Annotated in this window: 221 protein-coding genes, 5 tRNA genes, 4 pseudogenes and 1 riboswitch (2 of these 231 cut by a window edge); of the genes and pseudogenes, 116 read left to right on the top strand and 114 right to left on the bottom strand. The window is 71.9% G+C overall.

Annotation, left to right across the window (positions count from 1 at the left end):
• The 5 genes in view from O7622_RS05830 to O7622_RS05810 are tightly spaced (each overlapping or abutting the next) and all read right to left on the bottom strand, a layout consistent with a single transcriptional unit that may run on beyond the window.
• On the bottom strand, nt 1–1,283 hold the 5' portion of the coding sequence (locus tag O7622_RS05830) for a sensor histidine kinase (RefSeq protein ID WP_282312201.1). The gene continues 64 nt to the left of window position 1, outside the view; 1,283 of the gene's 1,347 nt are visible here — the first part of the coding sequence; it begins with the start codon at nt 1,281–1,283; the stop codon falls past the left edge of the window.
• The gene (locus O7622_RS05825; protein ID WP_282314052.1) at nt 1,280–2,293 is read right to left on the bottom strand and encodes a SpoIIE family protein phosphatase; all 1,014 of its coding nucleotides are present in this window, start codon (nt 2,291–2,293) and stop codon (nt 1,280–1,282) included. The genes O7622_RS05830 and O7622_RS05825 overlap by 4 nt, the downstream gene beginning before the upstream one ends.
• Entirely contained in the window at nt 2,290–2,709 is a 420-nt protein-coding gene (locus O7622_RS05820) for an ATP-binding protein (protein WP_282312200.1), read from the bottom strand. Before O7622_RS05820 ends, O7622_RS05825 begins: the two co-directional genes overlap by 4 nt.
• Nucleotides 2,706–3,116 (bottom strand): STAS domain-containing protein, encoded by a 411-nt coding sequence (locus O7622_RS05815; protein ID WP_135242833.1) that lies wholly within the window; start codon nt 3,114–3,116, stop codon nt 2,706–2,708. The genes O7622_RS05820 and O7622_RS05815 overlap by 4 nt, the downstream gene beginning before the upstream one ends.
• Nucleotides 3,116–3,976 carry an STAS domain-containing protein gene (locus O7622_RS05810; protein WP_282312199.1) on the bottom strand — a complete coding sequence of 287 codons (861 nt, stop codon included), beginning with the start codon at nt 3,974–3,976 and terminating at the stop codon, nt 3,116–3,118. The genes O7622_RS05815 and O7622_RS05810 overlap by 1 nt, the downstream gene beginning before the upstream one ends.
• A gap of 159 nt (nt 3,977–4,135) precedes the next feature.
• Between O7622_RS05810 and O7622_RS05805 the strand changes: the two genes are divergently transcribed.
• Entirely contained in the window at nt 4,136–4,492 is a 357-nt protein-coding gene (locus O7622_RS05805; RefSeq protein ID WP_018789120.1) for an STAS domain-containing protein, read from the top strand.
• Between the two features lie 10 nt (nt 4,493–4,502).
• On the opposite strand, the gene O7622_RS05800 is transcribed toward O7622_RS05805, so the two are convergent.
• Nucleotides 4,503–5,657 carry an MFS transporter gene (locus tag O7622_RS05800; RefSeq protein WP_282314051.1) on the bottom strand — a complete coding sequence of 385 codons (1,155 nt, stop codon included), beginning with the start codon at nt 5,655–5,657 and terminating at the stop codon, nt 4,503–4,505.
• A 163-nt stretch (nt 5,658–5,820) separates the two neighbouring features.
• On the opposite strand from O7622_RS05800, the gene O7622_RS05795 reads away from it, so the two are divergent.
• From O7622_RS05795 to O7622_RS05780, 4 genes are all read left to right on the top strand, one after another.
• The gene (locus O7622_RS05795; protein ID WP_282312198.1) at nt 5,821–6,504 is read left to right on the top strand and encodes a FadR/GntR family transcriptional regulator; all 684 of its coding nucleotides are present in this window, start codon (nt 5,821–5,823) and stop codon (nt 6,502–6,504) included.
• Between the two features lie 40 nt (nt 6,505–6,544).
• Nucleotides 6,545–7,015, top strand: a complete 471-nt coding sequence (gene mscL, locus O7622_RS05790; protein ID WP_282312197.1) for a large conductance mechanosensitive channel protein MscL — start codon at nt 6,545–6,547, stop codon at nt 7,013–7,015.
• A 77-nt stretch (nt 7,016–7,092) separates the two neighbouring features.
• On the top strand, nt 7,093–7,341 hold the full coding sequence (locus O7622_RS05785; protein WP_121684401.1) for a hypothetical protein: 249 nt from the start codon (nt 7,093–7,095) through the stop codon (nt 7,339–7,341).
• A gap of 29 nt (nt 7,342–7,370) precedes the next feature.
• Nucleotides 7,371–7,736 carry a hypothetical protein gene (locus O7622_RS05780; protein WP_282312196.1) on the top strand — a complete coding sequence of 122 codons (366 nt, stop codon included), beginning with the start codon at nt 7,371–7,373 and terminating at the stop codon, nt 7,734–7,736.
• On the opposite strand, the gene O7622_RS05775 is transcribed toward O7622_RS05780, so the two are convergent.
• On the bottom strand, nt 7,699–8,934 hold the full coding sequence (locus O7622_RS05775; RefSeq protein ID WP_282312195.1) for a benzoate/H(+) symporter BenE family transporter: 1,236 nt from the start codon (nt 8,932–8,934) through the stop codon (nt 7,699–7,701). The genes O7622_RS05780 and O7622_RS05775 overlap by 38 nt on opposite strands.
• A gap of 59 nt (nt 8,935–8,993) precedes the next feature.
• On the opposite strand from O7622_RS05775, the gene O7622_RS05770 reads away from it, so the two are divergent.
• From O7622_RS05770 to O7622_RS05750, 5 genes are all read left to right on the top strand, one after another.
• A complete protein-coding gene (locus O7622_RS05770; RefSeq protein WP_282312194.1) occupies nt 8,994–9,557 on the top strand; it encodes an XRE family transcriptional regulator in 564 nt (187 codons plus the stop codon).
• Nucleotides 9,558–9,650: 93 nt separating this feature from the next.
• Nucleotides 9,651–10,370 (top strand): protein phosphatase 2C domain-containing protein, encoded by a 720-nt coding sequence (locus O7622_RS05765; protein ID WP_013283512.1) that lies wholly within the window; start codon nt 9,651–9,653, stop codon nt 10,368–10,370.
• Nucleotides 10,371–10,422: 52 nt separating this feature from the next.
• On the top strand, nt 10,423–11,622 hold the full coding sequence (locus O7622_RS05760) for a GNAT family N-acetyltransferase (protein WP_282312193.1): 1,200 nt from the start codon (nt 10,423–10,425) through the stop codon (nt 11,620–11,622).
• 38 nt (nt 11,623–11,660) lie between these two features.
• The gene (locus O7622_RS05755; RefSeq protein WP_282312192.1) at nt 11,661–12,410 is read left to right on the top strand and encodes a ZIP family zinc transporter; all 750 of its coding nucleotides are present in this window, start codon (nt 11,661–11,663) and stop codon (nt 12,408–12,410) included.
• Nucleotides 12,411–12,572: 162 nt separating this feature from the next.
• Nucleotides 12,573–13,730 carry a hypothetical protein gene (locus O7622_RS05750; RefSeq protein WP_282314050.1) on the top strand — a complete coding sequence of 386 codons (1,158 nt, stop codon included), beginning with the start codon at nt 12,573–12,575 and terminating at the stop codon, nt 13,728–13,730.
• Nucleotides 13,731–13,877: 147 nt separating this feature from the next.
• Here the strand turns inward: O7622_RS05750 and O7622_RS05745 are convergent, their stop codons facing one another.
• Nucleotides 13,878–14,960 (bottom strand): NAD-dependent epimerase/dehydratase family protein, encoded by a 1,083-nt coding sequence (locus O7622_RS05745; protein ID WP_282312191.1) that lies wholly within the window; start codon nt 14,958–14,960, stop codon nt 13,878–13,880.
• Between the two features lie 924 nt (nt 14,961–15,884).
• On the opposite strand from O7622_RS05745, the gene O7622_RS05740 reads away from it, so the two are divergent.
• The 3 genes from O7622_RS05740 (at nt 15,885) to O7622_RS05730 (ending at nt 19,311) form a co-directional block, all read left to right on the top strand.
• Entirely contained in the window at nt 15,885–17,078 is a 1,194-nt protein-coding gene (locus O7622_RS05740) for a site-specific integrase (RefSeq protein ID WP_282312190.1), read from the top strand.
• A gap of 250 nt (nt 17,079–17,328) precedes the next feature.
• Nucleotides 17,329–18,414 carry a helix-turn-helix domain-containing protein gene (locus O7622_RS05735; RefSeq protein WP_282312189.1) on the top strand — a complete coding sequence of 362 codons (1,086 nt, stop codon included), beginning with the start codon at nt 17,329–17,331 and terminating at the stop codon, nt 18,412–18,414.
• A gap of 9 nt (nt 18,415–18,423) precedes the next feature.
• Complete coding sequence (locus O7622_RS05730; RefSeq protein WP_282312187.1) at nt 18,424–19,311, top strand: hypothetical protein; 888 nt, start codon at nt 18,424–18,426, stop codon at nt 19,309–19,311.
• Here the strand turns inward: O7622_RS05730 and O7622_RS05725 are convergent.
• Nucleotides 19,214–20,791, bottom strand: a complete 1,578-nt coding sequence (locus O7622_RS05725; RefSeq protein WP_282312186.1) for a Wadjet anti-phage system protein JetD domain-containing protein — start codon at nt 20,789–20,791, stop codon at nt 19,214–19,216. The genes O7622_RS05730 and O7622_RS05725 overlap by 98 nt on opposite strands.
• A gap of 406 nt (nt 20,792–21,197) precedes the next feature.
• A tRNA-Lys gene (locus O7622_RS05720) sits at nt 21,198–21,273 on the bottom strand.
• Nucleotides 21,274–21,398: 125 nt separating this feature from the next.
• Between O7622_RS05720 and O7622_RS05715 the strand changes: the two genes are divergently transcribed.
• The 5 genes from O7622_RS05715 to O7622_RS05695 all read left to right on the top strand — a co-directional run bounded on the left by O7622_RS05715 (nt 21,399) and on the right by O7622_RS05695 (nt 25,330).
• Nucleotides 21,399–21,935: a ParB/RepB/Spo0J family partition protein gene (locus tag O7622_RS05715; protein ID WP_282312185.1), complete on the top strand. Its 537-nt coding sequence runs from the start codon at nt 21,399–21,401 to the stop codon at nt 21,933–21,935.
• A 289-nt stretch (nt 21,936–22,224) separates the two neighbouring features.
• Complete coding sequence (locus O7622_RS05710) at nt 22,225–23,148, top strand: hypothetical protein (protein ID WP_282312184.1); 924 nt, start codon at nt 22,225–22,227, stop codon at nt 23,146–23,148.
• 43 nt (nt 23,149–23,191) lie between these two features.
• Nucleotides 23,192–23,461 (top strand): hypothetical protein, encoded by a 270-nt coding sequence (locus tag O7622_RS05705; RefSeq protein ID WP_282312183.1) that lies wholly within the window; start codon nt 23,192–23,194, stop codon nt 23,459–23,461.
• Entirely contained in the window at nt 23,458–24,654 is a 1,197-nt protein-coding gene (locus O7622_RS05700) for a hypothetical protein (protein WP_282312182.1), read from the top strand. The genes O7622_RS05705 and O7622_RS05700 overlap by 4 nt, the downstream gene beginning before the upstream one ends.
• The gene (locus O7622_RS05695; protein ID WP_282312181.1) at nt 24,635–25,330 is read left to right on the top strand and encodes a hypothetical protein; all 696 of its coding nucleotides are present in this window, start codon (nt 24,635–24,637) and stop codon (nt 25,328–25,330) included. The genes O7622_RS05700 and O7622_RS05695 overlap by 20 nt, the downstream gene beginning before the upstream one ends.
• 315 nt (nt 25,331–25,645) lie before the next feature.
• Here O7622_RS05695 and O7622_RS05690 read toward each other — a convergent pair whose 3' ends face one another.
• Nucleotides 25,646–25,972, bottom strand: coding sequence for a DUF4158 domain-containing protein (locus O7622_RS05690; protein WP_282312180.1), 327 nt, complete (start codon nt 25,970–25,972; stop codon nt 25,646–25,648).
• A 588-nt stretch (nt 25,973–26,560) separates the two neighbouring features.
• On the opposite strand from O7622_RS05690, the gene O7622_RS05685 reads away from it, so the two are divergent.
• Both O7622_RS05685 and O7622_RS05680 read left to right on the top strand, forming a co-directional pair.
• Nucleotides 26,561–26,752, top strand: a complete 192-nt coding sequence (locus tag O7622_RS05685) for a hypothetical protein (protein WP_282312179.1) — start codon at nt 26,561–26,563, stop codon at nt 26,750–26,752.
• 4 nt (nt 26,753–26,756) lie between these two features.
• Entirely contained in the window at nt 26,757–27,632 is an 876-nt protein-coding gene (locus O7622_RS05680) for a helix-turn-helix transcriptional regulator (protein ID WP_282312178.1), read from the top strand.
• Between the two features lie 327 nt (nt 27,633–27,959).
• Here the strand turns inward: O7622_RS05680 and O7622_RS05675 are convergent.
• Together O7622_RS05675 and O7622_RS05670 are read right to left on the bottom strand one after the other, a co-directional pair.
• A pseudogene (locus O7622_RS05675) lies at nt 27,960–28,157 on the bottom strand (hypothetical protein); the annotation flags it as partial.
• A complete protein-coding gene (locus O7622_RS05670) occupies nt 28,141–28,317 on the bottom strand; it encodes a TraM recognition domain-containing protein (protein ID WP_282314049.1) in 177 nt (58 codons plus the stop codon). The pseudogene O7622_RS05675 and the gene O7622_RS05670, both read right to left, overlap by 17 nt.
• 385 nt (nt 28,318–28,702) lie before the next feature.
• On the opposite strand from O7622_RS05670, the gene O7622_RS05665 reads away from it, so the two are divergent.
• Together O7622_RS05665 and O7622_RS05660 are read left to right on the top strand one after the other, a co-directional pair.
• Nucleotides 28,703–29,317 carry an RNA polymerase sigma factor gene (locus tag O7622_RS05665; RefSeq protein WP_282312176.1) on the top strand — a complete coding sequence of 205 codons (615 nt, stop codon included), beginning with the start codon at nt 28,703–28,705 and terminating at the stop codon, nt 29,315–29,317.
• The gene (locus O7622_RS05660; protein ID WP_282312175.1) at nt 29,314–30,258 is read left to right on the top strand and encodes a CU044_5270 family protein; all 945 of its coding nucleotides are present in this window, start codon (nt 29,314–29,316) and stop codon (nt 30,256–30,258) included. The genes O7622_RS05665 and O7622_RS05660 overlap by 4 nt, the downstream gene beginning before the upstream one ends.
• 73 nt (nt 30,259–30,331) lie before the next feature.
• Here O7622_RS05660 and O7622_RS05655 read toward each other — a convergent pair whose 3' ends face one another.
• On the bottom strand, nt 30,332–30,739 hold the full coding sequence (locus O7622_RS05655) for a hypothetical protein (protein WP_282312174.1): 408 nt from the start codon (nt 30,737–30,739) through the stop codon (nt 30,332–30,334).
• 977 nt (nt 30,740–31,716) lie between these two features.
• Complete coding sequence (locus O7622_RS05650) at nt 31,717–31,899, bottom strand: hypothetical protein (RefSeq protein WP_282312172.1); 183 nt, start codon at nt 31,897–31,899, stop codon at nt 31,717–31,719.
• Nucleotides 31,900–31,942: 43 nt separating this feature from the next.
• On the opposite strand from O7622_RS05650, the gene O7622_RS05645 reads away from it, so the two are divergent.
• Nucleotides 31,943–33,760, top strand: a complete 1,818-nt coding sequence (locus tag O7622_RS05645) for a toll/interleukin-1 receptor domain-containing protein (protein ID WP_282312171.1) — start codon at nt 31,943–31,945, stop codon at nt 33,758–33,760.
• Nucleotides 33,761–33,778: 18 nt separating this feature from the next.
• Here the strand turns inward: O7622_RS05645 and O7622_RS05640 are convergent, their stop codons facing one another.
• From O7622_RS05640 to O7622_RS05630, 3 genes are all read right to left on the bottom strand, one after another.
• Nucleotides 33,779–34,540: a hypothetical protein gene (locus O7622_RS05640; RefSeq protein ID WP_282312170.1), complete on the bottom strand. Its 762-nt coding sequence runs from the start codon at nt 34,538–34,540 to the stop codon at nt 33,779–33,781.
• A gap of 509 nt (nt 34,541–35,049) precedes the next feature.
• Nucleotides 35,050–35,592: a hypothetical protein gene (locus tag O7622_RS05635; protein WP_282312168.1), complete on the bottom strand. Its 543-nt coding sequence runs from the start codon at nt 35,590–35,592 to the stop codon at nt 35,050–35,052.
• Between the two features lie 272 nt (nt 35,593–35,864).
• Nucleotides 35,865–37,790 (bottom strand): hypothetical protein, encoded by a 1,926-nt coding sequence (locus O7622_RS05630; protein WP_282312167.1) that lies wholly within the window; start codon nt 37,788–37,790, stop codon nt 35,865–35,867.
• Between the two features lie 102 nt (nt 37,791–37,892).
• On the opposite strand from O7622_RS05630, the gene O7622_RS05625 reads away from it, so the two are divergent.
• The 4 genes from O7622_RS05625 (at nt 37,893) to O7622_RS05610 (ending at nt 42,394) form a co-directional block, all read left to right on the top strand.
• Nucleotides 37,893–38,699 carry a hypothetical protein gene (locus O7622_RS05625; protein WP_282312166.1) on the top strand — a complete coding sequence of 269 codons (807 nt, stop codon included), beginning with the start codon at nt 37,893–37,895 and terminating at the stop codon, nt 38,697–38,699.
• Between the two features lie 344 nt (nt 38,700–39,043).
• Nucleotides 39,044–39,967: a hypothetical protein gene (locus tag O7622_RS05620; protein WP_282312165.1), complete on the top strand. Its 924-nt coding sequence runs from the start codon at nt 39,044–39,046 to the stop codon at nt 39,965–39,967.
• Between the two features lie 271 nt (nt 39,968–40,238).
• Nucleotides 40,239–41,939, top strand: coding sequence for an IS1634 family transposase (locus tag O7622_RS05615; protein WP_282309385.1), 1,701 nt, complete (start codon nt 40,239–40,241; stop codon nt 41,937–41,939).
• Nucleotides 41,940–42,025: 86 nt separating this feature from the next.
• Complete coding sequence (locus O7622_RS05610) at nt 42,026–42,394, top strand: hypothetical protein (protein WP_282314276.1); 369 nt, start codon at nt 42,026–42,028, stop codon at nt 42,392–42,394.
• A 17-nt stretch (nt 42,395–42,411) separates the two neighbouring features.
• Here the strand turns inward: O7622_RS05610 and O7622_RS05605 are convergent, their stop codons facing one another.
• A complete protein-coding gene (locus O7622_RS05605; protein WP_282312164.1) occupies nt 42,412–43,617 on the bottom strand; it encodes a hypothetical protein in 1,206 nt (401 codons plus the stop codon).
• Between the two features lie 302 nt (nt 43,618–43,919).
• Here O7622_RS05605 and O7622_RS05600 point away from each other — a divergent pair, with 302 nt between their 5' ends.
• Complete coding sequence (locus O7622_RS05600) at nt 43,920–45,263, top strand: hypothetical protein (protein WP_282312163.1); 1,344 nt, start codon at nt 43,920–43,922, stop codon at nt 45,261–45,263.
• Between the two features lie 98 nt (nt 45,264–45,361).
• Here O7622_RS05600 and O7622_RS05595 read toward each other — a convergent pair whose 3' ends face one another.
• Nucleotides 45,362–47,020, bottom strand: coding sequence for a hypothetical protein (locus O7622_RS05595; RefSeq protein ID WP_282314275.1), 1,659 nt, complete (start codon nt 47,018–47,020; stop codon nt 45,362–45,364).
• 62 nt (nt 47,021–47,082) lie between these two features.
• Between O7622_RS05595 and O7622_RS05590 the strand changes: the two genes are divergently transcribed.
• From O7622_RS05590 to O7622_RS05575, 4 genes are all read left to right on the top strand, one after another.
• Entirely contained in the window at nt 47,083–47,760 is a 678-nt protein-coding gene (locus tag O7622_RS05590) for a hypothetical protein (RefSeq protein ID WP_282312162.1), read from the top strand.
• Nucleotides 47,757–49,790, top strand: coding sequence for a hypothetical protein (locus O7622_RS05585; protein WP_282312161.1), 2,034 nt, complete (start codon nt 47,757–47,759; stop codon nt 49,788–49,790). Before O7622_RS05590 ends, O7622_RS05585 begins: the two co-directional genes overlap by 4 nt.
• A 37-nt stretch (nt 49,791–49,827) precedes the next feature.
• Nucleotides 49,828–51,882 (top strand): hypothetical protein, encoded by a 2,055-nt coding sequence (locus tag O7622_RS05580; RefSeq protein WP_282312160.1) that lies wholly within the window; start codon nt 49,828–49,830, stop codon nt 51,880–51,882.
• A gap of 138 nt (nt 51,883–52,020) precedes the next feature.
• Nucleotides 52,021–52,794: an NYN domain-containing protein gene (locus tag O7622_RS05575; protein ID WP_282312159.1), complete on the top strand. Its 774-nt coding sequence runs from the start codon at nt 52,021–52,023 to the stop codon at nt 52,792–52,794.
• A 421-nt stretch (nt 52,795–53,215) separates the two neighbouring features.
• On the opposite strand, the gene O7622_RS05570 is transcribed toward O7622_RS05575, so the two are convergent.
• The 6 genes from O7622_RS05570 to O7622_RS05545 form a co-directional block, all read right to left on the bottom strand.
• Nucleotides 53,216–53,773, bottom strand: coding sequence for a hypothetical protein (locus O7622_RS05570; RefSeq protein WP_282312158.1), 558 nt, complete (start codon nt 53,771–53,773; stop codon nt 53,216–53,218).
• 184 nt (nt 53,774–53,957) lie between these two features.
• A complete protein-coding gene (locus tag O7622_RS05565; RefSeq protein ID WP_282312157.1) occupies nt 53,958–54,764 on the bottom strand; it encodes an ABC transporter ATP-binding protein in 807 nt (268 codons plus the stop codon).
• Nucleotides 54,761–55,768, bottom strand: coding sequence for an iron chelate uptake ABC transporter family permease subunit (locus O7622_RS05560; RefSeq protein ID WP_282312156.1), 1,008 nt, complete (start codon nt 55,766–55,768; stop codon nt 54,761–54,763). The genes O7622_RS05565 and O7622_RS05560 overlap by 4 nt, the downstream gene beginning before the upstream one ends.
• An 80-nt stretch (nt 55,769–55,848) precedes the next feature.
• Complete coding sequence (locus O7622_RS05555) at nt 55,849–56,868, bottom strand: iron chelate uptake ABC transporter family permease subunit (protein ID WP_282312155.1); 1,020 nt, start codon at nt 56,866–56,868, stop codon at nt 55,849–55,851.
• A 5-nt stretch (nt 56,869–56,873) separates the two neighbouring features.
• The gene (locus O7622_RS05550) at nt 56,874–57,878 is read right to left on the bottom strand and encodes an iron-siderophore ABC transporter substrate-binding protein (protein WP_282312154.1); all 1,005 of its coding nucleotides are present in this window, start codon (nt 57,876–57,878) and stop codon (nt 56,874–56,876) included.
• A gap of 237 nt (nt 57,879–58,115) precedes the next feature.
• Nucleotides 58,116–58,307, bottom strand: coding sequence for a hypothetical protein (locus tag O7622_RS05545; RefSeq protein ID WP_282312153.1), 192 nt, complete (start codon nt 58,305–58,307; stop codon nt 58,116–58,118).
• Nucleotides 58,308–59,284: 977 nt separating this feature from the next.
• On the opposite strand from O7622_RS05545, the gene O7622_RS05540 reads away from it, so the two are divergent.
• Nucleotides 59,285–59,461 (top strand): hypothetical protein, encoded by a 177-nt coding sequence (locus tag O7622_RS05540; RefSeq protein ID WP_282312152.1) that lies wholly within the window; start codon nt 59,285–59,287, stop codon nt 59,459–59,461.
• 402 nt (nt 59,462–59,863) lie between these two features.
• On the opposite strand, the gene O7622_RS05535 is transcribed toward O7622_RS05540, so the two are convergent.
• The 8 genes from O7622_RS05535 to O7622_RS05500 all read right to left on the bottom strand — a co-directional run bounded on the left by O7622_RS05535 (nt 59,864) and on the right by O7622_RS05500 (nt 67,964).
• Nucleotides 59,864–63,028 (bottom strand): DUF87 domain-containing protein, encoded by a 3,165-nt coding sequence (locus O7622_RS05535; RefSeq protein WP_282312151.1) that lies wholly within the window; start codon nt 63,026–63,028, stop codon nt 59,864–59,866.
• Nucleotides 63,028–63,669 (bottom strand): hypothetical protein, encoded by a 642-nt coding sequence (locus O7622_RS05530; RefSeq protein WP_282312150.1) that lies wholly within the window; start codon nt 63,667–63,669, stop codon nt 63,028–63,030. Before O7622_RS05530 ends, O7622_RS05535 begins: the two co-directional genes overlap by 1 nt.
• Nucleotides 63,656–64,648 (bottom strand): DUF559 domain-containing protein, encoded by a 993-nt coding sequence (locus O7622_RS05525; RefSeq protein WP_282312149.1) that lies wholly within the window; start codon nt 64,646–64,648, stop codon nt 63,656–63,658. Before O7622_RS05525 ends, O7622_RS05530 begins: the two co-directional genes overlap by 14 nt.
• A 111-nt stretch (nt 64,649–64,759) precedes the next feature.
• Nucleotides 64,760–65,554 (bottom strand): ABC transporter permease, encoded by a 795-nt coding sequence (locus O7622_RS05520; protein ID WP_282312148.1) that lies wholly within the window; start codon nt 65,552–65,554, stop codon nt 64,760–64,762.
• Complete coding sequence (locus O7622_RS05515; RefSeq protein WP_282312147.1) at nt 65,551–66,453, bottom strand: ATP-binding cassette domain-containing protein; 903 nt, start codon at nt 66,451–66,453, stop codon at nt 65,551–65,553. The genes O7622_RS05520 and O7622_RS05515 overlap by 4 nt, the downstream gene beginning before the upstream one ends.
• On the bottom strand, nt 66,450–66,821 hold the full coding sequence (locus O7622_RS05510) for a hypothetical protein (protein WP_282312146.1): 372 nt from the start codon (nt 66,819–66,821) through the stop codon (nt 66,450–66,452). The genes O7622_RS05515 and O7622_RS05510 overlap by 4 nt, the downstream gene beginning before the upstream one ends.
• Entirely contained in the window at nt 66,821–67,432 is a 612-nt protein-coding gene (locus O7622_RS05505) for a helix-turn-helix domain-containing protein (RefSeq protein WP_282312145.1), read from the bottom strand. The genes O7622_RS05510 and O7622_RS05505 overlap by 1 nt, the downstream gene beginning before the upstream one ends.
• Nucleotides 67,433–67,502: 70 nt before the next feature.
• A complete protein-coding gene (locus O7622_RS05500; RefSeq protein WP_282312144.1) occupies nt 67,503–67,964 on the bottom strand; it encodes a MarR family transcriptional regulator in 462 nt (153 codons plus the stop codon).
• 94 nt (nt 67,965–68,058) lie between these two features.
• Here O7622_RS05500 and O7622_RS05495 point away from each other — a divergent pair, with 94 nt between their 5' ends.
• Entirely contained in the window at nt 68,059–69,150 is a 1,092-nt protein-coding gene (locus O7622_RS05495) for an epoxide hydrolase family protein (protein ID WP_282312143.1), read from the top strand.
• Nucleotides 69,151–69,159: 9 nt separating this feature from the next.
• Here O7622_RS05495 and O7622_RS05490 read toward each other — a convergent pair whose 3' ends face one another.
• Entirely contained in the window at nt 69,160–69,645 is a 486-nt protein-coding gene (locus O7622_RS05490) for a carboxymuconolactone decarboxylase family protein (RefSeq protein ID WP_282312142.1), read from the bottom strand.
• 165 nt (nt 69,646–69,810) lie between these two features.
• On the opposite strand from O7622_RS05490, the gene O7622_RS05485 reads away from it, so the two are divergent.
• Nucleotides 69,811–70,692 carry an RNA polymerase sigma-70 factor gene (locus tag O7622_RS05485; protein WP_282312141.1) on the top strand — a complete coding sequence of 294 codons (882 nt, stop codon included), beginning with the start codon at nt 69,811–69,813 and terminating at the stop codon, nt 70,690–70,692.
• A 54-nt stretch (nt 70,693–70,746) separates the two neighbouring features.
• On the top strand, nt 70,747–71,040 hold the full coding sequence (locus O7622_RS05480) for a hypothetical protein (protein WP_043327499.1): 294 nt from the start codon (nt 70,747–70,749) through the stop codon (nt 71,038–71,040).
• Nucleotides 71,041–71,087: 47 nt separating this feature from the next.
• Here O7622_RS05480 and O7622_RS05475 read toward each other — a convergent pair whose 3' ends face one another.
• A complete protein-coding gene (locus O7622_RS05475; protein WP_282312140.1) occupies nt 71,088–71,186 on the bottom strand; it encodes an SAM-dependent methyltransferase in 99 nt (32 codons plus the stop codon).
• Nucleotides 71,187–71,301: 115 nt separating this feature from the next.
• On the opposite strand from O7622_RS05475, the gene O7622_RS05470 reads away from it, so the two are divergent.
• Entirely contained in the window at nt 71,302–71,784 is a 483-nt protein-coding gene (locus O7622_RS05470) for a hypothetical protein (protein WP_282312139.1), read from the top strand.
• Here O7622_RS05470 and O7622_RS05465 read toward each other — a convergent pair.
• Nucleotides 71,757–72,473 carry a glycosyl hydrolase family 65 protein gene (locus O7622_RS05465; protein ID WP_282312138.1) on the bottom strand — a complete coding sequence of 239 codons (717 nt, stop codon included), beginning with the start codon at nt 72,471–72,473 and terminating at the stop codon, nt 71,757–71,759. The two genes, O7622_RS05470 and O7622_RS05465, sit on opposite strands and share 28 nt — an antisense overlap.
• 109 nt (nt 72,474–72,582) lie before the next feature.
• The gene (locus O7622_RS05460) at nt 72,583–73,359 is read right to left on the bottom strand and encodes an A24 family peptidase (protein WP_282312137.1); all 777 of its coding nucleotides are present in this window, start codon (nt 73,357–73,359) and stop codon (nt 72,583–72,585) included.
• A gap of 662 nt (nt 73,360–74,021) precedes the next feature.
• Between O7622_RS05460 and O7622_RS05455 the strand changes: the two genes are divergently transcribed.
• Genes O7622_RS05455 through O7622_RS05400 form a run of 12 tightly spaced genes read left to right on the top strand, consistent with a single transcriptional unit; the run spans nt 74,022 to nt 82,920 of the window.
• Nucleotides 74,022–74,483, top strand: coding sequence for a hypothetical protein (locus tag O7622_RS05455; RefSeq protein ID WP_282314048.1), 462 nt, complete (start codon nt 74,022–74,024; stop codon nt 74,481–74,483).
• The gene (locus tag O7622_RS05450; RefSeq protein ID WP_282312136.1) at nt 74,477–75,421 is read left to right on the top strand and encodes a hypothetical protein; all 945 of its coding nucleotides are present in this window, start codon (nt 74,477–74,479) and stop codon (nt 75,419–75,421) included. The genes O7622_RS05455 and O7622_RS05450 overlap by 7 nt, the downstream gene beginning before the upstream one ends.
• On the top strand, nt 75,418–76,086 hold the full coding sequence (locus O7622_RS05445; RefSeq protein WP_282312135.1) for an SAF domain-containing protein: 669 nt from the start codon (nt 75,418–75,420) through the stop codon (nt 76,084–76,086). Before O7622_RS05450 ends, O7622_RS05445 begins: the two co-directional genes overlap by 4 nt.
• Entirely contained in the window at nt 76,086–76,919 is an 834-nt protein-coding gene (locus tag O7622_RS05440) for a ParA family protein (protein ID WP_282312134.1), read from the top strand. The genes O7622_RS05445 and O7622_RS05440 overlap by 1 nt, the downstream gene beginning before the upstream one ends.
• Nucleotides 76,909–78,450 (top strand): CpaF/VirB11 family protein, encoded by a 1,542-nt coding sequence (locus O7622_RS05435; RefSeq protein ID WP_282312133.1) that lies wholly within the window; start codon nt 76,909–76,911, stop codon nt 78,448–78,450. Before O7622_RS05440 ends, O7622_RS05435 begins: the two co-directional genes overlap by 11 nt.
• Nucleotides 78,447–79,346, top strand: a complete 900-nt coding sequence (locus O7622_RS05430; RefSeq protein WP_116511059.1) for a type II secretion system F family protein — start codon at nt 78,447–78,449, stop codon at nt 79,344–79,346. The genes O7622_RS05435 and O7622_RS05430 overlap by 4 nt, the downstream gene beginning before the upstream one ends.
• A 52-nt stretch (nt 79,347–79,398) precedes the next feature.
• Nucleotides 79,399–80,265, top strand: a complete 867-nt coding sequence (locus O7622_RS05425) for a type II secretion system F family protein (protein ID WP_282312132.1) — start codon at nt 79,399–79,401, stop codon at nt 80,263–80,265.
• Nucleotides 80,266–80,290: 25 nt separating this feature from the next.
• On the top strand, nt 80,291–80,500 hold the full coding sequence (locus tag O7622_RS05420) for a hypothetical protein (RefSeq protein ID WP_013283462.1): 210 nt from the start codon (nt 80,291–80,293) through the stop codon (nt 80,498–80,500).
• Nucleotides 80,500–80,982, top strand: coding sequence for a TadE/TadG family type IV pilus assembly protein (locus O7622_RS05415; RefSeq protein ID WP_282312131.1), 483 nt, complete (start codon nt 80,500–80,502; stop codon nt 80,980–80,982). The genes O7622_RS05420 and O7622_RS05415 overlap by 1 nt, the downstream gene beginning before the upstream one ends.
• Nucleotides 80,979–81,452 (top strand): TadE/TadG family type IV pilus assembly protein, encoded by a 474-nt coding sequence (locus tag O7622_RS05410; protein ID WP_282312130.1) that lies wholly within the window; start codon nt 80,979–80,981, stop codon nt 81,450–81,452. The genes O7622_RS05415 and O7622_RS05410 overlap by 4 nt, the downstream gene beginning before the upstream one ends.
• Nucleotides 81,449–81,880, top strand: coding sequence for a pilus assembly protein TadG-related protein (locus tag O7622_RS05405; RefSeq protein ID WP_282312129.1), 432 nt, complete (start codon nt 81,449–81,451; stop codon nt 81,878–81,880). The genes O7622_RS05410 and O7622_RS05405 overlap by 4 nt, the downstream gene beginning before the upstream one ends.
• Nucleotides 81,881–81,894: 14 nt before the next feature.
• Nucleotides 81,895–82,920: a LysM peptidoglycan-binding domain-containing protein gene (locus O7622_RS05400; RefSeq protein ID WP_282312128.1), complete on the top strand. Its 1,026-nt coding sequence runs from the start codon at nt 81,895–81,897 to the stop codon at nt 82,918–82,920.
• 1 nt (nt 82,921) lies between these two features.
• Here O7622_RS05400 and O7622_RS05395 read toward each other — a convergent pair whose 3' ends face one another.
• Entirely contained in the window at nt 82,922–83,773 is an 852-nt protein-coding gene (locus O7622_RS05395; protein WP_282312127.1) for a Rieske (2Fe-2S) protein, read from the bottom strand.
• Nucleotides 83,774–83,883: 110 nt separating this feature from the next.
• Here O7622_RS05395 and O7622_RS05390 point away from each other — a divergent pair, with 110 nt between their 5' ends.
• From O7622_RS05390 to O7622_RS05380, 3 genes are read left to right on the top strand one after another with little or no spacing between them, the layout of a single operon-like run.
• Nucleotides 83,884–84,093, top strand: a complete 210-nt coding sequence (locus tag O7622_RS05390; RefSeq protein WP_030500628.1) for a type II toxin-antitoxin system VapB family antitoxin — start codon at nt 83,884–83,886, stop codon at nt 84,091–84,093.
• Entirely contained in the window at nt 84,090–84,515 is a 426-nt protein-coding gene (locus O7622_RS05385; protein ID WP_194802172.1) for a PIN domain nuclease, read from the top strand. The genes O7622_RS05390 and O7622_RS05385 overlap by 4 nt, the downstream gene beginning before the upstream one ends.
• 40 nt (nt 84,516–84,555) lie before the next feature.
• The gene (locus tag O7622_RS05380) at nt 84,556–85,326 is read left to right on the top strand and encodes a crotonase/enoyl-CoA hydratase family protein (RefSeq protein ID WP_282312126.1); all 771 of its coding nucleotides are present in this window, start codon (nt 84,556–84,558) and stop codon (nt 85,324–85,326) included.
• Between the two features lie 4 nt (nt 85,327–85,330).
• Here O7622_RS05380 and O7622_RS05375 read toward each other — a convergent pair whose 3' ends face one another.
• Nucleotides 85,331–86,815, bottom strand: coding sequence for an FAD-dependent oxidoreductase (locus O7622_RS05375; protein ID WP_282312125.1), 1,485 nt, complete (start codon nt 86,813–86,815; stop codon nt 85,331–85,333).
• A 92-nt stretch (nt 86,816–86,907) separates the two neighbouring features.
• Between O7622_RS05375 and O7622_RS05370 the strand changes: the two genes are divergently transcribed.
• Complete coding sequence (locus tag O7622_RS05370; protein WP_282312124.1) at nt 86,908–88,008, top strand: serine hydrolase domain-containing protein; 1,101 nt, start codon at nt 86,908–86,910, stop codon at nt 88,006–88,008.
• Nucleotides 88,009–88,262: 254 nt separating this feature from the next.
• On the opposite strand, the gene O7622_RS05365 is transcribed toward O7622_RS05370, so the two are convergent.
• Together O7622_RS05365 and O7622_RS05360 are read right to left on the bottom strand one after the other, a co-directional pair.
• Entirely contained in the window at nt 88,263–89,585 is a 1,323-nt protein-coding gene (locus O7622_RS05365) for a deoxyribodipyrimidine photo-lyase (protein ID WP_282312123.1), read from the bottom strand.
• Entirely contained in the window at nt 89,582–90,508 is a 927-nt protein-coding gene (locus tag O7622_RS05360; RefSeq protein WP_282312122.1) for a phytoene/squalene synthase family protein, read from the bottom strand. Before O7622_RS05360 ends, O7622_RS05365 begins: the two co-directional genes overlap by 4 nt.
• Nucleotides 90,509–90,573: 65 nt before the next feature.
• Between O7622_RS05360 and O7622_RS05355 the strand changes: the two genes are divergently transcribed.
• From O7622_RS05355 to O7622_RS05320, 8 genes are all read left to right on the top strand, one after another.
• Nucleotides 90,574–91,728, top strand: a complete 1,155-nt coding sequence (locus O7622_RS05355; protein ID WP_282312121.1) for a polyprenyl synthetase family protein — start codon at nt 90,574–90,576, stop codon at nt 91,726–91,728.
• 29 nt (nt 91,729–91,757) lie between these two features.
• On the top strand, nt 91,758–93,239 hold the full coding sequence (crtI, locus tag O7622_RS05350) for a phytoene desaturase family protein (RefSeq protein ID WP_282314047.1): 1,482 nt from the start codon (nt 91,758–91,760) through the stop codon (nt 93,237–93,239).
• Nucleotides 93,236–93,829: an isopentenyl-diphosphate Delta-isomerase gene (gene idi, locus O7622_RS05345; protein WP_282312120.1), complete on the top strand. Its 594-nt coding sequence runs from the start codon at nt 93,236–93,238 to the stop codon at nt 93,827–93,829. Before crtI ends, idi begins: the two co-directional genes overlap by 4 nt.
• A complete protein-coding gene (locus tag O7622_RS05340) occupies nt 93,819–94,766 on the top strand; it encodes a MerR family transcriptional regulator (RefSeq protein WP_282312119.1) in 948 nt (315 codons plus the stop codon). The genes idi and O7622_RS05340 overlap by 11 nt, the downstream gene beginning before the upstream one ends.
• Before the next feature lie 76 nt (nt 94,767–94,842).
• The gene (locus O7622_RS05335) at nt 94,843–95,643 is read left to right on the top strand and encodes a polysaccharide deacetylase family protein (protein ID WP_282312118.1); all 801 of its coding nucleotides are present in this window, start codon (nt 94,843–94,845) and stop codon (nt 95,641–95,643) included.
• Nucleotides 95,644–95,786: 143 nt separating this feature from the next.
• Nucleotides 95,787–95,859: transfer RNA gene (locus O7622_RS05330), tRNA-Glu, on the top strand.
• 33 nt (nt 95,860–95,892) lie between these two features.
• Nucleotides 95,893–95,966 (top strand) — tRNA-Asp (locus tag O7622_RS05325).
• Between the two features lie 75 nt (nt 95,967–96,041).
• Nucleotides 96,042–96,115: transfer RNA gene (locus O7622_RS05320), tRNA-Phe, on the top strand.
• Nucleotides 96,116–96,332: 217 nt separating this feature from the next.
• On the opposite strand, the gene O7622_RS05315 is transcribed toward O7622_RS05320, so the two are convergent.
• Nucleotides 96,333–96,770, bottom strand: coding sequence for an ArsI/CadI family heavy metal resistance metalloenzyme (locus O7622_RS05315; protein WP_071097203.1), 438 nt, complete (start codon nt 96,768–96,770; stop codon nt 96,333–96,335).
• Nucleotides 96,771–97,272: 502 nt separating this feature from the next.
• Between O7622_RS05315 and O7622_RS05310 the strand changes: the two genes are divergently transcribed.
• Nucleotides 97,273–97,788, top strand: a complete 516-nt coding sequence (locus tag O7622_RS05310) for an SRPBCC family protein (RefSeq protein WP_282312117.1) — start codon at nt 97,273–97,275, stop codon at nt 97,786–97,788.
• 10 nt (nt 97,789–97,798) lie between these two features.
• On the opposite strand, the gene O7622_RS05305 is transcribed toward O7622_RS05310, so the two are convergent.
• Both O7622_RS05305 and O7622_RS05300 read right to left on the bottom strand, forming a co-directional pair.
• Nucleotides 97,799–98,503 (bottom strand): DUF2786 domain-containing protein, encoded by a 705-nt coding sequence (locus O7622_RS05305; RefSeq protein ID WP_282312116.1) that lies wholly within the window; start codon nt 98,501–98,503, stop codon nt 97,799–97,801.
• 45 nt (nt 98,504–98,548) lie between these two features.
• Nucleotides 98,549–98,938, bottom strand: a complete 390-nt coding sequence (locus O7622_RS05300; protein WP_282312115.1) for a hypothetical protein — start codon at nt 98,936–98,938, stop codon at nt 98,549–98,551.
• A gap of 166 nt (nt 98,939–99,104) precedes the next feature.
• Here O7622_RS05300 and O7622_RS05295 point away from each other — a divergent pair, with 166 nt between their 5' ends.
• Nucleotides 99,105–100,442 carry an ABC transporter substrate-binding protein gene (locus tag O7622_RS05295; RefSeq protein WP_282312114.1) on the top strand — a complete coding sequence of 446 codons (1,338 nt, stop codon included), beginning with the start codon at nt 99,105–99,107 and terminating at the stop codon, nt 100,440–100,442.
• Between the two features lie 62 nt (nt 100,443–100,504).
• Here the strand turns inward: O7622_RS05295 and O7622_RS05290 are convergent, their stop codons facing one another.
• Together O7622_RS05290 and O7622_RS05285 are read right to left on the bottom strand one after the other, a co-directional pair.
• Nucleotides 100,505–101,248: an enoyl-CoA hydratase/isomerase family protein gene (locus tag O7622_RS05290; RefSeq protein ID WP_282312113.1), complete on the bottom strand. Its 744-nt coding sequence runs from the start codon at nt 101,246–101,248 to the stop codon at nt 100,505–100,507.
• On the bottom strand, nt 101,245–102,102 hold the full coding sequence (locus O7622_RS05285; protein ID WP_282312112.1) for a 3-hydroxyacyl-CoA dehydrogenase family protein: 858 nt from the start codon (nt 102,100–102,102) through the stop codon (nt 101,245–101,247). Before O7622_RS05285 ends, O7622_RS05290 begins: the two co-directional genes overlap by 4 nt.
• A gap of 163 nt (nt 102,103–102,265) precedes the next feature.
• Between O7622_RS05285 and O7622_RS05280 the strand changes: the two genes are divergently transcribed.
• Entirely contained in the window at nt 102,266–102,553 is a 288-nt protein-coding gene (locus O7622_RS05280) for a hypothetical protein (protein WP_013283434.1), read from the top strand.
• A gap of 53 nt (nt 102,554–102,606) precedes the next feature.
• Here the strand turns inward: O7622_RS05280 and O7622_RS05275 are convergent, their stop codons facing one another.
• Nucleotides 102,607–103,386, bottom strand: coding sequence for a class I SAM-dependent methyltransferase (locus O7622_RS05275; RefSeq protein ID WP_282312111.1), 780 nt, complete (start codon nt 103,384–103,386; stop codon nt 102,607–102,609).
• Nucleotides 103,387–103,441: 55 nt separating this feature from the next.
• Between O7622_RS05275 and O7622_RS05270 the strand changes: the two genes are divergently transcribed.
• Nucleotides 103,442–103,840, top strand: a complete 399-nt coding sequence (locus O7622_RS05270; RefSeq protein WP_282312110.1) for a PPOX class F420-dependent oxidoreductase — start codon at nt 103,442–103,444, stop codon at nt 103,838–103,840.
• A 98-nt stretch (nt 103,841–103,938) separates the two neighbouring features.
• Here O7622_RS05270 and O7622_RS05265 read toward each other — a convergent pair whose 3' ends face one another.
• Together O7622_RS05265 and O7622_RS05260 are read right to left on the bottom strand one after the other, a co-directional pair.
• A complete protein-coding gene (locus O7622_RS05265) occupies nt 103,939–104,148 on the bottom strand; it encodes a BldC family transcriptional regulator (protein WP_007073996.1) in 210 nt (69 codons plus the stop codon).
• A 256-nt stretch (nt 104,149–104,404) separates the two neighbouring features.
• Nucleotides 104,405–105,244 (bottom strand): hypothetical protein, encoded by an 840-nt coding sequence (locus O7622_RS05260; RefSeq protein WP_282312109.1) that lies wholly within the window; start codon nt 105,242–105,244, stop codon nt 104,405–104,407.
• Between the two features lie 175 nt (nt 105,245–105,419).
• Between O7622_RS05260 and O7622_RS05255 the strand changes: the two genes are divergently transcribed.
• Together O7622_RS05255 and O7622_RS05250 are read left to right on the top strand one after the other, a co-directional pair.
• Nucleotides 105,420–106,502, top strand: coding sequence for a Glu/Leu/Phe/Val dehydrogenase (locus O7622_RS05255; protein WP_282312108.1), 1,083 nt, complete (start codon nt 105,420–105,422; stop codon nt 106,500–106,502).
• A 291-nt stretch (nt 106,503–106,793) separates the two neighbouring features.
• A complete protein-coding gene (locus tag O7622_RS05250) occupies nt 106,794–107,009 on the top strand; it encodes a DUF3073 domain-containing protein (protein ID WP_013283429.1) in 216 nt (71 codons plus the stop codon).
• A gap of 150 nt (nt 107,010–107,159) precedes the next feature.
• Here O7622_RS05250 and amcA read toward each other — a convergent pair whose 3' ends face one another.
• The 5 genes from amcA to O7622_RS05225 all read right to left on the bottom strand — a co-directional run bounded on the left by amcA (nt 107,160) and on the right by O7622_RS05225 (nt 111,823).
• On the bottom strand, nt 107,160–107,372 hold the full coding sequence (amcA, locus tag O7622_RS05245) for a multiple cyclophane-containing RiPP AmcA (protein WP_282312107.1): 213 nt from the start codon (nt 107,370–107,372) through the stop codon (nt 107,160–107,162).
• On the bottom strand, nt 107,353–108,444 hold the full coding sequence (gene amcB, locus O7622_RS05240; RefSeq protein ID WP_282314046.1) for a cyclophane-forming radical SAM peptide maturase AmcB: 1,092 nt from the start codon (nt 108,442–108,444) through the stop codon (nt 107,353–107,355). Before amcB ends, amcA begins: the two co-directional genes overlap by 20 nt.
• A 127-nt stretch (nt 108,445–108,571) precedes the next feature.
• On the bottom strand, nt 108,572–109,726 hold the full coding sequence (gene purM, locus O7622_RS05235; RefSeq protein ID WP_013283426.1) for a phosphoribosylformylglycinamidine cyclo-ligase: 1,155 nt from the start codon (nt 109,724–109,726) through the stop codon (nt 108,572–108,574).
• Nucleotides 109,727–109,783: 57 nt separating this feature from the next.
• On the bottom strand, nt 109,784–111,301 hold the full coding sequence (gene purF / locus O7622_RS05230; RefSeq protein ID WP_216931519.1) for an amidophosphoribosyltransferase: 1,518 nt from the start codon (nt 111,299–111,301) through the stop codon (nt 109,784–109,786).
• Between the two features lie 168 nt (nt 111,302–111,469).
• Nucleotides 111,470–111,823: a sterol carrier family protein gene (locus tag O7622_RS05225; RefSeq protein WP_282312106.1), complete on the bottom strand. Its 354-nt coding sequence runs from the start codon at nt 111,821–111,823 to the stop codon at nt 111,470–111,472.
• 541 nt (nt 111,824–112,364) lie between these two features.
• On the opposite strand from O7622_RS05225, the gene O7622_RS05220 reads away from it, so the two are divergent.
• Complete coding sequence (locus tag O7622_RS05220; RefSeq protein ID WP_282312105.1) at nt 112,365–114,275, top strand: carboxypeptidase-like regulatory domain-containing protein; 1,911 nt, start codon at nt 112,365–112,367, stop codon at nt 114,273–114,275.
• 91 nt (nt 114,276–114,366) lie between these two features.
• On the opposite strand, the gene O7622_RS05215 is transcribed toward O7622_RS05220, so the two are convergent.
• The 4 genes from O7622_RS05215 to purS form a co-directional block, all read right to left on the bottom strand.
• The gene (locus tag O7622_RS05215; protein ID WP_282312104.1) at nt 114,367–115,116 is read right to left on the bottom strand and encodes a 2-phosphosulfolactate phosphatase; all 750 of its coding nucleotides are present in this window, start codon (nt 115,114–115,116) and stop codon (nt 114,367–114,369) included.
• 12 nt (nt 115,117–115,128) lie between these two features.
• Nucleotides 115,129–117,840: a phosphoribosylformylglycinamidine synthase subunit PurL gene (gene purL / locus O7622_RS05210; protein WP_282312103.1), complete on the bottom strand. Its 2,712-nt coding sequence runs from the start codon at nt 117,838–117,840 to the stop codon at nt 115,129–115,131.
• A 64-nt stretch (nt 117,841–117,904) separates the two neighbouring features.
• Complete coding sequence (purQ, locus tag O7622_RS05205; RefSeq protein WP_282312102.1) at nt 117,905–118,588, bottom strand: phosphoribosylformylglycinamidine synthase subunit PurQ; 684 nt, start codon at nt 118,586–118,588, stop codon at nt 117,905–117,907.
• Nucleotides 118,585–118,848: a phosphoribosylformylglycinamidine synthase subunit PurS gene (gene purS / locus O7622_RS05200; protein ID WP_013473439.1), complete on the bottom strand. Its 264-nt coding sequence runs from the start codon at nt 118,846–118,848 to the stop codon at nt 118,585–118,587. The genes purQ and purS overlap by 4 nt, the downstream gene beginning before the upstream one ends.
• Nucleotides 118,849–119,317: 469 nt before the next feature.
• On the opposite strand from purS, the gene O7622_RS05195 reads away from it, so the two are divergent.
• Both O7622_RS05195 and O7622_RS05190 read left to right on the top strand, forming a co-directional pair.
• Nucleotides 119,318–120,001: a trypsin-like serine protease gene (locus tag O7622_RS05195; protein ID WP_013473438.1), complete on the top strand. Its 684-nt coding sequence runs from the start codon at nt 119,318–119,320 to the stop codon at nt 119,999–120,001.
• Nucleotides 120,002–120,013: 12 nt separating this feature from the next.
• A complete protein-coding gene (locus O7622_RS05190; protein ID WP_282312099.1) occupies nt 120,014–120,589 on the top strand; it encodes a YbjQ family protein in 576 nt (191 codons plus the stop codon).
• A 94-nt stretch (nt 120,590–120,683) separates the two neighbouring features.
• On the opposite strand, the gene purB is transcribed toward O7622_RS05190, so the two are convergent.
• Both purB and O7622_RS05180 read right to left on the bottom strand, forming a co-directional pair.
• Nucleotides 120,684–122,108, bottom strand: coding sequence for an adenylosuccinate lyase (gene purB, locus O7622_RS05185; protein ID WP_282312097.1), 1,425 nt, complete (start codon nt 122,106–122,108; stop codon nt 120,684–120,686).
• A 153-nt stretch (nt 122,109–122,261) separates the two neighbouring features.
• Nucleotides 122,262–123,554: an acetyl-CoA C-acetyltransferase gene (locus O7622_RS05180; protein ID WP_282312095.1), complete on the bottom strand. Its 1,293-nt coding sequence runs from the start codon at nt 123,552–123,554 to the stop codon at nt 122,262–122,264.
• Between the two features lie 55 nt (nt 123,555–123,609).
• Here O7622_RS05180 and O7622_RS05175 point away from each other — a divergent pair, with 55 nt between their 5' ends.
• From O7622_RS05175 to O7622_RS05145, 7 genes are all read left to right on the top strand, one after another.
• On the top strand, nt 123,610–124,968 hold the full coding sequence (locus O7622_RS05175) for a 3-oxoacyl-ACP reductase (protein ID WP_282312094.1): 1,359 nt from the start codon (nt 123,610–123,612) through the stop codon (nt 124,966–124,968).
• Nucleotides 124,968–126,035, top strand: a complete 1,068-nt coding sequence (locus O7622_RS05170) for a MaoC/PaaZ C-terminal domain-containing protein (protein ID WP_282312093.1) — start codon at nt 124,968–124,970, stop codon at nt 126,033–126,035. The genes O7622_RS05175 and O7622_RS05170 overlap by 1 nt, the downstream gene beginning before the upstream one ends.
• A gap of 80 nt (nt 126,036–126,115) precedes the next feature.
• Nucleotides 126,116–126,874: an NUDIX domain-containing protein gene (locus O7622_RS05165; RefSeq protein ID WP_282312092.1), complete on the top strand. Its 759-nt coding sequence runs from the start codon at nt 126,116–126,118 to the stop codon at nt 126,872–126,874.
• Nucleotides 126,871–127,854, top strand: coding sequence for a serine/threonine protein kinase (locus O7622_RS05160; protein WP_282312091.1), 984 nt, complete (start codon nt 126,871–126,873; stop codon nt 127,852–127,854). The genes O7622_RS05165 and O7622_RS05160 overlap by 4 nt, the downstream gene beginning before the upstream one ends.
• A 10-nt stretch (nt 127,855–127,864) precedes the next feature.
• Nucleotides 127,865–128,824 carry a hypothetical protein gene (locus O7622_RS05155; protein WP_282312090.1) on the top strand — a complete coding sequence of 320 codons (960 nt, stop codon included), beginning with the start codon at nt 127,865–127,867 and terminating at the stop codon, nt 128,822–128,824.
• Entirely contained in the window at nt 128,821–130,080 is a 1,260-nt protein-coding gene (locus tag O7622_RS05150; RefSeq protein ID WP_282312089.1) for an adenylosuccinate synthetase, read from the top strand. The genes O7622_RS05155 and O7622_RS05150 overlap by 4 nt, the downstream gene beginning before the upstream one ends.
• A 24-nt stretch (nt 130,081–130,104) precedes the next feature.
• Nucleotides 130,105–130,728 carry a DedA family protein gene (locus tag O7622_RS05145; protein WP_282312088.1) on the top strand — a complete coding sequence of 208 codons (624 nt, stop codon included), beginning with the start codon at nt 130,105–130,107 and terminating at the stop codon, nt 130,726–130,728.
• A gap of 45 nt (nt 130,729–130,773) precedes the next feature.
• Here the strand turns inward: O7622_RS05145 and O7622_RS05140 are convergent, their stop codons facing one another.
• Nucleotides 130,774–131,415: a TetR/AcrR family transcriptional regulator gene (locus tag O7622_RS05140; RefSeq protein WP_282312087.1), complete on the bottom strand. Its 642-nt coding sequence runs from the start codon at nt 131,413–131,415 to the stop codon at nt 130,774–130,776.
• 67 nt (nt 131,416–131,482) lie between these two features.
• On the opposite strand from O7622_RS05140, the gene O7622_RS05135 reads away from it, so the two are divergent.
• From O7622_RS05135 to O7622_RS05120, 4 genes are all read left to right on the top strand, one after another.
• Nucleotides 131,483–131,935 (top strand): SCP2 sterol-binding domain-containing protein, encoded by a 453-nt coding sequence (locus O7622_RS05135; protein WP_013283405.1) that lies wholly within the window; start codon nt 131,483–131,485, stop codon nt 131,933–131,935.
• Nucleotide 131,936: 1 nt separating this feature from the next.
• Nucleotides 131,937–133,151: an acyl-CoA dehydrogenase family protein gene (locus O7622_RS05130; RefSeq protein WP_282312086.1), complete on the top strand. Its 1,215-nt coding sequence runs from the start codon at nt 131,937–131,939 to the stop codon at nt 133,149–133,151.
• 163 nt (nt 133,152–133,314) lie between these two features.
• The gene (locus O7622_RS05125) at nt 133,315–134,880 is read left to right on the top strand and encodes an AMP-binding protein (RefSeq protein ID WP_282312085.1); all 1,566 of its coding nucleotides are present in this window, start codon (nt 133,315–133,317) and stop codon (nt 134,878–134,880) included.
• Between the two features lie 77 nt (nt 134,881–134,957).
• Complete coding sequence (locus tag O7622_RS05120; RefSeq protein WP_282312084.1) at nt 134,958–136,460, top strand: N,N-dimethylformamidase beta subunit family domain-containing protein; 1,503 nt, start codon at nt 134,958–134,960, stop codon at nt 136,458–136,460.
• On the opposite strand, the gene purD is transcribed toward O7622_RS05120, so the two are convergent.
• From purD to O7622_RS05105, 3 genes are all read right to left on the bottom strand, one after another.
• Nucleotides 136,444–137,691, bottom strand: a complete 1,248-nt coding sequence (purD, locus tag O7622_RS05115; protein ID WP_282312083.1) for a phosphoribosylamine--glycine ligase — start codon at nt 137,689–137,691, stop codon at nt 136,444–136,446. The genes O7622_RS05120 and purD overlap by 17 nt on opposite strands.
• A 90-nt stretch (nt 137,692–137,781) precedes the next feature.
• A complete protein-coding gene (locus O7622_RS05110; protein ID WP_282312082.1) occupies nt 137,782–138,705 on the bottom strand; it encodes a type IV toxin-antitoxin system AbiEi family antitoxin domain-containing protein in 924 nt (307 codons plus the stop codon).
• Between the two features lie 145 nt (nt 138,706–138,850).
• Nucleotides 138,851–140,140: an adenylosuccinate synthase gene (locus O7622_RS05105; protein WP_282312081.1), complete on the bottom strand. Its 1,290-nt coding sequence runs from the start codon at nt 140,138–140,140 to the stop codon at nt 138,851–138,853.
• Between the two features lie 121 nt (nt 140,141–140,261).
• On the opposite strand from O7622_RS05105, the gene O7622_RS05100 reads away from it, so the two are divergent.
• Both O7622_RS05100 and O7622_RS05095 read left to right on the top strand, forming a co-directional pair.
• Complete coding sequence (locus O7622_RS05100; protein WP_282312080.1) at nt 140,262–141,260, top strand: diacylglycerol kinase family protein; 999 nt, start codon at nt 140,262–140,264, stop codon at nt 141,258–141,260.
• 79 nt (nt 141,261–141,339) lie between these two features.
• Nucleotides 141,340–143,145 carry a chromosome partitioning protein gene (locus O7622_RS05095; RefSeq protein WP_282312079.1) on the top strand — a complete coding sequence of 602 codons (1,806 nt, stop codon included), beginning with the start codon at nt 141,340–141,342 and terminating at the stop codon, nt 143,143–143,145.
• Nucleotides 143,146–143,195: 50 nt separating this feature from the next.
• Here the strand turns inward: O7622_RS05095 and O7622_RS05090 are convergent, their stop codons facing one another.
• The gene (locus O7622_RS05090) at nt 143,196–143,624 is read right to left on the bottom strand and encodes a DUF3151 domain-containing protein (RefSeq protein WP_282312078.1); all 429 of its coding nucleotides are present in this window, start codon (nt 143,622–143,624) and stop codon (nt 143,196–143,198) included.
• Between the two features lie 261 nt (nt 143,625–143,885).
• Here O7622_RS05090 and O7622_RS05085 point away from each other — a divergent pair, with 261 nt between their 5' ends.
• Nucleotides 143,886–145,097 (top strand): hypothetical protein, encoded by a 1,212-nt coding sequence (locus O7622_RS05085; protein ID WP_282312077.1) that lies wholly within the window; start codon nt 143,886–143,888, stop codon nt 145,095–145,097.
• A 92-nt stretch (nt 145,098–145,189) separates the two neighbouring features.
• On the opposite strand, the gene fbaA is transcribed toward O7622_RS05085, so the two are convergent.
• Nucleotides 145,190–146,212: a class II fructose-bisphosphate aldolase gene (fbaA, locus tag O7622_RS05080; RefSeq protein WP_282312076.1), complete on the bottom strand. Its 1,023-nt coding sequence runs from the start codon at nt 146,210–146,212 to the stop codon at nt 145,190–145,192.
• A gap of 195 nt (nt 146,213–146,407) precedes the next feature.
• A complete protein-coding gene (locus O7622_RS05075) occupies nt 146,408–146,791 on the bottom strand; it encodes a phage holin family protein (protein WP_135242722.1) in 384 nt (127 codons plus the stop codon).
• Nucleotides 146,792–146,929: 138 nt separating this feature from the next.
• On the opposite strand from O7622_RS05075, the gene O7622_RS05070 reads away from it, so the two are divergent.
• A complete protein-coding gene (locus tag O7622_RS05070) occupies nt 146,930–147,139 on the top strand; it encodes a hypothetical protein (RefSeq protein WP_282312075.1) in 210 nt (69 codons plus the stop codon).
• Here O7622_RS05070 and O7622_RS05065 read toward each other — a convergent pair.
• On the bottom strand, nt 147,111–147,347 hold the full coding sequence (locus O7622_RS05065; protein WP_282312074.1) for a hypothetical protein: 237 nt from the start codon (nt 147,345–147,347) through the stop codon (nt 147,111–147,113). The genes O7622_RS05070 and O7622_RS05065 overlap by 29 nt on opposite strands.
• Nucleotides 147,348–147,647: 300 nt before the next feature.
• On the opposite strand from O7622_RS05065, the gene O7622_RS05060 reads away from it, so the two are divergent.
• From O7622_RS05060 to O7622_RS05045, 4 genes are all read left to right on the top strand, one after another.
• Nucleotides 147,648–149,222: an LPXTG cell wall anchor domain-containing protein gene (locus O7622_RS05060; RefSeq protein WP_282312073.1), complete on the top strand. Its 1,575-nt coding sequence runs from the start codon at nt 147,648–147,650 to the stop codon at nt 149,220–149,222.
• 160 nt (nt 149,223–149,382) lie between these two features.
• Nucleotides 149,383–150,897 (top strand): 3' terminal RNA ribose 2'-O-methyltransferase Hen1, encoded by a 1,515-nt coding sequence (locus O7622_RS05055; protein WP_282312072.1) that lies wholly within the window; start codon nt 149,383–149,385, stop codon nt 150,895–150,897.
• Entirely contained in the window at nt 150,894–153,410 is a 2,517-nt protein-coding gene (locus tag O7622_RS05050) for a polynucleotide kinase-phosphatase (protein ID WP_282312071.1), read from the top strand. The genes O7622_RS05055 and O7622_RS05050 overlap by 4 nt, the downstream gene beginning before the upstream one ends.
• A 23-nt stretch (nt 153,411–153,433) precedes the next feature.
• Nucleotides 153,434–154,279 carry a VTT domain-containing protein gene (locus O7622_RS05045; protein WP_282312070.1) on the top strand — a complete coding sequence of 282 codons (846 nt, stop codon included), beginning with the start codon at nt 153,434–153,436 and terminating at the stop codon, nt 154,277–154,279.
• 173 nt (nt 154,280–154,452) lie between these two features.
• On the opposite strand, the gene O7622_RS05040 is transcribed toward O7622_RS05045, so the two are convergent.
• The 5 genes from O7622_RS05040 to O7622_RS05020 form a co-directional block, all read right to left on the bottom strand.
• Nucleotides 154,453–154,830: a metalloregulator ArsR/SmtB family transcription factor gene (locus O7622_RS05040; protein WP_007454255.1), complete on the bottom strand. Its 378-nt coding sequence runs from the start codon at nt 154,828–154,830 to the stop codon at nt 154,453–154,455.
• A gap of 57 nt (nt 154,831–154,887) precedes the next feature.
• Nucleotides 154,888–155,427 (bottom strand): orotate phosphoribosyltransferase, encoded by a 540-nt coding sequence (gene pyrE, locus O7622_RS05035; RefSeq protein WP_282312069.1) that lies wholly within the window; start codon nt 155,425–155,427, stop codon nt 154,888–154,890.
• A gap of 153 nt (nt 155,428–155,580) precedes the next feature.
• On the bottom strand, nt 155,581–156,390 hold the full coding sequence (locus tag O7622_RS05030; RefSeq protein WP_282312068.1) for an SDR family NAD(P)-dependent oxidoreductase: 810 nt from the start codon (nt 156,388–156,390) through the stop codon (nt 155,581–155,583).
• A complete protein-coding gene (locus O7622_RS05025) occupies nt 156,387–157,115 on the bottom strand; it encodes a hypothetical protein (protein ID WP_282312067.1) in 729 nt (242 codons plus the stop codon). Before O7622_RS05025 ends, O7622_RS05030 begins: the two co-directional genes overlap by 4 nt.
• Nucleotides 157,116–157,187: 72 nt before the next feature.
• The gene (locus O7622_RS05020; RefSeq protein WP_282312066.1) at nt 157,188–157,943 is read right to left on the bottom strand and encodes a hypothetical protein; all 756 of its coding nucleotides are present in this window, start codon (nt 157,941–157,943) and stop codon (nt 157,188–157,190) included.
• A 313-nt stretch (nt 157,944–158,256) separates the two neighbouring features.
• On the opposite strand from O7622_RS05020, the gene O7622_RS05015 reads away from it, so the two are divergent.
• Nucleotides 158,257–158,559, top strand: coding sequence for a hypothetical protein (locus O7622_RS05015; RefSeq protein ID WP_282312065.1), 303 nt, complete (start codon nt 158,257–158,259; stop codon nt 158,557–158,559).
• A 122-nt stretch (nt 158,560–158,681) separates the two neighbouring features.
• Here the strand turns inward: O7622_RS05015 and O7622_RS05010 are convergent, their stop codons facing one another.
• The 10 genes from O7622_RS05010 to O7622_RS04965 all read right to left on the bottom strand — a co-directional run bounded on the left by O7622_RS05010 (nt 158,682) and on the right by O7622_RS04965 (nt 167,950).
• A complete protein-coding gene (locus O7622_RS05010; RefSeq protein WP_282314045.1) occupies nt 158,682–159,713 on the bottom strand; it encodes a hypothetical protein in 1,032 nt (343 codons plus the stop codon).
• A gap of 64 nt (nt 159,714–159,777) precedes the next feature.
• A complete protein-coding gene (locus tag O7622_RS05005) occupies nt 159,778–161,346 on the bottom strand; it encodes a polyamine aminopropyltransferase (protein WP_282312064.1) in 1,569 nt (522 codons plus the stop codon).
• Complete coding sequence (locus tag O7622_RS05000; RefSeq protein WP_282312063.1) at nt 161,343–162,116, bottom strand: hypothetical protein; 774 nt, start codon at nt 162,114–162,116, stop codon at nt 161,343–161,345. The genes O7622_RS05005 and O7622_RS05000 overlap by 4 nt, the downstream gene beginning before the upstream one ends.
• Nucleotides 162,116–162,538, bottom strand: a complete 423-nt coding sequence (locus O7622_RS04995) for a DUF350 domain-containing protein (protein ID WP_282312062.1) — start codon at nt 162,536–162,538, stop codon at nt 162,116–162,118. The genes O7622_RS05000 and O7622_RS04995 overlap by 1 nt, the downstream gene beginning before the upstream one ends.
• A 31-nt stretch (nt 162,539–162,569) precedes the next feature.
• Entirely contained in the window at nt 162,570–162,995 is a 426-nt protein-coding gene (locus tag O7622_RS04990; protein WP_282312061.1) for a DUF4247 domain-containing protein, read from the bottom strand.
• Complete coding sequence (locus tag O7622_RS04985; RefSeq protein ID WP_282312060.1) at nt 162,992–163,486, bottom strand: DUF2617 family protein; 495 nt, start codon at nt 163,484–163,486, stop codon at nt 162,992–162,994. Before O7622_RS04985 ends, O7622_RS04990 begins: the two co-directional genes overlap by 4 nt.
• Before the next feature lies 1 nt (nt 163,487).
• A complete protein-coding gene (locus tag O7622_RS04980) occupies nt 163,488–164,126 on the bottom strand; it encodes a DUF4178 domain-containing protein (protein WP_282312059.1) in 639 nt (212 codons plus the stop codon).
• An 81-nt stretch (nt 164,127–164,207) separates the two neighbouring features.
• A complete protein-coding gene (locus O7622_RS04975) occupies nt 164,208–164,588 on the bottom strand; it encodes a hypothetical protein (protein ID WP_282312058.1) in 381 nt (126 codons plus the stop codon).
• Nucleotides 164,589–164,799: 211 nt separating this feature from the next.
• Nucleotides 164,800–167,391 (bottom strand): ATP-dependent chaperone ClpB, encoded by a 2,592-nt coding sequence (gene clpB, locus O7622_RS04970; RefSeq protein ID WP_282312057.1) that lies wholly within the window; start codon nt 167,389–167,391, stop codon nt 164,800–164,802.
• Nucleotides 167,392–167,650: 259 nt separating this feature from the next.
• Nucleotides 167,651–167,950 (bottom strand): DivIVA domain-containing protein, encoded by a 300-nt coding sequence (locus O7622_RS04965; RefSeq protein WP_282314044.1) that lies wholly within the window; start codon nt 167,948–167,950, stop codon nt 167,651–167,653.
• Between the two features lie 171 nt (nt 167,951–168,121).
• Here O7622_RS04965 and O7622_RS04960 point away from each other — a divergent pair, with 171 nt between their 5' ends.
• From O7622_RS04960 to O7622_RS04950, 3 genes are all read left to right on the top strand, one after another.
• On the top strand, nt 168,122–168,622 hold the full coding sequence (locus tag O7622_RS04960) for a cation:proton antiporter regulatory subunit (RefSeq protein ID WP_282312056.1): 501 nt from the start codon (nt 168,122–168,124) through the stop codon (nt 168,620–168,622).
• A gap of 5 nt (nt 168,623–168,627) precedes the next feature.
• Nucleotides 168,628–169,845 (top strand): cation:proton antiporter, encoded by a 1,218-nt coding sequence (locus tag O7622_RS04955; RefSeq protein ID WP_282312055.1) that lies wholly within the window; start codon nt 168,628–168,630, stop codon nt 169,843–169,845.
• Nucleotides 169,846–170,011: 166 nt separating this feature from the next.
• Nucleotides 170,012–170,440, top strand: coding sequence for a hypothetical protein (locus O7622_RS04950; protein WP_013473407.1), 429 nt, complete (start codon nt 170,012–170,014; stop codon nt 170,438–170,440).
• Between the two features lie 187 nt (nt 170,441–170,627).
• Here the strand turns inward: O7622_RS04950 and O7622_RS04945 are convergent, their stop codons facing one another.
• From O7622_RS04945 to dnaK, 5 genes are all read right to left on the bottom strand, one after another.
• Entirely contained in the window at nt 170,628–170,834 is a 207-nt protein-coding gene (locus tag O7622_RS04945; protein WP_282312054.1) for a hypothetical protein, read from the bottom strand.
• A gap of 178 nt (nt 170,835–171,012) precedes the next feature.
• Nucleotides 171,013–171,450, bottom strand: a complete 438-nt coding sequence (locus O7622_RS04940) for a MerR family transcriptional regulator (RefSeq protein ID WP_282312053.1) — start codon at nt 171,448–171,450, stop codon at nt 171,013–171,015.
• 24 nt (nt 171,451–171,474) lie between these two features.
• Nucleotides 171,475–172,662: a molecular chaperone DnaJ gene (gene dnaJ, locus O7622_RS04935; RefSeq protein ID WP_282312052.1), complete on the bottom strand. Its 1,188-nt coding sequence runs from the start codon at nt 172,660–172,662 to the stop codon at nt 171,475–171,477.
• 79 nt (nt 172,663–172,741) lie between these two features.
• A complete protein-coding gene (gene grpE / locus O7622_RS04930) occupies nt 172,742–173,479 on the bottom strand; it encodes a nucleotide exchange factor GrpE (protein WP_282312051.1) in 738 nt (245 codons plus the stop codon).
• A gap of 48 nt (nt 173,480–173,527) precedes the next feature.
• On the bottom strand, nt 173,528–175,390 hold the full coding sequence (gene dnaK / locus O7622_RS04925; protein ID WP_013473404.1) for a molecular chaperone DnaK: 1,863 nt from the start codon (nt 175,388–175,390) through the stop codon (nt 173,528–173,530).
• A 210-nt stretch (nt 175,391–175,600) separates the two neighbouring features.
• On the opposite strand from dnaK, the gene O7622_RS04920 reads away from it, so the two are divergent.
• The 10 genes from O7622_RS04920 to O7622_RS04875 all read left to right on the top strand — a co-directional run bounded on the left by O7622_RS04920 (nt 175,601) and on the right by O7622_RS04875 (nt 191,117).
• Nucleotides 175,601–177,421, top strand: a complete 1,821-nt coding sequence (locus tag O7622_RS04920; protein ID WP_282312050.1) for an ABC transporter — start codon at nt 175,601–175,603, stop codon at nt 177,419–177,421.
• A gap of 157 nt (nt 177,422–177,578) precedes the next feature.
• On the top strand, nt 177,579–179,237 hold the full coding sequence (locus O7622_RS04915; protein ID WP_282314043.1) for a GTPase: 1,659 nt from the start codon (nt 177,579–177,581) through the stop codon (nt 179,235–179,237).
• A 52-nt stretch (nt 179,238–179,289) separates the two neighbouring features.
• Complete coding sequence (locus tag O7622_RS04910) at nt 179,290–180,516, top strand: hypothetical protein (protein WP_282312049.1); 1,227 nt, start codon at nt 179,290–179,292, stop codon at nt 180,514–180,516.
• Nucleotides 180,517–180,932: 416 nt separating this feature from the next.
• Entirely contained in the window at nt 180,933–181,388 is a 456-nt protein-coding gene (locus O7622_RS04905; protein WP_282312048.1) for a hypothetical protein, read from the top strand.
• Nucleotides 181,389–181,999: 611 nt separating this feature from the next.
• Nucleotides 182,000–183,178: a pyruvate dehydrogenase (acetyl-transferring) E1 component subunit alpha gene (pdhA, locus tag O7622_RS04900; protein ID WP_013283359.1), complete on the top strand. Its 1,179-nt coding sequence runs from the start codon at nt 182,000–182,002 to the stop codon at nt 183,176–183,178.
• Nucleotides 183,178–184,167 carry an alpha-ketoacid dehydrogenase subunit beta gene (locus tag O7622_RS04895; protein ID WP_260036515.1) on the top strand — a complete coding sequence of 330 codons (990 nt, stop codon included), beginning with the start codon at nt 183,178–183,180 and terminating at the stop codon, nt 184,165–184,167. The genes pdhA and O7622_RS04895 overlap by 1 nt, the downstream gene beginning before the upstream one ends.
• A 5-nt stretch (nt 184,168–184,172) precedes the next feature.
• Nucleotides 184,173–185,690, top strand: a complete 1,518-nt coding sequence (locus O7622_RS04890) for a dihydrolipoamide acetyltransferase family protein (protein WP_282314042.1) — start codon at nt 184,173–184,175, stop codon at nt 185,688–185,690.
• A 224-nt stretch (nt 185,691–185,914) separates the two neighbouring features.
• On the top strand, nt 185,915–186,052 hold the full coding sequence (locus O7622_RS04885) for a hypothetical protein (RefSeq protein WP_282312047.1): 138 nt from the start codon (nt 185,915–185,917) through the stop codon (nt 186,050–186,052).
• A gap of 347 nt (nt 186,053–186,399) precedes the next feature.
• Entirely contained in the window at nt 186,400–189,165 is a 2,766-nt protein-coding gene (locus tag O7622_RS04880) for a hypothetical protein (RefSeq protein ID WP_282312046.1), read from the top strand.
• A gap of 119 nt (nt 189,166–189,284) precedes the next feature.
• On the top strand, nt 189,285–191,117 hold the full coding sequence (locus O7622_RS04875) for an NHL domain-containing thioredoxin family protein (RefSeq protein WP_282312045.1): 1,833 nt from the start codon (nt 189,285–189,287) through the stop codon (nt 191,115–191,117).
• Between the two features lie 60 nt (nt 191,118–191,177).
• Here O7622_RS04875 and O7622_RS04870 read toward each other — a convergent pair whose 3' ends face one another.
• Genes O7622_RS04870 through O7622_RS04860 form a run of 3 tightly spaced genes read right to left on the bottom strand, consistent with a single transcriptional unit; the run spans nt 191,178 to nt 193,391 of the window.
• Nucleotides 191,178–191,927 carry a 5-oxoprolinase subunit PxpA gene (locus O7622_RS04870; RefSeq protein ID WP_282312044.1) on the bottom strand — a complete coding sequence of 250 codons (750 nt, stop codon included), beginning with the start codon at nt 191,925–191,927 and terminating at the stop codon, nt 191,178–191,180.
• Nucleotides 191,911–192,780: a biotin-dependent carboxyltransferase family protein gene (locus O7622_RS04865; RefSeq protein WP_282312043.1), complete on the bottom strand. Its 870-nt coding sequence runs from the start codon at nt 192,778–192,780 to the stop codon at nt 191,911–191,913. The genes O7622_RS04870 and O7622_RS04865 overlap by 17 nt, the downstream gene beginning before the upstream one ends.
• Complete coding sequence (locus O7622_RS04860; RefSeq protein ID WP_282312042.1) at nt 192,777–193,391, bottom strand: allophanate hydrolase subunit 1; 615 nt, start codon at nt 193,389–193,391, stop codon at nt 192,777–192,779. The genes O7622_RS04865 and O7622_RS04860 overlap by 4 nt, the downstream gene beginning before the upstream one ends.
• A 75-nt stretch (nt 193,392–193,466) precedes the next feature.
• Here O7622_RS04860 and O7622_RS04855 point away from each other — a divergent pair, with 75 nt between their 5' ends.
• Nucleotides 193,467–194,144, top strand: a complete 678-nt coding sequence (locus tag O7622_RS04855) for a hemolysin III family protein (RefSeq protein ID WP_121685723.1) — start codon at nt 193,467–193,469, stop codon at nt 194,142–194,144.
• A gap of 62 nt (nt 194,145–194,206) precedes the next feature.
• On the opposite strand, the gene O7622_RS04850 is transcribed toward O7622_RS04855, so the two are convergent.
• Nucleotides 194,207–194,497 carry a DUF6458 family protein gene (locus O7622_RS04850; RefSeq protein ID WP_282312041.1) on the bottom strand — a complete coding sequence of 97 codons (291 nt, stop codon included), beginning with the start codon at nt 194,495–194,497 and terminating at the stop codon, nt 194,207–194,209.
• Nucleotides 194,498–194,614: 117 nt separating this feature from the next.
• Between O7622_RS04850 and O7622_RS04845 the strand changes: the two genes are divergently transcribed.
• Nucleotides 194,615–195,151 carry a histidine phosphatase family protein gene (locus O7622_RS04845; RefSeq protein ID WP_282312040.1) on the top strand — a complete coding sequence of 179 codons (537 nt, stop codon included), beginning with the start codon at nt 194,615–194,617 and terminating at the stop codon, nt 195,149–195,151.
• Between the two features lie 10 nt (nt 195,152–195,161).
• On the opposite strand, the gene O7622_RS04840 is transcribed toward O7622_RS04845, so the two are convergent.
• Complete coding sequence (locus O7622_RS04840; RefSeq protein ID WP_282312039.1) at nt 195,162–195,569, bottom strand: helix-turn-helix domain-containing protein; 408 nt, start codon at nt 195,567–195,569, stop codon at nt 195,162–195,164.
• A gap of 138 nt (nt 195,570–195,707) precedes the next feature.
• Between O7622_RS04840 and O7622_RS04835 the strand changes: the two genes are divergently transcribed.
• Nucleotides 195,708–196,574, top strand: a complete 867-nt coding sequence (locus tag O7622_RS04835; RefSeq protein ID WP_282312038.1) for an aldo/keto reductase family oxidoreductase — start codon at nt 195,708–195,710, stop codon at nt 196,572–196,574.
• A 9-nt stretch (nt 196,575–196,583) separates the two neighbouring features.
• On the opposite strand, the gene O7622_RS04830 is transcribed toward O7622_RS04835, so the two are convergent.
• From O7622_RS04830 to O7622_RS04815, 4 genes are all read right to left on the bottom strand, one after another.
• Nucleotides 196,584–196,853, bottom strand: a complete 270-nt coding sequence (locus O7622_RS04830) for a DUF6458 family protein (RefSeq protein ID WP_013283345.1) — start codon at nt 196,851–196,853, stop codon at nt 196,584–196,586.
• A gap of 185 nt (nt 196,854–197,038) precedes the next feature.
• Complete coding sequence (locus O7622_RS04825; RefSeq protein WP_282312037.1) at nt 197,039–198,895, bottom strand: acyl-CoA dehydrogenase; 1,857 nt, start codon at nt 198,893–198,895, stop codon at nt 197,039–197,041.
• 120 nt (nt 198,896–199,015) lie between these two features.
• Nucleotides 199,016–200,140 (bottom strand): PP2C family protein-serine/threonine phosphatase, encoded by a 1,125-nt coding sequence (locus O7622_RS04820; protein ID WP_091330479.1) that lies wholly within the window; start codon nt 200,138–200,140, stop codon nt 199,016–199,018.
• Between the two features lie 68 nt (nt 200,141–200,208).
• Nucleotides 200,209–200,841: a septal ring lytic transglycosylase RlpA family protein gene (locus O7622_RS04815; protein WP_282312036.1), complete on the bottom strand. Its 633-nt coding sequence runs from the start codon at nt 200,839–200,841 to the stop codon at nt 200,209–200,211.
• Nucleotides 200,842–201,001: 160 nt separating this feature from the next.
• On the opposite strand from O7622_RS04815, the gene O7622_RS04810 reads away from it, so the two are divergent.
• Nucleotides 201,002–201,550, top strand: coding sequence for a phosphoribosyltransferase family protein (locus O7622_RS04810; RefSeq protein ID WP_282312035.1), 549 nt, complete (start codon nt 201,002–201,004; stop codon nt 201,548–201,550).
• Between the two features lie 53 nt (nt 201,551–201,603).
• Nucleotides 201,604–201,837 (top strand): hypothetical protein, encoded by a 234-nt coding sequence (locus tag O7622_RS04805; RefSeq protein WP_282312034.1) that lies wholly within the window; start codon nt 201,604–201,606, stop codon nt 201,835–201,837.
• Here O7622_RS04805 and O7622_RS04800 read toward each other — a convergent pair.
• The 4 genes from O7622_RS04800 to O7622_RS04785 form a co-directional block, all read right to left on the bottom strand.
• Nucleotides 201,834–202,745 carry an LLM class flavin-dependent oxidoreductase gene (locus O7622_RS04800; RefSeq protein ID WP_282314041.1) on the bottom strand — a complete coding sequence of 304 codons (912 nt, stop codon included), beginning with the start codon at nt 202,743–202,745 and terminating at the stop codon, nt 201,834–201,836. The two genes, O7622_RS04805 and O7622_RS04800, sit on opposite strands and share 4 nt — an antisense overlap.
• 20 nt (nt 202,746–202,765) lie before the next feature.
• Nucleotides 202,766–203,818 (bottom strand): MerR family transcriptional regulator, encoded by a 1,053-nt coding sequence (locus tag O7622_RS04795; RefSeq protein ID WP_282312033.1) that lies wholly within the window; start codon nt 203,816–203,818, stop codon nt 202,766–202,768.
• A gap of 77 nt (nt 203,819–203,895) precedes the next feature.
• On the bottom strand, nt 203,896–204,462 hold the full coding sequence (locus O7622_RS04790; RefSeq protein WP_282312032.1) for an NUDIX domain-containing protein: 567 nt from the start codon (nt 204,460–204,462) through the stop codon (nt 203,896–203,898).
• Between the two features lie 32 nt (nt 204,463–204,494).
• Nucleotides 204,495–205,388 (bottom strand): LysR substrate-binding domain-containing protein, encoded by an 894-nt coding sequence (locus O7622_RS04785; RefSeq protein WP_282312031.1) that lies wholly within the window; start codon nt 205,386–205,388, stop codon nt 204,495–204,497.
• A 91-nt stretch (nt 205,389–205,479) separates the two neighbouring features.
• Here O7622_RS04785 and O7622_RS04780 point away from each other — a divergent pair, with 91 nt between their 5' ends.
• Entirely contained in the window at nt 205,480–205,704 is a 225-nt protein-coding gene (locus O7622_RS04780) for a hypothetical protein (protein ID WP_282312030.1), read from the top strand.
• Here the strand turns inward: O7622_RS04780 and O7622_RS04775 are convergent.
• From O7622_RS04775 to O7622_RS04755, 5 genes are all read right to left on the bottom strand, one after another.
• Nucleotides 205,683–206,645, bottom strand: coding sequence for an alpha/beta hydrolase (locus O7622_RS04775; RefSeq protein ID WP_282312029.1), 963 nt, complete (start codon nt 206,643–206,645; stop codon nt 205,683–205,685). The genes O7622_RS04780 and O7622_RS04775 overlap by 22 nt on opposite strands.
• A gap of 97 nt (nt 206,646–206,742) precedes the next feature.
• Nucleotides 206,743–207,588, bottom strand: a complete 846-nt coding sequence (locus tag O7622_RS04770; protein WP_282312028.1) for a helix-turn-helix domain-containing protein — start codon at nt 207,586–207,588, stop codon at nt 206,743–206,745.
• A 49-nt stretch (nt 207,589–207,637) separates the two neighbouring features.
• Entirely contained in the window at nt 207,638–208,105 is a 468-nt protein-coding gene (locus O7622_RS04765) for a hypothetical protein (RefSeq protein ID WP_282312027.1), read from the bottom strand.
• An 88-nt stretch (nt 208,106–208,193) separates the two neighbouring features.
• Nucleotides 208,194–208,613 (bottom strand): hypothetical protein, encoded by a 420-nt coding sequence (locus O7622_RS04760; RefSeq protein WP_282312026.1) that lies wholly within the window; start codon nt 208,611–208,613, stop codon nt 208,194–208,196.
• Between the two features lie 491 nt (nt 208,614–209,104).
• Nucleotides 209,105–209,178: transfer RNA gene (locus O7622_RS04755), tRNA-Gly, on the bottom strand.
• A gap of 245 nt (nt 209,179–209,423) precedes the next feature.
• Here O7622_RS04755 and O7622_RS04750 point away from each other — a divergent pair.
• On the top strand, nt 209,424–210,416 hold the full coding sequence (locus O7622_RS04750; protein WP_282312025.1) for a zinc metalloprotease: 993 nt from the start codon (nt 209,424–209,426) through the stop codon (nt 210,414–210,416).
• Nucleotides 210,417–210,487: 71 nt separating this feature from the next.
• On the opposite strand, the gene O7622_RS04745 is transcribed toward O7622_RS04750, so the two are convergent.
• Nucleotides 210,488–211,033 (bottom strand): pyridoxamine 5'-phosphate oxidase family protein, encoded by a 546-nt coding sequence (locus O7622_RS04745; RefSeq protein ID WP_282312024.1) that lies wholly within the window; start codon nt 211,031–211,033, stop codon nt 210,488–210,490.
• A 78-nt stretch (nt 211,034–211,111) separates the two neighbouring features.
• Here O7622_RS04745 and O7622_RS04740 point away from each other — a divergent pair.
• The 3 pseudogenes from O7622_RS04740 to dcd form a co-directional block, all read left to right on the top strand.
• Nucleotides 211,112–211,417: pseudogene (locus tag O7622_RS04740) on the top strand (dCTP deaminase); the annotation flags it as partial.
• A gap of 45 nt (nt 211,418–211,462) precedes the next feature.
• Nucleotides 211,463–212,257 (top strand): annotated as a pseudogene (locus tag O7622_RS29175) (hypothetical protein); the annotation flags it as partial.
• Nucleotides 212,258–212,452: 195 nt separating this feature from the next.
• A pseudogene (dcd, locus tag O7622_RS04730) lies at nt 212,453–212,728 on the top strand (dCTP deaminase); the annotation flags it as partial.
• Nucleotides 212,729–212,792: 64 nt separating this feature from the next.
• Here the strand turns inward: dcd and O7622_RS04725 are convergent.
• Nucleotides 212,793–213,824 carry a C40 family peptidase gene (locus O7622_RS04725; protein WP_282312023.1) on the bottom strand — a complete coding sequence of 344 codons (1,032 nt, stop codon included), beginning with the start codon at nt 213,822–213,824 and terminating at the stop codon, nt 212,793–212,795.
• Nucleotides 213,825–213,837: 13 nt separating this feature from the next.
• A riboswitch (cyclic di-AMP (ydaO/yuaA leader) is annotated at nt 213,838–213,972 on the bottom strand.
• Nucleotides 213,973–214,210: 238 nt separating this feature from the next.
• On the opposite strand from O7622_RS04725, the gene O7622_RS04720 reads away from it, so the two are divergent.
• Nucleotides 214,211–216,244: a peptidoglycan recognition family protein gene (locus tag O7622_RS04720; protein WP_282312022.1), complete on the top strand. Its 2,034-nt coding sequence runs from the start codon at nt 214,211–214,213 to the stop codon at nt 216,242–216,244.
• A 69-nt stretch (nt 216,245–216,313) separates the two neighbouring features.
• Here the strand turns inward: O7622_RS04720 and O7622_RS04715 are convergent, their stop codons facing one another.
• The 5 genes from O7622_RS04715 to O7622_RS04695 form a co-directional block, all read right to left on the bottom strand.
• Complete coding sequence (locus O7622_RS04715) at nt 216,314–217,324, bottom strand: C40 family peptidase (RefSeq protein ID WP_282312021.1); 1,011 nt, start codon at nt 217,322–217,324, stop codon at nt 216,314–216,316.
• A gap of 170 nt (nt 217,325–217,494) precedes the next feature.
• Nucleotides 217,495–218,499, bottom strand: a complete 1,005-nt coding sequence (locus O7622_RS04710; RefSeq protein ID WP_282312020.1) for a hemolysin family protein — start codon at nt 218,497–218,499, stop codon at nt 217,495–217,497.
• The gene (locus O7622_RS04705; RefSeq protein ID WP_282314039.1) at nt 218,492–219,799 is read right to left on the bottom strand and encodes a hemolysin family protein; all 1,308 of its coding nucleotides are present in this window, start codon (nt 219,797–219,799) and stop codon (nt 218,492–218,494) included. Before O7622_RS04705 ends, O7622_RS04710 begins: the two co-directional genes overlap by 8 nt.
• Nucleotides 219,800–219,937: 138 nt before the next feature.
• Nucleotides 219,938–222,172 carry a (Fe-S)-binding protein gene (locus O7622_RS04700; RefSeq protein ID WP_282312019.1) on the bottom strand — a complete coding sequence of 745 codons (2,235 nt, stop codon included), beginning with the start codon at nt 222,170–222,172 and terminating at the stop codon, nt 219,938–219,940.
• Nucleotides 222,173–222,351: 179 nt separating this feature from the next.
• Nucleotides 222,352–222,615: a cell division protein CrgA gene (locus O7622_RS04695; protein ID WP_282312018.1), complete on the bottom strand. Its 264-nt coding sequence runs from the start codon at nt 222,613–222,615 to the stop codon at nt 222,352–222,354.
• Between the two features lie 230 nt (nt 222,616–222,845).
• On the opposite strand from O7622_RS04695, the gene O7622_RS04690 reads away from it, so the two are divergent.
• The gene (locus O7622_RS04690) at nt 222,846–223,652 is read left to right on the top strand and encodes a DUF881 domain-containing protein (RefSeq protein ID WP_282312017.1); all 807 of its coding nucleotides are present in this window, start codon (nt 222,846–222,848) and stop codon (nt 223,650–223,652) included.
• Nucleotides 223,649–223,907, top strand: partial view of a class E sortase gene (locus O7622_RS04685; RefSeq protein WP_282312016.1) — the 5' end (the start) only. It continues 1,445 nt past the right edge of the window; only the first 259 of its 1,704 coding nucleotides appear in the window; the start codon lies at nt 223,649–223,651; its stop codon lies off the right edge, out of view. The genes O7622_RS04690 and O7622_RS04685 overlap by 4 nt, the downstream gene beginning before the upstream one ends.

Here is a 223,907-nt window from a genome sequence, read left to right as displayed (position 1 = left end):
TCCAGCGTCCCGCCGAGCAGCGTGACCAGCCGTCGCGCGTACGGCAGGCCGAGCCCGGTGCCGCCGACCCGGGTCGTGCCGGGCACCTGGTAGAACTCCTCGAAGACCCGTTCGCGCAGCTCCGGCGGGATGCCCACGCCGGTGTCGGTGACCGACAGCGTCCACTGGTCGCCGCGGCGCTCGGCGCGCAGGCGTACCTCGCCGCGTTCGGTGAACTTCAGCCCGTTGTGCAGCAGGTTGCGCAGCACCTGGGCGAGCAGCACCTCGTCCGAACGCACAGTGGCCGGGGCCGGCGGTTCCTCGACCACCAACTCCACCTCGGGGCGGGAGGCGAGCGCCCGCAGCGTGCCGCGCAACTGCCCGAACACGGCGCGCAGATCGACGTCGGACCAGTCCGGCTCGATCCGGCCCGACTCCGCCTTGGCCAGGTCGAGCAGCTCGTTGACCAGCCCCAGCAGGTCGCCCGCAGAGGAGCGGATCAGCCCCACCTGGCGGGCCTGCTCGCCGGTGAGCGGGTCGGAGGCGGAGTCGGCGAGCAGCCGGGCCAGGCCGATGATCGCGGTGACCGGGGCGCGCAGCTCGTGGCTGACGTTCGCCAGGAACCGGCTCTTCGACTCGCTCGCGGCCCGCAGCTGCGCGGACTTCTCGTCCAGTTCGGCGTAGAGCGCCACCACACCGCGGTTGGTCTCCTCCAGTTCCTCGGTGAGCTGGTTGTAGAGCGCCATCACACCGTGGTTGGTCTCCTGGAGTTCGGAGTTCAGCACCGCCAGCTCGTCGCGCTGGCTGCGTACCTCGTCGAGGGCTGCGATGAGCTGCGCGTTCTGGGCGGCCAACTCGTCCAGCGCGGAACCCGGCGCGCGCTCGGCCAGCTCGGCGCGGAGTTCGGCGGTGCGCTCGGCCGTCAGCTCCTCGGTGTGGTCGGGCACTCGTCGGGACATCCTCACGACCGTATCGCCCTCGACGGCCACCACCCGCAACGTGTCCACCAGACGCGCGACGGCGCCGGACTGCGGCTCGTACCGTCCACCGGGGAGCGGGCGCAGCGGTGACAGGTCCACCTGGAGGACCCGGCGGCCGACGGCGTCCCGGTCGAGGGCGAACGTCACGTCCGCGCCGTCGGCCCCGTGCAGCAGTTCCCGGGCCACCTCGCTGAGCGCGGTGGCGATCCGTACCTGGTCCTGATGTTCCAGCCCGACCGCCGCGGCCACCTCCCGGCCACGCTGCCGGACCAGGAAGATGTCCTGCTCCACCCGGAGCGCGAGGCGCAGGAGGGGCTCGGTCATGCCGCCCCCCGGGCCACCAGGACGCAGGCGTCGTCACGGCGGACACCGGCGTCGCGCAGCAGGGTCGCGGCGCCCAGCAGCGGGTTGCGGCCGGCGAGCCCGGGATAGTCGTCCAGATCCCAGCGATCCACCACTCCGTCACTGTGCATGACCAGGGTGGCATCGCGCGAGAAGGGGTAGTCGTACCCGCGGATCGCCGGACGCTGGTGCCCGGCGATGCCCGGCAGCGAGACCAGCCCGCGCCGCCGCTCGCCCGGCGCGACGATCATCGCGGCGATGTTGCCCAGTCCGGCGTAGCGGAGCACTCCGGCGGCCGGATCCGGTTCGGCCACCGCGAGCGCGGCGCCCCGGGTGTGCGAGATGGCGGCGTGCAGGTGCCGCACCACGACGTCCGGCGGCCCGCCCGGCGCCGAGCGGAACGCGGACACGGCGGCACCTGTGGCGGCGGCGGCGAGCGGCCCGTGGCCCAGCCCGTCGGAGACCAGCACCTGCCGCCGGCCGTCGACCTGGCGGACCGCGTACCCGTCGCCGCTCGTCTGCTCGCCGGTGATCGGCCGGGCCAGCCCGCCCGCCCAGTCCGGCTCCGGCGGTGCGGCGTCCCAGACCTGGACGACCAGGACGGTGCCCCGCCCCGGCGACGAGTAGCCGTCGAACCGGCTCGACTGCCGGGTGATCGAGCCGAGGCCGATGCCGAGCGTGCCGGCGGTGGAGTGGCCGTCGACGGAGGAGAGGGTGAGGTCGGCCATGCCGGGGCCGGAGTCGATCGCGACCAGTTCCACGCCGGCCTGCCCGCCCCGGCGTGCCGGACGCATCAGGAGCGTGCCCTCGCGGGCGTGCTTGACCAGGTTACTGGTGATCTCGGCGGTGACGATGGCCAGGTCCGCGACGCGCGACGCGCTCAGTTCGAGCTGCCGGCCGAGACGCTCGGCCGCCCGGCGTACGCTGCCGGCGGTCGCGCCGGTGTCGACCCGGAACCAGATGCCGTGGTCGGGCACCACGTCGGCGATCATCGCGACCACTTGGTGACGGTGATCCGCGTCCCCTCGCCGACAGCCGTCCGGATGTCGAAGTCGTCGACGAGCCGGCGGGCGCCGCTCAGTCCCAGGCCCAGCCCGCCACCGGTGGTGTAGCCGTCGGTGAGCGCCAGATCGAGGTCGGGGATGCCCGGGCCCTCGTCGGCGAAGACGATCCGCACGCCGCGCCGGCGGCCGTCCTCCACGGTGCTCACCTCGGCACTGCCCCCGCCGCCGTAGATCAGCGTGTTGCGGGCCAGCTCGCTGGCGGCGGTGACGAGCTTCGTCTGGTCGACCAGGGAGAGGCGGACCGCGACGGCTGTGGTACGCACCAACTGCCGGACCCGCACCACGTCCTCGTCGCTGCGGATCGCCTGGGTCGCCGGCACACCCAGGTCGACGCCCGTGGTCATGCCGTCGCCGTCGTCTCGGTGTCCTCGTCGTCGGCCGCCTCGTCCCACTCGTCGGCGCGGCTGGCCGCGATCAGCTCCATGCCGCGCTCGACGTTCAGCGCGGTACGGATGCCGTTGAGCGACAACCCCAGCTCGACCAGGGTGATGGCGACGGCCGGGCGCATGCCGACCACCACCGTCTCGGCGTCCAGCACCTTGGAGATGGACGCGATGGTGGACAGCATCCGGCCGACGAAGGAGTCGACGATGTCCAGCGCCGTGATGTCGATGATCACGCCGTGGCAGCCGGTGGCGACGATCCGCTCGGCCAGGTCCTCCTGCAACTGGATCGCCGTCTGGTCGGACATGTCGACCTGGATGGAGACCAGCAGGATGTCGCCGATCTTGAGGATCGGCACGCGTTCCATCAGGACTCCCGCCGCGGGCGGCGAGCGGTGGCCTCGACCCCGGTCAGGCGCAGCACGTGGCGCAGCGCGTCGGCGAGGCTCGCCTTGGTGGCGATGTCACCGAACTCGATGCCGAGGGCCACGATCGTCTGGGCGATCTGCGGGCGGATGCCGGAGATGATGCAGTCGGCGCCCATCAGCCGGGCGGCCACCACGGTCTTGAGGATGTGCTGGGCGACCTGCGTGTCCACAGCAGGTACGCCGGTGATGTCGATGATCGCGTACGGCGAGCCGGTGTCGACGAGCGTCTGGAGCAGCCGCTCCATCACCACCTGGGCGCGGGCCGAGTCCAGCGTCCCGACCAGCGGGACGGCGACCACACCCTCCCAGAGCTTGACCACCGGGGTGGACAGCTCCAGCAGCTGCTCCGCCTGGTCGGCGATCAGGCTCTCCCGGGCGCGGACGAACGTCTCGAACGTGAACAGGCCCATCTGGTCGACGAGCGCGGAGAAGGAGACGAAGTCGCGCAGGGTCTCGTCGCCCTTCTCCTCCTCCATCAGCTCCAGCAGGGCGTCCTTGAGCGCGAACACGCTGATCGCGGTCTCGGTGGCGGAGAACCCCTGGCGGGCCCGGCTGGTGGACAGCTCGGACAGCACCGCCCGCAGCTCGCCGCCGTGCTCGCCGGCCAGGTCGGAGACGCCCTGGCGGCCGGCGTCGACCAGCGCGCGGTGCAGCTCCTGTACCTGCCGCGCCAGCTCGGCCCGGCTCAGACGACCGCGCAGCGAATTGCCGACGATCTCCGTCCAGCGGTTGGTCAACCGGTCCGCGTGCTGACTGAGCAGGTGGGCGAGCCGACCACCCTGTTCGGCGCTCAACGCCATGGTGACCTCCCTGATTTGGACGGGCGGACTCTATCACCGGAGGCCGACGCGGTACTTGTCACGGAGCAAAGAATGATCGACCGCACCCGTGACCGCTCCCGTTCTGCGCGTCGCGCCCATCGTGGGATACCGTTTCCCCCGAACACAGGAGGTCGACGAATGTCCCTGACGGTGCACACGGAACAGCGCGGCGACGTGGTCGTCGTGTCGGTCGCGGGCGAGCTGGACATGGCCACGGCACCGCAACTCCAGGACCAGATCACGGATCTGCTGGACAAGGGGCGCAGCCGCCTCGTCTTCGACCTGGCCGAGGTGTCGTTCTGCGACTCCACCGGCCTGTCGGTGTTCGTGCGGGCGAAGAACAACTGCGACGAGGCGGGCGGCGTGGTCCGGCTGGCCGCCCCGCAGCGCGGCGTGCTGCGCATCCTCGAGGTCAGCGGCCTGGTCGAGGTGCTGCACACGTACCCGACGGTCGAGCAGGCCGTCGCGGGCGATCCCACCCCGGCCTCCTCCTGACCGATCCCGCTCAGCGCTCGTCCTCGATGTAGCGGGGACGGGCGATCACCATGCCCGCCGCCGTCTGCACGGCCAGCGCCACCAGCAGGAAGCCGATCGGGGCGGTCCAGCCGCCGGTCGCCTCGTAGAGGATGCCCACCAGCAGCGGTCCGAGCGCCGCGATCACGTACCCGGTGCTCTGCGCGAACGCGGACAGCGCCACTGTGCCCTCGGCGGTCCGGGCGCGCAGCCCGATCGTGGTCAGGATGAGCGGGAACGCGCCCTGGCCGAGCGCCAGCAGCAGCACCCACAGCGGCGCCAGGCCGTGCGGGGCGAGCGCCAGACCGGCGTACGCGGCGGCGGAGAACACGGTCAGCGACAGCACCAGCGGGCGGAGCGTGGCCAGCCGTCCGGCGAGCGTCGGCATCATCAGCGCCACCGGCACGCCCAGCGCGGTCACGCCGGCGAGCAGCAGCCCGGCCGTCTCCGGCCGGTATCCGGCGTCCCGGAAGAGCTGGGCCAGCCAGCCCATGATCGCGTACCCGCTGAGCGACTGCGCCCCGAAGTACACCGCCATGGCCCAGCCGAGCCGGGTCCGGGCGGGCTGAACCCGGGCCGGGGCGGCGACCGCCACCGCCGGGGGCGCGTTCCGTCGCGCGGCGCGGGCCCGCAGCGCCAGCGGCACCCACGGGAGTACGGCCAGCGCGGCCAGCCCGGCCCAGATGCCGAGTCCGGCCCGCCAGGACCCGAACGCGTGCGCCACCGGCACGGCTGAGGCGGCGGCCACCGTCGTGCCCACGGTCAGGGCCATCGTGTACGCCCCGGTGACCAGTCCGGTGCGGTGCGGGAAGTGCTGCTTGACGAGCATCGGCAGCAGGATGTTCGCCACCGCGATGCCGGCCAGTGCGAGCGCGCTGGTGAGCACGAAGACGGCCGCCGAGCCGGTGACCGCGCGCAGCACCTGCCCGGCGGTGAGCGCCAGCATGGCCAGCACCAGCACCCGGGGCGCGGCCCAGCGGCGGACCAGCCACGGGGTGAGCGCGCCCAGTCCGGCGAACGCGATGGTGGGCAGCGTGGTGACCAGGCCGGCCATCGCCCCGGAGAGACCGAGACCGATCCGGACCTCGTCGAGCAGCGCGCCCAGGCTGGTCACCGCCGCCCGCAGGTTCAGCGCGACGAGCAGCATTCCGGTCAGCACGAGCAGGCCGCCTCGGACCGCGCGGGGCGCCGGGGTGGGTACGGCCGCGGAGCCGGCGCCGGGGGCGGGCACTGTCGCGGCGGGCGCGGGTGGCGGAGTCATGACCTCGAACCTACAATCATGGGATGAATTTCGGCACGAGGTGTAACCGGTGACACCCGCCCGGGATTCCGTCGCCGTGCCTCCGCGCGGCCACCGGGTCCGGCAGACGATCGAGCAGCTCCGGGAACGGATCCTCGGCGGCGAGTGGCCGGTCGGTGGGCGCATCCCCACCGAGCCGCAACTGGTCGCCGCGCTCGGCGTCGGGCGGAACACTGTCCGCGAAGCGGTCCGCGCGCTCGTGCACGCCGGGGTGCTGGAGTGCCGGCAGGGCTCCGGCACCTACGTGGTGTCGACCGACGAGCTGGCGCCGGTGGTGGCCCGCCGGCTCACCGACGACCGGATGACCGAGGTGATCGAGGTCCGGCGCGCGTTCGAGGTGGAGGCCGCCCGGCTCGCCGCGCTGAGGCGTACCCCCGAGGATCTGGCGGCGCTCGACGGCGCGCTCGCAACCCGTGAGGCCGCGTGGCGCGGCGGCCGGGTGGACGAGTTCGTCGAGGCGGACGCCGCGCTGCACACGGTCGTGGTGGCGGCCGCGCACAACGCCATGCTCGCCGAGCTGTACGCCTCGGTCGGCGCGGCGCTGCGCAGCACCGTGGCCCAGGCGATGGGCGAGGCGCTGACCCCCGAGCGGTACGTGGATCACGGCCGGCTGGTCGAGGCGATCCGGGCCGGCGACCCGCAGCGGGCGGCGATCGAGGCCGGTGCTTTTCTCGAAGGGCCCGCCGGGGCATAGGTTGTCCCCGACGCAGACTCATCAGGGCACGGGAGTACGGATGCTCAAGGGCTTCAAAGACTTCATCATGCGCGGCAACGTCGTCGACCTGGCGGTCGGTGTCGTCATCGGCGCCGCGTTCACCGGTGTGGTGACCCAGCTCACCAAGTCGTTCCTGGAACCGCTGGTACGCGTGGTCATCGTGTTGATCACCGGCAACGACGACGGCCTCAGCGGCTCGACCCCGAAGTTCCGGGGCGTCCCGTTCGACTGGGTGGCCTTCGTCAACGCGGCGATCACGTTCGTGCTCACCGCGGCGGCGCTCTACTTCCTCGTCGTCTACCCGATGAACAAGCTCGCCGAGCGGCGCAAGCGCGGCGAGGAGCCGCCGCCCTCCGCCCCGAGCGAGGAGGTCAAGCTGCTCACCGAGATCCGGGACGCGCTGCTCGCCGGCAACCACGGCACCCCCGGCCAGCGCAGCGCCCTGGACGACGTGCTCGGCCGCCGGCAGGAGCCGCCCGCGCCGCGCTGACGCCGTAGCCGATCGGCCCCCGCGACGATCTCGCGGGGGCCGACGTGCATCGAACACATGTTCGATAGAGTCCGGGCATGGAGCAGCGCAGGCACTGGTGGAACGGGAAATGGGGACGCCTCGCCCGGCGTGACGTCTTCCTCCGGGTGGACGGCGACCGCTGGCACGTGGAGCAGCGGGCCGGCGGCGCCGAGGGGGTCTCCCGGTTCTACGAGCACGCCAGCGTCGAGGAGGCCGAGGAGACGATCCGGGCGCTGCTGGACGGCACCGACACCTGGCGCGAGCTGTCCCCCCGCCCGCCGGGTGGCTGGGCCCCCTCCGTTTAGCGGCCGCGCGACCCGGGAACCGTTTCCGCATGAGCCAGCAGCAGGACACCGTCTCCCGGGTCACCACCGGCATGCGGGTGGTCGACTCCGCAGGCGTCGAGGTGGGCACAGTCGATCTCGTGCAGCGCGGCGACCCGGCCGCGGTGACCGTGCAGGCGCCCACCCCGGTCGACCCGGGCAGCAGCCTGGACGAGCTGATCGAGTCGGCTGCGGTCGAGGAGCCCGACGTACCGGCCGACCTGGCCGCCCGGCTGCTGCGCGACGGCTACCTCAAGGTCTCCACCGAGCTGGTCCGCACCGGCGCGGTCTACGTGCTGGCCGATCGGATCGCCTCGGTGGGCGACGGCGCGGTACGCCTCACCGTCCCGGCCACGGAGCTTCCCGCCGAGGAGTGACGCCGACCGCTTCCGCCTCGGCCGGTGCGGCCTGACCTGGCACGGACGGGGTCGCGCGGCGGCGGAACAGCAGCAGCATCAGCCAGCCCGCGACCAGTCCCCAGAACGCGCCGCCCACCCCGAGCAGGCTCACCCCGGAGGCGGTGACCACGAACGTCACCACCGCTGCCTCCCGTGCGTCCGGCTGGGCGACCGCAGCCGTGACCGCTCCGGCGAGCGCGCCGAGCAGGGCGAGCCCGGCGACGGCCTCGACCAGCACCGGCGGGGAGAGCAGCACCAGGGTGGTGGCCACGCCCGCGCCGAGCCCCAGCAGCGCCAGGCCGATCCCGGCGGTGACCGAGGCGATCCAGCGTCGTTCCGGGTCCGGGTGGGCGTCCGGCCCGGCGGCGAGGGCTGCGGTGATCGCGGCCAGGTTCACCGCGTGCCCGCCCGCCGGGGCGCCGAGGGCGGTGGCGAGCCCGGTCACCCGCAGCGCGGAGCCCAGCGGGGCCCGGTAGCCGTACCCGGCGAGCACCGCGGTGCCGGGCACGTTCTGGGCGGCCATGGTGACCAGGAACAGCGGCAGCGCGAGCCCGACGGCGGCGGGCAGCGTCCAGGCCGGCGCGGTGAACGCGACGACCGGTGCGACGTCCAGCCGGGCCGGCCCGGAGGTGGTGAGCGCGATCGCGACCACTGCCACGGCGAGCGCGCCCGGTACCGCCCAGCGACGGGCGAACCGGTGCAGCAGCAGCCAGACCAGCACCACCGGCCCGGCCAGCCGGGGCACCTCGACCAGGGCGCGTACCGGCGCCGTACACAGCGGCAGCAGCACCCCGGCGAGCATGGCGGAGGCGATCGGGGCGGGGATCGCGGCGACCGCGCGGCCGAGCGCGGGGATCAGCCCGGCCGCGATGATCAGCAGCCCGGCGAGCAGGAAGGCGCCGACCGCTGCCGGCCAGCCGCCGGGGACCGGCCCGGTGGCGACGAGCAGCGCCGCGCCCGGCGTGGACCAGGCGATGGCGAGTGGCAGCCGGTGCCGCAGGCCGAGCCAGACCGCGCAGGCGCCGCTGGCGACGCAGAGCGCGAGCAGGCCGGAGGCCGCCTGGTCCGGGTCGGCGCCGACCGCGCGCAGCCCGGCCAGGACGACTGTGAACGAGCTGGCGAAGCCGACCAGGGCGGTCACCACGCCGGCCAGGACGGGCTGGAGCCGACCCCCCATGCTCTTCCTCCTCCGCCCGTTCCGTTTACGGAACGGCACGGTGTAGCACGATAGCCCCCATGACAGCCGCCGCACCAGCCGACGACCGGAGCGCCCGGGAGGTCGGCCGGCGCATCCGCTCGCTCCGCACCGAGCGGGGCATCTCCCTGTCCGAGCTGGCCCGCCTCGCGGGCGTCGGCAAGGCCACGCTCTCCGGCCTGGAGAACGGCGTGCGCAACCCCCGGCTGGAGACGCTGTACGCGATCACCGCGCAGCTCGGCGTACCGCTCACCGCCGTGCTCGCCGCGCCCGGCCAGGCGCCGACCGTACGCGGGGCCGCGGTCGACGCCACGCTGCTGGAGGTGTTCGGCGACCGGGAGGCGACGTACGAGCTGTACCGGATGCGGGTCGCGCCGGGTCCGGCACAGCTCTCCCCCGCCCACTCCAGCGGCGTGACCGAACACGTGACTGTCTTCTCCGGCGTGCTCCGCGCCGGGCCGGCCGACGCCCCGCTGACCGCCGGCCCCGGGGGGTACCTGCGGTGGACCTCCGACGTGCCGCACACCTATGCCGCGGTGGGCGAGGAGGAGGTCCACGCGAGCCTCCTGCTGCGCTATCCTCGTCCGTCCACACCGGACAGTTGACGCATACCCAGGATGCAAGCTGATGACATTTCTTTCAGCAGACCCGCCAGCGCGTGCAGACGCGGACCCGTTCTTCTTGGCAAGCTTGTCGTCATGACGCTCATCCTCCGCTCGGCCATCCTCAACGACGTCGGCCTCGTCCGGACCAACAACGAGGACTCCGCCCTCGCCGGTGACCGCCTCGTGGCGGTGGCCGACGGCATGGGCGGGCTCCCCGCCGGCGAGGTGGCCAGCGAGATCGTCATCCGGATCCTGGACGAGCTGACGCCGCCCACCGGCGCCGACGAGGCGGCCGACGCGCTGCGCGCCGTCGTGAGCACCGCGAACCAGCGCATCCGCGCGGCCATCACGGTGGACCCGGCCCGCGACGGCATGGGTACGACGCTCACCGCCGCCCTGCTCGCCGGGGACACCCTGGTCCTGGCCCAGGTCGGCGACTCCCGCTGCTACCTGCTGCGCGACCACGAGCTGACCCAGCTCACCCGCGACGACACGTTCGTCCAGGCGCTCGTCGACCAGGGCGCGCTCTCCCGCGACCAGGCCCGGCACCACCCGCAGCGCTCGCTCGTCACCCGCGCGGTGCAGGGCTCCGACGCGCCACCCGCCGTCGGCGCGCTCACCGTCTTCCCCGGCGACCGGCTGCTGCTGTGCAGCGACGGCCTCTCCGACTACGTGGAGGACGCCGCCATCGCGGCGGCGCTCGCCACCTACGGGGACCGCCAGCAGTGCGGCGAGCAACTGGTGAAACTGGCCCACCAGGCCGGCGCGCCGGACAACGTGACGGTGGTCATCTCGGACGTCACCGAGGCGTGAGCGGGCGCCCTTTCCGGTTGCGGACCACGGCGGGTCCGGCTGGGATGAACGGATGCACATTCGCCGGCTGGCCGCCGATGAACGACTGACCACCAGCTTCCCGCTCCAGGCGTACGCGTTCGAGGCGTCGCCGATCGGCGCCTCCCGGACCGACCAGTTCCGCGCGTACCTGACGTACAACGCCGGGAACACGACGCTGGTGGCCGAGGAGGACGGGGTCACCGCGGCGGCCGTGTCGGCGATACCGATGCGGCAGAACCTGCGCGGCGCGGTGCTGCCGATGGCCGGTGTCGCGGGCGTGGCCACCCATCCGCTGGCCCGCCGGCGCGGGCACGTCCGGACGCTGATGCAGCAACTCCTCGACGACGTGCGCGACGAGGGTCACCAGCTCACCGCGCTGCACCCGTTCCGCGCCTCGTTCTACGAGCGCTTCGGCTACATCGGGCTGCCCCGGCGGCGTACCGCGATCTTCGACCCGGCGGACCTGGCGCCGCTGCTGCGCGCCGACCTGCCCGACGAGCTGGTGTGGGAGCGGATCGGCGCGGGGTATGCGCGGTGGCGCGCGTACACCGAGCGGTGCCTGCGCGAACGCCACGGCTTCGCCGTCTTCCCGGACTTCCGGGCGGTCGGGCTGCGCGACCGGGACGACCGCTGGCTGGTCAGCGTGGTACGCGGCGGCGAGACGGTCGGCGCTGTGACCTACCGGATCGACGACCACGCCGGCACGCTGTACGCCGACGACCTGCTGGTCGACGACGCGTACGCCCGCGCGTCGGTGCTCCAGTTCTTCGCCCGGCACGTCGACCAGGTGGCCCGGATCAGCGTCCAGGTGACCCCCGACGAACTGCCCGAGCTGTGGCTCACCGACCTCGACGTGCAGGTCGAGGCGCGGGTGGCCCGGCCCGACCCGACCGCGCCGATGGCCCGCCTGCTCAGCCTGGACGCGCTGGCGGACCAGCCGGTCGGTGTCGGCCGGGTGCTGGTCGAGGTGGTCGGCGACCGCTGGCTCGCCGGCCGCCACCTGCTCGACGGCACCACGGGCAAGCTGGCGGTGCTGCCGGCGCAGACCGCCGCCGAGGGCAGCGTGCCGGCCGCGCGGCTCACCGCCGCCGGGCTGTCCGCCCTGGCGTACGGGGTGCTCGACCCGGCCGAGGTGGTCGTACGCGGGCTGGGTGAGGTGCCGGTGGACGCGGCCGGTGAGCTGCGCCGTCTCTTCCCCCGTGAGCTGCCGCACCTGTTCGCCGACTTCTGACCCGGTTGACGGCGCGCGTCCGGGGTAGGGTCCAGCGCGTGCCGGAGTGGCTGGAAGCGGGATTCTGGGGCCTGCTCGCCGGGTCGGCCCTGCTGATCGGGGCGGCCGTCGGGTTCTTCGCGCGCGTACCGCGCCGGGTGACCGCCTCGGTGATGGCGTTCGGGGCGGGCGTGCTGCTGTCCGCCGTCTCGTTCGAGCTGATCGACGAGGCGCACGAGCAGGGTGGGCTGCTGCCGGTGGCGATCGGCGCGGCGGCCGGTGCGCTGCTGTACACCGCGGCGAACGTGCTGCTGGCCCGGCACGGCGCGCGGCACCGCAAGCGCTCCGGCGACGAGCAGCCCTCCGAGCGGGAACAGCCCGGTTCGGGTAATGCCATCGCGGTCGGCGCGCTGCTCGACGGCGTACCCGAATCGGTGGTGATCGGCGCGAGCCTGCTGGCCGGCGGCCCGGTCAGCCTGGTCACCGTCATCGCGGTGTTCCTCAGCAACGTGCCGGAGGGGCTCTCCAGCGCGGCCGGCATGCGGCAGGCCGGACGCACCCGGCGTTACGTGTTCGGGCTGTGGACGGCCATCGCGTTGATCTCCGGTGCGGCGTCGCTGGCCGGGTACACGCTGCTCGGCGGCGCGCCGCCCGAGGTGCTGGCGACGATCACCGCGCTCGCCGCGGGCGCGATCCTGGCGATGATCACCGACACGATGGTTCCGGAGGCGTTCGCGGACGCGCACCTGCTGGTCGGGCTGATCACCGTGCTCGGTTTCCTGGTCGCGTTCGCGCTCTCGCACGCCTGACCGGCGCGCTCGGTCGCCGGTGCCGCCGCGTTGCCGCCGCCGTGCCGCCGCTTCGCCTCCGCGCGCCTCCGCCCTGTCGGCGGCTCCGGCTTAGCGGTGGGTTAAGGATCGCCTGTGGAGTCGTGCCGGGGTGGCCGGTCCTCCTAGCATCGGGCGGTGCGCGTGAAGTCAGCTGTCACACTGCTCGCCCTCGCTCTGACGACGACGATGCTCCCCGCCTGCGGCGACGATCCGGCCCCCGCGCCCGCCGCCGGCGCCGGCTCGTCGGCCGGTCCGGCGACCGCCCCGGCAACCGCCCCGGCGGCCTCCCCGAGCGGACGGGCCGGTCTCGGCAGCGCCCGGCCGAGCCCCAGCGCGGCCACTGTCGCGTTCCGCGCCGGCAACCCGGACGGCCGGGCCGCCGTACCGGCCGAGGCGCGGCCGGTGGACACCTCGCGCCCGACCCGTACCGTCGGCAGCGGCACCCCGGCGAGCTGCACCTCGGAGGCGGTGGTGAAGGCCGTCGCGGCCGGTGGTCTGATCACGTTCGACTGCGGGCCCGCGCCGGTCACCATCACCATGAAGGCGACCGCCAAGGTGGTGAACTCGCACGGCCCGCGCGTCGTGCTGGACGGCGGCGGCAAGGTCACGCTGAGCGGCGGCGGCAAGCGCCGGATCCTCTACATGAACACGTGCGACGAGGCACAGGGCTGGACCACCTCGCACTGCCAGAACCAGGACCACCCGCGGCTCACCGTGCAGAACCTGACGTTCGCCGACGGGGACGCCACGGGCGAGAAGACCGAGGGTGGCGGAGGCGGCGCGATCTTCGTACGCGGCGGGCGGTTCGCCGTGGTCAACTCACGGTTCGTCGGCAACCGCTGCGACCGTACCGGCCCGGACCTGGGCGGCGCCGCACTGCGCGTGCTGAGCCAGTTCGAGAACAAACCGGTGTACGTGGTGAGCAGCACCTTCACCGGCGGGGTGTGCGCCAACGGCGGGGCGCTGAGCAGCATCGGCGTCTCCTGGACGGTGCTGAACAGCGTCTTCCGGGACAACCGCGCGGTCGGTACTGGCGCGAACCCGGCCCGGGGCGGCACACCGGGTGGGGGTAGTGGCGGAGCGATCTACTGCGACGGCAACGAGTTCGCGGTACGGATCGCCGGCACGGTGATCGAGGACAACAGCGCGAACGAGGGCGGCGGCGCGATCTTCTTCGTCAGCAACAACCGCACCGGCACCCTGAGGATCGACAGCAGCACCCTGCGGAGAAACCCCAGCCGAGGCTTCGAGACAAAGGGCCACCCCGGCATCTTCTTCCTGGGCGCCCAGATCTCCTGACCCTTTTCCCTCCCCTGCGCTGCCCCTCCCCGCGCCGCCCCGGCCTCGCGCCTGCCCTCCGGCTCCGGTGATCAAGGGGTTCGCGTCTTAGTTGATCTCTGGACGGGACACAAACTCCTTGATCACCAGGGCGGGGTAAGGGCGGGGTCAGTACGGGTTGGGGTGGCCGGGGAGGTGGCCTCTGGTCAGGGCTGCGGGCCGCCCTGGGAGCGCCGGGTCCGGAGACAGCGGCGGGGCCCCGGTCCCGGCACGGGTGGCCATGCCGGCGAACAACTCCTTCAGGGCGGTCACCGTGTCGATGCCCGGGCTCCAGCCGAGTTCGGTCTCGGCACGGTGGCTGGACATCAGCGGAACGTTCAGCGCCAGGTCGACCCAGCCGGTGTCGACCGGTTGCAGCCGCGCCCGCCAGGTCACCGCCGCCGCGGCCCGCAGCACCGGCGTCGCGACCGGCAGCGTCCAGCCGTGGAAGTGCCGGGCCACCAGTTCCGGCGTCAGCACCGGGTCGGCCGCCACGTTGAAGGCGCCGCTCGCATCCCCGACAACCGCCCGGGCGTACGCGTCCGCCACGTCGTCGGCGTGCACCGCCTGCATCCGGAGTCGCCGGTTCGACGGCACCAGCGGAATCCGGCCGTACCGCAGCAGGCGCACCGGCACCAGCGGGCCGAGGAAGTAGCGGCTGATCTCCGTACCGGCCTCGCGCTGGAAGATCAGCCCCGGCCGCAGGCGTACCACGCGCAGCTTCGGGTGCTCCCGCTGCACGCCGTCGAGTAGTGCCTCCACCTCCGCCTTGTCCCGGCTGTACGACGACGTCTCCACCCCGGTCGCCGGCCAGTTCTCGCTGACCGGATGGTTCTTCGGGCCGGGCGCGTAGGTGCCGACAGATGAGGCGTACACGAGGGCCGGAACGCCGACCCGGACGGCGGCCTCGATCACCGCACGGCTGCCGCCGACGTTGGTCCGGTAGAGCGTGCGGCGGTCGTGGCTGGGCTGGATCTGCCAGGCCAGATGCACCACCGCCCGCGCCCCGGCGAAGATCCGGACGAGCTGGTCGGCGGCGCCCGGTGCGCCGATGTCGCAGGAGTGCCACTCCACGTCGTCGTACGGCTCACCGGCGCCCGGCCCGGGCAGCCGCCGAGCCACGCCGACCAGCTCGGTGCCCGCCTCCCGCCGCAGCCGGCGCAGCACTGCCGTCCCCACGTTGCCGGTCGCCCCCACGATCACGATGCGCATGACTGGTGCGGTACCCGCTGAACCGGGCAGCAACCGCTCACGGACGGGGGGTTCGTGCGCGCCCAGCCCTTCTCCCGGTCGCGGCGGCCCGCTGCGGCGGACAGGCAGCGCGGGCAGAGCCAGCCCTCCAGGGCTTGCATCTGCGACTTTCTCATCGACGCGCAGCACCATCGCCTTGACTGGCGGATCCAGGCGACACCGGGCCGCACTTCACCAGCGGCGGCGAGCGATGTCGCCTGGCGTCATTCCATCGCTTGGTGCTCGGTGGGTACTCGCGCACCAAGGGGCCAAATCCGGCAAATGCCCGCGCCAAGAGCGACGCGGGACAGTGATGTTGTGCTATTTTCCCAGCTCAAACGTGGGCCGCCAGGGACTCGAACCCTGAACCTAAGGATTAAAAGACCACAGGAAAGGCTACGCCCTCCCAATCGCACTCTCTCCGAATATCACAACGACCTGCGATAACGCAACCGAGGGGCACGACGAGCACCGGCCACTGTGGATCTGGGGTGCTCCCCGGGTGCTCGTCTGTTCGACATAACCCCTGTCCAGCGCATGGTCGAACGTCCGAGACAACCCAGCGAATCCAGCTCGGGCTCGCGTTCGTAGTGCCCGACCCGCTCCGACCGCCGCTTGCTTCGGTTCACTCGTAGGTCGGCCCCTGTTTCTCGGGCCGGCCGCGCGGTGACCGTCGTACCCGTCCGAACTCGGCGTTGTCGTCTGTCCATGTCTGGTGCGTGCTGGGCATTGTCGGACATAACAAACGAATTCCCCTCCGCCAGGGGTCACGCGATCGTGGGGCTCTGACCAGAGGAGCTGGTCGAGGAGGCGATCATGAACGGTGACGGATCTGCAGGCGTATACCGTCGGTGCGGTTGCACGGACCCGGTGGTGGGAGGGCGTCTGGGTCCGCGGTGTCCCCGATTGTCGGATCCAGCACACGGCAGCTGGTACTTCAGCGTCCAGCTTCCCCGCGACACACCGGGCCCGGCCCGGTTCCGCAAGGGCGGATTCCGCACTGCCCGGCAGGCGGCGACGGCCCGCGACCACGCACTGGCGACCGCGGTTGCCGGTACCAACCCACGCCGGATTACCGTCGAGCAGTGGCTACGCCGCTGGCAGCAGAGCTTGCCCGGCCGGGTCCGCCGATCAACCGCCGCCACCTACGGCCACCACGTGGATTACTACCGGATCCCGTACCTCGGCAACCACACCCTGACCGGACTACGACCCGCCCACATCGAAACCATGTTCACGACAATCGGCGCACTACCGACCCGGTCCGGCAGACCCGTCTCCGCCGCGACGGTGCAGCGGATCCGGGCCACCCTACGCCGCGCGCTGAACATGGCGATCCGCGAGCAACTCCTGCTGGTCAACCCCGCCCGGCTGATCCTGCTACCCCGCCCCCACCGACACCGCCCACAACCGTGGTCGGCGGCACGAGTAGCCGCCTGGCGACACGACGGCCAACGCCCCACCGTGTCAGGCTGGACACCAGACCAACTCGCCCGGTTCCTCACCTTCACCGCCGACGACCCGCTGTACCCCTTATGGTGGCTTGCCTCGCTACGCGGCCTACGCCGAGGCGAACTTTGCGCGCTGCGATGGACCGACCTCGACCTGATCGAAGGCACGCTCACGGTCAACCATCACATCGCCCACGTCCACGGCCGGCCCTACCTCGACTCGCCGAAAACCGCCGCCGGACACCGCACCATCGCCCTCGACCGCACTACCGTCACCGTCCTGCGCCAACACCAACAACATCAGCAACAGTTCTTCAGCGACGCCCGCAAACCGTGGCAGCCGGACGGGCCCGTATTCACCCGGCCCATCCGCCCCGACTGGCTCACCCACCACTTCACCGCACGCGTCACCGCATCCGGACTACCACCAGTACGACTCCACGACCTACGCCACGGCGCCGCCACCCTCGCCCTCACCGCACACACCGACCTGAAAACCGTCCAAGACATGCTCGGCCACACTAGCTACGCCTTCACCGCCGACACCTACACCACCGTCCTACCCGAACAAGCCAGACAAGCCGCCGAAACCACCGCCCAAATCATCCTCAACGCCCAACACAAACTCCCCAGAACCAAGCCCGGATAGATGTAGGCACCTCTCCAGCCGACGCCAAGACGACCGCGTGGCCGCCGCCCATAGGCCGTGTACGAGGACGTGCCTACCAACTCGGCCTACGATGCAGCCTCCCGACCACGTCGGCGTGCCTGAACGGCACCCGGTATCGATCTTGCCGCGACTGTTGTCCGGTTCGACCGTTCGCCTTGGCGCAAGATTTAACTGGATCGCGCGTTTGCCCATAGCTGCTAAGTCAGGAATTTGTGGCAAGCTTTGATGCATGGACAGCCCCACTGAGCAGGAGTTGCTGACCGCCACGTTCGACCAGTTCACTGAGCTGATCACGGACGACGACATGAAGGTCAACCGCCGGGCCTTCGAGGACGGCGACGCGGGACACGACGCCATGTGGGACATCCAGGCGGCGAACTACCACTGCACGCTCATCGTGCAGGCGTTCCGGCGCTTCATCCCGCGCGACGTCGACCGTGTGCTAGGCGGAAACCACCGGCTCATGCGCCGGGTCGTCCGAGAACCGATCGTCGTCGTCGCGCCCTGGCTGAGCCCGCGTTCAAGGGAAGTGCTCCGCGAGCGGGACATCAACTACATCGACCTCACCGGCAATGTGCTAGTCCGGATCCCGCGGCCAGCGATTCACATCAGGCTCGACGGCGCCCAGCAGGACCCGAACCCGCCGGCAAAGCCGCCCGTCCGGCTCAAAGGTCCCGGCAGCAACGCTCTGGTGCGCGTGCTCACCGACTTCGCACCGCCGTACCGGCTTGTGGATCTCGCCGCGGCCAGCGGCCTCAGCAACGCGTACGTCTCGCGCACCCTGAACGCACTCGTCGATGACCGCCTGGTCGAACGTGACCCGCGCAGCAAGGCTGTCACCAGCGTCGACTGGCGAGAACTGCTGCGCGCCCGAGCCCAGCACTACAACCTGCTCAAGAGCAACCGCAGCCAGACCTACATCGCACGAACCGGCGTCCCGTCGCTGCTGCGGAGGCTCAGCAACGACGACCAAGCCGTCATCACCGGCAGCTACGCCGCAAACCATTACGTGCAGATTGCCGCCCCGACGCAGCTCGCGCTCTACGTCCCCGACATCGCCGCAGCCGCCTCCCGGCTCGAGCTCATGCCCGCACAGCAGGGCGCCAATGTCATCCTGCTCACCGCCGCCGACGCATCCCAGCTGGCTCGTTCACGCATGGCCGAAGACGGAACGTTCCATGTTGGACTCTCGCAGCTCGTCTTGGATTGCCTGGCGGGCAACGGCCGTCTGCCAGAGGAGGGCGAGGCGCTGCTGGACTGGATGGCGGGCGACCCCGTGGCCTGGCGTCAGGACCATCTTCCCCAGCCGATGTAGCGTCGGTGGGTGACCGAACCCGATCCCCTCGTGTACGTGGCCGCCCGCCGCGTTCTCCTCAACGCCCTGGACGCTCTCGGCGAGCACGGCGCCGCCGTTGTACTGGTCGGCGCCCAGGCGATCTACCTGCAGGCAGGCGAGGCGGACCTGGAGGTCAGCGTCGCCCCGTTCACCGCCGACGCTGACCTGAGCATCGACCCGGCCAGCCTCGGCCCCGACCCGCGCATCGACGAAGCGATGATCGAAGCGGGCTTCACTCTCAAGGTGAAGGCCGGCAACGGCGGCATCGAACCGGGCACGTGGCTGGCACCCGCAAAGATCGACGACAAGACCGTGCTGGTCCCCGTCGACCTCCTCGTTCCCGAAGCGCTCGCACCCGGACGAGGCAGACGCGACGCCCGGCTGCCCGACCACGGAAGCAACGCCACTCGCTGGACGCCAGGACTCGAAGCGACCATCTTCGACAACACCGAGATGACGGTCGGCAGCCTCGAACCAGACCTCGACACCCGAGAAGCCACGATCAGAGTGGCGGGCGCCGCAGCCCTCCTGGTCGCCAAGAGCCACAAGATCGCAGACCGGCTCACCGACAGCGACCGCGGTCGCGGGCATCGCGTCAAGCCCAAGGACTGCGCCGATGTCATCCGGCTCATGCGAGCTCCCACACCGCCAGACGCCGTCGGCACCCGTCTGGCCGAACTCGCCAGGCACCCCGTATGTGGCGCCAGCGTCGCCGCCGGCGTCGACCGCCTGGTCACGCAGTTTGGCCGGCCGAGCAGCCCCGGCGTCGATCTCGCAGTCACGGCGCTGGCCGGCGCGCTCCCCGAGGAACTGCTGCGTGGGCTCGCCCCCACCTACGTCGAGACGATGCTCCGCGCCTATCGGGGGCGCCCATGAGCGGGCCGGGTCGGGCCATGGGCCTGGGCGGCTGGCCGTGGCAGTTCATGGCTGTGCCCAGCAGCCGCGGCGAGCTCGACGGCTGCGACGACGCGCGTCGGACTACGGCGGGCAAATGCTCCGCGGTCCGGCCGGTGATCGGTCCTGGCGGCATACCCATTCGATGGTTACGGCACGGCACGGCAGGGTCGGGTGAGTCGTTCCGGCCGCTGGGGTTGTGCACGTGTGCCGCTATCCGGCCGAGTCCTTCCGCTAGCGGGATCCGCTCTTGTTCTATTCGTCGTACTCGCGTCCAGGTGGGGTCGGTGAGGTTTTCGTAGAGGGCGCGCTCAGCTGGTGTGAGGGCGGGCAGCGGCTTGCGTTGCGAGCAGGGGATGGGTTTGCCTTTTTCGTCGGTCCAGGCGCCGAATCGTTCGTATGCGTCGTAGGTCTCTTGGTCCATGAGGATGGTTTGTGCGTTGATGCCATTCGTGCGGAGGTTGTTGACGATTTCGATCCCTGCCGCGTCGATGTCGCCCCAGTAGATGACGCGGGTGCAGTCGCGGATCCACGGGATACGGGGCAGCGCGCCGGGTGCCTTGCTGCCCTCGCCTTCGACGGCGATCCCGCCGGGAAGGGGTGGGAAATAGACGGCGGTGTCCTTGTTCTCCAGGACCAGGACGGTGTCCGGGATGTACGCGGGTGTGACCGGGTCGCCGATGGTGACGCTCTCGTGTAGGCGGCGACCTGCGGCGCGGTACGTCGGATCGAGGTAGGTGAAGTGCACGCGGGTGGGTCTGGTGGCCAGGCCGAGGTCGTCTTTGCGGGATAGGTGGCGGATCAGCGCGTGGTGTCGGTTGAGCCATTTGCCGTGCAGACCCTCGATAGGGACCTGCCGTGGGGTCAAGCCTCGGGCGTCGTGGTGGCAGAACCAGCGTGCGGCGTCGAGCAGCAGCGCGAAGTCGATGTCGGTGAGGGGATGTACGGCGGGCAGAGTCTTGACCAGGTCGACGTGCGGAAACCTGGCGGTGAGGACCGATGCGCGGTTGCGTGCGGTGCGTAGGCGGTCCGGCCAGCCCTGGCCGACCAGGCGGGCGGCGGTGTCCAGGTCGGGGATCTCCAGGTGGGTGGGCAGGGTTTGGCTGGTGCCGATCACGCGGCGGGTCTGTCGCACCAGCACGAGACCTTGGTGGTCCGCCCATGCGGCCCAGTCCAGCGCCCAGCGGCGGGCGCTGGGAAAGTCCGCCTCCAACACGGTCTTGGAGGGTTGGCCGAGGGATGCGCGGTAGGGCCAGCCGTCGCGGTTGGTGCCGGCGACCTCGAGGTGCCAGCGGTTGCGGAGCCGGGTGCCGATCTCGGCCACTATCTGGTCAGGTGACTTCATGGGTGAACACCTTGCGGGGCGCGTGGTGGTGGGGCGTACGGGCGAGACGTGGGAGTAGTTGCTGTTGTTCTTGGTCACCTGCAGCAGCAGGTCGACATAGGGTTCGATGGCGGTCACCTTGTCGTTGGGTGCTCCGACGATGAGCTGGAAGCCGAGTCCTTTCCATGCCGCTACCGCAGAAAAGCTGGACCATGCCTACAGCCAACTCACGATCACCCGCCTCATCCTGTGCAGCCCACGGGATGTCTCATGGTCGCCGCCCCTGGTCTCGACTGGTGAGAAGACCGACCCTGTCCCCGCCGGCCACACGTCCTGCGCCGGCGCGGCGAGCACCAGCAGGCCGCAGCTGGGTCACCCACACCGTCAGTCTCGGCGATACGCACGGTGGGATCGAAGCTCGCACGGCCAAAAGACGGTGATTTTAGCGCGATCTGACGCGATCCGGCGCGGCGCACAACCAACAACATCATAGGCAAGCATCACTAAGATGTAAGGCTATACGTGCAGGTCAAAGGTGGTTTCTTGGTGGGCCGCCGGGGGCTCGAACCCCGAACCTACTGATTAAAAGTCAGCAGCTCTACCGATTGAGCTAGCGGCCCCGTCGCGCTACAAGGCTACCCGAGGTTCTGCCGCGAAGGCGCCCGGCTTACCCGACATGTGTCTTGAGCTATTCAGCGAGGACGCCACTGATTCCCAGGAATCAAGCCCGGTAGTCGTCGCGCCGATGCGGCCGGAGTCGGCCGAGCTGTCCGACGTCATTACCCATCCGGCGAACCCGCGCAAGGTGTTGGGCGACTTGGGTGAGCTGGAGGCGTCGATTCGGGAGGTCGGTGTCATCCAACCGCCGGTGGTGCTGCCTGCGGACCGAGTCGCCGCGGCGTGGCCGAAGCACGCCAAGAAGATAGCCGGCACCAAGTGGGTGGTGCTGGTCGGCGCCCGTCGACGTACCGCAGCCGGCCGGGTCTACGGGGACGACCCGGAGGCCACGCTGAACGTGCTGGTCCGCGAGGACGCCATCGCCGACGATCCGCTGGCGCAGTTGGACGTGATGACGGCGGAGAACGTGGCCCGGGCACCGCTGAGCCCCGTCGAGGAGGCCCGCGCCTTCGCCGAGCAGGAGGCCGCCGGGCGGAAGCAGCGCGACATCGCGGCCAAGGTCGGCTGCTCGCAGTCGCACGTGTCTAAGCGGTTGAAGCTGCTCAAGCTGCCCGAGGCGATGCTGGCCGCGTTGGAGACCGACCAGAGGCCCGACGACGACTAGGGCGACGCGCAGGAGCCGGCCCTGCAGATCAAGGACGCGCTCGCGTTCGTCGACGCCGCCGGAGGCGACCAGGAGCTGATGCTCGCCGCGTACCAGCTGCGCGACGACCGCCGGGCCCACTGGAGCGCCGCGAACCTGGTCAACGAGGTCCAGCGGATAGCTGGCCGCCGGCATCGACTCCTGGGGAGCGGTCACGTACTACTCGACCGGCCGGAAGCCCAAGGCCGCGGACAACCGCAGCCCCGCCGATCAGCAGCGGATCACCGACGACAGGGAACGCCGCACGTCGATGACAGCCCGAGCCGAGGCCGCCGCGCTGCTGGCCGCCCGCGCGCCGAGGCTGCCGAAGTCGGCGCAGGTCATCATCGACGCCTGGCTGTGGGCACCTGGCAGCGAGTGCGCCCAGCTCGCGCACCGGTGGCTCGTCGCCGCCGGCGTCGGCCCCGACCCGGCCCTGCCCAACTACCGCTGGTGGGAGGACGTCCGCAAGGCGGACTGGACCACTCGGGTGCAGGCCGCGCACGCCCTCGGGATCGCCCGCTGCGAGGTGCAGGCCCGCGCTACCTACCGGTCCTGGACCGAGAGCGACAAGGCGTGGCTGGACCGCCTCGTTCAGGAGGCCGGCTACACCCCGAGCGAGTGGGAGCAGGCACGTCTGGCTGCCATCGCCCCGCCGGACGGCGAGCCCGCGGGCCAGGTCGACGAGGCCACCCCGGAGCGGGTGTCGCTGTCCTTCGACGGCGACGACGCGTGTTGCTGGCTGCTGCACTACGACCTGCGGGTCGACGAGCCGGCCGCGTACGCGGAGCACCTGACCAACCTCGACGACGTCGACGCCGCCCAGGCGTGGGCCACCGAGCTGCTCGCCGAGCGGCACCGCATCAAGGTCACCGGCTGGACCGACGGGCAGTTGCTGCCCGGCCGGGCGGCGTACCTCGCCGCCCACGCCGGCGACCCCACCGCGGCGGCCGGCGGGCCCGGGCCGGTGGGAGAGTGGCGGCTGCTGTTCGACCCGGCCGACGAAGCGTGGCTGCTGCTGGCCGACGAAAAGCCCCACGCCGACCACGACGCGCTGACCGCCGCCGGCGTCGACCAGGCGTGCCGGTGGGCCAGCGCGGTGCTCGCCGACGCCGGCGTGGCCTGTCACGGCTGGACCGCCCGAGCTGACGGCGCGGCGGTCGAGTACGTGGCCGACCTGACCGGGGAGTGCTGACATGGAGCAGGACCACGGCATCGGCTGGGAGTAGTTGCGCGAGATGCCCATGCTCGACCTCGCTCCCGGCGACACGTGGGTTCAGACCGCGATCGGGTCAACGTGGGCGGCCGGCCCGGACGGCCGGGTCCGCGGCTGGGACCACAGCTGGTACACCCGGCCGCCGCGCGGCACCGCGTGGACGGTCCTGAGCCGCGACGGTGACGCCATCACCATCCGTAGTCACCGCGGCGAGCAGAAGATCGTGGTGATCCCACGCGACCGGCCGGCCGACGTGCTGCTCGTCGACCCGCCCCGGCAGAAGCGGCGATGATGCTCGACACGAGCGGCCCGGAGCAGATCCGGGCAGCGTTCACCGCCGCGATCGCCACCGCCGGGGACCGCGTCGACGAGATCGGCGGGATCGCCGGCGTGCTCGACGACGCCGCCGACCGGTACGAGTCGCTGGACATGCAGTCCTCCACGGTGGAGCACCTGCGCGACGCGGGCCGGGCCTGCGGCGTCGCCCAAGCGGCCGTGGCCACCGCCGCGGATCATCTGCGTACCGCTCTGGCCGACTTCGACGCCCGTGACGGCCGGGTGGCTGAGGTCGTCGCCGAGGCCGGCGGGAACCTCGCTGGCCACGAGGTCCTGCTCGATGGCGGCACCGGTGGGGCCGCTTCCGATGACGCGAAGGAGTCGACCGTGACCGTGACACCATCGGCCGGATCCGGCCAGGGCGCGAAGGACAGGCTGCGTGACCGGCTGCGGCTCGGCGGCCGGATGGTGCTGCGTGACGGTGAGCGGTTGGTCGGCAGCGCCTCGGTGGCCGGAGCGGACGGGGAGCTGGCGCTCGTCGCCGCGGTGGACACCCCGGCCGGGCGGCAGGTGCACCTGGGGCTGCCGATCGCTGCAGAGGACAAGGCGGCGTGGCGGGGCGGGCATGCCTCCGCGCAGGAGACCGTCCTCGATGAGGACGGCGAGGAGTGCATGGTCGACACCGGCGCCGACGTCACCGTCGTGCTGGACGCCGTCGACGTGGCCAGGCTGCCTGAGCAGATCGACGCGATGGTCGCCACGGCTGTGGCGGCGGACAAGGAGTACCGGCGGTTGGTCAAGGAGAGCAACCGGCTGTACGACGAGCGGCTCCGGTTGGAGAGCCGACGCTTTCCCGGCCGGGGTGAGGAGAAGATCCGCGCGGACTGGAAGGTGGTGCACGCGCTGAAGTACCAGGGTTTTCGGCGCCGCGACTACGAGCAGGTCGCGGACCGGTTGAGCCCGCAGGACAGGGCTGTCTACGACGAGCGGCAGCGGCGCATCGACGCCGCCGGGCGCGACGGTTGGGAGCCCGGTCGGGAGGCCGAGGCCTCCGAGGTTTGTGCTCGTCGCGCCGGAGTGGCCCCCGGCGCGCAGGAGCTGGTCGACCGGCTACCAGCCGATGCGGCTGGGATCACGATCGGCCATCCCGCACCAGCCGCCCGCCCGGCCGGTTCCGGCACTACCGCCCGTGAAGCCGGTGATCAGTGAGTCGGCACGCCGCGCGGCCGCGAAGGCCCGTCCGGCTCCTCCACCGCAGCGGCCGCTGCTGATGCCGCTGCCGGCCGGCCGGCCGGTCTCGACCCGCGATCGCCGTCGACGTGGCGGCGGGCCTACCTCCATGTCGGTCCGCGAACTGCCGGGGCTGGTGCGGGCGCTCCTGCCCGAGCATCTGCAGGGTCGAGAGCGCATCGCAGTGTCCGAGGTGCAGCAGTGGCGGGAGGAGGCCGGCCGGTGGGCGCGGGAAGGTTTCGACGACCGATCGGTGCGGCGCTGGCTCGGTACGGAACTCGAACCGCGTGACGCGGGCTATCTCGCCTCGCGGCGCGTCAACCCGAACGTGCTTGACAAGCTCATCCCGGTGCCGGTGACCGTGATGGCCTCTGGCTACGCCATGGCCTCCCTCATGCTGGTGAGTCGTCGACTGCCGGTGGAGGCCGTGTACGACCTGTTGGTCCGAGCCGGGCACCACAAGCCGGTGGCTGAACCTGAACTGGTGCTCGCCAGGCCAGTCACAGCACCGGTCACTCGACCGGCGGCACCGCCGGTGGTGTTCTCCAACCCGGGTGACGTCAACGACCCGGTCTTCGCCGTCGTGCCCTCGCAGCGGCGCCGCACCGCAAAGTCCATCCAGGATGGCGATCGGCGTAACCGTAATCGCCGCTGAGCCAGCAAGCTGCGGCCTGTTCGGACGCCATCTTCTTCGACGTCCCCAGGGCCTTGGGGAGCCCGGCGGTTACCCGTGCGGACCAGCCGGTGACCACCGCGATCACCGGCAGGATCAACGGGGGTCAGGGCGGACCTGACCCCCGGTCCGGTTCGTTGAGCAGGCCATGACGGGTGTGCCCCAAGCCGTACACCCTGCCGGCCTACCGCCGCCGCGGCCTGGCCGCCGCAGGCCTCGCGGCGCTGCGTAGGGAAAACCCAGGCCATGCCTGGATGACCACCGTTCACGCTGGTACGGATCTCGGCGGCCAGCTCATCAAGAGTGGGTGTAGCCGGGCAGTTCCAGCCGGGCTCTCACCAGTTCCTCAAGCGCGACGTTGATCAGATCCGCCGGGTTGTCCTTCGACCGCGCTGTCTCCCGGATCACCCGCGCCGCCAGCTCTCGCGCGGCCGGCGGGTCGTAGGTCAACCCCAGCCGCTCCCGCACCCGGTCCCGATGCCGCTCGGCGGTACGCGACGAGTCATTCGCCGGCTCCACGTCCAGCTTGAGATCCAACAACCCCCGGATGTGCTCCACCACCGGCAGCGGCACCTCTACGGCGGGTTTCCGGCGTACTCCGGTCGGACCCCGATGTAGGCCCATCGCCGACGCCCGTACGGAGGCAGGCCGCTCGGCGCACCGAGCCTCGGACCGCTTCCGGTCCGCGTACCGCCATCAACGGGTGGCGGTACGCGTGCGGGGTCCCTGTAGCAGCAGGGACCCCGCGTCCTGTTCAAGGCCGAACCCGTGCGACCAATGGCCAGGACTTCGCCGAACAAACACCACCCTGCTCAGTCGATCTCGTTCACGCAATCCCTGACCTGTTGTTATTTACCCTTGAGTGGATCTTGGTGAACATGACGGAAGTCCGCAGACGCAGGTCTGGGCGGTGTTCACCAAGATCGATCAGCGCGTCGTGAACATCGAGTCGGGCATTCGACATCCCGAATGGTGCGCGGAGCCGCTAGAACGTCTGTAGCGCTAGGTCGGCACTGACGGGTGGCAGCCCGCAGCGCCGTGTTCACCCCTGCGTAGAACCCGGGCCGCGCAACCTAACGGGATGCGGGGTCCCTTTCCCTGTGGAAGGTGCGACCGATGGTAAAAAGTTGCTGTCTCCCCGGTGGCGGGCCTGCTGGGCCGGAGTCCGCATGCGGTCATGCTCCCGGACGTGCCCAGCTGGATCCGCGAACGGTGGTCGTCCTGGTGGTCGTCCTGGTGGCCACGGTGGTGCCGTTGGTCTTGATCGTCGCCGGTATGGCACCGGCGGTTGCTTTGTCCACGGCCGGCGGTGTCACCGCGTTCGCGCTCGGGGTCACGTATCAGGTCCTGCACCTCCTGGCCGGGTCGGGCCGCCCGGGCGCCACTGCGTCGGTGAACGTCTGACGGCATGAACAAGACTTCCCGTCCGGTGCCACGGCCGCGCCGGGTGCCCACCGAGGTGCCGCCCAAGATCGCCCCGAAGCAGTTCAAGCCCATCCCCGACGATGCCCCGGCCAAGGAGCTCGGAGAGTTTCTGAGGGCGATGATCCGTAACACCAACCTCAGCCTCGACCGGATCGCCGCAGCCGGTGGCATGTCCAAGAACACGCTGACCACCACGATGGACGGTCGCTCCAAGGGGCGAGAGTCGATCGACAACTGGATCAACGCGTACAGCAAAGCCGTTGGTGCCCCTCCGTACACCCGGCAGGTCGACGAGATCAACCGCTTGTACGCGCTCGGCCAGCAGAACCATCACGCAGGGCGCCGCAGGACCAGACCGGCGGTCGGTGCAATGCCATCAACGACCACGACACCCGCCGCCACCACCGCGGCGGCGATGGCGGCCGGGGAGGTCTTGCCCTCGCCGGCGTCGCTGCTAGTCGAGATCTGCATCGAGCTGCCCCGGCGCACCCCCGGCGGTGGCATCGACCCTCACGCCGAGCGGTTCCTGGAACAGGACGAGATCGACGAAAAAATCGCGGCGATCAAATGGCAGGCGCTGCAAGGCCCGGTACACCAGATGCCAGTACAGACCAGCACGGTTGCGAACCCGTGGTTCGCTTCGCCGGCCCACGGACCCTGGAACACGGTGCATCTGTCCGCCAACGCAGAGCTGACCCCGACCCCCTTCCGGGCGAACCACGTGCCCTACCCGCCAGTCGACCAGTTCGAACCCACAACCGGAGCACCCACTGGCGGGCCGGTCTTTCCGTACGCGGGCGACACCTGGAACGCGACGCCCAGCGGCAATGACGGGATCGAGCGACCAGAAACCGCCTGAGCTATGACGAAACCCTTCCTCATGATGGGAGTTACTGCCGCGGCTTGCCGAGGTGCGGCCTGGCCGGCTGGGGCCAGCACGTGCCGCTGCGGGGCGCTACTGGTGCTTGCTGATGTAGGCGATGAAAGAACAACATCAGGATCAGCCCCGAACCAGAAGATCCAGACCGAGTTCAGACGGTAGTAGCCGCGCACCGGCCTCCCGCCGTGCTTGTGCGGACTGACGAACGGCGTGACGTTTCTATGATCAACTCATCACCAAAAGGTATGAATGGATATCACGGGGCGCCGACAGTCCACAGACGCGTTCAGCGGCGGGCCGGTGGGGCTACGGCGCGATCAGGGTCCAGGCGCTGACCGCGCCAGCCAGGATCAGGGCGGGCACCAGGAGCAGTTCGGCGGGCGAGCCGGTGCGAAAGCGCAGCGGCGCCCACATGCCCAGCAGCGTCCACCGGCAGCCCCGGATCCGGATTGGCCACAGCAGCGGCACCCGGCTGAACGTCAACGCGTCACCGAGGGAATGCACGGGTGGTGACGTCGTGCTCGCCGATCAGCTTGGACAGTTCTTTCAGCCAGTCGGGGTCGGCGACGCCGCCGCCGTAGGTGCGGACGTTCGCTGCGGACCACAGCTTGCGCATGCCCTCGCGGCCCCACACGTCAACGCCCTGCGGGTAGGACTGGAGGATCGTGATGATCGGCAGGCCGTGCGAGCCGTAGTAGGAGTAGAGGCTGGGGAACTGCCGTAGCTAGCAGATGTTGGCGGCCTCGTCGAGGATGCTCAGCAGCGGCGGGCCCAGACGCCGGCCGGCCGAGGCCCGGGCGCGCAGCTCGCCGACGGCGCCGCCAGCCTCGCCTTCCTCCACCGACGCCATCAAGCGGCCTGAACCCCGATCACACCTAGGTCCCGGTCGACTGCGCATGTGCCCGGGCGGCACTGGGAGAGCAATCCTCCGAGTTGTTCTTGGCCGGGTCGAAACGCGCGTTCGGCAGCGTGAACCCGATCGGACCCTCGTGCAGATACATAGTTGAGGGATCGGCGGTGTCTGAAGGAGGTTAGTGTGAGGCGAGTGGTTGGGCGAGCCGCGCATGCTCGTTGATCATGGGATCGACGTCGGGCAGGAGTCGGACGCATGGTTTGTTAGGCAGTCTCTGACCGACCGGTCCTTCTTTACGAAGCTCTTCGATCGGCATGCGGCAGCCCTTTACCGGTATGCGCGTGGGCGCGTCGGCGCCGACGTCGTCGATGACGTGGTGTCTGAGACCTTCCTGATCGCATTTCGCCACCGCCACCGCTACGACGTGTCTCGGGCCGATGCCCGGCCTTGGCTGTTCGGCATCCTCACTAGGGAGATTTCGCATCACCGGCGGCGAGAACGGGCGCACTACCGGGCGATGTCGCGATACGGGCCGGTCAACGTGGTGCCTGACTCCGCGGAGCGCGCGGTCGAAGGGGCTGCCGCGCACACGCTGCGCGTGCCGTTGGCCCAGGCTCTGTCCGAGCTGGCGGCCAGGGATCGTGATGTCCTGCTGCTCATCGCCTGGGGAGAGCTCACTTATGAGGAGACCGCCACCGCTCTCGGGATCCCTGTCGGGACGGTGCGGTCCCGGCTCAACCGTGCACGACGAAAGATCAGCACTGCGCTCGGGGGCACCGACCCGACACGGGCGGTAGAGGAGGCGATGTGAACGATCAGCAGATGATCGACCGGGTTAGGACGTTGCTCGGCCCGGCGGATCCGCCGCCGCACCTGCGGACGACGGTGCAGCAGTTGATCGCGGAAACGGCCAGGCCGGCCCGAACGTGGTCCTGGAAGATCACCACTGTCGCCGCCGCGGCCGTGGTGGGGGCGCTGGCTCTACTGGGATCCTCGGTGACCAGTATCGGTGGGAGGCCGCCTGCGGCGAGCGCCGAAGCGGCGGAGATTCTCCGCCAGGCCGCCGCTGTGGCCCGGGCCGACGGGACCGCGGCGCCGCGTCCCGACCAGTTCATCCTCACCACGACGAAGGGCTTCGCGCCCGCCGGCAGAGCCGGTGAGCCCCAGACGACCCTCACCCGCTCGTGGGCGTCCGTCGACGGTACTCGCGACGGGCTGTTGTGGGTCAGCCACCCTCGTGCGGGTGGCCGGCAATCCACTGTCATTCCGGGCTGCCGTGACGGTCGGGCGGCCGAGTGGGCCGCCGACGGCAGCCTGAAGACCTCTACCAGGGCGTGCACACCGGATCCGGCTTACCTCAACGGGCTGCCGACCGACGCGGCGAAGATGCTGACTTACCTCAAGGCACTGAGTGTTGGCAACGCGTCGGACAACGAACAGACGTTCGCCAACGTCGGGGTGTTGATCCGGCGGGGATACCTGCCCGCCCGGTCGCGAGCCGCCCTGTACGAGGCAGCGGCGAAGATCCCCGGTGTCATCGCCTCGTCCCCGCTGACCGACGCCGCGGGTCGCTCCGGCGTCGCCGTTTCCCTCATCGGCGCCATCGACCGCTACGACCTCATCTTCGAACCGGGCACCTACCGCTTCCTCGGCTGGCAGGTCATGCCCAAGGCCGGCAACACTACGCCGCAGGGCCGCCGCGAGGTGATCCTGAGCGTAAGCATCGTCGATGCCGCAGGCCAGACGACATAGCGGAACGTGGCGGAAAGCTGAGCGGGGGTGACCCACCCGGGATTGAAGGCCACCCCCGCTCATGCCTTTCGGCTTACGGGAAGTACTGGTACGGGCTGGTGCCCCCACCGATCGAGGATCCGTTCTGGTTGAACGTGTCGACGAGGGTGTAGCCGACCCCGGAGCCGGAGGTGGTGAACTGGGCGGTCGGGTACTTGCCGAAGTGATCCGTCAGCACGGTGTACTGGTAGTAGTTCGTGCCCTTGTAGTTGATGTACAGCCGGGCGGTGCCCGAGGACGAGACGCCGCTGAACGAGTTGACGTAGAAGTCACTGTTCAGTCTGCTGGTGCTCTGGGCCCAGCTGATACACACACCCAGCCCCTGCGTGTTCTTGCAGCCACCTCCGCTGGCGGCCGGTTGCATCGAGTTCTCCAGCTCGTCGGCCAGCTTGAGTGCCCGCGGTGACGGCGGCGGCGGGTTCTTCTCCACCCAGTAGGTCACGCCCGGGCCGGGGACGACCGGCGCGACGCCTTCGGCGGACGTGGAGCGATCTCCAGAGGCCCCCGTCGCTATACCGCCGGCGGATGCGGCACCCGGCACCGCCAGCGCGGTCACCGCAGCGGTCAGGGCTAAGGCAGTTGCCATGCCCAACTTGCGCAGCATAAATCCTCCATCGAAGTCGATCTCTCCCGGAGGGGTGACCATACATCGATGTCATCCTGCGCGCTGACCCGACTACTGACGGCAACCTAGCTGAACTATAAAGGATCATGCAACTTCCATGATCAGGGGTGGTTGATTCTTGTGCCGGTCGGTCAACGACGGTTTAGTTTCCAGCCACGGGGCGTGATCCTGAGACCCGGGGACGTTCTTGAGGATCACCACCGTGGCTTGCTCCCCGCCCTCAGCGTCGCTGGCGGGCTACTCGCCCTCGTCACGCTGGTTCTCAACAGTGAAGGGCCCATAACGCGGCTACCAGCGTCCGACTAACTCACGACCTCACACGGACCAAGGAGCGACGACGTCAGCGAGCGACCGACACGATTTTCAGCCCGGAACGGGCCACCTCCTCGCCAGAGGCGACAAGGACTAACCCCGAAACCAACGGCAGGGCTGGTCAGGTCCGATGCAAGGGGAGACCACCGCTACAGGCCGACGCCGCCCAGCACGGGAGTGGGGCGCTTCCTCGTCTGCGGTTGGCTACACATCGGTGAGAATCGGGCGTGTTCCGCGACACGGGTACGTTCAGACTGTCCCCCGGTCGATCGCAGCGTCACGCCGTCGATGCCGGTGCGTCATGCGACGAGGGGCACGTCGACGGTGGCTATGGGTAGTTCGTGGGTCCGGCTAGTGACCGTATCGCCCTCTCTCACGACGAGGCGCGTGTTGTGTGTTGCCGCGTCAGGTGCGTCCGTCCACACGAGCACGTCTCAGCTCCCGGTGGCCGCCGGCAGAATCGTCACGTCCGGATCCCGGTGCTAAACGAACCCGGCCACGGCGGTCTCACCGAGGGAGTAGCTGACGTCCGGCGTCACCTCGCCGGTCACTCCGGTGGTGCCGCTGATCGACCGCTCGGTGGAGCCTTGCGGGTAGGCGCTCAGGGTCCAGGCCGTCGGTTCCGGCGCCGGTCCGCCGTACGGATTGTCGACATCCTTGACCAACCGCAGCGCGTGGTGCGGCTGACGGTGTCGGTGAGCCGCGTAGGTGTCCGGTCGGGGGCGAGCGTCCGGTCTCCGATGCTCCCGCCGTCCGACGAGGTGCAGCCGGACGGGAGCAGGTCACAAAGCACTTCTAGGGGGTCACTTTCGAACGTCGTTGACATCAGCCCTGGGCCAGTACGGCGGATCGGACCGAGCGACATACACTCGCGGCTCGGGACCGGCCAAGTCCGGTCAGGCTCACCAAGCCTCGGATCGAAAATTAGCAAGGAACGATGTCCGACGTAACCAGTCCAACGGCCAACTCGTTGAGCCGGGAGCCGGGAGCCGGGAGCCGGGAGCCGGGAGCCGGGAGCCGGGAGCCGGGAGCCGGGAGCCGGGAGCCGGGAGCCGGGAGCCGGGAGCCGGGAGCCGGGAGCCGGGAGCCGGGAGCCGGGAGCCCATTTGGGATGTCTTTGTTAGTTATGCCCGGTGTGACCATAGCTTGGCGGCGCCGATCGTAGCGGCATTGTGGCGGCAAGGGCTGCGGGTCTTCGTGGACGAGGCGGTCGTTGATGACTTCGCGAGTATCAGTCGCACGATCAATCGGGAGCTTGCCGCGTCGTTGGTGTTGCTGGCGTTCTACTCGGAGCACTACCCGCGGCGGCGGGCGTGTCAGTGGGAGTTGACGGCGGCGTACCTGGCGGGCCAGCGTGAAGGTGATGTGTACCGGCGTGTGCTGGTGGTAAATCCGGCGGTTGGTGGTGAGCACATCCATCCGGTCGAATTGCGGGATTCCCGGCACGGGCTTGTGGGGTCGGCATCTGACTCGCCGGCTGCTCTCGCGGCGAAGGTCGCAGAGCATGTCCGCAGGCTGGACACGCCGATAGGTCGGGTGGAGATGTTGACGCCGGCGCTGTGGCTGCCGGCTCCTCCGCGTCGGGGGACGCCAGACTTTGTGGGACGGATTCCGCATCTGTGGAGGCTGCATAGCGCGTTGCATCCACATGTGGCACCGCTGCTGACCGGCCGGAGCGTGCCCGCGACGGTCATTCTGCGGGGCGGGCCGGGCACGGGAAAGACAACGCTGATTGAGGAGTACGCCATCCGGTTCGCCGCAGCGTTCCCCGGTGGGGTTTTCTGGATGGATCTTGACGGCTGCGTCAACCCGATCGAGGCCTACACTGCGCAGTTGCGGTCGGTCTGCGCCGCCCTCGGCGTAGCTGACGCGTCGTCGCTGGAGGGCTGTTTGAACGGTTTGGCGATCCTGCTGGGGCGCCGGGGTCTGGCCTGCCTGTGGGTAGTTGACGGCGTTCCGGCAGAGCTTCCCGATCAGGTTATGCGCCGGATGTTCGCTCCAACCGCGTTAGCGGCCACGGTGCTCACCACCCGGGGCTCCTACGACGGCCTAGCCGCCGTGATGGACCTTGATGAACCTCAAGTCCGCAGGCTACCGGCTACCAATGCTGGTTTGACCGCCGAGCGGGCGGCGGCGTTCGATCTGCAGATTGAGCTGACCACCCGGATCGGCGTGCAGTTGCTGGGCGAGCACGAGGGGCTGCTCCGAGAGGCACTGAACTCGCTGCATCAGCTATTCGACACGACCAGAGCCACGCTGCGCAGGCACGGTCCGGATGCCGCAGCCGTGCATACCATCGCGGCAGAATTGCTCAACGACGTACTCCGCCCCTTCCTGGTCCGATGGCACACGGAGTTGTCCGCGTACGAGGAGCAGCGCGCCGCCTCGGTGGGCGTCTGGCAACACGAACGCCAGTGGCCGATGGCGGCACAGCTACGTACCGAATTGTCCGCGCTGCGCGAACCGCTGACCATGGTCGCGCAACGGTTGGCCGGCTTGTCCGGTGTAGCCATCCCCCAGCGATAGCCCTCGAATACGGCAAGCTCATGGCTTGGCATGTGGTTGAGACGGCTGCGTCTCGGTCGTCGCCGGGGCATGGCGCTGCTCGGGAAGCTCGACATCCTGTGGCCACGTGATACGCATCTGATCGTCGGTCAGCTCCGCCAGCCGAGCAAAGGCGTACATGAACTCCCGCATGCGTGGCTGAAGCGCGGCCAGCTCAGCACGAAAAACCTCATTGTCCGGCCACTCATCCTCGACCGGTTTCTCCTTCTCCTGCGTCTTCTCCCACCTGACAAATCTCGGCCGCCAGTAGGACAGGAACGGCCTCAACTCGATGTTGAGCATCCGCAGTCCCAGGTCTAGAACAGTGGGACCGCTATGGCCACGCTTGGGTGGGGGCGCCGTGGCGATCACCTCCCGGGTGATCGTGAACAACGAGTGCAGAGACGCCATCGCCTCGGATACCAGACCGGTCCCCTGTGGCAGAGGTGTGGTCGCTACCCGAGTACTTAACTCGGCGTAAAGCCGATACGCCTGCATACGGCTATCCTGCTGCAGCACGAACGACGCCTCACCGAACTGCGGAACCTTGACCTTGATGTCGCGAATCTCGACTCCCGCGGTCGAGTACACGCGGAAGATCGGCGCGAGCACCAAACCAACGAATCCGCCGACAAGCGCCGCAAGCCGCCACCCGGTCAACTGGCCTGCCGCGAACACGGCCACACCCACCGACACACCGAGCACCACGCCGGCAAGCACCGTGAGCCAAGCGTTGCCACGGAGGAAGAAGACAGCTCGCATCACGCTCCTCTGTAGAGGATCACGAGCTTACTCGCGTCACGGCGTCGCATGTACCTGGAGCCGACCGAGGATCTGTCAGATTAACGCCCCGCCTCGATGCTGGGCCTACGTGAGCGCCGTCAGCCGGACTCTCCAGGGCTGGCGCGGCCACCGTGGCGGGCTCACTTCCATGGCAAGGCTCGCCCGAACCAGGCAGGCTCTTCTCGACCAAGCACCACGCAGCGTGAAGGGAAGCCGGTCGGGGACCTTCCTCGTATCCGTGGTTTAACGGATGTCGGCCTGGAACTCTCCCGGCGTCGCGCACAGCGAGTGCCCCAGTCGACGGTCTCGTCCAGCCGGCGGCAACTTCGCCTGCCGAAGAGGCATCTCGCCCATCACCCCATCGTGATGGTTCAGTAACGTTCAGCCCAGAGGCGGAAGGGGCTCGCTTCACGATCAGGTGGAGAAGTCCGACTGCTCCGATCCGGCGTCATCGACGTCTGCCGCCCAGCCCACCAACCCCGGCCCGGTCAGCCCGCCGGGAGCGGTTCCGCGGGCGACCCCTGCCGCACGCACAGCGACATGGCCTGGTAGTGGCCGATGATCGGCGCGGAGTCCCGGCCCGGGTTGGCCACCTCCACCCGGACGCACTGGCCGATGTCCGTGCCGACGCTGTGCACGACCACGCCGCGGCGCTGCCAGTACCCCACGTCGGCGGTGACCCGTCCGGCCCACCCGTCGAGCGTGCGGGCGGAGTGCCGGGCGTCGACGAACCAGACCCTCACCCCCGCTGCCAGGTCGCGCACCGCAGCGTCCAGCCCGGCCGCCGGGATGCGGTGCACCAGCAGCACACCGCCGGGGACGTCGAGACTGACGCCGGCGTACGCGTCCGGCCAGCGCGCGCCTGCCGCAGAGTCGACGATGACTGCGGCGTCGGTGAGAGCCTGCTGGTGCGGCCAAAGGGATTGCTGCGAGCTCGGTGGTGGGTGCGGCGACGCCGAAGCACCGGGAGCCGCGCACGCGACGAGCATCGGCAGCGCGGTCAGAGCAGACAGAGCGGGAGTACGGAACATGCTCATTCTCCACAGTCGGGATACTCCTGACAAAAGGACCGGTCGGGGATGGGACGTCGCCCGGTCCTAACCGGTTCCACCCGATCAGAGTTACGACGGCTACCACGATGACGATCGTTGATCTCGGCCGTGCCGTCCGGCCGCTTCTGCCCAGAAGGCGGTGCACACCCCGGGCCGCCGCGCCGGCCCGGGGAGGTGGACCTTCCGCCGCCGGAGCAGCCCCGCGTGGGCCGGCCGGCTACGACGCCGCACGTGTCCCGCGGCCCGGTCGGCTACTCGATGCCAGCCGTGCCCGCGGCTGAGTTCCATCGGAGTCGGGTCGGGTGATTCCCCCGATCGTCGTTGACCAGCACCGGCACCTGGCGGAGCTTCGCCACCGGCCGGCGGCTCGGCGCTTGCCGAGTGCACGGTCCCAGTGCGTACGGCTGGTGTCCTGGGCCGCCGCAGGGTTTCCGGGTGAGACCTCTCGCGCAGTGTTGATCGAGGCGGTTGAGGTGACCGGTTGATGGGACTTCGTTCGCCTTGGTTCGTGCTGGTCGGCGGGGGCGGGTCCGTTGGCCGAGGTCGGCCGAGGTGCCCCTGTTCCTGCCGCGCTCAGTCGGTGGTGTGTGCGAGCGGGGTCTGGTGGTCGTCGAGGTGAGCCCATTGCTGGATCTGGGGCCGGGCAGGCGCAGCGGTCCGTGATGGGTGACGAGGTGGTGATAGAGCGGGCTGTCGGCGGGGGTGCTGTTGAGGTGCATCATCCAGTCGGGGTCGTCGGAGGACGGGGTGAGCCAGGTGTCAAGGGCGCAGCGGGTGAGGGCTTGGTAGAGCCGCCACGGGCTGCCGCCGTTGTAGCCCCATCCGTAGCCGGGTTCGTCGCCGGGGTTGGGGAGCAGGTCGGTGCGCAGCTCGCCGTCGGGGGTGGGGGTGAGCGCTACGACGAGGGCGCCGGAGGGGCTGGGGTCGGCGGCGATGACGGTGGCGTCGGTCCATCCGGTCGGCAGGCCGGTGGGCCACTCGATCGCGTACGTCGGGTGGTCGTGGCCGCGGGCCGGGGTGAAGGCGGCGACGAGCCGGCCGTCGCGGTCGCGGTAGAGGCCGGTCAGCCGTTCGGCGGCGCGGTCGAGCAGGTTCCGGTCGCTGGGGTCGAGCACGGCTTCCCGGATCAGCAGTCGGGCCAGGCGGCGGGTCGGGCGGGTGAGCATGTGGCGGGTGGTCGTGTCGTCGAGGCGGGTCAGGCCGGCGATGTACTGGTCGGTGACCGGGCCGGTCGTCTCGACCACGTGGCGGACGGTGTCGTCAAAGACGGTCTCGGGGTGGGTGGTGTGCAGGCGGACAGCGAGGTGGCCGGCGGCCTCGAACATCGCCGGGGCGGCTGGGGCGTCCCACGGCAGGTCGGCTTCCTCGGCGCGCAGCGCGGACAGCTCGGCGGCGGCGTCGTCGGGATCGACATCGTGGGTGGCGGCGGTCGTCGTCAGGTGCTCCAGCGCCACATCCCGCTGAGGACGGGCGGGGCGGGCGGCGAGGTACCAGCCGGGCCCACGTTCGCGGGTCTGCTCGTGCTGACGCTCGATGAACCGCACGTCGCGGATCACGGACCTGGCCAGGGTGATGAACGCCTGCGGGTGGCGGGTGTGCAGGCCGGCAGCGACAGCGGCGGCGAGCCGGTCGCGGGTGGCCGGCCAGTCGGTGGTGGTGTCGGGGACGGTGAGGGTGCCGGTGTCACCGTAGGCGGCGGCGGCCCGGGCGGTGTTCGGGGCGCAGGTGTGGTCGATCCAGAGCGGCAGCGGTCGGCCGAGGACTTCGGCGATGGCGTCGGCGTGGGGAATCCCGATGTGCTTGATCCGTACCCGGGACACGTCGACCGGCTCGTGGTCGTCCTCGGCGACCGTGTCGTCGTCCGACTCGCCGAGGAAGGCGGCGAGGAACCGGGGCAGGCGGCGGGTCTGCGCGGGGATGTCGCGGTGCGGGGTGAGCAGCCGGTAGGCGTCGATGCTGACGTGTTCCTCGGCGCGGCCGAGTAGGTGGTGGTCGGGCACCAGCACGACGGCGGGCCCCCAGTGCGCCGGGTGCAGCACCACCGCGGCGGTCAGGGCGGCGGGCAGCAGCATGGTGTCGGCCCGGTGGCGCATGACGTAGGCGACGTGCCCGTGCCCGGTGTCCCAGACGATCACCGTCGCGGGTGCGGGGTCGCGAGCGATCCTATCGTCCTGCATCGATCGTGGCGTGCGGCGCTCGACCGTGCGCAGGCCCTGGTCGCTGACTACCGCAGCGACCGCTCGGACGATACAGGGCCGGTAGGCCGCAGGGACGCCTCGGTGATCGCGTTGGTGCTCGTGGCGCTGTCTGTGCGCGACGAAGTGGATCCGGCCGCTGTGGACCTGGCGGATGTGGCGTGGGAACTGGCGGCACCGGTGATCGTTCTGGACACCTGGCTTACCAGCGTGCTGGGCAGGACCCGCCTGGCCGGCGAACTGGCCGACGCCCACTTGAGCAGACGCGAGAGCACCACCGGCGACTACACGCAGGGGCCGATCGGTGACTGCACCCAACCGGTCCGCGCTGCGGTGGACCGGCAACGGCTGATCGACGCCGGCGGCCTGCGCCTCGGCGACCGGATCCTGCTGCTGCCCGACCTGAACCGCATCACGGACTCACCACCGTCGGCCGTCATCACCGGACGGATCACCGGCACCCCGGACAGATGGCAGCCAACCACCACCATCGGGTGGCGAGCGCCAGTCGACACACGTCGGATGCCACCGGACTTCCTGGTCACCCCCGACCACGGCCAATACCTGTGCTCGCCGTGCCACCCCAGGGAATCCTCGGTGCTCCTACTCGCCGACGAGCACGATCCACGAGCGCTCGCCCAAGCAGCCCACAGCGCCGCCGCCTACCTGCGTCAGTGCCAGCCGACATCCCTTCTGGAACACGACGGCTACCGCAGGATGCTCACCGCGTTGACGGCCACGCACCGCAGCGCGCGGATCCGCGACATCCTCGCCAGCATCCACGCGTGTCCCGAGCCCGACATACAGACGGCGGCCGTCGCCGCGCATGACCGTCTCCTCACGCTCATTCCCTCGTCCTATCCGGTGCCCCCGGTCGGAGCAATGGTGTAGTTGGTCGCCGCCGATCCTGTTGTCGTCGACCGTCATCGCGCCGCCGTCCGTCATGGCTATCACGAAGTGGCTGCCCACCGACGGGCTGCCACTGCTCGGTTCAGTCCGGGTGGAGTTGTTGGTGTCGGTCGCCGGCGTGGCTCTGCGGCCCCGAATCGGTGCACGAGCCGCGCCAGCAGTTCATCCAGACCCGCCCGCCAGCTCACGATCTGGTCGATCAGCACAAAACGCAGGAGTCTGTCGACGCTACGTTGAACCACAACAGACAGACGGTGCGAATCGCCCGACCTCATCGCACGGATAGCATTGACTCGCGCGGCTACGCGGTACGAAAGGAGCACTCGATGAAAGCACTCATCCTCGGTGCTCGGGGCGCGGTTGGAAGCGTGGTTCAACGCGAACTTGGACGGGACGGTCATATCGTCACCGCCGCCAGCCGTACCGCAGACGGTGATGCGAGCGTCGATCTCCGCGGTGACCTCGCACCGCTCGCCCGCCTTGCCGACCTTCACGATGTGATCGTGAATGCCTCTGGTATCGAACGCTCCGACGTCTGCTCCGTCATCAGGCAGACACCGTTCATTGACATCTCCGCGACCGGGCCCTATCTCGATGCGCTACGGGCGGCCGCGGTCGGCCCGATCGTGCTCGGGGCAGGGCTTGTGCCTGGCCTCAGCACGATCCTTGCTGCCGCGCTCGGCGCCGATCCCGGCAGCGAGATCGACGTTCTCGTCATGCTCGGCGCCGGGGAACAGCATGGCCCGGCAGCTGTTGCTTGGACCGCCGGGCTCATCGGCACCGAAGTTTTCCGCCCACCCGAGGGCGGGACCGTGCTCAACCTCCGTACGAGCGTGCGCGAGGCCGGGCCTGATGGACGCACGCGACGCTACCTTCGCGCGGACTTTCCCGACCATGTCCTCATCGGTGCTGCTGGTGGCCTTGTGATCCGTTCCTACCTCACACTCAGTTCCTCGCCTATGACGATGGCTCTCGGTCTCATCGGTCGCATGCCCGTCCTGCGTGGAGCACTTACCTTGGCTCCGCGTATTGGTACAGATGCCTGGCACATCGTCGCGAGAAACCGCCAGACCGGGGCATGGCAGCAAGCTTCAGGATTCGGGCAGTCGGAAGCAACCGGGAGGCTGGCCGCCCTCGCTGCCACCCGCATCTCAGGCCGTCGACGAGCAGTTGCAGCAGACGTGGTCACAATGGCCGATCTTGTCACTCTCAACGATGCCCTCGAAGCACTGAACCACGCAAAACCGTAATCGAGACAACGCAGTTGGGCAACTGCGAAAGCGCTCGCTGTGATGCATGCCAATGCGGATTTCCCGCTCAATCGCGTTTTGAAAGAAGTGGACGGTCAACCCCGAGTTCCGCAGTTCGTAGGAACACGAGCTTGATCGGTTCTGTCCCTGTGCTGGTCAAGAGCTCGCGGACGGCTGCGGTTGGGCCTGCAGGCTGGAAAGTGTAGTAACACGACCAGAGATTCACATCTTGTGCTGTCAGTGGTGATGTGGTTCCTTCGTGGTCATGTACTTGCGGTTCACGTCGCGGACCAACGCCGATGGCAGCGTCGTGCGCTACGTCGCCTTGGCGCACAACCGTCGCGTGGACGGCAAGGTCAAACCCGATGTGCTGATGAACCTGGGCCGTGTCGACCAGGTCGACATCGACGGGCTGCGCCGGCTCGCCGCGTCGATCAACAAGCACTTCGGCGACGGCGGCGACGGCGCAGGCGTGGAGGCGAGCCTGACCATGGGGACGGCTGCGTTGGAGGTCGTCGACTCCCGCTCGATCGGGTCGACGTGGCTGCTCGATGGGCTGTGGCGGCGGCTGGACGTTGCCGCGGCGGTGCGCGCCGCCGCAGACGCGCGCAGGTTCACGACGAACATGGAACGGGTGTTGTTCGCGCTGGTCGCCAACCGGGCGGTGGCACCGATGAGCAAGCTGTCGGCCGCCGAATGGGTCGGCGAGGACACCGTCATCCCGGGCCTGGCGACCATGGACGACGACCATGCCTACCGGGCGATGGACCTGCTGGTGGATGCCGACACCGCCGGCCGGGTGCAGGAGGCGGTGTTCTTCGCCGTGGCGAACCTGCTCAACCTCGAAGTCGACCTGCTGTTCTTCGACACCACCAGCACCTACTTCGAACGCGACACCGAAGACGACGGCGAGGACGCGTTCCGCCGGTTCGGGCACTCCAAGGACCACCGCGGCGACCTGCCCCAGATCGTCATCGGCCTGGCCGTGACGAAGGAAGGCATCCCCGTGCGCTGCTGGTGCTGGCCCGGAAACAGCAGCGACCAGCAGGTCCTCGCCGAGGTCCGCGACGACATGCGCGACTGGAAGCTCGGCCGGGTCATCACCGTGGTCGACCGCGGCTTCTCCTCCGCCGACAACCTGGCCTACCTGCGCCGCGCCGGCGGGCACTACATCGCCGGGATGCGCATGCGCGACGGCAACCCCCTCGTCGAACAGGTCCTGGCCCGCCAAGGCCGCTACCAGCAGGTCAAGGACAACCTGCGAGTCAAGGAAGTACGCATCGACGGCGCCGACGTGCGGTTCGTCATCTGCCACAACCCCGACCAAGCCGCCCGGGACAAGCAGCAACGCGACGACGCGATCGCCCGCATCGAAGCCGACCTCGCACGCATCCGTGACCAGCGCGAACGCGACGCCAAACGCCCACCCGGCGACAAGACCCGCCGGCGCAACGAAGCCGCACACGTGCGAGCCGAGTGCGCGTTGCGCGACCATCCCACCCTGGGCAGGTGGCTGACCCAGCAGCCCAACGGGCGTCTGAAGGTCAACAAGGCCAAGGTCAAAGCCGAGGAACGGCTCGACGGCAAGTACCTCATCGCCACCTCCGACCCCGCCATCACCGCCGAGGACACCGCCCTGGGCTACAAGAACCTCCTCGAGGCCGAACGAGGGTTCCGGGACCTGAAGTCGCAGCTGCTGCTCCGGCCGGTGTTCCACCGCCTCGAGCACCGCATCCGCGCCCACGTCCTGATCTGCTGGCTGGCCCTACTGCTCATCCGCGTCGCCGAGCGGACCACCGGCCAAACATGGCGAAACACCAACCGGCAACTCGGACGAATCAGCCAGGTCACCCTCGCCGGACCCGCCGGCACCGTCGTGCAGACCACCCCGCTACGACCCGAACACAAGGCCATCTACCAGGCACTTTCCGTCCAGCCACCGGCCCGCGTCACCGCCTTCGACCCCCGCTAGCCAAGATCAGGCACCAGCGCGAGGGCGTAGACACACAACCCTTCCACGACGAACATCAATTTCCGCTGATCCGCACCCAGATTCCGATGATCGTTCAACTACAAGCTGCGGAACCCGGGGCCAAGGGCCAGGTCGGCCTCGACCAGCACCAGGTCCGCCGCTGGGACTCCTGGCACCGCTTCACCACCCTCGCCCTGGCCGCCCTCGCCGTCCTGGCGATCTGCGCCGCCGACGCCGACGACGACTCCACCGACACAGGGCTGATCAAGCTGACCGTCAACGAGACCCGCCGACTGATCAACACCCTCGTACTCCGCCCGATCCGTGACCTCACCCACCGTCTGCGCTGGTCAGACTGGCGCCGCCGCCATCAAGCCGAGCCCGCCAAGCCCACTACACCCGACGCCTCAACCTCGAACACCAGCCATAGTCCCGAACGGCGGCTGCCGTACTAGCTCGATCGCGTGACCTCCTACTGATCGGGGGCGCAGGCGCTGAGCGCCCAGGGCTTCGGCGGACCAGCGCTGCGTGTTGCGTTCGTTTTCAACGGCGTCCATAGAGCGAGATGTTGCACTACGAGGTACTGCGCGGCAGGCAGGCGAATGATGACCAATTCGCGATCGGTCGCGGGAGTGAGGGAACCCGGCGTCAATCGTCGGACTAGGACCAACGCGTCCCCGGGCGTCCGGTTGAGCTGGGTGAGAGCGACGGGATTGGATGTGCTGCAGAGGCCTAGGGGATCCTTATCCGTTAGTAGCCGCACGGTGACGGGACGGACAATCAGATCCAATTCGTCGGGCAGATCAGTGATGTATCCGTAGGTACGGACCTGCTCAGCGGCACGGGTGGCGGCAGCGTCTAGTCGGAGAAGATCCCCAATTCCGACGAGGACCAGAAGCAAGATGGCGGCAGATGTTATCGCCATCTGTTGCGCGAGGCCTCCGGGCCAGCGCAGCGGGCTTGGCCCGCTCAAAGGCCGACTGGTGCGCGTCGTGCGTCGCTGCACGACAATGATGCCGACGCTAAGGATGCTCACAACGACGACGGCGGCAGCTCCGAGAGCCGGGCCTCGGAGCACCGTGTGCAACAGCCTGACTGACAGCAGTGACACCAGCACGGCTAGGCACGGGACCGGCATTAGATAGGGACCAAAAGCATATCCTAGCCTGATCGTTACGCCCGCAGCCGCGCTGAGCGCGGCTAGGGCGATGATCAAAGAGAGGAGGCGTTCATCGAACATGGCGGCCACTGCGGCCAAGAGGGCGGGCGCGACGCAAGCCAACGTGACAGCACGGTCAAAGCGCGCGGTGTGTTGCAGGCCATGTACGGACAGGAAACCGGAGACCGCCGGTAGTAGAAGCGCGATTACCAGGCCGACCGCGAGGCCGTTGAACGCCACCGGGTTGCTCGCGAAGGATGAGGAGTCATGGCCCACCTCGGCGGCGGATACGCCGAGCTGTGCGTAGAACGACCGGTACACGATCGCGAGAAGGGCGTGGAAGATATAGCCGAGCGCGGCAAGCACCGCGGCAGGCCCAAGCTGGGCTAGCCAGTGCCGCATAATGGAGTTCTGCTCGCCCTCATCGGCCTGTTTCCGGCGCCTTCGGGGTGGTCGGGTTCGCTGCTGCTGTGGCACAAGGAACTCCAGCAAGGTCGACAGTTCGACCCAGCGTGACATTGGTCTGCAACCCACCACGGCCGGCCTGCTCGCCCTTGGCGTCCATCCACGGCAACCCGCTTCCGGGACGTTTGACCAGCTCACGTGGCATTCAGACCAGGCAATAAGTGAGTCGGTGCGCGCGGAAAAGCCACCCACGGCAGACGGGGAGGCCGTGATCGATCTCCGCCCGAGTACCTCGCGGCGATGCGCCGCGAGGCACTCGATCGTGGGATGTCGATAGCTACACGGGGTGTCTGACGCGATCTTGACCGAGAGGGGAATAGCCTGAGTCATCGATGTCGCACGGAGGGCCGCTGGCGGTGACAGAGCGGGCGTTGATTACCAAGGCCGCATTGCGCAAGTTGCCGGCCAAGGCAGACGACGGAACTCCGTACTGCATGGATTGCCGCAGGTTCGGTGAGCTCCACCGGATGGTCGCCGGCGGCGTCACGAATTATCTCCAGTGCGAAGCGTGGTCCATGCCGACATACACGGAGTCGGACCGGCTGACTCACGAACAGATGATGGCCGGCGAACCGTGTCCCGGTTGCGGCGAGGAAGTCATCTCGCTCGGTGAGTCGCCCTCGTGGCCCGGCAAGGGCACGAAGTATCTGAGCGTCGAGGAGCAGGCCGCCCGTACGGCTGCGGAGCAAGTCTTCAAGCAGCGGCACCCCTACTGCCACGCCGGGCGATGGAGTATGGCGGGTAGCGCGGTCAGCCATTGCGGACGCTGCTGCCCACCGCCTCCGATGAGCCCCGACCAGATCCGCCGAATCTCGGAGATCCTTCAGGGCAGTGCGGAGGAACGGGTACGAAAGGCGCGGCGCGAAGGCACAACGTACGAGCACCACGAGGCGGAGCGGCGGCTGCCTGGCCGAGCCCGGCCCGTCGCTCTGGTGCTGCGCGAATACAAGGAGCGCCGCGCCGAGGCCCTGGCAGCCGGAAGGAGAGAAGACCAGACGTTGAAACGGTCGTCGTTTCCGGATGCGGAGCTAATGTTCCGGTGGCGGATGCAGCTCGGCTGCGGCGACATCGTCGAGATCCTGACGCTTGGCGACGAGCGGCCACTGACGGACATGACATGGTCATGGGGCGGTAGCCCGCTGCGTAAAGGGGCTTACACCTGCACCGGTCACCGGACCCCCGAGACGCCGTACCAGGCGGTGAGCCGCTATCTGACCCGGTCAACGCTGGATCTCAAAGGCGACAAGGGCCTGCGACGGGAACCTGAGACGGTCGGCTACTGGACCGTGAAGCTGGAATGCGGACACCTCGACCACCAGATCACGCCGCTCAATTGGAAGCCAGCGCACGGCCATCGGCAGACGGAACCGAACGATCCCGTAGCTGTCGCGCAGCGCAAGGCTCGGATGGAGCAGATCAAGGAGCATCTCGGCGTAGCCGAGTACGCGCAGGCCATCCGCCGGGTCGAGCAGGGTCACCTCGAGCCGGACCCGATGACGACATGCTGGACCTGCCAATACGAGCAACCCATCGTCGCCTTCCAGCGAGTGGGTTGGCTGGTACCACCGACTCCCGTCAAGGGCAGATCAGGAGCGGACACAGTGGTCGCTCCGCGGCCGACCCGTGTACAGCTGGAGAAGCGCGTATCCGACCTCGAAGCGGAGATCGCCCGCCTGAAGCCCGGGTTCCGCAGCTTGTAGTTGAACGATCATCGGAATCTGGGTGCGGATCAGCGGAAATTGATGTTCGTCGTGGAAGGGTTGTGTGTCTACGCCCTCGCGCTGGTGCCTGATCTTGGCTAGCGGGGGTCGAAGGCGGTGACGCGGGCCGGTGGCTGGACGGAAAGTGCCTGGTAGATGGCCTTGTGTTCGGGTCGTAGCGGGGTGGTCTGCACGACGGTGCCGGCGGGTCCGGCGAGGGTGACCTGGCTGATTCGTCCGAGTTGCCGGTTGGTGTTTCGCCATGTTTGGCCGGTGGTCCGCTCGGCGACGCGGATGAGCAGTAGGGCCAGCCAGCAGATCAGGACGTGGGCGCGGATGCGGTGCTCGAGGCGGTGGAACACCGGCCGGAGCAGCAGCTGCGACTTCAGGTCCCGGAACCCTCGTCGATCTGGTAGGGCGCATCGGGTGCCCAGGGGTGGGTTGCTACGCGGCGAGCGCGTCGGCGAGGTCTCGTGCGGCCGGTGCGGTGCGCAGGGCCGTGGGGATGGTGCGCAGAGGTCGTTGGCGCGGCTGCGGACCAGGCCGGTGCGGAACGCGGCGGGAATATCGGTGAGCGCTCGGGTGGCGGCTTCGCAGGCTTGCAGGGTGTCGCCGTCGTGGTGCTGGCAGGTGGCCGCGTCCAGTCGTAGCAGAGTGCGGGTCAGGGTGCTGGTGGGGGCGGACAGGGCGAGTGCGCGGGCTTGGCTGTGGCGGGCGCGGGTGGTGTCGCCCAGTGCGGTCAGGGCATGGGAGAGGTGGACGTGATGTTTCTGATCGGGGTGCCCGAACCAGGTGTCGGCGCGTTCGCCGGTGGGGAGAGATTCGGCGAGGCTGTCGGCGACGTGCAGGGCGCCGGTGGCGTCATGGCGTCTGCCGGCGAGCGCGTGGGCGCGAGCGGCGACAGCGGCGACAGCGGCGGCGAGTGTCGCAGCGGCGGTCGGCGCGGTGCCAGCGGTTCGGCGGGCTTGTTCGGCCAGTTGGGCTGCGGCGTTGGGGGCGCCGAAGTTGAGGGGGACCATCGCGTGGCGGGCGAGGATCCAGGCGTGCAGCGCGCGGTCGCCTGACTCGTTCGCGGCTCGGCCCGCAGTGGTGAACCAGGTGACCGCCTCACGGCGGTCGCCCAGGTCGTGCAGAACGATGGCGGTCATGCCGCCGAGCTGAGCCATGATCCGTGACAACTCGACGCGCGTGTTGGTCGGTTGGGGGCGTCGCAGCAGTGGCGTGATGTCGGCGAAATCGGCGATCAGGTCGGCCAGAGCTTCAGCGGGTGCCCGGCCTGCGTAGCCGTAGCTGTGTTGTTCGGCGACGGTCTGGCGATGGACCAGGTCGGCGGCGCCTGCGGTTGACGCGAGGGGGCGGTCGACGTCGTACAGGATGTCCGCGACGGACTTGAAGGCGGTGCCGGTCAGACCGGTGCCGAGTGCGCCGCGAAGGAGCTGACGACGGTGCATGGACTCGTCCTCCCTGGCTGGCTGGGTCCCGGTGGCGGTCGTGTTCTCCCAGCATCGCGCAGCCAAGCCCAGCATTCCACCGGGAATGTGGAGGCCGTCGGCGATGCGTTCGACTGTCTCGACGCCGGTGATGGTGGCATCGCCGCGGGCGATGAGACGAAGCGCTTGCTTCGCGGTCGCCGAACCGGAATGACTGAGCGCGCCGTGCGGGGCATCCGAGTCGGGGTGCGCCAGTTTCCACGCCAACCGCCGGGCCAGCTTCCGCCGACGCTGTTCGGCCGCCCGCCGCCGTTCGTCATCAACCACCTCGCTGGTGTCGGGGCAGCTAGGGCTAGGCAGGAATCGCTCGGTCCTTTACCTTCTGAGTCATGGTGGCTACTCCTGGTGATGGAGATCCGTTCTTCGATGCCGTCCGGCTGTTACTGCTCCTGGAGGTCGCCGCCACGGAGCCGGATATGCGGACACCGGAGGTGGTGCCCGCAGGCGCGGTAGGCGTCGTCCGTGGCCAGACGTTGTTGCAGAAGCTGGACTTCTGGCTGCGTTACCCGGACTACCTCGCTGATGAGCTTCTCACCGAGTACGAGCGTAGCGGCGAGGCGGTCCTGCTGGATATCGCCGCCGAGATTCTGGACTCGGACGAGCCTGAGCTGCGTCAGATTCCGATGCTGCGGTACAAGTTCGGCGCCTATGAGCCGCTGGATATGCCCATGAGTGTGTTGACGGTCGCCGGGCTGGCGGTGGTTCGGTGGTCACGAACCGAGCAGCGGGTCCGGCACTACGACTACTACCTGACAGCGCGGGGTCGCGTCACCGCGCGATCCTGCGTGGCGGACTTCCCGGAGTTGGCGTGGTACGGAGAACGAACTCGTCTGGTGGTGGCGTTGGCGCAGGGCACCGGGATGACCGGCACCGCCCTGCGGAAGCGGCAGTACCTGCAGCGTAATTACGCCGGCACGGGTCTGAACGAAGAGATCGCGTCCATCGCTGAACGGGCTCGTCGACGCTTACACGCGTTGAGGGCTGCGGCGGGAGTGAGCGCGTCATGATTGACAACTTGCCGAACGAGGGCGAACTGCTGGCCCGTATCGCTGCCGAGGCGGGTGTGCCGGACGAGACGGTGAAGGCGGTGCTGGTAGAGGCGGGGATCAGTCTCAGCCGTCCACTGCCGGCGCAGCGCAGCCTGCTTGCCCATCGTCTGTATGTGCGCGGCGTTAAGGCTGGCACGACGGCCGGCAGCGATGGCCCGTTCGAGGTGGACGTGGTGCTCGGGCCGGGAGCTTGGGCGATCGCCAGCAACATCAACTTTGCTGGGAAGTCGACGATGCTGTGGGCCTTGACCTGGCCGCTGCGTGGAGAGCCCGACGACACTTACCAGCGCTCCGACACGCGCCGATGGTTTGAGTACATCCGGGTGGATGCTGAGGTCGCCGGGGTGCCGGTGTCGATGCGGATCCGGTTGGTCGGCGGGGTGGTGCGTCAGGGTGTCCTGTTAACGGCTGATTCGGTCGAACAGCTCACCGCGCTGGTGGGTGATGCCGAGGCCGGTCCTGGAGTTCGCGTGGTAGACACCGCGGACACTCAGGACGCATTCGCTGCCCTGGTCGGCCGGTTCATGCTGCAGCGGCTGGCGCTGCCGCCGCTGCAGGTGTTCACGGCGCACGCCGGTGCGCCGGACGAGGAGGGTGGCGTTCGCGACGGTACCGTCACCACACATGGTTGGCCGGCGTACTTTTCGGTCATCGCAGTGGCCTCGGGCAGCGATTCGGTCCTGTTCGGAGGCACTGCGGTGGGGCAACTGCCGACTCGGTACATGCAGGTGTTCCTCGACGTGCCGTTCGCGGCTGACATCATGGGCGCCGACGCCTCGGCGAAGGACGCCAAGCAGGTCAGCCGGCACTCCGCGCGCCGGGCAAGCGCCGATGCGGCGGCGCGGGCACAACAGTGGCAACCGTTGCACGACGAACTGGCTCGGGCGAAGGACCGGCTGGCGGCAGTACGCGCTGCACGGCCCGATCTGCCCGCGCGGCTGCTTCAGGCGCAGGATGCCACGCGGGCGCTGTTGCCGCTGCAGTCGCAGATGGCCCGGGCGCAGGCCGCGTACGAGCGGGCACGGCAAGCCCGCATTCAGGACGATCGCGCCGTGCGCAGGGCGTCGGAATCCACCGCGGCACGAACTCTGTTCGCCGCGCTGGATCCGCACGCATGTCCCCGCTGTGAAACGGGCATCAACCAGGATCGGCGTGAGCGGGAAGCCCAGCAGCACCAGTGCGCCGTGTGCGCAGCCCCACTGGCCGTCGCCGACGTCGATGACGAAGACCGCGAGGCGCTACTCGACGGACTCAGGCAGCGGCTGGCCGCGTCACGAGCCGCTGAACGCGCTGCCGACGACGCGGTCAAAGCGACCGAACTCAGCCTTACTCAGGCCAAATCGGCTGCTGACCGAGCAGTACAGGCCGCTGAACACGAACAGGGGCACGCTGACTACCTCGGCGACCTTCGAACCGCCGAGACCGAGGTAGCCCGGCTTGAGGGCGCGCTGGACGTCGTTTCCAAGCTGGGCAGCGCCGACCCGGTCGACGACCAGACCGAGCGGATCCTCACCGCCGCCAAGCAGATCCTCGGCACGTTGGCCGCCGATGTCACCCGGGAGCTGTTCGCCGAACTCAACGCCGAGATCGTCACATTGGCTCAGCAGTTGGGCATCACCAACCTGAAATCCGTTTCGCTGGACCTGGCCGGCCGAGTCAACGCGCTCAAGTCTGACAACACCCGACCCACACCATTCAAGAAACTCGGCCCGGGCGAGCGACTGCGGCTGCGTATCGCCGTCGTGGTCAGCCTCATCCGTGTCGGCCGCCGACGAGGAATCCACTCCCACCCGGGGATGGTGGTCATCGACTCACCGGCCGATGTCGAGATCGTCCCCGGCGATGTAAAGATCCTCATGGACCACCTTCGCCGACTCGGTGACGACGAGGGGCTCCAAGTCGTTATCGCCACGGCACATCCGGCGGTCTGGGCAGCGTTCCCCGAGGAGCGAATACTGGCAGGACCCGACGGGCAACACCTGTTCTGAGGTAAACCGGGCAAGCGGGCACTGAGGGGGATGCGGCATGAAGGAACTTCTCGCCGCAACGCTTCAGACTTGGGCCCAACAGGCAAGCCCCGAGCAGCTACGCGCGGGGCCTGGCGCAGCAGACTTGGGCGGCAGATCCGTCGTGGCAGCCGCCGCTGATGACCTCGCGTCAAGCCCGCTCTTCGCCTATCTCATCGACCTCGCCGGCACCGATGAGGCCGGCCCCAGCGACCCGCAACGCGCCCAGCTCGACCAAGCGGTTCTGCGCGGCATTGCCGAGCACGACAGATATACCTCCTACACCAGCGCCGTCTCCCGCCTGTTGACCTATCCGACGCTCACCAAACGCCTCGGCCGGGCTCTCGAGAGCGCTTTGCAGAAGCGCGCCGAAGCCGGCATCGATGCCCACGCCACACCCGCGGTCGCCGCGATTGGTGCCACGGCCACCGAAGCGTGGCTGCACCTCTGCACCACTGGCGTCCTGCGGGAACATCGTCTCCTTGGTTTCCTCACCGACCTCCCCGACAGCATCGCGGACGTGGCGCTGGAGATGGCTACACGGCTGCCCCGCATCGTCGGGCTGGTACACGAACACTTCCACGACGATGACCTCCTCATGCTGCTGCAACGCCTCGCCGACATCCCCGAAGCCGAAGCCGACGCCGGCTTCGAACTCGCGTTGGCTGATCTCCGTCGAGCACTCGACGCCGACAACCAAGACGAGCTGATACCCGCGCTCGCCCGAGCCCGCAGCGGCTTCGCCGCCGTCGAGGCGTGTGACGAAGCCCGCCACGATGCCCAGGCGTACGCCGCCGCCATCGACGCCATCATGGCATTCGGATGGTCCGACCCGACTCCGCTGCACGACGCGGTCACCCGCCTTGAGGCTGCCGTCCATCAGCACCGGGCGTGGCTTTCCGGTGGCTATCAGCCACCATGGAACTGGGCACGCGTCCACGCTGAGACCGCCTGGCTGCAGCTGTCGATGACCTTGACCGCTGCTGCCGAACCGTTACACGACGCCTGCTGGTACCACCCCAGCCAGGCCCTCGCCGCACTCCTCGACGCCTACCAGGCTGGCCGCTCCTTCGCCGCTCACACAAACGGCGGAGGTCCGGGCGTCGAGGTGCTGATCCAGCCAGCGATCGAAGGGACCTTCCTGCGCGACGCCAACCGACTCGCCCTGCTCGACCGCGCCCTCGCCCACGATCCTTCCCTCGCCGACGACGACGCCGCGCAGCAGCTCCACACCGCCATCCACGCTGCAATCACCACCCGCAACACAGCCAGCCGCGCCACCACCCCGCCTAGCACCGGCGGTGACCGCCTGGGAAAAGACCTCAGCCGCCTCACGGCGGTGCTGCACCACTTCGGCATTGAGGACGCAGCGAGCCTCGTCAAGCGCGCACCACCTCATCTGCAAGAGGTTATGGAGTCGCTGCTGTGGAACGACGAAATCGCACAAGCCGAGACCGGCAACGTCAAGGTCGAACGCAAGCTTCAGGAACTACAACGCGAACTGGCCGGATCCCCCGACTGGTCCGGGCCAATGGGCGGACCATTCACGATCCTGCTGCGCCAGACCATGCTCTTCCTGTCCAGCCGCTACAACATTGGCGCGACCATGGGCGGCCAACGCACCGCTTATCTACGCAGCAGTGGTGGCACCGCGCCCTTGGAGAAGCCCCTCCACCAAGACTATTTCGAGTGGCTCAGTCAGGGTCCGCTCTACAACACCCTGCAGGCCGAGCCGATCAACCGCGGTCGTGGACGGGCCGACGTCCTCGTCCGCTTCCGTAACGCCAGCTTTTGTGTCGAGTGCAAACGAGAACAGGACGACGCGACCCGCGACGGACTGCGGACCTACGCCGGGCAGGCGGCTGTCTACACAGACACCGACGCCGCCTTCGGAATCCTTCTCGCACTGGACCTGACTACCCCCACATCGGGTAGCCCGGACTTGTTCTCCAGCATCTGGGTTGAGCGCGTACAGCGAGAACGCGAAGACGACCCCCGCTACATCGTGATCGCACGACTACCCGGCAACAAGCCCCACCCATCGGCAACCACAACCCCGCCGAGGCGGCCGTAGCGGTGCCCCACAACAGGTCACGGAGGTCCCCGCCGCCGATTTAAGCCTCCGCCACCTCCGAATCCCGCACTACGGATGCTTCGGCTCGAGCCCCCTACGCGATCCCGGCCATCGACGTAGCTGACAGGAGAAGCTTCAATGACTTTCGACCAGCACAGCGTCCGGCTGGCGGTCCTCATCGACGCCGACAACGCACAGCCGGCGCTTATCGCACCACTGCTGGCCGAGGTCGCTAAGTACGGCACCGCGCACGTCAAACGCGCGTACGGCGACTGGACCGGCACCGGTCTCCGCGGCTGGAAGGAACGCCTGCTGTCCCAATCCATTCAGCCCATACAGCAGTTCGCCTACACCAATGGCAAGAATGCTACCGATGCCGCCCTGATCATCGACGCAATGGACCTGCTTTACACGGACCGGTTCGACGGCTTCTGCATCGTCTCCAGTGACAGCGACTTCACCCGCCTCGCGTCGCGCATCCGCGAATCCGGACTCACCGTCTATGGCTTCGGCGAACGCAAGACGCCCCAACCGTTCGTCCACGCCTGCGACAAGTTCATCCACACCGAAAACCTTGCCCGCGAGCATCCCGTCAAACCGACGCAGGGAGTCGCCAGCACGAAGTCCATGGCGCATGCCCCCCTCACTGAACTCGTCCAGGACACCGCGCTCGTGGACCTGCTACAGCGCACTGTCGATGCGGCCTCCGGTGACGACGGCTGGGCCCACCTCGCCACGGTCGGGCACATTTTGACCAAGCAGCGCCCAGACTTCGACTCCCGTACCTACGGATATGCCAAGCTTACCGATCTCGTCACCGCCACCGATCTGTTCGACGTCGACCGCCGCCTCCCCGGCGGTGGCAGGCCCGCTGTCGTCTACGTCCGCGACCGTCGACACCCATCACTCTGAGCCCTCTACATCAACCGCGTGGGTGTTCCGTGGGTGGTCGGATGCCAACGACCGTGGACGGATTCCACACCTAGAGTCTGGATTTCGGTCACAGAGAATTTGCAGCCGGCCGACCACTGCGCGTAAACGCCGCCCTGACCTGCCGATACTGTGCCGTCTTTATCCGGACCAGTGGGCGCGAAGCTGGACGCGGAGCCTTCAGGTTAACTAGCCCAAGGCATTCGGCATGACTGATGATTAAAGTCCTCAGCTCTGCCAATTGAGCTAGCGGCCCGCCGAGCCATCAGGTTACCCGAGCCCGTGTCCGCTCGGCGCACGGCTTTCCCAGTGCGCTTTCGAACGTCAAGCGGTACGGGTCGGGCCGCGCCCGGCCCCGCTGACCCGACCACCCGGCGGCCGGTCGCCGGTCGCCGGCATACCGTCAGCCGGCGTGATCGCCTGAGGGGTCGCGGGGTGGGACGACCGGAGCGGCCGGTCCAGTCGTGGTGCTGACGTCGGGACGGGGCTCGGCGGTCGCTGCGGGCTGGGCGGCCGGGCAGGTTTCGGCTCGGGCGATGTCTCGGCAGGCGGTGGCGATCAGCAGGCCCAAGCCGACGGCGAGGAAGGGCAGGCCGGCGCCGAACGGCATGTCCGTGACCGCGTTCAGGTTGTCACGTGAACCGGCGCTCCCGAAGCTCGCGGCCACCACGGCCAAGCTCATCACCAGCGTGCCGATCGCGGCCGCCAGGGCGATCATCGCCACCTCGGCGGCGTCCCGTGCCCAGAAGCTGGCCCCCACCGCGACCAGGACGAAGGCGAACGTCCAGAGAGTCCAGCCGCCACCGCCACTCAGGGTGGCGAACTCCCAGCCGGAGTACCACCAGTGGTGACCGGGCGACTGCCGGAACCAGGGCAGCAGGTAGCCGGCCAGCGTCAGCAGCGCCGCGAACAGCATCAGGCCGTCCAGGCCGGCGAGCCGCGAGCGTCGATAGTGATCCACCGGCGAATGGTAGCCGCCGATCGAACCCGGACCGCTCAGATCCAGGGCAGGGCGCTGCGGTGCTGCCAGTACCGGTCGGCCGGCTCGGCCAGCGAGCCCAGCAGAGCAGGGTGCTCGGAGGCCGGGCGTTGGACTGTCCCCGATGGTGCCCCGTTCCGGCCGCTCCCCGCGGACCTGCCGGTCATCAGCCGACCCGGTGCCGCCCGATCGGCACGATCAGCGGGGTGTCCGAGACCGGGTCCGGGATGACCCGGCAGCGCAGGTCGAAGACGTCCTCGACGAGCCGCTCGGTGAGCACCTCCCGCGGCGCTCCCGCGGCCACGATCGCGCCCCGCGACATCACCACCAGGTGGTCGGCGTAGCGGGCGGCGAGGTTGAGCTCGTGCAGCACCATGACCACGGTCGCGCCCTCCGCCTCGTTGAGGTCGGTGAGCAGGTCGAGCACCTCCACCTGATGGCTGACGTCCAGATAGGTGGTGGGCTCGTCGAGCAGCAGGATCCCCGTCCGCTGGGCCAGCGCCATGGCGATCCAGACCCGCTGCCGCTGCCCGCCGGAGAGTTCGTCGACCGCGCGGTCGGCCAGTTCCAGCACCCCGGTGGCGGTCAGTGCCGCCGCGACCGCCTCGTCGTCGGCGTCGGTCCAGCGGCGGAAGTACCCCTGGTGCGGGTGTCGCCCCCGGCCCACCAGGTCGGTGACGGTGATGCCGTCGGGCGCGATCGGACCCTGCGGCAGGATGCCCAGCCGCCGTGCCACCTCGCGGCCCGGCAGGCTGTGGATGGAGCGGCCGTCCAGCAGCACCGACCCGGCCGCGGTCGGCAGCAGCCGGGCCAGTCCGCGCAGCAGGGTGGACTTCCCGCAGGCGTTCGGGCCCACGATGACGGTGACCTCGCCCGTTGGCACGTCGAGGTCGAGCGCGTCCACGACGCGGCGGTCGCCGTAGCCCAGGCTCACGCCCTGGGCACTCAGGTCGGACGGTGCGGGCACGGTCATCCTCCTCGGCCGGTTCGGTTCGCCCGGGTGAGCAGCCAGAGCAGGTACGGCGCGCCGATGATCCCGGTGACCACCCCGACCGGGAACTGGTTCTCCCCGATCAGGTGCGCGCCGATGAAGTCCGCGGCAAGCACCAGCACCGCGCCGACGAGCCCCGCCGGCAGCAGCACCGGACGCCCGCCGCCGACCAGCCGGCCGGCGATCGGCCCGGACATGAAGGCGATGTAGGAGATCGGGCCGGCCGCGGCGGTCGCGACGCCGACCAGGCCGACGCCGAGCAACAGCAGCACGAGCCGGCCGCGCTCCACCGGCAGGCCGAGACCGCGCGCCAGGTCGTCGCCGAGTTGCAGGCCGCTCAGCGTACGGCCGAGCAGCAGCGCCGCCGGCACCAGCAGCAGCACGGCGACCGCCAGCGGCGCGACGTTGCCCCAGGTGCGGCCGTTGAGGCTGCCGGCGAGCCAGATCAGCGCCTCCTGGGCGGTTCGCACGTCGGCGCGGGTCAGCAGGAAGGCGGTGAGGCCGGCCGTCGCGGCGCCGATCCCGATACCGACGAGCACGAAGCGGTAGCCGCTGACCCCGGAACGCCAGGCCAGCAGATAGATGAGCAGCGAGGTGCCCAGCGCGCCGGCCAGCGCGACCGCGGGCACCATGTCGCCGGCCGCCGGAAAGAGCACGATCGACAGCACCGCGGCCGCCGACGCGCCGGAGCTGACCCCGATGACGTCGGGGCTGGCCAACGGGTTGCGGACGAGCTGCTGGAAGATCGCGCCGGCCAGCCCGAAGGCCAGCCCCGCCAGCGCCCCGACGAGCGCACGGGGCAGCCGCAGGGTGTGCACGATGTAGTCGACCTGCGGCGGCGTCGGCCGTCCGAGCAGGGCGCGGACGACGTCGGGCAGCGAGATCTGGAACGACCCGTACGACAAGGTCAGCGCGACCAGCGCGAGCACCGCGGCCGCCAGCACGACGGTGACCCGCCGGGCGCGGGCGTCCGTGCGACGCCGCACCCCCGCGACCACCTGCCCGCTCACAGCTCCGCCGCCCGTTCGCGGCTGCGGGGCTCGCGACCCCGGCTCACTCCTCGCGCTCACAGCTCGGCCAGTCGGCGGCGGCGGGCCAGGGCCACGAAGAACGGCGCACCGACGATCGCGGTCACGACGCCGACCTGCACCTCCCCCGGCCGGGCGACGACCCGGCCGAGCACGTCGGCGACGAGCAGCAGCAGCGGTGCCAGCAGCATCGAGTACGGCAGCAGCCAGCGATGGTCGGGTCCGGTGACGAGCCGCGCGATGTGCGGCACGACGAGCCCGACGAAGACCAGCGGCCCGGCCATCGCGGTGGCGGTGCCGCAGAGCACGACGACCGCCGCCGCGGCGACCAGCCGGGCCCGGCCGACGTGCTGTCCCAGCGAGGTCGCCATTTCGTCGCCGAGGGCGAGCGCGTTGAGCGACCGCGTCGCGGCGAGCGCGACCACCACCCCGACCAGCAGGAACGGCAGCCCCTGCGCCGCCACGTCGAGGCCGCGCCCCGACAACGACCCCACCCGCCAGAACCGGAACTGGTCGTACGTCGCGACGTCGACCACCAGCACCGCGGTGGTGAACGACAGCAGCGTGGCGGTCAGCGCGGTGCCGGCGATCGCCAGCTTCACCGGGGTGGCCCCGCCCCGCCCCATCGAGCCGATCGTGTAGACGATCACTGCCGCCGCGGCGGCCCCGGCGAAGCCGAACCAGACGTACCCGGTGAGGCTGGTGACGCCGAAGAGGCTGATCCCGACGACCACGAAGAGCCCGGCGCCGGCGTTGACGCCGAGGATGCCCGGATCGGCGAGCGGGTTGCGGGTCACCGCCTGCACGATGGCTCCGGCCAGGCCGAGCGCCACCCCGGCCAGCAGGCCGATCAGCGTACGCGGGACGCGCACCTCGGTGACGATGAGGCTGTCGCGGGCGGTGTTGTCCGGGTGCACGAGCGCCCGGAGCACCACGTCGAGGGGCACGTGCTGGGCGCCGACGGCGAGGCTGAGCAACGCCGCACCGGCGAGGGCCGCCGCGAGCACCACGAGTCCCGTGGTGAGCGCGGCGGCCCGGCGGGTGCGGGTGTCCGGCATCGAGGTCAGCGCGACAGCGCGGGAGCGAGCAGCGGCGGGACCTTCTCCAGCGCGTACGCCAGGCCGAGCACCGAGTTGCTCGAGAACGCGTCGGCGATCGCCTTGTCGTCCAGGTAGACCGCGCGGCCGGCCTTGACGGAGGGCACGGCCTGCAGCAGCTTGTCCTTCTTCACCTCGTCGGCGGAGATGCCGATGGTGAAGACCGTGGTGAGGTCGGCGTCGAGCATGCTCACCTGCTCCGACGAGATCGGGATGAAGAAGTTGTCCTTCTTGAGCGCCTCGACAGCCGGCGCGCTGGTGAAGCCGAGCTTCTGGAGGAAGTCGACCCGGCCGTCCCCGCTGACGTACGCGCCCCAGCCCTGGCTGGTCTTCACACCGGCGGTGACGGTCTTGCCCTTGAATTGGGGGTTGGCAGCGGCGACGGCGGCGAACCGGCCCTCCAGGTCGGTCTTGAGCCTGGTGGCCTCGGCGTCCTTGCCGAGCGCCTTGCCGATCAGGTCGAGCTGCTGCGCCCAGGTGGTCCGGTAGGCGGTGGCGCCGGCGGGGATGCCGACCACCGGCACGCCCAGCTTGGCGAGCTGGTCGTAGCGGGCCTTGTCGCCGCTGGAGCGGGTGTCGAGGATGAGGTCCGGCTGGAGCGAGGCGACTTTCTCCATGTCCACCTCGAGCGTGCCGACCTTGGTCGGCGCGGTGGTGTACTTCCCCTGGTTCCAGACGCCCTGGCCGTCGCCGCCGAAGGCCAGCCAGTCGGCGTCGCCCACCGGCTGCACGCCGAGGGCGAGCGCCACCTCCGCGTCGCTCCAGCCCAGCGTCACCACCCGCTGCGGGGCCTTGGGCACGGTGATGTCGCCGAAGGCGGTGGCGATGGTGACCGGGAACTGGCCGCCGGCCGAGGCCGACGCCGTCGGCGCCGCGTCGTCGGCGCCGGAGGTCGAGCAGGCGCTCAGCGCGAAGACGGCCGCGGCGGCGGCCAGCAGCGCCCGGCGGCCGCGGGAGGGAAGGGTACGCATGGCGGAACTCCCAGGATGCGACAAAGGTTTGCCTTACCTAATAGCGCCAGCACACCCCGTCGCAAGCCGCAGCGGGATACCTCACAGGAGAGGTCCGGGTCGATCCGGCCGCGTCGCTCGGCACGGCCGCGGCCTCGCCCGGTCCCGTCGGAGGGCGGACGGTCGGCACCGGCGAGCCCACGGCGGCCCGTCCGCTCGGTGACCGGGCGGGCCGTGCCGCCAAAGTGGGAGCGGTAGTCAGCAACCGGTTGTGTTGTTCCACCGGTCCGGCCAGTAGGCGCACCCGCCGTCGGCGCCGGTGGTGAACGTCCAGGACATCGCCCACGGGTCGACCTGCAGGGTCGCCCCGACCAGCGGCGCCCGGACGCCCTGGCAGTTCGTGCCGGTGACGGTGCCGGTCAGCTCGCCCCAGGTGACAGGAGACTGCATGGTCCTCGTCAAGCACACCAGCGCGACCGCACACGGGCGTCCTCCCTGATCACGACCTCGGCCGAGTAGGTGCCTGGGCTGAGTGACGTCCGCGGTAATCCCGACGGTGACGGCACCCCTCTCACCGGGGTAAGGACGTCTCGTCACTCCGTTATCGGTCCATCGTGGATCATGTTCGGGGTGCAGGTGATCTCGGCAGCCCGCCAGGCGTAAATCTTTCCGTTCACCGGGTTGCAGCCCGCTCAATTCCGAGGACCAACGCGGACAGGGTGGAACAGCACCGCTGATGGTCGGACGGGCAACCTAAGGCTGCGACGGCAGAGCGCTTCGTGGGGTTTTGTTATGCCCGGCCACCTTTGGTCCATCGACTCAGGGTTCGAGTCCCTGTCGGCCCGCGACGCCGTGGGTGAAGTCTGCCCGCGGAGAGCGCGGCCGGTCGGCCACGCCATGTTTGGTGCTGGGGACCAGCCCCGGAAATCCCGCGGTGCGGGTAGTTGCGCTGCCCCGGTGGTGGCCTTTGCTTTGCTCGGCAGGGGCGCCGGAGCCGGATCCGATGTCCGCCTCGTTCCTGGGCCTGTCTTCGATCGCGGCACGATCGCAGGCCGTGGTCCCGCCCGCGATGGCGGGCATCGAGTTCAAGTGGCGCACCTGGTTGTGCCATATCGGCTGTGCCGGGACTTTGCCGGCGAGTGTCGGCGACAATCGCTGACAAAGTTCCGACAACCCTAGGGTTCAGCTCCGGTGGCCGAGAAACCAGCAGTTCAACTCGGGGTCGGACGCTAAGTCGGACGCTAAGTCGGACCGAAGGTCGGTATTCCCTGGGGCACAACCAGCTGGCATCTTGCGAGATGAGTTTGGTGGCATCGGTCGCCTCGCCGGGCCGTCGCGACTCTTGATCGAAAGGACCTGACCTCACTGTGCCCAAGAGCTCCGCGGCGACCAGCTCGCCAGCGAACCCCACGAGAGCACCGCGATGGATGTGGATTCTGGTCATCCTTCTTGCGGCAGCATTGGTGTCCAATGTTGCAGGGCTGCTGGTTCATGCCAGCGGAGCCAACGTGCCGTTCGCTGTCCTGGCGGGTGGCGGTGCGTTCGGCACGACTGTTCTGCTCCTTCTCGCGATAGGGAATTTCCTCGAAAAAGGCAGCAGGTAGCTATCCGACAACACGGAGCCTTTTTCAGGCTGGCTCCCGGTCGGCGTCGAAGGCCCCGATCATCATCCCCGTCCCCGCTCCCCCTCGCGCCAGGCCGTCTCACACAATTCAGTCCAGCAGAGCCCGCATCCTGCGTGGACTCGGATCACGATCGGAGAGACACAGCGCGGTCGGCGACCATGTCCTCGCGCTCGCGGCGGACCGGGGTGGCGACCGGCCTGGCGCGGACCGAGGACGAGGACTTCGTGTGCGGGCTCGGCGCCGGCTCCACCACCGCCGCCGACCCGGCTGGGACGCCGTCGCCGCCGCGTGGCGGGAGCAGGCCCCGTGGTGCACGCGGTCCTGCCGCTGGATCGGCGGGGGACGCCCACCGGGCGATGGCCGAGGGCTGGTACGCGGACGTCACGTGCTGCGCCCCTGACCGTCGCGAGCCCGTTCCAGCACCTGCTCGACGGTGAGCGGGCTGCGCGGGTGGTGGGTCAACGACAGCGGAGTCCGGACCTTGCGGGGCGCCGCGCCCTCGGCGGCGAGGTAGAACTCGCCGACGGTCAGGCGGGAGATGTCCGGCACGTCCCCGCCTTTGGCCCGGGCCATCTCGCGGGCCGCCTCGATCTGGATCGGGCTGTTCATCAGGCCGTACAGCTGGGTCGCCGCGTTGCCCGGGATGCGGTTGTGCAGGCCCTTCGGCGCCTGGGTGGCGAAGATCAGCCCGAGTCCGTACTTGCGGGCCTGTGCGGCGAGCGCCAGCGTGCTCTGGGTGCACGCGGTCATCGCGCCGGACGGGGCGAACGTCTGCGCCTCGTCCATGATGAGCAGCCCGAGCAGTGGGCGGTCCCCGGCCGGGTTCTTCTTGATCCAGGCGAACAGCGCCATCTGGAGCTGGTTGACGAAGCTCTGCCGTACGTCGTCGGATGGCAGGCCCACCAGGCTGACGACCGAGACGCGAGCCCGCTTGCCGGGTGCGGGGGTGAGCAGCACGCCCGGGTCCATCGGCGTGCCCTCGCCCCCGAACAGCGGATCGTTCACCATGGCGGCGGTCAGGGTCTGCGCCAGGCTGAGGCCGATCTTGTCGGCGTCGTCCAGGTCGATGATCCCGTCCGGCAGGTCGGCGAGCGTGTCGACGAGGCCCTGCAGGCGGGAGCCGCCGCGCCGGCCGTAGTGTTCGACGGCCTTGCGCAGCACGGCCAGGCCCAGATGGGCCCGGGTGGCCCGGCCGGTGACCATGGCGCGCGGTGCGAGGGAAGCGACGGCCGCCTCGACGGCCTCGCCGAACTCGTCCGGGTCGTCACGCACGTCGGTGAAGTCGGGCAGCGGCTGGAAGCTCAGCGGCCGGCCCGAGTTGCGGCGCGGCGTCCAGACGACGACGTCGGTGTGCGCCAGGTAGTCACGGGCCCGCTCCGCGTCGCCCGGGCGCCACTGCGCGGGCGGCTCGGGCCATCCCTCGCCGAGCCGGGCAAGGTCGTTGTTCGGATCGAGCACGATGGCGGAGACGCCCGCAAGCGCGCACTCCTCGACGATGCGGCGGATGAGGACGGTCTTGCCGGAGCCGGAACCGGCGAAGATCGTGGTGTGCTTGCGCAGCGCCTCCAGCGCCAGCGGCACGGGCTCGCCGTCGTCGTAACCGTGCCCGATGACGAAGGAAGGATCGGCCGGGCCGGTGGCAGCGACGGCGACCGGCGTCGGCTCGGCGGGTTCCGGCGACGGTTCGCCGCCGGTGGTCCAGCGGTCCACGTCGGCCAGCGCGTGCTGGAGGAACTTCAGCTCCCGCGTCGGCCGGCGCTCGGCCAGCCAGCCCTGCAGGTCCATCGTGGCCTCGGCGAGCATGACCCGCAGTGCGGAGAGGACGCGCACGTCCTCGTCGTCGATGCCGAGCGTCTGACCGCCCGCCTCGGTGAACGCGTCGACTGCCTTGCGGGTGGCACCGCTCGTCGACCAGGCGCGGTTGCGCAGCAGGAACAGCTTTCGCCTGCCCGAGCCGGTGCCGAGGGCGGCGGCCACGGACGCCTTGCGGAGCCGGGCCAGCGCGGCGTTGCCGTGGTGGTCGTCGCCGATCGCCCGGAAACACCAGTGGACCTGGTCCTCGGTGCGCTCGTCGAGCGTGAGCCGCAGCCGGGCGTGCAGCGGCGGGTCGGTGCTCGGGGGCGGGTCGACGCTGAACGCCTCGCCCGCGTCGCCCCGCTCCAGGATCCAGGCGGTGAGCCCGGCAGCGAGCAGCGGCGGCATCGCCCGGTCCTCGGTCGCGCGCCGGAGCGGGTCGGTGACGTCGGCGGCCTCCCTCAGCTCGGCGAACCGGGCGTCGTAGCGGTCCATCTCCTCGCCGGTGGCGGTCACCGCGGCGGGCCGGGGCGCGCGGGGTTCCGCGGTGGGCGGCTCGCCCAGGCTCGCCATCTCCCGGACCTCGTCGTCGGCGAGGCACTCGCGGATGTGCCTGTCGATCTCGATGAGTAGTTGACGCGGGGTGAATGCCCCGGCCTCGGCGAAGGCGCGCGGGGACACCGGCCAAGACGGGTACGGCGGGACGAACCCCGCCTCCTGGTAGCGGAGGGTGAACCGCTTCTCGACGATCGCCCTGGCCAGGTCGGCGTCGTCGATGCGGCGCAGCGGCGGCGTCTCGCGGAACCGGTCGGCCACAGTGTCGGCGGCGGTGGACTTGATGATGGTCCACGAGTTCGGGATGCAGGCGAGGACGGTGAGCGTGCGCCGTGTCGCCTGCCGCAACGCCATCAGGCCGTCCGCCATCCGAGCCAGCATCAACGCCTGCTCGGGATTCATCGCGGCGGCGCCGGCCAGGGTGGGATCGCTCTGGATCGCCAGTTGGGCGATGAGCGTGTCGATCTGGTCGATCGCCACCACCGACGGGCCGGTGAGGGCGAGCAGCCAGGACAGGTCCTGCACGATCTGCTGGGCGGGGCGCGGGACGCGGCGCATCCCCCAGGCCGCGCGCTCCCCGGGGATCACCTCCTCGCCGGAGAGGAAGTAGTTCTCCGCGATGTCGCGGTGGGCGATGTCCTCGGAGGCGCTCAGCGCGAGCGCGCGTGCCGTCTCCTGGCAGGTGCGGGCCGCGTGCCTGTCGAAGTCCCCGAGCCCTTTCAGGAAGGCGTCCAGCGCGGCCCGGGTCAGCTCGGTGTCGCCCATGACGGCCCGGCGCGCCGTCCGGGGCGCCCCCACCAGCGCGGACAGACGCCGCAGTAGCAGTTTGAGTTGCGTCTCGCGGCTGCCGGGCACCGGCCGGGACAGGCCGTCGAGCATCGCGGCGAGCACGCCGTCCCAGAAGCCACCGGCGTCGAGCAGTCCGACCAGGAAGAAGTAGCCGTTCCGTTCCTGCACCTGCTGGCGGATCACGCCCAGCAGGTGGGTCTTGCCGGAGCCGCGCTGGCCCTGGACGACCAGGCCGAGCGGGCTGCCGTGCGGGTTCGACGCGGCCTCGCCCAACCCGGCGAGCACGTCCCGGACGACCGGGACGTGCAGACCCTCGACGTGGAAGGGCAGCGGCCGCCACACGTCGTCGGGCACCGGTGCCCAGTCGAACCGCAGGGTGGCCAGCGCGTTCCGTTCCGCCTCGTTCATCACACGCCGATCGCCAGCAGGTGGTTCTCCTGCCCGCCGAGGCGCAACGCGGCCGCGACGTCCGCCTCGGTGAGCGTCTTCTGGTTCGATTCCGGCGCGATGGTGACCCCCTCGGACCGGCTGAGCCGGCGCAGGGCCTCGTCCAGATCGTCGCGCGGCACGTCGGCGAAGAACGGCCGCAGCCGCCGCAGGCTCACCCAGGCACCGGGTTCGTCGGCGAGTGCCCGGTAAGCGGCGACCACACGCGCCTCCAGCGGCCCGGCCGGCTCAGCGGCCGGAGCGCGCACGTCGGTGAGCGCGAACAGTTCGGCGAGCGTCGCGCAGCCACTGCGCGCCAGGACCCGGTCGCGCAGGTGCGCCTGCAACGCGGTGAGCGCGGCACCCAGCGCGCTCGCTCCCCGCAGTGTGAAGTCGAGGTCGCTCTGCATCCGGACCCAGCCCTTGTCGTCCAGTTGCAGGGCGTACGTCGAACCGCTCTTGCGGCTGGCCACGTAGTGCAGGCGGGTGAGCTTGTCCCGCTGCGGTTTGCGTACGTCAAGGCCGTAACGGTCGCGTAGTTCGGTGTTCAGCACCTCCCGCGCCTCGGCCATGAGCACGACGAGGATCGCGCTCTCGGATGCGGTCAGGTCATCGCCGGCCATGATGCCGTCCTTCCGCCAGGTCTCGGCGACGTGCCCGCAGATAGGTGCCGATCTGCTGGACCACGGTGCCGACGTCGTGGATTACTCGGGCGTTCGTGAAGCGCAGGACGGCATAGCCGTCCAGTTGCAGCTGGACGTCGCGTTGCCGGTCGGCCTCGAAGCGGACCGGGCGGCAGTGCTCCGGGCCGTCGATCTCCACCACGCACCGCTCGTCCGGCCACACTAGATCCAGTCGCACCGGCGCGGACAGGCGGTGCGACTGGTAGTTCTGGTTCCATCTCCGTCCGGCCGCCCAGCTCTGGGCCGCGAGCGCCGTCTCCAGCATCTTCTCCGCGTCGCTGCCCGGATGCGGTCTGCCTGCCACCGGCCCGTTACCGGCGGGCACGGCCGGTGGTGCCACGCGGAAGGACGGCAGCCCCTCCAGCCCGGTCGCGCCCGCTCCGGCCAGCCAGACCGCAGGGCCGCCGGACTGCACGAGCCACGCGGACCCGGCCGCGACCACCCCGGCGTCGCCGGAGGCCGGCTCGACGAGCAGCACCACCTTCCGCCTGCCGAACGCGGCGGCGACGAGACGCGCCAGCGCGGCCGCTGCGGCGCGCAGCGGGAGCGCCCTGGTAGCGGGGCGTCGCCCGGTCACCGCGAAGACGGCCAGATCGGTCAGGAAGAAGCCGGGGTAGCGGTCCCGGCGGGCAACCGCGGTGGCCGCGGCCCGCACGGCCGCAAGGCCGGAGGTATCCGGGCGGACGCCGTGCGCAGTCTCGGGGAGCCAGGCCGGCAGCAGCTCGACGGCTACCTGTTCGAGCCGGTCCAGCGCGGCGCGTGCGAAGTCCGCCGGCATGGCGTACGCCGAGGCCGGGCGATGCACGACGGCGGCCAGCTCCGCGTGGTCGCGGGCGATCGCCATGGCCACCGCGCCGGCGTCCGCGCCGGGCAGGGCGAGGACACGGTCGGTCGGAAGATCGGCGAGGACCGGGTCCATGCAGCGTCGGCCCTCCCTCACCGTCGACCCCGGACGTCGGAGGACCAGAGTACGAATCGTCTTCGGTGGACGCCAGCCCTGATACGCCGGACGGCGACCGCGCGACGACGCTCAGGTGATGTCGTGGCGCATCGGGACGACGACGGCGAGCGCGGCGGCGGCGAGGGCGTACCCGGTCAGCAGCAGCGCACCGGCCGCCGGTGGCAGGAGTGCGACGGCGTCGCTGCCGAGCTGCGCGGACATCGCGTCGGCGACGTACGTGAAGTCGGTGAGTGCGGCGGTGGCACCGCCGGGCAGGAGCGGGTAGAGCGCGTTGACGCCGGGGATCATCATCAGTACGGGCTCGGCCAGGTACAGGTAGCCGACCACGACGCACACGGCCGCGACCTGGTTGCGGAGCAGCGCGCCCACGCCGGTGCCGACGAGCAGGTACACCGCCATCGCGACGCCGATGCGGGCGAGCAGCGCCAGCACTGTGGGAGCGGGCAGGCCCAGCGACACGCCACGGGCGGCGGCGACTGTGAACAGGGCCGCCGCAGCGGAGCCGGCCAGGACGATCCCGTAGCCGAGGCCAACGATCGCGTGGGTGGCGAGTTTGGCGGCGAGCACCCGCCCTCGGCGCGGCGCGAACATGAACGTGACGGCGGCGGTGCCGTGCCGGTGCTCGGACGTGGCCGCGAGGGCCCCGGCGGCGGCCGGCACGAAGGCGGTGAAACCGAGGATGCCGAGGATGGATCGCAGGCCCTCCTCGGTGTGCAGGCCGGGCATCGGCGGGTCGAAGTTCTCCGGTCCGACGAGCGCCATGAGCCCGACCAGACCGCCGCCGAGCGCGACGGCGGCGAGCAGCAGCCCGCCCCACATCCGGGTCGCCAGCACCCGGCGTAGTTCGGCTCTGAGCAGGTTCATCGGGCCTCCGCCGGGTCGGTGGTCAGGTCGAGGAAGAGCTGTTCGAGGCTTGTGGTCTCGGTGACCAGCTCGTGGATCCGCAGACGGTGGTCCGCGGCGAGGTCGGCGACGCGCGGCGCGTCCAGTCCACGTACCCGCAGCCGGCCGGGCCCGGCGGCCTCGACGGACCCGGCGGCGGCCAGTGCGGCGGCCAGCGTTGTCGCGTCCGGCGAGGTGACGAGCACAGTCGGCGGGCCGGTGAGCCGGGACCACGGCCCGGCGGCGACGAGTTCGCCGCGCCGGATCACCACCACGTCGTCCACCACCTGCTGGACCTCGTGCAGGACGTGGCTGGAGACCAGCACGGTGCGGCCCTCGTCGGCGAGCCGGCGCAGCAGTCCGCGGAGCCACGACATGCCTTCCGGGTCCAGGCCGTTCGACGGTTCGTCGAGCAGCAGGACGCGGGGGTCGCCGAGCAGCGCGGTGGCGAGGCTGAGCCGTTGGCGCATGCCGGTGGAGAACCCCCGGATACGACGGTCGGCGGCCTGCGCGAGGCCGAGCAGATCCAGTAGTTCCGCGACGCGACTGTCCGGGCAGCCGGCCATCGCGGCGTAGACGCCCAGGTGGTCACGGGCGGTGTGGCCGGGGTGGAACGCGTTGCCGTCGAACACCGCGCCGACGGTCCGCGACGGCTGGGCCAGCCGGCCGTAGGGCTGCCCGCCGATCGTGGCGGCGCCGCTGGTCGGCGTCACCAGTCCGGTCAGCATGCGCATCGTGGTGGTCTTGCCGGCACCGTTCGGGCCGAGAAAGCCGGTGACCGCGCCGGGCCGTACGGTGAAGGTCAGGTCGCGGACGGCGGTGACGTCGCCGTAGCGCTTGGTCAGGCCCGACGCCTCGATCGCCAGTCGGTCGCCGGTCATGGCCGGCTCCCCGTCGCACGCCCGATCGCGTCGGCCAGGCGCGATGCGGCCGGGTCGGAGACGACGACCTCGTCGAACTCCCCGCCGCCCGCCGCGCGGTCCAGCACCAGGTGCAGACCGGGCTGACCGCGCCGGGCCGCCACGAGCTGCCGGGGACCGCCGAAGATGCCCCAGACGCCGACCTTGGCGAAGCCGGACACCGCATAGCCGCGCCGGGCGCCGCGGGCCAGCCGGATCGGCTCGTCTACCGGGGCGGCGTGCCGCACGGCGGCCAGGCGCAGCGCGAACCGCTCCCGGCCGACCCACATTCGTTCCCATCCGGTGAACCGGATGTCGATCACGTCGCCGTCAAACGTTACCGAGGCCATCAGCCGTCGCCCTTCGTCGAGCCGGAGCCGCGAGCCGGATCCGGCGTGTGCTTGTCGTCGTCGGTGGCCGCCGGCTGCTCGGCGGGCATCAGGATGGTCGCCAGCAGTCGCGGTGTCCGCCCGTTGCCGGGTTCCCGGCCCAGCAACGGGCCGACGAGCGCGTTGAGCCCGGCCGCGAACTCGTGCAGCTCGGCGTCGGTCAGGTGCAGTACGAGCTGCTGGTATCCGACCCCGTCGGCGACGAAGTCGATCCGCTCCCGCGCGAGGTAGCGGGAGAACTCGGACAGCAGGCTCGACACGAACGCGGTGAAGTAGCGCGCGTGGTCCTCCGGCGTGGCCGTGGCCAGGGCCGCCGGGTCCAGCGCCGCGCCGTGCGCGGGCAGCGCGTACACCCGCTCGACGGCGCCGCGCACCTTGCGCTCCTGCACCACGTCGAGCATCCCGGTCTTCACGAGCGTCGCCAGGTGCCGGTAGAGCGTGGCGTGCGGGATGTCGGGCAGCAGCTCGGCCAGGTCGTGCGTGGTCACCCGGGTGCCCGCGGCGGCGCGCAGGATGCGGATCCGCACCGGGTGCAGCGCCACCTCCGCCCATCGCTCCATCGACATCGCCATGCCGGAACGGTATCACTATCGAAAGTGATACCGGTAGCGGATGGAGCGACCGGGCGCGAAGGCGGGGCGATCAGACGGGCGGACGGGTGTGGTGAGCCAGCACCCGCGCCAGGAGCCGGGCCAGCTCCGCCCGCTCCTCGGCGGACAGCGGCGCGAGCAGGTCGTCCTGCACCTCGGCGAGTCGCTTCTCCAGCCGCCGCAACTGCCGCCGCCCGGCCGTGGTGATGGTGACGACGTTGCGCCGCCGGTCGGCCGGGTCCGGGCTACGGGTGACGAAGTCCCGCTCGGCGAGTTCGTTGAGTGCGGCCACCACGTCACTGACGTGGATCCCGCTGCGCCGGCCGAGGGCCGCCTGGCTGGCGGGCCCGAACTCGTCGAGCGTGGCGAGCAGCCGGAAGTGGTAGCCCCGGGCGTCGACCTCGGCGAGCCCGTCGCTCACCAGCCGACCGGCGCGTACGGCGGTCCGGGTGATGAGCCAGCTCGGCAGGCCGGCCAGGCGGGTCGGTACGAGGTCCGGCTCGGGGTCGTCCACGAACCCAGCCTAACCGGAGACGTTGGCGTCCCCAACGATCTGCGATATCGTTGGTCACACCAACGTTAGTGTCACCAACGATCGGAGAACGACAGTGATCGAGCCGTTCCGCGTCCACGTCCCCCAGGCCGACCTCGACGACCTGGCCGACCGCCTCGCACGCACCCGCTGGCCCGACGAACTGCCGGACGCCGGGTGGGACTACGGCATCCCGCTGGCCCGGGTACGCGAGCTGGCCGAGCACTGGCGCACCGCGTACGACTGGCGGGAGGCCGAGGCCGAGCTGAACCGGTATCCGCAGTTCACCACCACCATCGACGGGCAGAACATCCACTTCCTGCACGTACGCTCCGCCGACCCGGACGCGCTGCCGCTGATCCTCACGCACGGCTGGCCCGGCTCGGTCGTGGAGTTCCTCGACGTGATCGGCCCGCTGTCCGAACAGTTCCACCTGGTCGTACCGTCGGTCCCCGGGTTCGGTTTCTCCGGCCCGACCCGGGAACGCGGCTGGGACGTCGACCGCGTCGCCCGTGCCTGGGCCGAGCTGATGCGCCGGCTCGGCTACCGGCGGTACGGCGCACAGGGCGGTGACTGGGGTTCGGTCATCTCCACCCGGCTCGGCGGCATCGACCCGGAGCACGTCGTCGGCGTACACCTCAACTACCTGCCCACGCCCCCGCCGCCCGGCTGGACCGGGGAGGCCGGACTGTCCGGCGAGGACCGGGACCGGCTGGCCCGGATCATGCGGCTCAAGACGCAGCGGCACCCGCACCAGGTGCTCTACGCCAGCCGGCCGCAGACCGTGTCGTACGCGCTCAACGACTCACCCGTCGGGCAGCTCGCATGGATCGCGGAGAAGTTCACCGAGTGGACCGACCCGGGATCGGCCGTCAGCGTGGACCGCGTCCTCACCGACGTCTCGGTCTACTGGTTCACCGGCACTGCCGCCTCGTCCGCGCGGCTGGTGCGGGAGAGCGCGTTCGGTGGCCCGCCCGCGCCCTGCCCGCCCCCGCTCGGGGTCGCCGTGTTCGCGCACGACATCACCCGGGCCGTCCGGCCGATCGCCGAGCTGACGTACACGATCCGGCAGTGGAGCGAATTCGACCGGGGTGGTCACTTCGCCGCGCTGGAGGTGCCGGAACTGTTCGCCGACGACGTCCGGTCCTTCTTCCGGAACCTGCCGTGACCGCGGTGCTCAGCCCATGGCCGCCGCGAACATCCCAGGCTCGTACGAGCCGCCGCGCTGGTGCACGAGCACCGCGAACCGGTTCGCCGCGTTGATCAGCCCGAGCAGGCAGACCAGCGCGGCGATCTGGTCGTCGTCGTAGTGCTTGCGTACCTGCTCCCACGTCTCGTCGGACACGCCCTGATGGGCGTCGGCGAGCCGGGTGCCCTCCTCGGCGAACGCCAGCGCCGCGCACTCGGCCTCGGTGAACACGGTCGACTCGCGCCAGGCGGCGACCAGGTTCAGCCGGACCGCGCTCTCGCCGCCGGCCACCGCCTCCTTGGTGTGCATGTCGATGCACCAGCCGCAGCCGTTGATCTGGCTGGCCCGCAGCGACACCAGCTCCTGGACGGTGCGGGGCAGCGACGACTGGTGGATCACCAGGCCCGCGCCGGCGAAGCGCTTCATGAACGTCGCCGAGACCGGGTTCTCGAACAGGTTGAATCGGGTCTGCATGGTTGCGCCCTCTCTGCTGGGGTGGGCGTCTGACGAACACGAGATGCCGGGGACCGCCCCGGCGTGACGGCGGCGCCGGGTGAGGACCACCACAGCGACCGGCTGTCACACGGCGACGGCGGCCGGCGTCTGGTGGGGAAGCAGCCGAGAGCGAAGGAGCCAGTCATGGCGGACCCGGCCACCGAGGACTTCCTCGCGCACCGGAACCTGCTCTTCACCGTCGCGTACGAGATGCTCGGCTCGGCGGCCGACGCGGAGGACGTGGTGCAGGAGACCTGGCTGCGCTGGGCCGGCGTCGACCTGGAGGCGGTCCGGGACCGGCGTGCCTACCTGGTCCGGATCGCCACCCGGCAGGCGTTGTCCCAGCTGCGCACGCTGGGGCGGCGCAAGGAGTCTTACGTCGGCTCGTGGCTGCCCGAGCCGCTGCTCACCGCGCCCGACGTCGCCGACGACGTGACGCTGGCGGAGAGCGTGTCGATGGCGATGCTGCTGGTGCTGGAGACGCTCACGCCGACCGAGCGGGCCGTGTTCGTGCTGCGGGAGGTGTTCGACGTCGGCTACGACGAGATCGCCGAGACGGTCGAGCGGAGTCCGGTCGCCGTGCGGCAGATCGCGCACCGGGCGCGGGCCCACGTCGCGGCGCGCCGCCCCCGGCGTGCCGTCCCGGCGGCCGAGGCCCGCGACGCGCTCGACGCGTTCCGGCGGGCGGTCGAGACCGGCGACCTGGACGGGCTGCTCCGCGTCCTGGCCGCGGACGCGGTGCTCGTCGGCGACGGTGGCGGGATCAAGCAGGCGATCGCCCGCCCGGTCACCGGTGGCGACAAGGTGGCCCGCCTGCTCGCGGGCGGCTGGCGCCGGATCGCGGCCGTGGCGTCGATGGAACCGGCGCAGGTGAACGGCTACCCGGCGCTGCTGGTACGCCTCGACGGCGAGCTGGACACGGTCGTCGCGGTACGCCTCGACGAGGGCCGGATCAGCGGCCTCTACGCGGTGCGCAACCCGGAGAAGCTGTCCCACATGACCCGCGAGACGACGCTGCGCCGATGACCGGCGGAAAGGCACGGCGGGAGGGCACAGGGGCCGACGTGCGACGATCACCGGATGAGCAGCGCCGCCTCCCCCGACGTCAGCGCCCTCGCCATCAACGTGACGGTGCCGGAGGAGTTGCGCTGGACCGACACCCGGCGCGGCGAGGAGTTCACGCTGACCACGCTCAACGTCCGGCTGCTGCCGGACGGACGGCTCGCCGCGAAGGCGTACGGCCGGCCCACAGCCGGTGGACGCGGCGCGTACGTGTCGTTCCGGGTGCCGGACCGGCCGGAACTGGCCGCGCTCGTGGCGGCGGCGGCCGACCGCGCCGCCGCGCTCTGGGCCGCGCACGGCGGCCTGGACTGACCGCGCGCGGTTGCTCTGCGCGGCGACGCCGGTGTCCGGGAAGATCTTCAGGATCTCCTCGGCGGCCCGGCGGCGAAGTTGTGGCAGCCGCCGAGGTAGTAGTCGTACATCCGGGCGACATCGGGTCGGTTCGCAGCCTCCGTCACGCCTCGATGTCTAGCGCTCTGGGCGACACACCGCTGACCCGCCGTGTCGACGATCCGGCCGATCCCGCCCTCCACCTGGTACGACGGTGGGACACACCGGCGCGAGGAGGAACCGATGACAGGTGGACGGGAGACAGTGGAGGTCGAGCCGGTGGTGTTCCGCGCCGTCTACGACTCGCCCGCGTCGCTGCCCGGGCGGCACCGGTGGACCACACCGGAGGCGGACGTGCGACGGCTGGAGAAGCTGCTGAACATACCGGCGCGCAGCATCGGCGCGCCGCTGTGGGTCAGCGGCGACGAGCCGGACTGCCCGAAGTGCGGGCGGCGGGTCACCTGGTACGACATCGTCGCGTCCGCGCTGCACGGCGTGCACGACCACACGATGATCGCGCGGGTGATCCTCGGCGAGCGCAAGTACGTGAACACCGAGGTGCCGGATGCGATCCCGGGTGTCCACTGTGCCGACTGCCGCACCCCGATCACCGGGCTGCGCAGCTTCAAGTGCCACAACTGGGCGTACGCGTTCGAGGCGCTGGAGGATGTCGTCGCCCGGATGTCCGGCCTGCCGGCTCAGTCGTCGCCGCCCGCCGCCTCCTGAGCGCGCCGTGCCGGGCGGCGGCCGGGCGGGGCCTGCGGCTCGGGACCGGGGTCGGGCACCGGCGGCATCGGCCGGGTGACCGGTCCGTCGCCGGTGACGCGGAGCTGTTCGCCGTGGTGCCACAGCTCCACCGCGTCGCCCGGCCCGGCGTCCGGCAACTCGTAGCGTGCCTGCCGTCCGGTGAGCGTGACCCGCAGCCGGTGCCCGTGCCGGCGCAGGTGGAACGCCAGCCGGGTGATCGGCCGGGGCAGCCGCGGTTCGAACGCGAGCACGCCCCGGTCGTCGCGCAGCCCGCCGAAGCCCTGCGCCACCACCAGCCAGGCGCCGGCCAGGGACGCCACCACCCCGGCGCGCAGGTCCAGCTCCTGGTGGTGCCGCCGGATCGTGCCGGTGCCCAGGTCCAGCGGCTCGTCGTCGACCCAGAGCCGGATCAGGGCGGCGTTCGGCGCGCTGATCACGGTGTCGCTGCGTTCCGGGAATCCGTACCCGCTCTCCGGGTAGGTCAGCTCGTGCTGCTCGTGGAACCCGTTGAGGTAGCTGCCGGGCATACCGCAGGGCTCGCCCTCGTCGAGCGTCCCGCGCCAGCCCAACCAGCCGTTGGCGAGCGCGAAGACGGACTCGGTCTCGCCCAGCCGGTCCAGGTCCGCGCTCGTGCGCCGGATCCGCCAACCGTCGTCGCCGTGCGGCACGCGCCCTCCCGAGTCCCGAAGCCTGGACCGCCACCGAACCAGACCCGGCTGAGAGGTGGCTGGGACTCCGATACCCGTGGCGAACCCGCCCGCACCTGCGGGTGGCCGATCACACGGTGACGAGCACCAGCATGGCGGCGGTGCCCAGCACCAGGAACGGCCCGAACGGCAGGTGCCCGGACCAGCGGACCCGCCGGGCGGCGAGCAGCGCCACCCCGGCCGACCCGGCGAGGAGGAGCGCGAGCACCAGCCCGGCCACCAGCACCGGCCAGCCGTACCAGCCGAGCAGCGCGCCCGCGCCGAGCGCCAGCTTGGCGTCCCCGAGACCGAAACCACGCCGCCCGAACAGCAGCGTGGTCGCGGCGAAGCCGCCGCCGAGCGCCAGGGCGGCCAGGACGGCGCGTACCAGCGGGTCGATTCCCGGACCGGTCAGCGCGGCCACCCCGAGCAGCGCCCACACGCCGGCGGCGGCCGGCCAGGTGAGCCGGTCGGGCAGGCGGTGCGCCATCGCGTCCACGATCGTCATCGGCACCGCCCAGACCAGCCACCAGGCCAGCGCCAGCCGCGCGGCGGGCGCGCCACCGGCGAACACCGGCACGGCCACCGCGAGCAGCAACGCCAACTCCACCACCGCGGGCGCCGCACCGACCCGGGCCCGGCAGGCCGGGCACCGGGCCGCGGGGCCGAGCGCCGGCAGCGGCCGGTCCAGCCCGATCGGGGCGCCGCAGCCGTCGCACGCCGTCCGGTCCGGACAACCCGGCGGTACGGCGTAGCGCGCCACCGCCAGCCGGAGCAGGGGTACGACCGTCAGGACGGCGGCCAGCCGGGCGCTCGGACGGCGGGCATCGGCCACCGGTCCGGTACGCCGCACCCGTTCAGCCGTCATGCCGGATCCCCCGTCCGGTCGCCGTGCGTTCCGCCGTGGAGCACGCAGAGTGATTTCTCCTTCGCCCGGATGTGACGGGGGAAGCTCGCAGCGGCACGCGACGCGACGCGCGATCGGCCGGGGCGAAGCACGGCGTGAGCCCCGCCGGACCGGTGGGACGGATCGGACGAGCGGCATGCTCCCCACCCATACCGGCGGCCCGTCGCCACCACCGCGGCGCGTACGGGTGAGCACACACCAGCCGGCCCGGAGCCCTGCCGAAGCCCGCTCGTCATCGTGGTGACACACACCGGCCACCACCTCCCGTCTTCACTCACCGTGTTCACGTGAATTGCCTCTGTTGCATCGGCGGACGTGAGCCTATGCTCGCCCCTTGGGTACGACGCAACCCCGATCAATTGGCGTCGGAGGCACCAGGACACAGAATCCGCAGCGATCAGTACAGGTCAATACAAGTGGCGGTGACGGGGCCCGGAGTCACAGTTCCGGGCGCGCTTCCGCATGCCCGGAGCGGGTCGGCATGATCGCCCCGGGCCGGCACCGAGGAGGGATCGGCGTTGCGCACACGGCAATCCCGCCGATGGGAAATCTTCCTGCTCAGCGTCGCGCTGGTGGTCGGCTCGACCGGCTGCGGCGCCGAGCCGGAGGCGGCCACCCGTCCGCTGACCGGCCGCGCCGCCGCACCCGCCGCCCATTCCAGCGCCGAGGAGAACGCGGCCGGAAAAGAGGCCCTGGCCGCCTATTCCGGCTATCTCGACGCGTCCCGGGCAGCCAGTGCTCGCAGCGATCCGTCCCATCCCGCTCTGACCCGTTTTCTGGCTGATCCGCTGCTGACTCGGGTGCGAATGGCGATTCTCGACGCGAAGGAGCACGGCGCGATGCGTACCGGGAAACTGCTCTCCGACCCCGAGGTCATGTCGGTCGACCTGACCGCGAGCCCGCCCACAGTCGAGATCCAGGACTGCCTGGACGCGAGCGGCTACCGGCTCGTCTACGCCAAGGACCGGAAGGCCGTGCCCGGCACGCGCGGCGGGCGCTACCTGGCCACCGCCACGGCGGTCCGGTACCCGGACGGCCGGTGGCGCGTCAACGGCGGCGCCGCGCACCAGGACCAGCCGTGCTGACCTGGGAAGGAAGGGGTGCCCCGGCCCGGCCGGCCCGGGCCGGGACGCTCCGCCGGCTGCTGCTCGCCGCCGGCCTGGCCGCGCTGCTGACGCTCACCGGCGCACCCGCCCGCGCCGCCGACCCGGGCGGTTCGTGCCCGCCCGAACAGACCGACTGCGACGTCTGGGACGACGACCCCGGCACCCCCGGCGGACCGGGCGGACCCGGTGGCGGCGGCGACAACGGCGGCGGGGGCGGCAGCACCCCGAAGTGCCAGTGGAACGGCCGGGCCATCCCCTGCTACAACGAGGCCCTCGGCTGGTTCAACAACGCCGACGGCTGCTACTACAAACTCGCCGAGCCGCAGGACGAGGCCCCTCCCGGCAAGCAGTGGTACCAGCTCACCTGCAACGGCGGCGACCTCGGCAGCATGCGACAGGAACTCCTGGACGCCCCGCCGCCCGGTTACGGCGCGCCGCCGGACCCGGAGGAACTGGCCCGCCGCGCGCTGGCCTCGATCTCACTGCTCCCGCCCCGGGCCGCCGTGGCGCCCCGGCGCAGCCAGGGCCCCGGCCTGGTCGGGCTGCCCGTCTGGATGTGGGCCAGCCCGGGCACGGCGTACTTCGGGCCGCTGTCCGCGTCCGCCTCCGACCGGGGACTGACCGTGGAGATCACCGCGAGGGTGGACCGGATCGTCTGGCACATGTCCGACGACATCGACGTCACCTGCGACGGACCGGGCACGCCGTACCGGGCAAACGGGCCGAGGGCCGGCTCCACCTCACCGGACTGCGGCCTCGACCAGGGCTATCCGAAGGCCGGCACCTACCAGGTGAGCGCCACGACGTTCTGGACCGTCGAGTGGTCCGGCGGCGGGGAGAGCGGCGTGATCGCCCAGAGCCGGTCCAGCGGCGTCGTCCCGGTACAGATCAACGAGCTTCAGGTGGTGACCCGATGAGTGTCGTGGCAGCCCGCAACGGAACCCCGGTGGAGGCTCCGGTCGCGCCGCCGAAGGTGGTCCGGCAACGACGCGTCCGACCCGGCCTGCTCGGCCTGGCGGTCCTGCTGATCGCCCTCGGCGGGCTGGGCGCCGCGTTCGCGGTCACCTCGGTCCGCTCCACCGGCACGTACCTGGCCGTGGCACGGCCGGTCGACGTGGGACACCAACTGACCGCCGACGACCTGGTGCCGGTACGCGTCTCCGGCGGGCGGGAACTCCAGCCGGTGTCCGCCGACCGGATGGACGAGGTGCTGGGGTTGCGGGCGGCCGTCCGGCTCACCCCGGGCACGCTGCTCACCCCGGCGCAGCTCACCGAGGCCCCGCTGCTCGGCCCCGGTCAGCAGCAGATCGCGCTGGGGCTGGAACCCGAGCAGGTGCCGGCCCGCAAGCTGCACCCCGGCGACAAGGTGCTGCTGGTCAGCACCCCCTCGAACGCCACCGGCGGCGGCTCCGACGCGTCCCGCGGCGGCGGCACCCGGTTCGAGGGGACCGTGATCGACACCGCCGCGCCGCAGAACGGCGACGTGGTGGTCTACCTGGCGCTCGCCGTACGGGACGTACCGGCGGTCGTGGCGCTCGCCGCCGACGACCGGATCGCGCTCGTGCTCACCGAGGCGGCCTGATGGCGATCATCGCCCTGGTCTCGGCGAAGGGGTCGCCGGGCGTCACCACCGCCGCGCTCGCCGCCGCGCTGAGCTGGCACCGGCGGCTCGTGCTGGCCGAGTGCGACCCGGCGGGCGGCTCGATCCTCGCCGGTTACCTCGGCGGCACGCTGGACGGCCCGCGCGGCATCGGTGAGCTGGCAGTGGGCGAGCTGCGCGACGGCAGCCTGGAGCACGCGTTCTGGTCCCAGCTCGTCGACCTGGACGCGCCCCGCCGCGAGCGGCTGCTGCTGCCCGGGGTGGTGGACCCGGCCCAGGCCGGCAGCGTGATCCCGCTCTGGCAGCGCTTCGCCGACTACTTCACGGCGCTGGAGCGGGGCGAACCGCCCTACGACGTGCTGGTCGACTGCGGCCGGCTGGCAGTCGGCGGTCCACCGTGGCCGCTGCTGCGGGCCGCCGCGGTGGTACTGCTCGTCACCCGCGCGCACCTGCCCGACCTCTCCGCCACCCGGGCCACCGCCCGCGCCGTCGAGCGGGATCTCACCGAGCACCGCGTACCGCCCGGCACGCTGCGACTTCTGGTGGTCGGCGACGGGCACGGGACCAGCGAGATCAGCAAGGCGCTACGGCTGCCGGTGATCGCCCGCCTGCCGCACGACCCGCGTACCGCCGAGGTGCTCGCCCACGGCGGCACCGTACGGGCGAACCGGCCGCTGATGCGCGCGGCCGGCGCCCTGGAGGTGCCGGTCCGGGCGCTGCTGGACCGGCGTCGCGCCCGGCTGGCCTGGCCCGGGACGGCCACACCGCGCGCGGTGACCGCGCCGAGCGTGCCGGGGGTGTCCGGTGCGGTTTGAACCGGTCTCCCACGACCCACGCGCGCAGCAGCCGGGCGTCGTCTCCACGGTCCCGCCGCTCGCCCCGCCGAACGGACGGCACCACGTACCGGGCCCGGCGCCCGCCGCGCCACCGGCGCCACCGCCACGCCCCCGGGTCGACTTCGCTGTGGTCCGCGAGCTGCGCCGGGAGCTGAGCGAACGGCTCACCCACTGGCAGCGCGGACGCGAGTTCGACGCCGACGCCGAGGAGGTCGAGCGTGCCCGGCTGGCGGTAGCCGTGGTGTCCGCGTACGCCGACTCGGTACGCCGGGCCGGCACGCCGATGGCCGCGGACTCGGAACGCCTGCTGCTCGACCAGGTCACGGCCGAACTCGTCGGGCTGGGCCGGCTCCAGACGCTGCTCGTCGACGACAGCATCGAGGAGGTGCACATCCTCGGCTGCGACCAGGTACGCATCACCCGGCACGGTGGCGGCGTCGACTGGGCCGAGCCGATCGCCGAGACCGACGACGAACTGGTCGAGATCCTCCAGGCGGCGGCCCGCCGGGCCGGGGCCACCGAACGCTCACTGTCCACCTCGAAACCCACGCTCGACCTGCAACTACCGGACGGCAGCCGGCTCGCCGCCGTGTTCCTGGTCAGCCACCGCCCGTACGCGGTGATCCGCAAGCACAACACGCTCGCGGTGAGCCTGGAGGACGTGGCGGGCGGCCGGCCCGACCTGGACGAGATGATCGACCCGCTGCTGCGCGACTTCCTCCGCGCGTCCATGCGGGCCGGGCTGAACATCATGGTCGCCGGGCTCGCCGGCGCCGGGAAGACAACTGTCATCCGGGCGCTGATGGACGAGATCCCGGCCGACGAGCCGTACGTGCTGCTGGAGGAGAGCCGGGAACTGCTGCCGGCCCGGCGCGGGCACAAGCACCGGGCGGTGATGAGCTTCGAGTCCCGGGAGGGCCACGGCGAGCGCGGCGCGGACGGGCGGCCGGCGGGTGAGGTCAGCATCGCCGACCTGATCCCGGTGTCGCTGCGCATGGGCGTGCTGCGGATCATCGTCGGTGAGGTGCGGTCCCGGGAGATCGTGCCGATGCTCCAGGCGATGTCGACCAGCCGCGGGTCGATGTGCACCATCCACGCGCGTACCCCCTCGGGGGTGAGCGAACGCATCATCGAGCTGGCGCTGTCGCACGGCCGGGAGATGACAGTCGACCAGGCCCGCCGGATGGCTGGCAACGCGCTCGACCTGATCGTCTACGTGACCGTCGAGGACGAGACAGCGATCGGCGGCCGCAAGCACCGGTTCGTCTCGCACGTCGAGGAGGTCATCGGCGTCGGCGAGGGCAACCGGATCACCACGACCACCGTCTTCGGCCCCGGGCCGGACGGCCGCGCCGTCCCCCGCCACCTGCCCGAGCGCATCCGCGACCAGCTGCTGCGCGTCGGCTACGACGCCCGCCTGCTCACCCGGTTCGTCGAGGCCGGTGTGGGCGCGTGGCGGCGGCCCCGGCACACCCGCCTCGGGGCGCGGCCGAGCGGAGGCGCGGCGTGACGCAGATCGAACTGATCGCCCTGGTCTCCGGCGCGGCGTGCGTGGCCGGGCTGGTGCTGACAGTCGTCGCGCTCGTCGGCACCCGCCGCCCGCCGGGTCCGGCGCCCGGAGCCGGGCCGGGCCTGAGCCGGCTCTGGACCGGTTCCGGCGCGAGCCGCGCCGACCAGCGCCGCTACCAGCTCCTGCTCGGCGCCGCCGTGGTCGCCGGGGCGGCGGCGTTCCTGCTCACCGGGCTGCCGGTGGTCGGCCTGCTGGTGGCGCTCGCGGTACCGGGCGTGCCGTGGCTGTTCGCGGTCGGCCGCGCCGAGCAGCGGGCCATCGCCCGGGTCGAGGCCGTAGGAGAGTGGACCCGCCGGCTCAAGGACATCTCGGCGACCGGCCAGGGGCTCCAGCAGGCGATCATCGGCACCATCGCCACCGCGCCGGAGGAGATCCAGGAGGAGGTACGCACGCTCGCCGCCCGCCTCCAGGCCGGCTGGCTGGCCCGCTCCGCGCTGCTCGCCTTCGCCGACGAGATCGCCGACCCGGTCGCCGACCAGGTGGTGGCCGCGCTGATCCTGCACCTCACCGACCGGGGTGAGCGCCTCGGCGACGTGCTCGGGTCGATCGCCACCGCCGCGTCGGCCGAGGTGGCGACCCGGCGCGAGGTCGAGGCGAAGCGCACCCAGCCCCGGTTCGCGGTCCGCTTCCTCACCGGGATGACGCTGGCGACGCTCGCGTACGGGCTGGTGAACAGCGACTACATCCGTCCCTACGGGACGGTGACCGGTCAGCTCGTGATGGCGGTGCTCGGCGCGGCGTTCGTCGGCCTGCTGGTCTGGGTGCGCTCGATGAGCCAGCCGCCCCGGCCGGCGCGGTTCCTGCCGGCGCCCGACCTGGAGGAGGCGATCGCGTGAGCGCGAGGAGCGAGCTTGCGAGCCCCGCAGTCGCGAACGAAAGGCGGGCACCGTGAGCGCACTCAACTGGCAGACGGCGATCGCGGTGCTCGGCGGGTGCGCGGTCGGGCTCGGGCTGTTCCTGGTCGTCCGCGAGGCGCTGCCGGCCACCCCGGCGCTCGGCCCGGCGCTGCGCCGGCTGCACCAACCGCCGGGTCAGGCCCCGGCCGCCGGTGCCGGGCCGGACTGGCTCGGCGGGTTCGCCCGCTGGCTGCGCCCGCCGCACCGGCAACTCGCCCTGCTCGACCGCACCCCGGAGCAGTACGCGCTGTCGGTGCTGCTCTCCGCGCTCGTCGGGTTCGCCACCCCGGCGGTCGCCTCGGCAGTGCTCTTCGTCGGCGGGGTGGCGCTGCCGGTAGCCGTACCGGTGGTGGCCAGCCTGGGCCTGGCGCTCGGTGCCGGGCTGCTCGCGCACCGCACGGTCCTGGCCAAGGCGGACGCCGCCCGGGACGAGTTCCGGCAGGCGGTCTGCACCTACCTCGACCTGGTGGCGTTGCAGCTGTCCGCCGCGCACGGCCCGGTGCAGTCGCTGGAACGCGCGGCGGCGGTCTGCGACGGCTGGGTCTTCGACCGGATCCGGGAGGCGCTGCGGCTCGCGCAGCTCCAGATGCACTCGCCCTGGGACGAGTTGCAGGAACTGGCCGAGCGCATCGGCATCCCGGAGCTGGGTGATGTGGGCGCCATCATGCGCTCCTCCGGCAGTGAGGGCGCCCAGGTGCACGAGACGTTGCGGTCCCGCGCCGACTCGCTGCGCGACCAGATCCGCACCGACAACCTGGCGCGGGCCGAGGGGGTCACCAGCAAGTTGGACATCCCCGGCTCGCTGCTGGTGTTCGTCCTGCTCGGCTTCGCCGTCTATCCGTTCCTCGCCCGTCTGTGAACCCACCTTCGAGAAGGAGACGACCATGCACCTCTACGCCTACCTGTACGTGGCGGTGAGCACCCGCCTCGCCGAGCTGCGCCGGGACTCCGAGCGCGGCGACAGCCCGGTGCCGACCGCGGTGATCATCTTCGGCCTGGTCGCGGTGGCCATGGCGGTCACCGGGCTCGCCCTGGCCAAGGCGAACAACTGGATGAACGCCATCCCGAACAACACGGCGCCGCAGGCCCCGTGATGCCCCGCCCCGCCCGTACGGTCCGGAGCCGGCCGGCGTCTGCCGGCCGGCCCGCCGGCCCGCCCGGTCCGGGGCGGTTCGCCGCCGCCCTGCGCGCCCGCCTGGCCGAGGGCGAGCGGGGCGCCAACCCGGTCGAGCTGGCCGTGGTGATGCCGGTGATCCTGGTGATGCTGTTCGGCTCGATCCAGGTCGCCGCCTGGTTCGTGGCCCGGTCCACCGCGCTGAACGCCGCGCAGACCGGGGTGAACGCCCAGCGCACGGTCGACGCCGGGCCGGACGCCGGACGGCAGCGGGCGATCAGCTTCCTGCAACAGTCCGGGGACTGGCTGGTCGGCTGGGAACAGACCGGCCCGACCTGCGTCGAGACCGCCACCGGTGTCACCTGCACGGTGCAGGGACGCTCCCTGTCGGTCATCCCGGGCGTCTCGTTCGAGGTCACGCAGACCGCGCACGGCCCGGCCGAACGCTGGACCACCGGATGAGCGCCGGGCCGCGGCGGGACCGGGGTTCCGTCTCGATCGAGGTGGCGGTGCTCGCGCCCGCCTTCATCGGGCTGATGGTGCTGGCCGGGGTGGCCGGGCGGACCGCCGTCGCGGACGAGGCGGTGGAGTCGGCCGCCCACGACGCCGCCCGGGCCGCCTCGCTCGCCCGCACCGCCGACGACGGCGAGGAGGCCGCCGAAACGGCGGCCCAGGACCAGCTCGGCTGGGCGGGGCTGAACTGCACCGGCCCACCCCGGATCGATCTCGCGGGCTCGGTGGCCGGGACGACGACGAGCTTCGCCGCCGCGTACCAGAGCGCCGCAGGCGTGCCGGCGACAGTGACTGTCACTGTGACCTGCACCGTCTCCTTCGACGACCTGAGCGCGCCCGGCCTGCCCGGCGTGCCGGGCGGCAAGACCGTCTCGGCGAGCTTCACCTCGCCGCTGGACACCTACCGGAGTCGCGGATGACCGGGCGGCGCGAGGCGGAGAACGGCCGGGTGAGCCTGTTCCTTGCCGTGGCGATGACGGGCGTACTCGCGATCATCGGACTCGCCTACGACGGCGCCGGGCAACTGCGCACGCTCCAGCGCGCGGACAACCTGGCCGCCGAGGCGGCCCGCGCCGGCGGCCAGATGATCGACCGCGCGCGGGCCATCGAGGGCGGCCCGAAGCGGATCGACCAGGTCGCCGCCCGCGCCGCTGTCGCCGGCTACCTCGACGCCGCGGGCGGCGTCCGCGACCACGAGGTCGACTTCCCCGTGGTCGGCGCCGAGACCCAGATCCGGGTACGCGTGCAGATCACCTACAGCCGGGACCTGCTGGGTCTGTTCGGCATGCAGGACACCGCCATCGTCACCGGTGAGGCCACCGCTCGGGCGCTCACCGGCCCACCGTAGGAAGGAAGGCCGCCATGGGTGCACCCCGACGCTCCCCCGTCCGCCGCGCCGGCCAGGTCCTCACCGGGCTCGGCGCCCTCGTCGTGCTCGTCGGGGTGCTGGCCGGCGGGCCGGTCGCGTTGCTGGCGTTCGCCGGCAACCCGCTGCCGGATCATCTGCCCACGCTGGCCGAGGTCGGTACGGCGTTGACCAGCCGCGACGACGGTCAACTGTTCCTGCGCGCGCTGGCGGTGGTGGGCTGGTTCGGCTGGGCGACGTTCGCGTTCTCCGTCCTGGTGGAACTGTTCGCGGCGGCGGTACGCAGGCCGGCGCCGAAGCTCCCCGGAATGCACCGCCAGCAGAAGGCCGCAGCCGCCCTCGTCGGTTCGGTCGCGCTGATCCTGGTCGCGAGCCCGGCCACGGCGAGCGCCGCCGCGCTGACCGCCCCGCAACCGGCGGTCGCCGCCCCGGCCGTCGTGGCTTCCGCCGTCACCGCCCCGAGTCAGTTCGCGTCCCCGGCGCCGATCGCGTCGAAGGCTGACGACCCGGCCGTGTACCGGGTGGCGAAGGGCGACTACCTGGGCGAGGTGGCGGATCGCTACCTGGACGACTTCGACAGATACAGGGAGCTGGCCCGGCTGAACCGGCTCGCCGACCCGGACCGGATCCGCCCGGGTCAGCTCATCACGCTGCCGGACGGCGCGACGGATTCGGGTGCCCGGCGGCACGCCACCGGACGGATCGTGGTCACCGAGCCGGCCGGGACGGCGCCGGTCAAGCCGGGTGACGGCGGCGCCTCGTCGACCACCCCGAAGGCGAAGCCCAAGCCCACGCCGCGCGACGCGACGCCCACAGTGGAGGCGCCTGTCGGTCAGCCGCCGGCCATGTCGGCGGGCGCGTCCCGCGCCACCGCCGAGGAGGGCATCAACCGTCCGCTCGCCATCTCGGCGGTGCTGGCCGTGGCGAGCATCGTCGGCGCGCAGATCGGCGCGCTGCTCGGGCTGCGCAAGCGGCCGGTGCCGGCCCGGGCGCTCTCCAGCGGGCGGCACCGGCGGGGCTGACTCAGGGCAGCCGGGCCTCGACCCGGCCGGACACCACGCGGGTGGGCAGCACGACCTGGTCGTTGGCGGCCGGGCCGTGCACCACCTCGCCGCCGCCGAGCCGGAACGCGCTGCCGTGCCAGGGGCAGACCACGCAGGCGTGGCCGTCGACCTGCTCGATCGTGCCCTCGCCGAGCGGGCCGCTCTGGTGCGGGCAGCGCTCCAGCATGACGGTGACGTCGTCGCCGTCCCGGTAGAGGATGACCGAGACGTCGTCGATCTCCTTGGTGACCAGCTCGTGCCGGGGCAGGCTGCTCAGGTCACCGACCCGGTGCCAGCCGTCGCTGATCAGGTGCAGCTCGGAGACGCTCTGGCTGGCCTGGGCGCCCTGCTTGTACGCGAGGTGCCCACCCAGGTACGCCCCACCGCCCGCAGCGGACAGCCCCAGGTAGGACAGCGCCCGACCGAGGCCGTGTCGCCCGTTGAGCCGGGCCGCCAGCGAGCCGGCGAACAGCGCCAGGCCGACGGTGTTGGCGGCGGCGTGCACCAGCCCGACGCGGCGCTGGTCGCGGGTGAGCGTGGCCCAGTCGTTGAGCCCGGCGACGGCCGCGGGCAGCGCGCTGACCGTACCGAGACCCACCAGGGCGGTGGCGGCGCGGCGCTGACCGGGCAGCAGGTCCACCACGGCGGCGGAGATCCAGGCGCCGACCGGCACCTGGACCAGAGCCGGGTGCAGGGGATGGCCGAGCCAGACGCCGTGCAGCGCGTCGCGTACCCGCTGGGAACGCAGCGTGCCCTGGACGGCGCGCTGCAGCCGGTCACCCACCCGGTCGAGACCGGTGGCCTGTTCGAGTTTCGTCAGTAGTTCGCGCACCCGTTCCGACTTCCCGGCAGGAGAGCCCCCAAACCGGACGCGCCGGAATTCCCTCGCACGGAAGCCCCGCTGGATATACTCGGGCGGCCGACCGTATATAGGGAGCCGCGATGACCAAGATCCTGGTGGACGTCGACGACGAGGCGCTGGCGGATGCCGCCGAGGCGTTCGGCACGAAGACCAAGAAGGACACGGTGAACGTCGCGCTCCGCGAGGGCGCGGCGAGACTGCGCCGCGCCCGCGCGCTGGCGGAACTGGCCGAGCGCGGGCAGGCCGGCGACTTCGACGAACTGCTCGACAAGGGTGCCTACCGGTCATGAAGCTGGCCGACTACCTGATCGACACCAGTGCCCTGGTCCGGCTCCTGCGTGATCCCGACGTGCTGGCGCGCTGGGACCAGCAGGTGACAGCGGGCCTGCTCGCCGTGTGCCCCCTGGTCGAGCTGGAGTTCCTCTACACCGCCCGGTCCGTCGCCGACCGGACGCGCCTGGCGGAGCAGCTCCGGGCCGCCTTCGGCTGGGTGGTGATGCCGGACCGGATCTACGAGCGCGCCGCCGAGATCCAGGGCGAGCTGACCGCGCGGGGCACGCACCGCTCGGCGGGCGCCGTCGACCTGCTCATCGCCGCCACCGCCGAATACCACGGGCTCTCGTTGCTGCACTACGACCGGGACTTCGACCAGGTCGGCGCCGTCACCGGGCAGCCGATGCGCTGGCTGACCCGGCCCGGCACGATCAAATAGGCCGTAGCCACGACGGCGCCGTCGCGGGCATGCTGAGCCCATGGGGGTACGCGTCGAGCACGCCGGTGCCGTGACCACTGTCATCCTGGACCGGCCCGAGGCCCGTAACGCCGTGGACGGGCCGACCGCACGGGCGCTGGCCGACGCGTTCCGCGCGTTCGACGCCGACCCGGACGCGGCGGTCGCGGTGCTCTGGGGCGCGGGCGGCACGTTCTGCTCCGGCGCCGACCTCAAGGCCGTCGGCACACCGCGCGGCAACTGCGTCGAGCCCGACGGCGACGGGCCGATGGGGCCCACCCGGATGCGACTGTCCAAGCCGGTGATCGCCGCGATCTCCGGGTACGCGGTGGCGGGCGGGCTGGAGCTGGCGCTCTGGTGCGATCTGCGGGTCGCCGAGTCGGACGCGACGCTGGGCGTGTTCTGCCGCCGGTGGGGCGTACCTCTGATCGACGGCGGGACGGTCCGGCTGCCCCGGCTGATCGGCGAGAGCCGGGCGATGGACCTGATCCTCACCGGCCGCCCGGTGCGCGCCGACGAGGCGTACGCGATGGGTCTGGTCAACCGGCTGGTCGCGCCGGGTGAGGCCCGCGCGGCGGCCGAGGAGCTGGCCGCCGGGATCGCCCGGTCCCCGCAGACGTGCCTGCGCAACGACCGGGCGGCGGTGCTGGACGGCGCGGGGCGGCCGGAGCCGGAGGCGATGGCGATGGCGACCGAGCTGGCCTACGGCCTGGAGTCGCTGGCTGTGGACGGGGTACACGGCGCCGGCCGGTTCGCCGACGGGGCCGGCCGGCACGGCGCGCCGGCCGGCTGAGGCGTCACTTCAGCGCGCGCAGCGCGTCCTCGATGGCGCGGTGGAACGTCGGGTACGCGTAGATCATGTGCCGGAGCTGGCTGATCGGCACTGCCGCGTGCACCGCCACGACGAGCGCGGAGAGCACCTCGCCACCGGCCGGTCCGGCCGAGGTGGCGCCCACGAGGACGCCCTGGTCGGCGTCGGCGATCAGCTTGACGAACCCGGCGTTACCGGTCTTGTGGATCCAGCCCCGGGCCGACGAGGTGAGGTCGGCGTACCCGACCTGGACGTTGACGCCACGCTCGCGGGCCTGCTGTTCGGTGAGACCGACGGCGCCGACCTCGGGGTCGGTGAACGTGACCCTGGGCAGCGCCCGGTAGTCGGCCACCGGGACGCTGCCCGGCGCGGCAGTCGAGCCGCCCGCGCTCATCGCGCCGCCGACCGCGCTGACCACCCCGGCCGCGCCGCCGACGACACTCGCGGTGCCGCTGGCGTCCGGGCCTCCCCTGGTACGCCGCATGTGGTCGAGCACGTCCGCCACCACGATGCCGGCCTGGTACATGGCGATGTGGGTGAACGCGCCCTCGCCGGTGAGGTCGCCGACCGCCCAGATCCCGTCGGTGACGTGCATCCGGTCGTTCACCGGCAGGTAGCGCTGCCCGGCGTCCACCCCGACCGTGTCCAGGCCCAGCTCCTCCAGATGCGCCCTGCGGCCGGTCACCACGAGCAGCTTCTCGCCGGTGAACCCGGTGCCGTCGGCGTGCACGGTGAACGTGCCGCCGTCGTGGCTCACCCGGCCGGCCTTGACCCCGGTGTGGATCTCCACCCCGTCGGCGCGCAACGCGTCGGCGGCGAGCGCCGACGCCTCGGGCTCCTCGACCGCGAGCACCCGGTCGGCCGCCTCGATGACAGTCACCCGGACGCCGAACCGGGCGAAGACCTGGGCGAGTTCCAGCCCGATCGCGCCGCCGCCGAGCACCAGCAGCGACGCGGGCAGCTCCTCGACCTCGACGGCCTGGTGATTCGTCCAGTACGGCGTGTCGGCCAGCCCGTCGATCGGCGGGACCGAGGGCCGGGTGCCGGTGCCGAGGACCACGCCGTAGCGAGCCTGGAACACCTGGTCGCCGACGCGTACCCGGTTCGGGCCGTCGAGCCGCCCGCTGCCCCTGACGAACCGACCGCCCTTTCCGGTGAACCGGTCCACCGCCACCTTGTCGTCCCAGGTGTCGGTGGCCTCGGCGCGGATGCGCTTCGCCACCGGCGCCCAGTCGGGCTGCACCCGGGCGGACCCGGCCAGCTCGTTGACCCGGTGCGCCTCGGCCAGCGCGTTCGCCGCCCGGATCATCATCTTGCTCGGCACGCACCCCCAGTAGGGGCACTCGCCACCGACCAGGTCCCGTTCGATGCCGACCACGGTGAGGCCGGCCTCGGCGAGCCGCTCGGCCACCTCCTCGCCGCCGACGCCGAGCCCGACCACGACCACGTCCACCAGTTCCGGCTCCGCCATTCCGCAAGCATTCCGCACCTTCGGGACACCGGCCACCGCACCGGGCCGGAATTCCCGCGCTCGTCACGAACGGGACCGCCTACCGTGGCCGCATGCACGCGCGCTTCGCCCCGGTCCGGGACTGCTTCCACGACCTGTTCACGACCGGCCGGGAGACCGGTGCGTCGCTGTCGGTGTGGCACGACGGCGTACCGGTGGTGGAGCTGGTGGGCGGCACCACCGCGGCGGTCCCGCCCGGCACTGTCGTACCGGCCGCCGGAGCGGACCGGCCGTGGCGACCGGACACGCTCGTCGACGTCTACTCGGTCGGCAAGCCGGTGGTCGCGCTGTGCCTGCTGCTGCTCGTCGACCGGGGCCGGGTCGACCTGGACGCGCCGGTGTCCGCGTACTGGCCGGGTTTTCGCGCCCCGGCCGCCGTGCGGCAGGTGCTCGCCCACACCGCCGGGCTGCCCGCCTTCCCGGTGCCCCGGCCCGCCGCCGCCATCGCCGACTGGGATCTGCTCTGCGCCGACCTGGCGGCGGCCGAGCCCGAGTGGGCGCCGGGCGCCGTCGCGGCGGAGCACGCCTGGACGTACGGCCACCTGGTGGGCGAGTTGGTCCGCCGGGTGGACGGGCGGCCGGTGAGCCGGTTCCTGGCCGAGGAGATCGCCGGTCCGTGGCACCTGGACCTGGCCTTCGGGCTCGGTGAGGCCGACCGGCGGCGGTGCGCCGATCTGTCGTACGCCGATCCGGCCTGGCCGGACGCGATGCGCGGCGAGCCGGGCTCGTTGCGGGCGCGGGCGCTGGACAACCCGCCGGGCGGGCGGGACGTCGCGATGGTGAACAGCGACCTGTGGCGGGCCGCCGAGATCCCGGCGGTGAACCTGCACGCCACCGCCGCCGGGCTCGCCCGGCTGTACGCGGGCCTGCTCGCCGGCGGCACCCTGGACGGGGTACGGCTGTTCAGCCCGGAGCTGGTCGCCGAGGCGACGCGGGTGCAGTATTCCGGCCCGGACCTGCTGCTGGACCGGCCGGTGGACTGGACGCTCGGCATGCAGTGGGAGCCGGACGGCAGTTGGGGCATGGGCGGGATCGGCGGCAGCAGCGCCTGGGCCGACCCGGACCGCGGCTACACCTTCGCGTACGCGACCGCCCGGCTGGCCGGCCACGACCGGGTGGAGGACCTGGTGGAGGCCTTGCACTCCTGCCTCTGATCGTCGGTCACCCTCGGTGATTCCGGGGTTGTCGTCACGCAGCGCATTCGCCCGGCCGGGCGGCCCCATGTTCCCTTTTCCGGCTTTGCTCTGCACCCATCGGCGCAGCACCGTGCTGAGCAGGGATTTCCTCGCAGGTCCGAAACCCGCGCAAGGCCCGTGCGGTGACTTTCCGCAACCGATGCGGATATGGCTGCAGAGCAAAGGGGACCGGAGGTGGAAGGCGCCGGCGGGCGGCGGGCGGGGCGCGGAGGTCAGCGGAGCCAGACCGGGTCGGTGCCGGGCACCTCCAGCGGTGGCGGGTAGTCGAGCGTGCGGCGTACCTCGTCGGGCAGCCGCCACGGCTGGTGCACCGCCTTGCCCGCCACCGACGCCAGCTCCGGCACCCAGCGCCGCACGTACGCGCCGTCGGGGTCGTAGCGCTCGGCCTGCCGTACCGGGTTGAAGCCGCGGTACGGCCGGGTGTCGTTGCCGGTGCCGGCCACCCACTGCCAGTTGCCCGAGTTGTTGACCCGGTCGCCGTCGAGCAGCCAGCGGAAGAAGACGTCCAGGCCGGGCCGCCAGTCCAGCCCGAGGTGCTTGGTCAGGTAACCGGCGGTGATCAGCCGCGCCCGGTTGTGCATCCAGCCCTCGGCGCGCAACTGACGCATGCCGGCGTCCACGATCGGCATGCCGGTCCGTCCCTCGGCCCAGGCGTCGAACGCGTGCGCGTCGTCGCGCCAGTCCTCCCGCGCGCCACGCCGGTAGGCGACCGTGGACAGGTCGGGGAAACCGGCCACCACCTGGTGGTAGAAGTCGCGCCAGCAGAGCTGCCTGACGAACGGCCCGTCCCGGTCGCCGGCCCGGTTCGCCACGGCCAGCGGCGACACGCATCCGAAGCGCAGGTACGGGCTGAGCCGCGAGGTCTCGTCGCCGGCCATGTCGTCGTGGATGTCGTCGTACCGGTCGAGGGTGGGCAGCCAGGCGGCGAGTCGGCGCCTGGCGACGGTCTCGCCGCCGACGGCGGCATCCGGGCTGCCACCCTTCGGCGGGTCCGGCAGCCGGCCGGGGTCGACGCCGCCGGGCAGCCGGACCCGCTTCGGCGCGTCCGGCTCGTCCCGCCACCGCTCGCCCTGCCAGGCCCGGAAGTAAGGGCTGAAGACCCGGTAGTGGTCGCCGCCGCCGGGGCGCAGCGCGCCCGGCTCGACGATCGTCAGGCCGGGGAACAGGCGCAGGAACATCCGGTGCCTGTCGCACTCGGCGCGCAGGCGGCGCTCCCGGCGGTGGGCGTAGCGGCTCACGTCGGCGGAGAGCCCGATGCCCTCGGCGCCCACCTTCCGGGCCAGCTCGACCGTCTCGGCCACCGGGTCGCCACGCCTGATCACCAGGTCGCCACCGCGCGTGCGCAGCGCCTCACGCAGGTCGGCCAGGCTCTGGTGCAGGAACCGGGTGCGGTTCGGCGAGAGCTCCTGCAACGCCGGGTCGAGCACGTAGAGCGGCACCACCCGGTCGAACGCGGAGCAGGCGGCGGCGAGCGCCGGGTGGTCGTGCACCCGCAGGTCACGGGTGAACAGCACGACGGCGGTGCGGCCGGTCATCCGGCCAGGGCCGGTTCCAGTACCGGGCCGGGCACCCGCACCGGCGTGCCGGGCGGGGTGAGCAGCGCCCGCACGGCCACCGCCATCCGGCGCCGCTGCGGCACCAGGGCACGGCGGACGAAGACGTCGTAGTCCTGCGCGGCCACCTCGTCGAGGATTCCGCCGTAGAGCGCGTACGCGGTGCGCATGCACGCCTGCGAGGCCGGCTCCAGCAGCGGGATGCCCGGCGCGGCGGCGACGTAGTGGGCCTGGGCGCGGGTCACCTCGTACTCGATCAGCTCGCGGATGCGCGGCGTGGTGCGGCCCGCGGCCTTCGCCGCGAGCAGGTCGTCGCGGGTCAGGTCGAACTTGGCCATGTCCTCGTCGGGCAGGTAGGTCCGGCCCCGGTCGAGGTCCTCGGCGACGTCCCGGATGAAGTTGGTGAGCTGGAACGCGAAGCCGAGCTGGCGGGCGGGCTCGCGGGCGGCGGCCGGGTCGGAGCTGCCCAGGATCGGCAGCATCATGGTGCCGATGACAGCGGCCGAGCCCTCCATGTAGTCGAGCAGGTCGTCGTAGGTCGGGTACGACATGACGGTCAGGTCCATCGCCATGCTGCGCAGGAACGACGCGAAGTCGTCGCGGTCCAGGTCGAACACGGCGATGGTGTGCAGCACCGCGGGGAGCAGCGGGTCGTCGACCGACGCACCGTGCAGCCCGGCGACGAATCGATCCGACCACTCGCGCAGCCGGGCGGCGCGCTCGGCCGGCGGCAGGTCCTCGGTGCGGTCGACGATCTCGTCCGCGTACCGGGTGAAGCCGTACAAGGCATGCACATGCCGCCGTTTCCAGGCGGGAAGCAGTCGCGTGGCGAGATAGTAGGTACGGCCGTGACGGCGGTGCAGCTCGCGGCAACGGTCATAGGCGGCGGTCAGATCCGTGTCCATCGGCCCTCCTCAGCTTCGACGCAGAAATCGACGCAACTCGTAAACCCTAGGGTACGCTCGCCCACATGGCCAACGACGCAGTTGCGGGTAATGCGCTCCGCGTCGCGCCGGCTCAGCCCGGGGCGACGGACGATCCGGTCCGCGGCGTACTGGCCGCGTTCACGAAGGACCTGATCAAAGGGGTCGATGAGACACTCGCGGCGTTCCTGGCCGCGGAAGTCGAATCGCTCACCGAGATCGACGCAGCGATGGGTGGCTTCGCGGCCACGGCGCGCGACTGCGTACTGGCCGGCGGCAAGCGGGTCCGCCCCACGTTCGCGTACTGGGGATGGCGGGGTGTGGTCGGCGGTGAGGAACCGCTGTGCTCGGTGCTCCCGGCCCTGTCCGCGCTGGAGCTGCTGCACACGTTCGCGCTGGTGCACGACGACGTGATGGACGCGTCCGACACCAGGCGAGGGCTGCCCACCGCGCACCGGGCCGCCGCCGCCCGGCACCGGGCCGCCGGACACACCGGCGACCCCGACCGGTACGGCGAAGCCGTGGCCGTCCTCATCGGTGACCTCTGCATGGTCTGGGCCGACCGGCTGATGGCGCACGCGGCGGTCCCGGCGGAGCGGCTGCTCGACGTGCGGCGTTGCTACGACCAGATGCGGGTGGAGACGGTCGCCGGGCAGTTTCTGGACGTGCTCGGCGAGAACGACTCGGCGAGCTGGACCGTCGACCGGGCGCTGCGGGTGGCCCGGTACAAGACCGCCAGCTACACCGTCCAGCGTCCGCTGCTGTTCGGCGCCTGCCTGGCGGGCGCCGACGCGGACGGCCCGCTCATCGCCGCGTACACCCGGTACGGGCTGGCCGTCGGCGAGGCGTTCCAGCTCCGTGACGACCTGCTGGGCGTCTACGGCGACCCGGACACCACCGGCAAGCCGGCCGGGGACGACCTGCGCACCGGCAAGCCGACCCCGCTGCTGATGCTGGCCCGGCAGCTCGCCGACCCGGCGCAGCGCCGGGTCCTGGAGCGGGCCGGCTCGGTCACCTCGGCAACCGAGGTGGACCGGCTGGCCGACGTGGTCCGGGACACCGGGGCCACGGCCCGGGTGGAGCGGATGATCTCCGACCGGGTGACCGAGGCGCTCGCCGCGCTCGGCACCGCACCGATCGACGAGACCGCGCGCACCGCGCTGACCGGCCTCGCCACCGCCGCCACGGCGCGGCGGGCATGATGAGCAACTTCGTGAGCAAGGGGGCCGGAATGCGTACCGTCAAGGGACGGACCGACCGGGTGGTCGTGGTCGGCGCCGGGCTGGGTGGGCTGGCCTGCGCGCTGCACCTGGCCGCCAGCGGCCGGCAGGTGACAGTGCTGGAACGCGAGCCGGTGCCGGGCGGGCGCGCCGGGCGGCTCAGCGTCGACGGGTACGAGTTCGACACCGGCCCGACCGTCCTCACCATGCCCGACCTGATCGCCGAGGCGCTCGGCGCGGTGGGCGAGGAGCTGACCGACTGGCTCGACCTGACCCCGCTCGACCCGGCGTACCGCGCCTACTACCCGGACGGGTCGACGCTCGACGTCATCACCGACACCACCCGGATGGCCGCCGAGATCGCCCGCGTCTGCGGCCCCCGGGAGGCCGACGGCTACCTGCGTTTCGTCGACTACGCCCGCAACCTCTGGCAGTGGGAACGGGCCGACTTCATCGAGCGCAACCTCGACGCGCCGACCGACCTGCTCACCGGCAACCTGCTGAAGCTGTTCGCAAACGGCGCCTTCGGGCGGCTCCAAACGAAGATCAACCAGTTCTTCCGCGACCCGCGTACCCAGCGGATCTTCTCCTTTCAGGCCATGTACGCGGGCCTGTCGCCGCACGACGCGCTGGCGATCTACGCGGTCATCGCGTATCTCGACTCGGTAGCCGGGGTCTGCTTCCCGCGCGGCGGCATCCACGCGGTCTCGCGTGGGATGGCCGGTGCGGCCGAGAAGCACGGCGTGCAGATCCGCTACGGCACCACCGTGACCCGGGTGGAGACCGCCAACGGCCGCGCCACCGGCGTCGTCACCGCCGACGGCGACGTCGTCCCCGCCGACACGGTCGTGCTCAACCCCGACCTGCCGGTCGCCTACCAGGACCTGCTGCCGCCCAGCCGGCAGCGCAAGCTCACCTACTCGCCGTCCTGCGTGGTGCTGCACATCGGTTCGACGCAGGGCTATGGCAAGATCGCCCACCACAACATCCACTTCGGGCGTTCCTGGAAGGGCACGTTCGACGAGGTGATCCGGCGAGGCGAGCTGATGACCGACCCGTCGCTGCTGGTGACGAACCCGAGCCGCACCGACCCGTCGGTGGCACCGGCCGGCAGGCACACCTACTACGTGCTGGCCCCGGTGCCGAACCTGGAACGGGCGCCGTTCGACTGGGCGGGTGACCTCACGCAGCGGTACACCGACCAGCTCGTGACCACTCTTGAGGAACGCGGCTACGTCGGCTTCGGCGACGGCATCGAGGTGATGCGAGCCGTCACCCCGGCCGACTGGGCGGCGCAGGGCATGGCCGCCGGCACCCCGTTCGCCGCCGCGCACAGCCTCTTCCAGACCGGCCCATTCCGCCCCTCCAACCTGCACCGGACGCTGGAGAACGTGGTCTTCGTCGGCTCCGGCACCCAGCCGGGTGTGGGCGTGCCGATGGTGCTGATCAGCGGCAAGATCGCCGCGGCCCGGATCACCGGGGCGATGTCGTGAGCGAGCGGGAGACGCACCTGGTCGAACTGGTCGACGACGACGGGCTGGTGATCGGCGAGACCACTGTGGCGACCGCCCACGAGCCACCCGGGCGGCTGCACCGCGCCTTCTCGGTGTTCCTCGTCGATCCCGAGGGGCGGGTGCTGTTGCAGCAGCGGGCCGCGGTCAAGACGCGGTTCCCGCTGCGCTGGGCGAACTCCTGCTGCGGGCACCCGCTGCCCGGCCAGTCGCTGGCCGAGGCCGCCAACCGGCGGCTCGCCGAGGAACTCGGCGTCGACCCGGTCGACCTCACCGAGGTGGGCGTCTACCTCTACTACGCCGAGGACCCGGCGACCGGACGGGTCGAGTTCGAGTACGACCACGTGCTGCGCGCCGACGTACCCGCCGGCCTGGTCACGCGGCCCGACCCGGACGAGGTGGCCGACCTGCGCTGGGCCGACCCCGGCGCGGTGGTGGCCGACCTGGACGCCCACCCCCGCGAGTACGCGCCGTGGCTGGGCGGTGTGGTCAACCGGCTGCTGCACCCGACCGACGCGTCCCGGCCGGGCGCACCGGCCACCGAGGCACCGGAGCGGTCGGGTGGCCGATGAGGCGCTGAGCGCGGGGGCCGTCGCGCGCCGACTGGGCGTTGCGGTCACCACGCTGCGTACCTGGCACCAGCGCTACGGTCTCGGCCCCAGCGAGCACGTACCGGGCCACCACCGGCGGTACACGCCGGCCGACCTCGCCCGCCTGGAGATCATGCGCCGGCTGACCACCGAGGGGGTCGCGCCCGCCGAGGCCGCCCGCTGGGCCCGGCAGGCGCCGGCCGTGCTGCCTCCGGAGCGGCTCGGCCTCAAGGCAAGGGCCTCGACGGTACGCGACGGCGGCGGCACCACCATCCCGGTCGGCCGGGCCGGGCCGGCCGCGCGGGGGCTGGCCCGTGCCGCCATGCGACTGGACTCGGTGACCATCGGCCGGACCATCGCCGACGCGCTGGCCGCCGACGGGGTGGTGGCGACCTGGGAGGGGCTGCTGCGGCCGGTGCTCGCCGGCATCGGGGAGCGGCACGCCGCCACCTCCGCGCTGATCGAGGTGGAACATCTCATGTCCCGGTGCGTCTCCGAGGCGTTCGCCACAGTGGCGCGGACGTACCCGACCACCGGTCCGCCCCGGATCCTGCTCTCCTGCGCCGACGAGGAGCAGCACTCGCTGCCGCTGGAGGCACTCGCCGCCGCGCTGGCCGAGGTCGGTGTGAGTTATCGCATGCTCGGTGCCCGCGTACCGGTGCCGGCCCTGGTCGAGGCCGTCAACCGGACCGGTCCGGCGGCCGTGGTGCTCTGGTCGCACATCCGCGCCACAGCCGACCCGTACCAGCTCGCCGCGCTGCTGGCGGTGCCGCGCCGGCCGCTGCTCGTGCTCGCCGCCGGGCCCGGCTGGCGGGCCGACTCGCTGCCGGCCGGGGTGGTCCGGCCGGTGGACCTGGCCGAGGCGTTGTCACTGGCCGTGGCGGTACGGGACTCGCTGGACCAGTCCACGACGAGCTGAGCCCCTCTCCCGTTCCGGGTCGGCGTCCACTACGGTCGGAAAGTCCGTCTGACCCCGACCCCTCCGGGAGCGACGAATGCGTCCACGCGCCCTGTCGGCGCTCGCCCTGGGCCTGGTGCTGCTCGTCACCGGCTGCGGCGAAGCCGGCAAGTCACCCGAAAAGGCCGCCGCACCGCCGTCGGCCTCGGCCTCGGCCTCTGCGTCACCGTCACCGCCGCCGGTGACGAAGCCCTCACCGACCCCCACCACCCCTGCGAAGCCCAAGCTGCGCCCGCTGCCGAAGAAGCTGCCGGCGGGCCTGCACCGGACCAGCGGGAGCAACGGGGTGGCGCTCACCTTCGACGACGGGCCGGATCCCCGCTACACCCCGCAGATCCTGGCCCAGCTCCGGGCGGCCCACGTGAAGGCCACCTTCTGCGTCGTCGGCAAGCAGGCCAAGCGCTACCCGGAGCTGGTGGCCCGGATCGTCCGGGAGGGCCACCAGCTCTGCAATCACAGCTGGCACCACGACATGAACCTGGGCCGGCGCTCCGCCGCCGAGATCCGATCCGACCTGGAACGGACGAACGAGGCCATCCATGCCGCCGCACCCGAGGCGCCGATCACCTGGTTCCGCCAGCCCGGTGGCCGCTGGACGGCCGAGGAGGTCACGATCGCCCAGCAGATGGGCCTGCGCCCGTTGCACTGGAGCGTGGATCCGCAGGACTGGGACCACCCACCGGCGAAGACGATCATCAAGCGGGTGAAGGGCGCCACCCGGCACGGCTCGGTCGTGCTGATGCACGACGCGGGCGGCGACCGGGCCCAGACGATGGCCGCCTGCCGGCACCTGATTCCGGACCTGAAGCGGCGATACGGCATCGCCCTGCCGCGCTGACCTGCGTTTCTGCCCGGCTCTACGGTCACGCCCATACCGGTTTTGTCGTCCGTGCAGGCATGACATATGCTTCTCCTGCCTCCGGCGGGGCCGGATGGGAGCAAGTCCGCTTGAAGTTGCGAGTGTGCAATGATGGCGGGGCCGCCCTCATCGTCTAGCGGCCCAGGACGCCGCCCTTTCAAGGCGGTAGCACGGGTTCGAATCCCGTTGGGGGCACGGTCCGGCTCGCGCCGGATGCAACACCAGCCAGGTCCTGTGGAGCAGTTGGAGTGCTCGCCGCCCTGTCAAGGCGGAGGTCGCGGGTTCAAGTCCCGTCAGGACCGCAAGCGCTGACGCCGCGCAGCTCGATGCGCGGCGTTCTGCGTATCGGCCGTGCGGTAGCATGTGCCGAGCACCACGGCCAGGTAGCTCAGTTGGTACGAGCGTCCGACTGAAAATCGGAAGGTCGGCGGTTCGACCCCGCCCCTGGCCACATAGCCTTTCGCCGGGCTACAGGAACGCCGACCAGCGGGAACGCAGGTCGGCGTTCTGCTTTGTGTCCCAGCAGCCCGCTTGTTCGGCGGGCGGCAGGCGGTTCGTCTACGTCGAGGATCTCGAACGGCTGAGATTCGCCGAGGCACGGTAGTCGTCGGCGCACAACGGAGGTCCCCACCGGTGCGTACGCCGGTGGGGACCTCGCGATGTCCGGCTCAGACCGCGGCGGGCTGCGCCGCCGCGTCCGAGGCGCAACAGGCGCTCTCGGTCGCCTTCGCCAGCTGCGGCGAGTCGGCCTTGACCGTGTAGACCTCCCACGGCTCGTCGCCGGGGCCGCGTACCCAGACCTTGTCCTGGAGCGCGTAGCAGCACTCGGTGTCGTTCTCCTCCAGCGTGATGAGGCCGGACTCGGTGAGGCGGTTGGTCGCGGCGTTGACCTCCTCGGTGGTGGACACCTCGACCCCGAGGTGGTCCATCACCGTCGGCAGGCCGGGCTCACCTTCGAGGAGTACGAGCTTCAGCGGCGGGTTCTCCACCGCGAAGTTGGCGTAGCCGGGGCGGCGCTTGGCCGGCTCGACGCCGAACAGCTTGCTGTAGAAGGCCACGGAGCCTTCGAGGTCGGACACGCGCAGGGCGAGCTGGACGCGGGACATGGGAACCCCCTGTCTAGATGTTCATCTAAGCAAGCTTCACCCTGCCTCCTGATTTGAAGTCTGTCAACCTAGAGGAATGTCGAAACAAACGCTGGATCCGGATCACCAGGGAGGGCCGCCAGGCCCTGCACTCCGAGATCGCCGCCCTCCAGGAACTCCTCCGCCGCCACCAGCAGGCCACACCGCCCTCTCCCGGCCACCCGACCCCGCCTCGGTGATCAAGGAGTTTGTGTCATCCAGGGCCGGTGAACCGGGCACAAACTCCTTGATCAACGGGATGGGGCAGGGCGGCGGGCGGGTCAGGTTCTCCGGGGGGTCTGGGTGGGGCTGCCCTGGAGCGCCTCCCAGACGCTCCGGCCGCGCCGCACGGGAGCGCCACCAGCGCCTCCCGTGGACCGCCGATCCCGCCGCCTGCCGCTGTCGGGAAGCGGAGTTCCCGGTGTCCGGAAGCGGGCGCTACGGAAGCTGCACACCGAGACATGAGCCGGTATGGTCCGGACCTATGGGACAGGAGTTGGCCGATCCGGATGAGGTCCGGCAGGAATCCGACCGCTTCTCCCTCCGCAGCAGCCTGCTCGTCCCGGCGTCCGCCGAGCGGGCGTACGCCGTCTTCACCGGCGCGCTCGCCGACTGGTGGGTGCGTGAATACACCTGGTCCGGCCCGGAGGCGCTCGCCGCGATCGGCATCGAGCCGCGGGCCGGCGGGATGCTCTACGAGATCGGCCCGTACGGCTTCCGCAACGACTGGGGCCGCGTGCTGACCTGGGATCCGCCCCGGCGCCTGGTGTTCACCTGGCAGATCGGCCCGGACCGGGTGCCGGTGCCGGACCCGGCGCGGGCCAGCGAGGTGGAGGTCCTGTTCCACGCCGGCGGTCCGGAACAGACCCGGGTGGATGTCGAGCACCGCTACTTCGACAGGCACGGCACGGCCGCCGAGGGCTACCGCGAGGCCCTCACCGCGGGCTGGCACGAACTGCTCTGCCGCTACCTGGCGACAGTCGCCCGCACCAGCGCCTGACCCGCACCTGTCAGCCGGCGATACCGGGCGCCGCACCCGGGCCGGCCACACCGGTGCCGCCGAGGTCGGCCCGGCGGCCGGCGTCCGCGCCGGAACCGAAGCCACCGCCGGCGAGCCGTCGTCGCGGGGCGGTGCGCAACCGGGGGTACGCCTCGGCGACCCGGCGCTGCACGCGATCGGAGCGGTCGGCGAGCACCAGTGCCGTCGAGGGCCCACCCGACTCCGCCACCGCCTGGCTCTCGGCCGCGCGCAGTCGTTCCGCGACGACGTACGCGAACCCGGCCAGCCAGGTACGCCGGAACGCAGCCGGGTGCTCCCCGGCCGGTACGACAGCACCGGCGAGCCCGTGCGCGGCCTGCACCAGCAGTGAGGTGAACAGCAGCTCGACCCGTTCCAGGTCGCTGGCGAAGCCGAACAGGTGCATGACGAAGCCGTTGCCCTGCCGGCGGCGTACGCATCGGCAGCGCATCGGTTCGGCGACCGCCGCGAGCAGGCCGGCCTTGTCCCGGGCGTACGGTGCGACCACGTCGACGGTCCGGTCACCGACCGGGTCGGCGGCCGGGTCACGGGCGGCGAGCAGCGCCCGGTCGACGCCGTAGCGGGCGATCAGCTCGGTGGCCTTGGCCATGAAGGCGGCCGACTCGGCGGGCGTGCAGGCCGGGTCCTCGGCCTGGGCGAGCAGCTTGCGCACCTTGCTGAGCATCGCCTCGGACATGCACCCAGAGCTACCACAGCCGGGGCGCCGGGCCGCGCGCCGGGCTCAGTCCGACCGGCTGCGCAGCGTGGCGATGGTCGACCCGGCGAGCGTGAGCAGGCAGTCGGGCAGCAGCCCGTCGGCGGCCGCCGCCCCGAACAGCGCCTCGCCGGTGTCCGCGTCGTCGTTGGCGCACGCGCTGACGAAGCGGGCCACCCAGCGGGTGTCGTAGGCGGCCTGGTCGATGCCGGGGAAGTCGAGGGCGGCGCCGCCGCCCGGGGCGTCGTCGCCGAGCATGGTGGCGGCGAGGCACCACGCCACTCCGTACGCCCCGGCGAGGCCGGAGCGGTCCACCACCGCGTCGAACGCGCCCACCACGCCGGCGCCGTCACCGGCAAGGGCGGAACGGAGCACGGCGGTCGCGTCGTCGAGCGTCTGCTGTGCTTCGTCGTTCACCTGCGGAACAGTATCGCCGGGGGTCAAGCCGTGACCCGGAAACGGCCCATCGACCACGCAGAGTGATACCCGCAGTCGGGGTGCCGACGGAGCCGACTCCACAGTCCCGCATGCTGCGCGAGCACGCTAAGGTGCGCAGCGGACCTTCGCCGGAGGAAGGACGACCATGCTGAGAACACGCACGTCGCGCGCGGCCCTGTCCATGGCCTGCGCGGCGCTCCTGCTCGCCACGAGCGCCTGCGGGAGCGACGAGCCGGAGGAAACGCCTGCCACCCAGGTACGCCTCTACGGCACCGACGGCAACATGCTCAACTCGTACGCCACGGAACTCAAGGACCGGGCGGACCTGGTGAACGGGATGAAGGGCACCACGCCCCTCACTCCGCTGGCCGAGAGCTTCAAGGAGCGACTACTCGCCGTAGATCCGAAGCTGGGTGACTTCCTCTACTCCGCCGAGTCGTACGACGCGGTCGTGATCAGCGCGCTGGCCGCCCAGCTCGCCGGCACCACTGCTCCGGCCGAGATCGCCAAGCAGATCGTCGGGGTGACCACGGGCGGTGAACGCTGCGACGACGTGGCGGCCTGCCTGGAACTCGCCCGCGCGGGCCGGGACATCGAGTACCGGGGCGTGTCGCTGACCCGCGCCGGGTTCACCGACACCGGCGAGCCGGCCACCGCCAGCTACGGCACCATGCACTTCGACAACCAGAAGATCGACGACAGCAAGACCGAGTTCGTCGGTGCCGGTGAGGAGTCGGGGGCGAGCACGAAGGCCCCGCCGCGTGGGCGCAAGCTGCGCGACGGGAAGGCGAAGGACGCCCCGCTGGTCCTCGGCGGTCTGCTGCCGAAGACCGGTGACCTGGCGCTGGCGTACCCGCCCATGGCCGCCGGTGCCGCGCTGGCGCTCCGCGAGGTCAACGCCGCCGGTGGGGTGCTCGGTGAGCCGGTAAGGTGGATCGAGGGCGACGACGGCACCAACCCGGAGGTCGCCAAGGCCACAGTCGCCTCGCACGTCACCAAGAGCGTCCAGGTCTTCATCGGCGCGGGCGCCTCCGGCGTCTCGCGGGCCGTGCTGCCGGACGTGGTGGCCGCCGGCCGGATCCTGTTCTCCCCGTCGAACACCGACGCAGGGCTGAGCGCTGTGGACGACAAGGGCCTCTACTTCCGTACCGCCCCGCCGGACAGCCTCCAGGGTCGCGCGCTGGCCGACGTGATGCTCCGGGACGGGCCGCGCAAGATCGCGATCCTGGCCCGTAAGGACTCGTACGGCGAGGGCCTCCAGGAGAACGTCCGCTCGGAGCTGGAGAAGGCCGGGATCGGCGCGGACCGGATCAAGCTGCTGACCTACGAGCCGCCGGCCGACCCGAAGACGCCTGTCGACTTCAGCGGCCCCGCCAAGGAGATCAAGGCGTTCGGCCCGGAGGCGCTGCTGCTCATCGGCTTCGCCGAGTCCGCGCCGGCGATCACCGCGCTGGACGATGCGGGAGTCGACATCAAGCACTGACGCGTACCGACGCGAAGGGCCGCACCGGGACACCGGTGCGGCCCTCGTCGTCTCTCCCGGGCTCAGCGGGCCCGGCGCCGGTCCAGGAACTCGGTCATCCGCCGGTGCTTCTCCTCGTCCTCGAAGAGCACCGCCTGGCTCAGCAGGTCGAGCTGCGGGTGCGCGGCCGCCGGGGCGTCCACCGCCATCTTGGTCAGCCGCAGCGCCAGCGCGGAACCCTTCGCCATCTCGTCGAGCAGGCCGTGCGCGGTGGGCAGCAGCTCCGCCGGGTCGGCCACCACCCGGTTCACCAGCCCGATCCGCAGCGCCTCCCCGGCGTCCACCCGCCGGCCGGTGAACAGCAGCTCCTTGGCCCGGGCCTCGCCGATCAGCGCCGGGAGCCGGTAGGTCGCGCCCGCGCCGGCCAGGATGCCCAGCCGCACCTCGGGCTGGCCGAACACCGCGCGGTCCGTGCACACCCGGAGATCGCAGGCGTACGCCAGCTCGGCGCCGCCGCCCAGCGCCGGCCCGTCGACGGCGGCCACAGTGGGCATCGGCAGCGCCCGGATGCGGGCGAAGACGCCCTGGTTGATGGCGGCCAGCGCGTCCAGCCGGCCACGCTCCCGGAGCTGGGCGATGTCGGCGCCCCCGGCGAAGATGCCCGCCGTCCCGCCGGTGAGCAGCAGCAGCCGGGGACGCGCCTCCAGGTCGGCGCAGACCGCGTGCAGCTCACCCACCAGGTCGGCGTCGATGGCGTTGCGCTTCTCGGGCCGGTCCAGCGTGACCACGAGCCGGTCCGGCAGCTCCTCGATCCGCAGCCCGGTCATTGCTTCACGCCGTCCTTCCAGGTGTAGAAACCCTGCCCCGACTTCTTGCCCAGCCTCCCGGCGGCCACCATCTCCACCAGCAGCGGCGGCGGCGCGAAGCGGTCCCCGTACGCGGCCTGGAGCGTGCGCGCGATGTCGAGCCGCACGTCCAGGCCGACCAGGTCGGTCAGCTCCAGCGGGCCGATCGGGTGCCGGTAGCCGAGCACCATCGCCTTGTCGATGTCGGCCGGGCTCGCCACCTCGTCGGCCACCATCCGGATCGCCTCCAGGCCGAGCGTGACGCCGAGCCGGGACGTGGCGAAGCCGGGCATGTCGCGTACGACGACGGGGTCCTTGCCCAGCCGGGCGGCGAGCGCGACGGCCGCTTCGGTCGTAGGCGGCGCGGTGGCCGGGCCGACCACGACCTCGAGCAGCGCCATCGCCCACACGGGGTTGAAGAAGTGCAACCCGACGAAGCCGGCGGGGCGGTCCAGCCCGGCGGCCAGCTCGGCGATCGGGATGCTGGATGTGTTGCTGCCCAGCAGTACCGGCCGGCGGCTCTCCGCCTCGCGCAGTACGGCGCGCTTGAGGTCGAGCCGCTCGGGCACCGCCTCCACGATCACGTCGGCGCCCTCGGTCACCTCGGCGAGCCCGGCCCGGAGCGTGACGCGCTCACGGTTGGCGGTGGCGGCCTCCTCGGTCAGTTTGCCGCGCTGCACGCCCCGGTCCCACAGTTCGCCGAGCCGGCGCACGGCCTCGGCGCCCCGGGCGGGGTCGACCTCGACCAGTTCGACCGCGTACCCGGCGCTGGCCGCCACGTACGCGATGCCGAGGCCCATGGTGCCGGCCCCGACGACCACAAAACGACCACTCATCGACGTCCCCTCGCCGCGGCGGGCGCGCGCGGGGTCTCCGCCGCCGGGCCCGTCCGCTCGCTCGTTCCCGCATGCGACCCTATGCATGGCCGGGCCGCCGAGGATGCGTGGGGGCGGAGCGGACGGGGTAAGGACGGCCCTCAACGCCGAAGGAAGGAACGAGATGAGCCAGGCACCGGAGAGCGCGGAGAGCACCGAGACGGTCGAGACCCGCGGCGACGAGCGGGTGGACCTGCTCCGTGCGGACACCAACAACGACGGCAAGACCGACGTCTGGGTGGTGGACACCGACGGCGACGGCAAGGCCGACCTGTTCCAGTTCGACACCGACGGTGACGGCAAGGTGGACATCACCATGGTGGACATCGACGAGGACGGCACGCCGGACGAGGTGGTCGACGGCGACGGCGGGCTGCCCCCGGAGCAGACCACCCCCACCGTCCAGGTCTGAGCATGTAAGGAAGGGCCCCTTCTTAACGCCTAGGCGCTTGAAAGGGGCCCTTCCTAACGCCGCAGCTCCAGCGTGGCGAGGTAGTAGGGGTGGTCGGTGTCGTCCACGTCGGCCAGTCGCCACGGTGAACCGTGGGCCAGCTCGGCGAACTCCTCCGGCGAGCAGACCAGGTAGTCGAACCAGTCGGTGCCGAGCAGCCGGTAGCGCAGCCGCAGCCGCAGTTGCCCGCCGATCCGGCCCCGCTGCCGGTTGCGCTCGTGGTAGGCGGTGTGCACCGGGTCGGTGGTGCCGTACGGGTCGGTGCCGTGGGCGATCACCCGGGCACCGGGACAGGCCAGCGCGGCGAGCGCCGCCAGCATCGCCGGGGCACGTTCCCGCCCCTCGAACAGTCCCAGGTTGTTGCCGAGCAGCAGGAACGTGTCGTATCGGCGGCCGTCGGCGGCGTGCTCGTCGACGGTGCCGTGCACCAGGTCGCGTACGCCCCGGTGGCGGCTGACCCGCAGCGCCCCGAGCGAGGTGTCCAGCCCGGTGACCGGTACGCCGCGCTCCTGGAGGTGCAGCGCGATCCGGCCGGCGCCGACGCCGACGTCGAGCACGTCCCCGCGTACCCGGTCCACGGCCCGGTGGTCGTGCGGCTGCCACCGCTGCGGCGGGTCGAGGTAGTGCCCGGCGGGCGCGCCGTTGACCAGCCCGTCGTCGCGCTCGATGATCTCGATGACCGGGCGGGGCAGGCGACCGCCGGCCATCGGGCGCGGTCCGATCCCGGTGGCGACCGCGTACGCGTCGCGGATCATCTCGCCGAACACGTCGCCGATCTCGGGTTCCCCGGTCATGCCCGCAACGCTATCCGGGGGTCGGCGGCTCCGTCGCCGCCGTATCCTTGGCGGCGTGACCGACCTGGACCGCCTGGCGGCGGAGAAGTACGTCCTGCTCACCACGTTCCGCAAGGACGGTCGGGCGGTGCCGACTCCGGTGTGGGCGGTACGCGACGGCGACGGGCTGGCGGTGTGGACGGTGGCCGACTCCGGCAAGGTGAAGCGCATCCGGCGCGACGGCCGGGTGACGGTGGCCCCGTGCGACGTGCGCGGCCGGCCGCACGGCGAGGCGGTGCCGGGTCACGCGACGATCGCCGACCCGGAGAGCACGAACCGGGTCCGGGGGCTGCTCAAGCAGAAGTACCGGCTGATCGGGCGGCTGAGCCTGCTGGGTAGCCGGCTGCGCCGGGGTGAGCGCGGCACCGTGGGGCTGCGGATCGTGCTGGACGGACCGCCCCCTGGACACGACTGAGCCCGGACACGACTGAACCCGGACACGATTAAGGGCGGTGGATCGTCGCTGCCGCGACGGCACCGCCCTTGATCGGAACGCCGGAGAACGCCGGTTCGTCAGTCTCCCTGGCGCTGCTGGGGGATCTGCCCCTGCAGCAGGGCCCGAACCTCCGACTCGCGGTAGCGGCGATGGCCGCCCAGGGTCCGGATGGCACTGAGCTTGCCAGCCTTGGCCCACCGGGTCACCGTCTTCGGGTCGACACGGAACATCGACGCCACCTCGGCCGGTGTGAGTAGCGGCTCAGGTTCGTGCGTTCGCGATGCCATCGGGGTCACTCCTCCACATGTATAGACATCGGCCGGGGTCCCGCCGGCCGACGCGTCTCCCATGGTCCGGCTAGTCCCCGATGTCCGACATGGGCCGAACGGCTGAAGGTCCCTAGACGGACGGATGAACCATGCCCGATTTTTACGACTTTTATGCCACAGAAAGTACCTTATTCGGACTCATGATCACGGTTCGTGATGCATCAGCTACGAGACACTCTCGTGTCCAAGGCCACTTAGCAGGGCAAACCGGGCGTCAGTTGCAGCGCTCCAGCAGCTGCACCGCGCGCCAGCGGGCGACCAGCTTGTCGTACGCGACGGACGCCTCCTCGGCCTCGCCCCGGCCCAGTCCGGACAGTCCGGTGGCCACCAGCTCGGTCGAGTCGTCGGCTTCGAGCGTCTCGTCCGGCAGCAGTTGCACCAGGCCGCCGTAGTCCAGCTCGACCACCGAGCGCGGGTGGAACTCCTCCAGCCACCGGGCCGCCTCCTCGACCGCCTCGGTGATCGGCGCCTCGCCGATCGACTTGCGCAGCACCGACAGCGCCCGGGACGCCCGGCGGCGCGCCTTGGAGATCTCGGTGCGGTAGCGCAGCGCCCGCCGCTCCGGGTCGGTGACCAGGTGCCGCTCACCGGCCTCGAACAGCACGAACCAGCGCAGCGGCACACCCCACGTGGCGATCTGCTCGTGCACCCGGGGCACCCCGTGCTCCAGCACCCGGGCGCCGCTGCGCCAGTCCTCCACCACGGCCTTGGCCTGCCCGGCGAGCACCGGCGGCACGAACGCGTCGGCCAGCACCGAGGGCACGCCGTCGCGGGCGCTCAGCGCCGCCTCGGCGACCCGGATACGCAGGTTCCAGGGGCAGACCAGCAGTGCGTCGTCGGCCTCCAGGACGTACGCCTCGTCGGGCAGGTCGGGCAGCCGGGTCCAGCCGGCGCCGAGCGCCTCGATCACCGCCGTCCGCTGCCGTACCGGCCCCTCCAGCGGGGCGATCGCGCGGCCCTCGCTGACGTACCGGCGCCAGTACGACTGCCGGTCCCGGTCGAAGGCGGTGAGCGGCTCGTACACGCGCAGGTATGAAGCGAAGAGCGACGGCACGGCGCGATCCTCCCACGAGACGGGACCGCCCGTCGCCGCCCTCGGGCCCGTGGCGTGACATGCGCGACAGTACGGTTCGGGCCGATATTAGGCTCTACGACACCGGCAGCATCCCGCCGGCGTGCCACCCGGGTTCCGCGCCCCACAAGGGCGCACACCGACACAGGAGTCAGCCATGGGCGTATTCGCCAGTACCGACGACCCCGTCTCCACGGGGCATGAGCAGGTCGTGTTCTGCCAGGACAAGCAGTCCGGCCTGAAGGCGATCATCGGGATCTACTCGACCGCGCTGGGCCCCGCGCTCGGCGGCACCCGGTTCTACCCGTACGCCAGCGAGGCCGACGCCCTCGCCGACGTGCTCGACCTCTCGCGCGGCATGGCCTACAAGAACGCCCTGGCGAACCTCGACCTCGGTGGCGGCAAGGCGGTCATCTGGGGTGACCCCGAGCAGATCAAGAGCGAGGCGCTGCTGCGCGCGTACGGCCGCTTCGTCGAGTCGCTGAACGGCCGCTACTACACCGCCTGCGACGTGGGCACCTACGTGGCGGACATGGACGTGATCGCCCGGGAGACCCGCTACGTGACCGGCCGCAGCGTGGAGCACGGCGGCGCGGGCGACTCCTCGATCCTCACCGCCTGGGGCGTCTTCCAGGGCATGCGGGCCGCCGCCGAGCACGTCTGGGGCAGCCCGACGCTGGCCGGCCGCCGGGTCGGCGTGGCCGGGCTGGGCAAGGTCGGCAAGTACCTGACCGCCCACCTGCTCGACGACGGCGCCGAGGTCGTGGCGACCGACGTCAACCCGCGCGCCCGGGAGTGGGCGCGCGCCACCCACCCGCAGGTCACCCTGGTCGACGACACCGAGGCGCTGGTCACCTCCGACATCGACGTGTACGCCCCGTGTGCGCTCGGCGGCGCGCTGAACGACGACACCGTGCCGGTGCTGCGGGCGAAGGTGGTCACCGGGGCGGCGAACAACCAGCTCGCCCACCCGGGCATCGAGAAGGTGCTCGCGGACCGGGGCATCCTCTACACGCCGGACTACGTGGTGAACGCCGGTGGCGTGATCCAGGTGGCCGACGAGATCGAGGGCTTCAACTTCAACAGGGCCAAGCTGCGCGCGACCCGGATCTTCGACACCACCAGGCAGATCCTCCAGCTCGCCGACGACGAGGGCGTGCCGCCGGCGGTCGCCGCGGACCGGCTCGCCGAGCGGCGGATGGCCGAGGTCGGCCGGCTGCGCACGATCCATCTGCGGTGAAGCTCACCTCCGGGGGCGGGGCGGCGCTCCACCCCCGGAGGCGGTGCGCGTTAAGCTGATTCTCGGGCTTGTTGGTACCGGTATGTCCGGTGTCACGGCCGGTCCCGGGGCTCACCCCTTACCCGGTACACTTTGTGACGGCTGGACCACTGCGACGCGCAGGTCCGGTCGACGGTGACCCGAGGTGCCGAACGACGGCATCCCCATGTACCGTAAGAGCCACGAGAGATGCCTGACGTCATCGGGGCCCGCCTTCGGGCTGCCCCGCATTCTGTGCGAGGGGGTCGAGCCATGGGGCGCGGCCGTGCTAAGGCCAAGCAGACGAAGGTGGCCCGGGAGTTGAAGTACCACTCCCCGAACACCGACCTAACCGCCTTGCAGCGCGAACTGGCGGGTAGTGGAAAGTCTGAGCACAACTTCGACGACGACTACAAAGAGTATGTCGACGACGATGACGAGGACCACGCGGACGACGACCCGGACACCTGGGCTCGTCCGACCCGCTGACCTCCGGTCACATCTGAGCACGCGGTAACCCCCGCGTGCTCACGCATGTGCTCTGCTGAGCCGGCGTACGACCGACGATCAGGGACCTGCCCGCGCTCCGGGGCGCCCGCTCCGACGCGCCGGCAGGTCCTTGATCGCGGAACCGTTCCCTCAGCGTGGCCGGTTGTTCCAGTTGTAGAACGTCGGGATGTTCTCGAAGTGGTTCCACGCGCACACCGCGTCGGCGCCGTCGCCGCCCGACACCTCCGCCCGCAGCAGCCGCGCCGCCTCCGCCTCCTGAAGCAGAGCGGTAAGCCCCGCGGCGGCGTCCCGCACCCGGTCGGCGACCGCCTCGCGGTCGGTCTCACTGATGGTCTCGGGCATGCTCCAACACTCCCTCCAGTAGGCGGATCTTGCTGTTACGGCAGTGCTCGGTCTCCGTACCGTCGAAACGCCCCAGCTCGAAGTAGCGGTTGGCGGCGTGCCCGCCGCCACAGAACCCGAAGTACGCGCAGGACGCCCGGCACGCCTCCACGCCGGTGAGGAACTCGCCCACCCACGGCGTACCGGCCGCGCCCGCGAGGATGTCGCCCAGCGGCGTGGTCAGCACGTTCCCGCTGGCGAAGTCGCCGTACCGGGGGTCGGTGAAGCCGGCCAGCTCCGGCGAGAGCACCACCACCGAGCCGTCGTGCCCGACCGTCGGGATCGGGTCGAGGCTCCGGGGCAGCAGGTCGTCGGCGGTGCCGGCCAGGACCGCGCCCGCGTACCGCAGCGACCACTCCACCTCACGCAGGTGGATCCGGGGATCCCGGCGCCAGGCCGCCACCAGCTCGGCCCAGAACCCGGTGACCGCGCCCTCGTCGCGCGCGTTCGTCCGGGTGTTGACGCCCTCGGTCTCCTCGATGTTGACGCCGAGCACGTCGCAGCCCAGGTCGAGGAAGTAGTCGTACAGCTCGGTCGCCAGGCCCGGCTCCGGCCGCGACACCACAGCGAGCGCCGAGAACGGCAGGCCGTGGCGGCGCAGCGCCGCCACACCGGCCACGATCCGGTCGTACGCGGGCCGCCCGCCCCGGGTGACGCGCTCACCGTTGCGCGCCCGCGGCCCGTCCACGCTGACGCTGACCCGAACCCGGTGCTCGGCGAAGAACGCGCACCAGGCGTCGTCGATCAGTGTGGCGTTCGTCTGCACGTGGTGCTCGACGTCGGGCCCGAACGGCGCCAGCAGCGCGGCCAGGTGCTCCCGGCCCGCAGCGAGCGGCTCCCCGCCGTGCCAGACCACGGAGAAGCGGCCACCCGCCGCCCACGGGTTCACCGACGCCGCCACCGCCTCGGCGACGGCCACCGGCATCCGCCTGTCGACCGCCCGGAAGGGGAGGTAGCAGTAGGCGCAGTCGAGGTTGCACAGCGTCGTCGGCTGCATCACCACGTACGACGGGACGGCAGAGATGCCCCGCATCCCTCCGGGCGTGCGCGCAGCCATCAGCACCTCCCCCGCCTGCCTGAAAACCGAACCTCCAGGCTAGGCCGCGGCGACCGCTCGGGTGAACCCCCGATCACGTGCCCGGCCGATCGGCGCAGGGTGATCAGCCTCGGGTGTGCTGCCCGACCATCTGCACGTTGCCGGACCCCTCGATGATCTCGCCGGCCTGCCAGGCGTCAACGCCCCGGCCGGTCAGGGTGGCCAGCGCACGGTCGGCGTCCTCGGCGGAGACGATCGCGAACATGCCGACGCCCATGTTGAACGTGGCCTCCATCTCCGGGTCCTCGATCCGGCCCTTGGACTGGATCAGGTCGAAGATCGGCTGCGGCTTCCAGGTGGAGCGGTTCACCACGGCGTCGACGTGCTCGGGCAGCACCCGGACCAGGTTGCCGGGGATGCCGCCGCCGGTGACGTGGGCCAGCGCCCGCACCTCGGCCTCGGCGATCAGTTTGAGGCAGTCCTGTGCGTAGATCTTGGTCGGGGTGAGCAGCTCCTCGCCGAGCGTCCGCTGACGGCCGAAGTCGTCGATCACCACGTCCAGCCGCATCCGGCCGGCGCCGAGCAGCACGTGCCGGACCAGGGAGTAGCCGTTGGAGTGCAGGCCGGACGAGCGCATGGCGATCACCACGTCGCCCACCTCGACCCGCTCCGGGCTGAGGATCTCGCTCTCCTCCACCACGCCGACGCCGGTGGCCGAGATGTCGTACTCGTCCGGGCGCAGCACGCCCGGGTGCTCGGCGGTCTCGCCACCCAGCAGCGCGCAGCCGGCGTACCGGCAGCCGTCCGCGATGCCGGCGCCGATCTCGGCGACCTTGTCCGGCACGACCTCGCCGGTGGCGATGTAGTCGAGCAGGAACAGCGGCTCGGCCCCGCAGGCCACCAGGTCGTCGACGACCATGGCGACCAGGTCGATGCCGACCGTGTCGTGGATGTCGAGCTGCTGGGCGATCACCAGCTTGGTGCCCACACCGTCGGTCGAGGAGGCCAGGATCGGATTCTTGTACTTCTTCGTGTCCAGCCGGAACAGGCCGGCGAAGCCGCCCAGGTCACCCATGACCTCGGGGCGCCGGGTCTCCTTGACCTTCGACTTGAGCAGCTCGACAGCGCGGTCGCCCGCCTCGATCGACACCCCGGCGTCGGCGTACGAGACCGAGCGTTTGCGCTGCGTCCGGCCGGAACCCGCCGACCAGGGCTGGCGGTCGCCGCCGGCGCCCGTCGGGCTGGATCCTGCGCCGCTGCGCTCGGACACGTGCGTCACGGTTCTCCCCTTTGTGGTTCCCGCGAGCCCGGAGCGGCCGGACCCGCGTCGGTGGTGCTACGGGTGATGGGTCGGTGTGGCGACGAGCGGACCGGTCGGCCCGGCCGCCTCGGCGGCGACCCGGCGTCCCACTCCTTCGAGCACGTGCTTGCCGATCAGGTTCCCGGCCGGCAGTTCGATCGGGTACTCCCCATCGAAGCACGCCCGGCAGAGCCGGCTCTTCGGCTGCTCGGTCGCGGCGATGAGACCGGGCAGCGATACGTAACCGAGCGAGTCGGCGCCGATGGACCGCCGGATGCCGTCGTTGTCGAGCCCGTTCGCGAGCAGCTCGGCGCGGGTGGCGAAGTCGATGCCGTAGAAACAGGGCCAGCTCACCGGCGGCGAGGAGATCCGGACGTGGACCTCCAGCGCGCCCGCCTCGCGCAGCAGCCGGACGATCGCCCGCTGGGTGGTGCCACGCACGATCGAGTCGTCCACCACCACCAGGCGCTTGCCGCGCACGTTCTGCCGGAGCGGGTTGAGCTTGAGCCGGACGCCGAGCGCGCGCAGCGTCTGCGAGGGCTGGATGAACGTGCGCCCGACGTACGGGTTCTTCATCAGGCCCTGGCCGTAGGTGATGCCTGATTCCTCGGCGTAGCCGATCGCGGCCGGCGTGCCGGACTCCGGCACCGGGATCACCAGGTCGGCCTCGACCGGGTGCTCCTTGGCGAGCTGGCGGCCGATCTGCACCCGCGCGGCGTGCACGTTGCGGCCGGCGATGGTGGCGTCCGGCCGGGCGATGTACACGTACTCGAAGAGACAGCCCTTGGGCTCGGGCGAGGCGAACCGGCTGGAACGCAGCCCGTTCTCGTCGATGGCGATCAGCTCGCCCGGCTCGACCTCGCGCACCACGCTCGCGCCGACGATGTCCAGCGCGGCGGTCTCGCTCGCCACCACCCAGCCGCGTTCGAGCCGGCCGAGCACCAGCGGCCGTACGCCGTGCGCGTCGCGCGCCGCGTAGAGCGTCGACTCGTCCATGAAGACGAAGCTGAACGCGCCCCGCAGCTGCGGCAGCACCTCCAGCGCGGCCGCCTCGACCGACAGGTCGGGCCGGCTGGCCAGCAGCATGGTGACCAGCGAGGTGTCGTTCGTCGAGCCGTCGGAGTCGAGCCCCCGCACGGCCGCCTCGCGCTGCAACTCGGCGGTGTTGACCAGGTTGCCGTTGTGCGCCAGCGCGATCGTGGTGCCGGCGCTCGTGGCCCGGATGGTCGGCTGGGCGTTCTCCCAGGTCGAGCCACCGGTGGTGGAGTAACGCGCGTGCCCGATCGCGACGTGCCCGCGCAGGCTCGCCAGCGTCGGCTCGTCGAACACCTGGGCGACCAGGCCGAGATCCTTGTAGACCACGACACCGGAGCCGTCGCTCACCGCGATGCCCGCGGCCTCCTGACCGCGGTGCTGGAGGGCGTAGAGCCCGAAGTAGGTGAGGTTGGCGACCTCTTCACCCGGCGCCCAGACGCCGAAGACGCCGCACGCGTCCTGCGGGCCGGGTCGCTGGGGGTCAAGGTCGTGGCTCAGCCGGCCATCGCCTCGGGGCACCTGCCGCTCCCTCGCAGTGGGGTCTGGACTGGCCTGGCGGAGTCAGGGGGGCAGCTCCGCACGAATGGGCCGGGACCGTCGTCGGCTCTCAGTGTACGCGACCAGCAGTCGACACCGAAAGTCACGGAGTGCCTACTCAACGTGAGCAGGCTTTGCGCTGCTCGACATCTAGATCGGGAGGTACGGGGAGAGGTCAGCCCGGTTCCCGGATACGCGGATGCGACCCTCGGTGACCGTCTCCGACCATCCCTGGCGCCCGGTGGCGACCGCCAGCCAGGTCGCCGGGTCCATCTCCACCACGTTCGGCGGCGTACCGCGGGTGTGTCGTGGACCACTCACGCACTGGACCGCACCGTAGGGTGGGACGCGCACCTCCACCGATCGGCCGGGGGCGCGATCCGCGAGGGCAGCCAAGAGCGTCCGGACCGCCTCCCGGAGCACCGGCCGTTCGGGCGTACGCCCCTCGTCCAGCGCCGCCAGTGCGGCGCGTACCGCTTCGGAATAAGCGTGCGGAGAGGACACGACGGGACGATACGACCCTGCAGAAGGCCGCCCGACGGCGGCCCTGGGTAGAGATGATCCGGTCAGACAAGGCATAGTTGCCGACGGCGTTATTCGTACCGTGAGTGATCAACCTCGGCCGAGCGGCCGGCGGGGAGATCAGACCCGGAAGGCGGTGGACGTGTCAACACACCGACGTGCCTGGAAGCAGCGGGCCGGTGTGGTCGTAGCGCTGCTCTTCGGCGCCCTGCTCACCGTCCCCGCAGCTCCCGCCTTCGCAGCACAAATCGTCACCGCCACCAACTCCGTGACGGTCGAGGCAGGCAAGAGCAGCACGGTTACGGTCACGGTCCGCCCGGCCGGTGGCGAGACATCCGCCGATGTCGACGTGCAAGACCTACCCGACGGCGTCAACTGCGGAGGCTGCGGTCGGGTCGATTTCAACGGCGATCAGGATCAGACGGTCACGCTGACTCTGACAGCAGCCGCCAACGCGCCGGCCAATAACCAGTCCTCGAGAATCACGGTGAGCGGCGGACCCCCTCGGCAACTCCGGGTCACCGTGCGCGCTGCTGCCCCGCCCACGCCGCAGCAGCCGCAGACTGTCAAGACGGTGTCCGGCAAGGTGGTGAACGCCGACGGCGATCCGATCGAGGGCGCCCTCGTCATGCTCCGCGACAGCGCGGGCAAGGAACGCCGCACCAACACCAGTGGAAGCGGCAACTTCAGCTTCAGCGGCTCCGAGTCCAGCCCGATCGCGCCCGGCCGGATCGATCTCGGCGCCTCCACCGACGGAGCCTCGCCGGTCGCCCGGTCGATCAACGCGAACGCCGGCCAGTCGGTCACCGGCGTCCGGCTCAGCATCCAGGTGAAGGCGTCGGCGAGTCCGAGCGCCACCCCGTCGGCGAGTGAGTCCGCCCCGCCGTCCGAGGAGCCGCTCGACGAGGAGGCGACCGACACCCCGTCGGCCGAGGCGCCCGCCGCGCAGCAGCCGGCCGCGAACGAGGACTCCGGCGGTTTCGGCTCCTGGCTGCTCATCCTGCTCGGCGGCCTGTTCGTCGCCGTCGGCGTGGGCACCATCGTGCTGCTCTACATGCGCCGCAAGAACGAGGGCGACGACGGCGACGGCGGCGGTCCGGGTGGACCGACCGGTCCGGGAGGCCCCGGCGCGGCCGGTGCGATCCCGGGGGCCCGGGGCGCGTACCACGGCACCGACGACCAGACCCGGGTGGTGAACGGCATGGGCGCCCCGGCCGCGACGGCGGTCGGCGGCCCCTCGATCAGCGACGCCCCCACGATGCTCCAGCGGCCGGTCGTGGACGACGTCCCGCCGGACCCGTACGGCGCGCCGCCCGGCCCGGCGTACGGCGCAGGCGGCGGCCAGGGCGGCTACGGCTACGGCGACGACGCAGCGGGTCAGGGCGGTTACGGCGGCGCGGGCGGGTACGGCAACGCGCCCTCCTCGGGCGGCGGCTACGGCAACGGCCCCTCCTCCGGTGCCGGCTACGGCAACCCGGACTACGCCGCAGGTGCCGCGGCGGGCGCGGCCGGCTACGCCGCCCAGGGCGGTGGTTACGGCAACGAGCGCTTCGACGAGCCCACCGGCCGCTACACCGGTGACAGCACCCAGTACGCGCCGGCGGCCGACCCGTACCCGACCAGCACCTACCAGCCGGAGCAGGACCGCGGCTACGACCAGACCGGCTCGGCCCCGTACGGCCGTGGCCCGGAGCAGGGCGACGGTTACGGCGCGGCCGGTGGCTACGGCGCCGCGTCGGGCGGTTACGACAACGGCGCGACCGGCGGCTACGACAGCGGCCGTCAGCAGGGCGGGTACGGCGAGCCCACCGGTGCCTACGGCAACGCCGCGGGCGGCGGGTACGGCGACAACCCGACCGGCGGGTACGGCGACGCCCCGGCCTACGGCGGCGGTCGCGCGGCCGGCGGCGGCTACGGCGACGCGCCGACCGGCGGGTACGACAACGCCCCCGCCGGTGGCTACGGCGACGCCCCGGCCGGCGGCTACGACAGCACCCGGCAGCAGGGCGGGTACGGTGACGCGCCCGCAGGCGGCTACGACAACCCCGGTGGCTACGACAGCCGGTCCCAGGGCGGCTACGACAAGGGCACCGGTGGCTACGACAGCGGCACGACCGGTGGCTACGACAACGGCCGTCAGCAGGGCGGATACGGCGACGCGCCGGCCGGCGGCTACGGCAACACCGGTGGCGGTTACGACGGCGGTCACCAGTCCGGCGGCTACGGCCAGCAGGGCGGCGGGTACGGCGACGGCTACGGTCAGGCCCCGCAGGGTGGTTACGGCCAGCAGGGCGGCTACGGCCAGGAGCCGCCGCAGCAGCGCGGGGGCGGCTACGAGAACGGCTACCCCAACGACCCGGCGCAGACAGGTCACGCTCGCCCGGACGGGCAGGCGGACCGGAGCGGACGACGCCTCGACTGGCTGGACGACTGACAGGCACCGGACGTGAGAACTGTGGCCGCCCGCGAACAGCGGGCGGCCACAGTCGTCAGCGAACCCCGAAGGACGGCAGCGGAAGCGGTGCTCAGGCGGGGGCGAAACAGCCCTGGCGGAGCACCGGCACCACGTCGGAGACGCCGACCTCGGTCGCGACCGCGACGTCCGCGGCGAAGCCGCCCTCGGCGAGTTCCCGCCCGGAGACGCACCCCCGGACCGCTGCCGGCACGTCCGGCGTGCTCGCCAGCGCGGCGAGCGCCATCGCGGCCTCCACCGAGAGCCCGCCGGGCACATCGGCGAGCGCGTCGAGCACGCAGGCCGCACCGAGCTGGTCCTCCACGCACGGCCGGAGTGACCCGTCGGGCCAGCGCTCCCCTGCAGCCACCACGCCCACCGGGGCGTCCTTCGAGCCGTACCCCTCGGCGCGCAGCCAGCGCCCGACGGCGGGTGCGTTACGCAGGCACGCCGCGACCACCGGCACTCCGGTGGCGCTGGCGGCGGCGCTGATCGCCGAACCGTTGGGTGACGGCAGCACCAGGTCGGCGACGACCGGCGCGGCCCGCAGCGCCGCCGGGGACAGCGACCACTGGTGCTCCGCCGTCGTCTTCCGGCGGCCCACAGCGGCCACGGCACCCACCCGGCGGGCGTAGTCGGCGGCCTGCTCGCCCCACGGGAACGGGTGCACCCGCATGCCACGGCTCACCGCCACCTCCACGGCGGTGGTGAACGACAGCACGTCCACCACCACCAGGGCGGCACAGACCCGGCCGAGTTCCGCCGCGCCGGTCAGTCCCCAGTCGAACCGGGCACCGGAGCCGGGTTGGGCGAAGACGGCCAAGGCGAGCGCCTCTCAGCGCTGACCTGGCGCCGGCTCACCGGGAGCCGGACCGTCGGGCCCGTCGGCGGGCGCCGACTCGTCCCGGGCCGGGGTTCCGTCGACTGCCGGCGTCGCCGTACCGTCGGCCGGAGCTGCCTCGTCGGACGCCGCGGCGGACGCCTCGGGCTCCGCCGCGGCGGCGGGTGCGGACGCCTCGGCGTCGGCCGGCGGGGTGTCCCGGCCGGCCTTGGCGATCGGCTCGGCGTCGACCTCGGCCAGGTCCACGCCGACCGGCTGCTCGGCGGTGGCCGGAAGCACGGTGGTCGTCCCGGTACGGGTCGCCTCCACCTCCACCCGGGCCGCCTCGGCGGCACCGAACAGGCGCGGGAGCGTACCGGTGTGCGCCTCGCGCAGCTCGTCCAGGCCGATCCGGAACTGGCCGTGCACCTCCAGCCCGCCGGAGGCCGGGTCGGTGACGCCGATGAACTCCCACGGCACGCCGCGCTCGGCGCAGAGGGCGGTGAACGCCTTCTCGTGGCCGCGCGGCACCGACACCAGCACGCGGCCGGCGGACTCGCTGAACAGGAACACGAACGGCATCGAGCCACCGGCGAAGTGCTCCGGCACCACCACCCGGGCACCCACGCCATAGCGCAGGGCCGACTCGACGAGGCTCTGCGCCAGACCGCCGTCGGACAGGTCGTGCGCGGAGCTGAGGTGCCCGACCCGGGCCGCCTCGGCCAGCAGCTCGGCGAGCTGCCGCTCGCGGGCCAGGTCGACCTGCGGCGGGATGCCGCCGAGGTGCTCGTGGGTCACCCAGGCCCACTCCGAGCCGGACAGCTCGACGTGCGTCTCGCCCAGCAGGAAGAGCTGGTCGTGGTCGCCGGCCGGGCGCGGCACGAAGCCCATCGGCACCCGGTCGGCGACGTCGTCGAGCACGCCCAGCACGCCGACCACCGGGGTCGGGTGGATGGCGGCGGCGCCGGTCTGGTTGTAGAAGCTGACGTTGCCGCCGGTCACCGGGATGCCCAGCTCCAGGCAGCCGTCCGCCAGGCCGCGCACGGCCTCGGCGAACTGCCACATCACGCCCGGGTCCTCCGGCGAGCCGAAGTTCAGGCAGTTGGTGACCGCGATCGGCTTCGCGCCGGTCACCGCCACGTTCCGGTACGCCTCGGCCAGCGCCAGCTTCGTCCCGTGGTACGGGTCGAGGCGGGCGTACCGGCCGTTGCCGTCGACGGAGAGCGCGACACCCAGCCCGCTGCGCTCGTCGATCCGGATAACGCCGGAGTCCTCCGGCTGGGCGAGCACCGTGTTGCCGAGCACATACCTGTCGTACTGCTCGGTCACCCAGGTCTTGTCGGCCAGGTTCGGCGACGCGATCATGCGCAGCACGGTCTCCCGGAGCGCCTCCGGGGTGCTCGGCCGGGGCAGCGTCTCGGCGCGGTCGGCCTGGAGCAGGATCAGGTCGGCCGGCTCGCGCATCGGCCGGGCGTACACCGGGCCGTCGTCGACGAGCGAGCCCGGCGGCACGTCCACCACGAGCTGGTCGCGCCAGGTGACGACCAGGCGGCCCGGCTGGCCGTCCGCCGACGGGGCGGTGACCTCGCCGATGGCGGTGGCCCAGACGCCCCACTTCTCGGCGGTCTTGAGCACCGAGTCGAGCTTGTCCGGCGAGACGACGAGCAGCATCCGCTCCTGGGACTCGCTGGCCAGGATCTCGTGCGGCTCCATCGACGGCTCGCGCAGCGGCACGCGCTCCAGCCAGACCCGCATGCCGGTGCCGGCGGAGGCGGCGGTCTCGGTGAGGGCGCAGGTCAGGCCGGCGCCGCCGAGGTCCTGGATGCCGACGACCAGTTCGGCGTCGTACAGCTCCAGGCATGCCTCGATGAGCAGCTTCTCCATGAACGGGTCGCCCACCTGCACGGACGGGCGGCGCTGCTCGCCGCCCTCGTCGAAGGTGGCGCTCGCCAGCACGGACACGCCGCCGATGCCGTCGCGGCCGGTCTTGGCGCCCATCAGCACCACGATGTTGCCGGGGCCGGTGGCGTCCTTCTTCTGGAGCCGGTCGACAGGTAGCACGCCCAGGCAGAGCGCGTTGACCAGCGGATTGCCCTGGTAGCAGGGGTCGAAGACGACCTCGCCGCCGATGTTGGGCAGGCCCAGGCAGTTGCCGTAGCCGCCGACGCCGGCGACCACGCCGGGCAGCACCCGGGCGGTGTCCGGGTGGTCGGCCGCGCCGAAGCGCAGCGGGTCCATCACCGCGACCGGGCGGGCGCCCATGGCGAGGATGTCGCGGACGATGCCGCCGACACCGGTCGCCGCGCCCTGGTACGGCTCGACGAAGCTCGGGTGGTTGTGCGACTCGACCTTGAAGGTCACCGCCAGCTCGTCGGAGACCCGGACCACGCCGGCGTTCTCCCCGATGCCGGCGAGCAGCCGGTCACTCGGCGGCGCCTTCTCGCCGAACTGGCGCAGGTGCACCTTGCTCGACTTGTAGGAGCAGTGCTCGCTCCACATGATCGAGTACATGGCCAGCTCGGCCTGGGTGGGCCGGCGGCCGAGGATGTGCCGGATCCGGTCGTACTCGTCGTCGCGGAGGCCCAGCTCGGCGTACGGCTGAAGCTCCTCCGGCGAGTCGGCGGCCCGGGGAACGGTGTCCACGCCCGGCGCCCAGTCGTCGGTCGGGCCGGCCTGCGGCACCACGCCCCGCGGCTCACGCAGGGCCGGGTCCGGATGGGTGGTCATGACGTCTCCTTGCTGCGCTCGCCGCCGGTGCGGCGGGTGGGCCGACCGATGTTCCCGGCCACCATCACGCCGGCGCTCCCACCAGATGCTTGAGCACCGAGGTGAAGAAGCCGAGGCCGTCCAGGGAGGGGCCGGTGAGCGCCTCCACCGCGTGCTCGGGGTGCGGCATGATGCCGACGACGTTGCCGGCCTCGTTGGTGATCGCGGCGATGTCGCGCTGCGATCCGTTGGGGTTGCCGCCGACGTAGCGGGCGACGACGCGGCCCTCGCCCTCCAGCCGATCGAGCGTCGCGGGGTCGGCGACGTAGCAGCCCTCGCCGTTCTTGACCGGGATGAGCACTTCCTGGCCCGGCTGGAACACGTTCGTCCAGGCGGTGCCGGTGCTCTCGATCCGCAGGACCTGGTCCCGGTTGCGGAAGTGCAGGTGCTGGTTGCGGGTGAGCGCCCCGGGCAACAGATGGGCCTCGCAGAGGATCTGGAAGCCGTTGCAGATGCCGAGCACCGGCAGGCCACCGCGCGCGGCCTGGACGATCGTCTCCATCACCGGGGCGAACCGGGCGATGGCGCCGCAGCGCAGGTAGTCGCCGTAGGAGAAGCCACCGGGCAGGACGACAGCGTCCACCCCGTGCAGGTCCGGGTCGCCGTGCCAGAGCCGGACCGCCTCGGCGCCGGCGATCCGTACGGCCCGGGCCGCGTCCCCGTCGTCGAGCGAGCCGGGGAAGGTGACCACACCGACCCGGGCGGTCACGACTGCGCGCCCGCGGTCTCGTCGGCGGTGACCACGCGGACGGTGAAGTCCTCGATGACCGGGTTGGCCAGCAGCTTGTCGGCGATCTCCCGGGCCCGGTCCAGGTCCGGTTCGCCGGTGAACTCGATCTCGATCCGCCTGCCGATCCGAACCGAGGCGACGTCACTGACGCCGAGGCGGGGCAGCGCGTTTGCGACGGCCTGGCCCTGCGGATCGAGGATCTCGGGCTTGAGCATGACGTCGACTACGACGCGAGGCACTGGGCACTCCTGACTGTGTACGCAGTTGGGTGCCGGCCCAACAATCGGGCGAGCGCAGCCAGCCTACCTGGCAGATACCGCCCGGCCCGCACCGGCCGGGGGCAGTTCCGGCACTGATCGGCCCCACCGGCGGCGCCGGACGGGCACCGTTGCCCGTTCGTTGCGGCGTCGATGCGAATTCGTTGCGCTCCGTGCTCGTGGACACCCCTCGGCACCACTCCCCACCAGGCATTCTGCCGCGAAACACCCCACCTTCGACCGGTATCCGACAGCGCGCCCGCGCGGCACGCGGCGCGCGTCACGCCATCGGCGTGGTTCGATCCGCACCTTGTGACAGAGGGTGTCACGGCCGTAGCATGCATCGTCAAATGTCGATGCGTTAGATCGACGTCCCTCGCCGGTCCACCCCATCCGGCGGGTGTCACCCCCGCCCGGCAACTCCGGGCGTCCGCGCAGAAGGAGCCCCGACATGCGCCTCCGTCCCCTGCTCGCCGTGCTGACCACCGCGCTGGCCGGCGTCCTGGCCACCGCCTCCGGCGCCACCGCCGCACCGGCCGGCCCCCAGCCGATCATCGGCGGCGGCACCGTCTCGTCGGCGCCGTGGGCCGCCGCCGTCTTCAGCAACGGCTCGTTCACCTGCTCCGGCAGCGTCATCGCGCCCCAGTGGGTGCTCACCGCCCGGCACTGCGTCAGCGGCACCATGTCCGTCCGGGTCGGCAGCGTCTACTACGCCTCGGGCGGCGTGACCCGCACCGTGAGCGCCTCCTACACCCGCTACGACCTGGCCCTGCTGCGCCTGTCCAGCACGGTCAGCACCTCCGCCGTGTCGCTGGCCAGCAGCAACCCGCCGGTCGGCTCCACCAACACCATCTACGGCTGGGGCATGACCTGCTACAGCGGCTGCGGCGCGTCGCCCCAGCTCAAGACCGCGAGCGTACGGGTGACCAGCACCAGCGTCACCGACGCGTACGGCGGCCAGGCGATCCGGAGCACCCGGGTCAACGGCAACGCGTGGCGGGGCGACTCGGGCGGCCCGCAGTTCTACAACGGCCGGCAGGTCGGCGTCGCCTCCACCGCCGACGGCCAGAGCATCCAGAACTACGGCAGTGTTGCGTACAACCGGGCCTGGATCACCTCGACGGCCGGTGTCTGACGGTTGATGCCGATGCGGCGCGGATCGGTCGGGCGCGGCCCGACCGTCCGCGCCGCGCCGTTTTTCAGCATCCGATCAGCTGAACACGGCTCGCGAACCACCCGGCCGGTGACTGACAGCATCGGAAGCGTGCTGGTCGTGACGACGGATCAACTGCCCGGCTACGAGATCCGCCAGATCCTCGGCGAAGTGGTCTCCTCGATGGCGAGGACCCGCAACCCGTACCGCGAGGGGGTCAAGAACCTGCGCGGTGGCGCCTACGACCCGATGGCGCCGGACAACCTGACCCGGTGGCGTACCGACTCGGTGGCCCGCCTCGGCGAGGAGGCGCGCCGCCTGGGCGCGAACGCGGTGATCGGCATGCGCTTCGACAGCCGCGACTGCGGCGAGATGTGGATGGAGATCTGCGCATACGGCACTGCGGTGATCGTCGCGCCGAAGATGCCGGACGTCATGCCGCCGGACCAGCCGGCGATCGCGGCCGAGACCGCCCACGACCCGGAGATCGCCTCCGCGCCCGGCGGCATCGCCGAACCCGCGAGCGCCCCCAACCTGAGTTCCGCAGCCGAGACCCCCACCGGCCCCTGACCCCCTTGCTCCGCCGCGTCGATCATGAAGTTGACGGCAGGAATGATCTCCTTGAGTGCCGCCAACTTCATGATCGCCCGGAGGAAGGGCGGGGTCAGAGGATGGGGGGCGGGGAGTAGGTGGCGGCCTCGGGGTGGGACTCGACGACCTTGGTGATCCTCGCCGTCACGCGGTTGATCTGGTCGGTGGCGGCGCCCACGAAGGCGTTGCGGTCGGCGACCAGCGTGTCGATCTCGGCCCGCGCCAGGCCCAGCCGGCCGTCGGCGGCCAGGCGGTCGAACAGGTCGTTCTCGGACGCGCCCTTCTCCCGCATGGCCAGCGCCACGGCGACCGCGTGCTCCTTGATCACCTCATGCGCGACCTCACGGCCCACACCCCGGCGTACTGCCGCCACCAGGATCTTCGTGGTGGCGAGGAACGGCAGGAAGCGCTCCAGCTCCCGGTTGATCACCGCCGGGTACGGGCCGAACTCGTCCAGCACGGTGAGGAACGTCTGGAACAGCCCGTCGGCGGCGAAGAAGGCGTCGGGCAGCGCGACCCGGCGCACCACCGAGCAGGAGACGTCGCCCTCGTTCCACTGGTCGCCGGCCAGCTCGCCGACCATCGACAGGTAGCCCCGGATGATCACCGCGAAGCCGTTCACCCGCTCCGACGAGCGCGTGTTCATCTTGTGCGGCATCGCGCTGGAACCGACCTGGCCCGGCTTGAAGCCCTCGGTGACCAGCTCCTGGCCCACCATGAGCCGGATCGTGGTGGCGAGCGACGACGGCGCGGCGGCCACCTGGGCCAGCGCGGAGAGCACGTCGAAGTCCAGCGAGCGCGGGTAGACCTGGCCGACGCTGTCCAGCACCCGGCTGAAGCCCAGGTGCCCGGCCACCCGCTGCTCCAGCTCGGCCACCTTGCCGGCGTCGCCGTCGAACAGGTCGAGCTGGTCGGCGGCGGTGCCCACCGGCCCTTTGATCCCGCGCAGCGGGTAGCGGCCGATCAGGTCCTCCAGCCGCTCGTACGCGATGAGCAGTTCCTCGGCCGCCGACGCGAAGCGCTTGCCGAGCGTGGTGGCCTGCGCCGCGACGTTGTGCGACCGGCCCGTCATCACCAGCGCGGAGTACTCCCCCGCGTGCCAGCCCAGCCGGGCCAGCGTGGCGACCACCCGGTCCCGGATCAGCTCCAGCGAGGCGCGGATCTGGAGCTGCTCGACGTTCTCGGTGAGGTCGCGGGAGGTCATCCCCTTGTGCACGTGCTCGTGCCCGGCGAGCGCGCTGAACTCCTCGATCCGAGCCTTCACGTCGTGCCGGGTGACCCGCTCCCGCGCCGCGATCGAGGCCAGATCGACCTGGTCGACCACCCGCTCGTACGCCTCGACCACCCCGTCCGGCACCGGCACGCCGAGATCACGCTGGGCCTTGAGCACCGCCAGCCAGAGCCGGCGCTCCATCCGGACCTTCTCCTCCGGCGACCAGAGGGCGACCAGTTCGGGCGAGGCGTACCGGTTGGCGAGCACGTTCGGGATCGTCGTCACGTACCTCAGTCTTTCACGGCACCCTGGCCGGCCCCGGCGACGCCGGTGCCCGGTCCGGCCCGTGGGCGGGCCGGACCGTCATCAGGCGCCGGTCGGTGGACGAGTGCGACCGAACGATACGTCAGCACCAGCTCGCCGGGCGGGCGTCGCCCGTCAGCGCTCCAGGATCGCTGTCACGCCCTGCCCGCCGGCTGCGCAGATGGAGATGAGGCCGCGCCCGCTCCCCTTCTGATCCAGCAGCTTGGCGAGCGTGGCGACGATCCGGCCACCGGTGGCGGCGAAGGGGTGTCCGGCCGCCAGCGACGAGCCGTTGACGTTGAGCTTGTCCCGGTCGATCGAGCCGAGCGGCGCGTCGAGACCGAGGCGCTCCTTGCAGAACTCCGGCGACTCCCAGGCGGCGAGGGTGGCCAGCACCTGCGAGGCGAACGCCTCGTGGATCTCGTAGAAGTCGAAGTCCTGGAGGCTCAGCCCGGCCCGGGCCAGCATCCGGGGCACCGCGTAGGCCGGGGCCATCAGCAGGCCCTCGTCACCGTGCACGAAGTCGACGGCGGCGGCCTCCGACCAGGAGAACCAGGCCAGCACCGGCAGGTTGTGCGCCTTGGCCCACTCCTCGGAGGCGAGCAGCACGGTGGACGCGCCGTCGGTGAGCGGCGAGGAGTTGCCGGCGGTCATGGTGGCCCGCTCGGCGTCCGCGCCGGAGGCGCCGAAGACCGGCTTGAGCGAGCCGAGCTTCTCCAGGCTGGTGTCCGGGCGCAGGTTCTGGTCGCGGGTCAGCCCCAGGTAGGGGGTCATCAGGTCGTCGAAGAACCCCTTGTCGTACGCGGCCGCGAGCCGCTGGTGCGAGCGCAGCGCGAGTTCGTCCTGCGCGGTCCGGTCGACGTTCCAGCGCAGCGCGGTCCGGGCCGCGTGCTCACCCATTGACAGCCCGGTGCGGGGCTCGGCGTTGCGCGGGATCTCCGGCTTGAACGGCTGGTGCGGGCGCAGCTTCGCCGCGATCTTGAGCCGTGCACCGAGCGTACGGGCCGAGTTGAGCTGGATCAGCGTGCGCCGCATGTCCTCGTTGACGGCGAGCGGCGCGTCCGAGGTGGTGTCGGCGCCACCGGCGATGCCGGCCTCGATCTGCCCGAGGGCGATCTTGTTGGCGACCAGGATGGCCGCTTCCAGGCCGGTGCCGCAGGCCTGCTGGATGTCGTACGCGGGGGTGTGCGGGTCGAGCCGGGAACCGAGCACCACCTCGCGGGCGAGGTTGAAGTCGCGGGAGTGCTTGAGCACCGCGCCCGCCACAACCTCGCCGACCCGCTCGCCGGCCAGCCCGAACCGGGCGACCAGCCCGTCGAGCGCCGCACCGAGCATGTCCGCGTTCGACGCGTGCGCGTAGCGCGAGTTGGACCGGGCGAAGGGGATGCGGTTGCCCCCGATGACCGCGACCCGCCGGACACTCTGCACGATCGGCCTCCCTCGAAACTGTTGCCCGAACCCTACTCGCCAGTAGGCTACGCCTATGACCGACAGGTACGCGAGCTTCGTCCAGACGGGGGCCGGTCGCGCGCTGGTCAAGCGCCTCGGGCTGCCCGACCCGCCCCGACTGCGCCGGCACACGCCGGGCGACCCGCTCGTTCCCGGGCCGGTCCTGCTCGGCTCCTCGGCCGGTGGCCGGATCGCCGAGCCGGCCGGCAAGATCCTGACCACCGCCGGGGTCGAGCTGGCCGACCCGGTCGCCGCCCACGACGCCGACCGCCGCTTCGCGGCCCTGGTGTACGACGCCAGCGGCATCACCGACTCCGCCGGGCTGCGCCAGCTCTACGACTTCTTCCACCCGCAGGCCCGCTCGCTGCTGCCCAGCGGACGGGTGATCGTGCTGGGCACCCCGCCGGCCGAGTGCGGCTCCCCCCGGGAGGCTACCGCCCAGCGCGCGCTGGAGGGCCTGACCCGCAGCATCGGCAAGGAGTTCGGCCGGGGCGTGACCGCCCAGCTCGTCTACGTGACACGCGAGGGTGACGCCGGCACCCCGGTGAGCCTGGAGTCCACGCTCCGGTTCCTGCTCTCCGGCCGGTCCGCGTACGTCTCGGGCCAGGTCGTGCGCGTCGGCGCCGGCACCGCCGTGGCGCCGGCCGACTGGGACCGGCCGCTGGAGGGGCAGGTGGTGCTGGTGACCGGCGCGGCCCGGGGCATCGGTGCGGCACTGGCGAAGGTGCTGGCCCGTGACGGCGCCCAGGTGGTGGCGCTCGACATCCCGGCGGCCGGGGACGAGCTGGCCGCTGTCGCGAACGACATCGGCGGCAGCGCGGTGCAGCTCGACCTGACCGCGCCTGATGCGCCGACCCGGCTGGCGGAGCATCTGGCGTCCCGGCACGGCCGGGTCGACGTGGTGGTGCACAACGCGGGCATCACCCGGGACAAGACGCTGGGCCGGATGGACGCCGACCGGTGGGACTCGGTGATCGACGTGAACCTGTCCAGCCAGGAGCGGATCAACGACGTGCTGCTGGAACGCGACCTGATCCCGGCCGGCGGCCGGATCGTGTCGGTCTCGTCGATCGCCGGGATCGCCGGTAACCGGGGGCAGACCAACTACGCGACGAGCAAGGCCGGCGTGATCGGCCTGGTCGACTCGCTCTCCCCGGTGCTGCGCGAGCGCGGGATCAGCCTGAACGCCGTGGCGCCGGGCTTCATCGAGACCCGGCTGACCGCGCGTATCCCGCTGACGATCCGCGAGGCGGGACGGCGGATGAACAGCATGGCCCAGGGTGGCCTGCCGGTGGACGTGGCCGAGACGATCGGCTGGCTCTCCTGGCCGGCGACCGGCGCGGTGAGCGGCAACGTGGTCCGCGTCTGCGGCCAGAGCCTGCTGGGGGCGTGATGGCGAACGACCACGAGGACGAGCTGAGCCTGCACGACCTGATCGAGGGCCCCACCCGAGACCTGACCGCAGCCCGAGCCGCCGCCCACTCCCGCCCCACCTCCGTCGATCATGAAGTTGACGGCACTTCGGGAGATCCACAAGGCAGCCAACTTCATGATCGACGGGGTGAAGGGGTGGGGGTGGGGGAAGAGGCAGAGTCCGAGGGGCGGCGGCGAGTCGTGCTGGAGCGGCTGCCTGCCAGTGGGGCGCTCTATCGGCGTGCGCTGCTGGGAGTGGTGCCCGTGATCGGGGGGCGGCGCGGGGCGGACGTGCCGGGGCTCGAACTGGGCGTCTCGGGGGTCGCTGTGGATCAGCGGCACCTGGCGGACTACGACCGGGTGTGCGGGTTCCGGCTGACCGACCGGCTGCCGGCGACGTACCTGCACGTGCTCGGGTTCCCGCTGTCACTGCGGCTGATGACGAGCCCCGGCTTCCCGATCCCGCTCACCGGCGTGGTGCACGTGGCCAACCGGATCACCGTGCACCGCCCGGTCGAGGTCGGCGAGAGCGTCGACTTCCACACGTACGCGGAGAACCTGCGCCCGCACGAGCGGGGCCGCCAGCTCGACGTGGTGCTGGTCGGTTCGATCGGCGGCGAGGAGGTGTGGCGCGGGGTGTCCACGTACCTCGGGAAGGAGCGCACCGCGGGCGGCGGCCCGCGGCGCGACCGGGGTGACCGCCCGGCGCCGCCGGCCGCCTCGGCGCGGTGGCGGGTGACCCCACGGGTGGGTACGGACTACGCGCGCGTCTCCGGCGACCACAACCCGATCCACACCTCGAAGCTGGGCGCGCGGCTGTTCGGCTTCCCGCGCCCGATCGCGCACGGCATGTGGAGCAAGGCCCGCTGCCTGGCCGCGCTGGCGCCCCGGCTGCCCGAGGCGTACACAGTGGACGTGTCGTTCAAGCTGCCGGTGCCGTTGCCGTCCACTGTCGCGTTCAGCGCCTCGCCGACCGGCGAGGGCTGGGACTTCGCGCTGCACAGCGCCCGGGACGGAAGGCCCCATCTGGTCGGTTCGGTGCGCTGAGCGAAAGAGGGGACTTGCCGTCCCCTCTTTTCGGCGCTAAGTTGTTCTCAGATTGAGTTGTTCTCAACCTGAGAGAGTGAGTGGCCGTGAACGAGCAGGAGTTCCTCGCCGGATACGACCCCCGGGACTACCCGGCGGTCGCGGTCACCGTCGACGTGGTCGCCCTGACCATCCGCGAGGGCGCGCTGCACCTGCTGCTGATCCGCCGCGGCGCGCCGCCCTACGAGGGGCACTGGGCGCTGCCCGGCGGCTTCGTCCAGCCGGACGAGGACCTGACCACCGGCGCCCGGCGCGAGCTGGCCGAGGAGACCGGCCTGGGCGGCGAGCGGCTGCGCCGGGTGCACCTGGAACAGCTCGGCAGCTACGGCGCCCCGGACCGCGACCCCCGCATGCGCGTGGTCTCGGTCGCGCACCTGGCGTTCGCCCCCGACCTGCCCGACCCGGTCGCCGACACCGACGCCGACGAGGCGATCTGGCTGCCGGTCACCGCGCTGACCAGCCGGCAGCTCGCCTTCGACCACGGCCGGATCATCGACGACGGTCTGGAGCGCGCCCGCTCCAAGCTGGAGTACACGCCTCTCGCCACCCGGTTCCTCGCCCCCGAGTTCACAGTCACCGAGCTGCGGGAGGTCTACGAGACGGTCTGGGGCCACCCGCTGCACGCCGGCAACTTCCACCGCAAGGTGCTCTCGGTGCCCGGCTTCGTGGAGAGCACCGGCGCCAGCACCGAACGCGGCGGCGCGCGCGGCGGCCCCCGGGCCAAGCTCTACCGCGCCGGAGACGCCCGGCTGCTGCACCCGGCGCTGCTGCGCCCCGCCCGGGAGGAGACGGTTCGGTGAGGACCGAGGAGGCGATCCGGCTGGTCACTGCCGCGCGCACCGACGCCGACCTGTTCGGCACGCAGGAGCCGGCCCGCCGCTACCGCGAGCTGGTCGGCGCGCTGCACCCCGACCGGCTGGGCGCGGCCGACCCGCTGGTACGCGCCGCCGCGGCCGAAGCGCTCGTCACAGTCACCACGCGCTGGCGCACCCCCGCCCCCACGTACACCGGCGACGTCGCCACCCTGCACGAACGGAAGGAAGGGCCCCTTGTTAACGCCTCCGGTAGAGGAGGGGCCCCTTCTTATCACCTGGCCAAGGTGTGCCGGCACCCCGGCGACAACGACCTGATGGCCCGCGAGGCGCGCGCGTTGCGCCGGATCGCCGAGCGCGGCGACGCCAAGCACCTTGCGTACGTGCCCCGGCTCGTCGACTCCTACCCGGCGCGCGACCCGTCGACGGGCGTACAACGGCAGGTCAACGAGCTGGTGACAGTACCCGGGCTGCGAAGCCTGGACGACGTGCGCCGCGCGTACCCGGACGGGCTGGACCCGCGCGACGCGGCCTGGATGTGGCGGCGGCTGCTCGTGGCGCTCGGCCTGGCCCACCGGGCCGGCGTCGTGCACGGCGCGGTGCTGCCCCGGCACGTGCTGATCGAGCCGGACGCGCACGGCCTGGTGCTCGTCGGCTGGTGCTTCTCAGCCGGGCCGGGCGGCCTCGTGCCGGCGCTGGTGCCCGGCCACGAGGACTGGTATCCGCCGGAGGTCGCCGCGAAGCGGCAGTGCGGCCCGGGCACCGACATCGCGCTCGCCGCCCGCTGCATGACCTGGCTGATGGGCGACCGCGCGCCGCGCGAGCTGCGCGCCTTCGCCGACGGCTGCCAGGGCACCGCGCTCGCCACCCGGCCGGACGACGCCTGGCGGCTGCTGCGCGAACTGGACGAGGTGCTGCACCGGCTGTACGGGCCGCGCACCTTCCGACCCTTCACCCTCAACCCGTAGGGAGGCTGCCATGGGCAGTGGAATCTGGTCCACCGACGTGTACGACGCCGCCGACCGTTACCGGCGCCGCACCGGCAAGAGCGCGTTCTCCTACAGCGACAGCGGCGCCCGCAAGGTGCACCCGGCGCTCGACCCGCGTGACGCGCTGCGGGAGAGCCGCGACTCCGCCGAGCACCCGCAGTCGACGCCGATCACCGTGCTGTTCGACGTCACCGGCTCGATGGGGCACGTGCCCCGGGTGCTGCAGAGCAAGCTGCCGCAGCTGCTCGGCCTGCTGCTGCGCCAGGGGTACGCGAAGGACCCGCAGGTCATGTTCGGCGCGATCGGCGACGCCACCTGCGACCGGGTGCCGTTGCAGGTCGGGCAGTTCGAGTCCGACAACCGGATGGACGACGACCTCGGCCGGATCGTGCTGGAGGGCGGCGGTGGCGGCCAGATGACGGAGTCGTACGAGCTGGCGCTCTACTTCATGGCCCGGCACACGGCCACCGACAGCTGGGACAAGCGTGGCCGGCGCGGCTACCTGTTCATCATCGGCGACGAGCTGGCGTACCCGGCGGTGAAGACCGCGGAGGTGAGCCGGCTGATCGGCGACGACCTCCGCGAGGACATGCCGGTCCGGCAGGTGGTGGACGAGGTGACCGCGCGCTGGGACACCTACTACCTGCTGCCCGCCGGCAGCCACTACGCGGGCAACCGCAAGGTGCTGGACTTCTGGCGTGGCCTGCTCGGGCAGAACGCGGTCGAGCTGGACGACCTGGACGCGGTCTGCGAGACGATCGCGCTCACCGTCGGGCTCGGTGAGCAGGCCATCGACCTGGACGCCGGGCTGCGTGACCTGGACCGGGCCGGCTCCACCGCCACCCGCACCGTCTCGAAGGCGCTCGCCCGGCTCGGCTCGGGCCGGCGCACTGTGGCGACGCTGCCGTTCAGCCCGGCCGACGGTGGAAGCGGGGTCACCCGGCTGTGAACCACGTGACGGTGGTCGACCTCGGCTACGGCGACGCCGGCAAGGGCACGGTGGTGGACCTGCTCTGCGCCACCCGGCAGGTCCACACGGTGGTCCGGTTCAACGGGGGCGCGCAGGCGGCGCACAACGTCGTCCTGCGCGACGGGCGGCACCACACGTTCGCGCAGTTCGGCGCCGGGACGTTCCGTCCGGGCGTACGGACGCACCTGGCGCGGCACGTGGTGGTGGACCCGCTGACGCTGGCCGCCGAGGCCGACCACCTCGCGTCGGTCGGCGTGCCCGACGCGCTCGACCGTCTGACAGTGGACGGGGAGGCGCTGCTCGCCACCCCGTACCACCGGGCCGCGAATCGCGCCCGGGAGATCGCCCGGGGAGCCGACCGGCACGGCTCCTGCGGGCTCGGGGTGGGCGAGGCCGTCGCGTACGGCCTCGCCCACCCCGACGAGGCACCCCGGGTGGCGGACTGCCGCCGCCCGGCGGTGCTGCGCCGGCGGCTGACCGCGCTGCGCGACCGGCTGACCGCCGAGCTGGGGCCGCTCGACGCGCCACCGGTGGACGACTGCCTGCCCGCGTACGCGGCCTTCGCGCGGCGGGTGGCGATCGTCGACCGGACCTGGCTGGCAGGCGCGCTGCGCGAGGGCACCTGCGTGTTCGAGGGCGCGCAGGGGGTGCTGCTGGACGAGTGGCACGGCTTCCACCCGTACACGACGTGGAGCACCACGACGTTCGCCAACGCCGAGACGCTGCTCGCCGAGGCGGGCATGGCCGGGACCGCGCAGCGGGTCGGCGTGCTGCGCACGACCACCACCCGGCACGGTCCCGGGCCGCTGGTCACCGAGGACGTGGCGCTGCCGTTCACCGACCGGCACAACGGGACGAACCCCTGGCAGGGGCGGTTCCGGTTCGGGCACTTCGACGCGGTCGCCCACCGGTACGCGCTGGAGGTGGCAGGTGGCGTGGACGGGCTGGCGCTCACCCACCTCGACCTGGCCGGTCCCGCGCTACGGATCTGCCGCCGCTACGAGGGCCTGGACCGGCTCGTCCCCGGCCCGGCCGGTGACCTGGACCGGCAGGCGGCGCTCACGCAGCGGCTACTGCGGGCTCGGCCGGTGCTGGACGAGGTGCCCGCCGACTGGCCGGCGGCCGTATCGGAGGCGCTGGGCGCGCCGGTGGTGCTCACGTCGCGCGGGCCCACGGCCGAGGAGAAGGAAGGGCCCCTTGTTAACGCCTTTTGTATGGGAAGGGCCCCTGCTTAACAGCGCACCACCGAGCATGGGTGCATGGGGGACGTGCTCGACCTGCTGCACCACACGGTGACGTCGCCGTGGGTGTACCTGGTGATCATCGCGGTCACCGCCGTCGACGCGGTCTTCCCGGCGGTACCGGGCGAGACGGTGGTGATCACCGCAGGGGTCTTCGCGGCCGGCGGCGAGCCGAACCTGGTGCTGGTGATCGTGACCGCCGCGTTCGGCGCGCTCGCCGGCGACCACATCTCGTACGCGATCGGGCGCGGCGGCGGCGCGCACCGGCTGGCCCGCTTCCCGGCGGACAGCAGGCGGCGGGCCGGCTCGGAGTGGGCCCGCCGGGCGATCGGCAGGCGCGGCGGGATGATCCTGACCACCGCCCGGTACGTCCCCGGCGGCCGGACCGCCGTCACGCTGACCATGGGTGCGGTCCGCTATCCGGCGCGCACGTTCCTGCTGTACGACGGCCTGGCGTGCACCACCTGGGGGATCTACTGCGGGCTGCTCGGCTATTTCGGCGGCCTGGCGTTCGAGCACAACCCGCTGTCCGGGCTGCTCGCCGGCGTGGCCATCTCGCTGGCCGTCACCGGCCTGTTCGAGGCCGTCCGTTGGGGCCGGCGGCGGGCACACCGGCGGGCCGCCGCCCGGCACGACTGTTAACAAGGGGCCCTTCCTCTACCGGAGGCGTTAAGAGGGGGCCCTTCCTTACCCCGCAGCGGGCGGGTGCCAGGTGACGCCGCGCAGCAGCTGGTCGGCGCCGAGCCAGGCCACGTTCATCATCCGGGTCGCTGTCTTCCCGGCGTCGGCCTCCGGATGGTCGGCCAGCCAGTCGGCGAGCGACTCACTGGCACCCACCAGCCCGTACGCGACCACCTCCAGGTCGGTGGCGCCGACCTCGCGACCGGAGGCGCGCAGCGCGTGGTCGAGCATCCCGGCGACCACCTCGACCAGCCGGCTCCGCATGGCGGCGAGTTCGGCGGCGAACGGCTGGGAGCCGCGGGCCTGCCGGTAGAGCACCGCCCAGCCGTCCCGGTGCGCGCCGACGAAGCCGAAGAACGCGCGCAGCCCGCGCCAGAGCCGCTCGTCGGCGGGCAGGTCGGGGGCGGCGGCGCCGGCGATCGCCTCCATCATCCGGGTGCTCTCCCGGTGCAGGCAGGCGATGAAGAGTTCCTCCTTGGTGCCGAGGTAGGCGTACACCATCGGCTTGGAGATGCCGGCGTCGTCGGCGATCTCGTCCATGCTGGCGGCGTGGAAGCCGCGGCGGGAGAACACCTTCACCGCCGCGTCGAGCATCTGCTGCTCGCGTACGGCCCGGGGGAGGCGCTTGAATGCCGGCGTGCTGGACACCCTTGCGAGCATACCTACTCGTGCGTAGGGTTACGCCGGAGTAACCAAAGTCGAGAGGTGCCTTCCCATGACTGACTTCGACCCGGCCAACTTCGCGAACGTCGGCCCGAAGGAGTTCGCGCAGCTGGTCAAGTCCACCCCGGACGCCAAGATCAACGAGATCATGTCCGGCGAGGCGCGCGGCAAGATCCTCAGCGAGGTCTTCAACCGGATGCCCACGCTGTTCCGCGCGGACCGCGCCGGTGCCACCAACGCGGTCATCCACTGGAACATCACCGGCCGTCCGGACGGTGGCACCGACACTTACGAGATCGTCATCGAGAACGGCACCTGCACCGTCTCGGAGACCGCGACCCGCGACCCGAAGCTGAGCCTCACCATGGGCCCGGTCGAGTTCCTGAAGATCGTCTCCGGTGGCGCCAACCCGGTGATGATGTTCATGACCGGCAAGCTGAAGGCCAAGGGCGACCTGGGCCTGGCCGCCAACATCGCCAACCTGTTCGACATCCCCAAGGCCTGACATGGCCGAGTTCTCGCTCGACCTGAACGAGGAACAGCGGGACCTTCGCGACTGGGTGCACGGCTTCGCCGCCGAGGTCGTGCGCCCGGCCGCGGCCGAGTGGGACGCCCGGGAGGAGACCCCCTGGCCGATCATCCAGGAGGCCGCGAAGGTCGGCCTGTACGGGTTCGAGTTCCTCGCCACCTGCTGGGCCGATCCCACCGGCCTCTCCCTGCCGATCGCCAGCGAGGAACTCTTCTGGGGTGACGCCGGCATCGGCCTGAGCATCTTCGGCACCGCCCTCGCGGTCGCCGGGATCTACGGCGCCGGCACCCCGGACCAGCTCGTCGAATGGGTGCCGCAGTGCTTCGGCGACGTCGACCAACCGGCCGTCGCGGCGTTCTGCACCAGCGAGCCGGAGGCCGGCTCCGACGTCGGCTCGATGCGTACCCGCGCCGTCTACGACGAGGCCACCGACGAGTGGGTGCTCAACGGGCAGAAGGCGTACGCCACGAACGGCGGCATCGCCGGGGTGCACGTGGTCACCGCCTCGATCGAGCCCGAGCTGGGCTCGCGCGGCCAGGCCGCGTTCGTCGTACCCCCCGGCACGCCCGGTCTGACCGCCACCCGCAAGCTGCGCAAGCTCGGGCTGCGCGCCTCGCACACCGCCGACGTCTTCCTCGACGACGTCCGGGTGCCGGGCCGCTGCCTGCTCGGCGGCAAGGACGCGCTCGACGAGCGGCTGGCCCGCGCCCGGTCCGGGCAGCGCGCCTCCGGTCAGGCGGCGATGCGGACGTTCGAGCTGTCCCGCCCGACAGTCGGCGCGCAGGCACTCGGCGTGGCCCGCGCCGCCTACGAGTACGCCCTGGACTACGCCAAGGAGCGGGTCCAGTTCGGACGGCCGATCATCTCCAACCAGGCGGTCGCGTTCGCGCTCGCCGACATGAGGATGGAGATCGACGCGGCCCGGTTGCTGGTCTGGCGCGCCTCCTGGATGGGCCGCAACAACCGGCCGTTCACCGCGGGCGAGGGCTCGATGTCCAAGCTCAAGGCCGGTGAGGTGGCCGTCTCGGTGACCGACAAGGCGGTCCAGCTCCTCGGCGGCGCCGGCTTCCTGCGCGACCACCCGGTCGAGCGGTGGTACCGCGACGCCAAGATCTACACCATCTTCGAGGGCACCTCCGAGATCCAGCGGCTGGTCATCTCCCGGGCCATCTCCGGGATGCAGATCCGCTGACCGCCGGCGGGCCGCGGCCCGGCCCGTGACGACGTCTCCCGCCGTCGCGGGCCGGGCCGCCGCTCCCGGGCCGTCCCCGGACCGCGATCGGCGCAAGATCATGCCGAACCGGCCGGCCGTCAGGAGCCTGGTCGACGAACCACGAACGCGAAGGAGTTGCGCCGTGGACCTGCCGTTCATCGCCGCCACGCTGACCCGACGTGGACTGCTCGCCCCGGGCCGCCCGATCCGTGTGGTCTCGCAACTGAACGCGCTGCGCCGGTGGGGCTGGAGCCTCGCCGGTGAGCTGCGCCAGGCCGCCGCCCGCGACCCCGGCCGCGTCGCCGTGGTCGACGAGCACGGCGCCACCGTGACGTACCAGGACCTGCTCGACCGCTCCGAACGGCTGGCCCGGTCGCTGCGGTCCCACCTCGGCGTGCAGACCGGTGACCGGGTGGGTGTGCTCTGCCGCAACCACCACGGCCTGATCGAGGCGATAGTCGCAGCGATGCTGCTCGGCGCGGACGCCGTCCTGGTCAACACCGGGCTGTCCGCCGCGCAACTGGTGACTGTGGCCGAGGAACAGGACCTGCGCGTCCTGGTGCACGACGGCGAGTTCACCGAGCGCGTCCTCGGCCTCCCGGCCGAACTGCACCGGGTCGACGAGCGGGGGCAGGATGAGCTGATCGCGGCCGCCGTGCCCGGCGAGACGCTCCAGCCGCCGGAGCGGGACGGCCGCACCATCGTGCTGACCTCCGGCACCACCGGCGCGCCCAAGGGTGCCCGCCGGCCCACCCCGCACGGCTTCGGCCCGCTGGTGTCCATCATCGACCGCATCCCGCTGCACGCGCGGGACACCGTGATGATCGCCGCGCCGATCTTCCACACCTGGGGGTACGCCGCGCTCCAGGTGTCGTTCGCGCTGCGCGCCACAGTCGTACTGCACCGCCGCTTCGACCCGGCCGCCACGCTCGCCGCACTCGCCGCTCAACCGTGCGACGCGATGTTCGCCGTACCGGTGATGCTGCAACGGCTGATGGAGGTGGCGCCGCCGCAGCCCCGGCCGCCGCTCAAGGTGGTCGCGGTCAGCGGATCGGCGCTGCCCGGCAACCTGGCCACCGCGTTCATGGACCGGTACGGCGACGTGCTCTACAACCTCTACGGCTCGACCGAGGTCTCCTGGGCCTCCATCGCCGGTCCGGCCGAACTGCGCGCCGCGCCCACCACGGCGGGCCGGCCGCCGCACGGCACCCGGCTGGCCATCCTGGACGCGACCGGCCGTCCGGTCCGCGACGGCGAGGTCGGGCGGATCTTCGTGGGCAACGAGATGCTGTTCGAGGGCTACACCTCGGGCGCCGGGCGGGAGAGCCTCGACGGCCTGCTCGACACCGGCGACCTGGGCCGGCTGAACGCCGACGGCCTGCTCTTCGTCGACGGACGGGCCGACGACATGATCGTCTCGGGTGGCGAGAACGTCTTCCCGTCCGAGGTGGAGGATCTGATCGCCCGGCTGCCGCAGGTCCGCGAGGTCGCCGTGATCGGCGTACCGGATCCCGACTACGGCCAGCGACTGGCCGCGTTCCTGGCGCTGCGAACCGGCGAGACGCTCGACCCGGAGGCGGTCCGCGAGTACGTCCGGCGCTACCTGGCCCGCTTCTCCGTGCCCCGCGACGTGGTGTTCGTCAAGTACCTGCCGCGCAACGCCACCGGCAAGGTGCTCAGCCGGGAGCTTCGCCGCTACTTCGACTGATCCACATCGGTCACCCGGCTGCCGCCTTCCGGTGCTACCGTCACCCCCGATCGAACGGGGAAACGGGGAACACCACAATGGACAGGCTTCGGCGGCGTACCGCACTCGGCCTCCTCGTCGGCGGCGCGTCCGCCGCCGCGCTCGGCCCGTTCGACCCGGTCCTCGGCGGCCGGCCCGACGACTCACCCACCCGGTGGCCGGTCCCGCCCGTCGAGCGGGAGAACCGCGCCGCCGGTGAGCCGTGGTGGCCCGAGCACGGCGGCCGGGCCGCCGACGACCGGCGGCGCCAGATCCAGGGGTACGCCTCGACGGCGAGCGTCGCCCCCGGCGAGGTGATCGACTTCCACGTCGCGGTCAACCCGCGCGCCCGGTTCCGGATCAGCGTGCACCGCCTCGGCTGGTACGACGGCGCGGGCGCCCGCACGATGCTGACCAGCCCCGAACTGCCCGGCGTGCCGCAGCCGGTGCCGGTGGCCGACCCGGACACCGGTGTGCTCGACTGCCGGTGGCCGGTGTCCTGGCGCCTGCCCGTCCCGCACGGCTGGACCTCCGGCCTCTACCAGGCGGTCTTCACCTCGGCCGACGGCTGGCGGGCCTGCACGCCGTTCGTGGTACGCGACGACCGGCGCCCGGCCGCGCTCTGCGTGGTGCTGCCGGTGACCACCTGGCAGGCGTACAACCAGTGGCCGCGCGACCGGCGGACCGGCAAGAGCCTCTACAACGGTTACCGGGCCGACGGGCGGCGCGACCCGGCGCTGCGGGCACGCGCTGTCACGTTCGACCGCCCGTACTCCGGCGCCGGCCTGCCCACCCACTTCGACCGCGACGAGGCCGCGATCCGGTGGCTGGAACGCAACCTCTACGACGTCAGCTACGCCACCAGCTTCGACCTGCACTCCGGGCGACTCGACCCGGCCCGGTACCGGGGTCTGGTGTTCTGCGGGCACGACGAGTACTGGTCGGCCGAGATGCGCCGCGCCACCGAGGTCGGCCTGGCCGGGGGCACCAGCCTCGCGTTCCTCGGCGCGAACAGCGTCTACTGGCACGCCCGCGTACGCGCTGCCGCCGACGGCCGCCCCGAACGGCTCGTCGAGTGCGCCAAGACGCTTCCCGACCCGGGCGCGGGCACCGGCGACCCGACGGTGACCTGGCGCAACCTCGACCGGCCGGAACAGGCGCTGCTCGGCGTGCAGTACAACGGCATCGTGCTGACCCCGCAGCCGCTCGTGGTGCGCGCCGCCGACAACTGGGTGTGGGCCGGCAGCGGCGTGGCCGACGGCGACCGCATCCCGGGCGTGGTCGCGGGCGAGGCGGACGGGCTGCACGCGGCCCTCCCGCGGCCCGCCGGGACCACGCTCAGCTCGTCGCCGTACCCGGCCCAGCAGGGCGGCCGACGGCTCCAGAGCAGCTACGTCCACGAGACGGCACGCGGAGCTGTCGTCTTCGCCAGCGGAACGCTCGGCTGGACCCTGGCACTGGACCGGCAGGGGCACCGCGACCCGCGCATCGAGCGGGCCACGGCGAACGTGCTCAACCGGATGGCCGGCCGGCGCCGCAGCCCGGTCAGCCCGGAATCGTGACCCGGCCGTCCACAGCCGCCGCCGCGATGTCGGTGCGGTGGTGGGAACCGGCCAGCTCGACGTCGCGTACCAGGGCGTAGGCGGCGTCGCGCGCGGCGGCCAGGTCCGGCCCGGTCGCCGTACCGCAGAGGACCCGGCCCCCCGCGGAGCGCAACGTGCCGTCGGCGTCCCGGCGGGTGCCGGCGTGGATGATCCCGGCGCGGTCCGCGCCGGTGATCACATCACCGGTACGCGGACCCGCCGGATAGCCGTCGGCCGCCACCACGACAGTCACCGCCGCGCCGTCGCGCCAGCGCAGCGGCGGGTGCCCGCCGAGCGTGCCGGTGGCGGCGGCGTGCAGCAGCCCGGCCAGCGGCGTCTCCAGCAGGGCGAGCACGACCTGCGTCTCCGGGTCGCCGAAGCGCGCGTTGAACTCGATCACGCGCGGGCCGGACGGGGTGATCGCCAGGCCCACGTAGAGCAGGCCGGCGAACGGCGCGCCCCGGCGGCGCAGCTCCGCCAGCGTCGGGTGCACCACGTCGCGCATCACGTCGTCGACCAGGTTCGGCGGGGCCCACGGCAGCGGCGTGTACGCGCCCATGCCGCCCGTGTTCGGCCCGGTGTCGCCGTCGCCGACCCGCTTGAAGTCCTGCGCTGGCAGCAGCGGCACCGCCGCCTCGCCGTCGGTGACCACGAACAGGGAGACCTCGGGGCCGGACAGGTACTCCTCGATCACCACCCGGCCGCACCCCGCCGCGTGCCGCTCGGCGACCGCCCGGTCGTCGGTGACCACCACGCCCTTGCCGGCGGCGAGTCCGTCGTCCTTCACCACGTACGGCGCGCCGAACTCGTCCAGCGCGCCCCCCACCGCCGCCGCGTCCTCGCAGGTGTACGCGCGAGCGGTCGGCACCGCCGCGGCGGTCATCACGTCCTTCGCGAACGTCTTCGAGCCCTCCAGCCGGGCCGCCTCCCCGCTCGGGCCGAACACCGCGATGCCCTTGGCGCGTACCGCGTCGGCGACGCCCGCCACCAGCGGCGCCTCCGGCCCGATGACCACCAGGTCGGCCGCGACCTCGACGGCGAGGGCCGCCACTGCCGCCGGATCGGTGGGTGTCACCTCCCGCAGCTCGGCCACCGCAGCGATCCCCGGATTCCCCGGAGCCGCGAACAGCGCCTCGACAGCCGGGTCACCGGCGAGTCCGAGCGCGAGAGCGTGCTCCCGCCCACCACCACCCACAAGAAGTACGCGCACGACCGGCATCCTACTGACCACCCCACCCCACCCCGTCGATCAAGGAGTTTGCGTCTCAGATTGAGGGGTGAGGGCCCGCAAACTCCTTGATCACCGGCGCTTCAGGGCGTGTTTGACCGTCTGGGGGATGTAGTCGGGGCGCTGGGTGTCGGACCAGGTGAAGCGGAGGATCCGCCAGCCGGCGTTGACCAGTCGGTTCTGCCGGAAGCGGTCCGCGTAGACAGCCTCGGGCGTCAGGTGCGGGGCCCGGCCGTCCGCCTCCGCGATCAGGCGCGCGCGCCGCCACCCCAGGTCCCCGACGCCGAGCAGGTAACCGTCTTCGTCCCGCACCGGCAGTTGCAGGACGTCCGGCGGCACGCCACCGTCGACGCACCGGAGCCGGGCGCGGGTCTCCAGCGGAGACTGTGCCCGGCCGTCCGCCTCGGCCAGGTATCCCCGAGCGGCGACCGCCCCGCGGCGTCCGGTGAGGTGCGCGAGCACCAGGGGCAGGTCGTTCTCGGCCAGGATCCGCTGGTTGAGCGCGGAATCGAGGACGCACACCGCCGGGAAGCGCCGAGCCCGCAGCAACAAGTCGGCGACGGTGCGCGCCGGGGTGGTGACCGGTACGCCGCCGGCCCGGCACACGTCCGCTTCGGCGAGCGTCAACTGGTGCACCGTCAGGCCCGGCTCCGCCCGGCGCTGCACGTGCGGCCGATCCGACGGCACCGATACGTGGATCACCGGCGTCGGCGGAAGGCCGGCGATGCCGTGCAGCTCGGCGGCGGTCCCCAGCACAGCGACCGCGCCCTGCCCGAGGCTGGCGATCGTGGCGCGGATCGTGGCACGTCGGAGTGCCATCGGCGTCGGCCCGGCGGGAGACGGGAGGTAGCAACCGCGAGAGACGCGCGTCCATCGGCCGGACCGGACGAGGTACCGGATCTGCTCCCGGCCGAGGCCCAGACGCAGCGCCTGCCCCGCCGTCACGAACCCGCCCTGCGTTGTGGCCAGCCGCGTCAGCTCGTCGAATTCACCCACACGCGCAGGCTCCCCCGCACCACTCCACAGCCGAAACCCCTGTGGACAACCCTGTGGAAAACCGCCCTCCCGCAGCCCGCCCCGCCCCGCCCCGGTGATCGGCCCGGAGGGCCGGGGTGGGGGTGGGTGGGAGGGAGGGGGTGGGTTAGGGGAGGAGGGGGTGGCGGAGGACGTTTTCCTCTCGGCCTGGGCCCACGCCCACCACGCTCACCCGGGTGCCGGTCAGCTCCTCGATGCGGGCGACGTAGCGGCGGGCGTTCTCCGGTAGCTCGTCCTCGGTCCGTGCCTTGGTGATGTCCTCCCACCAGCCGTCGAGCTCTTCGTAGATCGGCGTGGCGTGGTGGAAGTCGGTCTGCGTCATCGGCATGTCGTCGAAGCGCTCGCCGTTGATCTCGTACCCGACGCAGATCGGCACCTTGGCCAGGCCGGTCAGCACGTCCAGCTTGGTGACCACCAGGTCGGTGACGCCGTTGAGGCGGCACGCGTACCGGGCCACCACGGCGTCGAACCAGCCGCAGCGGCGCTCCCGGCCGGTGGTGGTGCCGTACTCGTGGCCGACCTTGCGCAGGTGCTGCCCGTTGTCGTCGAACAGCTCGGTCGGGAACGGGCCGGAGCCCACCCGCGTCGTGTACGCCTTGCTCACCGCGATGACCTTGGTGATCGCGGTCGGCGGGATGCCCGCGCCCACGCACGCCCCACCGGCCGTCGGGTTCGACGAGGTGACGAACGGGTAGGTGCCGTGGTCCATGTCGAGCATGGTGGCCTGGGCGCCCTCCAGCAGCACGGTCTCGCCGCGGTCGAGCGCGTCCCAGAGCATGACCCGGGTCTCGGCGATGTACGGGCGCAGCCGCTCGGCGTACCGGAGGTACTCCTCGACGGTCTCCTCGACGTCGATCGCCTTGCGGTTGTAGACCTTGAACAGGAGCTGGTTCTTCTCGCGGAGCGCCAGCTCCAGCTTCTTGCGCAGGATGCCCGGGTCGAGCAGGTCCTGGAGCCGGATGCCCATCCGGGCGACCTTGTCGCCGTACGCGGGACCGATGCCCCGGCCGGTGGTGCCGATGCGGGAGCTGCCCAGGTAGCGCTCGACCACCCGGTCCAGCGCGCGGTGGTGCGGCATGATCAGGTGCGCGTCGCCGGAGATACGCAGGCGGGACACGTCCACGCCGCGCTCGGCGAGCCCGTCGATCTCCTGGAGCAGCACCTTCGGGTCGACCACCACGCCGTTGCCGATCACGATCATCGCGCTCGGTGACAGCGCCCCGGACGGCATGAGGTGCAGCGCGTACTTCTGGCCGTCCGGCGTGATCACCGTGTGGCCTGCGTTGTTGCCGCCGGAGTAGCGCACGACGTAGTCGACCCGCTCACCCAGCAGGTCGGTAACCTTGCCCTTGCCCTCGTCGCCCCACTGGGCGCCGAGCAGCACGATCGCTGGCATCTTCTCGCCTCCAGAAGGCTCGGGTGCCAGGTGGCGACCGGTCAGCGAGCCCGGGGTGTCAGGCTAACAAGTAGTGACGGCGGGACCAGCAGGGGTTGGTCGAGAAGCAGGAGGCTCCTTCGTGTACGACGTGGTGCTGCTCACCCTCGGCTCGGAGCGGGACGCTCCCGGTGGTGGCTGCGGCAGCGGCGGCGCCTGCTGCGGCGGCGCGGACGACACCGCCGCCGAGACCGGCGAGGAGCGCTGCGAGACGCCGCGCGTACCGGTGCTGGCCTGCGCGGACGAGCTGACCGCCCGGGGTGCCCGGGTGACCACCGTGACCGCCCGGTCGGACTCCGAGATCGACGAGGTGCTGGCCCGCCTCGACGGCCCGCCGCGCGCCGACGGCCTCACCTGGCCGGACTCCGACGGCAAGACCCGGCTCATCGTCGCCACGGCGAGTGACGGTCAGTTGCGCGCCGTCCTGCGCCGGCTGGTCCGGCGGTACGCTCCGCCGCCGAGCCGCCGCCCCGCGGACCTCGCAGACGACCGTACGGTGCCCGACCTGCCCCCTGTCGGCGTACTCCCGCTCGATCCGGCCCGGTCCGGGACGGCGCGGGACCTGGCCGCGCAGCTCGGGCTGCCCCGGGATCCGGCGGGTGTGGCCGCCGCGGTGCTGGACGGCACCGCCCGACGGCTGGACCTGCTGCGCAACGACGGCGGCTCGGTGACGCTCGACGGCGCGCTGCTCGGCGCCGCCGACGACGCGGGCCGTCCGTTGCACTGGCGGGCCCGGGTCGAGGTCGACGGCACGGTGCTCAGCGACGGCTCCGAGCCGATCACCGCGTGCGCGATCGGCAACGCGGGCGGGTACGCGCACCTGGGCGAGGTGGACCTGCTGGGCGGCCCGGATCCGGCCGACGGCCGGGTGACGGTGGGCGTCGCCGTACCAGTGGTGACCCGGTCGGCGTTGGGCCGGAAGAAGGTCCGGCTGGAGGTACGCCGGGCACGGGGACGTGCGGTGGCGGTGGTGCCGCGCGACGAGAAGGTGCCCTTCCTCGACGACGGCGTCGAGGGCGAGCTGAACCGCAAGCGCTCCTGGTGGACCGAGCCGGCCGCCTGGGCGGTCTGGACGGGCTGACCTCGGTCGGGTCGATCCCCACCCGGCTCGCGGCGCTGGCCGGACCGCCTATCCTCGGCGGAAGGAATGGGGAGGAACCGTGGTGCACGAGAACGACGACCGGGCCCACGTACCGGGCCGAGCGCAGGTGCCGCAGCGGGACGTCGAGCCGCTGTGGCCGCCGGAGGAGACCGACGCGGCGACGGCCACGATCCCGCCGTGGGCGTCGGTGCCCTGGCCGCTCCCGTCGGCCGACGCTCCCGCACCGGCAGCGGCGGACTCGTCCGCCGCTCAGGCGGCATCCGCCCCGGCGACCACGCCCGCCACCGGCACGACCGGCCCGGGTACCGCCGTCGAGGGTGCCGGGAACGGACGGGCCGCCTCGCCGTGGGCCCAGCCGCCGCAGCGCGCCGGGTCGGACTCCGCCACCACGCCGGACCCGCTTCCCGCCGAAGCAGCGGCTCCGCCGTCCGAGGCGGCGGAGGCCGACGGCACCGCATCCGGCCGCGCCACCGTGGCGCCACCCTCGCCCGACGCACTCTCCACCGACGGCATCGCATCCGGCCGTGCCACCGTCACCGCGGCACCGCCCCCATCATCCGACGCTCTCCCCACTGACGGCACCGCCGCAGGCCGGGCCACTGTCGCCGGGACGCCGCCCCAGCCGTCGCCGGAATCCGGCACGGGACCGACAGGGCCGGGCGCGCCCGAGCACACGCCCCGCCTCGGGCCGTTCCCGCCGTCGCCGGGCGTACCGGCGCAGCCGTCCCCGTACGGCAACGGCTATCCGTCGCCCGGCTACCAGCCACAACCGGGTCAGCCCGGCTGGTACCCGCCGCCCGGCTGGACGCCCCAGACGGGCGTGCCGCAGCCGGGCGGTCCGCTGCCGCCGCAGGCGCCGGTGTCCGGCCCGGTGGTGCCGCCACCACCTCAGCCCGGAGCGCCCCACCCGGAGCAGGGCTGGACGCCGCAGCAGGTGGTACCCCCGACCGCCGAGGACTTCGCCCGCCGCCGCCAGGCCCGGCCGGTCGACCCGGTCGCCACGATGGGCGTACGCGCGGTGGTGAACAAGATCGGGCTGGTCCGGCTCGCGCCCGGGCGGCACGAGCAGGAGATGAAGCGCGACATCGAGATGGTCCGCCGCAACTTCGGCGGGCTGCGCCAGGTGACAGTGGTCAACCCGAAGGGCGGCGCCGGCAAGACGGTGGCGATCCTGCTGCTCGCCATGACGTTCGGCCAGAAGCGCGGCGGATACGTGCTGGCCTGGGACAACAACGAGACCCAGGGCACTCTCGGCATGCGGGCGCAGCAGGACTTCCACGCCCGTACGGTGCGGGACATGCTGCGGGACCTGGCCCAGTTCCAGGGGCCGCACGGCCGGGTGGGCGACCTGTCGCAGTACGTCCGCTCGCAGGGCGAGGGCATGTTCGACGTGCTGGCCTCGGACGAGTCCGCGACCGGCGGCGAGATGCTCACCGCCGCCGCGTTCGCGGAGATCCGTGAGGTGGTCAGCCGGTTCTACAAGCTGATCTTCGTGGACACCGGGAACAACGTCCGGGCGCAGAACTGGCAGGCCGCGATGGACGCCACCGACCAGCTCGTGGTGACCATGTCGGCCCGTAACGACTCGGCCGAAACCGCCGCCCGGATGCTCGACCACCTGGAGCAGAGCGGCCGGCAGCGGCTGGTCCGCCAGGCGGTCACAGTGGTCTCGATGCCGCCGTCCCGCAAGGAGATCGACCTGCCCGCGATCCAGGCCCACTTCGCGGCCCGGACCCGGGCGGTGCTGCTGGCACCGTACGAGCGGCTCATCGACACCGGCGAGCCGCTGCGGTACGGGCAGCTCTCCTCCGCCACCCGGGACGCCTGGCTGAAGATCGCCGCGTCGGTGGCGGAGGGGCTGTAGGACGGGCGCGACGGCCGGGCCCGGGTCGGGCCCGGCCGTCGCGGCGGTGGTCAGTCGCCGGAGAGCGCGTCTCCGGCGGCCGGGTCGCAGTCGCGGAGGAACTGGGCACAGCGAGCCGCCTCGTCCGCCTCGCCGATCTCCCCCGCGGCGCGGGACAGCACGTAGAGGCAGCGGAGGAAGCCCCGGTTGGGCTTGTGCGACCAGGGCACCGGGCCGTGGCCCTTCCAGCCGCTATGGCGCAGCTGGTCCAGGCCCCGGTGGTAGCCGGTGCGGGCGTACGCGTACGCCGTGACGACCTGACCCGCGGCGAGCGCGCGGCCGCCCAGCGCCGCCCAGGCCGCACTGTAGGTCGGGAAGCGGGCCGCGACCTCGGCGTACGCCTCGTCGGTGCCCTGCTCGGCCGCCGCCGCCAGCGCGGCGTCGGCCTCCTCGTGGACCGGGAGCAGGGTGGCCGGTGGCTCAGGCAACAGGTTCTGCATCGCCCCATTCAACCCGCTTCGCCCTCGGGTACGCGAGGGGCCCCGCCCGGACGGTTGGCTGAACGGCTGAGGGTTTCGTCACGCCTGCGGCGGGAGCACACGTACCCGCGGCCCATGCCACTGCCGTGGTTCTTGCACTACAAATACAGATCCGGAGCCTCCCCAGGACCCGGTTACGCAGGAGCCCGGCGGCGTGCCCGCCGGGCTCCTGTCGTTCTCGCCCCGGTTTCGGCACTTGCCGTGCGGGGGCAGGATGGCCTGGTGCCGACCCCACCACCCGCGGACGTCATCGAGCCGCACGCGCCCCACGTCAACGAGATCGAGACCCGCACCGCGTTCGAGCAGCGGCTGGCCGGGGGAACCCTGGCCGGTCTGACCGTGCAGGGCCTGCGCCTCGACCTCGACCCGGTACCCGACCTACGCGCCGTCGACGTCACCGGCACGCTCTTCGTGGGCTGCCGCTTCGCCGGCCGCGAGGTGGGCGCGGACCTGGTCCGCCGGGGCGCCAACGTGGTCCCGCCGTTCTCCGGACTGCCCTACCCGACCCAGCCGTCGCACCTCTACACCGCCGACGAGCTGGCCGCCGGGTTCGCCGAGGGCGGGTTCGCCGGGATGTACGACACCCGGGTGTACGCGCACTTCCGGGCGCACGGCGGCGCGCTGCCGGACGTACGCGAGGCGCTCGGTCAGCGACTGCACGACCACGGCGTGGACAACGCGCTGGCCGACGCCACCCGGTCGTGGCTGGCCGCGCACGGGCCGCAGTCGGTGGTGGGGGTGATGGGCGGGCACGCGGTGCCGCGCGGCAGCGTCGCGTACCGGATGGCCGCCGTGCTTGGCTGGGAGCTGGCGCGGGCCGACCGCCTGGTGGTCACCGGCGGCGGCCCGGGCGTGATGGAGGCGGCGAACCTCGGCGCGTTCCTCGCGGCCCGGCCGGCCGAGGAGTTGTCCGCCGCGATCGACGTGCTCGCCGTCGCGTCGGACTTCACCGACCACGACCGGTACACGGCGGCGGCGCTGGCGGTGCGCAAGCGGTACGCGGACGGCCCGTTACTGCCCTCGCCCCGCCCGTCGGCGCCGGGCACCGAGTGGGCCCGTTCCGGCGGGCTGGCCATCCCCACCTGGCTGTACGGCCACGAGCCGGCGAACCTGTTCGCGGGCCGGATCGCCAAATACTTCTCCAACGCCATCCGGGAGGACACGATCCTGCGGCTGGCCCGGGGCGGGATCGTGTTCGCGCCCGGCAAGGCCGGCACCGTGCAGGAGGTGTTCCAGGCGGCCACCAAGACGTTCTACGGGACCGACGGGGCGAGCGGGGCGTACGTCTTCCTGGACCGCACGTACTGGACCACCGAGCTGCCGGTGGAGTCGCTGCTGCGGCCGCTGTTCGCCGCGTCCCCGTTCGGCGACCTGTCGCACACGATCCACCTGACCGACGACGTGCGCGACGCCGTCCGGGTGCTGGTGCAGTGAAAGGAAGGGCCCCCTCTTAACGCCTCCGGTAGAGGAAGGGCCCCTTGTTAACGCCGAGCGTTAACAAGGGGCCCTTCCTTACACGCGGGGTGTCACTTCATGGTGGTGCCGGTGGAGCGCAGGTGCTCGCAGGCCTCGACCACGCGGGCGGCCATGCCGGCCTCGGCGGCCTTGCCCCAGACGCGCGGGTCGTACATCTTCTTGTTGCCGACCTCGCCGTCGACCTTGAGCACGCCGTCGTAGTTGCGGAACATGTGGTCCGCGACCGGGCGGGTGAAGGTGTACTGGGTGTCGGTGTCGATGTTCATCTTCACCACGCCGTAGTCCAGCGCCTCCCGGATCTCCGACAGCAGCGAGCCGGAGCCGCCGTGGAAGACCAGGCTGAGCGGCTTGTCCTTGCCGTACTTGGCGCCCACCGCCACCTGGATGTCGTGCAGCACCGAGGGGCGGAGCTTGACGTTGCCCGGCTTGTAGACGCCGTGCACGTTGCCGAAGGTCAGCGCCGCCATGTAGCGGCCCTTCTCGCCCAGGCCGAGCGCGTCGACCATGGCCAGGCCGTCGTCGACTGTGGTGTAGAGCTTGTCGTTGATGGCGTTCTCGACGCCGTCCTCCTCGCCGCCGACGACGCCCACCTCGATCTCCAGGACGATCTTGCCCTTGGCGGCCTCGGCGAGGAGCTGCTCGGCGATCTCCAGGTTCTCCGCCACCGGCACGGCCGAGCCGTCCCACATGTGCGACTGGAACAGCGGCTCCTGGCCGGCCTTGACGCGCTCCTGCGAGATGGCCATCAGCGGCCGGACGAACTTGTCCAGCTTGTCCTTCGGGCAGTGGTCGGTGTGCAGCGCGATGTTCACCGGGTACTTCTTGGCGACCTCGTGCGCGTACGCGGCGAACGCCACCGCGCCGGTCACCATGTCCTTCACGGACGGGCCGGACAGGTACTCCGCGCCGCCGGTGGAGACCTGGATGATGCCGTCGCTCTCCGCATCGGCGAAGCCCTTGAGCGCCGCGTTCAGCGTCTGCGAGGAGGTCACGTTGATCGCGGGGTACGCGTACCGGCCGGCCTTGGCCCGGTCCAGCATCTCCGCGTAGGCCTCGGGGGAAGCGATGGGCATGTCGAACGCTCCTTACTTACCGCTCTCGGCCGTGCAGGCCGCTGACTTCCATGGAGGGCGGCCGTTCCGGCCCCGGGTCTTCCCCGGAGCCGACCGTTCCGGTCGCTGGCGTCCACAGGTGCGCCGGACCGCGCTGTCCACCGCGGGCAGTATCCCGCAGGAGCGCGAGCGGGGCACAACCGGCCCGGACGCCGCTCACCGGTTCTCCAGCCGGTCCGGTACGACGACGCTGATCAGCCAGCTCACCACCGCGACCACGATGGCGCCCCAGAAGGCGGCCCAGAAGCCGTCCACGTGGAACGGGAGCTTCAGCACCCCGGCGATCCAGTCGGTGAGCAGGAACAGCAGCGCGTTCACCACGAGCGCGAACAGGCCGAGCGTGAGTAGGTAGAACACGCAGCCGAACACCTTGATGAGCGGCTTGAGCACCGCGTTGACCACACCGAAGACCAGTGCCACCACGATCAGGGTGAGCACGTTGCTGCCGGTGTTACGGCCGCTCACCTCCACTCCGGGCACGATCAGCGTCGCGATCCACAGCGCGACGGCGGTGATCGCCAGTCGGATCAGGAAGCCCATGCCTCCCATCCTGGCACCGGCCGCGCGCCGGGAGCGGGACAATCGCCGACTCCGCCGTTCCGCCCGCCACCAAGCGGCGGCCCGGAGCAGCCCGTACGGTGGTGAGGACGATGCCCGCACGGAGAACAGGGAGGGACGATGGGTCAGCCCGACGAGGACTTCGCCCCCAGTGACCACCTCGCCCCGGAGGAGCGGGATCTGGAGGCCGAGCCGGCCGACGCGGTCGAGCAGGCCACCACTGTGCGCGACGAGACCGACGGCGAGCCGCACCGGGGCATGGAGGTCGACGACTGGGACGCCATGGAGCAGGCCCGCGTCGTCACCGCCGACGAGGACGACTACCGCTGACCCGGTGCCCGGTCACCGCAGGGCGGTGCCAGTCCCGGATCTGGTCCCGGTCCGCCGCGGACTGGGCGTGGTCGGCCGGCGCGGGCACCGATTCGTCCGCCGCGCCGTGCAGCAGCACCCGCCGCGCCCACGATCCGCGCCGCCAGTCGATGAACTGGTTGGCGAGCATCCGGCGCACGTACCGCTCCGGGGCGTCGGTGCGGGCCACCCGCCGCCAGTTGAGCTAGACCCGGACCAGGGTCTCCCGCACCAGATCCTGCGCCTGGTGCGGATCCCCGGTCAGCATGACCGCGTACCGCGGCAGGGCGCCCAACCGCGCGTCGGCGAACTCCTCGTACGTCACTGCACCTCCCGGTGTCCGATTGATGGACGGTCCCGGGCAGGTGGAACATTGCGGTGGCGCCGATCATCCGTTCGGTCGATATTCATGATGCGGGACAACGCGATCCTTAAGGAATCCTTAAGCTCCGTGGGCTCCACCTGATCACCCCACGGGAGGACCCCCCACATGCTCAGCAACTCCACCCGGCGCTGGTTCGCCGGGTTGGGCGTCGCAGGCGCGTTCGTCGCCGCCTCCGCCACTCCCGCCCTCGCGGCGGACCCCAAGGCCGAGCTCGGCGTCTACTTCAGCGACACGACGATCGCCGCCGACTCGGACGGCAAGATCGACTACAGCATCATCCGCAGTTCGGCCTCGGTCGTGCTGCACGACCTCACCGTCCGCTACGACCTCACCGGGCTCGCCGGCAAGGTGACCGTCGGCGAGGAGGAGAACACCGCGACGGACTGCACCTCGCCCTCCGCGAACGTGCTCGTGTGCACGACGCCGTGGGAGGTGGAGATCGACGAGTGGGGCCTGTCCGGCATCTTCCCGGTGCAGATCAAGCCCACCGGCAAGGCCCAGGACGGCGACACCGGCACGCTCAAGGTGACGCTGTCGGCGAACGGCTTCGACAGCGTCTCGCACGAGGCCAAGGTGCGCGTCGGTGAGGGCGTCGACCTGGCCGCCGGCCCGGAGACCACGGTGTCGGCCGCCCCGGGCAAGAGCTTCACCGCGCCGCTGAAGGTGACGAACGTCGGCGAGACCACCGCCAAGGGGGCCGCCGTCATCTTCTACAACGACTACGGCCTGAACTCCACCAAGCACTACAGCAACTGCACGTACGTCGGTGACGAGCTGCGCACCTGCCGGTTCGACGAGGAGCTCGCCGCCGGCAGCACGTTCGGCGCGACGCTGCCGTACGCGCTCGGCGCGGACACCATGGCACCCGGTTCCCGGTACGGCGAGATCATCTGGATGACGCCGGACGAGTTCGAGGACTTCGAGCACTACCTCGGCAACTACGACGTCACCATCGGCAAGCCGGGCACCGACGGCAAGCTGACGCTGGCCGAGGCCGCCGGCCGGGCCGCCGCGCGGGGATTCCAGGCCGACCCGCGGCCGGAGAACAACGCCTCGTACCTGCAGGTGAAGGTCACCGGCAACAACAGCACCGACCTGGAGGCGCTCGGCGCGTCGGTCACCGGGAAGGCGGGCGCGACCGTCAAGGCGACGGTGGGGCTGCGCAACAACGGCCCGGCCACGCTCGACTACAGCCGCTCCGGCAGCTCAGTCACGTACCTGACCTTCGACGTGCCGAAGGGCACCACCACGACCGCCGTGCCGGAGAACTGCTCGCCGTTGAAGGGCGACGAGTGGGGTGAGCCGGGCAAGCCGGGCGCGCGTCACTACCGCTGCTACTTCGACTCGTTCCTGAAGGCCGGGGACACCGTGAAGCTGGACTTCGGCCTGAAGATCGACAAGGTCATCGCCAACGACACCGGCCTCGTGAAGATCAACGTGCCGTGCGAGTGCGACGGTGGCTTCTACCGTGACCTGAAGCCGGCCAACGACACCGCCAAGGTCGTCGTCAACGCGGCGCCGGGTGGCGGCGACGGTGGCCAGGGCGGCGGTGACGGCGGCACCCTGCCGATCACCGGTTCCTCCACCGGCCTGATCGCCGGCATCGGCGCGCTGCTGCTCGCCGCCGGTGCGGTCGGCTACGTGCTGACCCGCCGCCGCAGGACCCGCTTCGTCGCCTGACCCACGCGACACCAGGTGCCCCGCCGACCACCGGTCGGCGGGGCACCTCCGCACAAAGACAAAGACACCAAGCAGTACGGCTCTCGACGAAGCCGGAGCGGGTCGGGCTCCCCCGGAAACCCCCACGACACGAGCCGACAAACCAAGAGATCATCGACAGGTGCTACTGACCCTCACCACGACCCACCGCCCGGCGATCGACCTCGGCCACCTCCTGGTGAAGCATCCGGACCGCGTGCAGACCTTCGATCTGCCCGCCGGTGCCGCGCATGTGTTCTACCCGGAGGCGGACGAGGCGCGCTGCACGGCGGCGTTGCTGGTCGAGGTCGATCCGCTCAAGCTGGGCGGCGGCGGCCGCCGGAACCGGGCGCCGGAGGGCTTCGCGCTCGGGCAGTACGTCAACGACCGCCCGTACGCCGCCTCCAGCCTGCTCTCGTCGGCGCTGTCGAAGGTGTTCCGCTCCGCCCTGCGGGGCGAGTCGCGGGACCGTCCCGAGCTGGCGGCGAGCGCGATCCCGCTGACCGTACGGGTGCCGGTGCTGCGCTGCCGCGGCGGCGCCGAGCTGGCGGTACGGATCTTCGCCCCGCTGGGCTGGACCGTGACCGCCACCCCGATCCCGCTCGACGAGACGTACCCGGAGTGGGGTGACAGCCGCTACGTCGACCTGACGCTGACCGGCACGCTGCGGCTCGCGGACGCCCTCAACCACCTGTACGTGCTGCTGCCGGTGCTGGACGACGCCAAGCACTACTGGGTGGCGCCGGACGAGGTGGACAAGCTGCTGCGCGCGGGTGCCGGCTGGCTGGCCGGTCATCCGGAGCGGGGCCTGATCACGCGCCGCTACCTGGCGCACCGCCGGGCGCTCGCGGGCGAGGCGATGGCCCGCCTGACCGAGCTGCGGCTGGCCGACGAGCCGCCCGCCGACGACAGCATCGAGCCGTCGACCGGAGAGCCGGCCGAGTCGTCGGGCGGCGGGGCCGGGACGGCGGAGGACGTCCGCCGGGCCTCACTGGCGGTACGGCGGCGGGAGGCGGTGCTCGCCGCGCTGCGGGACAGCGGCGCGAGCCGGGTGCTGGACCTGGGCTGCGGTGGCGGCGCGCTGCTCACCGCGCTCGTCGCCGACCGGCGGTTCACCGAGGTGGTGGGCGTTGACGTGTCCGACCGGTCGCTCGGCCTGGCGGCCCGGCGGCTGCGCCTGGACCGGCTTCCGGAGCGGCAGCGGGACCGGATCCGGCTGTGGCAGTCCGCGCTCACCTACCGGGACGACCGGCTCCGGGGGTACGACGCGGCGGTGCTGATGGAGGTCGTCGAGCACCTCGACCCGCCGCGCCTGCCGGCGCTGGAGGACGCGGTGTTCGGTCACGCCCGGCCCGGCACGGTGGTGGTGACCACCCCGAACGTCGAGTACAACGTGCGCTACGAGGGGCTCGTGCCGGGCCGGTTCCGGCATGCGGACCACCGGTTCGAGTGGACCCGGGCCGAGTTCGCCGCCTGGGTGGACCGGGTGGCGGCGGCGCACGGCTACACGGCGGTGCTCGGCGGCGTCGGCGACGACGACCCGGAGGTGGGCACGCCGACCCAGATGGCGGTGCTCACCCGCGCCGAGAGCACCGGCCGACGCGACCGGGCCGACCGGAGCGACAGCAACGACCGGAAGGAGGCGACGAACCGATGACCGTCCTGGACATCCCCGAGCTGGCACTGGTGGCGCTCGTCGGCGTCTCCGGTTCCGGCAAGTCGACGTTCGCCCGGCGGCACTTCGCGCCCAGCCAGGTGCTCTCCTCGGACACGTTCCGCGGCCTGGTGGCCGACGACGAGAACGACCAGTCCGCGTCCGCCGACGCGTTCGACGCGCTGCACCACGTCGCCGCCATCCGGCTGCGGCGCGGCCTGCTCACTGTGGTCGACGCGACGAACCTCCAGCCGCACGCCCGCGCCGGGCTGATCCGGGTGGCCCGCGAGCACGACGTGCTGCCGGTGGCGATCGTGCTGGACGTGCCGGAGGCGGTGGCCTGGGAGCGTACGGAGGCGCGCGCCGACCGGACGCACGGCCGGCAGGTGCTCAACCGGATGCGCCGCGACCTGCGGCAGTCGTACGGGCGGCTGGCCCGCGAGGGCTTCCGCAAGGTGCACGTGCTGCGCGGGGTGGAGGAGATCGACGCCGCGGAGATCCGCTACGAGAAGCTGTTCAACGACCGGCGGGAGCTGACCGGCCCGTTCGACGTGGTCGGGGACGTGCACGGTTGCCGTACCGAGCTGGAGGCGCTGCTGTCCCGGCTCGGCTACGTGCTGCGGCACGACGGCGCGGGCCGCCCGGTGGACGCGGCGCACCCGTCGGGGCGTACCGCTGTGTTCGTGGGTGATCTGGTGGACCGCGGCCCGGACTCGCCCGGCGTGCTCCGCCTGGTGATGGGCATGGTGGCGGCCGGGCACGCGATCTGCGTGCCGGGCAACCACGAGCAGAAGCTGCTGCGCAAGCTGCGCGGCCGGGACGTCCGGCTGACCCACGGCCTGGCCGAGACGATGGAGCAGCTCGCCGCCGAGCCGCCGGAGTTCGTCGCCGGGGTGGAGACGTTCATCGACGGCCTGGTCAGCCACTATGTGCTCGACGGCGGCCGGCTCGTGGTGGCACACGCCGGGCTGAAGGAGGCGTACCACGGTCGGGCGTCCGGCCGGGTGCGGTCGTTCGCGCTCTACGGCGAGACCACAGGCGAGACCGACGAGTACGGCCTGCCGGTGCGCTACCCGTGGGCGCGGGACTACCGGGGTTCGGCGATGGTCGTGTACGGGCACACGCCGACGCCCGAGCCGGAGTGGGTGAACAACACCATCTGCCTGGATACCGGTTGCGTGTTCGGCGGGCACCTCACCGCGCTGCGCTACCCGGAGAAGGAGCTGGTGGCGGTCCCGGCGGTGAAGCAGTGGTACGCCCCGGCTCGCCCGCTGGTCCCGGTCGCCCCGGCGCGGCCGGACACCGTGCTGGACCTGGCCGACGTGACCGGACGGCGGCACCTCACCCACGCGTACGGGTCGCTGACCGTGCCGGCCGAGAACGCCGCCGCCGCGCTGGAGGTGCTGAGCCGGTTCGCGGTCGATCCGGGTCGGCTGGTGTGGCTGCCGCCGACCATGGCGCCCTGCTCCACGTCGACAGTGGACGGGTTCCTGGAGCACCCGGCCGAGGCGTTCGCCGACTACCGCGCGGCGGGCGTCGACCGGGTGGTCTGCGAGGAGAAGCACATGGGCTCGCGAGCGGTGGTGCTCGTGGAGCGGGAGCCGGGCCGCTTCGGCGGTGGGGTGGTGCACACCCGTACCGGTCGGCCGTTCTTCGACCCGCCGCTCGACGGCGAGCTGCTGGCCCGGGTGCGCGCCGCGGTCACCGCCGCCGGTCTCTGGGCCGAGCTGGGCACCGACTGGCTGCTGCTCGACGCCGAGCTGCTGCCCTGGTCGGCGAAGGCGAGCGGGCTGATCCGGGAGCAGTACGCCGGGGTCGGTGCGGCCGGGCGGGCCGCGTTGCCGGGGGTGCTCGCCGCGCTGGACACCGCCGCCGGGCGCGGGCTGGCGGTGGCCGGGCTGCGCGACCGGATGGCCGGGCGGTCGGCCGAGATCACCGCCTACTCGGCGGCCTACCGGGCGTACGTCCGGCCGACCGACGGGCTGCGCGGGGTGACGCTGGCGCCGTTCGCGGTGCTGGCCGGGGCCGGGGTGAGCTACGCCGACCGCGACCACGGCTGGCACCTGGCGCTGGCCGACCGGCTCTGTGCCGCCGACCCGGAGTTCTTCACGCCGACCCGGCGGCGGGTGGTGGAGCTGGCCGACGAGTCGGCGGTGGCCGACGCCACCGAGTGGTGGCTGGCGCTCACCGCGGCCGGTGGCGAGGGCATGGTGGTCAAGCCGTACGCGGGCCTGGCCGCCCGCTCACCGAGGGGCTCGTTGCTCCAGCCGGGGATCAAGTGCCGGGGGCGGGAGTACCTGCGGATCATCTACGGTCCCGGGTACACCGAGGCGGCGCAGCTCGCCGCGTTGCGCCGCCGGTCGCTGGGTCGCAAGCGCGGACTCGCCCTGCGGGAGCACGGACTGGGCCTGGCCGCCCTGGACGCACTGGCCGAGGACGCCCCGCTCTGGCGCCGCCACGAGCTGGTGTTCGCGATCCTCGCCTGCGAGTCCGAGCCGGTCGACCCCCGCCTCTGACGAGGACGCCCGGTCCGGCCGAAATGCCGGACCGGGCCGGGGTACCCTGTGTGGCCGTGGACACAGCAGAGAAGACCCGGATGTTCTCCGAGAGCGTGGCGCTGAACCCGCTCGATCCGAAGGACCTCATCCACACCTTCGGCATGATCGGTGTCTGGGTGATCCTCTTCGCCGAGACCGGGCTGCTCGTCGGCTTCTTCTTCCCGGGCGACTCGCTGCTGTTCCTGGCCGGGGTGGCCGCCTCCCCGGTGGCCGACGCCATCTTCGGCGACGGCACCCGCCTGTCCCTGGCCGGGCTGATGATCGGCGGTCCGCTCTGCGCCATCGTCGGCGCCCAGCTCGGGCACTGGCTCGGTGCCCGGTACGGCCGGCGCATGTTCGAGAAGCCCAACTCCCGTCTGTTCAAGCGGGAGTACGTGGAGAAGGCGGAGTACTACTTCCAGAAGTTCGGCCCGGCGAAGGCCGTGGTGCTGGCCCGGTTCATCCCGATCGTGCGGACGTTCCTCAACCCGGTGGCCGGGGTGCTCGGCATGTCTGCCCGCCAGTTCTTCGTGTGGAACGTGGTGGGCGCGGTCCTCTGGGTGGACGGCATCCTGCTGGTCGGCTACCTGCTGGCCCGGCAGATCTACGACGCCATCGGCGACAAGATCGACAGGTACATCCTGCCGGTGGTCGCGCTGATCATCGTGATCTCGGTACTGCCGATCTTCTTCGAGTTCCTCCGCGACCGGCGGGCACGCAAGCGCGGCGAGGCGGTCGCCGTCATCACCGCGGCGACTGTGGCCGGCACTGTGGAGGCGGCCCGGGAGGGCATCGAGGAGCACCGCCCCGGGCACGGCGACGGGCACGGCGGTCAGCACCGCCGCTGAGCGCGTACGGACGCCGAAGGCCGGCCCTCGGACGAGGACCGGCCTTCGGCAGCACTGCTCCAGCCGGGTTCACACGGACGACGACAGCCGTCACCGTGGGCTGATGGCGCCACCCCTCGCACGCCACCGGTCACCCGGTCGGGACGACCCTCGGTCGGGTCGGCCCGGAGGTTTCAGCGAGCCTTCTTGGTGGCCCGCTTCCGCGGCGGGGTGAGCAGATCCGCGATCGTGGCGATCGCGGACGGCACCAGCCGGTAGTACGCCCAGACCCCGCGCTTCTCCCGCTCCAGCAAGCCGGCCTCGGTGAGGATTCGCAGGTGGTGGCTGACCGTCGGCTGCGAGAGGCCGAGCGGCGCGGTGAGGTCACACACGCACGCCTCCCCCTCGGGAGCCGACTGGATCAGGCTGAGCAGCCGCAGCCGGGCGGGGTCCGCGAGGGCCTTGAGGACCCCCGCAAGCCGCTCGGCGTCGGCGCGTTCGATCGGCTCGCCGGCAAGCGGCGAGATCTGAGGCATGGTCATTTCAGCCAACGCAGTTCCCACGTATTCCATCCTTCCACCAGCAGCATCGATCCGCCTGCATATCAGCAGATCCGAATCGGCAAACTTTTACGCCACAAGGCCGAGGTCAGCCAACGTATAGGCCGCCCGATAGGGCAATCCGGCGGCTCGCACCGTGTCGCCGGCACCTCGATCAACAATAACCGCCACACCCACCACCTCGGCCCCTGCCTCACGCAATGCCTCGACAGCCGTCAACACACTTCCACCGGTGGTGGAGGTGTCCTCGACGGCGAGCACCCGTCGCCCGGAGACGTCCGGCCCCTCGATCCGGCGCTGGAGACCGTGGGCCTTGCCCTCCTTGCGGACCACGAAGGCGTCGACAGCGTGGCCGGTGCCCGCAGAGGCGTGCAGCATGGCGGCGGCCACCGGATCGGCGCCCAGGGTCAGCCCGCCGACCGCGTCGTACGCCCAGTCGGCGGTGAGGTCACGCATGACCCGGCCGATCAACGGAGCCGCCTCGTGATGGAGCGTGACGCGGCGCAGATCCACGTACCAGTCCGCCTCGCGGCCCGACGAGAGCACCACCCGGCCGTGCACCACAGCGAGGTCAGTGATGAATTTGCGCAGGTCGTCGTGGTCGCCCATGGCCCAAGAGCGTACTTCGCAAGTCCGAGCGCCATGTTTCGGGTCTGCCCTGGTCAACCCTGCGGGCGACCGACGGGTGGCGATGAGCGGCTACGCTGTGCGACCGTCCATCCCGGCCGGCAGCCGATCCTGACCCCGTCGGCCGGCCGCCGGTCAGCCGCGTCCCCGGCCGACCGCGCCCCGGGTGTCGCGCCGGAAGCCGCGCAGCAGCCGCTTCGGCGCGTGCCGCAGCCCGGCCACTGCCACCTTGTACTTCCAGTCCGGGACACTCACGAACTTGCCTTTATGCAGGTCACGGAGCCCTTCGGCGACCACATCGTCGGCGCGCAGCCACGCCCAGGCGGGCAGGCGCGACATGTCGATACCGGCCCGCTCGTGGTTGCCGGTGCGCGTGTAGCCGGGGCAGAGCGCCATCACGCGTACGCCGAGCGGCGCGACGGACTGGCCGATCGATTCACTGAAATTCGTCACCCACGCCTTGCTGGCCGAGTACGTGGATCCCGGCATGGGGACACCGAAGCCCGCAACGGAAGAGACATTTATCACTGCCCCGTGGCCTCTCTCGATCATCGGACCGAGGGCGGCGTGGGTCAGGCGCAGCACCGCGAGCACGTTGAGCCGGACCAGCCGCGCCTCCTCGGCCACCGGTGAGCGGACGAACGAGGTGTTCAGACTGATCCCGGCGTTGTTCACCAGCAGCTCCACCGGCGGGCCGTCGGCCAGCCGGTGCTCGACCGCCGCACAGCCGTCCTCGGTGGACAGATCGGCCGCGATCGTCTCCGCGTCGCCGCCGTGCCGGCCGGTCAGCTCGGCCGCCAGCGCGTCGAGCCGGGCGGCGTCCCGAGCCACCAGGACCAGATCCCAGCCGTCGGCGGCGAGCCGGCGGGCGAACGCCTCGCCGATGCCCAGGCTGGCGCCGGTCACCAGGGCGCGGCGCCGGGAGGGGCGGGTGTCACCGGTCATCGGCTGTCCTCGGGAGGCGGCGGGAACCCACCCGGCGGCGTCGCGGGCGGGACGGACGGGTGCGGGTTCAGGCCGGGTGGCGGCCCCCAGGGCGTCGGCCCGGGGGCGGCCGCGCCGGACACTGTCGAGCCGTAGCCGGACAGCCGCAGCGGTGCGGTACGGCGGCGCAGGAACGCGCCGGACGACGGCAGCGTGAGCAGCACGGCGACCACCAGATAGCCGAGGATCTGCGCCACCGACAGCGTCGCGTTCACCGGGATCCACCACGACGGGTACGCGTCGCCGACGAGTCCCAGCAGGTCGGCGGTGATCCGGTCGTCCGCGCCGAACCGCAGCGGGGCGGCGCGCTGGCCGACCAGCACCGCCAGCCCGCAGCAACCGCAGAGCAGGCCCGTGCCGGCGACCACCCAGGTCGCCGTGCGGGCGCCGGACCGGCCGGCGAGCAGACCGAGCGCGAGCCCGACGAGCAGCAGCGCGGCGAGCACGCCGAGCACGGCGGCCAGCACTGTGGAGCCGCGCAGCAGACCGGCCACCTGGTCGATGTCGCCGCCGCCGGCGCCGGTCCGCTCGGCTGCCGCATCCCGGAACCGGTCCACCGTGCCGCCACCGACGGCCAGGTTGACCACCGCGTACGCCACGGCGCCCACCGCCATCACCAGCAGCAGCGCCGCCGCGGCGAGGACCGTGCCCGGCCGGCGCGGTGCGGCCCGATCGGGGTACGACACGACTGATCCCTCCGGTAGGCGTCGGCTTGCAACCTACTCGGAGGGATCGTCGGCGTCGCTGCAATCCGGACGTCAACTTCCGGAGGGCGGCTCCGGATCGCGGCGTTCACCCGGCTGACCACCGGGCGCGGACGGCGGCTGACCGCCGGGCGTCGACGGCGGCGTGCCGGGAGCCGGCGGGTACGACGGGTACGCCGGATCCCCCGGCTGGCCCGGGTGCGACGGGTACGCCGGGTAGGCGCCACCGGGCACCGGCGGCTCCCAGCCGGCCTTGGGCTTGCGGAAGAACTCGTTCGCCTTCGGCAGCGCCAGCAGGATCAGCGCGGCCAGCAGGGCGAGCAGCGCGACCAGGCCCAGCAGCAGGTTGACCGGGGTGTACCAGGACGGCAGGCTCTCCTCAATGCTGCGACGCAGTTCCTCGCTACTCGGGCTGCTCCCACTGGCCCCACCACCAGCAACTCCGGCCGCACCGCTGATCATGCTGCCACCGAGACAGCAGACGAGAATCCCGCCCAGCACCCAGGTGGTGATGCGGGTCCCGTTGTTGCCTCTGTTGTTGAACAGGGACAGAATCACCAGGCCCAGGGCCAGGACGACCAACAGCGCTGCCGATCCGATGGTAAAGGCGACAGCGACGGTCCCGACGTCCTGCGAGTTCGACGCGGTGCCCTCGAAGGCACGCTCGAAGCCCTGCCGCAGCCTGCCACTCACTGTGATCGTCACGATGAGGCTGATCACCTGCGTGATCGCAAAGAGCAGGAGCAGGTAAGAGGACCCCGCCACCACACCCGGGCGGGCTCGTCCCGAGGTCGGGGAGGAATCGGTCATCACTCTCTCCTTCTGTCGGTTAAGCCTCACACAGTAGCGGTGGGACCCTGCTGCCGTTGGCGTCAGCAGCGGTTGATGGTTGTCGCCACCCCTCTCCGTCGTCGCAGGCAACCGTCGACAAGCGAGCATCAGCGACAAGACAAATTTACCGCCATCGACCAGCAAGAACACGTACTTGCGCTTGGCGCGGCCTTGTTCATCCCTCTCAAATATGTTTGCATCGTGGGCAGCTGGCACCGATTCATCAGTGCCGGCCGAAAAATCCGTGGGCCTGCGGAATTACGGGGAACCAAACAGCCCAAAGGAGAATTGAATGCTACCCAAGATCGCACGTACGGCGGCCGTGATCGGTACGCTGACGATCGGTACGCTCGCCGTCGCGATGCCCGCGCAGGCAGCCGACTCGACCTCGGCACCGAGGGCCGAGGTGGCGACGACCACGGCGGCCCAGGCCTACGCCTGGCCGACCTGGGGGATCTACCGCAACCTCGCTTCCTGCGTCTCCGAGGGCATGAGCTTGAAGAGCGCCGGCGTCCTTCGTGACTTCGTGTGCGTGCCTGCAACGCCCATCACCAGCGTCAACTTTCCGCACGCTCTGCTCGGGCTTGTGAACTGAATTAGCTAGTTCCCCGGGGCGGTCAGGATCGCCCCGGGGAACATCACAAATCCCAGTCTGGATCAAGCGTAAAAATTGGCGTGAGCGCATTTCGCTCGCAATTTATCCTGTCTCCGAAAACGTCAAGGGGGAGCTCCACCATTGGCGTAAGAACGTCGGGTGTCGGCGGCGCGCCGCAACCGGCGGTGCTCGGCGGTGACCACGCCGAGCAGCGCGAGGTCGAGCGCGACGGCGAAGACCGCCCCGAACTGGTTCACAGTGAAGTTGAAGACCTGCCCGAACAGCAGGTCGACGAGCAGTGCCAGCTTGAACAGGCGGAACGCCTCGGTCCGGTTGCGGCGCAGCAGCCAGGCGGCCCACAGCCCGAGCACGGCGGTGATCAGCGCGGTCGCGCTGACACCGAGCACCGCGCCCCACTCCCGCTCCTGGTCCAGCTTCCCGGTCACGCCGTCGACGAACACCGCCACCACCGTGAGCACCGGCTCCACCACCAGGTAGACCACCACCGGCCAGACCAGCCAGCGGCGTCCGGCCGCCCAGACGGCGAGGCGCCGGGCCCGATCGGCCGCCCGCTGCCAGAGCGGCACCGGCGGCGGTTCCCGATGGGGTACGGCGTCCAGCAGTTGCGCCATCGCTGTCTCGGTGGCCGGTCCGGTGCCCTGCACGAGCCGCAGCACGGCGATGCGACGGCGATCGGTCAGCCCGCCCGGCAGGCCGCTGAGCACCATGTCCAGCGCGTTCGCGGTGCGCTCGGCCGAGGTCAGCCGGGACCGGCCGGTGCGTCCGCGTACCGCCTGGGTGAGCAGGACCAGCAGCGCGAACGCGACGTAGATGATGGCGGCGGCGGGGGCGTAGAAGTAGTCGGTGCCGGTGGTGACGAACTTGCCCACCTCGTCGATGAACAGCCCGAACCCGATGCCACCGATGATCGCCCCGCCGGTGCGGGCGCCGCCGCCGAGGAAGACGAGCGGGACGCCCAGGCCGACGGCGAGCAGCAGGCCGCCCCAGAGGACGTGTGCGATGTGCAGCCCGCCGCCGCCGAGCTGCGGATAGTCGGTGGCTTTCAGGTACGCCCGCACGGCCAGCACGGTGACCACGCCGGAGAGCACGAACGCCTGGAGGTAGGACGCCGCCTCGACCGCCCGGGTCGGCAGCCGGCGGACCAGCCAGCCGATGCCCGGTCGGTGGCGCGGCGATTCGGGTGGCATGTCCCGAAACCTAGTAGCCCCGCCACTCCTCGCGGGCGTAGTCCAGCACCCTCGGGCGCAACAGCGTGGAGGCCGGTACGTCGATCCGGGCCCGATCGGCGGGGAACGTGCCGGCGGCGGCCAGCACCTCCGGGGTGAGGAAACGCAGCGGCGGCGGATCGTCCGGCAGCGCCAGTTCCGGCGCGACGTCACCCGGCGCGGCGAGCACGAACCCCCAGTCGCCGAAGCTCGGCACGTCGACGTGGTACGGCACCGCGGCGAAGCCCGCCTCGCGCACCGACCGCTCGATCGACCAGTACGACCGGGGCGCGAAGTAGGGCGACCCGGACTGCACGACCAGCCGCCCGCCGGGGGCCAGCACCGGCCGGATCAGCGTGTAGAACTCGATCGTGTAGAGCTTCGCGGTGGCCGTCTCGTCCGGGTCGGGCAGGTCGGCGATCACCACGTCGAAGCGGTCGGTGGCGGTACGCAGCCAGGCGAACGCGTCCAGGTTGAGCACCCGTACCCGGGGGTCGGTGAGCGACTCCCGGTTCAGCTCGCGCAGCTGCGGCTCGCGGCGGGCCAGCTCGACCACCGCCGGGTCGAGGTCGACGAGCGTCACCGAGCGCACGTCCGGGTACTTGAGGATCTCCCGTGCGGCAAGCCCGTCCCCGGCGCCGAGCACCAGTACGTCGCCGTGCGCCCCGCGCATCGCCGGGTGCACGAGCGCCTCGTGGTAGCGATACTCGTCGATCGAGCTGAACTGGAGGTCGCCGTTGAGGAACAGCCGCAGGTCGGTGTCGGAGTGGCCGGGCTCGCGCACCGATCGGGTCAGCACGATCTCCTGGTAGCGGCTGCGCTCGGCGTGCACCACCGGGTCGCGGTAGAGCTGCTGGCGGGTGGTCACCTCGAAGTCGTGGGCGGTCACCCAGGCGTACCCGAGGAGCAGGCCGACAACGACGGTGGCCGCGCCCAGCGCGGCCCGCGCCCGGCGGCCGAGGTCGGCGCGGAACACGGTGAAGACGAGCACCACACCGGCGACCGCGTTCACCGCGCCCACCACGAGCGCGCCCTTGAGCTGGCCGAAGACCGGGATCAGCAGGAACGGGAAGGCCAGCCCGCCGAGCAGCGCCCCCACGTAGTCGGCGGCGAACAGGTCGGCCACCGCGCTGCCCGCCGACTGCTCCCGGATGCGTTGCAGCATCACCATCAGCAGCGGGATCTCCGCGCCGATCAGCAGTCCGAGCACGAACGCGGTGCCGACGAGCGCCGGACCGTACAGGTCGAGCCAGGCGAAGGCGGCGTAGAGGCCGAGCACGGAGAGGCCGCCGAGCAGCGCCAGCGTCAGCTCGATCACCGCGAACGAGACCACCGCCCGGGACTGCAACGGCTTCGCGACCAGCGCGCCGACGCCCATCGCGAAGACCATCACGCCGAGCACGATCGACGCCTGGCCGACCGTGTCGCCGATCAGGTAGCTGCCGAGCGCGACCAGCGCCAGCTCGTACACCAGGCCGCAGGCCGCGCACACGAAGACCGCGAGCAGGACCGCCGCGCGGGCCAGGCGCCACCGCGGCCGTGCGGCCGCGCCGACGGTCACCGTCTGCTCCGGGTACGTCCGGCGGCTCCCGCCCCGGCACGCTGCGCGGGCACCCGTCCCCGGTGGTTGCGGCGCCGGCGGACGCCCACGACGAGGAACAGCGCGGCGAGCAGGAACAGGCCGAGCGAGCTGAGGACGTAGATCCAGCGATCCCGCCAGAAGTCGTTGCCGGCGTCCGGCAGCGGGACGGCCGCGGTCGACGGCCCGGCGGTGGGGGTGGCGGCCGGCTCGGCGAGCCCGCGCTCGGCGGCGAGCAGCGGCAGGATCGTGGCGGCCCGGGTGACCGCCCAGCCCGGGTCGTCGACGAACGCGTCCTCGTCCAGCCCGAAACGGCCCAGCCGGGTCTCGATCGCGGCGAGGTCGGCGAACTCGATGTCGTCCGAGCCCTTGATCCGGATCGTGGCGGAGTCCTCCGACTCACTGCCGGACGAGGTGTACCTGACGTTCGCGGACACCTCGATCCAGCGCGTGCAGCCCGGCGCGTCGGCGACAGGCGTCCCGTCACCGAGGTTGGAACCGACGCTGACCTGGTCGTACACGTCGAGCAGTTCCCAGCCGTAGCAGATGCCCTGGCTGTCGGCGGCGGCCCGGAGGATCGGCACGGTGCCGGACCGCTCGTCGGCCGCCGGCGCGGGGACGGAGGTGTCCGAGTCGCCGCTGAACACACCGATGGCGCAGACGACGACCACGATCCCCACGACCACCGACCAGATCACCGTCTGCGTGCGCTTGTCCTTTCCCGCCGAATGCTGTGCGGGCTTTCCGCTCATCAGATGATCGCGGCCGCGATGATCGCACCGGTGGCGAGGTGCACGGTGGCGGAGACCCACACCGCCGGGTGCGGCTCCGGGTCGACGAGCAGCTCACCGAGCTTGCCCGGGGTGGCCACGTCGAGCAGCACGAACGCCGCCGCCATGATCACCAGACCGAGGATGCCGTACGCGGCGGCGCCGACCAGTCCCAGCGTGAAGTCGTCGTCGCTTGCGACGATCGCCGCGACCACGATCGTGCCGACCCCGAGCAGGTTGGACGAGAGCAGCAGCGCCGCGTTGCGGTTGCGCTCGGTCCAGATCAGCTCGTGGAGCTTGCCGGGGGTGGCCAGGTCGACCAGGACGTAGCCGATCGCCATCAGGACGACGCCGACCGCGCCGTAGGCGAGGGTGATCAGCAGGTCGGTGACGAGATGCTGCACAGGAGACTCCAGGGTGAGGGGGTCGGAGGGGCTACTTGCCGGAACCGGGACCGCCGCCCCGGACCGTGCTGCCTCGGCCCCAGCCCCAGCTGTTGCCGACGACGCTGTGGTACCGGGGGTAGGCGGTGGTCATCTTCTCCAGCAGGATCACCGAGCCGACGGCGAGCGGGAGGATCACCACCGAGTCGTCGTCGTAGCGCAGGTACACACCGCTGCCGTCGACGTACTGGTCGGCCGGCTTCCAGGCGTCGGTGATCTGCTTGGACACCTCGCTCGGCGCCTTGTTCGAGGTGTACGCGATCGCGTTCGAGCCGATGTCCCGCCCGGAGGCGCGGGAGAAGGTGTCCTCCACGTAGCCCCGGGGCGAGAAGTTGCCGTAGAAGATCGTGAAGGCGGCGATGAGCGCGCCGACGACGGCGACCGCCACGCCCACCACGAACCACCGTCGGTACGTCACAGCTCCTCCACCACGGTCTCGGTCAGGACCAGCTCGTTGGTCTGGGGGTAGGCGTGCCAGGTGCGCCAGGCGAGCGCGCCGTCCGGCGGGCCGGGCCGCACCGAGAGCGCGGTGACCGCGTCCTCGTCGCCGGGGAAGACCCCGATCAGCGCGTACGGGTCCTCGGCCAGCTCGGCGCGCAGCGCCGCGACCCGGGTACGCAGGCCGTCGCCCTCCGGCCGGAGCACGGTGGCGAGGAACCGGTAGCCGGCCGTCTCGTCGTGCAGCGCGCCCGGCAGGTGCGGCGGGCGGCCGGGCAGGCAGGCGACCGTCTCGGTGAGCGTGCCGAGCACGACCTGGTGGGAGGCGCCCAGCAGGCGCAGCCGCAGCCGGGGCAGGCCGGGCAGGTCGATGTCGCGTACGGCCAGCGCCGGCAGCTCCAGGCCGCCCAGGGCCAGGCTCAGATCGGCGGCGCTGGTGTCGACGTAGGGCGCGTCCAGGCAGACGAGCACGTCAGCGCACCGTGTCCGGGCCGCCCTGCGGGTAGATCATCACCTCTGCGCGGCGCAGCTCCTCGCCGAGGTTGACCTCCCAGCCGGCCTCCCCGTACGCCTCGAACGACAGCCGTGCGCCGCCGGGCGCCTGGTAGTCGTGATAGCGCATGGTGCCGTTCGGGTCGAGGCCGGTGCCCTCGGTGGCGGTGTACCGGGCCTGGCCCGACTCGTCCCAGTTGTAGCGGCGGCCGGCGATTTCCAGCGTCGGGGCGCCGGGCGTCACGGGGGCCCCCGGCTCGCTGGTCCAGAGCACCATCTCCAGGTCCGGGTCGGTCTCGACGGAGAGCCAGCGCTTCACCCCGCCCGCGTCGTCGAGCAGGTGCTCCGCCCAGCTCCAGCCGCCCTCGACCAGGTGCACCGAGCCGCGCACGGTGTACGGCACCGCGCGGATCTCGACGATGTCGCCGGGCTTGAGGGCGCGCGGGTCACCACGCAGCGCGTCCGCGTCCCGGTCCCGGAACGGGTCAGCCGGCGCCGCCTTCGTCTTCGGGCGGGACGCGGACTGGGACTTCCGCCACGCGATCACCGCGATCACCACGCCGGCCACCCCGACCAGACATCCCAGCGTGGCCAGCACCCACGCCAACGAACCGTTCACGACCGCCTCCCCCAACGTGTTCGGCGGGAACGGTAACAACCGCACGCACGCCTGCTGAAGTCCCGTTCGCTGAGTGTGCGCTCAGCTACCGTCGGCGGCGGCGAGCCGGTCGGCGGCGTAATCGCCCAGCGTGGCGCGGCTCATGAGGCAGCCGGAGAACGTGGTGAACTCGCCGTCGTCGCCGCGCAGCCGGGCCCAGGCGTCCCGCCCGGCGGCCGGGTCGACCGCCTCCAGCAGCGTCGCCGCGTACGCCCGGCCGGCCGGCGAACCCTTGCGGAGCAACCTGTCGATCCGCTTGCGGGCCGCCTCCGGGTGCTCCCGCAGCCCTTGTTCCAAGGTCCGGTACGCCTCGGTCGCGGGCAGGATCTGCCCCGCCAGCCCCACCCCGCCGAAGGCAAGGGTGTCCGCGCCGTCGAGTTCCCGCGCGGCCGCGTCCAGTTCCCGTTCCCAGCTCCCGCCCATGCCCCACTATGTGCCCACCCCACCACCCCCTCACCCCTCCCGGCAGGTAAGGAAGGGCCCCCTCTTAACGCCTCCGGTAGAGGAAGGGCCCCTTGTTAACACCCACGGCGGGCAGCGCCCACGGCACCAGCACCACCGGCACGCGAGTCGGTACGGCCGGGAGCGACGAAGGCCCGGCCGGGAGGGCCGGGCCTTCGCGGGGTGGTGCGGGTCAGGCGGCGGTCACCGCCAGGGACTCCTTGGAGTCGGACAGGTCGACACGGACCGTGTCGCCGTCGCGGATCTCGCCGGCCAGCAGCGCCTTCGCGAGCTGGTCGCCGATCGCCGACTGCACCAGCCGGCGCAGCGGCCGGGCGCCGTAGATCGGGTCGTACCCGTGCTCGGCCAGCCAGGTGCGTGCGGCGTCGCTGATGTCCAGTGCCAACCGGCGGTCCGCAAGACGGGTTCGCATCCGGTCGAGCTGGATGTCCACGATCGACCGCAGGTCCTCGCCCTGGAGCGCGGCGAACACCACGATGTCGTCGAGCCGGTTGAGGAACTCCGGCTTGAAGTGCGACCGGACCACCGCGAGCACACCCTCCCGGCGCTCGTTCTCGGTGAGCGTCAGGTCGCTGATCACCGACGAACCCAGGTTCGAGGTGAGGATCAGGATCGCGTTCCGGAAGTCCACGGTACGACCCTGCCCGTCGGTGAGGCGGCCGTCGTCGAGCACCTGGAGCAGCACGTCGAAGACGTCCGGGTGCGCCTTCTCCACCTCGTCCAGCAGGATCACCGAGTACGGCCGGCGGCGCACCGCCTCGGTGAGCTGGCCGCCCTCCTCGTAGCCGACGTAGCCGGGCGGGGCACCGACCAGGCGGGCCACCGAGTGCTTCTCGCCGTACTCGCTCATGTCGATGCGGACCATCGCCCGCTCGTCGTCGAAGAGGAACTCGGCGAGCGCCTTGGCCAGCTCGGTCTTGCCGACTCCGGTCGGGCCGAGGAACAGGAAGCTGCCGGTCGGGCGGTCCGGGTCGGCGACGCCGGCCCGGGCGCGGCGTACCGCGTCGGAGACCGCGCCCACCGCCTCGGCCTGGCCGACCACGCGGGCGCGCAGCGACTCCTCCATCCGGAGCAGCTTGGCCGTCTCGCCCTCCAGCAGCCGACCGGCGGGGATGCCGGTCCAGGAGGCGACCACTGCGGCGATGTCGTCCGCGCCGACCTCCTCCTTGAGCATCGCGCCGTCGGCCTGGAGCCGGGCCAGCTCCTCCTCGGCCTGCTTCAGCTCGGTCCGCAGCGCGGGGATCCGGCCGTACCGCAGCTCGGCGGCGCGTTCCAGCTCGCCGTCACGCTCGGCCCGCTCGGCCTCGCCACCGAGGCGCTCCAGCTCCTCCTTGGCGGTGGAGAGCTTGGTGATGTGGCTCTTCTCGGTCTGCCAGCGCTCGGAGAGCGCGGTGAGCTGCTCGCGCTTGTCGGCCAGCTCCTTGCGCAGCCGCTCCAGGCGCTCGGCGGAAGCGGCGTCCGGCTCCTTCGCCAGCGCCATCTCCTCGATCTCCAGCCGGCGTACCGCCCGCTCGATCTCGTCCACCTCGACCGGGCGCGAGTCGATCTCCATGCGCAGCCGGGACGCCGACTCGTCCACCAGGTCGATCGCCTTGTCCGGCAGGAACCGGTCGGTGATGTACCGGTCGGAGAGCGAGGCGGCGGCCACGAGTGCGGCGTCGGTGATCCGTACGCCGTGGTGCACCTCGTAGCGCTCCTTGAGCCCGCGCAGGATGCCGATGGTGTCCTCGATGGTCGGCTCGCCGACCAGCACCGGCTGGAAGCGGCGCTCCAGGGCCGGGTCCTTCTCGATGTGCTCGCGGTACTCGTCGAGCGTGGTCGCGCCGACCATCCGCAGCTCGCCGCGCGCCAGCATCGGCTTGAGCATGTTGCCGGCGTCCATCGAGCCCTCGCCCTTGCCGGCGCCGACCACGGTGTGCAGCTCGTCGAGGAACGTGATGACCTGGCCGTCGGAGTTCTTGATCTCCTCCAGCACGGACTTCAGCCGCTCCTCGAACTGACCGCGGTAGGACGCGCCGGCGACCATCGCGCCGAGGTCGAGCGAGACCAGCTTCTTGTCCCGCAGCGACTCCGGCACGTCACCGGCCACGATCCGCTGGGCCAGGCCCTCCACGATCGCGGTCTTGCCGACGCCCGGCTCGCCGATCAGCACCGGGTTGTTCTTCGTACGCCGGGACAGCACCTGGATCACGCGGCGGATCTCCGAGTCCCGGCCGATCACCGGGTCGATCTTGCCGTCGCGGGCGCTGGCGGTGAGGTCGACGCCGTACTTGGCCAGGGCCTGGTAGGTCTGCTCCGGGTCGGCGGTGGTCACCCGGCGGTCGCCGCCCCGGACGGTGGGGAACGCGGCGACCAGGTTCTCCTCGGTGGCGCCGGAGTTCTTCAGCGCGACCGAGACCGCGCCGCCGACCCGGGCCAGCCCGGCCAGCAGGTGCTCGGTGGAGGTGTACTCGTCGCCCAGCGGCCTCGCGATCTGCTCGGCGGCGCCGATGGCGTTGACGAACTCGCGCGCCAGCGTCGGCTCGGCGATGCTCGACCCGCGGGCGGCGGGCAGGGCGTCGACCGAGCGCTGGGCGACGCGGCGCAGCTCGGCGGGGTCGGCCCCGACGGCGCGCAGCAGGCCCGCGGCGGTCGAGCCCTCGGTGTCCAGCAGTGACAGCAGCAGGTGCCAGGGCTCCACGATGGCGTGACCGCGCTGGTTCGCCAGCGCGACGGCACCGGTGATGGCTTCGCGGCTCTTGGTGGTGAGACGTTCCGTGTTCATGGGCTCCCCCGGATCGGCGTGTCCACTGGACATGACACAACCAGAGTTGAGTCTATTCCGCTCAAGTCCACCCTTGTGACCTGAGTCACCCTTCGCCGCCTCCGACCGGAGGGATCTTGGTACGTGACGGCCCCCGGAGGGGCACTTTCGTACCAAGATCGCGGGCGCGATTCAGCGACGCGGCCGGCCGTGCGACTGAGCATCTTCGCCCGGGCCAGGTCCGCCGCGCGCACCGGCAGATGGATCACGTACCGCCCGGTCACGGCCGCCCGGCCAGGTCGCGCACCGAGGGGGCCTGACGGGAGTGCCACTCGCGCAACGCGCCCTTGATCCGCGCCGACTCGTCCCGGCTACGTGCGATTTCGGCGTACGCGGCGGCGAGGTTCCCGGCGGCGCGGTCGAGGAACGCGGCGACCTCGGCAGGGTTCAGCCCTCGCCGGCATGTCGTGAAGCTGTGGCCCCGCACCTGCCCGGGCCGGAGCGGACGGTACGACGCGGAGCGGTAGGGGCCGCCCGGCGCGGAGTCGGGCGGGCGCGCGTTCCGCCGCTTCGGACGTATTCGCAGGAGGTTGCGCACGACACTGTCCCTTCTCGCCGAGGTCTGGTCGAGGGGCACCAGGGCAAGGGCACCTACGTCACCGCTCGTGACGACGCCCCCCTGATCACGCAACACCGGGCGACCTATCCACCCCGGGCGCGGTGCGTGCGTCGCAGCGGTAGCCTCACCCGCGTGCGAGTACGTGTCGAACAGACCGCCCTGCCCGGGATCGGCGTCCGTCATGATCTGATGACGGAGTCCGGCCGCCGGCTCGGTGTGGTCTCCCACCGCAATGGCCGCCGCGACCTGGTCCTATACGACCCGGACGATCCCGACTCCTGCCAACATGACATACCCCTGACCGACGACGAGGCGGAGGCACTCGCCGACATCCTCGGCGCGTCGCTGATGCTGGGTCAGCTCTCCGGGCTGCGCGAGCAGGCCGCCGGGCTGCTGACCGAGCAGATCGCCATGCCGGCGGGGTCGAAGTACGTCGGCAGGCGGCTCGCGGACACCAAGGCGCGCACCCGGACCAGCGCGTCGATCGTGGCCGTGCTGCGTCAGGGCGCCGTGAACGTCTCGCCCGATCCCACCTTCCGGTTCGAAGCCGGCGACGTGATCGTCGTGGTCGGTACCCGTCAGGGGCTCGACGGCGTGACCGCGATCCTCGCCGAGACCGATCCGGACGGCTGACGCGTATGCACGAAACCACAATTCTGCTCATCGAGGTCGGTGCGCTGCTGCTCCTGCTCGGCCTGCTCGGCCGGCTGAGCCGCCGCTTCGGCGTCTCGCCCATTCCCCTGTACCTGCTCGCCGGCCTGGCGTTCGGGCACGGTGGGCTGCTGCCGCTCAACGCCAGCGAGGAGTTCTTCGCGGTCGGCGCCGAGATCGGCGTGATCCTGCTGCTGGTCATGCTCGGCCTGGAGTACAGCGCGAACGAGCTGGTGGGCAACCTCCGGTCCGCCGCGCCGGCCGGCGTGATCGACGCGGTGTTCAACGCGCTGCCCGGCTTCGCCTTCGCGCTCCTGCTCGGCTGGGGCTGGGTGGCGGCGGTGGTGCTCGCGGGCGTCACATGGGTGTCGTCGTCCGGCGTGATCGCCAAGGTACTCGGTGACCTGGGCCGGGTCGGTAACCGGGAGACCCCGGTGATCCTGTCCGTCCTGGTGATCGAGGACCTGGCGATGGCCCTCTATCTGCCGCTGGTCACCGCGCTGCTCGCCGGGGTCGGCCTGATGAAGGGCGGCATCGCGCTCGCCGTCGCGGTGTTCACCGTCGTCGTGGTGCTGGCCGTGGCGATCCGGTACGGCCACCTGATCTCCGCCGCGCTCTCCGCCAAGGATCCGGAGGCGCTCCTACTCGGGGTGCTCGGCCTGACCCTGCTGGTCGCCGGTGTCGCGGCCAAGCTCCAGGTGTCGGCGGCGGTCGGCGCGTTCCTGGTGGGCATCGCGCTGTCCGGGCCGGTGGCGCACCACGCCACCGAACTGCTCTCCCCGCTGCGCGACCTGTTCGCCGCGGTCTTCTTCGTGTTCTTCGGGCTGGTCACCAACCCGCTGGACATGCCGCCGGTGCTGCTGCCCGCGCTGCTGCTCGCAGTGGTGACCATGGCGACGAAGGTGGCCACCGGCTACCTGGCCGCCCGCCGGGTCGGGATCGCCGAGCCCGGACGCTGGCGGGCCGGTCTGGCGCTTACCCCGCGCGGCGAGTTCTCCATCGTCATCGCCGGGCTGGCCGTCGCGGCCGTCTACCCGGTGGAGCCGAAGCTCGCCGCGCTCGCCACCGCGTACGTGTTGATCACGGTGGTGACCGGGCCGCTGCTGGCCCGGCTGCCCGACACCCGGTGGTTCAAGCAGTGGCTGCGCATCCGCGCCGCCGCCGCACGGCCGCCGGCGCCGCTGCCCCTGGGCTCCGGCGACTGACCCGGAGCCGGGCCGGATCAGCCGCAGGGCAGATCCGGCCCGGCGTTGTCAAATTGATCCCGGGAAGGTCTACCACTGCTCCGTCCAACCGCGTTAACGTTTCGCCCCAGCAGCCAGGGTCCGCGGGTGGTCTGCGCCCCCGCCAGCGCAAGCGGAAGGTCGGCCGGTGAGCGTGCAGGAAGAGACGTTCCGCGGCTTCGCCAACCCGGTCGATCCCTCGCCCGCCGAGCTTCGGGCATGGGCTTATCAACCGGATTCGGTGCCGCTGACCTCGATGCCGCCCGACTGGGATCTGCTGGTCGCCGGTGACCATCTGGTGCAGACGCTGTTCGATCTGGCCATGGACCAGGGCTGCCCGGCCCGGCGGTTCACGCTGCACTGCCTCTACATCTACGCCGCCGACGGCATCCGGACGAACTTCCGCGCCCACCCCAAGCGCCGGTTCCGCAAGCTGGTCGAGCAGGCCGAGAAGTCCGGCGACGACCTGATGCGCAACTGGGCACACAACAGCCGGGTGCTGCTCGCCCGGCCGGATCTCTTCGTCTACCGGGACTGGTGCGAGGGCGGCCTGGTCCGGGAGAACCGCCGCCTCTGACGACTCGTCGCCCCGGATCCGAACGGGCCGGGATCCCCGCCCGGAGCAACCCTGCATCCCGGCCCGCCTCCCGAAACACGAACGGGCCAGGATCCCCGCCCGGAACAACCCAGCATCCCGGCCCGCCTCCCCGAACACGAACGGGCCAGGATCCCCCGTGGATCCCGGCCCGCACGTCGGTGGATCGTCAGGTCGATCCGCCCTGCTCGCGGCGCCGCTCGTCGTCCCGCGCCCGGTCCACGCCGTGGTCCGTCTGGTCGGCGAAGCGCCCTTCCTCGACCTTGTCGTTGAAGCGTCCCTCGGTGACCCGGTCGAACCGCTCGCGCACGTTCTCGGCCACCTTCTCCAGCCGTTCCTCCGCGCGCTCGGCCACCGTCTTCGCCGGTTCCGTCATGACTCCCCCCGCCAGCCCGGAATCCGCTTTGGGGCTTTTGCCCCTGCGACAAAGCCTAGTCGACCCCGCCCTGCCGTACCCCGGCTTTCCCCCGACCCGGGCGGCGAACCGCCCCGGGGAACGACGAAGGCCGGCGCGGCCCCGGGGGAGCGGGGCGCGCCGGCCTTCAGGTGCGGAATCAGCGGTCGGGAGCGCGGCGCGGACGCCAGACGACAAGAGCGGTGGACGTGCGGTTGGTGGGCACGAGGTCGCCGCGGGGGAAACCGCCGAGCGACTCCAGCTCGGCGATCCGCCGGTACGCGGCGTCCAGTTCCGCCTCCAGCCGGGCCACCCGCTGCTGCGCCTCTTCGAGCAGCCGCTCCAACCCGATGATCCGCTTGACCCCGGCCAGGTTGATCCCGTCGTCCTGGCTGAGCCGCTGCACCTCGCGGAGCAGCACCACGTCCCGGACGCTGTACCGGCGACCGCCGCCGGACGCCCGGCCGGCCTGCACCAGGCCCAGCCGGTCGTACTGGCGCAGCGTCTGGGGATGCATCCCCGCCATCCGCGCGGCCACCGAGATCATCAAGACCTTGGCCTCGTAGGCCGGGTCACCCGAGCCGACGTACTCCGACATGCCCGCTCACCTCCGCTGCCGCCGTCAACTGAATCGACGTACCCGCGCGTCGAGATGTTCCCGCGCGGCGGGCGGAGTCTGCGCCGCGAAGGTCTCCAGCGCCGCCCGCGCCTCGTCCGAGACCTTCGCCGGAACCACCACGTCGAGCGTGACCAGCAGGTCACCGGCGCGGCCGTCCTTGCGTACGACGCCCTTGCCGCGGGCGCGCAGCACCCGCCCGCTGGGCGTACCCGGTGGCACCCGCAGGGTCACCGTCCCGTCCAGGGTCGGTACGCGCAGGTCCGTGCCGAGAACCGCCTCGGCGTACGTGATCGGGACGTTCAGGGTCAGGTCGTCCCCGGTGCGCCCGAACAGCTCGTCCGGGCGGACCTTCACCTGCACGAACAGGTCGCCCGCCGGACCGCCCCGCTCGCCGGGCTCACCTCGGCCGGCCAGGCGGATCCGCTGCCCGTCGGCCACCCCGGCGGGGAAGCGGACGTGCAGCGTGCGAGTCTTGGTGACCCCGCCGGTGCCGTGGCACTCCGGGCACTTCTCCTCGACGACCGTGCCGACACCCTGGCAGTTGCGGCACGGCTCGGAGAAGCTGAACGAACCCTGGTTGCGGGTGGTCACCCCGGCACCGTGGCAGACCGGGCAGGCCACCGGCTGGGTGCCGGGCTTCGCGCCGTTGCCGTGGCAGGTGTCGCAGACCCCGGGAGCGCGCAGCGTCAGCGGCAGCGTGACGCCACGTACCGCGTCTTCGAAGTCGAGCGCCACCTCGGTCTCGACGTCCCGGCCGCGGGCCGGCCCGCGCGGACGTGCCGCACCGCCGCCGCCCGCACCACCGGAGAAGATCGAGCTGAACAGGTCGGTGAAGCCGCCGCCGCTGACCCGGCTGTCCCCACCGCCGGCACCGCCGCCGAACAGGTCGGAGACGTCGAACGGCATGCCGCCCGGCTGACCCGCGCCGCGGGCGTTGCGCCGGAAGTCGCCGGAGCCGAACAGCGAGCGCATCTCGTCGTACTCGCGGCGCTTCTTCTCGTCACCGAGCACCGCGTACGCCTCGGAGACGGTCTTGAACCGCTCCTCGGCACCGGTGTCGCCGGGGTTGTGGTCCGGGTGCGACTCCCGGGCCAACTTGCGGTACGCCTTCTTGATCTCGTCCGAGGAGGCGGACTTGTCCACGCCCAACGCGGCGTAGTAGTCCTTCTCGATCCAGTCCTTGGAACTCACCGGTCCACCCCCTTCCACGGGTCGGACCCCGGTCGCCCCGCCCGCCCGGTGCGGGCGGGCGGGACGTCACGGGTCGGCACTACTCCGGGTCCGCGACCGCGACCATGGCGGGCCGCAGCAGCCGCTCGCCGAGCTGGTAACCACGGCGCATGACCTGGACGCAGGTCGGCTCCGTCACGTCGGCGGAGGTCTGGTGCGCCACCGCCTCGTGCCGGGTCGGGTCGAACGGGTCACCGGTCTCGCCGAACGCGGTCAGGCCGAACTTCGCGAGCGCACCGGTGAGCTGCTCGGCCACGCTGCCGAAGGGGCCCACCAGGTCGCCGTGCTCACGGGCCCGGTCCAGGTCGTCGAGGATCGGCAGCAGTGCGGTGAGCACCGCCCCGGTGGCCTGCTCCTGCACCAGGTTGCGGTCCCGGTCGACCCGCTTGCGGTAGTTGGCGTACTCCGCTGTCACCCGCTGGAGGTCGCGGGTGCGCTCCTCCAGGTCGGTGCGGAGCGACTCCAGCTCGGCGCCGAGCGGCGCGTCCGTGCCGGTCCCGCCGTTCGGCTCGGCGGGCGAGTCGACCACGGTCGGACCGCTGACCTCGGCCTCGCCGCCGATCTCGTCGACCACGACCTCGGCCTCCTCGACCAGCCCTTCGGCGGGCGCGTCGGCGGCAGCGTCGGCCGCCGAGGCGTCGTTCGCCGGCTGCTCGGTCACCTTGCCGAGCTTGCGCTTGTCGCGGATGACGACCCGGGGTTCGTCGCCGGTGTCCTGGCCGGCGCCCGGCGCCGACCCGGTGGCACCCGGGTCGGCCGCTCGTGGCTTGTCCGTCATGCGGTTACCTCATCCCTCTGCCGTGCGAATCGTGTCCGGGACCGGATGTCACTTCTTGTCCTCGTCCACGATCTCCGCGTCGACCACGTCGTCGTCGCCACCGGCCTTCGGGCCACCGGCCGCGCCCGCGCCGGCACCCGGCCCGGCCGCACCCGGTGCGGTCTGCTCGCCCTCCTGCTGCTGGGCGTAGAGCAGCGAGCCCGCCTGCTGGGAGACCTGCGCCAGCTTCTCGTGCGCAGACTTGATCTTCTCGATGTCCTGCCCGCCGAGGGCACTGCGCAGCTCGCCGAGCGCCTCGTTGAGCTGGTCACGGTTCTCGCCGGGCAGCTTGTCGCCGCTCTCGGCGAGGAACTTCTCGGTCTGCCACTGGAGCGCCTCGGCCACGTTGCGGGTCTCGGCCTCCTCGCGGCGGCGCTTGTCCTCGTCGGCGTGCTCCTCGGCGTCCCGGCGCATCCGCTCGATGTCGTCCTTCGGCAGCGAGGAGCCGCCGGTGATCGTCATCTTCTGCTCCTTGCCGGTGCCCAGGTCCTTCGCGTGCACGTTCACGATGCCGTTGGCGTCGATGTCGAACGTGACCTCGATCTGCGGCACGCCGCGCGGGGCCGGCGGGAGACCGGTCAGCTCGAAGGTGCCGAGCTTCTTGTTGTAGGCGGCGATGTCCCGCTCGCCCTGGAACACCTGGATCAGCACCGACGGCTGGTTGTCGTCGGCGGTGGTGAACACCTCGGAGCGCTTCGTCGGGATGGTGGTGTTGCGCTCGATGAGCTTGGTGAAGATGCCGCCCTTGGTCTCGATGCCCAGGCTCAGCGGGGTCACGTCGAGCAGCAGGACGTCCTTGACCTCGCCCTTGAGCACACCGGCCTGGAGGGCGGCGCCGACGGCGACGACCTCGTCCGGGTTGACGCCCTTGTTCGGGTCACGGCCGGTGAGCTGCTTGACCAGGTCGGTCACGGCCGGCATCCGGGTCGAGCCGCCGACCAGGATGACGTGGTCGACGTCGGAGATCTTGATGCCTGCGTCCTTGACGGCCTGCTCGAACGGGCCCTTGCAGCGGTCCAGCAGGTCCTGCGTCATGCGCTGGAACTCGGCGCGGCTGAGCGTCACGTCCAGGTGCAGCGGGCCGGCCGAACCGGCGGTGATGTACGGCAGGTTGATGTTGCTGGTGGTGGCGGCGGACAGCTCGATCTTGGCCTTCTCGGCGGCCTCCTTGAGCCGCTGCATGGCCATCTTGTCCTGCGAGAGGTCGATGCCGTGCTCGCCGCGGAACGTCTTCACCAGGTGGTCGATGATGCGCTGGTCCCAGTCGTCACCACCGAGCTGGTTGTCACCGCTGGTGGACTTGACCTCCACCACGCCCTCGGCCAGCTCCAGCAGGGACACGTCGAAGGTGCCGCCACCGAGGTCGAAGACCAGGACGGTCTGCTCCTTGGAGCCCTTGTCCAGGCCGTACGCCAGGGCCGCCGCGGTCGGCTCGTTCACGATCCGCAGCACGTTGAAGCCGGCGATCTCACCGGCCTCCTTGGTGGCCTGGCGCTGCCCGTCGTTGAAGTAGGCCGGGACGGTGATCACCGCGTCGGTGATCTGCTCGCCCAGGTACGCCTCGGCGTCCCGCTTGAGCTTCATCAGCGTGCGCGCCGAGATCTCCTGCGGGGTGTACTTCTTGCCGTCGATGTCGACGGTCCAGTTGGTGCCGATCTCACGCTTGACCGACCGGATGGTCCGGTCGGGGTTGGTCACCGCCTGGCGCTTGGCGACCTCACCGACGAGCACCTCGCCGTTGCGGGCGAACGCGACGATCGAGGGAGTCGTACGCGAGCCCTCGGCGTTGGCGATGACGGTGGGCTCACCGCCCTCGAGAACGCTGACGCAGGAGTTCGTCGTGCCGAGGTCGATGCCGACCGCACGTGCCATGTTCGCTTCCTCGCTTCATAACGGGTGAGCAGGTCAGACGGCCTGCCCGGTGGGTCGCCCGGAAGCGGCCGCACCACAAGTTGAGTGAACTTGACTCAATAGTGCCACGCGATCGCCAATCCGCAAGTCGGGGTTGAGCCGACCCGGCGCAACCCGACCGTTACTACTGTCCGGTTGTCTTACCTTGCGTCGGTCGGGCACGCTTTAGCGGTGACGACGCATGGCGATTCCGCCACCAGTGCCGGCGCGCCCGCCGTCGCAGCCCGCACCGGAGCCACCACGGGCGACGACCAGCCTGCTCACGCCGCCGACGGCCTGCCCGCCGCGCTCACCGGCCTGCGCGCGGCGATCGGTGCGGCCCGCTTCCCGCTCGCCCTGCCCTCGGCCGAGCCGGCCCGGCAGGCCGCGACGAGCCTCACCGACCAGCTCGACGACTACCTGCTCCCCCGGCTGGCCCGGCTCGACGCCCCGCTCCTGGTGGTCGTCGGCGGCTCCACCGGCGCCGGCAAGTCGACGCTCGTCAACAGCCTGGTCCAGGCGCGGGTCAGCGCGGCGGGCGTGCTCCGCCCCACCACCCGCTCCCCGGTGCTGGTGTGCAGCCCGACCGACGCGGCCTGGTTCCGGCAGGGTGAGCTGCTGCCCGGTCTGACCCGGACCACCGAGCCCAGCGAGCAGCCGGGCACCCTGCACCTGGTCACCGCGCCGGCGCTGCCGCCCGGCCTGGCCTTCCTCGACGCGCCCGACATCGACTCGGTGGTCGACGCCAACCGGGCGCTCGCCGGTCAACTGCTCGCCGCCGCCGACCTCTGGCTGTTCGTCACCACCGCCGCCCGGTACGCCGACGCCGTCCCCTGGGAACTGCTCCGCAGCGCCCGCGCCCGGGGCACCGCCGTGGCGATGGTGCTCGACCGGGTGCCCCCGGAGGCAGCCGACGAGATCGCCGCCCACCTGTCCGAGATGCTCGCCGAGCAGGAGCTGGGCGCCTCGCCGCTGTTCGTGCTGCCGGAGACCTGGGTAGACGGGCAGGGGCTGCTGCCGGACCGGATCACCGCGCCGCTGAGCGACTGGTTCGCCCGGCTCGCCGCCGACGCCGAGGCCCGCGCCGCGGTGGTCCGGCAGACGCTCGACGGCGCGCTGGCCGCGCTGCACCCGGTCGTCGAAGGGCTGGCCGAGGCCGCCGACGAGCAGGTCACCGCCGCCGACGCGCTGGACGAGCGGGTCCAGGCCGCGTACCGGAGCGCGGAGCGGAGCGTCGACCAGGGGCTCAGGGACGGCCGGCTGCTGCGCGGCGAGGTGCTGGCCCGCTGGCAGGAGTTCATCGGCACCGGCGACTTCTTCCGCGGGCTGGAGGCCCGCATCGGGCGCCTGCGCGACCGGGTGGTCGCGGCGGTCACCGGGCGGCCCGCTCCCGCCGCGGAGCTGCGTACCGCGATCGAGTCCCAGCTCGTCACGCTGCTGCGCGGGGTGGCCGCCGAGGCGGCGGAGAACGCGTACACCGACTGGAAGGCGCACCCGGCGGGCGTGGCGCTGCTGGAGCCGGACCTGGCCCACCCCTCGGCCGACCTGCCGGAGCGGGCCGAGCAGCTGGTCCGCGACTGGCAGCGCGGCGTGCTGGAGCTGGTCCGGGTCGAGGGCGGCGACCGGCGGTTCGTGGCCCGCACGGCGGCGTACGCGGTGAACGCCACCGGCCTCGCCGTCATGATCGGCGTGTTCGCCTCCACCGCGTTCATCCCGACCGGGCTGGAGGTCGCCGCGGGCACCGGCACGGCGGTGGCCGGGCAGACCGTGCTCCAGGCGATCTTCGGTGACCAGGCGGTGCGCAACCTGGCCCGCAAGGCCCGCGTCGACCTGCTCGACCGGGTCGGCAAGCTGCTGGCCGAGGAGGCCGCGCGCTACCTGAGCCGCACCGAGGCCGAGCGTCCGGCCGCCAGCACCGGTGCGGCGCTGCGCTGGGCCGCCGTCGAGGTCGAGCGGGCCCGGCACCGCAGCGGCCTGTTTTCGCCGGCCCCGGAGCAGGACGGTCGCCCGTGAGCGCGAGGAGCGAGCCGGTCCTGCGAGCCCCGCAGTCGCGAGCAGAGAGCAGCCCCGTGAGCGCGAGGAGCGAGCCGGTCCTGCGAGCCCCGCAGTCGCGAGCAGAAAGCGGCCCCGTGAGCGCGAGGAAGGCACCGTGAGCAACATCGTGGGACGGATGCGCGAGGCGATGCGGGGCGAGCAGCGGGTCGACCCGGACACCCTGATCGAACGGCTGACAGCGATCCAGCGGTTCCTCGGCGCGGTGGACGGCCACGTGCCCGACGCCCAGCTCGTCGCCGCGCACACGGTGGTCGAGCGCGCCGGTGACCGGCTGGCGCTCTCCGGCCGCCACACGGTGGTCGCGCTCGCCGGCGCGACGGGCAGCGGCAAGTCGAGCCTGTTCAACTCGCTGGCGCGGCTCGACCTGTCGCCGGTGGGCGTACGCCGGCCCACCACCGGTGTCGCGCACGCCTGCGTGTGGGGACCGCTCGACGGCGCGGTCCGGCTGCTCGACTGGGTCGGGGTGCTGCCCCGGCACCGGTTCGTCCGGGAGAGCCCGCTGGACGCCGACGACGAGTCGAACCTGCACGGCCTCGTCCTGCTCGACCTGCCCGACTTCGACTCGGTGCAGCACGGCCACCGGCTGGAGGTCGACCGCCTGCTCGGCCTCGTCGACCTCGTGGTGTGGGTGGTCGACCCGCAGAAGTACGCCGACCGCGTGATCCACACCAGCTACCTGCGCGAGTTCCACAGGCACAAGGACGTCACCGTCGTGGTGCTCAACCAGGCCGACCGGCTGCACCCGACCGAGCTGCCGAAGGTCCTCGACGACCTGCGCCGGCTGCTCGACGCCGACGGGCTCGGCGGGGTGCCGCTGCTGCCGACCGTCGCGGTGGACCCGAACGGGCTGGACGGGTTGCGGGCCGAGTTGGAGCGTACGGTCGCCGAACGGCAGGCCGCCTTGCGCCGGCTCTCCGGCGACGTGGACGCCGTGGTGGCCGATCTCGAACCGCTCGTGGGGCCGGAGCCGCCGCGTACCCGGCCCGGTGACGCCTCGGCGCAGGAGCTGACCCGGGCACTGGCCGGGGCGGCCGGGGTGCCGACCGTGGCGGCGGCGGTCGAGGGCGCGTACCGGCATCGGGCGGTGAGCAACACCGGCTGGCCGCTGCTGCGGAGCTGGCGCAAGCTGCGGCCGGATCCGCTGCGCCGGCTGCACCTGCCCGGGCGGGATCCGGACGCGCCGGCGGAGAGCCTGGTCGCGGCGACCTCCGTACCCGATCCGACGGCCGCGCAGCGCTCGGCGCTGACGCTGGCGATCCGCGCGGTGGCCGAGCGGTCCGGTAGTGGTCTGCCGGTACCGTGGCCGACCGCGGTGACCGCCGCGGCCCGGGCCCGGCAGGCCGACCTGCCGGGCGCGCTCGACCACGCGGTCGCCGCGACCGACCTGGGCATGGACCGGCGGCCCGGCTGGTGGCGGGTGGTGGGCGTGCTCCAGTGGGTGGTCACCCTCGCCGCGCTGGCCGGCCTGGTCTGGCTGCTCCTCGGGTACGCGGTGCGTCTGCTCGGCCTGCCGCCGCTCGAACACCCGACGCTCGGTGTGGTGCCCTGGCCCACCGTCCTGCTGCTCGGTGGCCTGCTTGCCGGGCTGCTCGTCGCGGCGGTCACCCGGCCGGTGGTGGGGTGGGCCGCCCGGCGGGCCCGGCGGCGGGCGGAGGAGCGCCTGCTCACCTCGGTGGGCAGCGTCGGGGAGAAGTACGTGCTGGACCCGGCCTGGGCGGTGCTGGCGCGCTACGGCACGGCCCGGGACGCGCTGCGCGAGGCGGGACGGCGCTGAACCCGGCGTGCTGACCGGTGTGGGGGCGGCCGGTGCGGCGTAGGGTCGATACATGGCCACGCCACAGACCCCCTACGACGCGGTGCTGCACGCCGCGCGCGACGTGACGAGGCTCGACTCGGCCCTGGACGCGGAGATGCTCGGCGCGGCGTTGCTGGGCAGCGTCTACGCCGTCGCGGAGCACGACCGGGAGCAGGCCGTCCGCGAGTTCGTCAGCGGCTTCCTCGCCGCCACGTCCCGGCGCCGCAGCGCCGCCGCGACCACACTGCGGGCCGTCTTCGCCGCGCTGGTGCCCGACGCCGAGGGCGCCGCCCGGGTCCGGCCCGGCGCGTACGCCCCGTCATGGGCCGGCCAGCTGGGCCGGGTGCGCGTCACCGGCGCCTGGGCCTACGGCGACGTGTACGGCGACCAGACCTCCTACCTCGCCACGTTCGCGTACGACGACGAGGAGGAGGGCGGCCCGGAGCACGCCCTGGTGGCCCTCGTCGACCACAACATCGGCATCACCAAGGACGTCTTCGTCGGCGGCCCGGCCGGACGGATCGTCGAGCAGGCCCGGGAGATCTGCACCGAGGACGAGTTCACCTGGTTCCGCACCGAGGACCCGGCCCGGATGCACGCCGAGGTGAGCCGCCACCTGGCGGTCACCGACGACCTCACCGAGCTGCCCGCGCAGGGCTCGCTCGCCACCGACCGGGCGCTCGTGGGCGCCCGGCTGGCCGTACTCCCGGGGCCGACCCCGCCGGCCGGTCCGGCGGTCGTGCCGCCGCCCACCGACGAGGAGCGCACCCGTCTGGTACGCGCGTTCCTCGACTCGCCCGAGGCGACCCGGTTCGGGCTGCCCGAGGTGGCCGACGGCGAGCTGGCCTCGCTGCACTTCTGCATCGGCCTGCTGCTCGACCACGCGGCCAGCTTCCCTGACGCCGACCCGATGCGATGGAGCCCGATGGTCGCGGAGCTGTTCCTGCTCGACTGGGTGCACCGCCGGGCCGTGCTGGACATGGACGACGCGGCGATGCTGCCCCGGGTGCTGCGCGCCTGGGCGGCGTACGCGGCCCGGCAGCGCGGGCTGTCGCAGTCGGCCGCCGCCCGGACGGACGAGGCGATCACCGAGATGGTCCCGGAGTTCGCGCGGCTCTACAGCACCGGCGAGCGGCGTAGCCCGGCCACCGCGGCGGTGGCCCAGCTCATGGCGGACGGCGTGGACCCGGACGATCCGGAGGCGCTGAACGCCTGGATCGAGGCGAACCGCCACCGCCTCACCGACGACCCGGCCTAGGCACTCGCGCCCCGCATTGATTCGGCACCACCTCGTCGAGGTGGCGGCATCAGACCGGTCGGGACTGCACCACCACGCCGAACTGGTGCCGATCATGCGTCTGCCATGCCCTGACCACCCGACCCGACACGAGTGGAGCACGGCCCAGACCTCCTTGATCCACACCAGCTCGGCGGAGCGGCTGCATCAGACCGGTCGGGACTGCACCACCACGCCGAAGTGGTGTGGATCATGAGGTGTGGGAGACCGACGGGCTCGCCGGGCCGGACGGAACAGACGTGGCGGACGGCCCGGCGGAACCCGACGGGTCCGCGGGACCGGACGGATCGGCGGGACCGGACGGATCGGCGGGACCGGACGGATCCGATGGGCTGGACGGGTCGGACGGACCCTCCGAGGGCGTCGGCTCGGCGGTCGTGACGGACGGCTCAGGGCTCGGGCTCGGGCTCGGATCGGGCGCACCTGGGCCCGGCGGCGAGTGCGACGGTGACGGTGAGGGCACCGGGGACGGGCGCGGCGGGCGGACCGGGGTGGGCCGGACCGGCGCGGACGGCGGCGGGGGCGCGGCGACCGGGCGGGACCGGTGCCGGGAGCCGAGGTCGCTGTCGTCGGGCAGGGCCGGTGCCGCCGGGAGCGCCGGCCGCGCCGGGGGCACCGAGGTCACGTCGACGGCGGGCGTGGGCGTGGACGGCGCCGGGGCCTGCGTGCCCTGGGGCATCGGGATGACCACCGGTCCGATCGAGGGGGTCGGCAGGAACGGGGTGCTGGTGTCGGGGAGCGCACTGTTGCCCACTGTCGCCGACCCGGTGCTGATCGCGGCGAGGATCGGCATCGACGCGGTGCCGGCGAGCAACGCCACGGTGAGCAGGTAGCCGCGGCTGGGGCCGCCCGTTCCGGGGGCGCGGTGCGCGCCCACGACCCGGCGGTACGGGGAGCCGGGCAGCGCCCGATGCCGGCCGAGGAAGGGCGTACCGGGCGGACCCTCTGGTTCGGACACCGGCACACTCCTCACGCACGAAAGGGACGGAGAGCGCACGCGGATATCAGGACAAATGCCGCGTGAAGGCTCATCGCCAGCTTGACCCAGTGACGTTCAGTTCACCAGCCGCAACCGCGTGTCGACACACATTTTGTGCGTCGGCCGTCCCCGTCACTGCGGACAAAAGCGTCTATCCGTCGTGAACCAGATCGAACCTCACCGGCGAGGGAGGCCATACTGTGGGCCCGCTCACCTCCTCTGCAATCATTCAGACACGACGGCAACGTAGCCGCCACCTCCGCGTACCCCGCGGCTGGTGCGGAACGGCGCCGGCGCTCCCGGGCCTGGGTCTGTCCCCGACCGACTCCGGCTCACGCCGCGCGGCAACCCCTACCGGGGTCAGGCGCGGTCGCCAGGGACCGACCCGGCACCAGCCGGGCGGGCGCACGAGGTGCTCGGCTCGGGTAACCCCCGGCGCCGGCGCAGACAGACAGGGAGAGACGGATGGCAAAGGGCGACCCCGGGGCCGCCACCCGCAGTAAGCGGGCCGCACCCCGCACCAGACGCGCCGCCGCGACCGGTGAACCGGAACTCGTACAGCTGCTGACCCCCGAGGGTGAGCGGATCGAGAGCGCGCTCGGCCCGGACGGGACCGAGTACCGCGTCGACTTCACCGACGAGGAGTACCGCGGGCTGTACCGCGACCTCGTGCTGGTCCGCAAGCTGGACGCCGAGGCCACCGCCCTGCAGCGCCAGGGCGAGCTGGGACTGTGGGCCAGTCTGCTGGGCCAGGAGGCCGCGCAGGTCGGCTCCGGCCGGGCACTGCGTACGCAGGACATGGCCTTCCCGACCTACCGCGAGCACGGCGTGCTCTACTGCCGCGGCATCGACCCGATCATGCCGCTGGGCCTGTTCCGCGGCGTCGACCAGGGCGGCTGGGATCCGAACGAGTTCAAGTTCAACATGTACACGATCGTGATCGGGGCGCAGACCCTGCACGCGACCGGGTACGCCATGGGTGTCGCCATGGACGGCAAGACCGGCGGCGAGGACGGCGAGGCGGTCATCGCCTACTTCGGCGACGGCGCCACCAGCCAGGGCGACGTCAACGAGTCGTTCGTCTGGGCCAGCGTCTTCAACGCCCCGCTGGTGTTCTTCTGCCAGAACAACCAGTACGCCATCTCCGAGCCGCTGGAGCGGCAGACCCGCGTACCGCTGTACCGGCGGGCCGGCGGTTTCGGCTTCCCCGGCGTCCGGGTGGACGGCAACGACGTGCTCGCGTCGTACGCGGTGACCCGGCACGCGCTGGACAACGCGCGCAACGGCCAGGGCCCGAGCCTGATCGAGGCGTACACCTACCGGATGGGCGCGCACACCACCTCCGACGACCCGACCCGCTACCGCATCGCCAGCGAGGTCGAGGCGTGGCAGGCGAAGGACCCGATCGCCCGGATGAAGGCGTTCCTGACCAAGCAGAAGATCGCCGACGAGTCGTTCTTCACCGAGGTCGACGAGCAGGCCCGCACCGAGTCGGTGCACCTGCGCGAGCGCGTGCTCGCCATGCCCGACCCGCAGCCGGTGACCATGTTCGACCACGTCTACCCCAACGGCTCTCCCGAACTGGACGAGCAGCGGGCCCGGTTCACGCAGTACATGGAGTCCTTCGAGGGGAGCGCGCACTGATGGCCACGGAGACGCTCACCCTCGGCAAGGCGCTCAACACCGGCCTGCGGCGGGCCCTGGAGAACGACCCCAAGGTCGTCATCATGGGCGAGGACGTCGGCAAGCTCGGCGGCGTGTTCCGGATCACCGACGGCCTCCAGAAGGACTTCGGCGACCAGCGCGTGATCGACACCCCGCTGGCCGAGTCCGGCATCATCGGCACCGCCGTCGGCCTGGCCATCCGCGGCTTCCGGCCGGTCTGCGAGATCCAGTTCGACGGCTTCGTCTACCCCGCGTACGACCAGATCGTGTCGCAGGTGGCGAAGATGCACTACCGCTCGCAGGGCAAGGTGCGGATCCCGATGGTCATCCGCATCCCGTTCGGCGGCGGCATCGGCGCCGTCGAGCACCACTCCGAGTCGCCCGAGGCGTACTTCGCGCACACCGCCGGTCTCAAGGTGGTGAGCTGCGCGAACCCGCAGGACGCGTACGTGATGATCCAGCAGGCGATCGCGTCGGACGACCCGATCGTGTTCCTGGAGCCGAAGCGGCGCTACTGGGAGAAGGGTCCGGTGGACCTGGACGCGCCGATCGCCGACGCGTACCCGCTGCACTCGGCCCGGGTCGCGCGGCCCGGCACCGACGCGACGGTCCTGGCGTACGGCCCGATGGTGCGCACCGCGCTCGACGCGGCCACCGCCGCCGCGGAGGACGGCCGCGAGCTGGAGGTCATCGACCTGCGGACGCTGTCGCCGCTGGACCTGACCGCCGCGTACGAGTCGGTGCGGCGCACCGGGCGCTGCGTGGTCGTGCACGAGGCCCCGGGCAACCTGGGTCTCGGGTCCGAGATCGCGGCCCGGATCACCGAGGAGTGCTTCTACTCCCTGGAGTCCCCGGTGCTGCGGGTGACCGGCTTCGACACCCCCTACCCGGCCGCCCGGGTGGAGGAGGAGTACCTGCCCGACCTGGACCGGGTGCTCGACGCCGTCGACCGCACGTTCGGCTGGTGAGCGGCATGTCCCGGATCAAGGAGTTCAACCTTCCCGACCTGGGTGAGGGCCTGACCGAGGGCGAGATCCTCGCCTGGCTGGTCAAGGTCGGCGACGACATCGAGCTGAACCAGCCGATCGTCGAGGTGGAGACCGCCAAGGCGGCGGTCGAGATCCCGGCGAAGTGGGCCGGCCGGGTGCAGGCGATCTTCCACCCGGAGGGGTCCACTGTCGAGGTCGGCGTGCCGATCATCGCGATCGACACCGACCCGGGCGCCGGGCCGATCGAGGAGTCGACGACCGCGACCCCGGCGTCGGACCTGCCCGCTCCGTCGGCAGCGTCGCTGGCAGCGGTCGAGGTCGCGCCCGCCGAGGGCATGGTCGAGCCGGGCCTGATCGGTGGCGTGGCCCCGGGTGGGCGTACCGCCGTGCTCGTCGGCTACGGCCCGCGCAACGCGCCGGCCAAGCGCCGCCCGCGCAAGGGTGACGTGCCGGCCGCGCCGCCGGCTCAGGCCGCCGCCCCGGTGGCACCCGCGCCGGTGGCGCCCGCGCCGGTGGCGCCCGCGCCGGCGCCGGCACCGGCACCGGCACCGGCACCGGCACCGGCACCGGCACCGGCACCGGCGGTCAACGGCAACGGCCGGGTCTCCGGTCCGGTGCTTGCCAAGCCGCCGGTCCGCAAGCTGGCGAAGGATCTCGGCATCGACCTGGCCACGCTCACCGGCTCGGGTCCGCTCGGCTCGATCACCCGTGAGGACGTACAGCGGGCGGCGAGCGCGACCCCGGCGGCGGCCGGGCCGCTGACTGTCGCGGCACCGGCGGCGTCGGTCGCGAGCTTCGGCGCGGACCGCGAGCAGCGCATCCCGGTCAAGGGGGTACGCAAGCTCACCGCGGAGAACATGGCGCGCTCGGCGTTCACCGCCCCGCACGTGACGGAGTTCCTGACCGTCGACGTGACCCGGGCGATGAAGGCACTGGACCGGCTGCGTGACCGGCGCGAGTGGCGGGACGTACGCGTCTCGCCGCTGCTGCTGGTCGCCAAGGCGGTGCTCCTGGCGGTCGATCGGCACCCGATGGTCAACTCGACCTGGGCCGGTGACGAGATCGTGGTGAAGGAGTACGTCAACCTCGGCATCGCGGCGGCCACCGAGCGCGGCCTGATCGTGCCGAACATCAAGGACGCCGGACGGCTCTCGCTGCGCGAGCTGGCGGACGCGATGACGGAACTGGTGCAGACCGCGAAGTCGGGCAGGACGTCCCCGTCGGACATGTCCGGCGGCACGCTCACCATCACCAACGTCGGCGTCTTCGGCGTCGACACCGGTACGCCGATCCTGCCCCCGGGTGAGTCGGCGATCCTCGCCTTCGGCGCGGTACGGGAGCAGCCGTGGGTGCACAAGGGCAAGGTGAAGCCGCGCCTGGTGACCACGCTGGGCCTGTCCTTCGACCACCGGATCATCGACGGTGAGCTGGGCTCGAAGTTCCTCCGCGACATCGGGGACTTCCTGGCCGACCCGGAGGCGGCGCTGCTCGCCTGGACCTGACGAACCACCGCTCCGGTCACGGCCGGTGTGCCACGGGTGAACGCCCGGCACACCGGCCGTGACCGTCTTGAGAACGGAATCATAGGACTCAGGGGTGGATAGACCTACGATCCGTAGGTACGTGGTTCAGCTCACCTAATAATCGATGGCAATGACGGGCTCGGTGCGCTTAAATAGAGACATCAAGGGGCTGACAACCGAATAGCCAGGAGGAGAGACCCAAGATGAGCATAATCGAGCGAATCCGCACCCGCCGCGACGCCAACCGCCGCGCCCGCGCCATCGAGCACGCGCTGCGTTCCGCCAACTCGCCCGCGGTCCGCGAGGAGCTTCTCGCCATCGCCCAGCGTCACGTGAGCTGACGCCACAGACCTTTCTCACCTCCTCCAGTCCGAAGACCCGCCCGGTGCCGGGCGGGTCTTCGGCGTATCGGTGTCGGTCGGCACCGGGATTCCACCTCGCTCCACCGCCCGGTACGGTTGGCACGGTCGCCAACCGGCTGACTCCGGACGGATGCGGGACAACGAAACCCATCGACGTCGTCCGGTGACTTTCGGTGACCGCTGATGCTCCCCCGGGCGGCCCCGGGCGACCACCGGATACGGTGCGGGGAGCCCGCACGGCCGGTACCCGCCGGCGACGCCGGCAGCCGTGCCGACGGTTCCCCGACCGGCATCGGCGGCCGACCTGTGATGGAGGAGGCGCACCCATGACGTCCGAGGCTCCGCACCGCCCCGGCCAGGAGCCGGGCGAGGTGTCGCCGGGCACCGGCGGACCGGTGCCGTACGGCGATCAGCCGGCGCAGCAGGACAACGGGTACAACGGCGCACCCGACCTCGGCTGGGCACCGCCCCCGCCGGCCGGTCGGCCCGCGCAGCCGGCCCCGGCCTGGGCCGCGAACGACGACCAGCCACCCGCGTGGGCCCCGCCCACCGGGCAGCCGGTGACCGGGCGGGCGACCGCCCAGGTCCCGCAGCAGCCCGCCTGGGGCGGCGACGACCAGGGCAACCCCGCCTGGGCCGGTTCCGCTGGCCCCACCTGGGGCAACCAGGAGCAGTCCGGCCCTGGTCGCGGCGCCGAGCAGGCACCGCCCGCCTGGGCCGCCACACCGCCGGGCAGCCCGGCCGAGCCGTCGCCGGCCCCCTGGGCCGCCGAGCAGAACCGCCCCGGGTGGGGCTCCGGCGAACAGCCGGGCTGGTCGCCGTCCGGTGACCCGGCCGCCCGCGGCACCGGTTACGTGCCCGCCCCGGCCACCGTGCCGAACGAGACCTGGGTCACGTCCGCCTCCGCTGACGACCCGCACCGCTCCGGCGGCTTCGCGCCCACCGGCGGGCAGCACGACGACGCCTCCGGTCGCGCCGGTGGCTGGGCCGCCGCGCAGCAGCAGCAGGACGACCCGAGCCGCTCCGGCGGCTGGGCCCCGCGCGACGAGCAGCCCGCCACGTCCGACGACCCGAACCGCTCGGGCGGCTGGAACCCGCGGGAGAGCCAGCCGGCCTGGGCGCCGGGTCAGCAGACCGGCGCCACCTGGCCGCCGGCCGACCCGCCCGCCCGGGCCGCCGCAGCGGTCTCGGTGCCCGGCTCCGCCCGGCCGGACAACGCCTGGTCCACTCCGGAGCAGTCCGATCAGGACAACCACTCGGCCGAGGACAGCGGCGGCTGGCGGGCGACCGGTGGGCCACAGCACGACGAGGGACAGCGTTCCGGCGGCTGGGCCGCCCCGCAGGCCGAGAACCGGTCCGGCGGCTGGGACGAGCCCGCCCGCACCGAGGACCCGGACCGCTCGGGCGGCTGGGCCGCCGGGCGCGCCGCGAACCCCGCCGAGGCGGCACAGCAGGGCGGCTGGGAGCCGAACCAGGGCCGGCAGTCCGGCGGCTGGGGTGACGGCGCCGCCGTACCGCAGCAGCGTGACCCCGGTGAGCAGGGCGGCGCCTGGAGCGGCGCGGCGTCCGTACCGCAGCAGCACGAGCCCGGGCGGCCGTCGGACGAGCCCGCGCAGCCCGCCTGGGGCGCCGCCGCGCCGGCCGAGGCCCGCGCGAGCGTGTCCGTGCCGTCACCCGACGCGCCCGCCGGCTGGGGCGGCAACCAGGACGAGCGTGCGGCCGCACCGTCGCCCGAGCCGTGGCCGCAGGCCGAGGCGTGGGGCCGGTCCGAAGGCTCCGCCCCGGCCTACCAGCCGGCCCCCGCGCCGGGCATCTCCCCCGGCAACGCCGTGCCGCTGCCCGCGCAGCAGCAGCGGGTGCCGGGTGCCGCGCTCGCCGCGTCGCCGCCCACCGACCAGCCGGGCCCCGAACCCCAGGGGTACGAGCCGGAGCGCGGCGACGGCGGCTGGAACGCGTCCCGCCCCGAAGAGCCGCAGTCGCCCGCCGTTCCCGGACCGCGTACCTCCCCGGAGGGCGGACCGGTCTCGGCGAGCGCGTCGGTGCCGGTGGCCAGCCGGGTCACCCCGCCGTCCGACCAGCCGCTGCCGACCGGCGGCCCCACTCCGCAGCCCCGGGTGTACGGGCGGCCCGCGCGCCCGGAGCCCGAGGACGCCCCCGAGCAGGACGAGCCCGGGTTCCCCGGCCAGGACGGGCCGCACGGCAACGGCTTCCCCGGCCCGCAGTCGCGGTCCGAGGACGCCGACGGCCCGCACGGGTACGCGGGCGCGCCCTCCTCGCCCGCCGCGCCGCCGTCGTTCCCGGTCGGCGTGCCGTCCTTCGTGGACCCGCCCGGCAACACCCGTCCCGCCAACGGCGTGCACCCGGGCGGCGAGCAGCCCGACGCCGCCCGTGACCCGTTCGGCGGCCCGCAGAGCCCGTACGGCGCTCCCGGCGGCCAGGACGCGTTCGGCGGCCCGGGTGGCCGGCCGGACCCGTTCGGCGGTCCGGGCGGGCAGCAGGCGCCGTTCGGCGGCTCCGGCCAGCAGGACCCGTTCGGCAGCCCGGCCGGTCGGCCCGAGCCGTTCGGCGAGCCGGACCGGTTCGGCCCGTCCGCCGGGGGACGCGCCTCGGTCGCGGTGCCCGGCCAGGGCCCGGCGGGTGGCGGCAACGCCTTCCCGCCGGGCCAGCAGGCCCCGCCGGCCTGGTCGCAGAACGGGCCCGGCACCGAGCCGGAGCAGGGCCGCTTCGACGCGTTCAAGCCGGACGCCCCCGAGTCGCAGATCGAGGCGCCCCCGCCGAAGGTGCGCAACGGCCGGGTGCTCGCCGCCGTGCTGATCGCGGCCGTGCTCATCCTCGCCGTACCGCTCGGCCTCCTGGCGCTGCTCGGCAAGGTCGGCGACGACAAGTCGGCCGGCTTCGACCCGGCGGTCGGCTCCTGCGTGAAGCAGTCCGGCACGAGCGCCGTGGCCGCCGACTGCGGTGAGCCGGGAGCGTTCAGCGTGGTGTCGAAGGTGGACAACAAGGACAAGTGCGCGGATCTGTCGCAGCCCTCGATCTCGGTCGAGGGCGGCGGGACCACCCGGGTGCTCTGCCTGAAGCCCGCCGGCCAGTAACCGCACGTACGCGGAGCGTCCACCCCTTGACGGGGTGGGCGCTCCGCGCCGTTCCGGTGTGCGTCTGTTCACCCCGGGATCGCCGGGAGCGCGCCCGGCCGGTGCGGCACGATGGGGGCATGAGCGCACGCGTACGGGCACCGGAACTGCGGGGTCGGGCCTGGCTGAACACCGGCGGCAAGGCCGTCACGCTGGCCGACCTGCGTGGCAAGATCGTCCTGCTCGATTTCTGGACGTTCTGCTGCATCAACTGCCTGCACGTGCTCGACGAGCTGCGTCCACTCGAAGACAAGTACGGCGACGTCCTGGTCGTCATCGGCGTGCACTCGCCGAAGTTCGAACACGAGAAGGACCCGGCGGCGCTGGCCGCGGCCGTCGAACGGTACGGCGTGCACCACCCGGTGCTCGACGACGCCGAGATGGACATGTGGCAGCAGTACGCGGCCAAGGCGTGGCCGACGCTCGCCGTGGTCGACCCCGAGGGGTACGTGGTCGCCACCATGGCCGGCGAGGGGCACGCCGACGGGCTGGCCCGGCTGATCGACGAGCTGGTCGTTACCCACGAGGCGAAGGGCACGCTGCACCGGGGCGAGGGGCCGTACGTGCCGCCGGCCGAGCCGGACACCGTGCTGCGGTTCCCCGGCAAGGCGCTGCCGCTCGACGGCGGGAACCTGCTGGTCAGCGACTCGGCCCGGCACTCACTGGTCGAGCTGGCCGCCGACGGCGAGACGGTGGTCCGCCGTATCGGCGCCGGTTCCCGGGGCCGGACGGACGGCCCGGCCTCCGCCGCCACGTTCGCCGAGCCACAGGGGCTCTGCCTGCTGCCGCCGCACGTGGCCGAGGTGGCCGGCTACGACGTGGTCGTCGCGGACACGGTCAACCACCTGCTGCGCGGCGTACAGCTGTCCTCCGGCGAGGTGGTCACGGTGGCCGGCACCGGACGGCAGTGGCGCTCGACTGTCGACGACCACGCGCACGACGCCCGCGCGGTCGACCTCTCCTCCCCCTGGGACGTGGCCTGGTACGACGACCGGGTGGTCGTGGCGATGGCCGGTATCCACCAGCTCTGGTGGTTCGACCCGATCAAGCGGACCGCCGGCATGTACGCCGGGACCACTGTCGAGGCGCTGCGCGACGGCCCGCTGCCGGACGTGTGGATGGCCCAGCCGTCCGGGCTGTCCGTCTCGGCCGACGGCTCCCGGCTCTGGATCGCCGACAGCGAGACCAGCGCGATCCGCTGGGTCTCCGGCGGCGAGATGCACACCGCCGCCGGTCAGGGCCTGTTCGACTTCGGGCACGTCGACGGCCCGGCCGACCAGGCGTTGCTCCAGCACCCGCTGGGCGTGTGCGCGCTGCCCGACGGCTCGGTGCTGATCGCGGACACGTACAACGGTGCGGTGCGCCGCTTCGACCCGGAGACCGGGCAGGTGGGCACCGTGGCGGACGGGCTGGCCGAGCCGAGCGACCTGGTGCTCACCGGCGAGGGCGACGTGCTGGTGGTCGAGTCGGCCGCGCACCGGCTGACCCGGCTGGCGCCGGGCGCGCTGACCTCGGCCGGGGCGAACACGGTGGACGGCCCCCAGCACCGGCTGGAACGCAAGCCCACGGACGTGGCCGCCGGCGAGCTAACGCTAGACGTGATCTTCACCCCGGCGCCGGGACAGAAGCTCGACGAGACGTACGGGCCGTCGACCCGGCTCGTGGTCTCGGCGTCCCCGCCGGAGCTGCTGGTCGAGGGCGCGGGCACGACCACCGACCTGTCCCGCAAGCTGGTGGTCAGCGGCGACGTGGCGCAGGGGGTGCTCCAGGTGACCGCCCAGGCGGCGACCTGCGACGCCGACGTCGAGCACGCGGCCTGCCACCTGACCCGGCAGGACTGGGGCGTGCCGGTCCGGGTGGTCACCGGCGGCGCGACCCGCGTGCCGTTGGTCCTGCGCGGGATGGACGCCTGACGGTGCGTGTTAAGAAGGGTCCCTTCCTCTACCGGAGGCGTTAAGAGGGGGCCCTTCCTTTCACGCGAACGGAGTGAGCGTGACCCCCGCGTCGATGAGTGCGGCCCTTACCAGCTCCGCGCACCGCACCGCACCCGGTGTGTCCCCGTGCAGGCAGATCGACTCGATCGGGGCCGGGATCACAGTCCCGTCGACGGCGACCAGCGTGCGCTCGACGGCCATCCGTACCGCCCGGACGGCCACCTGCTCCGGGTCGGTCACCAGCGCGTCCGGTGAGCTGCGCGGCACGAGCGTGCCGTTCGGGAGGTAGTTGCGGTCGGCGAAGCCCTCGGCCACCACCCGCAGGCCGGCGCCCGCAGCGAGCTGGGCCAGCACGGTGCCGGGCTGGCAGAGCACCGGCAGCTCGTGGTCGTACCCGCTGATCGCCGCCACCAGCGCGGCGGCCTGGCCCTCGTCGCGGGCCGCCGCGTGGTAGAGCGCGCCGTGCGGTTTGAGGTAGCGGACCCGGGTGCGGTACAGCCGGCAGAAGGCGTCGAGCGCCCCGAGCTGGTAGATCGTCTCGTCGCGCAGCTCGGCGAAGTCGTACGCGATGTGCCGCCGGCCGAAGCCGGCGAGGTCCCGGTAGCCGACCTGCGCGCCCACCGCGACGCCGCGTTCGGCGGCTCCGGCGCAGACCCGGTGCATGGTGGCCGCGTCACCGGCGTGGAAGCCGCAGGCGACGTTCGCGGAGCTGATCAGGTCGAGCAGCGCGTGGTCGTCGCCCAGCCGCCAGCTTCCGAATCCCTCGCCCAGGTCAGCGTTGAGGTCCATGGAACGTCACCGTAGTGCCTGGCCGGGCCTGGGCGAGCGCTGTCACGTCGTCCACCACCCCGATGACCGGGTAACCGCCGGTGGTGGGGTGGTCGGCCAGGAAGACGAGCGGCCGGCCGTCCGGCGGCACCTGCACCGCGCCGAGCACCAGGCCCTCGCTGAGCAGTTCGCCGGCGACCGCGCGGGTCAGCGCCGCGCCGGCCAGCCGCGCGCCGACCCGGTTGCTGTCCGGGCTCACCGTGTACGCGGTGCGGCACAGCACGTCCAGCGCCTCCGGGGTGAACCAGTCCTGCCGGGGGCCGGGGCGCACTGTGAGCCGCAGCTCGTCCGGGACCGGCCGGGTGACGGCGAGGTCGACCGGTGCGGGTGGGCCGGCCGGGGTGCCGAGCGGCAGCCGGTCCCCGTCGCGCAGCGGCGGCGGTCCGAGGCCGGAGAGCGTGTCGGTGGCGCGGCTGCCGAGCACCGGTTCGACAGCGATCCCGCCGCTGACAGCGAGCCAGGTCCGCACCCCGGTTCGGGCCGGTCCGACGCGCAGTACCGCACCGGCGGGCAGCGCGAGCGGCCGTCCCACGTCCCCCGGGCGGCGCTGTGCGGCCCCGGCCCGCCACTCGACCACCACGTCGGCCGGGGCGCCGGTGAGGGCGACCGCCACGGCCCGGGTGACGCGCAGCGTGCAGCCGGTCATGGTGATCTCCAGCCCGGCCGCGTGCTCGTCGTTGCCGACGAGGCGGTTCGCCAGGCGCAGGGCCGCCGGGTCGAGCGCGCCGGAGCGGGGTACGCCGAGGTGCGCCCACCCGGGTCGGCCCTGGTCCTGAACGGTGGTGAGGGCCCCGGCCCGCAGCACCTCGATCACGACGCGTCGACCAGGCGGACGCGGGTGCCGGGGGTGAGCCGGGCCGGTGGGTCGGCGTGCACGTCGAACAGCGGCAGGCCGGTACGGCCGACGAGCAGCCAGCCACCGGGTGACGCGGCCGGGTAGATGCCCGCGTACGGGCCGGCGAGCGCGACCGAGCCGGCCGGTACCCGGGTACGCGGCGTGGCGAGCCGGGGCACCGCCAGCTCGGACGGCAGCCCGGTCAGGTACGCGAACCCGGGCGCGAACCCGCAGAACGCGACCCGGAACTCGGTACGCCGCAGCCGGTCGACGACTGCCGGCACGTCGACGTGCCAGTAGCCGGCGACGAGCGGAAGGTCCTCGCCGTCGTACACGACTGGTACCCGGACCTCGGTGGTGGCCGCGCCGGAGGCGGCGGTCCGGGGCCGCCAGCCGGCGATCCGCGCGGCTGCCGCCTGCGGGTCCGGTACGCCGTCGAGCAGCACGGTGACCGCGCCGGGAACGATCTCGGTGGCGGTCAGCTCGCCCGCCTCGCGCCGGCGCCACAGTTCGGTCCGCCACGCCTGTGCCTGCTCCGCGTCGTCGCAGTCGAGGAGCAGGGCGTACGCCCCGACCGGCCGGATCAGCATCCGGTCATCCTCCCGCCGGGTAAGGTGACGGTCCACACTACTTACAAGTAACCTACGCTGTCGTAACCTATTGAGGTGACGACCTCCGCACCGTTCCGGCTCCGGCCGGCCGACATCGGGAAGCCGCGCATGCGCGGCTGGCTGCACGCGTACGCGTTCTTCGCCGCTCTCGTCTGCGGCATCGTGCTGTGTTCGATCGCCGCCGGTCGTCCCGGCTGGGCGCCGCTGGTGAGCTGCCTGATCTACAGCTTCACCGTGTGCGGGCTGTTCGGCACCAGCGCGCTCTACCACCGGCGGGTCTGGTCCGAACGCGGCTACCAGATCATGCGCCGGATGGACCACTCGATGATCTTCGTGTTCATCGCCGGCACCTACACACCGTTCTGCGCGCTGCTGCTGGACAACCGGCAGGCCACGATCATGCTGAGCCTGGTCTGGGGCGGCGCGATCGCGGGCGTGGCGGTGAAGCTGATCTGGCCGCACGCGCCGCGCTGGGTCTCCGCCCCGCTCTACCTGGCGCTCGGCTGGGTCGCGGTGGCCATGCTGCCGCAGATCCTGCACGCCGGTGGCGTCACCGCGCTGGTGCTGCTGAGCGTGGGTGGCGCGATCTACAGCGTGGGCGCGGTGTTCTACGCGCTGCGCCGGCCGAACCCGTGGCCCACGGTCTTCGGGCACCACGAGTTCTTCCACGCCTGCACGCTCGTCGCGGCGATCTGCCACCACATCGCGATCTACTTCGCACTGTTCGCCTGACCGGGCTCACCCCGGACGTGCGCGAGGGCCCCGCACCGTCGCGGGGCCCTCGGGTTCGGGGGTCAGGCCGGGTAGCCCGAGTCCGGGCGGCGCACCTCGCGGTACTCCTCGCGCACGACGCGGTCGTCGCGCACCGGCACCACCGGCTCGGCGACCACCTGCTCGCGCACCGGTGCGGCCACGACCCGGCGGCGGCTGTTCCAGAAGTAGAGCGTGGTGAGCAGGCCGGCGACGCCGGCGAGCATGAGCACCCAGCCCACCACGTTGAGGTTCAGCCATCCCAGATCGGCGTCGATGGCGAACGCGAAGATCGCGCCGAGCGCGATGAGGAAGATGCTGGCACCGATGCCCATGACGTCGCCTCCTTGGCGTCCTGCTGGCGTTTCCTGCCCGCCGCGGCCATGGATGAGGTAGCGGCACACATCGACATACCCAGGCGCTTCGATCGTCAATCAGGCAAGCTGGGCGGTATGACGGACGGCAGGAACGGGCAGCGGACGCTGGTGCTGCTGCGGCACGCCAAGGCCGAGCAGCCAGCGGACGGCCCGGACGCGGAGCGGTCGCTCACCGCGCGGGGGCACGCCGACGCGGCGGCGGCCGGTGCCTGGCTGGCCCGGCAGGGGTTGCTTCCCGACGTGGTGCTCTGCTCGCCCGCGCGTCGCACCCGGCAGACCTGGCACGACGTGGCGATGGGCATGACCGGCTCGCCGCCGGAGGGCGGCCCGGCGGGGGCGGTCCCGGCGGTGCGGTACGAGGCGGCCGCGTACGACGCGCACCCGGACCAGTTGCTGGAACTGGTGCGGACGGTCGAGCCGACGGCCGGCACGGTGCTGCTCGTGGCGCACAACCCGGGTGTCTCGCTGCTCTCGGCGCTGCTCGACCCGCAGCGGGCCGACCCGGACGGGCTCCGTACCACCGACCTCGTGGTGCACCGGCCGACGGCCCGGTGGGCCGACCTGGCCCCCGGTGGCGCGCCGCTCACCGCCCGCCACACCGCCCGCGCCTGACCGGTACGACTCAGACCCGGCTGTCGTAGGCGGCCCGGTTGGTGAGCACATCGTCCATGTGCGTCTCCGCCCAGACCTTCAGGCCCTGGATCGTCTTGAGCAGCGAGAGCCCGAGCGCTGTCAGCTCGTAGGTGACTGTGACCGGCACTGTGGGCTCCACGGTGCGGGTGACCAGGCCGTCGCGTTCCAGGGCGCGCAGCGTCTGGGTGAGCATCTTCTGGCTGACGCCCGCGAGCGTGCGGGACAGCTCCGAGTAGCGCATCGGGCGCGGGACACCTGCGCAGTCGGCACCGAACCGGTGCGAGCCGTCGCTGCGCAGCGCGGCCAGCACCAGCGTGACCCACTTGTCGGCGATCCGGTCGAGCAGTTGCCGGCTGGGGCACTGGGCCAGGAACGCGTCGTACTCCGCCTTGCTCATCTCTGCTCCTGCCGTCCGGTGAGCTACGCACTTTCAGGTGCCTACTTCCCAGAAGAAAGTTACACCCCGATAGTGGAGGTTGGCGCCGCGACCCGGCGGCGTCGCGTAACGGACGACGAGAGCCAAGGGGTAGTACGCATGGCCCGCACCACCCTTCCCGGCGGCACCTGGACGCTGGGCGACCTGACCGTCACCCGGTTCGGCTACGGCGCGATGCAGCTCGCCGGCCAGTGGGTCATGGGACCGCCCGCCGACCACGACGGCGCCCTGGCGGTGCTGCGCGAGGCGGTCGCACTCGGCATCACCCACATCGACACCAGCGCGGCGTACGGGCCGCACGTCACCAACCGGCTGATCCGGGAGGCGCTGCACCCGTACGCGGATTCGCTGCACGTCGTCACGAAGGTTGGCGCGGACCGGGACGAGCAGGGCCGCTGGCCGACGGCCCGGGATCCGGAGAGCCTGCGGCGCCAGGTGCGGGAGAACCTGGAGACGCTCGGCGTGGACACGCTCGGCGTGGTCAACCTGCGGCTCGGCGACGCCACGGGCCCGCAGCCCGGGTCGCTCGCCGAGGCGCTGGAGACGCTCGCCGCGCTCCGGCAGGAGGGTCTGATCCGCCACCTGGGCCTGAGCAACGTGACGCCCGAGCAGGTGGCCGAGGCGCAGGCGATCGCGCCGATCGTCTGCGTGCAGAACCGGTACAACCTGGCCCACCGGGGCGACGACGACCTGATCGACGAGCTGGCCCGGCAGGGCGTCGCCTACGTGCCGTTCTTCCCGCTCGGCGGGTTCACCCCGTTGCAGTCCTCGGCGTTGTCGGCGGTGGCCGGACGCCTGGGGGCGACGCCGATGGGCGTCGCCCTGGCCTGGCTGCTCCGGCGCTCGCCGAACATCCTGCTGATCCCCGGCACCAAGTCCGTCGCGCACCTGCGCGAGAACGTCGCCGGCGCCGGGCTGACCCTCACCGGCGACGACCTCGCCGAGCTGGACCGGATCGGCCGCTGAGACGCGGCGTCAGGACGGCGGCGCAGTCGGCGGCGGCGGATCGGGCGGCGGCGGCATCATCGCTGTGGGATGCGAGAGCCGGTTCTCCTCCACGATCAGCGTGCGGGCCCGCTTGCGGCGGTCCTGCCAGAACCACAGCGTGGTCAGCAGGACACCCAGCCCGGCCAGGATGAACACCCAGCCGACCGCGCGCAGGTCGATCCACCAGACGTTGGCCCGGATGGCGAAGGTCATGATCGCGCCGAGCGCGATGAGAAAGATGGCGCTACCAATGCCCATGTGCGCTGCACTCCCCCGTGCGATGGCCTTGGGCGTACTCCGGTCGTGGTCCGCGACGGTTACCCGCCACCGGGCCGCCTATCCACCCCGGGCACACGCATGACGACGGCCGGCGGGCACCAGCCCGCCGGCCGTCGTCATGAGGGGGAGAGTGACGCTTCAGGGGTGAAAGCCCCCGGAAGGGCTCAGAAAGCCTCCTCCGGGAGGTCCATGATCTCCAGGTCGGCGCCCTCGATGATCCGCCGGTCGGCGCCGACGCGGGGCAGCACCTCGCGGGCGAAGAACCGGGCCGCGGCGATCTTGCCGGTGTAGAAGGACTTGTCGGCAGCGGAGACCTCGCCGGCCAGCGCCTTCAGCGCCACGTCCGCCTGCTTCTGCAGCAGCCAGCCGACCACCAGGTCGCCGATCGCCAGCAGGAACCGGCGGCTGCCCAGGCCGACCTTGTAGAGCGCGCGGGTGTCGCCGCCCTGGGCCTCGCCCAGCCAGCCGGTCATCACGCCGAGGATGTTCTGGATCTCGGCGAGCGCCTTGCCGAGCGCCTGACGCTCCTCCTTGAGCTGGCCGTTGCCGGCCTCGGAGGCGATGTGCTCCTGGATCTCGGCGGCGACCGCCATCAGGGCCTTGCCGTTGTCCCGGACGATCTTCCGGAAGATCAGGTCGAGGCTCTGGATCGCGGTGGTGCCCTCGTACAGGGTGTCGATCTTGGCGTCCCGGACGTACTGCTCCAGCGGGTAGTCCTGGAGGAAGCCGGAGCCGCCGTACGTCTGCAGCGACTCGTGGCCGAGCAGCTCGTACGCCCGCTCCGAACCGACGCCCTTGACCAGCGGCAGGAGCAGGTCGTTGACGCGCTTCGCCAGCTTGGTGGCCTTCTCGTCACCGGCCGCCTCGGCGATCGCGACCTTGTCCTGCCAGCTCGCGGTGTAGCAGACGAGCGCGCGCAGGCCCTCGGCGTACGACTTCTGCAGCAGCAGCGAGCGGCGCACGTCCGGGTGGTGGGTGATGGTCACCCGCGGGGCGGTCTTGTCGGCCATCTGGGTGAGGTCGGCGCCCTGCACCCGGTTCTTGGCGTACTCCAGGGCGTTCAGGTAGCCGGTGGAGAGCGTGGCGATCGCCTTGGTGCCGACCATCATCCGGGCGTACTCGATGATCATGAACATCTGGCGGATGCCGTCGTGCTTCTCGCCCAGCAGCCAGCCCTTGGCCGGTACGCCGTGCTCGCCGAAGGTCACCTCGCAGGTGTTCGAGACCTTCAGGCCCATTTTGTGCTCGACGTTCGTCGCGTAGACGCCGTTGCGCTCGCCCAGCTCGCCGGTCTCGGCGTCGAAGTGGTACTTCGGCACGACGAACAGCGACAGGCCCTTGGTGCCCGGGCCGCCGACGCCCTCGACGCCGACCGGACGGGCCAGCACGTAGTGGACGATGTTGTCGCTCAGGTCGTGCTCACCGGAGGTGATGAAGCGCTTCACGCCCTCGATGTGCCACGAGCCGTCCGGCTGCTGGATCGCCCGGGTACGGCCGGCGCCCACGTCGGAGCCGGCGTCCGGCTCGGTGAGGACCATGGTCGAGCCCCACTGCTTCTCGATGAACAGCCGGGCCCACTTCTTCTGCTCCTCGGTGCCCTCGACGTGCAGCACGTGCGCGAAGGACGGGCCGGAGGCGTACATCCAGATCGGGGCGTTGGCGCCGAGCACCAGCTCGGCGAGCGACCACCAGAGGGCGCGCGGGGCGTTGGTGCCGCCCAGGGTCTCCGGCAGGTCCAGGCGCCAGAACTCGGAGTCCATGAACGCCTTGTACGACTTCTTGAACGACTCCGGCAGCGGCGCCGTGAACGTCGCCGGGTCGAAGACCGGCGGGTTGCGGTCGCTGTCCGAGTAGCTGGCGGCCAGGTCCTCGCGGGCGAGGCGGTCGACCTCGGAGAGGAAGCTACGGGCGGTGTCGACGTCCAGGTCCGTGTACGGCGCCTGGCCGAACGTCCGGTCCGCCCCGAAGACCTCGAACAGGTTGAACTCGAGGTCCCGCACGTTGCTCTTGTAGTGGGTCATGCTCGCTGGCCCCGCTTCCCGGACAGGTGTTACCGATCAGTAACTCCAGACTGTATTACTCACCGGTAGGCAACGACAAGCCGATCTCGGAAGTGACAGCGATTACACACTTCCCGTTCATCAGTCGGCGGCGCCGACCTCCCAGCTCGGAACCGGGGTGGCGGTGGTGCTGCGCGGCCCGACGTACTCCATCAGGACCAGCGCGATGTCGTCGTCGAGCCGGCCGTGCACCCACTCGACCAGGGCGGTCTCCAGCGAGGCCAGCCCGTCCGCGACGGTGCCGTGGCCGAGCAGCCGCCAGGCCCGGTCGGCGGTGGGGAAGAACTCGCCGTCCCGGCGCGCCTCGCCCAGCCCGTCGGTGAACAGCAGCAGCCGGTCGCCCGGTTCCAGCCGCTCCACCCGGGGCCGGACCACGGGCATGAAGCCGAGCGGGGGCGCGGGCGCGGGCGGCTCCAGCGGGATCACCGCACCCCGGCGCAGCAGCAACGGCGAGGGGTGCCCGCAGTTGACGATGGTGAGCGTGCCGCCGCGCTCCTCGATCAGTGCGGCGGTGACGAAGTCCTCGTCGCCGACGTTGCGGGCCACCGCGCGATCCAGGTCGGTCACCACGGCGCGCAGGTCGGCCCGCTCGTACGCGACGTGCCGGTAGGAGCCGAGCACGATGCTGGCCAGGCGGACCGCGTCCAGTCCCTTGCCCCGTACGTCACCGATGATCATGCGGACGCCGTACGGGGTGTCCATCACCTCGTACAGGTCGCCGCCGATCTCGGCCGTCGCGGTGGAGGAGATGTACCGGGCGGCCACCGCGAGCGTGCCGACCTGCGGGCCGAGCGGTCGCAGCACCGCCTGCTGGGCGACCGAGGCGAGCCGGGACAACTCCGCGATCCGGTCCGCCTGGCGCTGGCGTATCGCCGCCGTGGCAGCAGCGATAGCGGTGGCCACCCCGACGGCTGTCACGTTGACCACTGTCACCAGCGGGCTACCCCGTTCGGCGACCGCGAAGCCGATCCCGATGGCGGTGGCCAGGCCGCCGACCGCGAGCACCACCCGCCAGGACGCCAGTGCCGCCGCGAGGAGCGGCGCGACGACCATCAGCGCGAGGTAGTGCGCCGGGCGGCCGTCGGCCATCTCCACGGCGGCCACGATCGCGAGCAGCGCGAGGGCCGCGCCGAGACCGGCGCGGGATCCGGGACTCAGCGGGCCTCGGCCCGGCTGGAAGGGTTGCGTGCGTACATCGGACAGCATGCCTGATGGACGTGAACGGGAGAATGAACCTGGCCCGTCGGTCATGGAAGTTCTGCCCGAGTGGCCGGTCAGCCGAGCACCTCGTACCGGACGTTGACGTGGCCGAGGCTGGTGGCGGCGATGGTCGCGAACGCGGCGCGGGACAGGTCCAGGCACCGGCCGTCGATGAACGGGCCACGGTCGTTGATCCGCACCACCACCGACTTGCCGTTGGCCGGGTTGGTGACCCGGACCTTGGTATTGAACGGCAGCGTCTTGTGCGCGGCGGTCAGCGCGTCCGGGTTGAACGTCTCGCCGTTCGCCGTCATCTGACCCTCGGCGTAGAAGGAGGCGCCGCAGGAGCCGCTGTCCACGACCTTCGGGCTGCTCGTCTTCTTCGCCGTCGGCGACGGCGCGGCGGTCCGGGCCTTGCTCCGGGAGGCCGCCTGGGTGCGGCTCGCCTTCGGACTCGGGGTGGCCTTCGGCGACGGGCTGAGGCTCGCGCCCGGCGAGGCGGACGCGCTCGGCGAGGGGGCGGCCGACGTGGGGGCGGGCGTGCTGGGCAGCGTCTCGGCCACGGCCGGCTCGGCGGGCGGCTCGGCGGAGGTGAGCCGCACGGCGCCGACGGTACCGCCGACCGCGAGCGCCACGCCGACCGCCGCGGTCGCGGCGATGGCGGCGGGCGAGGAGAACTTGCGGGTACGAAGGTGCCTAGCAGCCACCGGCCCGGTCCTTTCGTCAACTGAACAAACCGGCCCGGACCGTAACGAGAGAAGCACTTCCGAAGTCAACGTGATCATGGTGCTATGCCCGTATTTACCCTGGTACGTGTAGCCGATCACGCCACTGTCGATCGGCCGAACGGCCCACCGATCCGCCAGGATGGAAACCGTGCTGAGTCGTCGCCTGGTCGAGCTGTTCGAGTGGATCGACCCCGGCCCGGGCAGCACCCACCTGGTCAGCGACATCTCCGGCTGGTGGCGTGACCCCGACGTGCTGGCCCAGGTCGGGCCGGCCCTGGCCGGACTGTTCCCCGACGATCACCCGACCGTCGTGATCGCCCCCGAGGTGACCGGGCTACTGCTCGGCCCACTGGTGGCGGTCGCCGCCGGAGCCGGTTTCCTGCCCGCGTACAAGGACGGCGGCGAGCGACGCCGGGCCGGGCCGACGCGCTGGGCGCAGACGCCTCCCGACTACCGGGGACGGCGGCTGCGGGTCGGCGTGGACGGCCGGCGGCTGAACCCCGGCGACCGGGTGCTGCTCGTCGACGACTGGGTCGACACCGGCGCGCAACTGGACGCGCTGTGCCGGGTCGTCCGCGACGCCGGGGCCGCCCTGATCGGGGCCGCCGCACTGGTCGCGACCTGCCCGCCCGCGGTCGCCGAACGGCTGACGTTGCGCGCCCTGGTCACCGGCGACCAGTTGCCGTGAGACGACGGTGAACCGGGTGAGCGACGGCGGTACGGTGCCGTAGCGTCGGCAGCATGTGGCCCCGCATCGGTGGATTGCGCGCACTCGCCCTCGGCACGCCCGGTGAGCTGCGTACCCGGCTCAACACCCTCGTGCTCTCCGGCGTGAAGACCGACCGGTCGATCGAGGAGTGGCGCGAGGGCCACGGCGCCTACTGGGCCCGGCAGGGCACACCGGTCACCGAGGACACAGCCGTCGTCCGCCTCCGGTTCCGGGTGGTCTCCACCGAGGGCAGCGTCGGCACCTAACCGGCCCGGCGCAGCTCCGGCAGCAACGCCGCCGCCTCCACCAGCACGGCCTCGTCGCCCGCGTACCAGCTGCTGGCCCGGGGCCAGTGCGTCACCACGTCGGTGAAACCCAGCCGGGCCGCCCGGGCCACCTGCTCGGCGAGGAAGTCGGCGCTGGTGAGCGAGAACACCGGTGCCGAGTCGAGCGACAGGTAGCGGTCGAGTGTCGCCGGGTCACGGCCGGCCTCCGCCAGCGTCCGCGTCATCCGCTCGGACAACTCCGCCACGGTGCCCCACCACGCCTCGACGTCGTCGCCGCCGAGCCCGGTGGTGACCCAGCCCTGCCCGAACCGGGCGGCCAGCCGCATCGAGCGGGGACCGTTCGCGGCCATCACGAACGGCACCCGGGGCTGCTGGACGCACCCCGGGTTGTTGCGCGCGTCCACGGCGGTGAACCACTCCCCGCGCCAGGTCGTGCCGTCCTCCCGCAGAATCAGGTCGAGCAACTCGGTGAACTCGGCGAACCGGTCGACGCGCTGCCGGGGCGGCAGCGTCTCGCCGCCGAGCACCGCCGAGTCGAAACCGATGCCGCCCGCGCCGAGGCCGAGCAGCACCCGGCCGTCCGACACGTCGTCGAGCGCGGTCACCTGCCGGGCGAACGCCGCCGGGTGCCGGAAGTTCGGCGACGCCACGAGCGTCCCGAGCTTCACCCGGGACGTCACGCCGGCCGCCGCGGTGAGCGTCGTCCACGAGTCGAACCACGGCCCGTCGACCAGGTCACGCCAGCCCAGGTGGTCGTAGGTCCAGGCGTGGTCGAAGCCCCACTCGTCCACCTGGGCCCACCGCCGACGCGCTTCCGACCACCGCTGGTCGGGCAGGATCACGATGCCGATTCGCATGATCGCCAGGGTACGACCCGGGCCGGACATCCCGGCCCGGGTCGCGGGGATCACGTCGCGAGGTCGGCGACCACGCAGGCGATGTTGTCCGGCGCGCCGGCCGCGTACGCCAGCTCGACCAGGCGCTCGACGGCGGCCGCCGGATCGTCCGCCTCCGCCAGCGCGGCGTGCAGCGCGCCCGGGTCCACCACGGCGGAGAGGCCGTCGGAGCAGAGCAGGTAGCGGTCGCCGGGCAGCGCGGTCCGCAGCGCCAGGTCCGCCTCCACCTCGGCGCCCGCGCCGAGCGCCCGGGCCAGCAGCGCCCGCTGCGGATGCGATCCCGCCTCGGCCGGGGTGAGCCGTCCCTGGTCGACGAGCGTCTGCACGTACGTGTGGTCCTGGGTGAGCCGGGACAGCTCGCCGCCGCGCAGCAGGTACGCCCGGCTGTCCCCGACGTGCACCAGCGCGAGCCGGGTGCCACGCCGCACGAGCGCGGTGAGCGTGGTGGCTGGCTGGTCGGTGCCGGTGGCGTGCGCGCGTACCGCCCGATCGGCCCGGGTCACCGCGTCGGCCAGCGCGGCGAGCAGGTCGGCCTGCGAGTCGTCCGCCTGCTCCAGCGGCCGCAGCGCGTCCACCGCCACCGCACTGGCAGCGGACCCGGCCGGACCGCGCACGCCGTCGGCGACCGCGAGCAGCGCCGCGCTCGCGTACGCGGTGTCCTCGTTGGAGTCGCGGACCGTGCCCGTCTCGCAGCGCGTCGCGTACCGGAAGGTGGTCTCGGACATGGTGGTGCCCCTCTCGCTGAGCCTGTCGGCGAGGAGCGCGACGGCCCGGCCGCGCGCCGCGGTGTCCGCGCTGACCCGCCGCCACCAGGCGTCGAGCGCCTCGGCGGCGGCGGCGGGCGGCAGACCGCAGACGGTACGGATCTCGGCCAGCGGCATCCCGGCCCGGCGCAGCCCGGCGATCAGCCGCGCCCGGTCCGCCTGCTCCGGCGCGTAGTAGCGGTAGCCCGAGTGCGGGTCCACAGCGGCCGGGGGCAGCAGCCCGCAGTCGTCGTAGATGCGCAGCGCCTTGGCGCTCAGGCCGGTCGCCCGGGCGAACGCGCCGATGGTCAGCAGTCGCACCGTGTCCTCCCTCGCGCTCCTCGTGCCGGTCACCGCGACCGGCACCGATCACGCTGGGCCTTGCCGCAGGGGACGGGTCAAGGCGTCGCTGCCGCCAGTTTGGTCAGCATCCGGCCCAGATGCGGCTCGACCGTGCCGGTCGGCGCCTCGTCCACCTCGGCCGGCGTCCACCAGCGGATGCCGGCGAACTCCACCTGATCGGGCGTGAACCGCTGGTCACGGTGCGCGTCCAACACGTACCAGAGGCTCACGTCGGTGTGCCGGTGCTCGGGCGGGCCGACCGTCTCGGTGACGGTGAGGAACGCCGGGCGCTCGCCGAACGGCGGCGCGAAGACCGCCGCGACGCCCAGTTCCTCCCGCAGCTCGCGGCGCACCGTGTCGGCCGGGTGCTCGCCGGGCTCGACGTGACCGCCGCTCGGCAGCCACATGCCCGCGAGGCGGTGGTCGACCAGCAGCACCGCGCCGTCGACCGGGTCGCGGAGCAGGAAGTACGCGACCAGGTGCGGCGACGGCGTACGCGGCTTGGCCCGGCGGAAGATGTCATCAGTGCCGGCCAGCCAGGCCAGTGCCGCCTCCCGGTGCCGCGCCTCCAGATCGTCTCCCGGCGGCAGTTCCTCGACCAGTGCTCGGATCTCGTCCCGCATCCCGCCGATGCTGCCAGCCGGGTACGACGAGGTCAGTCCGGCGGCAGCGGGTTGGCGTCGGCAGCCGCGCGGACGAACTCACGTACCCGGGACGTGGTGTTCCCGGCCGGCCACACCGGACCGCGACTGATCGGCGGCGCGTCGTGGATCGGCACGTAGGCCAGGTCGGGACGGGCGTGGAACTGGCGGGCCTGCTCACCCACCGGAAGCACCCCGCGCCCCATCGCGACGAGCGCCAGCATCTCGGAGAAGGTGCCGCCCACCGGGCCCTTCGGCACCGGGCGGCCCGCCGGGGTGCGGTCCGGCGTGCGGTCCTGCTTGAACGCGGTCGAGGTCACCGCCGGGTACTGCACCACCGGATGGTCGCCCAGCACCTCCAGCGACACCGACTCCTCGGCCGCGAGCGGATGATCAGCGGCCACCGCGAGCACCCGGCGCTCGCGCAGCAGCACCGGGCCGTCCGCCATGCCGTCGAAGGGGTACGAGGCGATCAGCACGTCGATGGTGCCGTCCAGCAGGCTCGACCGGGTGCTGGCCAGCGGCGCCTCGTGCACGTGCACCGCGCAGTCCGGGTGGCGCTCGGTGAACAGGGCCACCGCGCGCAGCAGCACCGGAGCTGTCGACTCACCCACGTACGCCACCCGCAGCTCGCCGGTGAGCCCGCGCCCGGCGTCGACGGCCCGTTGCACAGCCGCCTCGATCCCGGCCACCAGCGGGCGCATCTCCTCGGCCAGGCGGACGCCGATCGGGGTGAGCCGGACGACCCGGCTGGTCCGCTCGAACAGCGGTGCGCCGATGCGGCGTTCCAGCTTGCGCACCACGCGGCTGACCCGGCCGGTGCTCACCCGCAGCCGCTCGGCGGTCCGCCCGAAATGCAGTTCCCCGGCCAGGGTCAGGAACGTCTCGACCTCGTACCGCTCCAGCACCGGAGCACCTCCGTCGTTGCCTCCGGGTCAACGATCGTAGTCCGGATCAGACCCGGCCACGACCCCCAACTCATCGCCGACGTGTGACGTGATGGATTTCGCGGAACCGGTTATCGACGGGCGGATCGACATCGATCGCAACGACCTCGAAGACGCCCTCAACGAGGCTCTCGTCGGGCACGGCGAGGTGACCGGCGCCGGAACGGGCGAGCACAGCTCCCACCTCGATGTCGACGTTCGGGTGACAGCGGACAGGCGAGCCGTCCCGGATGCCGTCTTCGGGATGCTCGCCGCTCAGCTTCGCGGCACCGCGTGAAGGCGGCTGCGCAGGAAGGCGACTATCTCGCGACGCGCCGGCCGGGCGGCCGGCACCAGGCCTGGAGTGCTCAGGAAGGTGTGGGTGGCCTTCGGGTAGCAGGTCAGGCGAGCGTCGGTGCCGTCCTCGCGAAGTCGCTCGACGTAGCGGCTTCCCTGGTCGGCCAGCGGGTCCAGTGCGGCGGTGACGACAAGTGTCGGTGGCAGTCCGGCGAGGTCGTCGAACTTGACGGGTGACACGCTGCGCGGGTCGAGGGTGGGTGGCACGCCCACCTTGCGGGCTGCGCGTAGCCGGGACACCGACAGAGCGGGATTGTCGGCGTTCTCCGTGATGGAGGGGTACCCGGTCATGCTCTCCGTCCAGTCCGTGCCCGGGTAGAGCAGCACCTGGGCACGCAGCGGCAGGCCGTCCTTGCGGGCACGCAGGGCGATGAGTCCGGCGATCGTGCCACCGGCGCTCTCGCCCATGACCGCGACGGCTGCGGGATCGACGTCCCACCGGGCGGCATCTTCGACGAGCCGGACAACGGTGTCGTAGCCGTCGTCGATCGGCTGGGGCAGCGGGTGCTCCGGGGCGAGGCGGTACTCCACCGAGACGACCACCGCCGGGCACCGCGCCGCGAGGTGGCTGTTGAGCCAGTCGTTCTGGGCGGCGGTACCCGCGAAGAAACCTCCGCCGTGGAACGAGACGACCAGCGGCAGGCTCCGGCCGATGTCCTTCGGACGGTGCACCCGCAGCGTCAGACGGCGACCGGGAAGATCGATCGAGGTGTCCTCGATGCGTGCGCGGCGGTCCGGGAACCCGGTGATGATCCGTGCGACACGAGACGATGCGGCGCGGTTGGCCTTCTCGCGCGCGGCGATCACCTGATCGTCGGTCAGGGCCTCCCAGTCCAGGGTGTCCTTCAGGATCCGGGTGCCCAGTGGAGCCTTGCCTCTCATGGTGTCCTCCGGGATGCAGACGCTGTGAGCCCACTGTCACAGCCGATGCATGCCGCTGGATTGAACGAATGTCAGGACGGACTCCGACGGCCCGGCGTCAGGGCCGGACGGGCCAGGCGACATCGTCGACGGCGAGGAACGGTGCGCCTGCCACGGTCGCGGGCGTCGCTCCGGTGAAGGTCATGACGTCGCGATGGAGGTGGGACTGGTCGGCGTAACCGCTGTCCGCCGCCGCCGCTGCGGCGCTGTGACCCGCGGCGAGGCGATGGGCCGCATCATCGAACCGGATGAGCTGGGCGGCGCGCTTGGGGGTGAGACCGATCTGGGAGCGGAACCGAGCCCACAGCCGTTTGCGGCTCCACCCGACCTCGGCCGCCAGCCGTTCGACCCGCACCTGCCCCCGGCCGGCCACCATCCGCCTCCAGCAGAAGGCGACCTCAGCATCGACCGCCCGGCCCGCGTCGTGACGTCGGGCCACAGCCGCCTCGGCTATCGCGAACCGGTCGTCCCAGGATCGGGCGGCGCGCAGCCGCTCCTGGATTCGCGCGGCGTCTCGCCCCCAGAGGTCGTCGAGGGCTGTCACGGCCCCGCTCAGCTCCGATGCGGCACCCAGGACCGCGTGCGCGATCACGGGCGACAGCCGCACCTGGAGGCATGCGAAGCTTCCGGCCTGTCCTCGTCCTTGAGCGCCGTGGGGTGGCGCGAGTCCGGCGGTGACGCAGCCTCGCTGTTGCCCTCCGGCACCGTCGTCGACGACGAGCGGCTGGTCGCCGAGGTCGAAGATCATCATGATTGCGGGGTGCGGCACGACTTCAACCTCGACCGGGGCGTCAGCCCGATCGCTGAAACCCGCCATGGCGACTCCCGCCAACCGGCCCGGTCGGGCCGGGACCGCGATATCCCAGGCGGGCGAACCGGAGCGCTCCGGCTCGGTAGGTCGCACGTCACGATGGTACGTGTCGTCTCAGCCGGCTCCGCAGATCCGCCTTGGCCTAGGCGCCCCGGGACGCGTGAGCAGCCCAGGTGGTGAGCCGCCGCGTCAGGTCCGCGAGCCACGTCCGGTACTCGTGGCGCAACTGCGCATCGACGCCCACCGGTACGCCTGCCGGAAGCTCCGCCCAGAACTCCTGGGTGAGACAACACGAGTCGGGCCCCAGCGGCACAACGGTGAGCACGCCGCCGCTGGAATATCCGACAGTCAACGTACGGGTGACGGCACGACGCCCCGGTTCGACCTCAACGACCTCGTGCATGACCCCCAGTCGACCGTCGGGGCTCCGATGCACGAACGCCTGGATCTCGCCGACTCCCTTCGGGCCGGGCAGCGTCACGCCCAGCTCCGTCGAGTCGTCCAGCACCACCGACGAGGACGGATCCTCCATGAAGCCGAAGGCCGCCTCCGCACTCGTCGGCAGGTCGACGGTGGCCGCCTCCCGCACCTGGACCGCAGTCGCCGTCACCCTGATCAACCGTAGACGCGAGCGCACGCCGCATTGTGTCAGTCGATCCGCCGACGGTGGGGGCGAGATCAGCGTTACGGCGCCCTCGCTAGCGGGCTCCGCCCGGTGCGAACACGGCATAGAAGTACCGGAGGTTGTCCTCCGGACCGTTCTCCAGTCGCTTGAAGACCTTCGAGATCGGATTGCACCAGCCCTGCCCGGCGAACTCGACCACCATGGGCCATCCGACGACGGCCAGTTCGTCTGCCGCCGTTGCGCGCCACCGTCCACCCGCATGCCGGGTCAGCACCTCGCCGACATAGCAACCGAAGCCGAAGAGAGTCTCCGCCACCTGCCCAGCGGTGAGGCCCTCGGCCCGAAAGCCGTCGAGGATGGCGTCCACGGACGTCAGGCTGTCCGGCGTGTAGTCCAGGTGCACACCGCTGACCTGGGCCGCTGACACCACGATGTCGCCCGCGAACCGGGCTGCGTTCTCCGGGACGGGCGCGTACTTCAGGCGCAGTTGCACGGTTCTCTCCGTTGATCAACAGATGGGGATCGCGCGATCGTACCGACGACGGCCGACAAGCAGTGGCCTCGCGCCCGGCTCACAGGACATCCACATGGGTCAGAATGTGCCGACGACGATCTCCACCGACGGCACGGTTCGGCTCCGGATCTGACGGCTGTACTCGATATGGGGTTCTCTCGCCACGAGCCAGCCACCGGGCTCCGACGCGAGGGCGCTCGATACCGGCGCCACGTAGCGCTGATGAGAAAAGGATCATCGAGCGCGGCATCCGTGGGGTCACTCTGCTTGTAGCCCGAGACGCCGGCGGCGCAGGCGGCGCCCAGCAGGGCCGGCGGCCGGAGACCACGACCGGCACGGCCAACCAGGGGGATCCGCCGCAGCCACCGGCCGGACCGTGATGGCACGCCAATGACACGGGTCGTGCTGGCCGGCCGCTGAACATCGAAGGCCCCGACTCGGGACTCTTGTCCTGATCAGGGCCTTCGCGGTGGAGCGGGTGACGGGAATCGAACCCGCACTGTCAGCTTGGGAAGCTGATGTTCTGCCATTGAACTACACCCGCAGGCGGCACCAGTCTACCTGAAGGTCACCACCCCCGTGCATCCAGGTGCCCGCGCGCCACTTCGGCGACGTGGCGGCATCGACGAGCGGTTGACCCCGCCACCTCCCCGAGCTGGAGTGGATCAAGCGTCCAACGTCGGCAACGTATGGGCGTTCTCAAATCTTTCGATGGGATGTAACGTCTGCCCCACGTTTCCGAACCGGCGTGACACACCCCCTGCCACGCCGTCAGAAAGAGGTGGGCCCATGGGACTCCGTCCCAACCTGCTGACCCGGCGTACCGCCGGTGTCGCGACGTCGACCCTCGCGCTGCTGCTCAGCACCGCCGCCGTCGGCGTCGTCCCCGCTGCTTCGGCCTTCTCGGCCGCCCCGGCCGACGTCTGCGCCGAGCCGGCCGACGCCCACGCCGACGAGCACGCCAACGCTCGCGTCGCGAAGGGCGGCAACGCCAAGCTCGACCCCAACCACCTGACCGCCAAGCAGGTCCGTGAGCGCGAGGCCGACCTCGCCGCCGCGCAGCGGGAGCGGGCCAACTTCCGGACCGGCGCCGTCGCCCCGCTGGCCACCGTGACGATCCCGGTCGTCGTGCACGTCATCCAGGAGAACAGCACCCGGGCCGGCGGCAACATCACCGACTCGATGATCAACCAGCAGATCACAGTGCTGAACCAGTCGTACGCGGGCTCGACCGGCGGCGCCGCCACCGCGTTCGGGTTCCAGCTCACGAAGATCAACCGGGTGACGAACCCGTCGTGGTACCCGATCGTGCAGGGCTCCTCCGCCGAGCGCTCGATGAAGACCTCGCTACGTGTGGGCGGCAAGAACACGCTGAACATCTACCTGGGCGAGCTGAGCGACAGCCTGCTGGGCTGGGCGACGTTCCCGAAGCGGACGCTGGACAAGATGGACGGCGTGGTCGTGCTGAACGAGTCGCTGCCCGGCGGCACCGCGACCAACTACAACCAGGGTGACACCGGCACCCACGAGGTCGGCCACTGGCTGAACCTCTACCACACCTTCCAGGGCGGCTGCTCCGGCTCGGGCGACAGCGTCTCCGACACCCCGGCCGAGGCGTCCCCGGCGTACCAGTGCCCGACCGGCCGCGACACCTGCTCGACCGCGGGCAAGGACCCGATCACCAACTTCATGGACTACACGTACGACTCCTGCATGTACCAGTTCACCGCCGGCCAGGCGAGCCGCATGCTCAGCGCGTGGAACGCCTACCGCGCAGCCTGACCTCCTCGCTCCGCGTACCGGTGCCGGCCCTGTCCTCGGACGGGGCCGGCACCGCTTTCGTCGTGGTGGGGTCAGGCGGCCGGGCGGCGGGTGTCGAAGCCGTGCCGCCCGCGCCGGCCGTCCGCGGCCACCGGGTCACGCCGGACGGGTTCGGCCCCGCGCGGATCGAGCCAGACCCGCACCTGCGGCGGGGCGGCGCCGGGCTGGGCCACCGGATCACGGCGGGTCAGCATCGCCGCCTCGACGGTGAACTCGAACAGCCGCCAGTCGCCCTGCGGCGACGCCCGGGCGATCCGGGCCAGCCGCGTCACAGTGGCCGGGTCGGTCACCGGCCGGGCGCGGCCCGCGACGTACGCCTCGTCGTCGCTCTCCTCCGGCGGGAACGAGTGCAGCGCGTAGCGGCCGTCGCGTTCGAGGTCACGGCGCTTCGGCGAGTCGACGACGAAGCACCAGAGGCCGTCGGCGGTGAACACCGGGGAGACCGGGTGGACCCGGGGGCCGCCGTCGGCGCGGACCGTGGCGAGGTAGCCGAAGCCCGGCCCGTACTGCTGCATCAGGAGGCGGATCTCGCCGGCGAGGCGGGGCTCGTCGGCGGCGAATTCGGACCAGGAAGCCATGCGGACACCCTATCGAACAAGTGTACGAAGATGTAGTGCGACACGCAGGTCACCGGCACCTGTCGCTATGGTGTTCCGATGCTGCTCTCCGACCGCGACCTGGTCTCCGAGATCAAGGCCGGCACGCTCGCGCTGGAGCCCTTCGAGCCCACGCTGGTGCAGCCGTCGAGCATCGATGTACGCCTGGACCGGCTGTTCCGGGTCTTCAACAACCACCTCTACACGCACATCGATCCGTCGGTCCAGCAGGACGACCTGACGTCGGCGATCGACGTGGCCGACGGGCACCCGTTCGTGCTGCATCCGGGTGAGTTCGTCCTCGCCTCCACACTAGAAGTCATCACGTTGGGCAACCAACTTGCTGGACGCTTGGAGGGAAAGGCGCTCGCACTCGACACGCCGGTGCCGACACCCTCCGGCTGGACCGTCATGGGCGATCTCAAGGTCGGCGACCACGTCTTCGACGATCGCGGCCGCCCGGTACTGGTTCGTTCTGCCACTGAGGTCATGTCCGGTCGCCCATGCTTTCGCGTCGCATTCTCCGACGGAGAGTCGATCGTCGCCGACGCCGATCACCGCTGGATGACGACCACGCGGGTGGAGCGGAAGCGAATCGCCCGCGGAACGATGACCGGCGGGATGATCCGGACGACCGTGGAGATCGCCTCGGACCTTCACTACGGCGACGGCGAGGTCAACCACCAAGTCGCACTCGCCGAGCCGGTTCAATATCCCACCCGCGAGCTGCCCATCGATCCGTACGTGCTGGGCGCATGGCTCGGCGACGGGACATCCGCCAACGCCGAGTTCACCTGCGCCGACGAGCCGATCCTTGAGGAGATCCGACGGGCTGGCTACCTGGTGCGGAAGACCGTCGCCCCATACGGCTACCGGATCGGTGGAACGGGCCATACCCGCGACGACAGCACCGATGGGTTCATGCCTAACGACTCTCTCTCCAGTTGCCTCAGACGTCTCGGAGTGCTGGGAAACAAGCATGTGCCGCAGCTGTACCTGACCGCGGACATAAGTCAGCGCGTGGCCCTGCTACAGGGACTGATGGACATCGATGGTTACGTCGATGACCGGGGTCGGTGTGAGTTCGTCAGCACCAGGGAACATCTGACGGACGCAGTGGTCGAACTGGCCGCCAGCCTCGGCCTTCGACCAGTCAAACGAAAGAAGCGGGCGATGCTCAACGGCGTCGACAAGGGCCCGGCGTACCAGGTGAAGTTCACGCCGCATGTTCCGGTTTTCCGGCTTCCTCGGAAACTGGCCAGGCAGAAGCTCGATCGCTTCCACCGATTTCGATCGATCGTCGCCGTACAGCCGATGGAATCCGTACCTGTTCGCTGCATCGAGGTGAACGATCCACGCGGGATGTTCCTCGCCGGGCGATCGTTCATTCCCACACACAACTCGAGCCTCGGGCGTCTGGGGCTGCTGACCCACTCGACAGCCGGTTTCATCGACCCGGGCTTCTCCGGTCACGTCACGCTGGAGCTGTCGAACGTGGCGAACCTGCCGATCACGCTCTGGCCGGGCATGAAGATCGGGCAGCTCTGCATCTTCCGGCTCTCCTCGCCGGCCGAGCACCCGTACGGCTCGGCCGTCTACGGTTCGCGGTACCAGGGCCAGCGCGGCCCGACGCCGAGCCGGTCCTGGCGGAGCTGGCGCACCTGGCCGACGCGCTGACGGCACCCGCAGTTGTTAACAGGGGCCCCCTCCTCTACCGGAGGCGTTAAGAGGGGGCCCTTCCTTACACCCGGCCGTAGCTGTTGATGTCGCCGTCGTCGACCCGCTTCATGGTGATCGGCTTGCCGGACTGGGAGGCGTGCACCACCCAGCCGTCGCCCACGTACATCGCCACGTGGTGCAGGTCGCCGTAGTAGAAGACGAGGTCACCGGCGCGCAGCTCGGCCCGGCTCACCCGCTTCGTCATGCCGTGCTGCTGGCGCGCGTTGTGCGGCAGCGAGACGCCGCCCTTGGCCCAGGCCGCCATGGTCAGGCCCGAGCAGTCGAAATGGTCCGGGCCGGCGGCGCCCCAGACGTAGATCTTGCCGATCTGGGCGCAGGCGAACTTGACCGCCGCCCCGGCCGGGCCACCGGGGTAGCCGGCCGGGCAGGGGGCCGGGCGCAGCGGGCCGCCGCCACCGTTGCCGTACACCTTGAGCCGCAGCTTCTGCAGCCGGGCGATCTCGGCGTCGATCTGCTTCTTCTTCACCGCGAGCTGGGCCTCGGTACGCGCCAGCCCGGCGATCATCTCGTCCAGCGGCCTCTTCTTGGCCGCCAGTTCGTCGCGCAGCGCCTCGACGGATCGCACCTGCTCGTGCTGGCGGTGCGCGAAGCGGTCGAGCAGCTCCAGGCCGTTGACCAGGTCGCCGGGCGAGCGGCTGCCCAGCAGCGCGTTGACAGTGGAGAGGTTGTCGCCCTTGTAGGCGTCGGCGGCGAGTCCGCCGACCTGGCCGAGCGCGGCGTCCACCCGGGCCTGGAGGGGTGCGATCTGCCGGCCGAGCGCGTCGGCCTGCTTGCGCCGCGCGGCGAGCTGCTCGCGTACGGCGTTCACCTGTTCGATGACCGGTTCGAGTTTGTTCCAGTCGCTGTCGATCTGCGCCTCGATCTCGGCGACCGAGGGTTCGGCGTGTGCCGCGGTGGCGCCGCCGGTCAGGACGACGGCGGTGCCGACGAGGGCGGCGAGGGCGATGGTGAAGCGGGACCAGCGGGTACGCGGCGCGCCGAGGGACCGGTCGACCGACCGGTTCGACGACGGCCGCGGGGCATGGAGTGCCACCGGGCGTCCGTACTCCTTCTTCCGTATCGCCTACCGGGTTAGCTGACGGATTCGGGCGGGAAGGGAGCCGCCCTACCGCATCGCTGCGGATTCACCCCAGGTACCTGGTTCCCCGGCTCGCCCGGAGGCGACTCGGCGGTGTCGGACCGTCACCGACCGGGTTGGACGGTGAGACGTGCGGCCGACGATTCACCAGAGTAGGGACCGCCGTTATCGATCCGCAACTTCCAGCGGCGTGACACTCCGTACGCGATGACAGGTCAGCCCTCGCCCACAGGTGAAGTTTTCTTTCAACACAGAATACCTGCTGGAAAGGTATTGACCCTCGCGGGTGCGCGGAGTGAGGGTGGAAACGCAGTGACCCCCATCCCTGTCCAGGAGGTTCGATGCACCTCTCCGCCCCGCCGTCGGGCAGACGGATACTGCTCGCCGCCGCAGTGGCGACAGCCACCGCGCTGGCGACCACCGGCCCGGTGACAGCCGCGCCGGACACCGCCGCGCCCGCCTCGGAACGGCAACAACAGTACGCCGCCGCAGCGGCCGAGTACGGCGTACCGCAGAACGTGCTGCTCGGTGTCTCCTATCTGGAGTCCCGCTGGGACACCCACACCGGGCAGCCGAGCACCAGCGGCGGCTACGGCCCGATGCACCTGACCGACGCCGCGCACATCCTCGCCACCCCGGGCAGCGCCCACGTCGACGAGGACGAGGACCCGCGCGGCGACGACTCCCGCCCGCTCACGCTCGACCCGGCCACCGCCGCCGCGCCGACCCAGGAGACGCCGCTGCCGCCCGCCTCCCTCCAGACGCTCGACGCCGCCGCCGCGCTCACCGGGTTCGACGCGCGGGCGCTGCGTACCGACCCGGCCGCGAACATCCGCGGCGGCGCCGCGCTGCTGGCGTCGTACCAGAAGGCTCTGGGCGGGCCGGTCGGCGCCGGCAGCGACCCGGCGGCCTGGTACGGCGCGGTGGCCCGCTACTCCGGCGCGGACACGGCCGACGCCGCGGAGGCCTTCGCCGACGAGGTCTACGACCAGCTCGGCCAGGGCGCCACCCGGACCACCGACGACGGGCAGCGGGTCACGCTCGCCGCGACCGCCGCGAAGCCGGACCGCTCCGCGGTGACCCGGCTCGGCCTGCGCCGCGCCGAGCGGCCGGACGGGCTGGAGTGCCCGGTCCGGCTGGCCTGTGAGTGGATCCCCGCGCCCTACGAGCAGCTCAGCGCCGACCCGGGCGACTACGGCAACCACGACCTGGGCAACCGGCCGAAGCAGCAGAAGATCGAGTACATCGTCATCCACGACACCGAGGGCTACTTCGGCCCGAGCGTCGACCTGGTGAAGCGGGCCGACTATCTGGCCTGGCACTACACGCTGCGCTCGGTGGACGGCTACATCGCCCAGCATGTCAAGACCAAGGACGTGGGCTGGCACGCCGGCAACTGGTACGTCAACGCCAAGTCCATCGGCCTGGAGCACGAGGGCTTCGCCGGCCAGGGCACCTGGTACACCGAGGCGATGTACCGGACCTCCGCCAAGCTGGTCCGCCACCTGGCGCTGAAGTTCGGCATCCCGATGGACCGGCAGCACATCATCGGCCACGACAACGTGCCCGGCACCACCGCCGGCACGGTGCGCGGCATGCACTGGGATCCGGGTCCGTACTGGGACTGGTCGCACTACTTCGACCTGATGAAGGCGCCGTTCCGGACCACCGGCACGGCCCGGACCGGCCTGGTCACCATCGACCCGGACTTCGCCACCAACCGGCCCGCGTTCCTCGGCTGCAACCAGCAGCCGCCCGGCGTCCCGACGCCCACCCCGCCGGCCCAGCCGTGCCCGTCGCGCGGCTCTTCCGCGGTGGTCCTGCGGACCGCGCCGAGCCTGGACGCCCCGCTGGTCAACGACCTCGGGCTGCGCCCGGACGGCACGCCGGACACGATGTACATCTCCGACCACGGCGCCCGCGCCTCGGCCGGTCAGACGTACGCGCTCGCCGGCCGCCAGGGTGACTGGACAGCGATCTGGTACCTCGGCCAGAAGGCGTGGTTCCTCAACCCGGCCTCCGCGCCGACGGCCAAGTGGGCCACCGGCTTCGTCGTGACGCCGCGGCCCGGCAAGGCCACCATCCCGGTGTACGGGCGGGCCTACCCGGAGCAGGCCGCCTACCCGGACACCATCCCGTACCAGACCATCTCGCCGCTTCAGTACACGTTCGCCGCCGGCCAGCGGTACGCGGTGGGCGGGGTGCTGCCCGGCGAGTACTACCGGGCGGTCTCGTTCGACGGTTCGGCACCGGGTGACCGGACCGTGGTCCGCGGCGAAAACCGCTACGTGCAGGTCCAGTTCGGTCACCGGATCATGTTCGTGAACCTGGACGACGTGCTGATCCTGCCGTCCCCGATCGGCGCGCCGCGCTGACCCGCCACCACACACGGAAAGGCCCCCGGTCCACACGGACCGGGGGCCTTTCCGACGGCAGAGGTGGTGTCAGCTGACCCGGACGAAGCCGGCGAGCGGCTGGGTGTTGATGCTCGACACCTGGACCGGTTTGCCGGTACGTGGCGCGTGCACCATCACCCCGTTGCCGAGATAGAGCCCGACGTGATGCAGGTCGGAGCCGAAGAAGACCAGGTCACCTGGGCGGGCCTCGGAGCGGGAGATCCTGCGGCCCTCGTTCCACTGCGCGCCGGTGAAGTGGGTCAGCGAGATGCCCGCCGCCTTGTACGCGTACTGGGTGAGGCCGGAGCAGTCGAACGAGTTCGGGCCGGTGGCGCCCCACACGTACGGGTCACCGACCTGGGCGCACGCCGTCTTGATGGCGGTCCGCGCGGCGCTGCTCACCACGCCGTCGATCTTGGGGCAGCCCGCCGGGCGGATCGACGTCACCGGGAGCATCGCGGTCAGCCGCTTGATCTCCGAGTCGATCTGCTTCTTCTTCGCCGCGAGATCGTTCTGCTGCTTGATCTCCAGCGCGATCAGCGCGTCGAGCTTCTCCTTCTGCTTGTTGTACTCGTCGCGCACCTTGAGCACACCGGCGATCTGGCGGCGCTGGTCGTCGGCGATCCGGTCCAGCATGACCAACTGCTCGGCCAGCGTGCCCGGCTTGGTGTTCACCAGCAGCGCGCCCAGCTCCTGCGACGGGCCCTGGATGTAGTACCGGGCCGCGATGTCGCCGACCTTGTTCATGGCGAGCGTGGAGGCCAGCTCCAGCGGCACCATTTTGTCCTTCAGCGCCTTGGACTTCTTCTGGTTGGTGCGAAGCTGCGAGCGGACCTTGTTGAACTGCTCGATGGTGGGTTCGAGCTGCTCCCACTGCTTGTCGATCTGCGCGTCGATCTCGTCCACGGACGGCGCCGCGTGCGCCGGGGCCGTCAGCATTCCGGCACCGACCGCGGCGGCGGCGACCAGGGTGACCAGACGGCGTACCACCCGTTGGAACCCGGCCCGCCGGCCGGATGGAGCGCTCGGGGCGTGACGTTGAGGGGGCGTGGTTGCCACCGGCACGGACTCCTTTGCAACCGACCGCCGGGCGCCTCGCGAGAGGGAAGGTCGAGGCAGACGACCCACAGCGGTCGGTGCCCCACACTAGGGAAGGCGTCCGATGGAATCAAGGCGACCGTTTGTTCAATCACGTATCCGCAATCGGTTGCACACCAAGGGTATTCAATTCATCTCCCGACGATGGCTGTCAATACGTCATCGAGCGTCACCACACCCATCGGCCGACGTCCGTCGCTGACCAGCACCATGTGGCGGCGTTCGCGGCGCATCGCGAGCAGCAGATCGGCGAGCGTACGGTCCGGCGGCACCACCGCCAGCGGCCGGTAGATCTCGGCCGGCACCGGCGCCCGGCGGCTCGCCCCGGCGTACCCGAGCACGTCCTTGACGTGCACGAAACCGAGCACCCGGCGGGTCGACCGCTGCACCACCGGGAAGCGGGACCGGCCGGTACGGGTCGCCAGCACCTCCAGCGACGCCGGTGAGACGTCCTCGGCCACGGTGGTCACAGTTGACCAGGGTTGCAGCGCATCCGCCGCGGTACGGCTGTGCAGGGCCAGCGCGCCGGTGATCCGGGCGTGCTCCTCGGCGTCCAGCAACCCCTCGGTACGCGCCTGGGACACCAGCCCGGCCAGTTCCTCGGCGGTGAACACGGTCTTCACCGCATCGGTCGCCTCCACCCGCCACCACCGCAGCACCTGCCGGGACGCCCACTTCATCGCCAGCAGCAGCGGCTTGGTGGCCAGGCAGAACGCCAGCATGGCCGGGCCGAGCCAGAGCGCCGACGGCTCCGGCCCGGCGAGCGTGATGTTCTTCGGCACCATCTCGCCGATCACCGTGTGCAGGAACACCACCACCGCGAGCGCGATGACGAACGACACCGGGTGCACCGCCGAGGCGGGCAGCCCCAACGCGGCGAACGGCGACTCCAGCAGGTGCGCCAGCGCCGGCTCGGCGATCGCGCCGAGGCCGAGCGAGCAGACGGTGATGCCGAGCTGCGCCCCGGCGATCATCAGCGGGATCTGGTTCATCGCCGCCAGCGCCAGCCGCGCCCGCTTCGACGTCGCCGCCAGCGGTTCGATCACCGTACGGCGGGAGGCGATCAGCGCGAACTCGCTGCCCACGAAGAACGCGTTGCCGAGCAGCAACGCCACCGCGACGAGTAGTTCAGGCACCGCCGTCGGGCTCCTCGGGGCGTACCACCCGCACCTGCTCGATCCGGTGCCGGTCGACCTCCACCACCGTGAACTCGTACCCGGCCTCGTCGACCGCCTCGCCCGGCACCGGGATGTGGCCGAGCCGCGCCATGAGGAACCCGCCGAGCGTCTCGTACGGCCCGTCGGGCAGCCGGAACCCGGTCTGCTCGACCAGTTCGTCGGCGCGCAGCACGCCGTCGGCCAGGACTGTGCGCTCGCCGCCGGGCACTGTCAGCTCCACCGGCCCGAAGCCGTCCACCGCGTCCGGGTCGAACTCGTCGGCGATCTCCCCGACCAGTTCCTCGACGAGATCCTCCACAGTCACCACGCCGTCGGTGCCGCCGTACTCGTCCACCACGATCGCCAGGTCCGCCCCGGCGGCCTTGAGCGCGGCCAGCACCCCGTTCAGGTTCAGGCTCTCCGGGACGTACACCGGTTCCCTGGCGACGGCGGCGACAGTGGTGGCGGCCCGGCCGGCCAGCGGCACACCCAGTGCATCGGGCACCCCGGCGACGCCGGTGACCAGGTCGAGCGTCTCCTCGTAGACCGGGAACCGGGTCCGGCCGGTCCGCCGGGACGCCTCCAGCAACTCCGCGACCGTCGTGGTGGCGCGCAACGCGGTCACGTCCACCCGGGGCGTCATCGCCTCGGCGGCCCGCTTGTCGCCGAAGCGGATGGTGCGGCGCAGCAGCATCGCCGTGTCCGGCGGCAGCGCGCCGGCCCGGGCCGAGATGGCAGCGAGCAGGCCCAGTTCCTCCGGGGAGCGGGCGCTCGCCAGTTCCTCCTGCGGCTCCACGCCGAGGCGGCGCACCAGCCGGTTCGCTGATTCGTTCAGCAGCCGGATCAGCCAGCCGAAGGTGCGGGAGAAGGCCCGCATCGGCGCGGCGGTGGCGAGCGCCGCGGGCATCGGGCGGGCCAGCGCCAGGTTCTTGGGCACCAGCTCGCCGAACAGCATCGAGATGAGCGTGGCCAGCGCCAGCGCGAGCAGGCCGGAGAAGCGTTCCGCGCCGCCGAGCGGGTGCAGCAGCGGCGCGAAGACCCGGGCCAGGGCGGGCTCGGCCAGGTAGCCGGTGAGCAACGCGGTGAGCGTGATGCCGAGCTGCGCGCCGGAGAGCTGGAAGGACAGCTCGCGCAGCGCGCGGCGTACCGTGGCGGCCCGGCCGTCGCCCTCGTCGGCCCGCCTGTCGATCTCCGCCCGGTCGACGGTGACCAGGGCGAACTCGGCCGCGACGAAGAAGGCGTTGCCGGCGGTCAGCAGCACGAAACCGACCAGGGGCAGTAGCGTCAGAAGCAGAAGGCCGTCGATGCGCGTGATTGTGGCACGCGCGCGCCGACGGCGGACCCCCGTGGCGCGCGACGGCGGCGGCACCGCACGGGTGCCGCCGCCGTCGTGGTCCGACTCCTGCCGGGGTACGCCTCAGCTCGCGGCCGGCGCGACCTCCGGCTCACCGGCCGGGGCCTCCGGCTTGACCGAGCGCAGCAGCACACTCGCCACGTCGACCACCTCGACCTGCTCGCCCGCGCCCTTGCCGTTCACGCCGTCGTTGAGCATCGTCGAGCAGAACGGGCAGCCGACCGCGATGGTCTTCGCCCCGGTGGACATGGCCTCCTCGACCCGGTCCACGTTGATCCGCTTGCCGATCTTCTCCTCCATCCACATCCGGGCGCCGCCGGCGCCGCAGCAGAAGGAGCGCTCGCTGTTACGCGGCATCTCGACGAGGCCGCCTGCACCGGAATCGGAGGCTGCGCCACCGCGGCCATCTCCGATGGCACTGCCGAGCACCTCGCGGGGCGCGGCGAAGATCCGGTTGTGGCGGCCCAGGTAGCACGGGTCGTGGTAGGTCACGCCGCCGTCGACCGGCTGCACCGGGGTGAGCTTGCCGGCGCTGACCAGGTGGGCCAGCAGCTGGGTGTGGTGCACCACCTCGAACTCGCCGCCGAGCTGGCCGTACTCGTTGCCCAGGGTGTTGAAGCAGTGCGGGCAGGTGGCGACGATCTTGCGCTTGCTCTTCTCCCGGCCCTCGAACGCCTCGTTCAGCGTCTCGACGTTCTGCTGAGCCAGCATCTGGAAGACGAACTCGTTGCCGATCCGCCGCGCCGGGTCACCGGAGCAGGTCTCGCCCTCGCCGAGGATGGCGAACTTGACGCCCGCCTCGTTGAGCAGCGTGGCGACCGCCCGCGTGGTCTTCTTGGCCCGGTCCTCGAACGCGCCGGCGCAGCCGACCCAGAACAGGTACTCGAAGTCGTCGACCTCGCCGACGCGCGGCACCTCGAACCCGAGGCCCTTGGTCCAGTCCTCGCGGGTGTTCTGCGGGGCGCCCCACGGGTTGCCCTTGTTCTCCAGGTTGCGGAGCATGACGCCGGCCTCGGACGGGAAGCTCGACTCGATCAGCACCTGGTAGCGGCGCATGTCGACGATGTGGTCCACGTGCTCGATGTCGACCGGGCACTGCTCGACGCAGGCGCCGCAGGTGGTGCAGGACCAGAGCACGTCCGGGTCGATGACACCGCCGGACTCGGCGGTGCCGATCAGCGGCCGGTCCGCCTCGGCCATCGCGAGCACGTCCACGCCGGCCAACTGCTCCTGCGTGGCCTTCTCCTCGCCGGTCAGGTCCTTGCCGCCACCGGCCAGCAGGTACGGCGCCTTGGCGTACGCGTGGTCACGCAGGCTCAGCACCAGCAGCTTCGGCGACAGCGGCTTGCCGGTGTTCCAGGCGGGGCACTGCGACTGGCAGCGACCGCACTCGGTGCAGGTGCTGAAGTCCAGCAGGCCCTTCCAGGTGAACTGCTCGACGTGGGCGACGCCGAACTGGTCCTTCTCCGGGTCGGCCTCCTCGAAGTCCAGCGGCTTGCCCTCGCTGGTCATCGGGCGCAGCGGGCCCAGGCCGGAACCGGCCGGCTTCTCCGGGTCGCGCTTGAAGAAGATGTTCGGGAAGGCCAGGAAGCGGTGCCAGGCCACACCCATGGTGACGTTCAGCGAGATCACGATGAGCCAGGTCATCGAAATGGCGATCTTGATAAGTGCGGCGACGCTGACGCCCGCCTCCCAGTTCGGGAGGACCGAGCCGACCGCGTGGCTGAGCGGGGCGGCCCAGACCGGGTACTCGAAGTGGTCGGTGGCGACCTTGAAGCCCCGGATCACGAACCCGAAGATCAGGACCAGCAGGACGACCCACTCGACGAAGTAGCCCTGCCACATGGTCGAGCCGGTGAACCGGGAGCGGTTCTCCGCGCGGCCGGGCCGGTTACGCAGCCGGATCGCCATCAGTACCAGGATGCCGACCAGGCCGAGGATGCCGATCCACTCGGTGACCAGACCGAAGATCGTCCAGTGCCCGATGATCGGCAGCCCGCCGCCGGTCGAGACGACCTCGAAGTAGGCCTCCAGCACCAGCAGCGACAGCACGATGAAGCCGACCATCACGAACCAGTGGGCGGCGCCGACCACGCTCCACTTCAACATGCGGGTGTGACCGGCGGTCTCCACCAGCATCGTCTTCGTACGCGCGCCCTTGTCGCCGAACCGCTCCGGCGCGGGCTGGCCGAGCCGGATGACGGCCGTCATCTTCATGACCGCGCGCACCGCAAGCCACACCGCAACGGCGGTGATGGCGGCCGCGAGGATCGTGGTGACGATCTGGACGCTGCCCATCGAGTTGGCCTCCCGGTCTGCTGCTTGTCCGTGCAGCCTACGCGCAAGGTTACCCAGCAGTAACGTGAGTCTTCTCGCACCAGGCCACGCCGCCCTGCGCACACCTTAGGTGGACCGGTGCCGAAGCGCCGGGCAGGGGCGGCGTGGCGTGACCTACGCCGGGGTGGGGCAGCGCCGGATCAGCGCCAGCGGGAGAGCAGGACCAGCGACGAGACCATCGCGCCGAAGCCCACGGCGAGGTTCCAGTAACCCCAGCTGGCGACCGGGTACGCCTGCTCGGACAGGTAGTAGAGCACCAGCCAGCCGATGCCCGCCACGATCAGCGTGACCGCCGTGACCGGCAGCCAGATCGGGCTAGGCTTGCGCGTCGACGCCGTCGCCGTCGGACGTACGTCCGTCGGCGGGGTGTACACCTTCTTCTTGCGGACCTGAGACTTGGGCACGACGCTCTCCAGAGGGGGGTACGACCTCGTCCGGCCTGACAACCGGGCGCGAGGGCGACGGTCCATGGCCAATAATGTTCGACAGCTAGCGTAGTCCCGACGGACCGTCCAGGCCACGAATGGGGCCAGGCCGGTGCACTCAGTAACCGGAAAGAGCGGACTTTCCGGGTCGAGCAGGTCGGCTCGCACCGGCGCGGGCCGGAACGAGACGACGGGAAAGGGAACGCCCGGTGGAGTACACGTCCGGCGCCGCCTCCTGGCAGAAGGTCCTCCGCCGCGCGGCAGCCGCCCTGCTGCCCCGGCGTGCACGCCAGCGCCGCCCCGGCTGGTCCATCGGCGTACCCCTGATCGCCGCCGCGGCCGGCCTGCTCTTCACCACCACCGCCACCACCGCGGGCGGCACCCCCCTGCGGGAGGACCGCCGGCCCCAGCTCACCCAGCTGATCGAGGACCGCCGCGAGGAGGTCGCGGCCAGCGAGGCGAAGGCCGCCCGGCTCCGCGCCGAGGTGGAGGAGCAGACCGCCGCGCTCGCGGGCGCCGACGGGCCGATCAAGACCGAGCGGGACCGGGCCGCCGCCAGCCGGCAGGGCGCCGGGTTCACAGCACTCACCGGCAGCGGCGTGACGGTCGAGCTAAACGACGCCGACCGCCGCCCCGACCAGCCGCTACCGAAGGGCGCCAGCAACGACGACCTGGTGGTGCACCAGGGCGACGTCCAGGCGGTCGTCAACGCGCTCTGGGCCGGCGGCGCGGAGGCCATGTCAATCATGAACGTCCGCGTGCTGAGCACCAGCGCGGTACGCTGCGTCGGTAACACCCTGCTGCTGCACGGCCGGGTGTACTCCCCTCCTTTCAAGATCGTGGCAATCGGCGATCCCGCGGAACTCCAGCGGGCGCTCGCCGCCTCTGAGGGAGTGCGGGTGTTCAAGGAAGTGGCCGACCACTACCAACTCGGGTACGTCGAGCGCGTCTCCACAGTCACCGTGCCGGCGTTCGAGGACTCCACCGCGCTGCAATCGGCGACGGTGCCCCGGTGACCGGCGGCGACCCCCGGGAACGTACCGGCCACGACCGCCAGGAGGAGCCGACGGCGTTCCTCCCCCGGGTCGAGCGTCCGGCCCCGGCGTCGCCACAGCCGCTCCACCTGCCCTGGCCCGACGCCGGTCCGGCCCACACCGCCCCGGCCCGACACGGCCGGGACACCCGCCAGCCCGCCCCGCCACGGCCCGGCCCACCGCCTTCCGCCCCGCCACGGCCCGCCCCGCCGGTCGCTCCGCCGCCGCCGTGGCCGG

This window comes from Micromonospora sp. WMMD1076 (assembly GCF_029581475.1).
Classification (GTDB): Bacteria; Actinomycetota; Actinomycetes; order Mycobacteriales; family Micromonosporaceae; genus Micromonospora; species Micromonospora aurantiaca.
The sequence above is the reverse complement of the archived record's forward strand: the minus strand, read 5'-3'. Positions and strand labels throughout refer to the sequence as shown.

What these genes read in the sequence shown, in the direction of transcription:
- O7622_RS05825 (WP_282314052.1), bottom strand. Translation starts at nt 2,293, where the DNA reads ATGATCGCCGACGTGGTGCCCGACCACGGCATCTGGTTCCGGGTCGAC.
- O7622_RS05820 (WP_282312200.1), bottom strand. Translation starts at nt 2,709, where the DNA reads ATGACCACGGGCGTCGACCTGGGTGTGCCGGCGACCCAGGCGATCCGC.
- O7622_RS05815 (WP_135242833.1), bottom strand. Translation starts at nt 3,116, where the DNA reads ATGGAACGCGTGCCGATCCTCAAGATCGGCGACATCCTGCTGGTCTCC.
- O7622_RS05810 (WP_282312199.1), bottom strand. Translation starts at nt 3,976, where the DNA reads ATGGCGTTGAGCGCCGAACAGGGTGGTCGGCTCGCCCACCTGCTCAGT.
- O7622_RS05805 (WP_018789120.1), top strand. Translation starts at nt 4,136, where the DNA reads ATGTCCCTGACGGTGCACACGGAACAGCGCGGCGACGTGGTCGTCGTG.
- O7622_RS05800 (WP_282314051.1), bottom strand. Translation starts at nt 5,657, where the DNA reads ATGCTGCTCGTCGCGCTGAACCTGCGGGCGGCGGTGACCAGCCTGGGC.
- mscL (WP_282312197.1), top strand. Translation starts at nt 6,545, where the DNA reads ATGCTCAAGGGCTTCAAAGACTTCATCATGCGCGGCAACGTCGTCGAC.
- O7622_RS05785 (WP_121684401.1), top strand. Translation starts at nt 7,093, where the DNA reads ATGGAGCAGCGCAGGCACTGGTGGAACGGGAAATGGGGACGCCTCGCC.
- O7622_RS05780 (WP_282312196.1), top strand. Translation starts at nt 7,371, where the DNA reads ATGAGCCAGCAGCAGGACACCGTCTCCCGGGTCACCACCGGCATGCGG.
- O7622_RS05775 (WP_282312195.1), bottom strand. Translation starts at nt 8,934, where the DNA reads ATGGGGGGTCGGCTCCAGCCCGTCCTGGCCGGCGTGGTGACCGCCCTG.
- O7622_RS05770 (WP_282312194.1), top strand. Translation starts at nt 8,994, where the DNA reads ATGACAGCCGCCGCACCAGCCGACGACCGGAGCGCCCGGGAGGTCGGC.
- O7622_RS05765 (WP_013283512.1), top strand. Translation starts at nt 9,651, where the DNA reads ATGACGCTCATCCTCCGCTCGGCCATCCTCAACGACGTCGGCCTCGTC.
- O7622_RS05760 (WP_282312193.1), top strand. Translation starts at nt 10,423, where the DNA reads ATGCACATTCGCCGGCTGGCCGCCGATGAACGACTGACCACCAGCTTC.
- O7622_RS05745 (WP_282312191.1), bottom strand. Translation starts at nt 14,960, where the DNA reads ATGCGCATCGTGATCGTGGGGGCGACCGGCAACGTGGGGACGGCAGTG.
- O7622_RS05735 (WP_282312189.1), top strand. Translation starts at nt 17,329, where the DNA reads ATGGACAGCCCCACTGAGCAGGAGTTGCTGACCGCCACGTTCGACCAG.
- O7622_RS05715 (WP_282312185.1), top strand. Translation starts at nt 21,399, where the DNA reads ATGCGGCCGGAGTCGGCCGAGCTGTCCGACGTCATTACCCATCCGGCG.
- O7622_RS05710 (WP_282312184.1), top strand. Translation starts at nt 22,225, where the DNA reads ATGACAGCCCGAGCCGAGGCCGCCGCGCTGCTGGCCGCCCGCGCGCCG.
- O7622_RS05705 (WP_282312183.1), top strand. Translation starts at nt 23,192, where the DNA reads ATGCCCATGCTCGACCTCGCTCCCGGCGACACGTGGGTTCAGACCGCG.
- O7622_RS05700 (WP_282312182.1), top strand. Translation starts at nt 23,458, where the DNA reads ATGATGCTCGACACGAGCGGCCCGGAGCAGATCCGGGCAGCGTTCACC.
- O7622_RS05690 (WP_282312180.1), bottom strand. Translation starts at nt 25,972, where the DNA reads ATGGGCCTACATCGGGGTCCGACCGGAGTACGCCGGAAACCCGCCGTA.
- O7622_RS05680 (WP_282312178.1), top strand. Translation starts at nt 26,757, where the DNA reads ATGAACAAGACTTCCCGTCCGGTGCCACGGCCGCGCCGGGTGCCCACC.
- O7622_RS05640 (WP_282312170.1), bottom strand. Translation starts at nt 34,540, where the DNA reads ATGCGAGCTGTCTTCTTCCTCCGTGGCAACGCTTGGCTCACGGTGCTT.
- O7622_RS05635 (WP_282312168.1), bottom strand. Translation starts at nt 35,592, where the DNA reads ATGTTCCGTACTCCCGCTCTGTCTGCTCTGACCGCGCTGCCGATGCTC.
- O7622_RS05630 (WP_282312167.1), bottom strand. Translation starts at nt 37,790, where the DNA reads ATGCAGGACGATAGGATCGCTCGCGACCCCGCACCCGCGACGGTGATC.
- O7622_RS05620 (WP_282312165.1), top strand. Translation starts at nt 39,044, where the DNA reads ATGAAAGCACTCATCCTCGGTGCTCGGGGCGCGGTTGGAAGCGTGGTT.
- O7622_RS05610 (WP_282314276.1), top strand. Translation starts at nt 42,026, where the DNA reads ATGATCGTTCAACTACAAGCTGCGGAACCCGGGGCCAAGGGCCAGGTC.
- O7622_RS05605 (WP_282312164.1), bottom strand. Translation starts at nt 43,617, where the DNA reads ATGTCACGCTGGGTCGAACTGTCGACCTTGCTGGAGTTCCTTGTGCCA.
- O7622_RS05590 (WP_282312162.1), top strand. Translation starts at nt 47,083, where the DNA reads ATGGTGGCTACTCCTGGTGATGGAGATCCGTTCTTCGATGCCGTCCGG.
- O7622_RS05585 (WP_282312161.1), top strand. Translation starts at nt 47,757, where the DNA reads ATGATTGACAACTTGCCGAACGAGGGCGAACTGCTGGCCCGTATCGCT.
- O7622_RS05580 (WP_282312160.1), top strand. Translation starts at nt 49,828, where the DNA reads ATGAAGGAACTTCTCGCCGCAACGCTTCAGACTTGGGCCCAACAGGCA.
- O7622_RS05575 (WP_282312159.1), top strand. Translation starts at nt 52,021, where the DNA reads ATGACTTTCGACCAGCACAGCGTCCGGCTGGCGGTCCTCATCGACGCC.
- O7622_RS05565 (WP_282312157.1), bottom strand. Translation starts at nt 54,764, where the DNA reads ATGACCGTGCCCGCACCGTCCGACCTGAGTGCCCAGGGCGTGAGCCTG.
- O7622_RS05555 (WP_282312155.1), bottom strand. Translation starts at nt 56,868, where the DNA reads ATGCCGGACACCCGCACCCGCCGGGCCGCCGCGCTCACCACGGGACTC.
- O7622_RS05550 (WP_282312154.1), bottom strand. Translation starts at nt 57,878, where the DNA reads ATGCGTACCCTTCCCTCCCGCGGCCGCCGGGCGCTGCTGGCCGCCGCC.
- O7622_RS05545 (WP_282312153.1), bottom strand. Translation starts at nt 58,307, where the DNA reads ATGCAGTCTCCTGTCACCTGGGGCGAGCTGACCGGCACCGTCACCGGC.
- O7622_RS05540 (WP_282312152.1), top strand. Translation starts at nt 59,285, where the DNA reads ATGTGGATTCTGGTCATCCTTCTTGCGGCAGCATTGGTGTCCAATGTT.
- O7622_RS05535 (WP_282312151.1), bottom strand. Translation starts at nt 63,028, where the DNA reads ATGAACGAGGCGGAACGGAACGCGCTGGCCACCCTGCGGTTCGACTGG.
- O7622_RS05530 (WP_282312150.1), bottom strand. Translation starts at nt 63,669, where the DNA reads ATGGCCGGCGATGACCTGACCGCATCCGAGAGCGCGATCCTCGTCGTG.
- O7622_RS05525 (WP_282312149.1), bottom strand. Translation starts at nt 64,648, where the DNA reads ATGGACCCGGTCCTCGCCGATCTTCCGACCGACCGTGTCCTCGCCCTG.
- O7622_RS05520 (WP_282312148.1), bottom strand. Translation starts at nt 65,554, where the DNA reads ATGAACCTGCTCAGAGCCGAACTACGCCGGGTGCTGGCGACCCGGATG.
- O7622_RS05515 (WP_282312147.1), bottom strand. Translation starts at nt 66,453, where the DNA reads ATGACCGGCGACCGACTGGCGATCGAGGCGTCGGGCCTGACCAAGCGC.
- O7622_RS05510 (WP_282312146.1), bottom strand. Translation starts at nt 66,821, where the DNA reads ATGGCCTCGGTAACGTTTGACGGCGACGTGATCGACATCCGGTTCACC.
- O7622_RS05505 (WP_282312145.1), bottom strand. Translation starts at nt 67,432, where the DNA reads ATGGCGATGTCGATGGAGCGATGGGCGGAGGTGGCGCTGCACCCGGTG.
- O7622_RS05490 (WP_282312142.1), bottom strand. Translation starts at nt 69,645, where the DNA reads ATGCAGACCCGATTCAACCTGTTCGAGAACCCGGTCTCGGCGACGTTC.
- O7622_RS05485 (WP_282312141.1), top strand. Translation starts at nt 69,811, where the DNA reads ATGGCGGACCCGGCCACCGAGGACTTCCTCGCGCACCGGAACCTGCTC.
- O7622_RS05480 (WP_043327499.1), top strand. Translation starts at nt 70,747, where the DNA reads ATGAGCAGCGCCGCCTCCCCCGACGTCAGCGCCCTCGCCATCAACGTG.
- O7622_RS05470 (WP_282312139.1), top strand. Translation starts at nt 71,302, where the DNA reads ATGACAGGTGGACGGGAGACAGTGGAGGTCGAGCCGGTGGTGTTCCGC.
- O7622_RS05460 (WP_282312137.1), bottom strand. Translation starts at nt 73,359, where the DNA reads ATGACGGCTGAACGGGTGCGGCGTACCGGACCGGTGGCCGATGCCCGC.
- O7622_RS05445 (WP_282312135.1), top strand. Translation starts at nt 75,418, where the DNA reads ATGAGTGTCGTGGCAGCCCGCAACGGAACCCCGGTGGAGGCTCCGGTC.
- O7622_RS05440 (WP_282312134.1), top strand. Translation starts at nt 76,086, where the DNA reads ATGGCGATCATCGCCCTGGTCTCGGCGAAGGGGTCGCCGGGCGTCACC.
- O7622_RS05420 (WP_013283462.1), top strand. Translation starts at nt 80,291, where the DNA reads ATGCACCTCTACGCCTACCTGTACGTGGCGGTGAGCACCCGCCTCGCC.
- O7622_RS05415 (WP_282312131.1), top strand. Translation starts at nt 80,500, where the DNA reads ATGCCCCGCCCCGCCCGTACGGTCCGGAGCCGGCCGGCGTCTGCCGGC.
- O7622_RS05410 (WP_282312130.1), top strand. Translation starts at nt 80,979, where the DNA reads ATGAGCGCCGGGCCGCGGCGGGACCGGGGTTCCGTCTCGATCGAGGTG.
- O7622_RS05405 (WP_282312129.1), top strand. Translation starts at nt 81,449, where the DNA reads ATGACCGGGCGGCGCGAGGCGGAGAACGGCCGGGTGAGCCTGTTCCTT.
- O7622_RS05400 (WP_282312128.1), top strand. Translation starts at nt 81,895, where the DNA reads ATGGGTGCACCCCGACGCTCCCCCGTCCGCCGCGCCGGCCAGGTCCTC.
- O7622_RS05390 (WP_030500628.1), top strand. Translation starts at nt 83,884, where the DNA reads ATGACCAAGATCCTGGTGGACGTCGACGACGAGGCGCTGGCGGATGCC.
- O7622_RS05385 (WP_194802172.1), top strand. Translation starts at nt 84,090, where the DNA reads ATGAAGCTGGCCGACTACCTGATCGACACCAGTGCCCTGGTCCGGCTC.
- O7622_RS05380 (WP_282312126.1), top strand. Translation starts at nt 84,556, where the DNA reads ATGGGGGTACGCGTCGAGCACGCCGGTGCCGTGACCACTGTCATCCTG.
- O7622_RS05375 (WP_282312125.1), bottom strand. Translation starts at nt 86,815, where the DNA reads ATGGCGGAGCCGGAACTGGTGGACGTGGTCGTGGTCGGGCTCGGCGTC.
- O7622_RS05370 (WP_282312124.1), top strand. Translation starts at nt 86,908, where the DNA reads ATGCACGCGCGCTTCGCCCCGGTCCGGGACTGCTTCCACGACCTGTTC.
- O7622_RS05365 (WP_282312123.1), bottom strand. Translation starts at nt 89,585, where the DNA reads ATGACCGGCCGCACCGCCGTCGTGCTGTTCACCCGTGACCTGCGGGTG.
- O7622_RS05360 (WP_282312122.1), bottom strand. Translation starts at nt 90,508, where the DNA reads ATGGACACGGATCTGACCGCCGCCTATGACCGTTGCCGCGAGCTGCAC.
- O7622_RS05355 (WP_282312121.1), top strand. Translation starts at nt 90,574, where the DNA reads ATGGCCAACGACGCAGTTGCGGGTAATGCGCTCCGCGTCGCGCCGGCT.
- crtI (WP_282314047.1), top strand. Translation starts at nt 91,758, where the DNA reads ATGCGTACCGTCAAGGGACGGACCGACCGGGTGGTCGTGGTCGGCGCC.
- O7622_RS05335 (WP_282312118.1), top strand. Translation starts at nt 94,843, where the DNA reads ATGCGTCCACGCGCCCTGTCGGCGCTCGCCCTGGGCCTGGTGCTGCTC.
- O7622_RS05315 (WP_071097203.1), bottom strand. Translation starts at nt 96,770, where the DNA reads ATGTCCCGCGTCCAGCTCGCCCTGCGCGTGTCCGACCTCGAAGGCTCC.
- O7622_RS05310 (WP_282312117.1), top strand. Translation starts at nt 97,273, where the DNA reads ATGGGACAGGAGTTGGCCGATCCGGATGAGGTCCGGCAGGAATCCGAC.
- O7622_RS05305 (WP_282312116.1), bottom strand. Translation starts at nt 98,503, where the DNA reads ATGTCCGAGGCGATGCTCAGCAAGGTGCGCAAGCTGCTCGCCCAGGCC.
- O7622_RS05295 (WP_282312114.1), top strand. Translation starts at nt 99,105, where the DNA reads ATGCTGAGAACACGCACGTCGCGCGCGGCCCTGTCCATGGCCTGCGCG.
- O7622_RS05290 (WP_282312113.1), bottom strand. Translation starts at nt 101,248, where the DNA reads ATGACCGGGCTGCGGATCGAGGAGCTGCCGGACCGGCTCGTGGTCACG.
- O7622_RS05285 (WP_282312112.1), bottom strand. Translation starts at nt 102,102, where the DNA reads ATGAGTGGTCGTTTTGTGGTCGTCGGGGCCGGCACCATGGGCCTCGGC.
- O7622_RS05280 (WP_013283434.1), top strand. Translation starts at nt 102,266, where the DNA reads ATGAGCCAGGCACCGGAGAGCGCGGAGAGCACCGAGACGGTCGAGACC.
- O7622_RS05275 (WP_282312111.1), bottom strand. Translation starts at nt 103,386, where the DNA reads ATGACCGGGGAACCCGAGATCGGCGACGTGTTCGGCGAGATGATCCGC.
- O7622_RS05265 (WP_007073996.1), bottom strand. Translation starts at nt 104,148, where the DNA reads ATGGCATCGCGAACGCACGAACCTGAGCCGCTACTCACACCGGCCGAG.
- O7622_RS05255 (WP_282312108.1), top strand. Translation starts at nt 105,420, where the DNA reads ATGGGCGTATTCGCCAGTACCGACGACCCCGTCTCCACGGGGCATGAG.
- O7622_RS05250 (WP_013283429.1), top strand. Translation starts at nt 106,794, where the DNA reads ATGGGGCGCGGCCGTGCTAAGGCCAAGCAGACGAAGGTGGCCCGGGAG.
- amcA (WP_282312107.1), bottom strand. Translation starts at nt 107,372, where the DNA reads ATGCCCGAGACCATCAGTGAGACCGACCGCGAGGCGGTCGCCGACCGG.
- amcB (WP_282314046.1), bottom strand. Translation starts at nt 108,444, where the DNA reads ATGCGGGGCATCTCTGCCGTCCCGTCGTACGTGGTGATGCAGCCGACG.
- purL (WP_282312103.1), bottom strand. Translation starts at nt 117,840, where the DNA reads ATGACCACCCATCCGGACCCGGCCCTGCGTGAGCCGCGGGGCGTGGTG.
- O7622_RS05195 (WP_013473438.1), top strand. Translation starts at nt 119,318, where the DNA reads ATGCGCCTCCGTCCCCTGCTCGCCGTGCTGACCACCGCGCTGGCCGGC.
- O7622_RS05190 (WP_282312099.1), top strand. Translation starts at nt 120,014, where the DNA reads ATGCGGCGCGGATCGGTCGGGCGCGGCCCGACCGTCCGCGCCGCGCCG.
- O7622_RS05175 (WP_282312094.1), top strand. Translation starts at nt 123,610, where the DNA reads ATGACCGACAGGTACGCGAGCTTCGTCCAGACGGGGGCCGGTCGCGCG.
- O7622_RS05170 (WP_282312093.1), top strand. Translation starts at nt 124,968, where the DNA reads ATGGCGAACGACCACGAGGACGAGCTGAGCCTGCACGACCTGATCGAG.
- O7622_RS05155 (WP_282312090.1), top strand. Translation starts at nt 127,865, where the DNA reads ATGGGCAGTGGAATCTGGTCCACCGACGTGTACGACGCCGCCGACCGT.
- O7622_RS05145 (WP_282312088.1), top strand. Translation starts at nt 130,105, where the DNA reads ATGGGGGACGTGCTCGACCTGCTGCACCACACGGTGACGTCGCCGTGG.
- O7622_RS05135 (WP_013283405.1), top strand. Translation starts at nt 131,483, where the DNA reads ATGACTGACTTCGACCCGGCCAACTTCGCGAACGTCGGCCCGAAGGAG.
- O7622_RS05130 (WP_282312086.1), top strand. Translation starts at nt 131,937, where the DNA reads ATGGCCGAGTTCTCGCTCGACCTGAACGAGGAACAGCGGGACCTTCGC.
- O7622_RS05120 (WP_282312084.1), top strand. Translation starts at nt 134,958, where the DNA reads ATGGACAGGCTTCGGCGGCGTACCGCACTCGGCCTCCTCGTCGGCGGC.
- O7622_RS05105 (WP_282312081.1), bottom strand. Translation starts at nt 140,140, where the DNA reads ATGCCAGCGATCGTGCTGCTCGGCGCCCAGTGGGGCGACGAGGGCAAG.
- O7622_RS05090 (WP_282312078.1), bottom strand. Translation starts at nt 143,624, where the DNA reads ATGCAGAACCTGTTGCCTGAGCCACCGGCCACCCTGCTCCCGGTCCAC.
- fbaA (WP_282312076.1), bottom strand. Translation starts at nt 146,212, where the DNA reads ATGCCCATCGCTTCCCCCGAGGCCTACGCGGAGATGCTGGACCGGGCC.
- O7622_RS05075 (WP_135242722.1), bottom strand. Translation starts at nt 146,791, where the DNA reads ATGGGCTTCCTGATCCGACTGGCGATCACCGCCGTCGCGCTGTGGATC.
- O7622_RS05070 (WP_282312075.1), top strand. Translation starts at nt 146,930, where the DNA reads ATGGGTCAGCCCGACGAGGACTTCGCCCCCAGTGACCACCTCGCCCCG.
- O7622_RS05060 (WP_282312073.1), top strand. Translation starts at nt 147,648, where the DNA reads ATGCTCAGCAACTCCACCCGGCGCTGGTTCGCCGGGTTGGGCGTCGCA.
- O7622_RS05050 (WP_282312071.1), top strand. Translation starts at nt 150,894, where the DNA reads ATGACCGTCCTGGACATCCCCGAGCTGGCACTGGTGGCGCTCGTCGGC.
- O7622_RS05045 (WP_282312070.1), top strand. Translation starts at nt 153,434, where the DNA reads ATGCCGGACCGGGCCGGGGTACCCTGTGTGGCCGTGGACACAGCAGAG.
- O7622_RS05040 (WP_007454255.1), bottom strand. Translation starts at nt 154,830, where the DNA reads ATGGAATACGTGGGAACTGCGTTGGCTGAAATGACCATGCCTCAGATC.
- pyrE (WP_282312069.1), bottom strand. Translation starts at nt 155,427, where the DNA reads ATGGGCGACCACGACGACCTGCGCAAATTCATCACTGACCTCGCTGTG.
- O7622_RS05030 (WP_282312068.1), bottom strand. Translation starts at nt 156,390, where the DNA reads ATGACCGGTGACACCCGCCCCTCCCGGCGCCGCGCCCTGGTGACCGGC.
- O7622_RS05020 (WP_282312066.1), bottom strand. Translation starts at nt 157,943, where the DNA reads ATGACCGATTCCTCCCCGACCTCGGGACGAGCCCGCCCGGGTGTGGTG.
- O7622_RS05015 (WP_282312065.1), top strand. Translation starts at nt 158,257, where the DNA reads ATGCTACCCAAGATCGCACGTACGGCGGCCGTGATCGGTACGCTGACG.
- O7622_RS05000 (WP_282312063.1), bottom strand. Translation starts at nt 162,116, where the DNA reads ATGAGCGGAAAGCCCGCACAGCATTCGGCGGGAAAGGACAAGCGCACG.
- O7622_RS04975 (WP_282312058.1), bottom strand. Translation starts at nt 164,588, where the DNA reads ATGGGCGGGAGCTGGGAACGGGAACTGGACGCGGCCGCGCGGGAACTC.
- clpB (WP_282312057.1), bottom strand. Translation starts at nt 167,391, where the DNA reads ATGAACACGGAACGTCTCACCACCAAGAGCCGCGAAGCCATCACCGGT.
- O7622_RS04955 (WP_282312055.1), top strand. Translation starts at nt 168,628, where the DNA reads ATGCACGAAACCACAATTCTGCTCATCGAGGTCGGTGCGCTGCTGCTC.
- O7622_RS04945 (WP_282312054.1), bottom strand. Translation starts at nt 170,834, where the DNA reads ATGACGGAACCGGCGAAGACGGTGGCCGAGCGCGCGGAGGAACGGCTG.
- O7622_RS04940 (WP_282312053.1), bottom strand. Translation starts at nt 171,450, where the DNA reads ATGTCGGAGTACGTCGGCTCGGGTGACCCGGCCTACGAGGCCAAGGTC.
- grpE (WP_282312051.1), bottom strand. Translation starts at nt 173,479, where the DNA reads ATGACGGACAAGCCACGAGCGGCCGACCCGGGTGCCACCGGGTCGGCG.
- dnaK (WP_013473404.1), bottom strand. Translation starts at nt 175,390, where the DNA reads ATGGCACGTGCGGTCGGCATCGACCTCGGCACGACGAACTCCTGCGTC.
- O7622_RS04915 (WP_282314043.1), top strand. Translation starts at nt 177,579, where the DNA reads ATGCGCGAGGCGATGCGGGGCGAGCAGCGGGTCGACCCGGACACCCTG.
- O7622_RS04910 (WP_282312049.1), top strand. Translation starts at nt 179,290, where the DNA reads ATGGCCACGCCACAGACCCCCTACGACGCGGTGCTGCACGCCGCGCGC.
- pdhA (WP_013283359.1), top strand. Translation starts at nt 182,000, where the DNA reads ATGGCAAAGGGCGACCCCGGGGCCGCCACCCGCAGTAAGCGGGCCGCA.
- O7622_RS04895 (WP_260036515.1), top strand. Translation starts at nt 183,178, where the DNA reads ATGGCCACGGAGACGCTCACCCTCGGCAAGGCGCTCAACACCGGCCTG.
- O7622_RS04890 (WP_282314042.1), top strand. Translation starts at nt 184,173, where the DNA reads ATGTCCCGGATCAAGGAGTTCAACCTTCCCGACCTGGGTGAGGGCCTG.
- O7622_RS04885 (WP_282312047.1), top strand. Translation starts at nt 185,915, where the DNA reads ATGAGCATAATCGAGCGAATCCGCACCCGCCGCGACGCCAACCGCCGC.
- O7622_RS04880 (WP_282312046.1), top strand. Translation starts at nt 186,400, where the DNA reads ATGACGTCCGAGGCTCCGCACCGCCCCGGCCAGGAGCCGGGCGAGGTG.
- O7622_RS04875 (WP_282312045.1), top strand. Translation starts at nt 189,285, where the DNA reads ATGAGCGCACGCGTACGGGCACCGGAACTGCGGGGTCGGGCCTGGCTG.
- O7622_RS04870 (WP_282312044.1), bottom strand. Translation starts at nt 191,927, where the DNA reads ATGGACCTCAACGCTGACCTGGGCGAGGGATTCGGAAGCTGGCGGCTG.
- O7622_RS04860 (WP_282312042.1), bottom strand. Translation starts at nt 193,391, where the DNA reads ATGCTGATCCGGCCGGTCGGGGCGTACGCCCTGCTCCTCGACTGCGAC.
- O7622_RS04850 (WP_282312041.1), bottom strand. Translation starts at nt 194,497, where the DNA reads ATGGGCATCGGTGCCAGCATCTTCCTCATCGCGCTCGGCGCGATCTTC.
- O7622_RS04845 (WP_282312040.1), top strand. Translation starts at nt 194,615, where the DNA reads ATGACGGACGGCAGGAACGGGCAGCGGACGCTGGTGCTGCTGCGGCAC.
- O7622_RS04840 (WP_282312039.1), bottom strand. Translation starts at nt 195,569, where the DNA reads ATGAGCAAGGCGGAGTACGACGCGTTCCTGGCCCAGTGCCCCAGCCGG.
- O7622_RS04835 (WP_282312038.1), top strand. Translation starts at nt 195,708, where the DNA reads ATGGCCCGCACCACCCTTCCCGGCGGCACCTGGACGCTGGGCGACCTG.
- O7622_RS04830 (WP_013283345.1), bottom strand. Translation starts at nt 196,853, where the DNA reads ATGGGCATTGGTAGCGCCATCTTTCTCATCGCGCTCGGCGCGATCATG.
- O7622_RS04825 (WP_282312037.1), bottom strand. Translation starts at nt 198,895, where the DNA reads ATGACCCACTACAAGAGCAACGTGCGGGACCTCGAGTTCAACCTGTTC.
- O7622_RS04820 (WP_091330479.1), bottom strand. Translation starts at nt 200,140, where the DNA reads ATGCTGTCCGATGTACGCACGCAACCCTTCCAGCCGGGCCGAGGCCCG.
- O7622_RS04810 (WP_282312035.1), top strand. Translation starts at nt 201,002, where the DNA reads ATGGAAACCGTGCTGAGTCGTCGCCTGGTCGAGCTGTTCGAGTGGATC.
- O7622_RS04805 (WP_282312034.1), top strand. Translation starts at nt 201,604, where the DNA reads ATGTGGCCCCGCATCGGTGGATTGCGCGCACTCGCCCTCGGCACGCCC.
- O7622_RS04800 (WP_282314041.1), bottom strand. Translation starts at nt 202,745, where the DNA reads ATGTCCGGCCCGGGTCGTACCCTGGCGATCATGCGAATCGGCATCGTG.
- O7622_RS04790 (WP_282312032.1), bottom strand. Translation starts at nt 204,462, where the DNA reads ATGCGGGACGAGATCCGAGCACTGGTCGAGGAACTGCCGCCGGGAGAC.
- O7622_RS04780 (WP_282312030.1), top strand. Translation starts at nt 205,480, where the DNA reads ATGGATTTCGCGGAACCGGTTATCGACGGGCGGATCGACATCGATCGC.
- O7622_RS04775 (WP_282312029.1), bottom strand. Translation starts at nt 206,645, where the DNA reads ATGAGAGGCAAGGCTCCACTGGGCACCCGGATCCTGAAGGACACCCTG.
- O7622_RS04750 (WP_282312025.1), top strand. Translation starts at nt 209,424, where the DNA reads ATGGGACTCCGTCCCAACCTGCTGACCCGGCGTACCGCCGGTGTCGCG.
- O7622_RS04745 (WP_282312024.1), bottom strand. Translation starts at nt 211,033, where the DNA reads ATGGCTTCCTGGTCCGAATTCGCCGCCGACGAGCCCCGCCTCGCCGGC.
- O7622_RS04720 (WP_282312022.1), top strand. Translation starts at nt 214,211, where the DNA reads ATGCACCTCTCCGCCCCGCCGTCGGGCAGACGGATACTGCTCGCCGCC.
- O7622_RS04700 (WP_282312019.1), bottom strand. Translation starts at nt 222,172, where the DNA reads ATGGGCAGCGTCCAGATCGTCACCACGATCCTCGCGGCCGCCATCACC.